The organism is Pseudomonas sp. Pf153, assembly GCF_001269775.1.
Taxonomy (GTDB): Bacteria; Pseudomonadota; Gammaproteobacteria; order Pseudomonadales; family Pseudomonadaceae; genus Aquipseudomonas; species Aquipseudomonas uvaldensis.
Genome location: NZ_LHVL01000012.1, coordinates 1 through 225666, shown reverse-complemented (window position 1 = coordinate 225666; position 225666 = coordinate 1). Strand labels below are relative to the sequence as shown.

Here is a 225666-nt window from a genome sequence, read left to right as displayed (position 1 = left end):
CCGACCCCAGGCCGCCGCCGATGGCAGCTTCCGTACGGCTGCCCTTGCGAGCCCCTACCGCACTGCCGGCGGCACCGCCGACACCGGCGCCGATCGCGGCGCCCGTACTGCCGCCCATCTGCTGGCCGACCACATTACCCAATACCCCGCCAAGGCCACCGCCGATCGCGGCGGTACCATCGCCAGCCGCCATCGCGCCTTGAGCAACCAGAAGCCCAAGCACCAGGGTGGACAAAGTCAAACGCATGATAAAAACCTCAAGAATGCCGCATCGGGAGAGATGGCCGATGCGCGCGGGCGCGAGTTTACGCCAAACGGCTCAGCCATGCCGGTTGGACAACGAACGCGAGGGTAGTTTTATGACAGACAAAAAAAAGCCCGCTGGGGAAACGGGCAGGTACTGCTTTCTAACGGATGAGCTCAGGCTACGTGTGCGCGTGTGAAAGAAACGTGAAAGAAACGTCGATAAAAAAAGATGAAGAATAGTTACCCGATGGTCGATGCTGCCAGCGCCCTAACCCTTGGAAAGCACTTGCAAAAAGCCCCGTCCGCTGACGGGGCTGCGACTGATCCTATTTCCTGGCCGGCACCCTGGGCAGGAATTTGGCTCTTTCCCCTCGTTGCACTTTCGGCACCTTGGTCCTGATGGATTTGATCGGCTCGTCGCCAAAGTCGGCCCGATAGGCCGACTGACCACACTGCAACCCTTCATTGATCGGATAAACAGCTCCAATATCCTCGCTGTACGGTGTTCCCATTGCCTTCCCCTTTACGTCGAGACCGAGACCGGCAACAACCGATTGCCTGAAAATATCGATCCTCAGGCTTTGAGACTAGCCGGTCATCAACAGACCGCCTGTCCTATCCGCGCTTGACCGACGAATGGAAGCCACTGTTTCAAAAGGGAAACACTCAATCTGTGCGCATTATCGTCCGGCTCAGCACCCGGGAAACCTGATCGGCCGAGTAGGGCTTGGACAAGAACTCGAAACCTTCATGGCCACTGTGTGCCAGTTCCTCGCTGTAGCCGGACGTCAACACCACTGGCAGGTCCTCGCGACGTCGACGCAGCTCCTTGGCCAGCGCGATACCGCTGATACCCGGCATGACGACATCGGAAAATACCGCATCGAAGGCCATGGCATCCGGGCCGACCAGATCCAGTGCCTCCTCGGCGTTGGTAGCCCAGGCGGTTTCGTAACCCAGGTCCTGCAGGATCTGGTTGGCAAACCGCCCCACTTCCACATTGTCTTCCACGATCAATACGCGCCGCCTGCCCTTGTCCAGAATCAGGCGGGTGGTTTCTTCCTCCACCGGTCGCTGCACCCTTTCGGCCTCGACTTCCGGAAGGTACAAGGTGAATACCGTGCCTTGGCCGACAACGGTCGAAACATCGACGTTGCCGCCGGATTGCTTGGCAAAGCCGAACACTTGGGACAGGCCCAACCCCGTGCCCTTACCCACTTCCTTGGTGGTGAAGAAGGGCTCGAAGATGTGCTCAAGGAATTCAGACGCAATACCCGTACCGGTGTCTGCCAGGGCCACGGCGACAAAAGCCTGCCCGGATCCTGCATGACCACGGATCGGCGGCATGCCTGCACCGCATTTGAGCCGAAGCCACAGCGTGCCCTGACCACTCATGGCATCGCGTGCGTTCAACGCCATGTTGATCAGGGCCGTTTCGAACTGGCTCAGGTCCGCCCGGATGTAACAGGGCCGGTCGCACAGCTCGACCTTGACCTGCATCCGTGCCCCCGTGATGGTTTCCAGCATGTCTCCCAGGCTCTGCACTTGCTTGCCCACATCGATCACTTGCGGTTTCAAGGGCTGACGCCGGGCGAACGCCAGCAGTTGGCTGGTCAATTTGGCAGCGCGCTCCACCGTATCGGAAACCGCGCTCATGTAGCGCTGGCGACGTTCATCGGACAGATTGGGCATGCGCAGGAAATCGACAGAAGAACGAATGATGGTCAGCAGGTTATTGAAGTCATGGGCCACACCGCCCGTGAGCTGGCCAATAGCTTCGAGCTTCTGCGACTGGCGAAGCGCGGCTTCGGTCTGCTTCAGCCGCGTGGTACGCTCCTCGACCCGTTCCTCCAGCGTCGCGTTCAGTTCGGCCAGGGCCGCCAGCCCCTTGCGCACGGCCGCGTCGGCACGGGCTCGCTCAATGTGGGCCCAGGATCGCTCGGTGACTTCCATCAGCAGCGCCAGATCGTTCGAAGACCAGACCCGGGGCGTTCTATCATGGATCGCCATTAAAGCGGTCAATCGCCCGTTCTTGATCAGCGGGACGCAAATGGTGGCGGCGATACCGATCGATTGGAACGCCGCCGCTTCGTTCGGCGCCAGTTCCGCCAGATTGTCGTTGATCACCAGCGGTTTGCCGGCCCGCAGGTTGGCGACCGCCAGCCGACCGAAATCGGCCAGTCGGTAATGCCCGACGATGCTGGGCGAGCCCGCCCGGGCCCAGTCGCCACGAATCGTGAAGGCATCCTCGTCTTCCTCCATGTCCGCATACGCGCAATTGGACAGATTCAAGTGCGCCGCCAGGATGCGCGTGGTCGTTGCCATGATGGCCTGCGGATCGGTGGCGTTGGCCACCGCACTGCCAATGGCATCGAGAACGGCCAGGCGTTGGGTCATGAATACGGTCGACGTGGTCTCGGTGACGGTGTCAAGCATGCCCACGACATTGCCGTACTGATCACGGATGGGGCTGTAGCAGAAAGTGAAATAGGCCTGCTCAGGGCCGCCGCCCCGCTCGACGACCAAGGGGAAATTCTCGATATAGGTCGCTTGCCCATCGAATGCACCCTGCACGATCGGACCGATCTCGCTCCATGCTTCCTGCCAGATCTCGTCGAACCGACGGCCCAGCGCATCGGGTTTGTTGCCGAGGATCGCCATGAAGGCATCGTTGTACAGGGTAATCAGATCCGGCCCCCATACGATGGCCTTGGGAAAATGGGAGGCAAGGCTCAGCGCCACGGTGGTCTTCAGCACATCCGGCCATTGCTCCAACGGCCCGATGGAAGTGCTGGCCCAATCATAGCGACGTACCTGTGCGGCCATTTCTCCATAGCTTTGCAGCCAGTCTGTCATTGCGTTCGATCCCTCTCAGCCGCCCAACATCATCGAAGCGAAGTGCTTGTGTCCTTAAGCCGGGGCTTATTATCCCGCGCCGCGAAGGAATGTGCGATTGGATTGTGGAATTCGTGAGGATGCAAATGGGGGCATAAGCCTGGGACCGGGCGATGAGGCTACGGTCATTTCCTACAAATCTTTGGGAATCGCCTTTCCGGTCTATCCCTGGAATCACGAAGCCCTGACTGAGTCAGGGCCTTTGATTCACAGCCAGCCAAAACCGTTCGCCTTCATCCCGGCCAACCCAAAGTAGCGGCTGACCTCGCCACCGCAGGCATACCAGAAGGCACCGACATACAGGCCAAGGCCAGTGGTGATGCCGATTTTCTCGACGACTTTTTCCAAAAAGTGCACGCGACTCGCGGTGGCCGGCACCAGCACGGGAGCGCGACCTTGAGAATCGCCCGCACGAAGTAATAGCGGGAATCCAGCAACGCCGAACGATGCCAATGAACCTGATTACCACCGAGAAATTTCCAGAACGAACAGCCCACCACTTCCCCAATTACGCAAGCGGATGTGGCTTCGGACAGTGACCTGAACGAATTGCTATCCTGTCCCGAACGATCGATGGATCTGCTCCGGAGGACAACGTGAAAAACCTAGACCGCGCAAAACAGCCGTCGATAGCGGTTTCAGATCATCAAGGAACATAAGATGCTCATTATCTTCAGCGGTCTTCCGGGTACTGGAAAAACGACTATCGCAAGTGACCTTGCCGCCACAGTTGGCGCTGTGTATCTGCGAATCGATACGATCGAGCAGGCCATCCGGAACGAGGGGGTACTGGCTCATGGAGTGGGACGCAGCGGTTATCGGGTCGCCAACGAGCTGGCTCGGGGTAATCTGCGCATCGGCAGCACGGTCATCGTCGATTGCGTAAATCCTGTAGCCGAAAGCCGCGAGGCGTGGAGCACAATCGCCAGACAGTCAGGTGTTGAGCTAGTGGATATCCAAGTGATCTGTTCGGATAAGCAGGAACACCAACGGCGGGTAGAAACCAGGCAGATCGATATTCCCGGGCTGACTCCGCCAAGCTGGCAGTCAGTCCAGAATCATGAATATGAAGCTTGGGATCACGCGCCGTTCAGCATAGACACAGCCCTGGTATCTTCAACGGAAGCAGTTGCCATGATCATGGGGCGTTTTTTTCGTGCCTACGCTCAATGATCCGTCTTGCCGTGGCTGACTTGATACATTCCTGACGCGGCCTTGCGCTCGAGCCAATCCTCCCGCTTCATTTCCCAGATTTCCTTGAGCATCGGCCCACAAACGAAATCCCCCTGCCCCGTCGCAATCAGGCGCATGCCTTCGCGCTCCGACACCCTGCGCGATGCCTGGTTGCCCACGGCCTTGGGTACCTGCATGACGGGGCGTCCCAGGGTTTCGAACCAATAGGCGTTGATGGCCTCGCAGGCTTCGCGCATGTAGCCGTTTCCCTGCCATTGAGGGGCGAGCCAGAAGCCTCGGTTGTTGCCGGGCTGGTCGTACAGGCTGATACTTCCCACGCTGTGCGCCGGTTCTTCGCACCTGCGAATCATCCAATGCCATTCACGGCCCGCTTCTATGGCGGGGAGCGCGTGGTCGCGGATGTAGGTCAGCGCGCCGTCGTCCGGATAGGGCCAAGGCACGCGGCTGTCGAGATAGCGCACCACGTCCCAGTGAGGAAATAACTGCTGGATAGCCGGTGCGTCGTTCAGCTGCAGGGGCGTGAGGATGAGGCGCCGAGTCTGGAGCACGGGGATGGTGTCCACGATAAAGTTCCTTTTTACTTCTCAGGCTTGGTAAACCCGTTCATCCATCGCTTCAGTGGTGACTGGCATGATATCCCACGTTTATTTAGGTATACGCGACTTCGATCGTGCCTTCGCCTTTTATTCAAAGATAATGGCTGACTTGGGCCTCACGTTGAAATTCTGCGAGGCGAGCAAGGCTTGGGCCGGTTGGGTCGCGCCAGCCTCTCCCCGCCCGATCTTCGTCATAGGCACGCCGTTTGACGGCAACGCCAGTGAGCCGGGCAACGGACAGATGGTAGCTCTACTCGCGCCCAACCGAGAGGCTGTCAGGAAAACCCACGCTACAGCGTTGGCTTCCGGGGCCACCTGTGAAGGCCCTCCAGGGTTAAGACCCCACTATCACCCCGATTATTACGGTGCCTACTTTCGAGACCTTGACGGCAACAAACTGTGCGTTTGCTGTCATGATCCTGAAGCAGCCTAGTGGCGCTCAATGGAATCGGGGCTCTCAGGGAAACGATATGAAAAAACAAGCCGCCTGTCTTGTGCCGTTCGCTTTGGCACTCTTGGTCCTGTGCGATCCCCTACAAGCAGCCACCTGGCAAATCTGCCGTCTGGAACTGCACATTACCGACGTACTTAAACGGCCTTTCCCACAACTACAAGCCAAGGTCCTGACGGCAAGTCCGAAGTCGACCACGGTGGAGTGCCCAAAGGAAGGGACGACACTCACGTTCACGCCGGAAACGGCCGACTACCAGGCCACGCTTCCCCGTCGGCAATGGCCCAGGAAGGGGCAGTCGGTGCGGGTCGACTACCGCTACCTGGACGGTATCTGCAAAGGCGATGGCAACAGTCATGCCTGTCGTATCGAGCACTACCCGTTCGGACGCTAGGTATACGAAACCTAAGCCCTCAACCCGTCACACACCCCTGGGGCACCTTCCCGGCAAAGCTGTCCACCAGACTGGCCACCACCATTTCTCCCATGCGCGTGCGGGTCTGCAACGTTGCGCTGGCGCGATGGGGTTGCAGGACGACATGTTCATTGCCAAACAACGCTTCGGGAACGTTCGGTTCGTCGACGAACACATCCAGCGCCGCGCCGGCGATGTCTCCGGCGTTCAGTGCTGCGACCAGATCGGTCTCGTTGACCAGCTTGCCCCGGGCCACGTTGATCAGATAGCCGCCCTTCCCCAGGGCTTGCAGCACTTGGGCGTCGATGATCGCTTCGGCCTTGTCGGCGGCAGCGGCGAGAATCAGTGCATCACTCTCGCTCGCCAGTTGCTTGAGATCGGCAACGAACCGGTGGCTCACGTCATTCATGGGTTGCAGGTCGGTATAGCTGATGGCGCATCCGAACGCGGCGGCGCGGATCGCCACTGCGCGACCGACGCGGCCCATGCCGACGATGCCGATGCGCATGCCCGACACCTGACGGGCCAATGGCAGCGGCGCCAACGGTGTCGGGCTTTGAGGCCATTGGCCGGAGCGTACGTAGCGATCACCGGTGCACAAGCCACGGCACACAGCGATCAATAATCCGATGGCCAGGTCGGCGACGTCCTCGGTCAATGCACCAATGGTGGCAGTGACACGAATGCCACGATCCCTGGCGTAGGCCAGGTCCACTGCGTCGGTGCCTACGCCGTTGACCGCGACCACCTCCAGTCCGGGCAGTTGTGCCATGAGCGCCTGGCTGATACCGGTGTGCCCGCCGGTGATCACACCGCGAATGTTGGCGCCATGTTCCTGCACATAGGCGGTTTTGTCAGCCTGTTCGAAATAACGCCGAATGGTAAACAGCTCGTTGAGCCGGGTATTGATTTCAGGGATCAGGATCGGGCTGAGCTGCAAGACTTCTGGCTTCATGGGGACCTCGCGTAGCGAATAAAAACGCCGGCTCAACCGCGGCCGGCAAAGGGCATGGCGGTGGCCATGACGGTCATGTTCAGAACGTTGGCCGACAGCGGCAGGCTGGCGATGTAGCGCACCGCGTCAGCCACATGACTGACGTCGAACATCGGTTCCACCGCGACGGTGCCGTTGGCCTGGCGCACGCCTTTGGTCATGCGCACCGACATCTCCGTCAGGGCGTTGCCGATGTCGATCTGGCTGCAGGCGATGTTGAATTCGCGGCCATCCAGGGCCAGTGATTTGGTCAGCCCCAGTACCGCGTGTTTGCTGGCGGTATAGGCACTGCTGAAGGGTCGTGGCGTATGAGCGGAAATCGAACCGTTGTTGATGATGCGTCCGCCTTGGGGTTGTTGCCGGCGCATCAGCCCGAACGCGCCACGGGCGCAGAGGAAAACCCCGTTGAGGTTGGTGTCGATCACGTTGCGCCATTGTTCGAAAGTCAACTCATCCAGAGGCACAGCCGGGGCGTTGATCCCGGCGTTATTGAACACAACGTCCAGACGTCCGTAGACCTCAGCGATGGTTGCAAACAGCGCATCGACACTGACCGGATCACGCACATCGGTGGGTACCGCCAACGCTTCACGACCCTCGGCGGCGGCCAGTTCGACCAACGCTTGCAAGGGTTCCGGGCGGCGTCCCGCCAACACCAGGGTGAATCCGTCCTGCATCAGCCCCAAGGCTACGGCGCGACCGATGCCGCTGCCGGCACCAGTCACCAGCGCTACTTTCAAGGTGTTGGACATGTGGTGCTTCCTTTCTCAAATCAGTAGGACGATTGCCAGGTTCACGGGCGCGGGCCGACGCGCATTTCCAGTTGACCGATGCCATCGATGCCAGCGGTGACGACATCTCCCGGCAGCAACAGATCGACGCCCGCCGGGCTGCCGGTCATGATCAGGTCACCGGCCCTGAGGGGCACCGATTGGGAAATGCGGCTGATGACTTCGCTGACCGACCAGATCTGGCTGTCGAGACTGTCGCGCTGGCGTTCCTCGCCGTTCACGCTCAACCACAATTCGCCTTGCGGATGCCCGGCTTGCGCCACCGGCACAATGGCGGTCATTGGCGCGGCGCCATCGAACACTTTGGCGCCCTCCCATGCCAGGCCGTTGCGCTTGGCCATGCGCTGGACATCACGTCGCGTCAGATCAAGGCCCACCGCGTAGCCCCACACATAGGCCAGGGCCTGGCTTTCAGGAATGTGAGCACCGCCCTCGCCGATGGCGACGACCAGCTCGATTTCGTGAACGAATTCCTCCGTCACGGACGGATAAGCCATCTCACCCACCGCCTCTATCACGCTGCTCGCCGGCTTCATGAAGAACACTGGCGGTTGTCGGGACTGGCCTTGAGTGTCTGGCCAAGGGTAATTGCGGCCGACGCAAAATACCCGGCCCACGGGAAACCGCTGGGGGCTGCCGGCTACCGGCAAGGTCACGGGCAGGTCGGGCGTAAAGACGTACTCGGGCATGTTCATTCTGATTAAAGTCCTGATGGAAGGATCAGCGTACGGCGGCTGTCTGTTGCGAAGTTGGACGAAAGCCGCCTCGTATTGGAGAAATCGGTTGTCTTGACTCAGCGAACCTTGAGTTCGATGCGATAGAGGCGACCGAGCAGCAATGAGTAAGACAAGGTGCCGATCAGCGCGACACCGCCGATGAACCAGAAGGCCAAGGCAAACGAGCCGGTCTTGTGGACGATCGCGCCGATCACGATGGGGGTGACAATGCCGCCGATATTGGCGGCCAGGCTGGTGATCCCGCCGGTCAACCCGATCAGTTCCTTGGGCGCCACTTCCGACACCGCCGCCCAGGAAGACGACGCAATACCCTGGGCGAAGAAGGCAATCGTCAGCACGGCGATGCAGATCGCGTTCGAATCGGTGAAGTTCACCAAGACGATGGACATGCCCAGCATAGAGCCCACCACCAGCGGCAGCTTGCGGGCGAAAGACAGCGAGTAGCCTCGACGGATCAGCAAATCGGAAACGATCCCCGCCAGCAGAATGCCCACCGTCGCGCCCACGAATGGCATCACCGCAAAGATTCCGGCCTTGATCGTCGTCAGTTGACGCTCTTCGATGAGGTACGTCGGGAACCAGGTGAGAAAGAAATACAGCGCCGAGGTGCTGGCGAATTTGCCGATGCAGATCGCCCAGACCTGCCGATAGCTGAACAGTTCGGCAATCTGTCGCCAGTTGAAGCGGGTGCGTTCCTGACTGCTCTTGACCAGTCCGCCCCCGGCCTCGATGTACTTCAGCTCTTCCTTGCTGACTTTCTTGCAGTTCATCGGGTCGCGATACAGGAACAGCCAGGCCACGCCAAAAACGATACCGAGGGCGCCCGTGCTGTAGAACACATGACGCCAGTCGAAAGTAGTCGCCAGCCAGAGCAACGCACCGGTAAACAGTGCGGTGCCCAAGTACTGGCCGCAGACGTAGATGCTACTGGCCATGCCCCGCTCCCGCGCCGGGAACCACACTGTGACCGCCCGACTGTTGGCCGGAAACGCCGGTGCCTCCATGGCGCCCACGGCCAGACGCAGGCCGAACAGTGAAGCGAATCCCGTGGCGAAGCCCTGGCACACGGTGACTGTCGACCAACTGATCAGCGACACCCCATAGGTAACCCGAGACCCGAAGCGGTCGGCGATGAATCCGGCGGGCACCAATGCAATGGCGTAGGTCCAGGCAAAAGCAGAAAAGATCAGGCCCATTTCAATCTTGTCCAGGCCCAGGTCCTTGGCCAGGAATGGCGCCGCAATCGAGATGTTCACCCGATCGATGTAGTTGATGATCGTCGCGATCAGCAGCAGCGACAGCATGAACCAGCGCCGACGGGACGGTAGCCTGATCGACGCCGCGGTATCTCGGGCGCGGGCCAGCGCTGGCGATGCGCCAGCGCGGGAAGTTTGTGAACTCGACATGGATAAGCCCTCGTTATTGTTAGAAAAATCGAGAGCCCGACAGTGGTCGTACAACCAAACAAAATCAACGAAGGTGTTAGATCATTTTTTACCTTTGCCACCGCGAGTGAAAAACCTGTCCAAAAAGCAAAAGCCAGTGAAAACTTTCAGGGAGGCGCCGAAAACCTACTAACCGATTGTTTTTAAAACAAAAATTATTTGAGAGTATTTTTTGAATTTTGGACAGCGCCTCTTTCCCTTGTTTGAAAATAAATTTCTCCCTTAGCCACGTCATCGTACGACTCCTTGAAAATCACATGACAGCCCCGTCACAATCAACGCCTCCCTCCGTACCAGTCGAGGTTCCCCAGGAGATGTCATCACCGAGCCAGGTCCCCACCTATTTCATGCAACAACGCAGCGAACTGACGGACTTCTACATCCGCGACAAAAAGGGCCGGCGAGCCGAAACCAGTCCCCATCGTCACGAATATTTCCAGATCCAGATCAACCTCGGCGGCGACACCGTGCAACATATCGGCAACGTCCAGCGCCCATTTCCCCGTAACACACTGGCTTTCATCCTGCCCCATCGCGTGCATGTGATTCCGCATCCGGCGGACAGCAGCTTCATCGTGATCAACTTTTCCCAGACCTTCCTGTTGCCGCATCTGCAATGCGACCCGATGGACCTGGAGGAAGTCTCGATTCTCCTGGCCCCCGAGTTATCGCCGTTCCGTTTCCAGGAGCACCTGGATTTCATTCTGGACCAGGAGGATTTCAGTAAGGTCTGCGGGTTGATCGAGCAAATGCGCGTGCTGGATGAAAACCGTCAATTCGGCACCCGGGAAATGCTCAAGGGTTTGCTGCTGCAACTGATCGGCAGCGTCTGTGCCTTGTATGCCGAGCCGCTCAAGCGATTGGCCGAAGAAAACGCCGCCGAAATCAGCCGGCGCGATGCGTTGGGCAGGATGTCCGAATACCTGCGCAAGAACATCGCCGACCCCGATCTCAACCTGATAAAGGTCGCCGCCGCGACTTACCTGTCGCCCACTTACCTGACCCATTGGTTGCGCAAGGAAATCGGCAAGACCTTCACCGAACTGGTGCTTGAGCGCAGGATGCATGCGGCGCGAAATTACTTGCTCAACGGCACCCGCCCGGTGGGCGAAGTGGCGAGGTTGTGCGGGTTCGCCGACGAAGCTTATTTTTCCAGGCGCTTTCGCCAGATACATGGCCTGCCGCCAGGGCAGTTCAGGCGCCAGCAGCTCAACCCGGACACACCGCAGTCGGCGTTGAATACCTGAGCGGCGCCGCACCTACGACGTTTCACACGTCGATTGCCCCTCGAAGGTAAAAAAAAACGGCTCGTTATCCAACGAGCCGTTTCATGTACTTCCCTGCAAATCAACGCAGGATCAACACCGCCGCTACAGCGATCACAACTACAACGCCAAACACCATGCGTGCGATCCAGGGTGCCGTGAGCCAGACTCCGGTAACCCCGGCAATCTGACCGACGTTTTTCTCCGTCAGCCGGAAACTTGGTTCCCGGAAAGGGTTGCCACAATGTGGGCAGGCGTAGGCCTTGTCAGAGATCCGGGAAGCGCATTCAGGGCAATCGATCAGACTCATTGTGCGTCCTCTGAGGAGTTGAATTTCTGGCCTTCGAAAGACCATGCCTGACAGCTTTCGTTCTGAATCGCCAACGCATTGAACACGAAACGCCTGGGTCGCCTGTCAGACAACGGGGATATGGGTATTGATACTGTCGAACTTCTTGTATTTCCAACTGAACCCGTCTCGTTGCACGGGTGCGAAACTCTTGAACCAATCCACCCAGTTACTGGCGGATGGCATCCACCAGCCCTTGACGGTATTTCCCCAGTGCGCAAGGCCGAGCTCGGAAATCAGGTAATGACTATGGCTGACACAGTTCTGATACTGAGTGTTCGCCAAAGGAAGGTTTGGCCAGAAAGCGTCGTAAGTGGTCTTGGTCTTTTTCAGCTTGGCTGCAAGGGCCCTGTACTTCTTCACGAACTGCTTGTTGACACCGATATAGTAAACGTAAGTCGTAGAGCTCCCCGTGGTACGGGCCCAGTCCATTTCCCCAAGACTCCCTGTATTGAACTCCCAGCCGTCCTCACTGATACCTGTCAGCGTGATGTTCTCGCCTACGATCAGGAAAGTCGTGGCATGCCCATCCTCGACAAGCTTTCCAAGGGTCTTCTTCCAGGCGCCCAGGCTGAAGGGGCTGAATCCTTTCCCTACACCGCTCCATGTAAGTATTGAATAACAAATGCCGAAAATGCCCGCCGCGCCGCTGATCTTTTCCAGACTGGCCACTAAATGAGTTCCTTTTCTTTTGGTCATTCCATGACTCCCCGGCTTACTTTTCGGTGCGACCGGTGGGATTTTGCTGGTCAAGGCAAGGCTAGGACATGATATGAGCCCATGCCAGCCTCCTCGCAGAGAAAGGCCGCTATCGGGTTGGCTTCACGCGAACCATGAGATCGTTCAGCACAAAAGTATCCAGAAACGCCTTCACGTCGATAACCTGCCCATCCTTGAACGTCATATGCCAAAGATAGGTGTTGTTATAGGGCTTGCGATCCAGTGCTGTCGCTTCCCCACGCCATAGCACCACCACGACATCGTCATCGGCCACGATACTTTCGACGGTTGGGTAAATGGGTGTCGCCAGCCGGGCGCTGATGGGACGTACGGCGCGCTCCATCAAATCGACCTTACTGCCATACACGGCGGAAACGGGGCTGGATCCGGCGACAGTCCACGTCGCATCAGGCGCCAGCAAATCGAAAACGGTGCCCCTGCCGTGCTGCCAATCCGCGAACGCCTGGCGCACCCGATGTGCATTGGCTTCCTGGCTGGCGGTTTGCGAAGCCAACGCCGCGCCCGTTGAAAGTACCAGGCACACCGCAAGCGCTTTAAGGCGCACCGCTGGACTCATCCAAATGAACATGATGTTTTCTCCCGGCGATTAAGCTGATAAGACTCTCTTCAGGAAAACCTTAACCCTATGTACCGGGATGCTTTTGCTCGATACTGCCGTGGGGTTGCACGATGCTGTTTGAGCGGTCACGTTCACTCAATGTCGAGACGAAATGTTCATGGAACGCCAGTGCAGCCAGGTTCTTGTCCTTGGCCTCCAGCATGATGTCGAAGCGGTCCAGAAATTTGAGGGCATAATCGTTCGTCCAACGATTCCACATCCGGGCGCTGTGACCATATAGATCACGCTTGGAAACCACCTTGAGCAACGCCTCCATTTCCAATTTGTGCTCGGCGTCAAAGCCCAGGTCCTGGAGGCGCTCCGGCGGCTGTGAGTAATGCATGGTGGGCCGCACACCGCGCCAACTATCGATAATGCGTTCGACCCGTTGCGCATCCGGGGCAATGTAGTCGTTTTCGTTGATCCAGCAGTGATGAATATCCAGGACAACCGGCGCCAGATCCGCCAGTTGCAGACAGTCATCCACCCCGTAAGTCTTCTCTTCGTTCTCGAAGGTGATGCAATTGCGCGCCACCTCCGATAACCGTGACCAGACAGAACGGACCCCTTCGCTACCCAGCCGACCGGCTATATGGACATTGCATTTGAAATCCTGGAAGCGACGGCCGTAGCCCATCATCCTGATCATGTCGGCGTGGTACTCGAATTCGGCGATGCTGTTCTCGACCACTGTCGGCTTGTCCGAACCCAACACGCAATACTGGCCGGGATGAAACGACAGGCGAACATCCGCGGCGCGTGCTGATAGACCAATCGCGGCGAAGCGTTCCTCCAGCAGGCTCTGGATCATGCGGTCCTGATAAAAACCGCGCACCTTTTCGTGGCTGTAGAAAGGCAACAGGTCGCTGCTCAATCGAAGCATGCGCAACGAGGGTGGCAGCTCGGCCACATAGGCAATCAAGCGCATCTGGGCTTCGAGGTTGTGGACCACGATGTCGACCAACCTGTCGCGGGCCACCTGCGGCGCGACCCCATCCATCCAACGCAGCGTGGTGGTGCGGGGGTTGAAGGGGCTTTCGATTGTCTTCAGTTCGCTCGCCGACAGGCCTTGCGCGGGATGTCGGTATTGGCAAGCGAAACCGATACGGGGATGAGGCATGGGACGTCCTGGCCATTGGGGATCCTGTTGGCGATAGACATCCCGATTGACCAGTCGTCCCTTTCGATTCGAAGGGTCCGTTCCGCGATCTATTGGGGGACGTGCTTGGACATGGCTGCCTTGAGCGCATCGGAAACCAGGCCGACCAGGATGGGCTTGGCGTTCGACTCCATATAGCGGCCGATCCCGGCCTGCCGCTCCCTGACCTGCGGCGCATATTTTGAAGCGCGACCTTCGGAGGCAAGCGATGACAGTTCTTCCCTGGAGAACGACCTCTCATAAGCTGCTGCAAGGCTTTCATCCCATTTGGGTTGATATTTCGGCAGCAACGCATTGATCTCGTCGGACACCGCGCTGTTTGCACTCGCATTCCCCAGCTTTTGAGCGATCATTGCGTAAGTGGTAGTGCTTTTCGCGGTCAGGAGCGCAAGGGAAGAGAGCTTCTTGCCCAGTCCGGTTTGAGCAACGAGGGCGCGGGCGTCATCCAGGGAGGAAGGCCCGGCGCAGGCGGGGTTCGAGAACGCAATGAGCGTACTCAGCGCGATTGCGCTGCACAAAATCCTTTTCATCTTTCATATCCAATTACGGGAAAGCAGTCGGGCTCTAGCTTAGTTTCATCCGGAGGGCGGTGCCAGAGGGGATTCAGCGCTGGAGTGAGCTGGCGACCAGGACCGAAGAACGCTCCGCTTGAACAGCTTGAATCCCACGCTGTTCCCATATCCACGTTTTTCACGACGCCAAAAACCACAAACCCCCGACTTTCTCCAGGAAAATCAGGGGTTTGTGCTTGCAGAATTTGGCGGTGAAGGAGAGATTCGAACTCTCGATACAGTTTCCTGTATACACACTTTCCAGGCGTGCTCCTTAAGCCACTCGGACACTTCACCGTGTCTCGGCAAACTGTTCAGTCTGTCGAGGCGCGCTAATGTAGTCGAAAGGCTTTCCGATGGCAAAGGTTTTTTTCAGAATTTTCATGCGGTTAAAGGGATCGGGGTTCCAAACAGGCTGGCGCATGGCAAACCGGACAATCTTCGGGTACGTCAGCGCACTGTTCTTTAACGGGGGGCGCGGCCGGGCGGGCGGTTCGGGGCGTTTGCGGTGCCGGAGGGCTGACCGGTGAGTCAGTCATAGCGCTTTACCGGACCTGCGACGGTGGGTAACGTCTGCGTCACTTCTCTTACAAGGAATAGCGCCATGAGCGATCTGATTGCCTACCACCTAGAGGATGGTATCGCGACCCTGACCTTGAACAACGGCAAGGTCAACGCCATTTCGCCGGATGTGATTACTGCGTTTAACGCTGCGCTGGACCAGGCTACGGCAGACCGTGCGGTGGTGATCATTACCGGGCAGCCAGGGATTCTATCCGGCGGTTACGATCTCAAAGTCATGACCGCCGGCCCCAAGGAAGCGGTGAGTCTGGTCACTGCCGGTTCGACCCTGGCCCGTCGCCTGTTGTCCCACCCCTTCCCCGTCGTTGTCGCCTGCCCGGGGCACGCGGTGGCCAAGGGTGCATTCCTGTTGCTCTCGGCGGATTACCGCATTGGTGTCGAGGGGCCGTTCACTATCGGCCTGAACGAGGTGCAGATCGGCATGACCATGCACCACGCCGGTATCGAACTGGCCCGTGATCGGTTACGTAAGTCGGCCTTCCATCGCTCGGTCATCAATGCCGAGATGTTCGATCCACAGAGCGCCGTGGATGCCGGCTTCCTCGACAAAGTGGTAGCGGCGCAAGAGCTGCAGGGTGCGGCCATGGAGGCGGCGCGTCAGTTGAAGAAGATCAACATGAGCGCCCACAAGAACACCAAGTTGAAAGTCCGCAAGGCGCTGCTGGAAACGCTGGACAGTGCCATTCTGCTGGATCAGGAGCACATGGGTTAACGCCCTGACTGCTCGAAAGAAAGCCCGACCCCAGCGTCGGGTTTTTTATTACATCTCGCGTTTAGAAATCTCTAGCCGCTCTAGCTCGCTTCTTACGCGTAAATTCCAGACATCTCGTTGAAGATCGCCCAATTCCAATGCCCGTAGCGAGAATTGCCGAAAACAGTGCACATTCGTACACTGCGCCACCTTTTGTCCCAGTGGGGCCTGTAGATGTTGTTCGTACTGCGCATGTTGTTGATGGGCCTGCACTTTATCCTGGCGGGTGTACTCGGTCTGGTCCTGGGGTTATGCCGCCCGTTCAATCCGGACAACAGCCGTTTATGCGCGAGGCTGTATGCCTGGCCCGCGATGCGGATTCTGGGCCTGCGGGTCAAGGCCGAGGTCGGAACGCTGGCCAATAAGCCTCCGAGTTGCGTGATCATCGCCAACCATCAGTCCAACTATGACCTGTTCGTGTTCGGCAATGTGGTGCCCCATCGTACGGTGTGTATCGGCAAGAAAAGCCTGAAATGGGTGCCGCTGTTCGGACAGTTGTTCTGGCTGGCGGGGAACGTGTTGATCGATCGTGGCAACGCGATCAAGGCACGTCGGTCGATGCTGACCACCACTCATACACTGCAGCACGAGGAAACGTCCATCTGGGTGTTCCCGGAAGGTACTCGCAATCTAGGTCACGAGTTGCTTGCGTTCAAGAAAGGCGCCTTTCAAATGGCGATCGCCGCCGGAGTGCCAATTGTCCCGGTGTGCGTCAGCAATTACGTCAACCACATGCGCCTCAATCGCTGGCGCAGTGGTGACATTCTCATACGCTCGCTGCCGGTCATTCCCACAGTTGGGCTTAGCATGGAGGACATGCCTCGGCTGATGGCCCAATGTCGCGAGCAAATGCATGAATGCATCGAGTCGATGGATCGACAGGTGCAGAACGCTTGAACCCGCATAACCCGCCCGTATGGCGGGTTTCTTTTTCCTGCGAACTCGATGGATTTTGCTGACTCTCAAGCATCAGGGCACGCTAAGCTGCACACTGCCTGACTGCCAATTCGAAGAAGAAGTGAACCGCCATTATGGGTAGAGTCGTTGCTGCTGCGGTATACAGCGCCGGAAAGAAAGTCACCAACATCACCCTCGACGAGGGCAGCGCCTGGGCTGCCAAACCCGGACATTTCGTGTGGATCGGCCTTGAAGAGCCCAATGCCGAAGAGCTGACCAACCTGCAGCGTCAATTCAACCTGCATGAACTCGCCATCGAAGACGCCATGGAGAAGCACAGCCGCCCGAAGCTGGAGACTTTCGGCGATGCGCTGTTCATCGTGACGTATTCGCCGATACGCAAGGACGGCAAGCTGCAGTTCATCGAGACCCATATCTTCGCCGGCAAGGGTTACATCATCACTGCCCGCAACGGCCATTCGGCTTCCTACGCCCACGTCCGACAGCGCTGTGAGGCACGCCCCCTTCTGCTGGAGCACGGGGAAGATTTCGTGCTCTATGCCATCCTCGATTTCGTGATCGAAAACTACCAGCCAGTGGGCGAAGCCATTCATGCCGAGATCGATGAGCTAGAGCAGTATGTGCTATGCAGCGCCTTGAACGAACGGGATATCCAGAAACTGCATAGCCTGCGCCGGGACGTGCTGCGCCTGCGTCGCTATGCGGCACCGATGGTGGAAATCAGCGAAGAACTGCAAAAGCTGAACTTCCCTTTCATCGACAAAAATATGCGCCCGTACTTCCGCGATGTGCAGATCCATGTCACGCGACAGATGGAAGACCTGACCACCTTGGCGGACATTGCCAGCCAGACCATCGAGGTCGGCGTGCTACTCGAGGCATCACGCCAGAGTGTGGTGCAGCGCAAGTTTGCGGCCTGGGCAGCCATCCTGGCGTTCCCGACGGCGGTGGCGGGGATCTACGGCATGAATTTCGAGGATATGCCGGAGTTGAGCTGGCATTACGGGTATTTCATGGTGCTGGGCGTGATTACGGTGGGATGCACCGCGTTGTGGGCCAGCTTCAAGCGGTCGGGGTGGTTGTAACGCAACGTCATACTGTGGGAGTTTTGTCGCCGCTATCGCGAGCAGGCTCGCTCCCACAGGGGGTTCGCTGCGTATGGGAGAGGGTACGCAGCGTTGGCAAACGGAGGGTCTGTCAGGCCTGCGGTTTGTGTGCCACAAAACGCATCATCCACTCCGCCACCGTCGTGCCGTGGTGTTCCTGTTCAAGGCTCGCAACGCCTTGACTGTAGACCTGCTCGCCCAGATGTTGCTGGCGGATATCCAGCAGCGCCCGGGAATAGTCGTGGATAAACTCGGGATGGCCCTGGAAGCACAGCACCTGATCGTCGATGTGATAGGCCGCGTACGGGCAGAAATCGCTGGAGGCGATGACCGTGGCGTTCTCGGGCAATTGGGTGACCTGGTCCTGATGGCTGATCAGCAAGGTCAGTTCTTCCATCACCGGGCTCATCCACGGCGCCTTGGCCGCCAATTTATAGCGATGGGTGCCCACGCCCCAGCCCTGGGTCGCACGTTCAGCCTTGCCGCCAAGCAGTAGCGCCAGTAATTGATGCCCGAAACAGACGCCCAGCAATTTGTCGCCACGCTTGTAGCGATCCAGCAGGAAGGTCTTGAGCGTCTGGATCCAGGGGTCGGTGCCAAAGGAGTCCGCCTTGCTGCCGGTCACCAGATAGGCGTCGAACTGCTCGTCGTCGCTGGGGTAATGGCCTTGCATCACGTTGTAGACGACGAATTGCGCCTCGATGGGCTGCTGCGAGAACAGGCGCTGGAACATCTGCCCGTAGCCCTGATATTGATCGGCCAATTCCGGACGCAGGATATCGGTCTCCAAGATGCAGATGCGTAGCGACATAAAAAATACCTGACACGGTGATGGGAATATTGCACACCCAGAGCCTGCCTCGAAACACTGCTCCAAGGCAAGCCCTTCCTCACCGTCAGAACAGCTCATGCCTCGCGGCTTTTTCCAACAGCAGGGCCGGCGGAGCGAAACGCTCGCCATATTGCTCGGACAGATACTGGGCGCGGGCAACGAAATCCTTCAGACCGTACTGGTTGATGAACTGCAACGCGCCGCCGGTCCAGGCCGCGAAGCCGATGCCGAAAACCGACCCGACGTTGGCGTCTGCGGTCGAAGCGAGCACACCCTCTTCCATACAGCGCACGGTTTCCAGGGCCTGGATAAACAGCAGACGGTCACGAATGTCCCGCTCGGAGATTTGCCTGCCAACGTTCTCGAAACGGGTCTTGAGGCCCGGCCACAAATGCTTCGGCCCATTGGCCGGATAGTCGTAGAAACCCGCGCCAGCGGCTTTACCAGGACGCTTGTATTCGTTGAGCAGCAGATCGATCACTGCGAATGCCGGGTGGTCGAGCGGTGCTTTTCCTTCCGCTCGCAGGTCCTGGAGGGTTTGGGCGCGGATATGACTCATCAAGCTGAGGGAAACTTCGTCAGAAACCGCCAGGGGGCCGACCGGCATGCCGGCCTTGCGCGCTTCGGTCTCGATCATGGGCGCGCTCACGCCCTCGCCGAGCATGGCGATACCTTCCTGGGTGAAGGTGCCGAATACCCTTGAGGTGAAGAAGCCGCGACTGTCATTGACCACAATCGGCGTCTTGTTGATTTGCAGGACGAAATCGAAACTGCGAGCCAGGGTTTCATCGCTGGTGCAGGTGCCCTTGATAATTTCCACCAGAGGCATTTTTTCCACGGGACTGAAAAAGTGCAGGCCGATGAACTTCGTCGGGTCCGGCACCGCCGTTGCCAGGCCGGTAATGGGCAATGTCGAAGTATTGGAGGCAATGACCGCCTCGCGCCCGACCACTGCCTGGGCGGCGGCCGAGACCCTGGCCTTCAGGCCGCGATCTTCGAACACCGCCTCGATGACCAGGTCGCAACCGGCGAGGTCGGCATCGCTGTCCGTGACATGGACGCGGGCCAGCGTAGCTTCGCACTGTTGCACGGTCATCTCATCGCGGGCGACTTTCCTGTCCAGCAGCGCGACCAAACGGGCCTTGCCCTTCTCCGCCGCACGAAGGTCGACGTCCTTGAGTACCACCTCGATTCCGCCCAGAGCGCAGACACAGGCGATGCCGGCGCCCATCATGCCGGCACCGAGCACACCGACCTTTTTTGTCAGATAGGGCGCGAAGCCCTGTGGGCGCGAACCTCCGGCCTTGATTTGGTTGAGCTGGAACCAGAACGTACCGATCAGGTTCTTCGCCACTTGGCCGGTGGTCAGCTCAGTGAAATAGCGGGTTTCAATCAACTGCGCCGCGTCGAAGTTGACCTGGGCACCTTCCACCGCGGCGCAAAGGATCCTCTCCGGCGCGGGCAGGCATCCCTGGGTTTTGCTGCGCAGGATCGATGGGGCAATCGCCAGCATCTGCGCAATGCCAGGATCGGATGGCGTCCCTCCCGGGATCTTGTATCCCTTCACATCCCAAGGCTGGACCGCGTTCGGGTTGGCAAGAATCCAGGCGCGCGCCTTGGACAGCAACTCGTCACGGTCGGCCGCCAGCTCATCGATCAAGCCTGCCCGCAACGCTTGTCGAGGGTGAACCTTTTTACCCTCGAGCAGGTATGGCAGGGCTTTCTCCAGGCCAAGCAGGCGAACCATCCGCACCACCCCGCCGCCGCCCGGCAGCAGGCCAAGGGTGACCTCCGGCAGCCCGATCTGCAGCGACGGGTCATCCAGCGCCACCCGGTGGTGGCAGGCCAGGCAAATCTCCCAGCCACCACCGAGGGCCGCACCGTTGATGGCGGCCACCACTGGCCTGCCCAACGTTTCCAGCGCACGCAATTGCGCCTTGAGGGCCAGGATCATGTCGTAGAACGCCTTGGCCTCGGCCCTCTGGACCTGGACCAGTTCGTTGAGGTCACCGCCTGCGAAGAAAGTCTTCTTGGCGGAAGTGATGACGACACCCGCTATCAAGTCTCTTTCAGCGTTCAAACGGGCTACGCAGGCCGCCATGGCTTCGCGATACACCGCATTCATGGTGTTGGCGCTCTGGTCCGGCATGTCCAGGGTCAGGACGACGATCCGGTCAGGGCCGGTTTCGTAGCGTATGGCATCGCTCATGAACAACATTCCTCGAAAAAAACATTCCTGAAGTCGGGCTCAGAAGCGCTCGATAACCGTGGCAATGCCCATGCCGCCACCCACACATAAGGTCGCCAGACCATAGCGCAGGCGCCGCGCCTCCAACTCATCGAGCAAGGTGCCGAGAATGGCGCACCCCGTCGCTCCCAAGGGATGCCCCATGGCGATGGAACCACCGTTGACGTTGACGATTGACGGATCGATGGCCATGTCCTTGATGAACTTGAGCACCACCGAGGCAAAAGCTTCGTTGACCTCGAAAAGATCGATGTCCTGGACCCGCAGCCCGGCCTTGGCCAAGGCCTTGCGGGTGGCGGGGGCCGGGCCGGTGAGCATGATGGTCGGGTCGGTACTGGTGACGGCCGTGGCGACGATCCGCGCACGGGGCTGCAGACCCAGGTCGCGTCCCTTGGCTTCAGAACCAATCAGCATCAGCGCCGCGCCATCGACGATTCCCGAACTGTTGCCCGGCGTGTGCACATGGTCGATCCGCTCGACATGGCTGTAGACCCTGAGCGCCGTAGCGTCGAAGCCCATCTGGCCCATGGTCTCGAAACTCGGCCTGAGCATGCCCAGCCCTTCGAGCGTAGAGTCGGCACGGATGAATTCATCATGGTCCAGCAATACGATGCCGTTCTGGTCCCGTACCGCCACCAGGGACCTGTCGAACGAACCGTCGGCCCTGGCCCGAGCAGCATTTTGTTGGGAGCGCAGAGCAAAAGCGTCGACGTCCTCGCGGCTGAAGCCTTCCAAGGTGGCGATCAAGTCCGCACCGATGCCTTGGGGGATGAAGTTCCCTTGCAGGTTGGCTTGTGGGTCCAGCGCCCAGGCGCCACCATCGCTGCCCATGGGCACTCGGGACATGGATTCGACGCCGCCGGCCACCACCAGGTCTTCGAAACCGGAACGCACCTTCATCGCCGCCAGGTTGACCGCTTCCAGACCCGAAGCGCAGAAGCGGTTGAGCTGCATACCCGCCACACTGATATCCCAGCCCGCCACCACGGCGGCGGTCTTGGCGATGTCGGCTCCCTGGTCGCCCACCGGCGTCACACACCCGAGCACGATGTCGTCCACCTGACCGCTGTCGAGCCCCATGCGCTGCTGCAGGGCGCCAAGCAGGCCACTTACCAAATTCACCGGTTTGACGCTGTATAAGGCTCCGTCGGCCTTGCCCTTGCCACGGGGCGTGCGCAACGCATCGAAGATCAAAGCCTGGGTCATGACATCCTCAACCACGGTTGTATGCGATGACCCAACCATAAGCCCAGCGGGGATGAATTCAATGACCCCAGCGCTCAACAGCGTTGACGAGCACGGTCAGACGAACGGTAGCGTGCTATCGGGTTAACCGTTTCAGGAGGCCAAGCTGTCTAGCAAAAGGTCCTTCATACAGATGGCAATAAGCCTCATACCGATTTGATAACTATACGTCAGGATCTGATACGAATTGGATCTAAGCCAAGTCAGCTGTGGCCCCTAATGTAATCCTTGTACAAGAGAGTCGTCGGGTTTTGCCGAGGCGCTTGTCAGACAGGAAGTGCAACGCCAGCCATATGGAGTGACGCAGGCTGGCTCAGGAAATAACAAAAAAGGCGGGTCAGCCATGTTCAAACATTCGAAAGTTCGTCAAGCCGGACTCATTCTCTTCGCCACAACGCTACTGTTGATTCTCCCGAACATCCCCAAGGTGATCGGCTGAATCCATACGCGAGTAGCTGCCTCGATACTGTGTTGCCTCGTTAAAAAAAGCGACGGGCTCGTTGTTAGGGCCACAGTGGCTGTGCCAACCTTTGCGCACCCACTCGACATGGAAGGCGATCCATTGAAGGCTCTTATCATGCTCGGGGCGTTGCTGCTCGGCACGCCCCTGTACGCCGCCCAGCTGACGCTGGAACTGGGCGCGAATACACGCACCTGGCAAACCGAAGAACTGCTCAAGCATCCGCAGGCCCAGACGGTCCGGATCACTGATGATGTTTCCTATAAGAAAGCGATGACCTATCGCGCCGTGCCCTTGACGGCGTTGTTGACCGAAGTGAAACCTGAGGACCATCTGCAAGCCGTGGCGTTGGACGGTTTCGCCGCTGAACTGCCCGCCGCGCCGTTGCTCAACAAGAGCGGCGCGAGAGCCTGGCTGGCGATCGAAGACCCGGCCAACCCCTGGCCTGCGCTGGGTGAGGGCAAGCACAGCGCCGGGCCTTTTTACCTGGTCTGGACAGATCCACAGGCAGGCCATATCAGCCCTGAGCAATGGCCCTACGCAGTGGCGAGCATCAAGCGCCTGTCAGCGGTGGCCGAACGCTTCCCTGCCCTGCTGCCGGCACCTGCGTTGGCCAAGGACGATCCCATCAACAAAGGCTTCGAACTGTTCCAGAAAAACTGCCTGGCATGCCATCGCCTCAATGGCGCGGGTGATGCACAGTTTGGCCCGGATCTGAATATCCCCTTCAACCCCACCGAATACTTTGCAGGGGATTTTCTCAAGCGTTATATCCGCGATCCACAAAGCTTACGTCGCTGGCCCCAGGGAAAAATGCCGGGGTTCTCGGCGAGCGTGCTGCCGGACTCGGAGCTGGATCTGCTGGTCGGGTATCTCAAGCACATGGCGGGACGCAAACAGCCTTCAGGCCAGTAGGCCCAGGTCAGGTTGACACGCCTCCAGGCCGGGCAGGTGCTGCGTTACTGTTGCTGCAAGGTGATCACCGTTGCCGGTGCCACTACCACCTTGGCGCGCATCTGCTCACACCCACCGCCACGACGCAGGCCGCGTATCGGGCAGGCATCCAGGTAATCCAGGCCGACGGCCAGCTTAAGGTGCCGCTCGGGGCGGGCCAGTTGATGGGTCACATCGAAACTGTACCAGGCGCCGTCGAGCCAGGCTTCTGCCCAGGCATGGCTGGTCAGGTGCTCGCTGCCTTCGCTGTAGACGTAGCCCGACACATAGCGCGCCGGTACGCCCAGGCTGCGGGCGCAGGCCAGGAACGCATGAGTGTGGTCCTGGCACACCCCGCTGCGGCTGGCGAATGCCTGGGCTGCGCTGGTCTCGATTTCGGCGGAGCCCGGCGCGTAGGCCATGTGCGCGTTCAGCCCGTGCATCAGATCGATCAACGCCGTACGGTCGCGTCGATGCCCGCATTGCCCGCGAGCGAAGGTGCTCAGGGCCTCGTCCGCTTCGGTCAGGCGGGTGAACCGCAGGAACGGCAGCGCCGACGGGGCCTCGTGCTCGGCCTCGCGCAACGGGTCGATATCGACTTGGCCACGGGCGCCGACAATGACCGTTTCGTGAGGCTCTTCCAGGGTGAGTACATGAAGAATGTTGCCGAAGGGGTCTACCTGGGCCCGTGCGGGTCGAGGCAAATCGAGCTGCCAGCTCAAGACCTGCTGGCGCTCGCTGTCGTGGGGCGTCAGGCGCAGGTATTGGATGCTTGCGCGAACCTGGTTTTCATAGTGATAGGCCGTTTCGTGGCTGATCGAAAGCCTCATATGACCTCCAAGTGAAAACGGCCAACCCAAAAGTCAGCCGTTGTCGGTTGCCAAGCGCGAGATGTCAGGCCTGCAAGCGCCGGATCTCCTGTTTGACGCCCCAACCTTCAATGACGCCTCCCAACGGCTCCACCACCGCTTCGAAGTCTTGCTCGAAGTCGCCAATGTCATCGTAAGTGGCGTACATTACCCGGCTTAATTCCAATGACCACGCACCGTCGTCCCGTGCACTGATCTGTGCATTCAATGACTCACCCCGAAAATGACCCGCCGCCCTGCGCGCCCGCTCCTCATCCGGGAAAATGGCGTAGAACTCGATGGGATGGAATTGTGAGAAATCGAACCCGCCTTCTTTCATGCGGCGCAATACGCGGGTGCTGATGTCTTCTTGATAGGCTGTGCTCATGAAACGTCCTCCTCAAATCGATGGATAGACTTTCCGTCTTCCCGCGCAGGCAACCCGTGGATTGCAAGCAATACGGCATCAACTGACCGTCGGGACACAAGCATGTAGCTGACAAGACCGGACCTTGGCGATCCTTTCGCTGATCTCAAGTGCAGAGTAGCCGCAAGTCATCGCCACTGCCAAGCGGGGCCAGGCCATGACTTCATGAAATCGGTTTAATGCGGATGATTTCGATGGCGTGTTGGGATTTGAGGTTCTTGACCGTCGGCTCCTCGGTGCGCCCTTCCAGATCATTGAGATCCAGCTTGGCGGACACCGGAAGCAGTCTTTCGCGAATCAAATGTGCCGCCTGCTCCATGGTGGGCTCCTGGTCATAGTCGAACTGCTCGGCGATGGCATCGCCGTGGTCATCAACGAAAGTGATTTCCCACTTTTGCATTGCTGTCTCCTCGATCAATTCATGGCCGGGCTTACCTCTATCTCGACATTGGCGGCGGAATAATCGTTCCGCTGAGTCACTGAACGGTACACATGAAAAGACCGCCTCACGGGCGGTCTTCTTCACCAAGCCATGCCGATTACTTTTCGGCGCGCTCTCTCAAGGCTTTCAAGGTGTTGAATGGCGCGTCCACCACGAATTTGTTGGCCAACCAGGACGGTACATCACCACCCGGCTCGGTGTGGACCTGATAGATCACCTCAACCTGATCGGGGCCCTTGGGCGTGAATTTCCAGAAGCCATCGACCCGGGTCACCCGTACAAAACCTTTTTTCTCAGGCAAATAAGTCGGTACGCCCTTGAGGTTCCGGGTCAGGCTGCCATCGGTGCCTTCAACGGTAGTGACCTCCAGCACAGAGTCCCGGGGTGTGACCGGCCACGGCGTGTTGAACTGGGTATAGGTCCAGCTCTTGTCACCTTCATGCTTGATCAGTTCCTGGGTGTTACATTCATGAATCCAGGCACAGGCACCCGGAACGTCTTCCTGAAGGGCGCGCAATTTGGCCAGGGAGGTTTTTATGACGGTCACGCCACGGTAAGCCTTGTATTTGGAACCGGCCACTTCACTGAGGGAAACCTTGATGCCGTCCTGCTCCTTGGCGACTTTCCAGTCTTCGGCCTGGGCGTTTGCCGTCGCCAACAGAACGACCAGACCACACGACACAGCCATACGATGCAGCGAACCCATAGTGTTTTCCTTATTGTTCAAGTCCGTTCGTTAAGTTTCTTCATCATGGCGGATCTTTCAGACCCATCCCCCGTTACGCTGCGGTGACCTGTTCCCACCACCCAAGGAGTCGGATGGCTTCTTCACGGCTGTTGCCGCAGACTTCGATATCGGCCGCAAATCCCGAACACACCGCCGGACGTTCCGGCTGCCCGAAGATCTGGCACAGGTTATCGACTGACAATTGCACGCAACGTTCGCCGGCAGGCTTGCCCTGGGGCATGCCGGGAATCGACGAGCTGATGGAAGGGGCAATGCAACAGGCGCCACAGCCTTCGCGGCATTTCATGACGTCAACATCCTCACGACAGGAAACGGATAAATAACGCAACACAGAGTAACGGCTAAAACGCTCGTTTTAAATTACCGCGGACGCGTTTTTTTGCTCGATGAGGATGACCGGACAGTCAGCGACAGCTCGCCGGAGGTCATTGTTTGAATTCGAAGTCCAACGCGGCCCCTTCGACCTCATTACGTTCCTGATTACGCAACGGCAGCTGCATTTCGTTACTGAGCAGGCGACCATTGAGCTGGAACGGACCGGGCTTCCCTTCGAACATCGACGGCAGCAAGGGCTCACGCTTGGGTAGAGGGACTTTTCCCGGCGGCTCGAGCTCCTCGACCATTTCATGAGGCAGGCTCAGGTCCAGCCTGGCCGGTGGCAAAGGCGTCTTGGCAACTTCCCGGGCCGACTTGGTCTTGGAAGCGATGGGGGGTCGTTTCTTCGTCGTAGACGCTGCTTTTTTGGCCGGAGCCTGTTTCACCGCCGCTGTTTTTTTCGACACCTTTTTCGTGTCGCTGGCGGTCGGTTTCTCCTGCGTCGAAGCAGCCAGGACGCCCTCGGCATGGAAGGCAGTCAACAGGCCGATCAAAATCCAGGCAGCAGGAGCAATGACTTTCATAAATACACTGGCAGTTATGACAGAGAACCACATGCTCGCCCGATATCAGGGCGCTGACAAGCACATCAACTCAATACGCTGATCTTTGAACGATTGCGTAAAGCCTAAAAGAAACCACCGGTCGTTTCCTGGCACAACTGCGTGGCGAGCAGCCCCAACGTCATCAAGGCCCGTTCCGCCTCGCGATTCCAGGGTATGCCACAGTTCAGGCGGATGCAGTGGTTGAACTGCTCGGTGTTACTGAAGATCAACCCCGGCGCAATGCTGATGCCTTGCTGCAGCGCCCGGACATGCAGTTCCTGGGTATTGACCCGCCCCGGCAGGCTGACCCACAGAATGAACCCTCCGGTGGGACGGCTCATCTGCGTGCCCTCGGGAAAATGTTGCTGCACAGCCAACTGGAAGGCACTGAGGTTCTTGCGGTATTCCTGGCGGATGTAGCGAAGGTGGCGGTCATAGCCGCCGTTTTCCAAATAAGCAGCAATCCCCATCTGCGTGACGCTGCAGGCCGAGTGAGTACTGAAGGTCTGGAGCCGCTGGATCTCCTGCTGGAACTTTCCGGCAATCATCCAACCGATGCGTACGCCCGGCGACAAGGTCTTGGAAAAACTCGAACAGTAGATGACCCGGTCCAGCCGGTCGTAAGCCTTGAGTGCCTTGGTACGCCCCTGCTCGAACATCAATTCGCCATAAATGTCGTCCTCGACGATCTGGATGTCGAAGTCCGACGCCAGGCGCAGCAGGTGTTTCTGCCGCTCTTCAGGCATGGTACCGCCAAGGGGGTTGCTCAAGCGGGTGGTCAGCACCAACGCCTTGATCGACCACTGGTTGGCCGCCAGTTGAAGGGCTTCCAGACTCATACCAGTCACCGGGTCGCTCGGAATCTCGATGACCTTGAGGCCCAGCAGATCCGCCAGTTGCAACAAGCCATAGTAGGTGGGTGACTCGGCGGCGATCAGATCCCCTGGCCGGGTCAGGACCCGCAGGGACATTTGCAGCGCATCGACACAGCCGTGGGTGATCACCACTTCAGAGGGGTCGACCACCACACCGGCATCGCGCATGCGGATTGCCACCTGACGACGCAACGGCTCGAAGCCCGGGCTGAACATGTAGCTGAACGCCCGAGGACTGTGAAAGCGCGTAACCTTGGCCAGCTGTTGATGCAGCGCCCGTACAGGCAAGTAATCGACGCTGGGTACCGCGGCCCCCAGTGGAAACACCCCTTCGCGCCGCGATTCGACCAGCACCTGCTGGATGATACTGCTGCGGGTCACCAGACCCGGACGCTCCACACGAGCGATGTCCGGGGTCGACGCCGTGAGCGCGGGCGTCTGGTGCACGTAATAGCCTGATTGTGGGCGCGCCCGGATCAATCCCTGGTCTTCAAGATTGGCATAAGCCTGTAGCACCGTCGCATGGCTGACGTTGAGCTGCGAACTCATCTTGCGCACCGAAGGCACGCGTTCACCGGGCTGGTAAACACCCCGGCGGATGTCTTCGGCCAGTTGCTGTGCAATACGTTGATAGAGCAAGAGATTGGTCATGGCGCAGCACTCGATTTCACGGGCATTTTATTCTTATGAGCAACGATACCGGAACAGTTTAGAAGTGTACTGGGACAGTTGCCAGATTACTCGACAGTACAGTGGAGTGACAGCCCCAACTGTTCTCATGATGCGATCCACAGGCTCAAAAAAACCCGGCGCCATTGCAGGGGCCGGGTTTTCCAGTGACGCAGCCCTCAGCGGGCAGCGCCGAGCTGGCCCTTTTCGTCGGAGAACACGATCTCTACGCGACGGTTTTGCGCCCGGCCACGCTCGGTGGCGTTGACGTCCACCGGGAACTGATCGCCGTAGCCTTCGACCTGGATGCGTTTCTCATCGATCCCCAGGTCCACCAGCACGTCCGCCACCGCCTGTGCGCGGTCACGGGACAACTTCAGATTCTCCTGCTTGCCGCCGGTGCTGTCGGTATAGCCTTCGATGCGCACCACGCGCTTGGGATTGAGCTGCAGGAACTGCACGATCTTGAGCACGAGCCGGTTGGCCGAACTCTTGAGTTCAGCTTCGCCAGTGTCGAACAGGACGTCACCGAGCGTCATCACCAGGCCGCGATCGGTCTGGGTCGTCGCCATTTCCTTGATCTGCTCTTCCAGCCATTTGCCTTGCTGCTGGACGCTGAGCAGCTTGGACTCGCGCAAGGCCAATTGCAGGCGCTGGCGCTCCAGCTCGAGTTTCGTCGCGCGTTCCTCGTTGAGCACCTGATTGCTGTGCTCCCGGGCGATTTCACTGTAGCGCTGGCTGAGGTAAGCGTAATGCAGCACATCTTCGCCAGTGCCCCAGTACGTGGACAGCCGGTCGGCACGGGCCAGCGATTCACCGGCACGTATCACGTCCTTGGGTGCGGCACGTAACACGTTAGAGTCTTCCTTGACCTTCTGGAAGTCGTCGCTGGCTTTTTCCAGCGCTGCCTCGCTGCGTTGCCCCGCACAACCATACAAACTGGCCAACCCCAGCAGGACCAGACCGCCAACGATACGGGAGTGCTTCATTGGGCATCCTCCCTCAGCTGTTTACGCAAGCGTGCGATGCGGGTTTCGAGCACGCTCACTTGCTCCTGGCTCTTGAGGGTCAGCACCTTCGCTTCAGCCAGGCGGGCATCCAGCTCGGCCTGCTCGGCACGCATGCGGGCCTTTTTGTACGACTCATCGGCCATGTTGCCCTTGGCCCTGGCGAACTTTTCTTCGGCCAGTTTCAGCTCGGGCACTTCGTCGGCGGTGGCTCCCACCGCCCGGGCTTGTTCCAGTGCCTGTTCGGTCAGGCGGATCTGTTCATTCGGCGCCGGATCGGCCGCGCAGCCCGCCAGAGCCAGAACGGCCAGGGCAGCGAAAAGAGGTCGAATAATCACAAATATTCCCTACTGTTTTGGGGCACTGACAGATGGCTGCGACTGCATGTTCCAACGCTCGAGATTGCGCTGCAACACAGCCTCAGTCAGGCCGGACGCGGCCAATTCTGTCATCTTTTGCGCCAGCTGTCCGCGTAACCATGGCTCATTGCAGGCGGAGTTATGGGAAACCGCGAGGAACAGACCCGGTTTGTCCACCGGTTGCGCTGTGGCCTGTAGATCATTCGCCATGCCCAGTGTCTGCGCCATCGCCAGGCCCGAATAGCGACCCGCCAGGACATATTCAACCTCTCCCAGCAGCAGTTTCTGAAAGGCCTGGGTTAAGTTGGCGGTACGGGTCAGGGACAATTGCTTCTCTGCAAAAGTGCTGAATCCCTGGGTCATCCGAGCTTTTTCCGACAACGCACCGGGATGCCCGTGAAGGTCCTCTGGGCGATTGACGACCAGTGTCGACCCCTTGCGGGTCCAGACCAAGTAGTCGTTTTCCAACAAGGGCGGATGGACGTAGTCCAGGGAATCAAGTCCGGTCGGGGTCAGCGGAGCATCGGTGAGCAGGTCCATGCGCCCGCTGCGCACCTCCTCCAGCGCCTGGGCACGCTTGCCCGCGTAGAGCAATTCGACCTTGATGCCCAACTCTCCTGCCACTTGTGTCAGCAGGTCGGCACCGGCGCCGATCAAGTGCTTGGGATCCTGGGGATCTTGCCAGAGGTAAGGCGGCGCATCCGGACTGCCGGTGGCGATCAGTCGCTCGCACTTGCCGGCGGCGACAGACACCGAGGGCAGGCATGCCAGTACCCATGACAACGACCAACTGGCCAAATGGCGAAGCTCCATGGCGATGCGCTCCCTTGAAAGCGGACAGTGCGAAAATAAAAAACCCGGCCAAAAGGCCGGGCTCTTTATAAGTGAAGATGCCGGATTAGACCAGCTTCTCCAACTCGGGAACAGCTTCGAACAGGTCCGCTACCAGGCCGTAGTCGGCCACCTGGAAAATCGGCGCCTCTTCATCCTTGTTGATCGCAACGATCACCTTGGAGTCCTTCATACCGGCCAAGTGCTGGATCGCGCCGGAGATACCAACGGCAATGTACAGCTGTGGCGCAACGATCTTGCCGGTCTGGCCGACCTGCATGTCGTTGGGTACGAAACCTGCGTCGACCGCCGCGCGGGAAGCGCCGACAGCAGCGCCCAGCTTGTCGGCCAGGGCGTACAGGTGTTTGAAGTTGTCACCGTTCTGCATGCCGCGGCCGCCGGAAACGACGATCTTGGCAGCGGTCAGTTCAGGACGGTCGGACTTGGCCAGTTCTTCGTTGACGAAACTGGAAATGCCCGCGTCGTGGGCAGCGCCTACGGCCTCAACGGCAGCCGAGCCACCTTCGGCGGCAACCGGGTCGAAACCGGTGGCACGCACGGTGATGACCTTGACCGAAGCGGTCGACTGCACGGTCGCGATGGCGTTACCGGCGTAGATCGGGCGCTTGAAGGTGTCGGCGCTTTCCACCGAGATGATCTCGGAGATCTGGTCGACGTCCAGCGCAGCGGCAACCCGTGGCAGGATGTTCTTGCCGTTGGACGTGGCGGCAGCCAGGATGTGGCTGTAGCCCTTGCCCAGCTCAGCGACCAGCGGCGCAACGTTTTCCGGCAACTGGTGCGCATAGGCGGCGTTGTCAGCGGACAGCACTTTAGCCACGCCAGCGATTTTCGCGGATGCTTCGGCAACGGCGCCAGCGCCCTGCCCGGCCACCAGCACGTGGATGTCGCCACCGATCTTGGCAGCGGCAGCAACGGTGTTCAGCGTGGCTGGAGCCAGCACTTTGTTATCGTGTTCGGCGATTACGAGGATAGTCATGATCAGATCACCTTCGCTTCGTTTTTCAGTTTCTCGACCAGTTCAGCCACCGACTTGACCTTGATACCCGCGCTGCGTGCAGCCGGCGCTTCGACTTTGACGGTCTTGTTGGTGGAAGCGGTGGAAACGCCCAAAGCGTCAGGCGTCAGCACTTCAAGCGGCTTCTTCTTGGCTTTCATGATGTTTGGCAGAGACGCATAGCGCGGCTCGTTCAAACGCAGGTCGGTGGTGACGATGGCCGGCAGCTTCAGGGAAACGGTCTGCGCACCGCCATCGATTTCACGGGTCACGGCAACGCTGTCGCCGGACACTTCGACTTTCGATGCGAAGGTACCCTGACCGTAGCCGCTCAATGCAGCGAGCATCTGGCCGGTCTGGTTGTTGTCGCTGTCGATGGCCTGCTTGCCGAGGATCACCAGCTGTGGCTGTTCCTTATCGATGACGGCCTTGAGCAGCTTGGCCACGGCCAGGGAAGTCAGGTCTTCGGCGGATTCGACGAGGATGGCGCGATCGGCACCCAGCGCCAGCGCGGTGCGCAGTTGCTCCTGGGCAGTGGTCGGACCGATGGAGACAACGACGATCTCAGTCGCCACGCCTTTTTCTTTCAGGCGTACGGCTTCTTCTACGGCGATTTCGCAGAAAGGGTTCATCGACATCTTGACGTTGGCGAGGTCGACGCCGGAGTTGTCCGCCTTGACGCGAACCTTGACGTTATAGTCGACCACTCGTTTGACAGCTACAAGAACCTTCATGGATTCCTCGTTACTCTCCGGTGAATAGAAAGTCGCCTAGGCGAACCTGGCGGTTGATGCTCATGGGCGCAAGGGCACCTCTAAAAACGCCGGCATGAACCACACATGACTTGCTCACGGGAGTGAAGACCGTTCGTCAGTGGTGACCGATGAGTCATTCATTATCGCGGCGTGTAAACTGCGCGTCCGAACCACGCGTTACGTCACTTTGTGCTGCCTTCGCCCTGTCTTTAGAGGTGCTCTTGAAACCAACAGTCAGCCTACGGCGAGCGCAAAACCGCCCGTATCTTGACCGGAACACCTATTCCGGTCAATACGGCAAAATAGCCAGTCATAAGCCGTACGTCAGTGATTTACCGGGCCTCCAGCGATTTCAAACAAACGTTTGTATTGGACCCTGAGAGTGGTGTAGATATAATGCGCCCCCAAGAGAGAATCGCGGGTCATCCATTGTCGCTTTCGTCGCTGCGGTGAAGGAAACAATGGATGCAACGCCAAACCTCCAATTAGAAAAAACCGCTGAGCCTTGAGTAGGAGATAGCCTGTGGAACGCGAATACATGGAATTCGACGTGGTCATCGTCGGTGCCGGCCCCGCTGGCCTGTCTGCCGCTTGCCGACTGAAACAGAAGGCCACCGAAGCCGGTAAGGAAATCAGCGTCTGCGTGGTGGAAAAAGGCTCCGAAGTCGGTGCGCACATCCTCTCCGGCGCCGTGTTCGAACCCCGCGCCCTGAACGAGCTGTTCCCGGACTGGAAAGAACTGGGTGCGCCACTGAACACGCCCGTCAAGCGCGATGACATTTATGTCCTGAGAAACGCCGACACCGCGAGCAAAATCCCTGACTTCTTCGTGCCCAAGACCATGCACAACGAAGGCAACTATATTATTTCCCTGGGCAACCTGTGCCGCTGGCTGGCCCAGCAGGCCGAGAACCTGGGCGTGGAAATCTACCCGGGCTTCGCCGCCCAGGAAGCGCTGTTCGACGAGAACGGCGTGGTCCGCGGGATCATCACCGGCGACCTGGGGGTCGACCGCGAAGGCCATCCGAAAGAAGGCCTGTACACCCCTGGCATGGAATTGCGCGCCAAGTACACGCTGTTCGCCGAAGGCTGCCGTGGCCACATCGGCAAGCAGTTGATCAAGCGTTTCAACCTGGACAGCGAGGCCGACGCCCAGCACTACGGCATCGGCCTGAAGGAAATCTGGGAAATCGACCCGGCCAAGCACCAACCCGGCCTGGTGGTCCACACCGCCGGCTGGCCGCTGGACATCATGGGCACCGAGAACACCGGCGGCTCCTTCCTCTATCACCTGGAAAACAACCAGGTGGTGGTCGGCCTGATCGTCGACCTGTCCTACAGCAACACCTTCCTGTCGCCGTTCGACGAGTTCCAGCGCCTCAAGCACCACCCGGTGCTCAAGCAGTACCTGGAAGGTGGCAAGCGCGTCAGCTACGGGGCCCGTGCCATCTGCAAGGGTGGCCTCAATTCGCTGCCGAAAATGGTGTTCAAGGGCGGCGCACTGATCGGCTGCGACCTCGGCACCCTGAACTTCGCCAAGATCAAGGGCAGCCACACCGCCATGAAGTCCGGCATGCTCGCCGCTGAGTCGGTGGCTGAAGCGCTGTTCGCCGAGAAAGATGGCACTGAAGAGCTGACTACTTACGTTGACGCGTTCAAGAAGAGTTGGCTGCACGAAGAGCTGTTCGCCAGCCGCAACTTCGGCGCCGCGATTCACAAGTACGGCGCCATCATCGGCGGCGGCTTCAACTGGCTCGACCAGAACATCTTCGGCGGCAAGCTGCCGTTCACCCTGCACGACAACAAGCCGGACTATGCCTGCCTCAAGCTGGCGGCCGATTGCAAAAAGATCGACTACCCGAAACCGGACGGCAAGCTCAGCTTCGACAAACTCAGCTCGGTGTTCATCTCCGGTACCAACCATGAAGAAGAACAGCCCTGCCACCTGAAGCTGACCGACCCGAGCATCCCGATCGGCAAGAACCTGCCGCTGTACGACGAACCGGCCCAGCGCTACTGCCCGGCCGGTGTCTACGAAGTGGTAACCCAGGAAGACGGCGAGAAGCGCTTCCAGATCAACGCCCAGAACTGCGTGCACTGCAAGACCTGCGACATCAAGGATCCGGCGCAGAACATTACCTGGGTGACGCCGGAAGGCGCCGGTGGGCCGACTTACCCGAACATGTAAGCCGATTCGCTGAACAACGAGGCTCCCGCAATGGGGGCCTTTTTGTTGCGTGCTATTTCAAGAAACACCGAGTCCGGAATGTGGGAGCGGGCTTGCTCGCGAAGGCGAGATGTCAGTAACAACACGGCTGACTGATAGGCCGCTTTCGCGAGCAAGCCCGCTCCCACAGGGATCTTCAGTGGATCAAGCCGCGCGCTCTTCCCCTGGGCTACGCTCGAAATAACGCTTGTACTCCCGACTGAACTGCGACGAGCTCTGATACCCCACCTGATGCGCCACCTGCGCCACGCCCAACCCTTCGACGAGCAACAACCGTTGCGCCTTCAGCAGACGCAAACGCTTGAGGTACTGCACCGGCGAGAGCAACGTGCTGCGCTTGAAATGCTCATGAAACGTCGACGCGCTCATGTTGGCGCAACTGGCCAATGTCTCGACGTTCAACGGCTCGGTGAAATGCGCATGCAGATGACTCAGGGCCGCGGCAATCCGGGCAAACTGCCCATGCTGTTCCACCAACGCCCGCAATACGTCAGCCTGGGGTCCGCGCAAGGCAACGAACAGCAGCTCCCGCAGCCGCGCCTGGCCCATGACCTGGCACTCCAACGGATCGTGCAAGCACTGCAACAGACGTTCGACACAGCCACGCATGGCGTCATCGAGCTCGGCGCTGGTCATGGACTCCGGCGTCTGGGCTGCCAGGCTTCGTCCCGGCGTCAACCCCATGGCCAGCACCAACTCACCCAACATCGCCCGATCGATCGCAACGGAAATCCCGAGCAGCGGAGCATCGGGCATGGCATAGGTTTCGCACTCGAACGGCACCGGCAACGCCTGGATCAGGTAATGCCCCGCGCCGTATTCCAGCGTGCGAGGCCCCAGGTACGCCAGTTTGCTGCCCTGGGCGATGATGACCAGGCTCGGTTCGTAAAGCTGCGGACCACGGGCAATATCCTGGCTACACCGCAGCACTTGCACGCCAGGCAATCGCGTAGGGATGAAACCGTCACGGTTGGCCAAGGGTTCGATCAGCGAAACCAGCGCCGCGTTGGCATCGAGATGGCGGGTCAACAACATGGGAAAGACTTCACGGAAAAAGGGATAGGAACATCATCGCAGGTCTGGCACTCCATAGGATCAATTCACGGCCAAGGCCGGAGGATTAGGCATGACACCCGTAGGAATCGCCATCGCCCCATGTCGTCACGGCTACCAGAATAGATCGCCTCATTGTTCACTGCTCAGCGAGGTTCATTATGTACACCGCCATCGGATACGCCGCCCAGTCGCCCACCGCCCCCCTCGCCCCCATGAAGTTCGAACGGCGCAGCCCGCAGGCCGACGACGTGGCAATCGACATTCTCTACTGTGGCGTCTGCCACTCCGATATCCACCAGGCCCGCAACGAATGGGGCATCGCTGTTTATCCGCTGATGCCCGGCCACGAAATCGTAGGCAAGGTTACCGCCGTCGGTGCGAATGTTACGCGTTATAAGGTTGGCGACCTGGTGGGCGTCGGCTGTATGGTCGACTCCTGCCGCCAATGCGATGCCTGTCGCGCCGACCTGGAACAATTCTGTTTAGAGGGCATGACCCAGACCTATGCCAGCCCGGATCGTGTCAGCGGCGGGCACACCATGGGCGGTTACTCCAACAGCATCGTGGTCAAGGAGCATTTTGTGCTGCGCATCCCGGCCGCGCTCGACCCGGCCAGCGCCGCTCCGATTCTCTGTGCCGGCATCACCACCTACTCGCCCCTCAAGCACTTTGGCGTAAAAGCCGGCGACAAGGTCGGCGTGTTGGGCATGGGCGGACTGGGCCACATGGGCATCAAGTTCGCCAAGGCCATGGGTGCGGAAGTGACGTTGTTCACCCGCTCGGCCAGCAAGGCCGAAGAAGCCCGTCGCCAGGGCGCCGACCATGTGATCGTGTCCACCGATGCCGAACAGATGGCCGCCGCGGCCGGTCGGTTCAACTACCTGCTGGACACCATTCCGGTGCAGCACGACCTCAACCCGTACCTGAGCACCCTGCGGTTCGACGGTGTGCACATCCTGGTAGGCCTGGTCGAGCCGATCGATCCGCCGGTCCATGCGGCCAATTTGATCATGGGCCGTCGGGTCCTGGCCGGATCGTTGATTGGCGGAATCGCCGAAACCCAGGAAGTGCTGGATTTCTGCGCCGAGCACAACATCAGCTGCGACATCGAGATGCTCGACATCCGTCAGATCAATGAAGCGTACAGCCGCATGATCGCCGGCGACGTCAAATACCGCTTCGTCATCGACATGGCGACCCTCAAGGCCTGAAGCCACACAGGCCACTAATCAGACCTTGGCGCCCAACTCCGCCGACAGCCGGGCCGTGACTCCTTTGACCAGGGGAATCAGCTCGGCCATTTTTTCCAGCGGCATGTAAGGCACGGTGCTGGCAATGCTGATACCCGCAACGATGCGCTTGCCCGCATCGCGGATCGGCGCCGCCACGCAGCGAATCGAGGGTTCGTTGTCTTCCAGGTCGAACGCGTAGCCTCCCGCCACATATTCTCGCATCCGCTGCTGGAACTGCTCCCAGGATTGCTCCTGATGCTGCGGCCAGAACTGATTTTTCCCTGCCGCTGGTTGGCTGATTTCAAACAACCTTTGCCACTGCTCCTCGGTGTCGTCCAACATCAGCGCCTTGCCGATCCCCGTGCGTGCCAACGGCATGCGATGACCTACGCGGGAACGCATCTCCGGACCGTAGCGGCCCGGATTCTTCAACAGGTACAAGACCTCGTCGCCCTCGCGAATCGCCAGATGCACCGTGTCGCCGGTCAGCGCCGACAGCTCATCCAGATACGGCCCCGCCAGGTTTACCAGCGGTAACTCTTCGCGCGCCTGGAAACCCAGCTCGATCAACTTGGGCCCCAGCAGGTAGCCCACTTGCGGCACCACGCGCAGGTAACGTTCGTCCACCAGGCAACTAGCCAGGCGATGTGTGGTGCTACGGGTGGTGCCGATCAGCCGGGCGATCTCCTTCAAGTCCCGCGCACCGCTGGCAACCGCCTGGACCACACCCAGGCCGCGCAGCAATGTCTGGGTGCCTGTAGGCGCTGCGTCCTTGGTGATTTTTGGATCGTCTTGCTGCATATCCGGCCTTCAACAGTGATCGGGGAACGGGCGGCATTATGGTCGCCCGCCCCGTCGGACTACAACTCGATGCGCTCGACCTTACCCACCAGCAGGATGTAAGACAGCGCACCTGCCAATGCCAGTACAGCGATATAGGTGATGGCCGGGGCAAACGAATCGCCGTTGGCCAGGAAACCAATCACAATCGGCGTGGCAATGGCGGCGAGATTACCGATGAAGTTGAACACCCCGCCCGTCAGTCCGAGCAGACGCGCCGGCGCCAAGGTGGACACCAGCGACCAGGTGATCGAAGCCAGCCCATTACCGAAGAACGCCAGCGCCAGGAAAGCGATCACCAGCGGCGTCGATTCGACAAAATTGGCACCGATGATCGACGTGGAGATCAGCAACCCGCCAATGATCGGCAGCTTGCGTGCAAAACCTACGCTGGTGCCACGACGGATCAGCCAGTCGGAAAAGAAACCGGAACACAGCACGCCGACGAACGCCGCGAGAAATGGCAACGACGCGAGCAGACCGGACTTGATGAAATCCATGCCGCGATATTTCACCAGGTAGGTCGGGAACCAGGTCAGGAAAAACCACAGCGTGGAGTTCAGGCAGAACTGGCCCAGGTAGATGCCCCACAATTTGCGCTGGGACAGGACGATGCCCAGGTCGCTCCAGCTGAATTTCGCCTTGGCCTTGGCCGTGTCGGCCTGGATATCCACCAACCCGCCACCTTCGCGGATCAGTTCGATTTCACCCGCGTTGGCCCCTTTGAAATCACGGGGTTCGCGGTACACGGCGTACCAGATCACCGCCCAGAGAATGCCCACCGCGCCGGTTGCCACGAACACCATGTGCCAGCCGAACGCGTGCTGCAGCCAGGCCAGCACAGGCGTCAGGAACGCCAGGCCGACAAACTGCCCGGAGGTGTAGAAGCCGATGGCCGTGGCCCGTTCGCGTTCAGGAAACCAAGTGGTGACCACACGGCTGTTGATCGGATAAGCCGGCGCTTCCAGCGCACCGACCGCCATGCGCAACACGAACAATGCGATGAAACTGGCGGCAAAACCCAGCATTACCGTCGCCACCGACCACAGCAACAGCGCGGCGCTGTAGAGAATGCGCGGCGGCACCCGGTCCACCAGCCAGCCCCCGGGGATCTGCATGGCGGCGTAGGTCCAGCCGAACGCCGAGAAGATCAGCCCGACATGAATCGGATCGATACCCAGGTCGCTGGTCAGCGCGGGGGCGGCGATGGACAGGTTGCTGCGGTCCAGGTAGTTGATCACGACGGTGATGAACAGCAGGACCATGATGAAAAAACGCTTGCGGCTGGGCGTCACCAACGACGCCTGCGCGCTCAAGGTGTGCGCTTGCATGTGAGGTGCCTCTTTTTATATTTGTCGAATGCGGCAAAAGTGGAGCGAGCCTCTGTGGGAGCAAGGCTTGCCCGCGATGAACGATGACGCGGTCCGTCTGGAAAACGCATCGCCTGCATCGCGGGCAAGCCTTGCTCCCACAGGATTCCATGGCTTGCACAGTGTGATCAGGCCTCAATCACCACTCCGCAAAACTGCCATCGGCATGCCGCCAGATCGGATTGCGCCAGCGGTGTCCGACGGCGGCACGCTCGATGACGTACTCCTCGTTGATCTCGATGCCCAGGCCCGGGCCATTAGGGATCTTCACGAAACCTTTTTCGTAATCGAACACCCGCGCATCCTTGACGTAATCCAGCAGGTCGTTGCTCTCGTTGTAGTGAATGCCCAGGCTCTGTTCCTGGATGAACGCGTTGTAGCAGGCCGCGTCCAGTTGCAGGCAAGCCGCCAGGGCGATGGGGCCCAGCGGGCAATGCAATGCCAGCGCCACGTCGTAGGCTTCGGCCATGTTGGCGATCTTGCGGGTTTCGGTGATGCCGCCGGCGTGGGATGCATCAGGCTGGATGATGTCCACGTAGCCTTCGCTGAGCACACGCTTGAAATCCCAACGGGAAAACAACCGCTCACCCAAGGCAATCGGCGTGCTGGTCAGCGGCGCCAGCTCCTTGAGGGCTTCATAGTTTTCGCTGAGCACCGGTTCTTCTATGAACATCAGCTTGTAGGGGTCGAGTTCCTTCATCAGCACCTTGGCCATGGGCTTGTGGACCCGACCGTGGAAGTCCACGCCGATGCCGACGTTCGGTCCCACCGCGTCGCGCACTGCCGCAACGTTGGCGAGGGCCAGGTCGACTTTTTCAAAGGTGTCGAGGAATTGCAGCTCTTCGGTGCCGTTCATCTTCACGGCGGTGAACCCGCGCCCTACCGCCTCTTTCGCGGCGCGGGCGGTGTCTGCCGGACGGTCGCCGCCGATCCAGGAATAGACACGGATCTTGTCCCGCACCTGGCCACCGAGCAAATCACTGACCGACACCCCCAGCGCCTTTCCCTTGATGTCCCACAACGCCTGGTCGATGCCGGCCAGGGCACTCATGTGCACCGCGCCGCCGCGGTAGAAGCCGCCGCGATACAGCACGGTCCAGATGTCCTCGATATTGCGTGGGTCTTTGCCAATCAGGTAGTCAGACAATTCTTCAACGGCAGCCGCCACCGTGTGGGCACGACCTTCGACCACGGGCTCGCCCCAACCGGTCACGCCTTCGTCGGTTTCGACCTTGAGGAAGCACCAGCGCGGCGGAACGATAAAGGTGGTCAGTTTGGTGATTTTCATCTTGTTGTCTCTCTTATTGGATGCAGCGCCGAGCGCCGGAAAAATCTTTAGTTCAGAGCCTTCCACGCGGCCACGTAAGCCTTGGCGCGTACCGCCACTTCATCGGCCGTCAGGCCCGGCTTGAACAACCCGGAACCGAGGCCAAAGCCCTTCACGCCCGCCTCGACGAACGCCGCCATGTTGTCCGGGGTAATCCCACCCACCGGCACCAGCACGGTCCCGGACGGCAATACCGCAAGCCAGGCCTTGACCACCGCCGGGCCCATCTGCTCGGCGGGAAACATCTTCAACACATGGGCGCCTTCGGCCAACGCGGCAAACGCCTCGGTCGGGGTGGCGACGCCCGGGGACAGGTACAACCCCGCTGCTTTGGCCGCGCGCAGTACTTTCGGATCGCTGTGGGGCATGACGATCACCTGACCGCCAGCGGCCTTGACCTGCTCCACCTGCTCCGGCGTCAGCACAGTGCCGGCACCGATCAGGCAATCGGCGGGCAAGGTACTGCGCAGGATGCGGATACTTTCGTACGGCTCGGGGGAATTGAGCGGCACTTCGATGACGCGAAATCCGGCGCTGTAAAGGACTTCGCCGACAGCGGCCGCCTCCTCGGGACGCAAACCGCGAAGAATCGCGATCAGCCCGTTTTGCGCCAGTGCTTGTGTGAGCATGTCAGACCTCCAGTCAAGTTCAGCGATCAAGTAGCCCGGCCGCCAGGGCCAGTTGCCACAAACCACGTTCGGTGGCCTGTTCGGCCAGGGTCACCCGGGCGAAACCGCAGGCGTCGAGGGCCCGCTGATAACGGGCACAGAGTTGAGAGTTGCCGATCAACACCACGGCGGGCAGATGAACGCTGTTGCGTCGTTGACGTTGCACCGCTGCCAGCGCCGTCAGCTCATGGCCGATCAACAGGCCGGAGAGATAGTCCGCTTGGGCGTTCGCGCCAAGTTCACCGGTGAGCCCCAGGCTGCGGGCGCTGAACACGGTGGACAACGGACCGGCCTGACCGTCGGGAGACAAGGCCACCCGCACACCGCGATCGAACGCCTGGCCGTCGAACGCCGCGCCACGCTGTTGAGTGCGTCCGAGAATGCTGTGGTCACTGAGAACGGCGAAGATTTCGCCGGTCATGAAGGTATCGAAATGCACGATGCAGCCGTCGACCACCTCCACCCATTTCGAATGACTGCCGGGCAGGCCGATCAGTACGGCTTCGTTCGGCAAACTGTGCAGCGCGCCAAGCACCTGGGTTTCTTCACCACGCATGACATTGGGCAACCGCGAACGCTGGATCACGCCGGGCACGATGTGCACATCGACACCGCGAAGGCTGCGAACGGTTTGCAGGGAATGTCCGAGGTTGGCGACGTTGGCAGGCGTGCCGCAGTAAGGCGCTTCGCGCCAACCCTGGGCGCTGCCGACCATGCCGCAGGCGATGACAGGCAGGTCCGGCTGTGCGTCCAGCCAGTCGCCACACGCCTCATCGAAGGCCAATTCAAATCCGTCTATGCAGACCTGCCCCGCCACGGTCCGCGGCCCCGAGGGCAACTGCATGATCCCCGACGACAGCGAACGCTGTTCGAGCACTTGGCCTCCGGCGGCGATTTTATAAGCCCGTAGTGAGGTGGTCCCCCAATCGAGCGCGATCAATTGCGCCTGCATCCGCTTCACCTGTTCTGTTTATTGGCAGTGAGTGGAACGGACTATAAACCTTGGTGCAGGAAAATCTCAATATATAAATATCATTCCCATATATTGGGAAAAATCCAGAATCAAATCCCATCGCCAACCTCCAGCGACCCTGTTAAGTTCCTGCCTGGATGTCTTCGCCACTCAGGGAGAAACGTTTATGGGCCAACTGCTGAAAATCCTCGGTCGCACTTCTTCGATCAACGTCAGAAAAGTGCTGTGGACCTGTCAGGAACTGGATATCCCCTACGAACGAGAAGATTGGGGCATTGGCTTCAATTCCACCCATGACCCGGCGTTCCTCGCTCTCAATCCCAACGCCCAGGTGCCGGTGATCATTGATGAAAACGGCGTGCTGTGGGAGTCGAACACCATCTGCCGCTATCTGGCAGGCAAACACGGACGCGGCGATCTGCTGCCCATCGAGCCCGCCGCCCGGGCACGCGTCGAGCAGTGGATGGATTGGCAAGCGACCGAACTCAACCGCTCATGGGGATACCCTTTTTACGCTCTGGCGCGCAAGGACCCGGATTGCCAGGACCCGCAGCGTATCGCCGCCGGCGTCAAGGATTGGAACGAAAAGATGGGTCTGCTTGAACAGCAACTCAGCCGGACCGGCGCCTACGTGGCCGGCGCAGGCTTCTCCCTGGCTGACGTGCTCATCGGCCTGTCCGTGCACCGCTGGCGCCAGACGCCGATGGAGCGGCCCGACTACCCGGCCGTGGCCGCCTATTGCAAACGGCTCGAACAACGACCGGGTTTTGCCGAATACGGCGGGGACGCTTATTCCTGAAGCTCTCAGTTGCCTTGGGCGAAATCCCGCAGCACCTTGCCATCCATCCGATAGCGCACCCACTCCTCCTGGGGCTGCGCGCCGAGGGACTTGTAGAACTCAATGGCCGGGGTGTTCCAGTCCAGCACGCTCCACTCGAAACGACCGCAATCGTTGTCGCAGGCGATCTTCGCCAAGTGCCGCAATAAAGTCTTGCCTGCCCCACCGCCCCGTTGTTCCGGCGTGATGTACAAGTCTTCAAGGTACAGGCAGTTGCTGCCCAGCCAAGTGGAATAGCTGAAGAAAAACACCGCGAAACCGATCGGCACGCCGTCACGCAGGCAAATCAGCCCATGGGCGGTCGCGCCCTCGCTGAACAGACTGCGCTCGATGTCCGCCACACTGGCGATGACTTCGTGACGGGCCTTCTCGTAGTCCGCCAGCTCGGTAATAAAGGCAAGGATTTGCGGCGCATCGCTGGGTTGCGCAGGACGGATCTCGATCGACATGAACGGGCCTTGTAGCCAATTGAAAGCGCCATACTAAGCCGCTATGCGACGCTCGTCACATGCCAATCCATGGGAATGACCGCAACAAGCTCATGTGCTGAAAGCGCCATTCGTCGATCCCGAGGCACCATCGTCATCCCTTCACGGCCCAAGATCAGGCAAGCATCTGAAAAATGGAGGCGACACCATGATCATTTCAAGGCTGACAGCGTTCACATTTGCCGCACTGCTCTCTTCGGTGGCCTTCGCGGCTTCCACCTCCGGTACCGGACCGACCGACCCGGTGCAGGCGCCCAATTCCCCCGCCACCCAGGGTATGCCCAAGCTGAACACGGACGGCACCGGTGGCACCCTGAACAACGGTCAGCCACCCGCCACCGGCACCGATCCCCGTGTGCAGGGTAACGATATGGGTCGCCAGGGCGGCATGAACACGCCGGACTCTACCGCGCCTGATAACGCCGAAACTGGCGTGGGTTCGAAGACCACCACGGGCGGGTCGGGCTCCGAGGGTGGCGCTGCCAGCCAGTAACCCAGGTCACATACTTGAGGAGGACCAGCCCATGCCTCGTGGAAGCAAAGACAAATACACCGCCGAGCAAAAGCGCAAGGCCGAGCACATCGAAGAGAGTTACGAGAAAAAAGGTGTGTCCGAGAACGAAGCCGAAGCGCGGGCCTGGGCGACCGTGAACAAACAGTCCGGCGGCGGCGAACGCTCCGGCGGTTCGGGGAAGAAAAAACCGGCCGCCGAGAAGAAAACCGATCGCAAGGAATCAGCCCGTCGCGCAGCCAAGACCCGCGAAGGTCATCCGCGTACCAGCAAGGCCTCCCACGAAGCCCAGACTGTGGATAACCTGATGAAGGAGGCGCGGGCGAAGAATATTCCCGGCCGGTCGAAAATGCGCAAGCAGGAACTGATCGAGGCCTTGCGCAAGGCCGCGTGATCGCTGGCGCCCTGGCGGCCTCCTTCGCGAGCAGGCTCGCTCCCACAGGGTCTTGTGCCAACAGCAAAACTGAGGTGCAGCACTGATCCACTGTGGGAGCGAGCCTGCTCGCGATGAGGCCCGCCCGATCGACGCAGGCTTCAGCGCTGCTTCATCCGGTCAATCACCACCGCCAGCAGCAGGATCGAGCCACGAATGACGTACTGGTAGAAGGTGTCGATGTTCTTCAGGTTCATCGCGTTCTCGATGATCGCCAGGATCAGCACTCCGGCAATGACATGGCGGATCATGCCGATACCACCGCTCAACGACACGCCGCCCAGCACGCAGGCCGAGATCACCGTCAGTTCGAAGCCCTGGCCGATCATCGGTTGGCCCGACGTCATGCGCGATGCCAGGATCACACCCGCCAGCGCACCGATCACGCCATGCACGGCAAAAATGATGATCTTGGTGCGATCGACGTTCACCCCCGCCAGCAGCGCCGCTTCCTGATTGCCCCCGATGGCCATGGTGTTGCGCCCGTAGGTGGTGTAGTTCAGCAGCCAGCCGAAGAACAGGAAGCAGACGATGGTGATCAGGATAGGCACCGGCACACCGAACAACTGGCCGTTGCCATAGACAAAGAACGACTCCTGGGAAATACCCACCGCCTTACCATTGGCGAAGATATAAGCCAGGCCCCTGACGATCTGCATGGTCGCCAGCGTCGTGATCAGCGCGTTGACCCGCAGCTTGGCAATGACGATGCCGTTGATCAGGCCGACGATCAGGCCCATCACCAGCGCTGCACTGATCCCCAGGAAGACGCTGTTGGTGTCACGCATCACCACCGCCGCGACCACGCCAGCGCAGGCAATCACCGAGCCGACCGAGAGGTCGAAGTGACCGGACGCCAGGCAATACAACATAGTGCAGGCCGCAATACCGGTGGTGGAGATCGCCAGCCCCAGGCCTCGCATGTTCAGCGGGGACAAGAAGTTATCGATCATCAGCGTGCAGAGCACGAAGACCCCGATGGCCGCCAGCAGCATGGCCCAGTCGTCCAGGAAACGCCGCATATCCAGGGGTTTGCGTGCCGTTGGCAGTGCATTGTTTTGAATGGTCATGATTACCTCTCAGTTCGCCGCGTCGGCAACGCGTTGGCGTGGCAGCGCCAGTTGCAGCAGATTGGATTCATTGGCCTGGTCACGCGGCAGTTCGCCACGCATGGCCCCTTCGCAGAGCACCAGGATTCGGTCGGAAATGCCCATCACTTCCATCAGGTCGCTGGACACCACGATCACGGCAATGCCCTCGGCCGCCAGGTTGTGGATGATCTGATAGATCTCGGCCTTGGCCCCGATGTCGATGCCACGGGTCGGCTCGTCCAGCAGCAGGACCTTCATCGGCATCGACAGCCAGCGACCGAGGATCGCTTTTTGCTGATTGCCGCCGGACAGGTACATGATTTTCTGCCCCGCCGTCGGGGTCTTTACCTTCAACGCCTTGATCTGTTTGTCGGCGTTGCCCCGTTCCCAATCGCCGCGCAACAGGCAACCAAAAGTGGAATGAGCGCTGCGGGCGCTGATGTTGATGTTCTCGCCGACGCTGGCCAGCGGCATGATGCCTTCCTTCTTGCGATCCTCCGGGCAGAGCAGCACGCCGGCGGCGATGGCATCCCGGGGCGAGCGCAGCTTCAGTTCCTCACCCTGCAGCAGCAATCGCCCATCGGTCTGACGCTCCAGGCCGCTGAGCAAGCGTAGCAGCTCGGTGCGCCCGGCCCCCACCAGCCCGAACAGTCCAAGGATCTCGCCTTTGTGCACCTGGAAACTGACCGGCTCGCGCAGCCCCGGACCGAGCAACCGATCGACCTGCAACGCGACCTCGCCGCGCTCGCGGGGACGGTAGTCATAGATGTCCTCGATATCGCGGCCGACCATGCATGTCACCAACTGGTCATGGGTCAGTTCGCCCATGTCTTCGAAGGTCCGCACGTAGCGGCCATCCTTGAACACCGTCACCGCGTCGCAGATGCGAAACACCTCTTCCATGCGGTGACTGACGTAAAGCACGACTTTGCCCTCGTCACGCAGGCGCGCGATGATCGCCATCAGGCGGTCGATTTCCCGTGCTGAAAGGCTGCTGGTGGGTTCGTCGAAAGCAATAACGTGGGCGCCCCGGGACAAGGCCTTGGCGATCTCTACCAACTGCCGCTGACCGAGGGACAGACGCCCGACTTTTTCCTGGGGGTCGATCTCATCGGCCAGGCCTTTGAGCAGCGCCAACGCCTGCTGGCGCAGCACGCCGCGATTGACCAGGCCGAAACGAGCCGGCAAATGCCCCAGGAACAGGTTTTCGGCGACGGTCATTTCCGGCACCAAGTGCAATTCCTGGTGGATCACCGCCACACCGCTGGCGATGCTGTCGGCAGTGCATTTGAAGACCATCGTCTGCTCGCCGATCTGCAACTCGCCGCTGCTCGGGATATAGGCACCGCCGAGAATCTTCAACAACGTGGACTTGCCCGCGCCGTTCTCACCCATCAAGGCATGAACCTGCCCCGGATGGGCGACGAAACTGATATTGGCCAGCGCCTGCACACCGGGAAAGGATTTGCCGATCCCGTTGAATCGCAAGCTGCCGCCTATGCTGTATTGCTGTGTCGCTGTCTGCGCTTGCATAACCACCTCGAACTCACAGAGATCAAGCGGCGCCGCCTGCGTGCCCCATCCTACAGACCGCAGAACAGGACACCGGCACCGCTTTTTTGAATCAACCGACCGTCAATTCCACAGGCCGATCTTTTCCAGCTCCTGCTTGAAGTTCTCCCGGGTGATCAGCGTCACCTCGTCCATGGCGGTGTACTTTGGCGGTTCCTTGCCGGTGGTGACCCACTCGAACATCATCTCGGCGGTCTTGTAGCCTTCGATGTGCGGACTAGGCAGCATCGAGCCGAAGAAGCCGCTCTCGGGTTTCTTCAACTCGCCGATGGCGTCGGTGCCGTTGATGCCGATGCCGATCACGTTGGCCGCCTTGAAGCCGGCGGCTTCGGTGGCACGCACGCCGCCCAGCACAGTGTTGTCGTTCATGCCGCCGATGATCAGGTTCTTCGCAGCGCTGGGCAGTTTCACCAATGCGGAGTTGGTGGAGTCCATGCTGCCCGGTACGTCGAGCGTCTTGAGTGCCGAGTAGAGGATGTGGTCCTCCGGCATGCCGGCTTTCTTGAGGGCGTCGACCGAACCGTCGGTGCGTTTCTTGCCGGTGTCCAGTTCGTTGAAGGTGTTGATCACCGCGTAGGTGTCTTTCCAGTCCCAACCGCGTTTCTTCGCCTCAGCGGCCATGGCGGCCCCTTGCTTCTGGCCCACTTCGAATGCGGCCATGCCCAGGTACGGCACATCCTCCATGAACTTGCCGCTGGCATCGACGAAGCGGTCGTCCACCGCGATGACTTTCAAATCATTGAGCTTGGCCTTGGCCATGATGGCCGGGCCCAGGGACACGTCCGGCGGGCAAATGACAAAACCCTTGGCGCCGTTGGCGGCAAGGCTGTCGATGGCCGAGAGAGTCTTCTCGCCGTCAGGCACGGCGATCTTGATGACCTTGAAGCCCTTGTCCTTGCCGGCTTTTTCAGCGAATGCCCATTCAGTCTGGAACCAGGGTTCCTCGGCCTGCTTGACCAGGAAACCGATTTTCACTTCCTCAGCCGCCAGCAGACTGCTACTGAGGCTGAACGCGGTAACCGCCAGGGCGGCGCGACACAGGGAACGAATCCCACGGCGATGATTCATAGCTGACTCCTTGTTTTTTTTATTGAAAGCCAAACGTCCGGTATCTACCCCACCATCGGTGGTACTGCGCAGGCCGGGCGGTCAAAGCGTGTTGCTACAGCATAGATCCAAATAGTCATATCGTATGATGATTGGATGACAGGCACGTTGATGCCTGAAACCCCGGACATTTCAGTCGTGATACATGACCGAACGTCCACCATCGAGGGTGATGCATGAAGCGTTGATGAATGGGGCTTCGTCGCTGGCCAGGAACACGGCCGTCATCGCTACCTCGATCGGCTGGCCGATGCGCCGTGGAGGGTGCAGGTTCATTGCTCGCTGGCGCTCGGCATGAGGGTCGGCGAAGCCGTTCCAGTAATCGATGTTCAGTTGGGTTTCGATATAGCCTGGCGCGATGGCATTCACACGCACGCCCTTGGGTGCGTATTCGATGCCCAGGGCACGAGTCAGCCCCAGCAAACCGTGCTTGGCCACCGGGTAAGGGAAGCAACCGGGAATGATGTGGGACGAATGGGTCGAAGCGATGTTGATGATGCTGCCGGCACCCTGCTCGATCATCTGTGGCAACACAGCTTTGCAGCCATACCAGGCCCCGTCCAGGTCGATGGCGAAGCAGCGTCGCCAATCATCTTCGGTCATTTGCAGCGGGTCACGGAATACATTGACCCCGGCGCAGTTCACCAGCACATCGATGCGGCCATGCAGCTCGACGGCACGACGGGCCATGGCGTGCAGATCCTGCTGGTTCGATACATCGGCTCTCAGTGCCTGCACGTCGGCGCCGCGCTCACGCCAATGCACGGCGACCTTCTCGACTTTTTCAGCCTGGATATCGCTGATCACCAGCCGAGCCTGCTGGGAAGCGAACGCGGCGACGATCGCCTCGCCAATGCCTTGGGCGGCGCCCGTCAGCAGCACGACCTTGTTTTTCAGTCGCTCGCCCTTCGGTGGCTCAGGCACCGGCGGCAAGGAGAGGGGTTCAGCCATGGAAACTTCACCTGCTTTGTTTTTTTTGTAAGTGCGTATCGCTGATGGGACCGACTATAAACCCGACCGCCAAACAATCTCAATATATATATTTACATCCCATATTCTGGGATTTAACCCGCAAACCGTGTACAAGCCACGCCAGGGATATCAACCCGCATGGACAGCACCGCACCGTCCAAAGGGTGTTCCAGCGGGCTTGCCGCGCTGGTGATGTACAACGTCTTGAGATCCTCGCCACCGAACACACAACTGGTGGGGCGACTGACTGGCAGTTCGATGACCCGGTCGACATGGCCATCCGGACTCAACCGCAGCAGGCAGCTGCCATCCCAGCGGGCGTTCCAGATATAGCCCCGGGCGTCCATTGCCGAACCATCCGGGCCGCCGCGCGAGTGAGGACCGAACCAGACCTCGGCTGGCGCCAGGTTGCCATCGGGATGAATGAAGTGCCGGTACAACGTGCCGTCGAGGCTTTCACCGAAATACACCGTGGTCCCGTCGGGAGACCATAACAGCGTGTTGGGGATGCCAAGTCCGCGCAGCAATGGCATGACCCGGCCATCGCCGCCCACGCGAAACAGGCCACCCGAGCGCCGCTCGATGGGCAGGTCTTCGCCGTTTTCGCCAATGTTGTTCTGCATGGTGCCGAGCCAGAGCCGACCCAACGCATCACAACGGGCTTCGTTGGCCCGATTGCCCGGCTGAGGGTCGGCCATGCACAGCAAAGTCAACCGGGGCTCCAGGCCCGGCGATTCCAGGTCCAACCGGTAGACACCACTGCTCAGCGTCACCAGGGCATCCCCGCTCTGCGTCGGGATGAACGCGGAGACGTGCTCGGGCATCTGCCAGATATCCACATTGGCGCCGATCAACCGCAGCGCCTGCTTGCCCGCGATGTCGACCCAATACAATGCCCGGGTCGCCTCGTCCCAGAACGGCCCCTCGCCCAGTTTCGCCCGGTGTTCCGTCACAGCCGTCCACATCATTGAATCCTCCTGTTTCCGGCTTGCCCGGCAGTGTCTGTACGACCGGCCATCAAGTCAGGGTAAAAGCGCTTGATGGCCAGGTCAGCGTTATCGATCAAGGTCATGCAGGCCCAGACACCCCGCGCAGCGTCACGGGCGGCGATGGCTTCGGCGATATCCTTGTGGATGGGTAAGGTCCGGCGCAGTTCATCCGGATCGGCCGCCGACACCTCGAACGACACCGCCAGCAACGCCCCCAAGGCCGGGACCATTTGTTCGATGAATTGATTGTGGCTGGCGGCTAGGATGCATTCGTGGAAATACTGGTCGGCGCGGTTGTAGTCGGCGTCGCTGTCCACGGCCCGCTCCAGCGCATGATAGGCCAGACGGATTGCCTCTATCTGCTGGGCGGTCGCCCGCTCGCAGGCCCAACGCACCGCCATGGGCTCGATGGTGCGACGCAGGTCGAGCAGGTCGTCGACAAAGTTTTCCGGCAGCCCGCTGCGCGATAGCCAACCGACGACCTGTGGATCGAACAGATTCCAGCGTCGCACCGGCAAGACCCGCGTACCGACTTTCGGCCCGACTTCCAGCATGCCCTTGGCCACCAGGGTCTTGATCGCCTCGCGGATGACCGTGCGACTGACCCCCAGTTGCTCCCCCAGGTCCGCCTCGACCTTGATGGTCTGCCCTGGCTTGACCTGGCCGGCGGCGATCCAGCCACCCAGCCAATCGACGGTCGATGCGTGAAAACTGCTGGACATGAAAACCCCGCGGCCACTCTTTATGGGTGGCTCACGCTAATCATCATATGATTGGGTGTCAATCCGAATTTACGCAAAATTGTAGGAGCGGGCTTGCTCGCGCAGACGGTGGGTCAGTCAAATCAACACTTGCTGATCCACCGCCTTCGCGAGCAAGCCCGCTCCCACAGGATTTACGGTTCCAGGCCGATCGGGAAGAACACTCCACCACTCCACACGCCCAACCACCTCTGCCCCTCGATCTCGCGGCTCACCGCCAGCTCCACCAACTGGTAGAACACATTGCGATGAATCAGTGCCTCGAGGTTGGCGCGCACATGTACATAGGGCGCGGGTTCCTGGGTCTGCGGATCGATCACCACTCGCATAGGATGCTCGGGACCGGCCTCGGTGGTTTCATCGACGTGGGTCGTGAAGCGCAATACCTGTCCCTCTCCCTCGCCTTCGACTTCGAGGGTCACGGCTACGAACGGCGCATCGTCGACCCGAATGCCGACTTTTTCCACAGGGGTAATCAGGAAGTAATCATCGCCATCGCGGCGGATGATGGTGGAGAACAGCTTGACCATCGGCTTGCGCCCGATAGGCGTGCCCAGGTAATACCAGGTGCCATCGCGGGCGATGCGCATGTCAATGTCGCCGCAGAAGTCGGGATTCCACAAGTGGACCGGCGGCAGGCCTTTGGTCTTGGGGATCTGCCCCAGCAGGTCATTGGCTTTTTGCGGTCCGCTCATGGTGATTCCTTATGTTTACTCGTTGCTCATCCCCAACAGGCTGCGAGCATATTCACGCAAGGGCGTGGCGATGAGGTCTTGTGGCTGTTTGTCATGCAGCGTCAGCAAACCGCCGCGACTCTTGATACGTGCAGTATCGATCAAATACTGGGTGCTGGTCTCGATCAACATGATCTGAATCACGCTGGTGTCGACCCCCAGACGATCTACCGCCTCTTCATCGAGCCATTCATCAGTATTGCCAATACGGTTGTCAGCCTTGGCGAATCGGGTGTACAGCAGGTAATGCGCACCGGCGGCACGAGCTTCGCCCATGGCCTGGTCAAGTCCTTCGGGCACCCGGGCACGACGAACCATGGGGAAGTATTCGATGAAACCATTGAAAGCTTCTTCGGCCACGACATTGGGACGTGGATAGGCACTGCCCGGCGGAGCGAAGGCGCCTTGGGCAATATAGATGAACGAATCGGGCTGGATACGCAGGTTATTCACACGACGGCTGTCGCTGTGATCCAGCAGACCGGCGTCGCTCATGTGATAACGCACGCCCTCCCCCATGTCGCTGACATTCATGCAGCCACCAAGCGCCATGACGGCCAGCAGCAAAACCAGGCTACGCATCCTACCCTCCAGAAACCGGTGTCGGAAAACCGGCGAATGGTCGTTGGATGCAGCTTTTGCGCCAGCTCGATAGATAAGGGGTTCGCCACAAGGCAAATCAGCCGCCTATGATCTTCATGATGGTGGCCCCACCGGAGAACGCCACTTCCTGCTTGTCTCCCAGAGCCTTGACGAGCAGCCGCTGGATGGCCGGCAATGCCTGATGGCGAGGCTTGTCCAGCAGATCGCCAATGTAGTGGCGATTGCTCGACGACAAGCAACCATGCAACCAGCCCGTAGACGACAACCGCAGCCGTGAGCAGGTGCGACAGAACGGAACGCTCTCGTTGGCAATCACTCCGAAATACCCCATTCCCGGTATTTCATAACGCACCGCCGTGGCATCCACCGGCGCGTTGGCTTGCAGATACTCGTACCGGTCGCCAATCAGGCTCAACAACTGTTGAAGACTGACGAACTGCTGCAAAAAACCATTGGAATCGCTGGCCAGATGGCCCATGCGCATCAACTCGATGAAGCGCAGCTCATAACCCCGTTCGAGGCAGTAATCGAGCAGCGGCATCACCTGGTCCTGGTTCTGCCCGCGCAGCGGCACCATATTCACCTTGATCTTCATCCCCGCCGCCCGAGCCTGTTGCATGCCGTCGAGCACCGTCGCGAGGTCACCGCCACGAGCGATACTGCGAAATGCCGCAGGGTCCAGGGTATCGAGGGAAACGTTGATGCGGCGGATACCGGCTTGCAGCAGCAGCGGCAGTTTTTTCGCCAACAATTGGCCGTTGGTGGTCAGGCTGATGTCCTCCAGACCCATCTGCCCCACTGCCGTCATGAAGTGCTCCAGCTTGGGACTGACCAGCGGCTCACCCCCGGTGATGCGTAGCCGCTCGATGCCGGCAGCTTCGATCAGATAAGCCACGCCACGAGCCATCGCTTCGGCCGACAGTTCATCCTGCGCAGCCACCAGCCGCTTACCGTCAGGTACGCAATAGGTACAGGCGTAGTTGCAGGCGGAAGTCAGGCTGACCCGCAAATTGCGAAAACGCCTGCCCTGACGATCAACGATCATGGATCACTCCGGCGGAAGAAGAGTCGGACGAGCCGAAACTTGACCTAGAATTCAAGTTTTAGCAAGTCCCATGCCTGAGTATATTACTGGGGCACTGCGCCATGTAAGCAGACATGGCGCTATCAGACAGGTGAATGTCAGTGGCTCGGGGCGTCGGTATCGCGCTTGCGCTTGTTGCCCATGCGTACGCCGATGTCCATGAGGAACTGGAAGAAGCCTTCCTGATCTTCCAGCACGTTGCTCCAGAATGGCGAGTGATACAGCGCCACCGCACCGTGCACCAACGCCCAGGCAGCGCAGTAGTGGAAATAAGGCGGCACATCTTCGAGCTTGCCTTCGCTGATCCGCCCCTTGATCAGCAAGGTCAGGCGATCGAAGTTCGAGGCGCGGATCTTGTGCAACTCCTCGACCATTTCCGGCACCTGGTTACCCTTGACGACCTTTTCTTCCAGGCGGTCAAACAAACGGTAGCGCTGCGGATCGCGCATGCGGAACTCGAAGTAGGCCCGGGACAGGGCTTCCTTGTCCTTGTCCACATCCGCCGAATGCAGCAGCTCGTTCAAATCGCGCTCATAGTCGAGCATCAGGCGCAGGTAGATCTCTGCCTTGGACTTGAAGTGTTTATAAATCGTGCCTTTGCCGATACCCACGGCATCCGCAATCATCTCGACGGTGACGCTGTCTTCACCCTGATCGAGGAACAACTTGAGCGCGGTGTCGAGAATTTCCTGCTCGCGGCGACGAAACTCACGGACCTTACGAGGTTCTTTGTGCATAAGAAAAAGGTCTGACAGGTCAAAATTCGAAGCCGGGTATTATGCCTAACTTACGTAAAAATGCACGGATCATCCGTTCCCGGCCACAGTTCTTCACAAAATCGTACGCATCTGTCTCCCCCGCGCCCTGCCCCACCGCGCCGCGCAGGCAAACATTGGCGACATGAGAACTTATCCGAAGCGAGCGTATTCCAAATTTGTTTAAAAACCACCTGGGCCAAACTGGACGCGTCCGCATACTGATCAATACTTGAACTGTCGGCGCGACATCTCCCCCAAGTGACGCGCCGATAAAGGTACCAAAGGACCGCGTGCCTTTGTTTTACTCCTAATGGTCTTAACCCGGATTCACCCCCCAGAACCCGGGTTTTTTTTGTTTGTCATTCAAGCCCGTACCGAACGGACATGAGCCAACGGGAACAGACGCTTGAAGTTTTCCGTCGTCTGCTCGGCGAACCGCCCGTAGGACTCACCGCGCAACATTGCCAGGAACTCCGCCACTTCCCGGACGTACTGCGGCAGGTTCGGTTTACCGCGATACGGGATCGGCGCCAGGTACGGAGAATCGGTTTCCACCAGCAGGCGGTCGGCCGGCACTTTGCTGGCCACATCGCGCAAGGCATCGGCGTTGCGGAACGTGACAATACCGGACAGGGAAATGTAATAACCCATGTCCAGCGCGGCTTTGGCCATTTCCCAATCTTCGGTGAAGCAGTGCAGCACGCCAGCCTGTGGAAGCGCGGCATCGCGTAACAAGTCCAGGGTGTCGGCCCGGGCGCCTCGGGTATGGATAATCACCGGTTTTCCGGTCTGGCGTGCAGCCTCCAGATGCAGCCGGAACGACGCTTGCTGGACCTCGGCGGCCTCCGGTTCGTAGTGATAGTCGAGGCCGGTTTCGCCAATGGCAACTACCCGTGGATGGTCGAGCTCCTGCAACAGCCAGTCCAGTGCCGGCGCGGCGTCGGGCTGGACATCCAGGGGGTGGACACCCACCGAACAATCGACATCCTCATAACGCTCGGCCAGGACCTTGACGTCAGCGGCATTGTCGGCACTGACACCTATACACAGAAAGTGTCCGACGCCGCGCTGACGAGCCGCGTCCAGCGCAGCATCGAGGGAGCCGGCGTGGGCGGTAAGGTCGAGGCGGTCAAGGTGGCAATGGGAATCTACAAGCATAAGGAGTCAGGCTACATCGTGTGGGTAGGACGGTCGGATTTCAGGGTTCCGGCCAGGTGGGTTTCGATTTGGTTGCGGGCAGCGTTGTCGCCCTCGTTGAACTGCACGCCAACGCCGGCGGCTCGATTGCCCTGGGCTCCCTTGGGCGTGAGCCAGATCACCTTGCCGGCGACCGGGATTTTCTCAGGCTCATCCATCAGGCTCAACAGCATGAACACCTCATCGCCCAGGCGATAATGCTTGTTGGTGGGAATGAACAGGCCGCCATTCTTGATAAAGGGCATGTAGGCGGCATACAGCACCGATTTGTCCTTGATGGCCAGGGACAGGATGCCGTTGCGTGGACCGGGACTGACAGGTTCGTTCATGCTGATCTCCGCTTCGATTGAGCTGAGTCTAGACTTTTCGTACAACGCCCAGGAGAACCTCACCGGTTTTCCTTCAGCCGAAGCCTGTCAGTTTCGATCCGGCAGACTCGCCCATTGCACCAACAGGGCTTCAAGCAGAAGCACTCGGTTGAGATTCGCCTTGCTCAGTACCTTCTGACGTTGGGCAAGTATCCAGTCCTGGATGTTCAAGATTTTGTCCCGGCTGCTCTTTTGCGCCAGGTACTGAATCACCTTGCGCATGTCCGCAAGCCCCAGGCCGGACTGATCGTCGGTGAGCTGGTAGCGCAGGATCAGGTTCGACCAATCGCAGAACCAATCGAACAGCAACAGTAGCGGGACGGCGTTCCAGCCCTCGGCCAGTTGCGTGGGGGATTGCTGGTGCTTGAGGAGCTTTTTCACCCCGTCCACCACCAGGGCCCGCTGCTCACGTATACCCTGGGCCTGAAGACTGACGGCGGCCAGGGGCGAACCGGCGGCCAGGGTCAGCAACTCGACCCGCTCATCCTCGGCGCTTTCAGGCAGGGCCTGGGCCAGCCATTGCATGCTCATCGCCTCGCTCGGCAACGGACAGGCCTGCTGCACGCAACGGCTCTTGATGGTCGGCAGCAAGCGACTCGGCTGGTGGCTGACCAGCAACAGCACGGTATCGCCCGACGGCTCTTCAAGGCTCTTGAGCAAAGCGTTGGCCGCATTGATGTTCATCGATTCGACCGGTTCGATCAGCACTACCTTGCGCCCGCCCAGTTGCGCGGTCTGGACCACGAAACTGACCAGATCGCGGACCTGGTCGACCTTGATCGCCTTGTCTGCCTCTTCTGGCTCCAGTACATAATTGTCGGGATGGCTACCAGCCTTGAGTAACAGGCAGGACTTGCACTCACCGCATGCCTCCGAGGCCACGGGGTGCTGGCACAACAGGCTGGCCATCAAACGTTCCGCCAGCGCCCGCTTGCCGATACCGGCCGGGCCATGCAGCAGGTAGGCATGGGCATGCTGGGCACGGCCGGCCAATTGCTGCCATAGCGCGTCCTGCCAGGGGTAGGCTTCAGCCACGGACACGCTCCAGCAGACCTGGCAACAGGTCATTCAGCGACTGCTGAACCCGGGCCAGCGGTTGCGCGGCATCGATCAACAGGTAACGCGATGGATCGGCCTTGGCGCGGCTCAGAAAGGCGTTGCGTACGGCATTGAAGAACGCCTCGCCTTCCAGTTCGAAGCGATCCAGCCGGCCGCGGGCACTGGCGCGGGCCAGGCCGATCTCCACCGGCAGATCGAACACTAGCGTCAGGTCCGGCCTCAGCTCGCGCTGGACAAAATTTTCCAGTGTCGCGATGCGCTCCAGGGACAATCCACGGCCGCCGCCCTGATAGGCATAGGTCGAATCGGTGAAGCGATCGCAGAGCACCACCGCACCGCGAGCCAGTGCCGGACGAATCACCTCGGACAGATGCTGCGCCCGGGCAGCGAACACCAGCAGCAGCTCGGTGTCCGGGTTCATGATTTCGTCCGCCGGGGTCAACAGCACCTCGCGAATCCGCTCCGCCAGCGGCGTACCACCGGGCTCGCGTGTCAAGACGACCTCGATGCCCGCCGCCTGCAGACGTTCGGCCAGGTATTCGCGGTTAGTGCTCTTGCCGGCGCCTTCCGGGCCTTCCAGCGTTATAAACAAGCCAGTCACGGGCAGTCCTTAATCAGAGTCATTGCGGGCTCGGTGGCTCGCTGGCATTCGGCTCGGGGGCCGGCTGCTGCGCAGGTACCTGGGGCACGGCTTCAGGCGCCGTGTCGGGCGATGCGGCGGGGACAGGTGCAGTCTCATCCAGCGTAGCTGGCGCCGGACTGGAGCGATAATCGGCGCGACGCTTGAGCTGATACTCACGCACCGCGTTGTTATGCGCCTCCAGAGTGTCGGAAAACACGTGGCTGCCATCGCCGCGGGCAACGAAGTAAAGACTGCTTCCCGGCGCCGGATTCAATGCGGCATGAATCGCTTCGCGCCCCACCATCGCAATCGGCGTCGGGGGCAAGCCAGGGACCATATAAGTGTTGTATGGGTTCTCTTCTTTCAAATGCGCACGGGTGAGCTTGCCGGTATAGCGTTCGCCCAGACCATAAATCACCGTAGGGTCGGTCTGCAGCAACATACCCATGCGCAGTCGGCGCACAAACACACCGGCAATCTGGCCTCGCTCCTGCGGCACGCCGGTTTCCTTTTCCACGAGCGATGCCATGATCAACGCCTGATAAGGCTGGGTGTAGGGCACATCGGCAGAGCGTTCGGCCCACTCCCTGGCCAGCACTTCTTCCAGCCGGCCATAGGCTTGATTCAGCAGGTCGGCGTCAGAAGTCCCGCGCACGAAACGATAGGTGTCAGGAAAAAAACGCCCTTCGGGAAACACACCGGAATGGCCAAGACGATCCATGACCTCGCTGTCGCTGAGGCCGGTCAGGGTCTGCTGGAGCTTTTCATCCTTGGCCAGCGCCGCACGAACCTGGCGGAAATTCCAGCCTTCCACCAGCGTCACGCTGTACTGCACCACTTCGCCACGCTTCCATACGGCGATCAGCCCGTCCATCGTCATGCCGGGGACCATCCGGTATTCGCCAGCATGCAAGGGCTGACCGGCGAGATTGAAGCGCCAATATACTCTGAGCCAGAACGCGTCCCTGATCAGACCTTCGGCCTCGAGGCGCTTGAGGGTGGCGGTCGGAGTGGTCCCGCTGGGAATATCCAGCAGCTCTTCCTGGGTAATGTTCAGCGGCTGCTGCAGCGCCGAATGAATCTTCCAGGCAGAGGCGCCCCACAACAGCCCTGCCAGAACCAGTCCGGTTTCCAGCAGCAGCAAGAATTTACGTCTCACGAATCAAACATCCAATAACGCGCGGGCAAGGGTCTGCAGTTTACGGGTGAGCGGCCCGGTCGACCAGCGCGCCGAACCGTATGCGCATACCGGCCACACGCCATAAACGCTGTTACAGACAAAAACCTCATCAGCCCGGTACAACTGCTCGAGATCAACATCGGTAATCTGCGTAGCGATGCCTTGGGATTGGGCCTGAAACAACAATTCAGCGCGCATTACCCCGGCCACGCCGCAGCGACTCAGGTCGGGCGTAATCAAGACGCCATTGCACACCAGAAACAGGTTGCTGAACACACCTTCGATCACGCGTCCGGAAGTATCCAGCATCAGCCCTTCGGCATGCTCCGGACCGCCCCATTCAGCGCGGGCCATCACCTGTTCGAGGCGGTTGAGGTGCTTGAGACCGGCAAGCAAAGGCTGCTCGGACAAGCGCGTGGCGCAAGGAAACAGGGAAACACCCTGCTCGGCATGCGCGCCGGGATAAGCGGCCGGGGGGCTGCCTTGCAGGATGCGCCGGGTCGGGGCCGAAGGGGTAGCGGCATAGCCACGCTGGCTATCGCCCCGGGTCACGATCAGCTTCATCACACCTTGCCCCAGCCGTTGCGCATAGGCCTGCAACTCGGCGCTCAATGCAGCCATGTCGACATCGAGCCCCAACCGCTGGCACCCCAGCCCCAGGCGTTGCAGGTGGCGCTCCAGCAGCACGGGTACGCCGGCGCGTACGGCGATGGTTTCAAACAACCCATCGCCATAAGCCAGGCCGCGATCCCTCAGCGACAAAACGTCGGCCGGCTGACCGTCGACCCAGCTATCCATCAACCTGCGAACCGGCGGAACACCAGCGAGCCGTTGGTCCCGCCAAAGCCAAAGGAGTTGGATATCACCACGTCGATGTCCATGCCACGGGCGGTATGCGGTACGAAGTCCAGGTCGCAGCCCTCGTCCGGCTCATCGAGGTTGATGGTCGGCGGCGCGACCTGGCTGTTGATCGCCAGTACGCTGAAGATCGCCTCCACCGCACCTGCAGCTCCCAACAGATGGCCGGTCATGGACTTCGTCGAGCTGACAGCCAGCTTGTAGGCATGCTCACCGAACACAGTCTTGATTGCCTGGGCTTCGGCCAGGTCGCCGGCCGGGGTCGAGGTCCCATGGGCATTGATGTACTGGACCTGATCGGCGTTGACCTTCGCGTCCCGCAGGGCATTGGCAATACAACGGGCAGCACCGGCGCCGTCGGCCGGAGGCGAGGTCATGTGGTAGGCATCGCCACTGGTACCGAAGCCGATAAGTTCGGCATAGATCGTGGCACCACGGGCCTTGGCATGCTCAAGCTCTTCGAGCACCAATGCACCGGAACCGTCGGAGAGCACGAAGCCATCACGGCCCTTGTCCCATGGACGGCTGGCGCGGGTCGGCTCGTCGTTGCGGGTCGACAGCGCACGGGACGCACCAAAGCCCCCCATGCCCAGGCCACACGCCGCCATCTCGGCACCGCCGGCGATCATCACGTCAGCTTCGTCGTACATGATGTTGCGGGCAGCCATGCCGATACAGTGAGTGCCCGTGGTACAGGCCGTGGCAATGGCGTAGTTGGGTCCTTGCACACCCAGATGGATGGACAGGAAACCGGAGATCATGTTGATAATCGAGCCTGGCACGAAGAACGGCGATATCCGCCGCGGACCCGAATCGTGCAATGTACGGCTGGTTTCTTCGATATTGGTCAAACCGCCAATACCTGAGCCCATGGCGACGCCAATACGCTCACGGTTGGCATCGGTGACCTCCAGGCCAGCGTTACGCACCGCCTGGAACCCGGCCGCCAGGCCGTATTGAATGAACAGGTCAAGCTTGCGGGCTTCCTTGACCGACAGGTATTCCTCGACATTGAAACCCTTTACCGAGCCGCCAAAACGGGTGGAATAGGCAGAAAGGTCGGTGTGTTCGATCAGACCAATGCCACTACGGCCAGCCAGAATGCCCTGCCAACTGCTCGGCACATCCGTGCCCAGTGGCGACAACATACCCATACCGGTGACTACGACGCGTCTACGCGACACAGCACTCTCCTTTTTCTAATGACGACTTTGCATCAGGCCTAAAGAAAAAACCGCACGCCGTAATGGCAGTGCGGTTTTTCCATGACAGCTAGCGACGACTAAAAACGATTACGCGTGGTGGGCAGTAACGTAGTCGATGGCAGCTTGTACAGTAGTGATCTTCTCAGCTTCTTCGTCAGGAATCTCGGTCTCGAATTCCTCTTCCAGAGCCATCACCAGCTCAACGGTGTCAAGGGAGTCGGCACCCAGGTCTTCAACGAAGGAAGCAGTGTTGATGACTTCTTCTTCCTTGACGCCCAGTTGCTCGGCAACGATTTTCTTGACGCGCTCTTCGATGGTGCTCATACCTTGTTTTCACTCCTAATGGACAAATTCAGGCAGCTGGCCGGAGGCTAAGTGTATAGAAAGACTTTTCGGTTTTTCAACCGAAAGCTTGCCCCTCGAACCCTGACGGCCCGCCGCCTATAAATAAGTTGCAGCTTTATAACGGATTTTAGACAGCTCGTATGACATTTTTTTGAAGCAATCCGTCACATTTAACTCATATACATCCCGCCGTTCACCGGGATTGTAGCCCCCGTGACGTATGCCGCAGCGTCGGATGCAAGAAAAGCCACCACGGATGCGATTTCTTCAGCCTGCCCCAGACGCCCCAGCGGAATTTGTGTCAACAAGGCTTCACGCTGCGCTTCCGGCAATTCGCGGGTCATGTCGGTATCGATGAAACCCGGGGCTACCGAGTTCACCGTAATCGACCGTGAGCCCACTTCGCGCGCCAGCGCACGGCTGAAACCTTCCAGACCGGCCTTAGCCGAAGCATAGTTTACTTGGCCTGCGTTGCCCATGGCACCCACAACCGAGCCGATGTTGATAATACGACCCCAACGGGCCTTGGTCATGCCGCGCAGAACGCCCTTGGACAGCCGGTACAGGCTGTTCAGGTTGGTATCGATCACGTCGAACCATTCGTCATCTTTCATGCGCATCATCAGATTATCACGGGTGATACCGGCGTTATTGACCAGGATCGCCGGGACACCGAACTGCTCCTGGATAGCTGCCAGCACCGCCGTAACGGACTCATCGCTGGTGACATTCAGCTCAAGACCAGTGCCTTGAATGTCGTTTTCCTTCAGGGTCGCGGCGATACGCTCGGCGCCCGAAGCGGAAGTCGCAGTACCAACGACGATGGCGCCTTGGCGACCCAGTTCCAGAGCAATGGCCTGGCCGATGCCACGACTTGCACCGGTCACCAGTGCAACTTTACCTTGCAGACTCATGCAAGTTTCTCCTGTTCAGGCCTGCGCTGCACGAGCGGCAGCGAAAGCGTCTGGGGTATTGAGGTTGGATGTCGATACGCCTTCGGCGCAGCGTTTGTTCAGACCGGCCAGCACCTTGCCCGGGCCGCACTCGACCAGCTCGGTCGCACCCTTGGCCGCCAGGGTCTGCACCGTTTCGACCCAGCGAACCGGCTTGTAGAGCTGCTCCAGCAAATCGCGCTTGAGGCTTTCGAGGTCCGGCGCCACATTGGCGCTGACGTTCTGTACCACGGGAATCTGCGGAACCTGCCAATCGATGGCGGCAATGGATTCGGCAAAGCGCTCGGCTGCAGGGCGCATCAGCTCACAGTGCGAGGGCACGCTGACCGGCAACGGCATGGCACGCTTGGCCCCAAGCGCCTTGCAGCCCTCGATGGCACGATCGACGGCCGCCTTGGCCCCGGCGATCACTACCTGGCCAGGCGAGTTGAAGTTCACCGCGCTGACCACATCGCCTTGCGCCGCTTCGGCACAGGCCGCCAGCACATCGGCGTCTTCCAGGCCGAGAATCGCAGCCATGCCGCCTTGTCCGGCCGGGACGGCTTCCTGCATCAATTGGCCACGACGCTCCACTAGCTTTACCGCGTCGCCGAGACTCAAGCTGCCGGCTGCCACGAGGGCGCTGTACTCACCCAGGCTATGGCCGGCAACGAACGCAGGGCGCGCACCGCCTTCAGCCAGCCACAGGCGCCAGAGCGCGATCGAGGCCGTCAGGATGGCCGGCTGGGTCTTGTCGGTTTGATTGAGTAGCTCTTCGGGCCCTTGCTGGGTCAGTGCCCACAAGTCATAGCCGAGTGCGTCGGACGCTTCTTTGAATGTTTCGAGGACCAGCGGATATTGCGCGCCCAGTTCGGCCAGCATGCCGAGGGACTGCGAGCCCTGTCCTGGAAAGACGAATGCGAGGGAAGCAGACATGAAAACAAAGCCCCTAATGATCTTGTCGTCAAAAATTGACGCCCCTGGGGGCGCTAGGAAACTGACAATTGGATGGTGGGTTGAACCGACCGGTCACATTTAAGCATTGTCGGACGAAAACGCCTAAGGTAACAAATCTTCGAGGCGACCATGAAGGCGCTCGGGCAGGTTTTCCTGTATTTCGATCACTGCACGGTTGATGGCACTTTGAAAACCCTGCACCCCGGCGGACCCGTGACTCTTGATCACGATGCCCTGCAATCCGAGGAAACTTGCACCGTTATGCCGCGCCGGCGCCAGATCAGCCTGCAGGCGTCGCATCAGGGGCAGCGCCAGGGCACCCACCAGCCGGGAGGCCAGGCTTTGCCGGAACAAGGTCTCGATGCGCTCACTGATCATGATCGCCAGCCCCTCGCTGGACTTGAGCAGGATATTGCCAACGAAGCCGTCGCACACGACCACGTCCGCCTCGCCCCGGTACAAGCCGTCGCCCTCCACAAAGCCGATGTAGTTGATCCCGCGCGCACCCTGCAACAGAGTGGCGGCCAACTTGACTTGCTGGTTGCCCTTGATGTCTTCGGTACCGATGTTCAACAGCGCTACGCGGGGGCGTACGATACCCAGCGTTTCAGCGGCCACCGAGCCCATTACCGCGAATTGAAGCAGATGCTCGGCACTGCAATCGACGTTGGCCCCCAAATCCAGCAACTGACAGAAACCGCGCCGGGTCGGTATTGCCGCAACCATTGCAGGCCTGTCGATCCCCGGAAGCGTCTTGAGCACGTAACGCGACAGCGCCATCAAGGCGCCTGTATTCCCGGCACTCACACAGGCCTGAACCTTGCCATCGCGCAGCAACTCCAGAGCCACTCGCATCGATGCATCGGGCTTGCCCCGCAGCACCTGGGCAGGTTTTTCGTCCATGGCAATGATTTCAGACGCAGGAGTAATCGTCAGGCGCGCACGATCCACAGCCGGCTGGCCGTTGAGCATTTCTTCCAGGAGGGAGGGTTGACCGACAAGGGTCAGGTGCAGCGAGGGCGTAGCATTCAGGCAAGCAAGACTGGCCTGAACAATGCTGCGGGGACCGAAGTCCCCGCCCATTGCGTCAATCGCGATGACTTGAGCGGACAAGGATTACTCGTCAGCGCCCTTGTCGATCACTTTGCGACCACGGTATACGCCTTCTGGCGATACGTGGTGACGCAGGTGAACTTCACCGGTGGTTTTTTCTACAGACAGAGTGCTAGCCTCGAGAGCGTCGTGCGAACGGCGCATGTCACGGGCAGAGCGGGATTTTTTGTTCTGCTGAACAGCCATAATTGATTAACTCCTAAACGTTTGGGTCACGCTTTAACTGCGCCAATACACTGAACGGGTTGGACCGCGTTACCTCGTCCTCGCTCGGCTCGGGCTCATCTGCTCCCGCCGGCTGCTGGCATTCTTCCGGATGATGAGCAGGCACAATGGGCAAGGCGAGCAAAAGCTCATCCTCGATCAGCGCCTGCAGATCCAAAGGATCTTCGCCCAGTTCCAGCACGTCATAGCCTTTCGGCAACGACTGGGTATTCGCACCCTCCTTCACCACGGCGTAACTGCACTCGCTGTGGATCGGCAGGGTGACCAGCTCAAGACAACGCTGGCAAACCATTTTGACTTCAGTGTCGATAAAACTGTGGATCACCACAGATTTACGTTCATCTCGTTCAAAAACGAATTTGGCCTGGACCGTTCCGATATCGTCGGAAAGCGGGTCGCAGAGTCTCTTCAAATCGGCCAGCGGCAGTTCACCTTGAAGGGTGGTGCCACGGTCAGCCAATTTGCGCGGGTCAACGTGAGGTGGAATCGGGTCATTCAACATAGGCGCAGCATTATAGGGATGCACCCGGCCATGTCAAAGGAAATTCAGCCCTGTCCGTCACCGGTGCGCCTCGCTAGAATTCGCCCCTGCCCTTTGGAGATGTCCATGCTGCCTTTATTACTTGCCTCCAGCTCGGCCTATCGCCGGGAATTGCTCGACCGCCTGGGACTACCATTCGTCTGCCGCTCGCCGGATATCGACGAAAGCCAGCACCCAGGCGAACCCGCCGTGGAACTGGTGAAACGCCTGGCCCGGGAGAAAGCCCAGGCACTGGCGGACAGCCATCCAGCCCACCTGATCATCGGATCGGACCAGGTCGCAATACTCGGCGAGCGCATACTGGGCAAGCCCCACACCTTCGAGAAAGCCCGCGAACAACTGCTGGCCGCCAGCGGCACCCAGGTTACATTCCTGACAGGCCTGGCACTGCTCAACAGCCAGACCGGAAATTGTCAGGTCGATTGCGTACCTTTTACCGTCAACATGCGCACACTGGACCCGGAACGCGTCGAACGCTATCTGCGAATCGAACAACCCTATGACTGCGCCGGGAGCTTCAAGGCCGAAGGCCTGGGGGTCAGCCTGTTCGAAAGCACTCATGGCCCGGACGCCACCAGCCTGATCGGCCTGCCGCTGATTCGTCTTGTGGACATGTTACTGGCCGAGGGCGTGCAGATCCCCTGAGCAGGGCGATTGAACACCCCCCTCCCGCAGTGGCTCCTCCCCAGGAGCCCCCCCCCAAAGGGCTCAGCGCAGCGCAGGCCCCTGGAAGCCCATCCACATTGCCAGATGCTCGGCGACGCTCGCGCCCAGCTTCTTCGAGAAGCGGTCGATCGGCGACTCTTCGATGGTGAAATCCACCAACTCCTTCTGGCCAATCACATCCCGCGCCACCGAACTGGCACTGCCCAACCCATCGATCAAACCCAACGACAGTGCCTGCTCTCCGGACCAGACCAGGCCGGAGAACAGCTCTGGATGCTCCTTATCCTTGAGTCGCTCACCCCGCCCTTTCTTGACACTGGCAATGAATTGTTTATGGGTGGTGTCCAGCACACCCTGCCAGAACGCAGTTTCCTCGGGCTTTTGCGGCTGGAATGGATCAAGGAACGATTTGTGCTCGCCGGCGGTGTACACCCTGCGCTCGATACCCAGCTTGTCCAGCGTCTCGACGAAACCATAACCGGCTGCGGTCACACCAATGGACCCCACCAGACTGGCCTTGTCGGCATAGATCTGGTCTGCCGCACTGGCAATGTAATAGGCACCAGAGGCACCAAGATCGGAAATTACCGCATAAACCTTTATTTCCGGGTGCGCCGCACGCAAACGGACGATCTCATCGTAGACATAGCCCGCCTGCACGGGGCTGCCGCCCGGACTGTTGATACGCAGCACCACACCCTTGACTTTCGAATCCTCGAACGCCGCCCGCAAGCTGCCGATGATGTTATCCGCACTGGCAGTCTCCTTGTCGGCAATCATGCCCTCGACATCGATCACCGCGGTATAGGCCGAACCGCCTCCCGGGCTCTTCTTCATCTCGATCGCCTGAATGAACAGCGACAACGCAACAAACAGGTAAATAAAAGTCAGGGATTTGAAGAAAATCCCCCAACGGCGAGCGCGGCGCTGCTCCTGCACCCCGGCCAGCAGGGTCTTCTCCAGCAGCTTCCAACTCTTGTCGTCACCGTTATCAGCGCTTGCCTTGGCCGGTGCCTTCCATTCATCGGTCATACATGCATCCCCAACAGACTTTAATCGGCACCCCGGCACAGCCAGGCGTGCAATTCAGGAAAATGATCGATCGACAGTTGCGGCTCGAACGCCCGTAGCGCCTCGATCGTCTGCGCGCCGTAGCTGACCGCCACCGACCCCATGCGGGCATTACGCGCCATCTGCAGATCGAACGACGAATCCCCCACCATCAGTGCCTGTTCCGGGCGCGCGTCGCAGTGGGCCAGGATCTGTTCGAGCATCAGCGGATGAGGTTTGCTGGCCGTTTCGTCGGCGGCGCGAGTGATATCGAAATAATCCTCCCAACCATGGGCCTTCAACACCCGATCCAAGCCACGACGAGCCTTCCCGGTGGCAACGGCCAGTTGATAGCCCTCCGCCCTCAACACCTGAAGCGTATCCACCACACCCTCGAACAACGGCGAAGGCTCAGCCTCCAGCGCGATGTAATGGTCGGCGTAATGCTGCCGGAAGAGCACCAACTCTTCGTCGCTGATCTCTGGATACAGACTGCGAATCGCTTCCGGCAAGCCGAGACCGATAATGCCCTTTACCGCATAGTCGTCACACCTGGCAAAGCCCGTACGATCGGATGCGGCATGCATCGACTCAACGATCCGACCGATGGAATTGGCCAGAGTGCCGTCCCAATCGAAAATCAGCAGCTTGTAGTCAGGGTGCACTCAACCGCTCCACGGTTCTGGCCCACATTTCATCCACTGGCGCCTGTAACTTCAACTCACCCCCATCGGGCAGCGGCACAGTGAGCATGTAAGCATGGAGGAAAAGACGCTTGCCGCCCAGATTACGGATTTCCCGGGTGAAATCGTCGTCCCCGTATTTGGGGTCACCGGCAATGCAATGCCCGGCGTGCAGTGTATGCACACGAATCTGGTGGGTACGACCGGTGATCGGCTTGGCCTCGATCATGGTGGCGAACTCGCCGAATCGACGCAGCACCTTGAATACGGTCAATGCATCCTTGCCCTCATCATTGACTTCGACCATGCGCTCGCCGGAACGCAGGTTGCTCTTGAGCAGTGGCGCACGCACCTGCTTGATGGACGTCGCCCAGTGACCACGGACCAGCGCCATGTAGCGCTTGTCGACACCATCGCCACGCAACTGCTCGTGCAGGTGGCGCAACATACTGCGCTTTTTGGCGATCATGAGCAGGCCCGAGGTATCGCGATCCAGACGATGGACCAATTCCAACTCCTTGGCATCGGGGCGCAACTGACGAAAGGCTTCGATCACGCCGAAATCCAGGCCGCTACCACCGTGAACCGCAATGCCCGCGGGCTTGTTGATCACGATCAGGGCTTTGTCTTCGTAGATGATCGCAGCCTCAAGGCGTTGCAACAGGCCTTGGGCAACCGGCACCGGCTCATCGCGCTCAGGCACGCGAACCGGCGGCACGCGCACGATATCACCGGCCTGGAGCTTGTATTCGGGCTTGATCCGGCCCTTGTTCACGCGCACCTCACCCTTGCGCAAAATGCGGTAGATCAAGGTCTTGGGCACGCCTTTGAGTCGGGCCAGGAGAAAATTATCGATTCGTTGGCCGGCATATTCCGGCGAGACCTCGAGCAGTTGAACGCCAGGGGTCGAAGGGGCAGTAGTCGTCATGGCGGCGATCATAACAATTTTTTATGGAATTGAAGCACTTAATCATTGCTGCTATAGTCGCGAACGCCGCCAAAAGTGGCTGGACAGCGGACCAGCGATCAAAAACCGGCCCTGACCAACGCAATTCACGAGGACGAGAGGCCGTCCTACGGGGCTTTTGCTACGTATCGGCAGAGTTTGCAGGTGTAACGAGCGCAGGTGACATGAGGCCTGAAATACGCCGCGAAGCAGAGTTTTGACTCGCCTTGCGTGCCACATTCACGGCCAGTTCACAAAGTGCAGTCAGTTGCGAACGACCCCGGGCGAAAGCTTCGGAAACAACGCCTAATTAGCCATGATGCGTGACCTCCCCTTCCGGAGCTCACGGTAAATGCCAACCCGCTGCGGATTCTGCGCGCGGCAGCACCCGAATTATCAGGGATACGTGTAGGGTGGAGATGTACAACCGTCGGACTGTGTAGCACTAGGCTTATATATAGACGCTTCATCTCGTCCACAGGCGCCGGTTGATTCCTCCTCCTGACTGAGTGCTTGAGTACCAGCAAGCAGGACGCGTCCGTCGCGACTCCGCCCTCATCGGGCCGGACTCGCTGGACACTGGAGTGGTCAGCCACTTCCATGACGCACCTGACACCGACCGTGAGAAGTCGTGTGTGCCGAACGCCGTTTCCGGCAGCCCGGAAACCGACGGTACTACATGAAAAGAATGCTGATTAACGCAACTCAACCCGAAGAGTTGCGTGTTGCACTGGTAGACGGCCAGCGCCTCTACGACCTGGATATCGAATCCGGTGCACGCGAGCAGAAGAAGGCCAACATCTATAAAGGCCGGATTACTCGCATCGAACCAAGCCTTGAGGCTGCCTTTGTCGATTTCGGCTCCGAGCGCCACGGCTTCCTGCCCCTCAAAGAAATCTCCCGCGAATACTTCAAGAAGGCCCCCGAAGGTCGCGTCAACATCAAGGACGTCCTGAGCGAAGGCCAGGAAGTCATCGTCCAGGTCGAAAAGGAAGAGCGTGGCAACAAGGGCGCCGCCCTGACCACCTTCATCAGCCTCGCCGGCCGTTACCTGGTCCTGATGCCCAACAACCCGCGTGCCGGTGGCATTTCCCGCCGCATCGAAGGCGAAGAGCGCAACGAACTGCGTGAAGCCCTCAATGGCCTGGTCGCCCCGGCCGACATGGGCCTGATCGTTCGCACCGCCGGCCTGGGCCGCAGCAGCGAAGAAATGCAGTGGGACCTCGACTACCTGCTGCAGCTGTGGACCGCCATCAAGGAAGCTTCGCTGGATCGCTCCGCGCCGTTCCTGATCTACCAGGAAAGCAACGTCATCATCCGCGCCATCCGCGACTACCTGCGCCAGGACATCGGCGAAGTGCTGATCGACAGCGTCGAAGCCCAGGACGAAGCCCTGACCTTCATTCGCCAGGTGATGCCGCAGTACGCCAGCAAGATCAAGCTCTACGAAGACAGCGTCCCGCTGTTCAACCGCTTCCAGATCGAAAGCCAGATCGAGACCGCGTTCCAGCGCGTCGTCGAACTGCCGTCCGGCGGCTCCATCGTCATCGATCCGACCGAAGCCCTGGTGTCCATCGACATCAACTCGGCCCGCGCCACCAAAGGCAGCGACATCGAAGAAACCGCCCTGCAGACCAACCTGGAAGCAGCCGAGGAAATCGCCCGTCAGTTGCGCCTGCGTGACATCGGCGGCCTGATCGTCATCGACTTCATCGACATGACCCCGGCCAAGAACCAGCGCGCCGTGGAAGAAAAGGTCCGTGAATGCCTGGAAGCCGACCGCGCCCGCGTGCAGGTTGGCCGCATCTCGCGTTTCGGCCTGCTGGAGATGTCCCGTCAGCGCCTGCGTCCTTCCCTGGGTGAAAGCAGCGGCATCGTCTGCCCACGCTGCAACGGCACCGGCATCATCCGTGACGTCGAGTCGCTGTCCCTGGCGATCCTGCGCCTGATCGAAGAAGAAGCCCTGAAAGACCGCACCGCCGAAGTCCGTGCCCAGGTGCCGATCCCGGTGGCCGCTTTCCTGCTCAACGAAAAACGCAACTCGATCACCAAGATCGAACTGCGCACCCGGGCCCGCATCGTCATTCTGCCGAACGATCATCTCGAGACGCCGCACTTCGAAGTCCAGCGCCTGCGCGACGACAGCCCGGAAGCCCACACCAACCAGTCCAGCTACGAGATCGCCGCTGCCGCCGCCGAAGTGGAAGACGTCCAGCCGGCCGCCGCCACCCGCACCCTGGTTCGCCAGGAAGCTGCCGTCAAGACCGCTCCGGCCCGTGCAAACGCTCCAGTACCGACCGAAGTCGCCGCACCGGCACCCGCACCGGTCGCTGCGCCTGAACCAAGCTTGTTCAAGGGGCTGGTGAAGTCCCTGGTCAGCCTGTTCGCCACCAAGGAAGAGCCGGCCGCGCCAGTCGCTGTCGCCAAACCTGCAACCGAACGCCCTGCCCGCAACGAAGAGCGTCGCAACGGTCGTCAACAGACCCGTAACCGCAACGGTCGTCGTGATGAGGAGCGCAAGCCTCGTGAAGAACGTGCCCCGCGTGAAGAGCGCGCACCACGTGAGCCACGTGAAGAACGCCAGCCACGCGAGCTTCGTGAAGAAGCACCTGCCGTAGCCCGCGAAGAACGCGCACCACGCCCACCGCGTGAGGAGCGTCAACCACGTGCTCCACGCGAGGATCGCAAGCCACGTGGCGAGCGCGAAGAGCGTGTTCGTGAACTGCGCGAGCCGCTGGATGCCGCCCCTGCCGCTGCCGCTGAAGAGCGTCCGGCTCGCCAGCCTCGCGAAGAACGCGCACCACGTCCTCCGCGTGAAGAGCGTCAGCCACGGGCCGAACAGGCCGCCGCTGCCAGCGAAGACGAAGTACTGAACACCGAGGAGCAGTTGCAGGAAGACGGTCACGACACCGCTGAAGGTGATCGTCCACGCCGCCGCTCCCGTGGCCAGCGTCGTCGCAGCAACCGTCGCGAGCGTCAACGCGATGCCAACGGTAACGTGATCGAAGGTTCGGAAGAGTCCGGCGTCACCGAGGCGCCAAGCGCTGCGGACCTGGCCGCCGGCCTGGCCGTCACTGCCGCGGTAGCCAGCAGCACCGTCAGTGCCCCGGCCGAAGCCCAGGCCAACGAACAGGCCGAACGCGCCACCGCCGCTGTGGAAAACGCGCCAGTGGAAACCCCAGTGGTCGAAGCCACCACGCCAGTCGAAGCCACCGCTTCGCCGGAAGTGGAAGTCGCACCGGTTCGTGAAGCCCAGCCTGAAGCCGAATCCGCCGCCGAACCGGCGCCGGTCGTCGAGCAACCTGTAGTTGCCGTTGAAGCTGAGCCTGTGGTCGAAACGCCGGCCGAGGAAAAAGCACCGGAGCCGGTACGCGAGGAGCAGACCGCGTTCAACTGGAATCCGGAGCCTGCTGCGCCGGCACCGGTTGTCGAACCAGAGCCGACGCCGGAGCCCGTGAAGGCGGTCGAGCCAGCGCCTGTTGTCGAAGCTCCAGCGGTAGCCGAGGTACAGACACCAGTCGCAGTACCTGCACCGGTCAGCGCCCTGACCCCGAACGGTCGTGCGCCGAACGATCCACGTGAAGTGCGTCGTCGCAAACGTGAAGCCGAACGTCTGCAGAAGGAAGCCGAACTGGCCGCCGCTGCTGCCGCCCAGGCACCGGTCGCCGAGCCTGCCCCGGTAGTTGAAGCCGCCGAGGCGCCTCCTGCCCCGGTCGCTGAAACCGCTGCCGAGCCTGCTCCGGCTGAATCGGCGCCTGCGCACGACGAGCCTCAGCATTCCGTGGAAGCTGAAGAAGTTGCACCGCGCCACACCCCGGCCCTGGAAAAAGAGCACGAGCCTAAACCTCACGCCTGATTCCATCGCCCGATAAAAAGCCCCGCCTGGTAACACCCGGCGGGGCTTTTTTATGTCAGTCGGACCGAGTCACCCTCATCGCGAGCAAGCCCGCTCCCACAGAGGACTCGTGTGTATTGCCAGTCCCATAGAGATTCGAGGCGCTTATCAGTTGAAGGTCAACGCTTCGGGTACGTCGACGTCCCAGGTTACACCTGGATCATCCACGCTCATCTCGACCACTTGCGCCCCGGCAAACAACGCCTTAGCGCCGCGATCTCCGGTCAGAGCCATCAACCCGGGACCAAAGGCACGGCCAAAACCCACGGGGTGTCCATACTCACCGGCGAGCATTGGTACACAAATACCCTCTTCACGAATCCCCAATGCCACCCGTTCTATGCTCGATGGCAGAATAAATGGCATATCGCCCAGCAGGATCAGCCAACCATCCTGATCCGGGCAAGCCTGGACCCCAGCCGCGATACTGTCTCCCAGACCCGGCGAGTCCAGCTCGACAATATCGCACCCATAAGCCTGGGCCATGCGAATGGCCTGGGGCCGCCCTTCACGGGTGACTAGCACGCGCTTTGCCAGTGAGGCAGGCACATTCACCAACACGTGCTCGATCACCGAGCGCACGGAGCCATCACGCCCCGCGCAATCGGCCAGCAATTTATCCTTGTCAGGACCTGCAACCTGCCGAAAACGGTTGCCCAATCCGGCCGCCACAATGATCACGCCAATGGAATCGGCCATGTACCCTCCTTGCAGCACATTACAACGGTTTTTTCTGCCGAAGCTCCACGCCGTTCTTGATGGCCACGATTTCGGCCAGCAGCGACAAGGCGATCTCCGCCGGGGTGTGGCTGCCGATGTGCAAGCCGATCGGACCATGCAACCGTTCGATGGCCTGTGCTGACAAGCCTAGCTGAGCCAGATTATCCCGGCGCTTCTGGCTGTTGACCCGCGAACCCAGGGCCCCGACATAGAACGCCTTCGAATCCAGGGCTGTCAGCAGCGCCATGTCGTCCAGGCGCGGATCATGGGTCAAGGCGACAATGGCCGTGCGTTCGTCGGTCTGGATACTCAACACCGCTTCGTCGGGCATCCCTGAGACGAAACGCCCGTGCTGCTCTTCCCAGCCATAGACAAACTCCTTGCGGGGATCACAGATCAGCACTTCGAAATCCAGCAACCGGGCCATTTCCGCCACGTAACGGGACAGTTGCCCGGCGCCGATCAGCAGCAGCCGCCAACGCGGGCCATAAATGGCCCGCAGCGTCTGGCCGTCAAACACCAATGCATCGCTTTTGCTGGCGGGGGCCAGGGTCACGCTGCCGGTGGCGACGTTCAATTCACGTGCGACAATCTCATGGGCTTCGCAACGCTCCAACAGCTCGGCGACCCATTGCGGATCGCCGACCCGCTCTTCGGTCAGGCGCAGGGTGCCGCCGCACGGCAGGCCAAAGCGCGCGGCCTCTTCGCGGGTGACACCGTAGGTGATGAGCTGTACCGGCGGGCCATCCGCCGGGATGCGGCCGTCGTGCAGCCGGGCGATCAAGTCGTCCTCGACACAACCGCCCGACACTGAGCCAATCACCACGCCATCCTCCCGCAGGGCCAGCATTGCTCCCGGCGGTCTCGGCGCGGTGCCCCAGGTCTGGACCACGGTAAACAGCACCACTCGCTGCCCGGCGCGGCGCCATTGGAGCACGCTGCGCAGGACGTTCAGGTCAACGCTGTCCATCAGGCCTTGGCCTGTTGCCAGCCTTGCAGCTGGTAACGTACAGGCAGGTTGCGGATGCGCTTGCCGGTCGCGGCAAATATCGCATTGCACAGGGCAGGCGCAATCGGTGGCACGCCCGGCTCACCGACACCGCCCAACGGCACGTCGCCTGGCGGCGTCACCAGATGCACGGTCACTTCCTTGGGCGCCAGGGACATGCGCGCCACTTCGTACATATGGAAGTTATCCTGCTGCACCTTGCCATCCTTGAAGCTGATCTCTCCCACCATCGCATTGCCCAGGCCCATGACGCAGGCCCCTTCGAACTGAGAACGGATGCGTTCGGGATTGATCTGCGGACCGCAGTCCACCGCGATGTTGGCCTTTTGCACGATCACCGTGCCGTCTTCCCTGACTTCCACTTCGATCGCCGCCGCTACGTAGGTGACGAAGCTGTAATGTACCGCCAGTCCAAGACCACGCCCCTTGGGCAGCTGCTGCCCCCAGCCAGCCGCCTCGGCGACGGTTTCCAGCACCGTGCGGATCCGTGCCGTATCGATGGGATAACGCTCGGGGGATTCACCGTAGTTCCATTCCTCGCTCAAGGTACGGGGATCGATCTTGCGATCCGGTCCCAGCAATTTGAGGTGATACTTCAACGGGTCTTCTCCAGCCTTGTGAGCCAGTTCATCGATGAAACTCTGGATTGCAAAGCCATGGGGAATGTTAGACACCGAGCGGTACCAGCCCACCCGGGTATGGGCAGTCGCTTCGGGGTTTTCCAGGCGCAGGTTGGGAATCGCATAAGCCATGTTGGTAACGCCCATGCCCAGTTCGAACGGCGCTTCGTGGGTCATGTCCGGTGCGAACAGCGCGGTGATGCTGGGGGCCACAGTGCGATGCAGCCAGCCGGACGGCATCCCGTCCCGGCTCAGGCCGGCCTTCAGGTATTCGACCGATACCGTATGGAAATAAGAGTGATGGATGTCATCCTCCCGAGTCCACTGCACCCGGATCGCCTGGCCGGGAAACTCCTTGGCCAGCACGGCCGCTTCGAGGACGAAGTCGGGCTTGGATTTGCGCCCGAAACCGCCGCCCAGCAGTGTGATGTTCACCGTGACTTTCTCGAAGGGGATCCCCAGACGCTCGGCAATGCGCTCACGAGTGACCTGAGGGGCCTGGCTCGGTGCCCAGGCTTCGCACTGGCCATCCTTGAATCGGGCGACGGCGACCATGGGCTCCATCGGCGATTGGGACAGATGCGGCAGATAATACGTCGCTTCCAGGGTCGAGTCGGCCTTCGTCAGCGCGTCGTCTATGTCACCGGTATTGCGTACGACCTTGCCGGGCTTGAGGGCCGCGGCTTCGAGTTCCTTGCGATAGGCACCGGACTCATAGCCGGCATTCGGGCCATCGTCCCATTCGATTTTCAGCGCCTCGCGCCCCTTGATCGCCGCCCAGGTATTCTTCGCCACCACCGCCACGCCACCCAGGGGCTGGAACTCCGAAGGCAACGGCCGGCCTTCGATCTGCACCACCTTGAGCACGCCCGGTACCTTCAGCGCCGCGCTGCTGTCGACGGTCTTGACCTTGCCACCATAGACCGGCGGGCGCGCCACGACGGCGTAGAGCATGCCGTCGAAATGCACGTCGGCGCCGAATACGGCACGACCGTTGACGATGTCCGCGCCGTCGATGGCCCGGCTCGCCTCCTTGCCAATGTAGCGAAACTCCGATGGCTGCTTGAGGCGCAAGCCATCGCGGGCCGGTACCGGCAAGGCACTGGCCGCGGCCGCCAGCTCACCGTAACCCAGTTGTCGACCGGAAGGCTGGTGAACCACATTGTGCAGCTGGGCGCGGCACTCGCCCACCGGAACCTTCCACTGCGCGGCGGCGGCCTGCTCCAGCATGGTCCTGGCGGCGGCCCCGCAGCGACGCATCGGCTCGTACCAATGGCGCATGCTTCGCGAGCCATCGGTGTCCTGGTTGCCGAAGCGCACCTCATCGGCCGGGGCCTGCTGCACCTTCACCCGAGCCCAATCAGCGTCCAGTTCATCGGCCACCACCATGGTCAGGCTGGTGCGCACACCCTGGCCCATTTCCGAGCGGTTGCAGATCACCGTCACAGTGCCATCGCCAGCAATGCTCACGTACACCTTGGGGTCATCGACTGCGCCATGCGGCATGCCCTCGGCGCCAAATTTCTTATCTTCGGCGAAGGCGTCCGGCAGCCCCCAGCTGGCGGCCAGTACCAGCACACCCGTGGCGCTGGCGCCTTTGAGAAAGCCTCGGCGGCTGAGGTTGCTCAGTACGAAATCATCGGGCAAACGGCTCATGCCTTGGCCTCCTTCAGATGCGTGGAAGCCTGCCGGATCGCGGTCTTGATCCGGTTGTAAGTGCCGCAGCGGCAGATATTTCCGACCATGGCTTCTTCGATCTGCTCATCGCTCGGGTTGGGATTACGTTTGAGCAAGGCCGTCGCGGACATGATCTGCCCGCCCTGGCAATAACCGCACTGGGCCACGGCGGTATCGAGCCAGGCCCTCTGGACGACTTGCCCGATCGGGTCGGCATGGAGCTCGTCGATGGTGCTGATGTTCTGCCCTTTCACCGAACCGATCGGCGTGATGCAGCTGCGCGCCGGGGCGCCGTCGATGTGGATGGTGCATGCACCACACAAGCCCATGCCGCAGCCGAATTTGGTGCCGTTATAACCGGCCACATCCCGGATCGCCCACAGCAGCGGCATGTCCTCGGTCACATCCAGTTGATGATCTTTTCCATTGAGTTTCAGGGTAATCATGGGCACGCCCGCATAGTTATCGAGTTATGGGGTCGAGCAATCTGCCGCTTGGGTAACGGTTCGGTTGTCGCAGACTGGCTCAGGCTGATCGGCTCTCTTATGCGGACACGCAGGTGTCTGCACCGGGCCTTCGGGATGCGATGGTCGCATCGTCAGCGAGCTAAATTAACCCAGGATCAAGCAAAACGCCCTGCACAATCCTGCACAAATGAGTGTGGCAGGGATTGTTCAGGGCGTTGTTCAGTTGATCGCGAGCAGACTTTGTTCCATAGGTCGCTCAGCACCCGTGGGCGCAGGCGACGGCAAGGGCAGCCAATCAGTATCGATTAGGCTCCATTTCCAGCTCGACCTGGAAACGTTTGGCAATATCTTTCTGAATGCGCAATGCCAGGTCCAGCAGTTGCGAACCGGTCGCCTCGCCGTAATTGACCAGCACCAATGCCTGCAACTTATGCACACCGGCATCGCCTTCGCGAAAGCCCTTCCAGCCAGCCCGCTCGATCAGCCAGCCGGCGGCCAGTTTCATCTGCCCCTCAGGCTGTGGATAAGCCACCAGGTCGGGATATTGGAGCTTGAGCTGCTCCACTTGCGCGGCCGGCACCAATGGATTCTTGAAGAAACTGCCGGCATTGCCCAGCACGGCAGGGTCCGGCAGTTTTTCGCTGCGAATGCTGCAAATGGCCCGGCCGACATCGGCAGGCGTCGGCTGATCGATGCCTTGCTCGGCCAACCGCTGGCGGACCGGACCGTACTCCAGGTGCAAGTGTGCGACGCGACTCAGGACAAAGCGCACCCTGAGGATCAACCAGCGACCCGCCTGTTGCTTGAACAGACTGTCACGGTAGGCAAAGCGGCACTCTTCAAGGGTGAATGCCCGCAGCTCGCCGGTCTGGCGATCCAGCGCAGTGAGACCGGCGAAGACATCCTTGATCTCGACGCCGTAGGCGCCGATGTTTTGCATCGGCGCAGCCCCCACGGTACCGGGGATCAGGCTGAGGTTTTCCAGCCCCGACCAACCTTGCGCCAGCGTGTGCTGGACAAACGGGTGCCACGGCTCCCCTGCCTCGGCCTCGACCACCACCCGCTCGCCGTCGTCGTCGAGCAGGCGAATCCCCCGGCTGGCCATGCGCAGCACCAGTGCGTCGATGTCGCCGGTCAACAGCAGGTTGCTGCCGCCGCCAATCACCAGCAGTGGAACATCGTGCCCGGCGGCATAGGCCAGCGCCTCGCGGACATCCTCATCGCCCAGGGCGTCGGCGAACAACCGAGCCTTGACGTCGACGCCGAAGCTGTTGAACGGCTTGAGGCTGACGTCACTGCGTATCTGCAAGCTCATAGCCGTCCCTTCAGTTCGATCACCAGACGATCCGTGGCGCGTTCGATCAGGTCGAGCACGTGTTCGAAACCCTGTTCGCCGTCGTAGTACGGGTCCGGCACGTCGTCGAGTTCAGCCTCGTAGCGACGCAGAAACAGGTCCAGTTCGGCCCTGGCATTGGCCGGTTGCAAGGTTTTGAGATGGCGTAGATTGTTGCCGTCCATCGCCAGGATCAGGTCGTAGGCGGCGAAGTCAGCCCGGCTGACCTGCCGCGCGCGTTGGGCCGACAAGTCGTAGCCGCGCCGTAGGGCTGCAGCCTGGCTGCGCTTGTCCGGGGCCTTGCCCACGTGCCAGTCACCGGTACCGGCGGAAGCGACTTCCACCTGCCCGGCCAGCCCGGCCTCGCGCAGTTTGTGCCGCAGGATGCCCTCGGCGGTGGGCGACCGGCAGATATTGCCGAGGCAGACGAACAGAACCCGCATCAGGCCTCCAGCAGGCGACGAACGCGCTCGAGGTCTTCAGGTGTGTCGACTCCGGTCGGCGGTGCGATCAAGGCATCGTCGACGTGGATCCGCACGCCATGCCAGAGCGCACGCAACTGTTCCAGGGATTCAGTGTTTTCCAGCCAGCACGGGCCCCAGTTCACGAAGTCCTGGAGGAAACCGGCGCGGTAGGCATAAATGCCGATGTGGCGGCGATACGGCACCCCATCGGGCATCACGTCGCGACTCTGCGCGAAGGCATCCCGGGCCCAGGGCAACGTCGCACGGCTGAAGGTCAACGCCAGGCCATTGAGGTCACTGACCACCTTGACCACGTTCGGGTTGAACAAGGTCTGGACGTCCTTGATCGGCTCGGCCAGGGTGGCCATGCGCGCTTCGGGGTGGGCCGCCAGGTTGGCCGCGACCTGGTCGATCACGCTGGGCGGGATCATTGGCTCGTCGCCTTGCACGTTGACGACGATGGCATCGGGCTCCAGGCCCAGCTTCGCCGCGACTTCCGCGAGTCGATCAGTACCGGAGTTGTGGTCTTCGCGGGTCAGCACCACTTCGGCGCCGAAGCCGTTGCAGGCCTCGACGATGCGCGCATCATCCGTGGCCACGACCACGCGCCCGGCGCTGCTCTTGCAGGCCTGCTCCCACACATGCTGGATCATCGGTTTGCCGGCAATCGGCAGCAACGGTTTGCCGGGCAGGCGCGTCGAGGCGAAGCGCGACGGAATGACAACAGTAAAAGCCGTGGTCATTTGTCCAGGCGCTCGTCGGTGGTCAGGGTACGGGCTTCGCTTTCCAGCATCACCGGGATGCCGTCGCGAATCGGATACGCAAGACCGGCGCCCTTGCTGATCAGCTCGGTCTTGTCGGCGCTGAGCTTGAGCGGGCCCTTGCAGACCGGGCAGGCCAGAATGTCGAGCAGTTTGGTGTCCATGAGATTCCCCTGGATAAACGTTTTAAGGCAAAAGACGATCCGGCAACAGGCGCATCAACTGCGTATCGAACCAAGCCGCGAAGGCCGGTGATGGCGCGGCATCCACCGCCAGGTACCACCAGTCAGGCGAGGCGAAGGCACGGCATTTGACCGCGTCCTTTTCCGTCATGACCACTGGCAACGAGGGTGTAAAGCTCAAGGCCTGGACGCTGTATTCGGCATGGTCGGCAAACCCGTGCGGTATAGGCCGCCAGTGTAGCGTTTCGAGGGTCTTGAAGAAACGCCGTGGATTGCCGATGCCGGCCACGGCGTGCAAGGCCTGGCCGGGTGGGAAATGATCCAGCGGCCGACGCTCGCCACTGGCCAGGTTCACCAGGGCGGTGGGCCGCAGCTCGAAACCGAAGCCGTCTTCGCGGTCGGCGTTGGCACCGTTGTACAGGACCGCATCGACCGATTGCAGGCGCTCGACCGGCTCGCGCAGTGGCCCGGCCGGCAGGCACCGCCGGTTGCCCAGGCCCCGGGCATCGTCGATCAGCACCAATTCCAGGTCCCTGGCCAGCCGGTAATGCTGCATGCCGTCATCGGACAGGATCAGATCCAGCGCTTCGCTTGCCAGCAGCGCCTGGACCGCGCGGCTGCGATCCGGGTCGATCATCAGCGGCACGCCAGTGCGCTGGACGATCAGCAGCGGCTCGTCACCCGCAATGTCGGCGCCCTGGTCGGCCTGGACCCGCCACGGCAGTTGCGGCGGCTTGGCTCCGTAGCCTCGGCTGACCACACCGACCCGCAGCCCACTGCGCTGGCAATGCTGGATCATCCACAGGATCATCGGCGTCTTGCCGGTGCCGCCCACGGTGATGTTGCCGACCACCACCAAGGGCACCGGCGGTTGGTAAATGGTGCCCTCACCCGCCAGGAAGCGCTCGCGCTTGCCGACCACCACCCGCCGGTACAACCACTCCAGCGGGCGCAACAGCTTCAGGGCCGGGTGACCTTCGTACCACGCGGCGAGCAATCGATCGGACATGGCCATCAGGGTGCCGGCGCCGCCTCGACGGTGGTCATCCGCAGGTGGCTGAAGCCGAGCTTGCCGGCCGCGTCCATGGCGGTGATGACCGATTGATGAGGGGTCTTGCCGTCGGCGCTGATGGACAACGGCAGGTTGGTGTCGCCGCCGGACTCCTTCTGCAGCGCCTCGATCAGGGTTGCCAGATCGCTCTTGGGCAGCAGTTGGTTATTCACCGAAATCGCCCCCTCTGCGCTGATGGTGATTTCCAGGTTTTTCACCTGCTGGTCCTCGGCCGGCGAGCCGCTGACGGCTTGTGGCAGCTCGACCTTGAGCTGGGTCTCCCGGGTAAAGGTGGTGGTGACGACGAAAAACAACAGCAGAATGAACACCACGTCGATCAGCGACGCGAGGTTGATCTCGATGTTTTCCCGTGGTTTGCGGCGGAACTTCACTTCTTGCTCCCGGCCAGGTCCACGTCACGATCGCCCTGTACCACCTCGACCAACTTGATGGCTTCCTGCTCCATGCCGACGACCAATTCATCGACGCGACGTTGCAGGAACCGATGGAAGAACACTGATGGAATGCCCACCATCAGGCCCGCTGCCGTGGTGATCAGAGCCTTGGAGATACCACCTGCCAGGACCGAGGCGTTGGTGCTCATGCCGGAACCGGTGAAGGCGCTGAAGATGTCGATCATGCCCAGTACCGTACCCAGCAACCCCAGCAGCGGAGCCATGGCGGCAATGGTACCCAGAGCATTGATGTAGCGTTCCAGTTCATGAATGACCCGGGCGGCGGCCTCTTCGATGCATTCCTTCATGATCTCGCGACCATGCTTGGAGTTCGCCAGGCCTGCCGCGAGGATTTCCCCCAGGGGCGAACTGGCGCGAAGCTCCTTGAGCTTGTCCTTGTTCAGTTGCTTATCCTTGATCCAGACCCAGACCTGCCCGAGCAGATGCTCCGGGGTCACGCGACTGGCCCGCAGGGTCCACAGGCGTTCGGCAACGATACCCAGTGCCGCGATGGAACTCAGAATGATCGGCAACATCATCCAGCCGCCGGATTTGACCAATTCCCACACAGTGACAGCCCCCTCGAAAAAGTGCGCCACTTTATCATACAGAACCGAGCATGCAGGCTCGGCCCGCCGATAACTGCGTCATGAAGCGACCTGGATCAACACTGGCGTCATGGCCGCGCAGACGGCGGGTCGCGCCAGTAGCGGCGCTGCCCGACCTGGGTAACCGGCGGTTCGAACGCGCCCAGTTGCAGACGAATGGCGCCCTGTTCCGCACTGTCGTAGATTGCCATGCCCAGCCGCTGATACCGGGCCATCACTCGGGGATGGGGATGGCCGAACGCGTTGCCCTGCCCTCTGGAAATCAAGACCGAGTGAGGACTGAGACGCGAGAGCAATGCCATCGACGACGAGCTGCGACTGCCGTGATGAGGTGCGGCCAACCACTGGATCGGGACTGCCAGAGGCCCTTCGAGCAGAGCGCGCTCGGCATGACTATCGATGTCACCGGTCAGCAGCAACCGCTCGCCACCGGCCTCGACCAGCAAGACGCACGACTTCTGATTGCTTTCCAGGGCAGACGACCAACGCCACAACCGGAACCTGACCCCGTCCCATTCCCATTGCTCGTCGTTCTCGCAAGGCTGGGCCTGTAGCGCGGCAGGCAACGCGACAGGGTCGCCGCTGATGACCCGGCTCGCGGGCAACCCATTGAGCACCGACAGGGCGCCGCCGGCATGATCGGCGTCGGCATGACTGATCAACATCAGGTCCAGCCCGCGCACACCCAACTTGCGCAGGGTTGGCAGCACGACACGCGCGCCTGCATCGGCATCGCCAAAGCGCGGCCCTGTGTCATACAGCAAGACATGGCGATGGGTGCGCACCAGCACCGCCAGCCCCTGGCCCACGTCCAACTGCCAGATTTCGGCGCGCCCTGCCGGCACTTCTTGCCGTGGTGCGAACACCATCAGCGACACCATCGGCCAACCCAGCAGGCGCAACGGCACGCCGGAGGGCAGCAACAACAGGAACGCGCCAAGCGCGGCGATACACCAGGCCCATAGAGGGACCGGAACAGGAATCCATGCCGGCATCCCCCCTGCTACCAGTGCCAACCCCTTGAACAACAGCTCAAGCAAACCACCGGCGAGCCACAACAACCCATCGCCGATGAACGGCACCGACAACGATGCCGTGCCAAGGAGCGCCAACGGCAATACCAACAGACTGATCCAGGGCACCGCGACGAGATTCACCAACGGCCCGCTCAGACTGACCGGCAAACCCAATGCCAGCAATAACGGGCACAACCCCACCGCAACCAGCCACTGGGCGCGGGTCCAGGTCTGCCACCACCGCCAAGGGCCGAGGCGCCCGCCGAAGGTAAACATCAGGATCGCGACCGCGGCGAAAGACAACCAGAACCCCGGTCGCAGGCTGGCCAGCGGATCGAACACCAGCACGCCATCGAAAGCCAGCAACCACGCCCACCACGGATCCGGGTGCCGCAAGCGCAGGCGCCACAGCAGCATCAGCCCGAGCATTGCGCAGGCCCGTCGCACCGGCACCTCGAAGCCCGCGAGCAAGCCGTAGCCCAACGCCGCACTGAACGCCAGGCCGCACCCCCAGGGCAACCACGGCAGACGCACCGGCCATACGCCATAACGTGCGGCGCCGGCCACCAGCACGTACACCAGGCCGGCGAGCAAGCCAATGTGTTGCCCGGAAATCACCAGCAAGTGGACGGTACCGGTGTCCTGCAGCACCTGCCAATCGTCACGACTCAAGCCCGCACCGTCGCCCAGGACCAATGCCATCAGCGCGCCGGTGCGTCCCTGGGCATTGACCTGCGCAAGCGCTTGGCGAACCCCGTCGCGCCACGACCCCCGGGCCGATTGCAGGCGATGGCCGTCCTTGATGACACCGGTGGCTCCGATCCCTCGGCTCAACAGCCATGCCTCATAATCGAAACCGTGCGGATTGCGCAGCCCGGCGGGCCGCTTTAGCTTCACCGCCAATCGCCATTGTTCGCCATTGCTGACAGGCGGCCCGCCAAACCAGGCCAGGCGCATCTTCGAGGGCAGCCGGGTGCGCCGTGAACGGATATCGGCCAGCTCGAAACGCACCACACCGTCGCCTTGTTGCGGCAAACCCACGACCCGTCCTTCGACCCACCGGGTTTCGCCATCGAGCGCCGTAGGCAAACGATCATCCAGTGCCCACTGTGCTACCAGGCAGGCCCAGGCCAACCCCAGCAGCCAGAAGCCCAGCGGATAGGTTCGAAACGGCAGAACCATCAACGCCAGAACCGGCATGGCGGCAATCACCCACAAGGGTGGCAATACTGGCAAAAAAAATGGGGCCAACAGCCCCAGTGCAAGCGCGACCATCCCCGTGCGCATAACCCCTTCCTTAAGAGCTTCCCACTCAAGGCATAGTCGGTCAGCGGCACCGTGGCCGTTATCAATTGTCACAAAGTCTGAATCTGCCGCTCTTAGAATCCGGACATACTTGCGGCTTTATTGCCTTGCATCGACCGAGAAGCCTTATGCCCCGGCGCTTATTCAAACGTTACATGCCAGACCCAGCGAGCATTCGGGAACACAAATCCTTACGCTTTCTCGGCACCCTGCTGCACGATCCCAACCTTTGGCACCTCAATCGCCACTCCGTGGCCCGGGCTATGGCCGTCGGTCTGTTCGCCGCGTTCCTGCCCATCCCTCTGCAAATGCTGCTGGCCGCCGCGCTGGCCGTCACGGTACGGGGCAATATTCCCATTGCGGTGAGCCTGGTCTGGCTGACCAATCCCATCACCATGCCGGCGGTGTTTTTCTGCACCTACCAGACCGGTGCCTGGCTGATGGACGTTCCTGCCCGGACCCTGCCCGATGAACTGACCTGGGCATGGATCACCGACCAGTTGTCCACTTTGTGGCGACCGTTCCTGCTGGGCTCGGTGGTGACCGGCCTGGTGCTCGGCGTCCTTGCGTATTTCGTGACCATGAGCTACTGGCGCTGGTGGGTGGCCCGGCAATGGAAAAAGCGCAAGAAAAGACGGCAGTGAAATACAAAAAGGCCTCCCTGATCGGAGGCCTTTTCAATGGGGCAAAGGTAAATGCGCAGCCCGTTATGTCCGCATCCCGCGTCCGCTCACCAGCAACCGGGCGCAACCGATATAGAGCACCACCGTCGCCACCAGCATAAAGGTGATCGCGATGCTGATCCTGATGTCCGAAACCCCGAGGATCCCGTAGCGGAAGGCGTTGACCATGTGCAGCACCGGGTTGGCCAGGGACACGGTCTGCCAGAACGGTGGCAGCAGCGAGATGGAGTAGAACACCCCGCCCAGGTAAGTCAGCGGCGTGAGCACGAACGTGGGAATGATGGAGATGTCATCGAAGTTGCGCGCGAACACGGCATTGATGAAGCCCAGCAGCGAAAAGATCGTCGCGGTGAGCACCACCACCAGTATCGTCACTCCCAAGTGGTGCACCTGCAGATCGGTAAAGAACAACGACAGCAGGGTCACGATCAAGCCCACCGCCAGGCCGCGCAAGACACCGCCCAGGGTAAAGCCGATCAGGATCGTGTGGGGCGAAACCGGTGAGACCATCAGCTCTTCGATGGAACGCTGGAATTTGCTGCCGAAGAAACTCGACACCACGTTGCCGTAGGAGTTGGTGATCACCGACATCATGATCAGACCCGGCACGATGTAATCCATGTACGTGAAGCCACCCATGTCGCCGATCTGCCGGCCGATCAGATTGCCGAAGATCACGAAGTACAAAACCATGGTGATGGCCGGCGGCAGCAACGTCTGCGGCCAGATCCGCATGAAACGCCGAACCTCACGGTAAACGATGGTATTGAGAGCGATGAGGTTGGGTCGGAATTCGGAACTCATACCGCCACCTTCGCCAGGTTTTTCTCCACCAGGGACACGAACAACTCCTCGAGGCGATTGGTCTTGTTGCGCAGGCTTTGCACTTCGATGTTCTGCAGCGCCAGTTGGGTGAACAGCCCGGTAATGCCAACGGTTTTATCCACCTGCACCTCCAGGGTGTGGTGGTCCACCAACCGGGTCGGGTAACCCACCAGCTGAGGAGCTGTCTTCAGATCTCCCTTGATGTCCAGCAGGAAGGTCTCCACATGCAATTGGCTGAGCAACTGGCGCATGCTGGTATTTTCGACGATGGTGCCGTGGTCGATGATGCCGATGTTGCGGCACAACTGTTCGGCCTCTTCCAGGTAATGGGTGGTGAGGATGATCGTGATGCCCTTCTGGTTCAGCTCGGTCAGGAAGGACCACATCGAACGGCGCAGCTCGATGTCCACGCCCGCCGTCGGTTCATCGAGGATCAGCAGACGCGGCTCATGCACCAGGGCCCGGGCGATCATCAAACGCCGCTTCATGCCACCGGACAACGAACGGGACGGCACGTCGCGCTTGTCCCACAGCCCTAACTGGGTCAGGTAGCGCTCGGCACGCTCGTTGGCGATCTTCGGTGGAATGCCGTAGTAACCCGCCTGGGTCACGACGATGTCGAAGGTCTTTTCGAACTGGTTGAAATTGAACTCCTGGGGCACCACGCCGATGGAGCGCTTGAGCGCGGCGGGCTCGCGGTCCAGGTCATGACCAAAGACATTCACCGTGCCGCTGGTTTTGTTCACCAGGGTGGACAGAATGCCGATGGTGGTGGATTTGCCGGCGCCGTTGGGGCCGAGCAAGGCGAAGAAATCACCTTCGGCGACATCCAGATCGATACCACTCAAGGCCTGGAAACCGTTGCCGTAGGTTTTGGTTAGCTGCCGGATGGACAGAGCGGAACTCATATCGGATTTACGCACCAAGAGGGAGGAAACAAATAGATAAGGGCGAGCGGCGAGCAATACAACCACTGGCATTAGGCTCTGTTTGAAAAGTCTTGAGACGAAGGTCAGGCAAGGTGAAAAACGGCGAGGAAGCGGAGTTTACTGGAGTAAATGAGCATTCCGAGCCGGTTTTCAGCGCAGCATGAACGAGTATCGAGGCTTTTCAGACAGAGCCTAGGGAGGCCATGGTGCTTGGCGTCGCCGCACAAGTACAGTCAAGCGTGTCGATAGTAAGTATTAAGTCAACGCAGTCATGACCGCCTTACGGTACGCGGGACGCTGTTGCAATCGCCCGTACCAGGCCTCCAGGTGAGGCAGCCGGGCACGCTCGATGGGCATCTCGAACCAGGCATAGATGAAACTGCCGAGGGGGATGTCACCCATGCCGATTTCATCACCCGAGAGATAGGGTTGCTCGCTCAGCGCCTGGTCCGCCACGGCCAGCACCCCTTCGCAAACCTGGATTGCCGATTTGATGGCGGCCCAGTCCTGCCGCTCGGCAGGCGTGCGCAGGACACCCCAGAACACGGTGCGAAACGGATCGGCAAAGGTGGAAGTGGTCCAGTCCATCCATTTTTCAGCCTGGGCCCTGGCCTGGACATCGGTCGGATACCAGGCCGAACCGGATGCGTGACGAGCCATCAGGTACCGCACGATGGTATTGGATTCCCAAAGCACGAAACCGTCGTCCTCGATCATCGGGACGCGACCATTGGGGTTCTTCGCACGGTACCCGGGCGTGTCCACCACACCGAACGCACCACCGGCGTCGATGGCCTCGAACACCAGTCCCAGTTCCTCGGCGCACCACAACGCCTTGCGCACATTCGATGAATTTTTCCGACCCCAGATCTTCAGCATCACGGCTTCCTCAATGGATAAGTGCCGCAGCAGCATACGCCGGATCAGCCACGACTCAAATCGCCCTGCATATTGCCCAGCAGGGGCGGCAGTCGATCCTGGAACAGGTGCGGATAGCATTTTTCCAGATGCTCGAAAAAGAAGGTTTCGGGCACGTCGGGGAAAGGACCATGGTCGGTGACATATTCCATCGACCGCGCTCCCTGGCGATTGAAAGGATGGAAGATGCTGTCATGACGACCATCGAATTCCAGGGGCGCGACGTCGAACAATTCACACAACCCCTGGTTGAAGGCCGGCGTAGCCTTGACCCAGCGGTCGCTCAGGTACAGCTCGGTATAACCGTGCATCGCGAACACATCGCTGCGCAGCAATTCCAGCAGGCGTGGCGTGGATAGATGATTACGGACGTCCGCCAGGCCAATCCGCGCCGGGATGCCACAGTGACGGGCGCAGGCGGCCAACAACGTCGCCTTGGGCACGCAATAGCTTTCACGACAGGCCAGTGCATGACTGCCACGCAGGGTCGCCGGGTCGCGGCTGAAGGTGTAGGGGTTGTAGCGCACCGCCTCGCGCACGGCGTAATACAGGCTGATCGCCTGCGCCGTCGGATCGCGGTCGGTGCCGCGGTGGGTTTCGGCGAACGCGATGACCGCAGGATGATCGCTGTCGATGAAGCGGCCGGGGTTCAGGTATTGCTGCATGGGAAACCTCTCGCACTGCAACGCCGCTGGCAGGGTCAGGACTTGCTCCTGCACCGGCGCAACGCTACGGCATCAGGGAAACGCTGAGTCTATCCACAGCCCTGATGCAGCGATAACGGCGTTTCGGCCAAACAATGGCGTTTTCTCTCCTTTTCGGCGAACGATTTCCCACGGCTGTTGCCAACCAGACTGGCGTAACGCATGCGAGATTTCCCACGAAACCCATCACATCGCACTGACCGCCGGATTGACCGATGCCGTCTAAGCTCTGGGGGTCGGTCTTGCCTTGGTTCACGGAGGATTAAATATGCTGTTGTTGTGGATACTGGTCCTGGTCGTCGGGATCGCCTGGCTGGCGCATCGGCGCATCGCCCCGCTACCCGTGCTGGGTGTCGTCGCGGTCTACCTGCTGGCCATGGGCATCTTCAGTCCTGCGCCCGGTTGGCTGATGCTGGTCCTGTGGGTGCTGCTCGGCGTCATTGCGGCCCCGCTGCTGCTGCCGGACCTGCGCCGCAGATATTTCAGCGCGCCGATGTTCGACTGGTTCCAGAAAACCCTGCCGCCGATGTCGGAAACCGAACGCGACGCCATCGATGCCGGCACGGTATGGTGGGACGGCGAGCTGTTCAGCGGCCGGCCCGACTGGGACACCTTGCTCGCTTACCCCAAGGTGCAATTGACCGAGGAGGAGCAGGCCTTCCTCGACGGCCCCACCGAAGAACTCTGCGCCATGGTCAGCGATTGGCAGATCGGCCAGGCCATGGACCTGCCGCCCGAAGCCTGGGCCCACATCAAGGAACACGGATTCTTTGCCCTGATCATTCCAAAGGCCTACGGTGGCAAGGGCTTCTCCGCCTATGCCCATTCCCAGGTGGCAATGAAACTGGCGACCCGCAGCGGTGACCTGGCGTCCACCGTCATGGTCCCCAACTCCCTTGGCCCGGCGGAACTGTTACTGCACTACGGCACCGACGAACAACGCGACCATTACCTGCCGCGCCTGGCCCGTGGCGAGGATATCCCGTGCTTTGCCTTGACCGGGCCGCTGGCCGGCTCCGACGCCGGGGCGATGCCCGATACCGGCATCGTCTGCAAGGGACAATGGCAAGGTCAGGAAACCCTCGGCCTGCGTCTGAACTGGGAGAAGCGGTACATCACCCTCGGACCGGTGGCGACTCTCCTCGGCCTCGCATTCAAGGCCTATGACCCCGACCACCTGCTGGGCGACGAAGAAGACCTGGGCATCAGCCTTGCCCTGATTCCCACCGACACTCCCGGCGTCCACATTGGTCGTCGCCACCTGCCCCTCGGCGCGGCATTCATGAACGGACCGAACTGGGGCAAGGATGTGTTCATCCCGCTGGATTTCCTCATCGGCGGCCAGCCCATGCTCGGCAAGGGCTGGATGATGTTGATGAACTGCCTGTCGGTGGGGCGCTCGATTTCCCTGCCGGCCGTGGGGACCGGGGCGGCGAAGTTCACCAGCCTGGTCACCGGCCAGTACACCCAGGTGCGGGAGCAGTTCAACGTACCGTTGTCGGCCTTCGAAGGTATCCAGGAAGCCATGGCGCGTATCGGCGGCAACGCCTGGCTGATGGATGCCGCGCGCATGCTGACCGCCAACGCGGTGGACCTGGGGGAGAAGCCCTCGGTACTCTCGGCCATCCTCAAGTACCACCTGACCGAGCGCGGCCGCGAATGCATCAGCCACGCCATGGATGTGCATGGCGGCAAGGGCATCATCATGGGCCCGAACAATTACCTGGGCCGCAGTTGGCAAGGCGCACCGATCTTCATCACCGTGGAAGGAGCGAACATCCTGTCGCGCAACCTGATGATCTTCGGACAGGGGGCGATCCGTTGCCACCCCTTCGTGCTCAAGGAAATGGCCCTGGCGACCCGCGAGGATAAAGACCAGGCGCTGATCGAGTTCGACCGGTTGCTGCTCAAGCACATCGGTTTCGCTATCAGCAACGCCGCCAGCACCCTGGTGCTGAATCTGGGGCTGGGGCATTTCGAGCGAGCGCCCGGCAACGACCTGAGCCAGGGTTATTTCCGCGCCCTTAATCGACAGTCTGCGGCATTCGCCCTGTTGGCGGACCTGAGCATGATGCTGCTGGGCGGCGAACTCAAACGACGCGAACGCCTGTCGGCGCGCCTGGGCGATGTCTTGAGCCACTTGTACCTGGCCAGTGCCGCGCTCAAGCGGTACCACGACCTCGACTCGCCAGACCACATGGCCCCGCTGTTCACCTGGGCCATGGAAGAAAGCCTGGGCCAGTCGGAGCGTGCGCTGGATGAATTGCTCGGCAACTTCCCTAACCGGGCGCTGGGCTGCCTGTTGCGCTGCGTGGTGTTCCCCTTCGGCCGCCGCCATAAAGGCCCGAGCGACCGATTGGATGCCGAAGTAGCGGCGGTCATCGGTCGACCCAAGGGCGATCCAACCCTGGAGGAGCTGCTGCAAGGTTGCTACCGCCCTCAATCCGCAGACGATCCGGTGGGCGCTCTGCAGCATGCCGTCGACCTGCTGTCGGCCGCCCGACCGACGCAGAAGAAAATCCACACGGCGCTCAAGCAGGACCAGCTCAACCCGGCCCCAGGCGAACCTCTTATCGAGGCGGCCCTCGAAGCCGGCGTGCTGCAGGCCGGCGAAGCCGAGGCCCTGAGAGCGGCCGAAGCGGCACGACGCAAGGTCATCGATGTGGATGATTTCGACAAGGAGGCGCTGACACTCGCCGAGGCCAGAGTCCGCTGATCACGCCGACCGGCACCACCATGTAAAAACGGGCGCAGTGGCTTTATACTCCTGCGCCCGTTTTGCTCTTGAGGACTTATCTCGTGTCCAATGTCGTTGCCGATCACCTTGTCTTGCTTGACCATTTGCGCAGCATCCTGGTCGCCGTGGGTGAGGCCGAACAGGTTCCCGAAGAAAGCCATGCCTTGTTCCTGGAGCGCTTCGATGAACTGCGGGCCCAATTGCCCGTCGATCCGATCGAAAGCCAATACCTCGGCCAGGACCTGCTGTGCCAGGTGATCGTTCGTTATCCACAGGTCGCTCACCTCGTGCCTCGCGACCTGCTGTGGTACTTCGGCGGTGATTGCCTGCACTACATGCCCGACGAAGAAATCAGCCTGTACCAGGCATTGGAAGAGCGCCGTTTCGAAGCCGAACAGAATGACGAACCGTTCGACTGGAACCAGGAAAAACAATTGCTTGCGCTGTCGGATCAGGACAGTAAGCACTGACCGAGAGCCGTTCTTGAAAAGGCCCGCACGGTAATCCGGCGGGCCTTTTCATTGAACGATCACCATCGATGTCCCGGTGTTTCATTTGCTGCTGGTGATCTCCCCTCCAGAATCCTGGTCAAAAAATTCCGGAATCGGATAGTTGAAGCTGTTGAGCCAGCGCCGCATGGCCAATTCACGCTCGGTGGCAGAGACGGTTTGAAGATTGGTAGAAGCCACTACCCCGCGAATCTGCAATTGCATCCAGCTTTCGGTGCCTTGTTGCGCGGCCGAAGAAGGCCCTGGCTCGATTGCCCAGGCGGAAGTGGACAAACATGCGATGCAGACGATCAAAAACTGTTTCGTATTCATCTCTCGAACTCCTCGTAACGCTCTACTTGATCGCGCCGGATGAGGCATCGACTACCTCGGTCAGATGGCCTGTCTGTGTCATTCCCACCTTATTGGCAGTCCCCCTGATCCGCTCCGCGCGGGCCTGGGCTTCTGCCACTTGCGCAGGGCTCAGCCTGGCCATGCTCGCGAGCTCGGCAGCTTGCTTCCAGTTATCCTGGTAGATCAGCAGCGTCACCATATTGAGGGCGGCCAGGGAGTCCGCTTGCCTGAGTTCCATGGCGGTCATGAACTGAAAACGCGCTTCGGGGATCTTGCGCTGATTGAGGTAGACGACGCCCAGGTCGTTGCGGATTTTGGCTTCGGTAGGGGCCATTTTCACCGCACGTTCGAGATGCTCGGTGGCGGCGGCGTTATCGTTCTTCGCGGCGGCCAACTGACCGAGGCCATGTTCGCCATCCGCTGCCAGACAAGTCCCCAGCAGACTTTTGTACAGCGGCTCAGCGTCGTTGCGCCCCATCAGCCGCAGCACACGCGCCTTGCGCAGGCGAACCTGGACCAGGTCTTCAGGCAGGCCTTCAAGGTTCGCCAGGCTGGCGTACAAACGACCGTCGTTGGCCATGTCATCCGCCAGGTTCAACGCCAGCTCCTGGTCGGAGCCGGGTTTGGCGCAACTGGCCGTGCGGGGTGCCACACCGTTACTGGCACAGCCGGCAAGGACCAGGGCCGCCGTTATCGCGATCACTGCTTTCATGACATGCCCTCCGACGACAGATTGACTTCCCGCCTCCCGGCCCATCGAACGCCGGCTCATTGGGAAAGCCCGCTACGGTTGTCGAACTCGCCATGTTCAAGGAAGTACATGCGATAGAAGTTCGGGTCATAGTTGCGCAGCTGTTCGCCCGGCAACGTCGGCAATTGCGCGTCGGCGGCCAGGGGCTGAACCAGGTGCGGCGTGACAATCATCAGCAGTTCCCGCTCTTCGCGATCGATGGCGTGATCGCGAAAGAACGCGCCGAGAACCGGAATATCACCCAGGCCTGGAAACTTGTTCACCTGGGAAGCATTTCGCGTACTGATCAGACCGCTGATGACGAAGCTTTCGCCGTCTGCCAGGGCGATACTGGTATCGGTGCGGCGCACCGTGAGCGCAGGAACCAGCGTACCGGCAATGTTCACGGCGTTGGTGAAATCCAACTCACTGACTTCGGGCGCGACCTTCAAAGCGATGCGGTTTTTGCCAATGACGGTCGGCGTCAGGGTCAGGCGGATACCGAACTCCTTGTACTCGATGGACACGTTATCACTGCCGGCGCTGGGTACCGGAATGGGCACTTCACCGCCCGCCAGGAAGCTTGCGCTCTGGCCACTCAAGGCCACCAGGCTCGGCCGCGCCAGGGTGTAGGCAAAGCCGCTGCCCTCCAGCGCATTGATCATCAACAGGGTCTGGCCGGTGGCGAAGGACAGGTTGAACATGTCGTTATTGACCGGCAACGCCGGCCGGACCACCCCCCCGATGGTGGGCAGGGTCCGCGGCGCACCGAACTGGAAGTTGCCGCGACTGCCGAAAATCGATGTCGAGGCTTCCTTGAGCTTGGTCCGGCTGACCTCGACGAACCGGATGTCGGTCTGTACCTGGGCGAGCAGCATCGGGTCTTCGGAAGGCAACATCGCGGCGCTGGTAAGCGCTTCGGTGGCACTGCCCTTGACGAAAATCATGCTCTGGCGAGGGGTCTTCGAACACGCCGTCCAGACCATCAGACTGGTGGCGCCCGGGGCGATGCCCGTGAGGATGAAGGCATCGCTGCCACTGGGCTGCACGTCGGCGATTTTTGGGTCACCCACGGCCAGCTTTGTCACGGGGGCCAGGATACGCAGCTCATTCTGGTGCCCCTGGCCGACCTCAAAGGTCGCCGGCAAGCTGTCCAGCTGCGAACAGTTACCTGCTGCGGCCTGCGCCGCATCCAGGCCGAGGCCCATCCAAAACAGGCCATGGACAAGGTGTTTCAACGCAGACGCGGTACGATAGCTCATAAAATGATCCTCGACAGACTGGCCGTCCCTAGGCTTGAAAAATGCCTCGGATCATTTTATGGAGCCCGGGCTGCTCCTCCCTTCTCACCTGCTGCTTCGGTACCTCGGCAACGGGCCTCATCGCAGGACGTAGCGACGATCGACCGTGCCGACTGAACGACAGGCGTCTTGCATGACGCGACTTTCATAACGCCTTCAAGCACCTGGAACCGCCCAGGTTCGAGCAGAAGACGGGTCTCGACAGCTCGCTTGAAAAGCGACTGACCTGTCACGTGCCCGCTTCTTTTTGACGGTAGTTCAAGCATGGCAAAGCGCCACAACCGAAACAAAAAAACGTCTGAAAAGTGGCGCGAGCAAGAATCTCGACGAAGAAGGCGTCAATAAACCGACTTACTCACACTTTTCAGCATCGTGAAACCCCGTCATTGGTCGCACGAGACGCCTGTTTCAAACGCACCACTCACTACAACGCTCACATATTCCCGAACGCCCTGAACACCCCGATCATCGCGGGCCCAATGGCAACCAGGAAAAAACTCGGCCACAGGCAGAAGATGAGCGGAAAAATCAGCTTGGTACCGATTTTTGCCCCCATTTCTTCGGCGGCCTGGGTACGCCGGTCGCGGAACTCATCGGCGTAGATGCGCAGGGTGTCAGCCACGCTGGTACCGAAGCGGATGCTCTGGGCCAACAGGCTGACCAGGCCCTGGATGTCCTCCAGGCCGGTGCGCAGCGCCAAGTATCGCAGTGCCTCGGTGCTTGTGATGCCAGCGCGGATCTGTGCATTGACGAGGGCCAGTTCCTCAGCCAGTTCGACCTGGCTCACCGCCATTTCCTCGGCGACCCTTTCGATGGTCGTGGGCAGGGCCAGGCCCGACTCGACACACACCACCATCAGGTCCAGGGCATCCGGAAACGCGGCCCGCAACCGACTTTGTCGCGCCTGCTTGCGCCTGCCGACGTAGAGCGCTGGCAGTAGCCATCCGATCCCTACCACCACGATCACGCCCAGCAAACCGACGATCACGGATGCCTTGACCAACGGCAGCAGCAACAGCGCCAGGCCGAGCAGTAACAGCGGCAGCATCAGACGCACGGCCCAATACATTTGCACCGCCGACGCGGAGCGATAACCGGCGTGCGTCAACAAGGTCTGGGTGGCGGATGTCTGGGCCGGGTCGGTCGAGGCAAAGCGCTGGCCGACCCGCTCCAACAGCAGTTGCAGGTTACCGGGCGACTCATGCCCGGCCGCGCCCCCCGAGTAACCGCGCTTGATCAGGGCCAGGCGCCGCTGGACCGGGTCCTGCAGCCCCAGCACCAGCAGCATCAATGCGACCACCGCCAGTACCGCACTGAAGCCGACCGCCGCGATAAACAACAGCCGCGCCGCCTCCTCGCTCCCGGTAAACCGACTGAACAACCCGAGCAGATAATCCATGACTGATACCCCATGGCAATACAGCGTTCAAACCTGGATCCGGATGATTTTTCGTATCCAGAAAATCCCGATCAACATGGCGCAGAAGGCCCCGATGATCAGCTTGTGACCAGTGGGATCGTTGATCAGCACGGGCATATAGCTGGGGCTTGTGAGCACGATGGCAATCGCCAGCACGAAAGGGATCGCCACCAGTACCCAAGCCGACATGCGCCCTTCGGCCGACAACGTCCTGATCTTGCGCTGAAAGCGGAAACGCCCACGGATCAACCGGCTCAGTCGTTCCAGCACCTCGGTCAGGTTACCGCCGGTTTCACGGTGGATCAGGATCGAGGTCACCAGCATCATCACCGTCATGCTTGGCATGCGTTCGAGCAGACCCAGCATGGCCCGGCGCACGTCGTTGCCATAGTTGATGTCGGCGAACGTCAGGCCGAACTCCTGGGCCACCGGCCCCTTGTGCTCATCGGCCACCAGACGCAGGGTCTCGTTGAATGGATGGCCGGCGCGCAAGGCCCGGCACATGGCGTCCAGCGCATCCGGCAACCCTTCTTCGAACGCGGCAAATCGCTTGCTGCGGTCGCGCATGATCTTCAATACCGGTAACCAGAACAGCGCGAAGGCCGCCAGCAAGGCCGTCCACCAGGGGGATGAAACCGTCCACACCAACCCGGCCGCCGCGGCGCCAAGGACCAGACCGAGCAGCATCACCCGATAAGCACGGTATTCATGACCGGCCTGCTCGATGATCTGGGTCAGGTTGGCCATGAACGGTAATTGCTCAAGGCGCGCTTCCAGAGGGGACAACCGCGTCAGGTACTTTTGCCGCAACACCGTCTGCATGTTGGGCAAATGGTTGGCTTTTTCCAGCACATGCAAGCGCCCGCGAATGCGCTTGCGCATCTTGCCGGCTTCGCCGAACACCGGTACCACCACGCCCTGCGACAGCAGGAAGACCGCGATGAACACCATACCCAGGAAAATCAGAATGAACTCGGAAGGAATGTCTTTCATGACGGCCGGGCCTCCATCCATTCAGGGCGGAACAGGGTCAGCGGCAACTCGATGCCGCGCTTGGCCAACACATCGCGGAACGCTGGAATCATGCCGCTGGGCCGGTACTCGCCGAGCACCTCGCCGTGCTCGCCGATACCCTGGCGAGCAAAGCAGAAGATTTCGGTCATGGTGATGACCTCCCCTTCCATGCCGTTGATCTCCTGAATACTCACCACGCGTCGCTTGCCATCTTCTTGACGCTCCAGCTGGATCACCACATCGATGGCCGAGGCAATTTGTTGACGCATGGCCTTGATCGGGAATGTCGCACCGGTCATCGAAACCATGTTCTCGATCCGGCCTAACGCATCCCGTGCGGTGTTGGCGTGGATCGTGGTCAGGGAACCGTCGTGACCGGTGTTCATGGCCGTGAGCATGTCCAGCGCTTCGGCACCGCGCACCTCGCCGATGACGATGCGATCAGGGCGCATCCGCAAGCTGTTGCGCACCAGCTCCCGCTGGCTGACCTCGCCGCGCCCTTCGATGTTCGAAGGCCGTGTTTCGAGGCGTACCACATGCGGTTGCTGCAGCTGCAATTCGGCGGAGTCTTCGATAGTGACGATGCGTTCGTTATGCGGAATGAAGCTGGACAACACGTTGAGCATGGTGGTCTTGCCGCTGCCGGTCCCGCCGGAAATCAGCACATTCAGGCGCCCGCGCACGATGGCCTTGAGCAACAGGGCAATGGCCGAGGTCATGGTGCCCACCTGGATCAGGCTGTCGGTGTTGAGCAGGTCCACGGCGAAGCGCCGGATCGACATGCTCGGACCGTCGATGGCCAGCGGCGGGATGATCGCATTGACCCGCGACCCGTCCTTGAGCCGGGCATCCACCAGTGGCGAGGACTCGTCAATACGCCGACCCAGGCTGGAAACGATGCGGTCAATGATATTCAGCAGATGCTGGTCGTCGCGGAAACGCACGTCGGTGCGTTGCAGTTTGCCGAAACGCTCGACGTACACCGAGGCAAACCCGTTGACCAGAATGTCGGACACACTGTGGTCGGCCAGCAACGGTTCCAGTGGCCCCAGGCCCAGCACCTCGTCGGTGATCTGCTTGATGATGAGTTGGCGACCGGCGGAACTCACCGGCGCCGAATGTTCATCGAGCAGTCGCTGACAGATCTCGCGAATCTGCCGCGTGGCCTCGGCCTGTTCGAGTGCATCGAGCAGGGACAAGTCCATGACCTTGAGCAATTGCTGGTAGATCTTTTCCCGCCACTCGGCTTCCACCGGGGTTACCTGGCTGCGGGTTTCGTAGAGCACATCCGGGACGGGCTGCTCCCAGGCCATCAGTTCATCGGTCGAGTCCGGCAGGCTATCGCCCAGCTGGGTCGAAGCTGCGGGCTTACCGGACTGTTTGCGCAAGCGGTTGCGGAAGTCGCTGATCATGGGTCATCCCCCGAAGAAACGGTTGAAGGCGCGTTTGAGCAGGCCTTTGTCCGAGGCCATCTGGTGACCGACCAGGTCTTCGGTCAGATCGCGCAGGGCAACGGTGATGGCCGCCCTCGGCGCGTGCAGCCCCAACGGCACGCCAGTGTTCTGACTCTGGCTGACCAGGTTGAAGTCATTGGGTAAGCGGGACAGGTTGGCACAGCGCAAGGCCTCGCCGATGTCCTTGAGACTGACCGTCGCGGCCTTGTCATAGCGATTGACCACGATCTGCAACTGGTCCCCGCGTACGCCCAAGTCTTCGCGCAGGATCCGCACCAGGGCGCAGGCGTCGCGCAGGTGGCTGACGCTCTGTTGCACCACCACGTAGACGCGGTCCACCTGTTCGAGCACGGAGCCGGTGAGGTGGTCGATCTGCCGCGGCAGGTCCACCACCACCCAGTCGTAGCTGGCGCGGGCCAGTTGCAACAGGCTGTCGAGCTGTTCAGGCTGGGCGTCCTGGGGCAGGCACAATTCGCCGGCCCGGCCACCCAGCACGTGCAGGGTCGGGCTGAAGTGGCTGCAGAAACCCCGGAGCGCGATGGTGTCCATGTCGTCGATCTGCTGCAGCACTTCCAGATGGCTGTGGGATTGCGCCACATCCAGGTAGTGGGTAACGCTGCCGAATTGCAGGTCCATGTCCAACAGCAAGGTATTGCCCGCCCGAGCGCTGAGCTGCTGGGCGAGGTTGCAGGCCACCAGGGTTCCGCCGGAGCCGCCCTTGGCACTGATCACGGCGACCAGCTTGCCCTCGGCACCATTGCCAAGGCGCACTTCGGCCACCAAGCGATTGAGGGCCGCCACCAATTCCGGCTCGGCGATAGGCTCGGGCAACACATCGCGAGCACCGGCCTGCATCGCCAGGCGCATGCCCTCCCGGTCGCCCATCAAGCCGCACACCAGCATCGGCGGACGCTCATGGGCCGGACGCTGGAGCAATGCCGCCAATTCTTCACGCCACAGGTGGCTGACCCGCAACAGCAACAAGTCGGGCATGCGTTCCAAGCCGTAAAGCGGATCGACATGGCCGTTGCTCACCAGGCGCGTACTCACCTCCAGGCACGGCATGCGCTGGCAGACGCATTGCAGATCGCGCAGGGACGCGGCATCACGGCTGCTGATCAGAAGCCGCAGCCCGGCTTTGCCGGTGGCGGTCGAGAGCGGATTTTCCCTGGTATTCAGCATGGTGTGATCTCCGCAGAATCGGAATGACGCCCGAGACTTTCGCGTGGCAAGGTCGCCCGGAACGCGGGCAAGGTAATGGGCACGCCCAGGCCGGGAATGAACAGGTTGAACACGTAGTTCTGCACGCTTAACCGGACGTAGCGGATCGCCCGGAAGCCGTTGGCGCCGGACGTATCGGCCGGGTTGGCGACCACGGCGCCATTGGCATCCAGGTAAGTCAGCGTCAGGTTCGAGGTGGCCAGGCTGCTGATGAGTTGGCTGTTCCCCGCATCGGTCGCCGCATTGAAGATGGCCCGGCGCAACACCACCGGATCGCTGATGTCGCACACTGCCGCCAATCGAGCGCCGCGCCGGGCGGCTTCGTCCAGGGCGTTGGCGGTGAAGTACAACCGGCCCATTTCCACCACGCCGAACAGCAGGACGAACACCAGCAGGCCTACGAAGGAGAACTCCACGATGTAAGTGCCGCCCATGTGCTTCATGTTTATCTGCCTGTTCATCACAGCACCCTCATGACCGTTGTCGCGACCAGCGGTATGCCCAATGACATGGCGCTGCCAAAGAAACCCGGAATCGATCCGGTACAGTTGCCTGCGCCGATCACTGGACAAAAGGAGTAGGTAATGGTGACGCGCACGTGATCGCTGCCCACGGCGGCGACTTCCACTTGGGCCGTCGTCAACCCAGACACCACGGGACTGCCGACTGCGCTGGGCACGCCGTACACCGCAACGTTTTTCGTCTGGGTCTGCAACGTACTGCTCAGGGCGATGCCACCCAGGGTAGAGTTCCAGGCCTGGGCGGCCACAAAGCGATCGGCGTCCCGGCTGGCCTGCAACAGCACGTTGTACTGGTAGAGCATGCGACCGAACTCACCAAAGGCCAGCAACAGCAACAGCATCAGCGGCAACACCAGGGTGAACTCCACCAGCGCCACGCCGCGCTGGGCCTGGGGCGGATTGAACTGGGCAAGTCTCATGACGCCTCCTACGAGTCGGTGCTCGGCGTGCCGCTGCCATTGAGGTAGGTTTTGTAGAGCTGGATGATCTGCGGCCCGACATCAGTGGACGGTGTTGGCCCCGGTACGCCATCTCCCTCGCACTCCTGCACGAACTGGCCGAAGACCAGGGAGTCCGAGCCTCCGCCGTCGACCGGCTGCACGACGAAGTAGCAACCGAACCCCAGCACCGGAATCGAGGTGGAACCCCCTTGCTTGCCGGTGCAGTTGCCGATCACGATCTTCAGCATCCGGCGCTCGAACACCCCGTTGCTTTCACAGCCGCTGCCGCTGCCGGCCACACAGGCGGCGACCTGGGCCCGCCAGTCGTTGTAGTCCTGTATCGCTTCACCACCCGCCGAGAGATCGCCGTTGCTCGCGGTAACGGGTTGGTTTTTGTATTTGGCCTGGGCGAGCGCATCGTCATAGGTCATCGCCGGATTGCTCGACGAGGTCACCAGGTCCGGTGGATAGTCGGAGGCGCTGACGGGGCCGTTGTAGATACCGAAGCGCGTGTTCAAGCCCTGGGATGTGGGGCCGGCCTTGTTGCCGGGAGCCGTCTGGACGTTGTCGCCCACACTGCGGCAGACCGAACCACCACCGGCCAGGTCTTCCCGGACCGTACTGCCGCCGGATCCGAAATCGAGCAACTGGAAGTTTCCCGGCCCGATGGGCGAGGTATTCCCTGCCGCCGTCTTCAGGACCTCCAGGTCACCAAAGTGATAGCCCCAGAAATTACCTGCGGCCGGGTCGTACTGGGCGGGGTCGCCACACACCATCAGCGGCGCCAGATCGCAGGGCGAGGTAGGACTGGGACCTGCGGTAGCGATGGCCGCCACCCTTTTATTGCCCAAGCCGGCGCTGCCCATCGTCTGGATGAAACTCCAGAAAAAGCCGTTCAGTTGATAACTCGACACCGACACCCGCACGTATTTGGCATCCGCGGGCCCGGGATAGGAGAAAGGGCCATAGACGCTGCTGGCCAGTTCCACCACGGCAAACGCACCCGGGTTGTCGGCCACCGCGGTCGATAGCTCGGCATTGCCCGAGGCGTTGGCGTTTTTCGTCAGCGTGTCGAGGGCCGCCGCTCGGGTCGAGCTGGCCATGTTGAGGCCGCCGGTGACCTGACTCAGGGTCTTGGCCCCGCTCAAAGCCGCGGCATCCACCGCGTTCTGCAAGCGGCTTTTGTTGAGCAGCATGTGGCCGCCATCCAGGGCCAATGCCGCTACCATGGAAATCGCCACCAGCGCGATCACCATCAAAACACTTACCGCCCCTCCCTGGCGTTGCCGAATATTGGGATTCATCGTCACGCCCTCGCTGACTGCCTTGAGGATCGTCATCGCCTGCAAGCCAGGCGATGTTTTGCACCGCTCAACGCAGGTTGATCACCTTGCTTTCAACCCCGCGAATCACCGTGACCGCCGCGCTGTCCGGCGCCTTGACGATGCGCTGCACCACGGGTTTGGGTGCCGGAGCGGCCGCTACCACGACCGGTGCGGGAGCCGGTGGCGCAACGGCCACGGCTTTTTTCTCCAGGTTCAAGGGGTTGCGCAGGGCCAGCTGGAGCTTGCCTTCGGTCTGGGCGGTAACCAGCGCTTCCGCTTCGACAGCCGTCATTTCCAGCGTCACGGCCCGCACCACCACCGGTTGGGTCTTGTCGGTCCCCGCCGTCTGGTCGACCGCCAGTACGCGAAGGTTTTCCAGGATGGTCCGCGACACCGCGTTGTTGCTGCCGGCGCTGGTGGTCTTGGTCGCCAGCACATCGACCCGGTTACCTGGCAACAGGAAGCCGCCGACGCCGACCACGTCATCCACCCGAACCGAGACGGCACGCTTGTCTGGCGCAATCAGCGAAGCCAGGGTGCTGCCTCCCAGATGCTCGCTCAGGCGCGCCCCCCGTAGAATGTCGCCGCGCAGGATGTCGAACGTGGCGATCTTGCCCACGGCCTTTTCGCTGGAATCCAGGGCATCGTCCGGGATTGTGTCCATGGGCATGCGCACGGTCGTGACCTGCTGGGCCTCGACCATCTGACCGAAGGGAATTTCCACCGTGGCGACCACCACGCTTCGAAGGTGATCATCGGGGGTCGCATTGAGTCGCGCGCTCAGCCAGGAGTCAGCCATCCATGCGGCACCGAGGCCCATTACCAGGGAAACGCCTATCAGTGGAAGCGTACGAGAGCTCATGTCGGTATCTCCGGATCAAAGAAAGTCGAGCTGAACGAAGTAGTTGTGCCAGGCCCATTCCAGCTCCTGGGGCGACAACGGCCCGGCACCGCCCAGGTAGCGCTGTCGATCGAGCGCCATGTTCAACAAGTCGCGAGGGTGGCACGGCACCAGCGGCATGCCTTCGCCGCCATAAAGGCGCTGCAGCACATAGCGCACCAGCAGCGGGTCGTAGGGAATGCCCAGGCGCTCGCATTCCTGGCGCCAGATGCGTTCGTATTCCTCAGGCTTGAGGTAACCGAACTGCACCTTGTAGCCGATGCGACGCAAGAAGGCTTCGTCGGCCAGCTCCAGGGGATTGAGGTTGGTGGAGAACACCAGGATCAGGTCGAACGGCAACTCGCAATGCCGGCCGCCCCCCAGGTTGATGAAATCGCGCTTCTCTTCCATGGGCACGATCCAGCGGTTGAGCAATTCGGCCGGGGCCATGCGCTGGCGCCCCAAGTCATCGATGATGAACAGGCCGTTGCTGGCTTTGAGCTGCAACGCGGCCTGGTATTGACGGGTAAACGGGTCGTAGCGCACGTCCAGTTGCTCCATGCTCAGCTCGCCGCCAGTGATCACAATGGGCCGCTTGCAGCACAGCAACCGGCGGTCGATGCCTTCGTTGAGCATCAGGTTGTTCGACGGGTTGTTATCGTCCAGGCGCTGGTGCACCTGCGGATCGTAGATTTCGATCACCGACTCGTTGATGACGATGGCATGGGGCACCCAGATCGCTTCGGCGAACAGGCGGATCAACCGGCTGCTGACGTAAGTCTTGCCGGTGCCCGCCGGCCCATAAATCATGATGGCCCGGCCGGAGTTCAACGCCACGCCCAACTGGTCGAGCATGCCTTGGGTCAGTACCAGGCCGGACAGGGCCTGTTGCATGTCGTTGGCAGTGATTCGACCATGGTGGATGGTCTGAATCTTGATCAGGGATCGATAAGTGCTCACCGGGAACGGTGCCGCACCGATGTAACCGCTACGGGCCAGGGCATCGCGGGCGGAACTGCGACCGCGCTCGGTCAGGCCATAACGCAGTGTCTGTACATTCGCCTGGCCGATCTGGCCGAGCACTTCGACACGACCGTCCTTGCGCAGGAACGCCAGGACCTCTTCCAGCACCGCACCGGTCAGGGCCAGGCGCTCCACCAGTCTTGACATGTCCAGCACGCCAGCATCATGCAGATGCTTGCACACCAGTTCACCCAGGAAGCTGTCGGTCAGACCGGTGTCGCGAATCGTGCACGGCTGAGGTGCCAGGCGTTGCACGGCCTCCCTTTCGCTGGGGTAGGCATCGCTATCGTTGATGACGTGCATGACTAGACTCCCCAGCCACCGGCAACCAGTTGCCAGTAGACGCTGTTCAAGGTGCCGATCAGGATCGCAATCGAATAGGGAAAGGGTTTGCCGGCCACTTCATCGGCCGTGGGCGCCAGATAAGACTGGGCGCGGACAATCAGCCAGTAACGCCCGAGGGTCTGAAGCAGTTGGCCGCGGGCCAGGACGATCAGGAAACCGCACACGCCGCCGGCGATCAGGCTGAACAAGGCCGCCCACAATGCGTAATGGAAGGGCAGGAAGCTGCCGACCATGGTCATCAGCTTGACGTCCCCGGCCGCCATACCGCCCACTGCGTACATGGGCAAAAACAAACCGAAGCAGATCAGCATGCCCAGCAGGCTGTCGCCCAGCCCGCCGATGCCGGCTGTATAGACCTGGCTGGTCAGTCCAAGGGCAAGCCCCAACAGGACAAGCATGTTGGGTATGCGGTGGCGAAGCAGATCGCTTGCCACCGCTACGCCCAAAAGTCCCAGCAGTAGTACCGTCGACACCAGCAATTCCATGGACATGGCGCGTCTCCCGGTTGCGGTTATCGTCAGCAGGCGACGTTGCCATTGACGGCCTGGCACAGCGCACGGATCTTGGTATCCACAGCGCCGCCCAACAGTACGAAGGCCGCGGCCACCGCCACGGTGATCAAACCACCCGCCACCGCATATTCAACGATGGTCAGGCCCTCTTCGTCCTTCAAGAACTTACGGATGGAAGTTCTGAGTGTGTGCAGAGTCATTTTATTTACCTCAACTTCATAAGTTGTATGGCGAATAACTGGTGGTCGGGGACAACGCGAAGTCCGTTTGAATAAGTGGGTTGTACTCACAGCAAAAGAGTCGCAAGCGCTATTCCATGACAGTTGCCGTGTCCCCCATTTCAAGTGTTGCGATCAGCAGGCAACGTTGCCGTTGACGGCCTGGCACAGAGCACGGATCTTCGTGTTCACGGCGCCGCCCAGAAGAACGAAGGCCGCGGCAACCAATACCGTGATCAACCCACCGGCCACTGCGTATTCCACAATGGTCAGTCCATCTTCATCTTTGGCGAACTTCATTACCGAAGCCTTGATAGTTTGAAGAGTCATTTCGCACACCTCATCGGGGTTGTTTAAAAGGCAGTACATTGCGAACTGCCTGATGCAACCCTAGTCAGGGGGGCGGTATAGCCGTTAGGAGGATTTTGCACATCGCTAGGATTTTTTTGCGCAAAGACTGCGGGGCAAAGCTCAATCAGGTATCGCGATGAGAAAGAGGTTTCTTATAGAAATTTATTCGGCGCGGTGATAGCACATTGGCAATACTTCCGGCTAAAGGACAGGAAGAACCACTGAGTACGCACATGACGTCGAATCTGACCGGTAAGCCAAGGTTATTGTGGTTCGATCTGACCCGCGATCGCTCCACACAGGAACTCATCACCCAGTTCGAGACCACGTGTATCTGCACGGTGGCAAAAAATGCCGCGCTGCCCACCGGGGAACAGGTCGACATGATCTGCATCCATTTTGACAGGCCAGACACGCCGGGCTTGAGGCGCCTGCTGGAGATCAAGCGCACCGTGCCTGCTATCCCGATCACCATGTTCACCGTACAGCACTCCGAAGAACTGGCGGTCTGGGCCATGCGTTCCAGCGTCTGGGAATACATGGTGCTTCCCCTGTCAGCCACAGAAAGAAAGCGCTACCTGGCCGCCGTGGTGCAGTTATGCGAGTTGCGGCGCAATAACGGCAGCCGTGGCAAGACTTCGCTGATTGACCACGCGCCCATCTTGCCGGACAGCATCCGCCTGACCTCAGGACACCAGAAACACCAGGCGCTCAGCCACATCATGCTGTACATCGACCAGCATTTTCGCGAAAGCATTGATCAACGGGACCTGGCCAAGCGTTGCGGCATGACCACATTTCGCTTCAGTCGACTGTTCAAGGAGGCCAACGGACTGGGCTTCACCGACTACGTGCTGAACAAACGCATGAGCTTTGCCAAGGATCTGCTGGATAACAGCGAGATGCCCATCACCAGCATCGGCTACGAGGCCGGTTTTAAGGATCCGTCCTACTTCGCCCGCGCTTTCAAGCAATTCGCCAACTGCACACCCAGCGAATACCGTTTGGCGCGTCATATGCGAACAGCGATCGCCATCCAGCCCTCGCCGGAAGAAACCAGCGTCGAGGCGCTTGAGAATCTGGTCCATAGCCTGGAGGACTGAACGCTTTTTCACAGGCATAAAAAAACGCCGCTCATTGAGCGGCGTTTTTTGAATTTGGAGCGGGAAACGAGACTCGAACTCGCGACCCCGACCTTGGCAAGGTCGTGCTCTACCAACTGAGCTATTCCCGCAAATGGCGTCCCCTAGGGGACTCGAACCCCTGTTACCGCCGTGAAAGGGCGGTGTCCTAGGCCACTAGACGAAGGGGACACGCTGCCCGGAACACATTGGTGTGTGTTCCAGTGCCCAGACCCGCATCCGAAGATATCGTTTCTGGTTTCACTCAACCCTGCCCTGAAGCAAGATTGTTTAAAATTGGAGCGGGAAACGAGACTCGAACTCGCGACCCCGACCTTGGCAAGGTCGTGCTCTACCAACTGAGCTATTCCCGCATTGGCGTCCCCTAGGGGACTCGAACCCCTGTTACCGCCGTGAAAGGGCGGTGTCCTAGGCCACTAGACGAAGGGGACACACGTACAACATTCACTGCTTATCGCGTTTGGCTGAGTGCTTTACGCTGTAAGTGGCGCGCATTCTATGGATGGTTGGGCAGGTCGTCAACCCCCAGATATAAATTTATTTAAATCAATGACTTCCCCCGGTTTGAAGGCCTATTCGGACATTTTGCCCGTCCAGTCTCTGACGCCTATATTCCGGCGCCCGCCAAGACGCTATAGTCGCGCCGGACAAATAGTGGCAATGTGCATCCAGTTCGCGGGCGCCCTGTAACGGCATGACGCCCGTCTAATGTCGTCTTGCGGGCCTATGCGCTTAAAAGCCAAGCCACTACACTGAAGTATGCGAACCCTATAAAAGAGGTCTTACCGGTGACACCACTCATGATCACCCTGCTCGTCGTAGCCGGGATCGCACTGTTGATCGCCATTGGTTACATGAACCACGTGGCAGAGAACAACAAGCTGGAAAAGGCCCGCACCAAGGTTGAACTCAACGACCGCCTGCGTCGTTGCGGCGAACTCACCGAAACCTTTCCTGGCCAATTGATGACGCCGGCCCTGAAGCTGTTGATCACCCGTCTGGAGATCAACGTTTGCCAGCGCTTGCTGAATATGGAGAAGAGCAATGCCGCGGTAAAGGCGCGCCTGGACGAACTCAACGCGCTGGCCGCCCAAGGCGAATCGATCCCGGTGAACAATCCACCGGCGCCCATCCTGACAGAAGCCAAGGCCAAGGACGTGCGTTTTTTGCTCGAAGCCCTGCATGGCCAGATTACCCGGGCCGCCCAGGACGGTTTCCTGCCCCCCAACGAAGCCAAGCGCTGGATTCGTGAAGTACGGCATATCCTGGTCCTGCTGCACATCGAATTCTTCAACAATCTCGGTCAACAGGCCCTGCAACAGGAACAACCCGGGCAGGCGCGCCTGGCGTTCGAGCGCGGCGTGCAGTACCTGCGCAAACAGCAGGAACCCCAGGTCTACGCCGAACAATTGGCCTATCTTGAAAAACTTCTGGAGCGCGCCAATGCCATGGTCCTGGCCAGCACCAAGGCAGCCGAAGACGAAGTCAACCAGTTGTCCGCCGGGCTCAAGGAAGTCGAAGAGGAATCGGAGTGGAAGAAGAAAAGGGTCTACGACTGAGTGACCCGGTACACCCGAAGGCCCTGAGGGAGCAAAGCTTGCTCGCGATAGGGGCGCCTCGAGTCCCGAGGGCCCCCACGCTCTTCATCGCGGAGCCTTCTTCCTACAGGCTTACAATTTGAAATGCCCTACCATCCCCTTCAACTCAACGCCTAACTGCGCCAGTTCAATGCTGGACGCGGCGTTGCCCTGCATCGCCAGGGACGACTGATCGGCGCTGGCGCGGATGCTGGTGACACTGCGATTGATCTCCTCGGCGACCGAACTCTGCTGCTCGGCTGCTGCCGCAATCTGCTGGTTCATCTGTTGGATCAACGACACCGCTGTCGCGATGCTGCCCAACGCGCTTTCGGTCTGTAGCGCATCGCTGACCGCCATCTTCACCAGCTCGCCACTGCTCTGAATCTGTTGTACGGACGTCTGGGCTGCCGCACGCAAGGCGCTGACCAGTCGTTCGATTTCCTCGGTGGACTGTTGCGTGCGCCGTGCCAGGGCGCGTACCTCATCGGCCACTACCGCGAATCCCCTCCCCTGTTCGCCAGCCCGTGCCGCCTCGATGGCCGCGTTGAGCGCCAGCAGGTTGGTTTGCTCGGCCACGCTCTTGATCACACTCAACACTGTGCCAATGTTCTGGATTTCAGCGCTGAGGCTTTCGATGCTGGAGCTGGCCGAAGTGGCCGAATCGGCCAATTGCTCAATGCGCACCATGCTCTGGCGTACCACCTGCTGGCCGCTTTCGACCTTGTCATCGGCGGTCTGGGCCGCCTGGGCCGCTTCTTCGGCATTGCGCGCCACATCGTGCACCGTGGCGGTCATCTGGTTCATGGCCGTGGCGACTTGCTCGGTTTCCTCTTTCTGGCTGCTGACTTCCAGGTTGGTCTGTTCGGTCACGGCCGAGAGGGACTGGGCGGAATTGGCCAATTGTTCGATCCCGGCCTGCAAGCCGCTGACAATGCTGCTCAGTCCGGCCCCCATCTGCTGCATCGCCAGCATTAACTGACCGATTTCATCCCGACGCGTCACCTCGATCGTTGCGCTCAAGTCGCCCGAGGCGATCTGCTGAGCCACGCGGATGACACTGCGCAGCGGTGCAACGATCAGACGAGTGATGACCCAGGCCGCGATCAACCCCACCAGCAAGGCCAGGGCCGACGAACCGACAATCAGCAAGGAGTTTTTCTTCAGTTCCGCCTGCATGGCACCGTCTTCGGCGTTGTAGGCCTGGTTGACCCGTTCCACGACTTGGTCGGCGCGTTCATGCAATTGCCGGTAGACAATCTTTTCCTTGGCCAACAGGCCGGTGTAGTCGGCAAGTTGCTGCTTGAATCCGGCAATATGCCCAGCCACTTCGTTGAGCACGGTCTGGTAACCCGCATCCTTGACGGCGGTCTTGAGCACTTCGGCCTGCTTCATGGCCTGCTCGGCCTGTTCGATGTCGCCTTGCCCTGCTTCTTCATTGCCTTTGCGGCTCTGGTCGAGGCGCACCCGCGCTTCGTTCATGGCCTGCAGCATCAACCGTGACACTTCGCTGACCTGGTTGGCCTGTTCGATGAACTCGGCCCCCTCCTTGCCTTCGGAATCTTTCAAGGTATAGGCGCCATCATCCGCCAGGCCTGCTTGCAGCACATCCAGGTTATTGGCGACGCTGGAAACCGACCAACTGGCCATTTCCAACGCCAGTTCCTTGCTCTGGTTCAATTCGACAAATTCATCGAACGCCTTGCGATAAGCCGCCAAGGCCTGTTCGACGTCATTCATCACCGGCACGTTGGCAGTCGATTTCGCCTCGAGTTCGTTGGCCAGGGCAAGCAGCCCGTCGACACCCTGGCGCAGGGCATCGACGGTCTTGGGGTCGGAGCGCAAGGCATATTCCTGCTCCAGCAACCGGACCTTGAGCAGTTCGCTGTTAAGGGCCGACATCTGTTTCAAACCACCGAAGCGCTGGCTGATGGTTTGCAGGGACCAGACACCGATGGCCGCCACCACAGCAGTGAGCAACAGAACCAGGACAAACCCGATCCCCAATTTCTTTGCCATACCCAGGTTGGCAAAACGTCCTTGCACGGCCGAAATCATTGCGCTCAGTCCTCTGCCAGTGTGTGTGATCGCAGATTCGCAATCAGACACCCTTCAACACAAGATGCCGGCGTCGGAATAATGGCAAAAAGCTACAGCCCCGTCGTTTTCAGAACACTGGAGGTCGATCCAAAGCCGTTGCCCGGAAGAACGCCAGTGCCCTGGGATCCCGGGCATAGGCCACATTGATCCGTAGCCAGTCGCTTTCGGCGCCTGAAGGGCTGAACGCCGTACGCGATGACAACAGTACGCCGAACCGCTTGGCCAGGCGCTGTAAGCCAGCGTAGTCGCACAAGGGCGGACGCGCCCAGATGAACAGTCCTCCCGCCGGCTTGCCGAAGACTGTCCAGTCGGCATCTTCCAGCACCTGCAGCACCGCCGCCATGTCGACATTCAGACGTTGCCGTTGACGCTGGGTCAGTTTGCGATAGGCACCATTGGCCAACAGGCTGGCCACAACCGATTCACAGAACCGCGAACCGCCCATGCTGGTGATCCCCTTGACCTCGCTCAGTCGCTCGATGACATCGGGCCCGGCCACCACAAAACCTACCCGCAACGAACTGCTCAGGGTTTTCGAAAAACTGCCAACGTAAAGAACATCCGCATCCAGCGCTGCCAGCCGAGTCCGCGCGGTGCCCTGGAAGTCAGCGTAGACATCGTCTTCGACTACCAGCATGGCGTGCTTCCTTGCCAGTTGAAGCAACCGCTGGGCCACAGCCGGCGCCAGGCTGCTTCCGGTCGGGTTATGGCAGGCACTGTTGACGAACAGGGCGCTGGGCCGGTGACTGGCCAACAGCGCTTGCAGCGCATCGACATCCGGGCCTCGCGGCGTCCTGGGTAACTCAATCATGTCGATGCGGTGAAGCCTGAGTAACTCGAACAGGCTCGAATAACCGGGACTTTCCACCACGACACAGCATCCCGGCCGAAGCAGAGTCCGCACGATCAGGTCCAGCCCATGGGTCGCCCCCGTCGTGGTCAGGATCCGGCTTACGTCGGCATCGATATTGAGCTGCCTCAAACGCCTGGACAGTTGCTCGCGCAATGCGGGCAGCCCCAACGGCGTGCTGTAGTTGAACAGCCCCGCCATGTCGGTGCGGGTCACCTGACGGATCGCATAACCCAGGTCATCGCTTTCGCGCCAGCGCTCGGGCAGCCCGCCCGCGCCCAGTTGCAGCTCCCACTGTGCGTCGTCTACGCGGCCGACCTGGATGAACGGCGCCTCGTCCGGCCAGTCGCCGGATGCGGACCCGGCCAGAGGTGGTGGAGCCACGAAAAAGCTTGAGCCATGACGGGACGCCAATATGCCCTGGGCAACCAGGCGCTCACAGGCTTCATTCACACTGGACTGGCTGAGCAGGTTATCCCGTGCCAGTTGCCGAATGGAGGGCAGGCGCGTCCCCGGTTGCACCGCATCCTGTCGAATCCAGCCGGTCAGTGCGTCGACAATTTGCTGCACGACAGGCACCAGGGCCTGTCGGTCGATTCTCAATTCCATGAGTAACCAAGCTCCTAAGCGTTTGTTTTATTTCTGGAAACAGTTTGCTTTTAGGGAAACAGTTAAGCACAGGGTGCTCGGAAAGGAGGTACGACAACGCCGCCAAAATCGCTGAATCTCATCCTTTGAAACACATTGGCGGGACATTGGAGAAGTTTTCCATCTTTCAAGAAAAAAGCCCGCAACCAGTGCGGGCTTCTTCCTACAAGCTTGCTTCAAAAAGCCGTAACGCCGCCGTCCACCGCCAACGAATGACCGGTGGTGAATGCCGCGCCGTCACTGCACAGATACAACACGGCGCAGGCGATTTCCTCGACCTTGCCGATACGTCCTACGGGATGCATGGCGTTGGCGAATTCGCCCTTTTTCGGGTCAGCTTCATAGGCACGACGGAACATGTCCGTGTCGATCACCGCCGGACAGACCGCATTCACGCGGACTCCCTTCTTGGCGTATTCGATGGCAGCGGATTTGGTCAGGCCGATCACAGCGTGCTTGGAAGCCGCATAAATGCTCATTTTCGGCGCCGCGCCCAGGCCGGCCACCGAGGCGGTATTGACGATGGCGCCACCGCCCTGGGCCAGCAGCAACGGCAATTGGTATTTCATGCACAACCAGACGCCTTTGACATTGACGCCCATGATCGCGTCGAACTCATCGAGCGTACCGTCGGCCAGCTTGCCCTTCTCGATTTCGATCCCGGCATTGTTGAAGGCGTAATCGAGGCGACCGTACGTATTGATCACTTCACTCATCAGGTTTTGCACTTCGCTTTCCTGGGTCACATCGCAGCGCACGAATACCGCCTCGCCGCCCGCGTCCAGAATCGACCGCACCGTGTCTTCGCCACCAGCCCTGTCCAGATCGGCCGCCACCACTTTCAACCCTTGCGCCGCGAACGCCTGGGCAGTGGCGCGGCCAATGCCTGCGGCGGCGCCCGTGACTACGACGACCTGTCCGGAAAACGTCATGCTCATTGTCTGTTCCTCGAAGGATGCGGGATCAGGCCAGTGTAGCCACAGCCTTGCGGCACACGGCAGCACTATCCAGGTGCCGGTTGGGTGTTCATGGGTAGCAGTGATAACAGGCCGGGCGGCGATATCACTGCGTTGGATCGGCGTGCATTCGCTGTGTCAGCAAACCTTGCGACAAATCCTTCAAGGGTCTATCAACAAGGCTTCATTCATCTTGAGTGCCAGCCATGACTGCCCAGAACAATCGACAGTTCCTGCTCGCCAAACGCCCGGTAGGCGCCGCGACCCGTGAGACGTTTACTTATCAGCAAGTGCCGGTCGGCGAACCGGGGCCCGGCCAGATTCTGGTCAAGAACGAATATCTGTCCCTGGACCCGGCCATGCGCGGCTGGATGAACGAGGGCAAGTCCTACATTGCTCCGGTCGGCATTGGTGAGGTGATGCGTGCCCTGGGCGTGGGCCAGGTGATTGCCTCGAACAACCCGGCATTTGCAGTCGGGGATTACGTCAACGGCGCCTTGGGCGTGCAGGACTATTTCCTGGGGGAGCCAAGAGGCTTCTACAAGGTCGATCCGAAACTGGCACCGCTGCCACGTTATCTGTCCGCACTGGGCATGACCGGCATGACCGCCTACTTTGCCTTGCTGGACGTCGGTGCCCCCAAGGCCGGCGAAACGGTGGTGCTGTCGGGTGCCGCCGGCGCCGTGGGCAGCGTCGCCGGGCAGATCGCCAAAATCAAAGGCTGCCGGGTGGTGGGCATCGCCGGTGGTGCCGACAAATGCAGATTCCTGATCGATGAGCTGGGGTTCGACGGTGCCATCGACTACAAGAGCGAAGATGTCCATGCCGGACTCAAGCGCGAATGCCCCAACGGCGTGGATGTGTATTTCGACAATGTCGGGGGCGATATTCTGGATGCGGTACTCAGCCGCCTGAACCTCAAGGCCCGCGTCGTTATCTGCGGCGCCATCAGCCAGTACAACAACAAGGAAGCCGTAAAAGGCCCGGCCAACTACTTGTCGCTGCTGGTGAACCGGGCGCGCATGGAAGGCTTCGTGGTCATGGACTACGCCGCGCGGTTCGCCGCTGCGGGACAGGAAATGGCCGACTGGATGGCCAAGGGGCAGCTCAAAAGCAAGGAAGACATCGTCGAGGGGCTGGAGACATTCCCCGAGACGCTGACCAAGTTGTTCAGCGGGGAAAACTTCGGAAAGCTCGTGCTCAAGGTCTGACGCAGAACACTTGTAGGAGCGGGCTTGCTCGCTCCTACAAGGGAACGTCAGTGTTCGATCAGGCCAGTTCGGCCACCACCGCCGCCAATGCCTTGGCGGGGTCGGCGGCCTGGCTGATGGGGCGGCCGATCACCAGGTAATCGGAGCCGGCGTCCAGGGCCTGGCGCGGGGTCAGGATGCGGCGCTGATCGTCCTGGGCGCTGCCTGCCGGACGGATTCCCGGGGTCACCAGTTGCAAGGACGGGTGCGCCGCCTTCAGGGCCTGGGCTTCCTGGGCCGAACAGACCAGGCCATCCAGCCCCGCCTTCTGCGCCAGCGCCGCCAGGCGCAGTACCTGCTCCTGGGGCTCGATGTCCAGGCCGATGCCCGCCAGGTCCTCGCGCTCCATGCTGGTCAAAACCGTCACACCGATCAACAGCGGTTTCGGACCGCTGCGCTGATCCAGTACGTCACGGCAGGCAGCCATCATGCGCAAGCCGCCGGAGCAGTGCACATTGACCATCCACACACCCATCTCCGCGGCAGCCTTGACGGCCATGGCGGTGGTATTGGGAATGTCGTGGAATTTCAGGTCCAGGAACACTTCGAACCCCTTGTCACGCAGGGTGCCGACAATCTCCGAAGCGCAGCTGGTGAACAGCTCCTTGCCAACCTTGACCCGGCAGAGGCTGGGGTCCAGCTGGTCGGCCAGCTTCAGGGCGGCGTCACGGGTAGGGAAATCCAGGGCGACGATGATGGGCGTCTGGCAGGCGGACATGAGCGGGCTCTCAGGCAAGTCGAAATCGGCGCGCATTGTAGCGGAACCAACGCCCCTGCGGGACCCGATGATCGGTAAATCTCATCGCGCCTGGCTCTTGCTCCAGTCCGTCAACAGGCTGTATGCCACGGCCAACAAGGTCGGGCCGATGAACAGTCCGATGAAGCCGAACGCGATCAACCCGCCGAACACCCCCAGCAACACGATGACCAACGGCAGGTTCCCGCCGCGGCTGATCAGGTAAGGCTTGAGCACGTTGTCCACGCCGCTGATGATGAACGTACCCCAGATGCCCAGGAATACCGCCATCCCGTATTCGCCCTTCCACACCAACCAGGCCGTGGCAGGAATCCAGACCAGCGGAGGCCCCATGGGGATCAGGCTGAGCAGGAAGGTGACGATCCCCAGCACCAGGGCACCCGGTACCCCGGCAATCAGGAAGCCGATCAGCGCCAGTACGGCCTGGGCCGCGGCGGTGCCGATCACACCGTTGACCACCCGCTGTACCGTACCGGCCACCAGCTCGATGTAGTAACCGGCACGGTCACCGATCAGGCGCTCCAGCAAACCGTGGACAAACGCCGCCAGTCGCGGGCCGTCACGGTAGAAAAAGAACACGAACACGATGCTCAGGGTCAGTTCGAGGATACCGCCGCCGATCTGCTTGCTGCGGGCCAGCAGCCAGTTGCCGACTTGTCCCAGGTACGGCTTGATGGACACCATCATTGCCGCGCCCTGCTGATCGATGCTGTTCCAGATCGCCGTCAGCCGCCCGCCCACCAGCGGCAAGCCGGCCAGCCATTGCGGCGCGTCCGGCAGCCCGTCGACCTGCACGTCCCGGATGAATGCCGTCGCGTCGCGCACATGGTCGGCCAGGTTGGAACCCAGCCATACCAGCGGGACTGCCACCAGCAACATCCAGCCAAGGGTGAGCAGTCCCGCCGCCAGGGATTCGCGTCCATTGAGCCAGCGGGTCAACAGGCGCATCAGCGGCCAACTGGCGAACGCCAGCACCGCGCCCCAGAACAGCGCCGACCAGAACGGCGCCATCACCCAGAGGCTTGCACCGAACAACACCAGGAGCAGGATCTGCACCAACAGCCGATCGTTATTGAGCATGTAGGGTCTCGGAAAAAGAACAGGGTCGAGGCAACGGCAAGCAGCCCGTTGCCCGAAACAGCTTATCGCAGCAGCTCAAGGTGCAGGCCCGCGGTATCGCCACCGGCGGCCTCCATCCGCGCCGCTCGCACCCCCTGGCTCGCCAGCGCCTCTCGCCAGGCCTCGGCCTTGGGTCCCGAGAGGCTGACCCGCAGGCCAGTGTCCAGGTTCAACGCCCGGGCCAGCAAGCGCAGCCAGGCTTCGTCCGGATCGCCAACCAGGCGCGGCAAGTCCAGCACACCGGTGTCCTTGAGCTGGCGCAACAACGTGGCAGACGTCGGTAGGAGGTCGCCCAGGGGAGCGCTCGCCTCGAACTGCTCGACGTGCAGATAAGCCTTGCGATTACCGCGGGTGATCCCGTACAGCGCGATCAGCGTGTTGTCCGTCGGCGGCGCAAGGCGCAGCAGCAGGTAAGCCTGACCGTTGTCGGCACCGTAGAGTTTGGCATTACCGAACACATCGTTGGCCCAAAGGCTGCTTTCGCCGCAATCGCGGGCCTGGCACCAGAACAGCAATTCGGCGCCCTGTTTCTGCAACGCTTCGCGAGCGGCGGTGAACCCTTGGGTGGCGGAATGTTCCGGCGGCAACTCGTAAGTGACCGACGTGGTGTTGCCACGGGCATCGACCTGACCGTCGAAACGTAACTGGCCACTGATCTTGCGGATCGCGCCCAGGGGGTAGATCCGCTCCTGATCCTGGCCTTGCCGGTAATCGACGATCTGCGCATCGGGCAGGCGCGGCACGCGCGCAAGATCCTGGCTACCGGGCACATCGGCGGCGAACGCGTTCTGGCCCAGCCAGGCCAGCGCCAGCAGTGCGAATGATGGGATGGATGATTTCATTGGATCGACTTGGCCCGGATTACTTGCACAAGACCGGCGTCGGCCGTGGGCCGCGAGGCGGGTAAACAGAGATCTGTCATGGTTGTCTCCCTTTCAACTCGCCCAGCCTCGACAGTTGCCCGTCGCAAGTCAAGAAACGGTGAAAAACCGATTGAAACAGTCTGCTACAAGCGCCGCACCGGATTCATCGTTCAAATGCAAATGATGGCCGCCAGGCAACTGCCCATGACTGAAGGGTAGACGTTCCAGCAACTCGGGATGGCGGACGAGCATGCCTTCCGCCGCCACGATCAGGTGGGCCGGGCAACCGACCCGCGTTACGAAGGTCATGGCCTGCTCGTTGGTCAGGCGCAGCGGCGACGGCAGCATCAGGCGATTGTCGGTGCGCCAGGTGTACCCGCCGGGCACCGGCATCAGACCGCGCTGGGCCAGCAGCTCGGCCGCCTCGCGGCTCACGGCTACCAGCCCTTTCATGCGGGCTTCGATGGCGCGGTCGAGGGTCTTGTAGACCGGTTTGGTTTTTTTCAGCAAATCCAACTGCGCCTGTAGCGCCATGCCCATGCGTTCGGCTGCGTTATCGCCCGGGGCGGTAGGGGGAATCACACCGTCGATCAGCCCAAGGTGCGTCACCCGCTCCGGCAATGACCCGGCCAGCACCAGCGACACGACGGCGCCCAGGGAATGCCCCAGCAGGGCGAAACGCTGCAAGCCCAGTTGTTCGGCGACCTGCAGCACATCATGGGCATAGTCCCACAAGGCGTAACCGGCACCGGGCGGGCGATGCCCCGAATGACCGTGGCCGGCCATGTCCAGGGCAATGATGCGCAAGCCTTCGAGCCGGGGAGCCAGGCGTGCGAAGCTGTTGGCATTGTCGAGCCAGCCGTGCAAGGCGATCACCGGCCGCCCGTCTTCCGGTCCGAACAGGTGGGCGGCCAGCTCGATGTGAGGCAGGCTCAGGCGCACTTCCTCGACTGTATTCATGCACTGCGCCCCTCCCAGCGCTGGAACAGATCTTTGAGCAGGTTCGCCGTGTCCAGGGGACGTTCCAGGGGAAACATATGCCCGCCGGGCATGCTCAGGGCCTCGCCACGGGGCATGCGCCCCACCGTGCGAGTGTGATGACGCATCACCACGCGACTCTGGCGACCGCGCACCACCGCCAACGGTACCTTGAGCTTGCGGGGCCGACCAGGGCTGGTGTGGGGCACGCCGCGATAAATGCTGATCTCCGTGGCCGGGTCGAAACGCAGTCGCAGCCGGTCGCCGACCGGTTGGAGACCATGTTGCAAGTAAGCGTCGAAACAATCCGGATCGAAGCCACGGAACAGTGTCTTGCCGGAAAAATACTGCCGGGCCGAATCCAGATCCGCGAATTCCTCGCGTCGCCCCAGGGTGCGGCCGGCCGGCGTCAGGCGGTCGATGAAGCCCAGGCGCTTGGCGGCCAGGATCACCCACTGATCGGCGCGGGTCAGCACCGGCGAATCGAGCATGACCACGCCGCGATACAACTGGGGACAACGCAACGCGGCATGCAGGTGCAGCACCCCACCGAGGGAATGACCGACACCCCACACCGGCTGCGGTTGCTGTTCCAAATGATGAATGAGCTCGTCCACCAGATTGTGCCAATTGTCGTCGACCGGAAAACGCGGGTCATGGCCATGGGTTTCCAGATACGTCACCTGGAACTGCGGCGCCAGCGCGGCAAACAGTTTGCCGTAGGTGGCCGAAGGGAAACCATTGGCGTGGGCGAAGAATATGTGTTGCGGCATGACGGCCAATCCATCGAGGAAACTGGAGCCGATTGTCCGCACAACCCTGCGGGGCGGCAATGACCGTAAATGACAGGAATGATGACAGTCGGGATTGAACGATGGGGCAGCCGGGTTTTCAAACTGAGCAAGGTCGATGTGGCGAGGGGATAAATCCCCTCGCCACAAGGTCCCGCATTCTACGATCCAGACCTCAACGCGCCGGCGGCTGCTCGCCCAGCGGCACCACGGCCATGGTCAACCGTGACACGCAGTTGACCTTGCCTTCATCGTTGGTCAGGCGGATATCCCAGACCTGGGTGGTGCGCCCCAGGTGGATCATCCGGGCCGTGGCCGTCACCCGGCCGCTGCGCACGCCACGCAAATGGTTGGCGTTGATCTCCAGGCCCACGCAATAGTATTTGCTGGTATCCACGCACAGATAGGCCGCCATGGATCCGACCGTTTCAGCAAGTACCACCGAAGCCCCGCCATGCAACAGGCCGAACGGCTGGTGGGTGCGGTGATCGACGACCATGCTGGCGGTCAGGGACTCGTCGTCGAACGATTCGAAACGAATGTCCAGCACCTCGCTGATGGTGTTCTTACCGGCGGCGTTCAGTTGCTCGATGTTGGGGGTGGTGCGCCACAGACTCATCGTTGCCTTTCCTTCATGTTGTTATTTGCGCAGGATTCAATATCTGTAGGAGCAAGGCTTGCCCGCGATGCTGGCGCCGCGGTGGATCAGGGCTGTGGGTGTCGATGCCATCGCGGGCAAGCCTTGCTCCCACAGGTGCGTTTTTTCAGTCAGGGGTGCTTGATGCCCTTGAGCGTCATCGCGCCGGCCAGCGGCAGGTCGCCTTCCAACTCCGCCAACCCAGCTGTGTGCACCTGCTCAGGTTGTTGCAGATGACCGTGCTGCGCCAGGTCAAGCAGGCTGCCCACCAGCGGGTTATGACTGACCAGCAGCACATTATCCCGGTCCCTGAGGTGTTCCAGGACGGTTTGCGGCGGGGTTTGCGGGGTGAGCCAGTCAACCGTGAGCAGTTCCGGTTCGAAACCCAGCACCTCTCGCACCAGTTGCGCGGTTTGCTGGGCACGCACGTAGGGGCTGGCATAAATCGCGGTCAACGGTCGCCCGATCAGCTCGGCGGCGCTGCGCAACACTTCTTCGCGACCGTGAGCGGTCAGCGCCCGCTCGGGATCGGGACGGGAGCCGTGAGGCTCGGCCTCACCATGGCGCAATACCCATACGTTCATAGCTTAGGCTCCTCGTCCCGGACCGGATGCGGAGCCGGCGCCACGGCATGCGGCGCTTCCCCTTCCGGCGCACGCGGGGTCGGCCAATCCGCAAACGGCCAGGGCTTCTGGTCACTGTGGAAGGTGCCGAATCGACCGATCTGAGCCAGGAACTGACTCAGGCTGTCGCCGAAGTTCATCAGGCCGGCGCTGGGTGCGCCGTAAATCAATCGATAAATCAATTGCACAAGTACCACGGCGCCGAGGATGAATTGCGCCACCTGCCAGACCAACAGGTAGATGATCATCCACAACACGCGTAACAGAATGGACTCGTATTGGGCTTCGCCCTTGGGATCGTTCATGGTTCGCTCCTGTCCTGTATCGCAGAGGCTCAGTTGAAGCCGCTGGTGGAAATGAAATCGACATCGGTCTTCGGTTCGCCGCGCATCAACAGTTCGATGACCTGCTCCAGCGTGCGCCCTTCGAACAGGATCGCATGCAACCCGGCGACCAGCGGCATGTAAACCCCCGTCTCCTGGGACTTGGCCTTGAGCACCTTGAGGGTATTGACCCCTTCGGCCACTTCTCCCAACCGGGAGACGGCCTCGTCCAGGCTCAGGCCCTGGCCAAGGGCGAAACCGACCTGGTAGTTACGACTCTTGGGCGACGAACAAGTCACGATCAGGTCGCCCACGCCGGCCAGCCCGAGGAAGGTCATCGGGTTGGCGCCCTGGCTGACGGCAAAACGGGTCATTTCCGCCAGCGCCCGGGTGATCAGCATGCTCTTGGTGTTTTCCCCCATCCCCAGCGCCACCGCCATGCCGGCGATGATGGCATAGACGTTCTTCAACGCCCCGCCCAGCTCCACACCGAAACGGTCGGCGCTGGCATAAACCCGGAAGGTGCGACCGTGAAGGGCTGCCTGGACCCGCTGGCACAGTTCTTCGTCTTCGCTGGCCACCACGGTGGCGGTCAAGGCGTGCTCGGCGATTTCCCGCGCCAGGTTCGGCCCGGAGATAACCCCGATCCGCGCCTTGGGCGCGATGTCTTCGAGGATCTCGCTCATCAGCTTGAACGTCTGGGCCTCGATACCCTTGGTCAAGCTGACCAGCAGTTTGCCGCTCAAGCGCTCGGCATGGGGCGCCAGCACCGAACGCAAGGCGCTGGATGGCAAGGCGACGAAAAACAGATCACTGCCGTCGAGTGTCGCCTGCAGGTCGGTCACGGGCTCCACTTCCGGGCGGATCTTGATGCCCTTGAGGTAACGCGGGTTCTCGCGATTGACCCGAATGGCCTCGGCCTGCTCGGGGTCTCGCATCCATTGGCGTACAGCGTGGCCGTTTTCGGCCAGCAGATTGGCCACGGCGGTACCGAAACTTCCGCCCCCCAGAACCGCAATCGGGCGCTGTTCAGTCATATGCAATCCGTTCATCCATACCAAGTGGCGATGCCGGGCATTATACGGAGCGGCCGAAAGCCGACCAGCCCTCTGTGATGACCCGCAGTTGTAGGAAGCTGACCACCAATTGCTAGGAAAATGCTATCAACTCAACTGGAAAAGTCGCTCAGCTCAGTTAACATGCCTGCCATCCGTCTGCTACCCAAAGGCTATGCCGTGTCCGTTGGCCCCTTTCGCCCAGGTTCGTCGCTGCTATTGGCGCTGCTCATCAGCCCGCCTGTATGGGCCGACGACTTGTTTGTCGACAGCCAGCCCCTGCCTCAAGTCTTGACCGCGACGCGACTCAAGCAATCGCCGGCAGCGGTGCCGGGCAGTATGACCGTGCTGGACAGCGAGTTGATCAAGGCCAGTGGCGCCCGGGACATCAGCGAACTGTTGCGCCTGGTGCCGGGCATGATGGTCGGCAACCTGAGCGGCAACCAGCCCACCGTGAACTACCACGGCACCAACGCCAGCGAAGCCCGTCGCATGCAGGTGTTGATCGATGGCCGCTCGGTGTACCGCGCCGGCCTGGCCACGGTGGACTGGAGCGACATTCCGGTGGCCATGGAAGACATCGAGCGGATCGAAGTCTTCCGCGGCCCCAACACCGTCAGCTACGGTGCCAACGCGCTGATGGCGGTGGTCAATATCATCACCCGCGCCCCGGCCGACAGCCACGGCACCCGGCTGAAAATGACCCGGGGCCAACGGGGTATCAGCGACTGGTACGCCAGCCAGGGCAGCGGCTGGGATGGCGGTGACATGCGGCTCTCGCTGTCCGGCCAGGAAGACGATGGCTTTGACAGCAACCGCAACGGCGCCGACTACCGCGACAGTCGACGCTTGAACCGCTTCAACCTGTCGGTCAGCCAGACCCTCGACGAGCAGCAGAGCATCGACTGGCAGTTGAACGCCAAGGACGGGACCAACCAGCGGCCCTACACCTACAAGCCAGTATTTGCCGGGATCACGGCCGCTGGGGATAACTCCGACGTCATTGCCAAGGATTATGCCGGTTCGCTGCGCTGGAACCTGGACCTGGACCCCGACCACAGCCTTTATGTACAAGGCTCGTTCCAGCATTGGGATCGCCAGCAAACCTGGCGTGCCTGTGATGCCGAGGTGTCCTTCAGTCCACAGTTGACCGATCTCTGGCAGCTCAACCCCAACTACGCCGAGAAACTGGCGCGCAACATGCCCACCTACACCAATACCGGTGCACCGCCCGGTACGGCGCAGGAACAGGCGCTGGCCAACCAGGTGCTCGATCAGTGGCGCAACGGTGCATCGCGGACGTTGTGCGGCGATATTGATCAGAGTGCCCGGGAATCGCGCTACGACCTGGAAATCCAGGACACGTTGAGCCTGTCCGACAGCCTGAGACTGGTCACCGGGGCGAATTATCGCTACGACCGGGCCGACTCCGAGACCTATTTCAACGGCACCCTGGACGACACCACCTGGCGGCTGTTCGGCCAGTTCGAGTGGCGAGCCACCGAGCACTGGCTGCTGCAGGGCGGCGCCATGTTCGAAGACACCCGCCTGACCGGCAGTTCGCTGACGCCGCGAGTGGCGGTCAACTACCTGATCACGCCACGCCATGGCCTGCGGGCGGTTTACTCCGAGGCGGTGCGCTCACCGGACATGTTTGAGAACAACGTCAACTGGAGTTACCAGGTCACCAACCTGCAGCCCGGCGCCTTCGGCCGCAACAGCGCCCGATACTTCGTCCAGACCCGTGGTCCGGGGAACCTCGACCAGGAGCACATGCGTTCCCGGGAACTGGGCTATAACGGTTACTTCATGGATTTGGGCCTGTCGGTCGACGTAAGGCTGTTCCACGACGAAATCACCGGCATGATCAGCGAACCGCTGCGCAACAACCAGTACATCGCCAGCAACTCCAATGAATCGCAATTTTCCGGGGCCGAAACCCAGCTCGATTGGCGCCTGACCAACGCCGACCGCCTGCGACTGACCTATGCCTATGTCGATGCGCAGGCCAGCAACCCCCTCGACGAACAACTGACCGCCCGCAACAGCGGATCTGCCGGCTGGCTGCGGGACTGGGGCCAGGGTTGGAACAGCTCGGTGTTCTATTACGCCGCCGATGCCCTCAACGGTTATCGCTTCGAACGGGTCGACACCCGCCTCGCCCGCCGCATCCCGTTGGGCAAGGCCAACCTGGAACTGGCGGGAGTCCTGCAAGAACGCCTGGACAATCAGCCCACCACTTTCGTCGATAACCGCTACGACTCCCGACACGTCCTTTATTTCAGCGCGGAGTTGTCCTTCTAGATGTTCCGGGGCCGATCTCCCTCCAGGCCATTTTCCGGCCGCCTGCCGCTGGCCCTGTGCCTGGTGCTCGCCGGCTGGTTGGCGGTGATCGAGGCCCGGGCCGCCGAGATCCTGCTCACGGGCGCCCAGGACAGCCCCGGAGTGCAATCCTTCACCCAGGCCTTGAAAGCCCTGCGTCCGGACGACACAGTGCGGTTCACTCCGCTGGCAAACCTGCCGGCGCCGGACAAGTTGCCCGCTGACACCCGATTGGTCCTGCTGGATTTACCCAGCCTCGATTGGCGCCTGCAAGCCCATCAAGGACCGGCCACGCTGGTGCTGCGGATCAGCCGCCTGCAAGCGCGGGATCGCCTGGGTGAAACGACGCCCTCTCAGCTGAGCCTGCTGTGGAGCGATCCTCCCGTGGGGCGACAATTGCGGCTGATTCGCTCGGTTCTCCCGCAGGTGCGCAGAGTCGGCGTGCTGTATGACGGCCACAGTGAGTTTCTGCTCAAGGAAATCCGCCAGGTCGCGGCACCGTTGGGCTTGGAGATCGTGACCGAACGCTGGAACGACACCAATGACAGCCGCCCCTTGCAGGACCTGCTGGGCCAGAGCGATGTGTTGCTGGGCCTCGATGATCCCGACCTATACAACCCCAAGACCGTGAAGAACCTGCTGCTCAGCAGCTATGCCAGGCAGCGCGCGTTGATCGGGCCAAGCGCGGCCTTCGTCAAGGCCGGTAGCCTGGTCAGTACCTACAGCGACCAGGAAGACTGGCTGGCGATTCTCGACGAGTTGCTTGACCGTCCCGCCTCCAGTTGGCCGCGCACCTTGTATCCGCCCCGCTTCAAAGTCTTGAGTAACCGCCAGGTTGCACGTTCCCTGGGGATCGAACCGATCGATACCGAATCCGTCGCTTCGCAGTTGGCCGAAGGAGAACAACGTCCATGACCTTGCGTCGCCGTTGGGATATCAATACCCGCACCCAGCTCATCTCCCTCGGCCCGGCATTGCTGCTGACCGTGTTGTTGATCAGTTTCTTTACCTTCGTGCGGATCCAGGACTTGCGCCAGGAACTCAATCACACCGGCCAACTGATCGCCAACCAACTGGCCCCGGCCACGGAATACGGCGTAATCTCCGGCAACAACGAGGTGCTGGAAAGTCTGCTCACCGCCACCCTGGCCACGCCCCACGTGCGCTTCCTGGAAGTTCAGGACGCCACGGACCGGGTGTTGGTGTATGTCGAACAGCCGGCGCAGAACCGCAGCCATTCCCAGCAAATCGAAGTCTTCCAGGCGCCGGTGCGCCTGCAACGCATCGCCCTGAACAATGATTTCCTGCAAGGCAACAATCCGACCGTCGAGACGTCCGGCGAAGATTACCTGGGCCGGGTGGTCGTCGGCATGTCCAGCGACGCCTTCAGCCAACGGCAACAGGAGATTCTGCTAAAGGCCGCGATCCTGGCGCTGTTTGCCTTGCTCTTCACTTTTCTGGTGGCGCGCCGCCTGGCTTCGAACCTGTCCCGGCCGATCCGCGACATCGGCGATGCGGTCAAGGCCATCCAGCAGGGCGACTACAGCAAGCCCCTGCCCATCGTCGACGACGCCGAACTCGGGGCCTTGTCGCGGCATATCAACAACCTGGCCGACGGGCTGGAGCAAGCCAGCCGGGAACAGCACCAGGCCATGGCACAGTTGATCAAGACCCGCGAAGAAGCGGAAAAGGCCAACAGCGCCAAGTCCGAATTCCTGGCGATGATGAGCCATGAACTGCGTACCCCCATGAACGGTGTGCTGGGCATGCTGCAACTGCTGGAAACCACCCGGATGACCGAGGAGCAGCACGAGTACACGGCGCTGGCTTCGGAATCCACCGAACACCTGTTGAAGGTGATCAACGACATCCTCGATTTCTCGCGCATCGAACGCTCGGCCCTGGAGCTGGAGCACATCCCGTTCAACCTGGCGGAACTGGTGAGCAGTTGTGCGCAGTCCTTCCAGCACAGCGCCGCACAACGCAAACTGGGCCTGGACCTGCTGATTCCCGACGACATGCATGCCCTGCGGGTACAAGGCGATCCGACGCGGATCAGGCAGATTCTGGTGAACCTGATCGGCAACGCGCTGAAGTTCACCGAGCAAGGTCGCGTTACCGTGCAATGCCAGTGGCAGGCCCTGGATCACGAACTGCTGTGGTTTACCTGCGCAGTACGCGACAGCGGCATTGGCATTCCGGCCGAAAGCCTGGAACGCATGTTCGACGCCTTCCAGCAGGCGGACAGCTCCATCTCCCGACGCTACGGCGGCACCGGCCTGGGCCTGCCCATTGCCAGGACTCTGGCCGAACGCATGGGCGGTACCCTGCGGGCGCAGAGCGAAGAAGGCCAGGGTTCGGTGTTTACCCTGGAGATTCCCCTGGCGTTGTCTACGCAGAGCCCACCGGTCCTGGCGCCTCGATTGCCTGGCGACAAGGGAGACGGCGAAGGCCGTCATGTGCTGCTGGTGGAGGACAATCCGGTCAACCAGACCGTGATCGAAGCCATGTTGCGCAGCCTGGGCTTCACCGTGAGCATCGCTTCCGACGGCGCCCAGGCCATACGCAGCGCCGAAAGCCTGATGTTCGACTTGATTCTCATGGACTGCAGGCTACCCCTGGTCGATGGCTACGAGGCCACGCGACAGATACGCCAGCTGCCGGGCTGCGGCACGGTGCCCATCGTCGCGTTGACGGCCAACGCGCTACAAGGCGACCGCGAAGCCTGTCTGACGGCAGGCATGAACGATTACCTTGCAAAACCCTTCAAAAGAACTGATCTGCAGCAAATTATGCAGCGTTGGGTGCATTAGTAACCCATGTGGCTGGCGTGGAAAGCGAAAGTGCGGCAGTCTTAGGCACCCGACGAGCCTCGACTGGGGGCTTGAATTAATATTTCAGTGCACAGGTGTTCATTCATTTGCCTCTGCGCTGTGACTTTCACTACAACGCAATAGTCTATGGGTAGGCTGCCGATTCGAGGCATGAACGCTTCGATCGGCCGGGAAGATTCGCCCCACCCTGCCGCATGGGATTATTGAGGAGCTCGCATGACCAAACAAAACGCCTTTACCCGGGAAGATCTGCTGCGCTGCAGTCGCGGTGAGCTGTTCGGCCCAGGTAACGCGCAACTGCCCGCCCCGAACATGCTGATGGTGGACCGTATCACCCATATCAGCGAAGAGGGCGGCAAGTACGGCAAAGGTGAATTGGTCGCCGAGCTGGATATCACTCCGGACCTGTGGTTCTTCGCCTGCCATTTCGAAGGCGATCCGGTGATGCCGGGCTGCCTGGGCCTGGATGCCATGTGGCAGCTGGTCGGTTTTTTCCTCGGCTGGCAGGGTCTGCCGGGCCGCGGTCGCGCCCTGGGTTCGGGCGAAGTGAAGTTCTTCGGTCAGGTCCTGCCGACCGCGAAGAAAATCACCTATAACATCCATATCAAACGCGTCCTCAAGGGCAAGCTGAACATGGCCATCGCCGATGGTTCGGTGGCTGTCGACGGTCGCGAGATCTACACCGCCGAAGGCCTTCGGGTTGGCGTTTTCACCTCCACTGACAACTTCTAAGGGTTATCCGCATGCGCCGCGTCGTTATCACTGGTCTGGGCATCGTTTCTTGCCTGGGCAATGACAAAGAGACCGTCTCCGCTAACCTGCGTGCAAGTCGCCCGGGCATCCGGTTCAACCCGGAATACGCCGAAATGGGTCTGCGTAGCCAGGTTTCCGGCTCCATTGACCTCAACCTCGAAGAGCTGATCGACCGCAAGATCTACCGTTTCGTCGGCCATGCAGCGGCTTACGCCTACCTGGCCATGAAGGATGCCATCGCTGACTCGGGCCTGACCGAAGAGCAGGTTTCCAACCCGCGCACCGGCCTGATTGCCGGTTCCGGCGGTGCTTCGACCCTGAACCAGATGGAAGCGCTGGACATCCTGCGGGAAAAAGGCGTCAAGCGCGTCGGCCCTTATCGCGTCACCCGGACCATGAGCAGCACCGTTTCCGCCTGCCTGGCCACGCCTTTCAAGATCAAGGGCCTGAACTACTCCATCGCTTCGGCCTGCGCCACCAGTGCACACTGCATCGGTACCGCCATGGAACAGATCCAGATGGGCAAGCAGGACATCGTCTTTGCCGGCGGCGGCGAAGAAGAACACTGGAGCCAGTCGTTCCTGTTCGATGCCATGGGCGCCCTGTCCAGCAAGCGCAACGACACTCCCGAGAAAGCCTCCCGTGCCTACGATGCCGACCGTGACGGTTTCGTCATCGCCGGTGGCGGTGGCATGGTGGTGGTCGAGGAATTGGAACACGCCTTGGCCCGCGGTGCGAAAATCTACGCCGAAATCGTTGGCTACGGCGCCACGTCCGACGGCTACGACATGGTGGCCCCGAGCGGCGAAGGTGCTATTCGTTGCATGCAGATGGCCATGTCCACCGTCGATACCCCAATCGACTACCTGAACACCCACGGCACCTCGACTCCGGTCGGTGACGTTGCGGAAATGAAAGGCGTGCGTGAAGTGTTCGGCGACAAGGCCCCGGCCATCAGCTCCACCAAGAGCCTGTCGGGTCACTCGCTGGGCGCCGCCGGCGTTCACGAAGCGATCTACTGCATGCTGATGATGGAAGGCAACTTCATCGCCGGCTCGGCCAACATCGACGAGCTGGATCCGGAAGTGGCCGACCTGCCGATCCTGACCAAGACCCGTGAAGACACCAAGATCGACACCGTGATGAGTAACAGCTTCGGCTTCGGTGGCACCAACGCCACCCTGGTACTCAAGCGCTGGCAGGGCAAGTAAGCCCCGCTGCTTCGTCATTAAAAACGCCCCGACTGGTTCGGGGCGTTTTTTTATGCCTGTTGAATGCACCGCCCCCCCTGTGGGAAGGGGTGTATTCACAGCATGGATGTTCACCACTGATTCCCTGTGGGAGCGGGCTTGCTCGCGAAAGCGGTGCATCCGCTACAAATATGCTGACTGACACTCCGTCTTCGCGGGCAAGCCCGCTCCCACGCTGTAATCGACGTTGGATGGGGAATCAGCGCACCACAAAGCGCTGCTGCGTCAGCAACCGATCCCCCTGGAACACCATGAATCGCCATTCGCCCGGCACCACTTCATGGCTCTCGGTGAATTCATAAGCCATCACATCCTGAGGCGCACCGGGCACCAGTTTCTGGGTGACTTCGAATTTGTCATGGAGCACCCCATCGGCGGTACGAATGCCCGGGGTGAAATACAGCAGAGTCAACGGCTGGTCATCGGCCACCTTGCCGACCAACTGATAGCGCATGCCGAACTTGGTGCCCAGCTTCGCCGGTACGCTTTCGGTCTGGCGAATGGGTTCGTTGCTGCGCCGCAACACCCGCTCTCCCGATTGCAGCTCGGCTTGCGTCCCTTCAAAAACGCCATATTCCACCGGGCCTTCGACACGGACTTCGGCCTGAGCCAGGCCACAGGTCAACAACAGCGCCAACAGTGCGCTTGAACGGCTGAATTGCATGGTGCGCTCCTTGATTGAGATGAGCGCGAGGGTATGACGCGGGCGTGACAGACTGATGACAAAGCGGCGTTTGCCTGCGGGAGCAAAGCTTGCTCGCGATGCAGGTTCAAGCCTGCTACCTGTTCATCGTGGGCAAGCCTTGCTCCCACACAACACCGCCAGGAAATTATCGCGCGCCACCTTCTTGGCCACCTCTTCCGGCAGGGCATCCAAAAACGGATCGAAGCCGTGCAGCTCGTGGCCAAGTTTCTTGAAGCGACCGACCACATCCGACCCCACCATGAAGCGCTCCGGGAAGCGCTCCACCAACTCGACCCACTCCTGCCGGGGCTTGCCCGCCTCATCCAGCAAATACGGCGTAAGCAGGCTCCAGGACAGGTCAATGTACAAGTTCGGGTAAGCCTCCAGCATCCGACTCAGTGTTGGCAACAGGAAATCCAGCCGGGTCTGGTGCCGATGGATCTCCATGCTGGTGCCGGCATGAGCCCAGATGAACCGCGTGTGGGGATGGTTACGCAACGGCTCTTCGACTTCCGGCAAATAAAGTGGATTTTTCTCTCGCTTGGAGGTGATGTTGGAATGCAACATCACCGGCAGGTCGTTCTCCGCCGCCAAGTGGTAGATACGGGTCATCGCCTCGTTGTTGGCCCTCGGGGTATCGCCCGACGTCAGCGCGGTCAGATCATCATGCCGAGTGAACACCTCTCCGATGCCCTGCCACAACCCGGGATACAGATCGAGCATGCGCTGAATGTGGGCGGCGGAGTTCTTGTCGTTGGGGTTGAAGCCCGACAGGAAAGGATGGAAGTGCTTGCGTTGTTCAGGCGTCAGCTTGTTCACCGCCGCCGCGACGATCACATCGGTGGCGCTGTACCAATAGGCATCCGCATCATCACCGGCGTAATACCGTGGCCGCTTGGGCTCGTCTTCATGCCATTTCTTGGCCACCGGAATGCCGGAAATCATGACGTGCTCGATGCGATTGTCAGCCATCGCCTTGAGCAGCTCAGGCATCCCGGCAGTTTCCTGGAAGAAATCGACATAGTGGAGGTGCGCATCGCTGTAGGCATATTCGCGGGCCATGGCAGCAACGCTGAAAACCACCAGCAGCCAGGCAATGATCAGACGGATCAACGGGTAATCTCCACAGGCCATGAGCAGCATAGACCCCACGCTTCCCGCCCGGGTTCAAGTCGCTTGTGCCATCACCGGCGGCACCGGGTTATGCTCACCGCCTCCGTTGCTCAATCTGGAAGACACCATGACCACGCCCCTGACCGTTCGCCCCCGTGCAGAAGATGTCGAAGGCCAGCCGATTCTCCGCCCTCTGCCGTCCGCCAAGTGCCGCAGCGTGGGACCTTTCGTGTTTTTCGACCACATGCTGCAAACCACCTACCCGGCCGGTAAAGGCATGAATATCCGCCAACACCCCCACATCGGGCTGTCCACCCTTACCTACCTGTTCGAAGGCACACTCCAGCACAAGGACAGCCTCGGTTCCGATCAGGTGGTACAGGCCGGAGACGTCAGTTGGATGACCGCAGGCAGCGCCATTGCCCATGTGGAACGCACACCCGAGGCACTGTTGAGCAGTGATTTCGTCATGCACGGCTTGCAAGTCTGGCTGGCCTCGCCCAAATCCCATGAAGAAGGACCGGGGCACTACAGCCATCATCCGGCCCGCACCTTGCCGGTCAGCGACACTTTGGGGATCCGTATCCGCATGATCGCCGGGTCAGGCTTCTGCCTGGAATCGCCGGTACCGGTGTTGTCTCCTACGCTGTATGCCGAATTGAACCTGCAGACCGCGACGACTCTGCTGATTCCCACCGAGCATGAAGAACGGGCACTGTATGTGTTGAGTGGTGAAGCGAAACTGGAGGGAGAGCCGGTGGAACCCCATTCGCTGTTGATACTGCCGGCCGGGAAGGAAATGACATTGTGTGCCGAGAGCGATTGCCATGCCGTGCTGTTCGGAGGCGCGCCGTTGGACGGGCCGCGGCGGATGAACTGGAATTTTGTCTCCAGCGACCCGGCCCGGATCGACGAAGCCCGTCGACGCTGGGCGGCCGGCGATTGGCCGACCGTGCCGGGGGAAAGCGAGCGGATCGAGTTGCCCTGATTCTACAAATCCTGTGGGAGCAAAGCCTGTGGGAGCAAAGCTTGCTCGCGATAGCGCCCGACCGGTCAGCATATCGTTGACTGCCCTGCCCTCATCGCGAGCAAGCTTTGCTCCCACAGATGTATGCCTTGGCTACTCCTCCACAGGTGTATGCCTTGGCTAATCTGGCATCCCCCGGACGACTCAGTCCTTGAACACCTCATCCAGCAAGTTATGCATTGACCTGAACGCCCTGTTGGCGACCTTGGCGTTGTACATCATCTTGCCCGGCACATTGGCTTGTGGATCGGTGAACGAATGCACCGCCCCGCCGTAGCTGAGCAATTGCCAATCCACCCCGGCGGCATTCATTTCGTCTTCGAACGCCGGCAGTTGTTCCTTGGGCACCAAAGGATCGGACGCACCATGCATCACCAGCACCGAGCCCTGGATGTTGCGCGCATCCGCAGGATCCGGCGTATCCAGGGTGCCATGAAACGAAATGGCAGCCTTTAGCGGCGCGCCTGTACGGGCCAGCTCCAGAGCACAGCAACCGCCGAAGCAGAAGCCGAACGTGGCGAGCTTCGACGCATCGACCGGCGCCTCGTCCTGGCTTTGCAATTGTTCGAGCGCGGCCTGCATGCGCTTGCGCAGCATGGCCCGATCATTCTTGAGCGGCATCATTGCCGCCCCCGCTTCATCGGCGTTGGTCGGCCGTACCGTCTGCCCATACAGATCGGCAATCAATACCACGTACCCGTTGGCGGCCACCGACTTGGCGATCTCCTCGGCCCCCGCCCCTACACCCATCCAGTTCGGTGCCATCAACAGGCCCGGACGCGGCCCCTGCTGGTTGATGTCGAAGGCCAGACGGCTTTCATAACGTTGACCTTCGATCTGATAGACCAGTGAGCGAACCGTGATCTGACTCATGACAGACTCCCTTTCAATCGAACACCTGAAATGAAAAAACCCGCCGAAGCGGGTTTTTCCTGCACTTGATTAAGCTGACAGTTCCACCAACAGCTTGTTCAGACGGCGAACATAAGCCGCCGGATCCTTCAAGCTGTCGCCAGCAGCCAGGGCCGCCTGGTCGAACAGGATGTGCGACAGATCGCCAAAACGCTCTTCGCTCTGTTCGTTGTCCAGCTTCTCCAGCAGCGGGTGAGCCGGGTTGAATTCGAAGATCGGCTTGGAGTCCGGGACTTTCTGGCCGCTGGCTTCGAGAATCTGACGCATCTGCAGGCCGAGGTCCTGTTCACCGATAGCCAGGATCGCCGGAGAGTCGGTCAGGCGGTGGGATACGCGCACTTCGCTGACTGCATCGCCCAAGGCCGTCTTGATCCGCTCGACCAGGCCTTCCTTGCTCTTGGCGATCTCTTCGGCGGCTTTCTTGTCTTCTTCCGAATCCAGGTTGCCAAGGTCCAGGTCGCCACGGGCCACGTCGACGAAGCTCTTGCCATCGAACTCGTTGAGGTAGCTCATCAGCCACTCGTCGATGCGGTCGGTCAGCAGCAACACTTCGATGCCTTTCTTGCGGAAGACCTCCAGGTGCGGGCTGTTCTTGACCTGGGCATAGGTCTCGCCGGTGAGGTAGTAAATCTTGTCCTGGCCTTCCTTGGCGCGGGCCAGGTAATCGGCCAGGCCGACGATCTGTTCGCCATCGTCGCCCTGGGTCGAGGCAAAACGCAGCAGGCCGGCAATTTTTTCCTTGTTGGCGAAGTCCTCGGCCGGACCTTCCTTCATTACCTGACCGAAGTTCTTCCAGAAGCTCTTGTACTGTTCGGGCTCGTTCTTCGCCAGTTTCTCCAGCATATCCAGCACACGCTTGGTCAGCGCCGACTTCATGGAGTCGATGATCGGGTCTTTCTGCAGGATTTCCCGCGAGACGTTCAGGGACAGGTCGTTGGAGTCCACCACGCCCTTGATGAAGCGCAGATAGAGCGGCAGGAACGATTCTGCCTGGTCCATCACGAATACACGTTGCACGTACAGCTTCAGGCCGCGAGGTGCTTCGCGCTGGTACAAATCGAACGGTGCGCGGGCCGGTACGTACAGCAACGAGTTGTATTCCAGCTTGCCTTCGACCTTGTTGTGGCTCCAGCTCAGCGGGTTCTCGTAATCGTGGGCGATGTGTTTGTAGAACTCCTGGTATTCCTCATCCTTCACCTCGGTGCGTGGGCGAGTCCACAGGGCACTGGCGCGGTTGACGGTTTCCCATTCCACTTCAGGCTTTTCTTCGCCCTCGGCAGCGGTGACCTGCTTCGGCAACTCGATTGGCAGCGCGATGTGGTCGGAGTATTTCTTGATGATGTTGCGCAAGCGCCAGCCATCGGCGAATTCGTCTTCGCCGGACTTGAGGTGCAGCACGATGCGGGTACCACGATCGGCCTTGTCGAGGGTGGCAACCTCGAACTCGCCTTCGCCCTTGGACGACCAGTGCACGCCTTCGCTCGCGGCGAGACCGGCGCGGCGGCTGAAGACTTCGACATGATCGGCCACGATGAACGCGGAATAGAAGCCGACGCCGAATTGACCGATCAGGTGGGAGTCTTTTTTCTGGTCACCCGTCAGGTTCTTCATGAAGTCGGCAGTGCCGGATTTGGCGATCGTGCCCAGGTGAGTGATCACCTCTTCGCGGCTCATGCCGATGCCGTTGTCTTCCAGGGTGATGGTTTTCGCGTCCTTGTCGAAGCTCACGCGGATTTTCAGCTCAGCGCCGCCTTCCAGCAATTCTGGCTTGGACAGGGCTTCGAAACGTAATTTGTCGACAGCGTCGGAGGCGTTCGAGATCAGCTCGCGAAGGAAAATTTCCTTGTTCGAATACAGCGAGTGAATCATCAGGTGCAGCAGTTGCTTTACCTCGGTCTGGAAGCCCAGGGTTTCCTTTTGAGTTTCCACGCTCATTGTCATCAAACTCCAAGTGGATGGTGGTGTCCGCCTCGCTGAGTCGGCGGCGGGATGACCTCAAGGTGGGGGCGCCCCCGATAATTTCAAGGGCGGGTCGGCTTTGCGGGCTCCTGGATCTTGAAATGCGCCCGCGCGGTCGCGATGGGCTCAGCCGCGTCGTCCTGCCAGGCCGTGATAGCCACGTTGGCCACCCGTCGTCCCTGGCGCCAGACCTGGCACTTGGCATAGGTGTCGCGAAACTGCCCGGCGCGCAGGTAATCCAGGGAAAAATCGATGATTTTCGGCACACCCGGCGTGCGGGTGACGATCAGCAGATGAATGGCCGCCGACAGCTCCATGAAACCGGCAATGACACCGCCATGGATCGCAGGCAATAAAGGGTTACCAATGTTTTCCGGGCTGGCCGGCAGGCGAAACAGCAGCTCATCGCCCTGTCGGGTGCATTCGGCGCCGATCAACTGTGCATAAGGGATCGAGGCCATCAATAGCCCATAGTCGCCTTGCTCGCAGGCTTGGCGCAATTGTTCGCGAATAAGATCAGTCATGACTTGCCCGCCCCGGCCCTGCCGAGCCCCCTGGCATGCTGGCCCAAGCGCATGAATGTACCCACCACATGGGCGATGGGCTGTTCGGGGTCGTCTTGATAGGCAAAACCCCGCGTGAAAATCACGTCCGGCGTGACCCGATAACACTGGGCGAAGCCGTAGACGTCCTTGTCTGGCGCGGCGGCATGCATGTAATCGATACGCAGGTCGAGGGTCGGACAGACCTCGAACTCAGGCAGCACGCACAGGGTCGACATGCCGCACGCGGTATCCATCAAGGACGTCAATGCTCCACCATGGATGATGCCCGTGAGGGGGTTGCCGACAATTCGGGGGCTGAAAGGCAGCACCAGCGTCAGCCCTTCATTGCTGGCGCTGTGCAACTTCAGGCCCAGCGCCTGACAATGCCGAAGCGCGGATAAAAAACGGGTCGCACGCTCAAAAATGGGGTTTTCAGCCATTCGATAAAAACGCCTGTAAGGGACCAAAGCCGCTAACGAGGTAGATCCGATAAAGTTCCATGCCAGAACAAAGTTATATATCTGTAGCAAATGAGGAACTTAACCCAAGGGGTATGGCTCAAAAGGCCAGTAGTTATTTCCATAAGGAGAAACACCCCATGCGTAAGACTTTAGCTGTTGCCTTGATGTTGGCCGCCTCCCTCGGTCTCGCTGCCTGCGATAAAAAATCCGAAGACAAAGCTCAAGATGCCGCACAACATTCTGAGCAAGCTCAGGAAAAAATGAACGAAGCACAGGGTAAAGTAAACGACGCGGCGAAAGAAAACGCCGAAGCTGCCAAAGATCAGGCGGAAGCGAACAAAGCCGCCACGCAGGAACAAGCCCCTGCCACCCCGCCGGCTACCGCACCTAAAACCAACTGATCCGGTTTTAGCGGCGAAAGAAAACCCGCCTGGTGCGGGTTTTCTTTTGCCTGCGATTCGGCATAGGCCAATCGCTCAGGCCACGTCCTTGGCAACTTCGGCGGGTGGCGCTTCAGTCGGGGTGTAGACCATCACCTCCAACACATCGGAATGAAATTCCCGACGGTAAAGCACGAATACCACACCTGCACTCATCAACATGAATAACCAGGGGCTGACGAACCACACCAACATGGACATGCCGAAATAATAAGAACGCAGGCCAAAGTTGAACTGGTTGGCCGCCATCGAGATAACCCGCGCCGCTCGCAACGCAAAGGCCTTGCGCTCCTGCTCCGACACATGTCGCTCACCAATCATCGGCGCCGATCCCACCAGGACCGCCGCGAAGTTGTATTGACGCATGCACCAACTGAAGGTGAAGAACGCATAGACAAACACCAGGGCCAGACACAACAACTTGACTTCCGCCAACCCTTGGGAAGCCTGCTGCACCAGCGGCAGGTCCGCCAGCAACGACACCGCCCGATCCGACGCCCCCAGAACCGTCAGAATACCGGCCAGGATGATCAGCGTGCTGGATGCGAAGAACGAGGCATTGCGCTCCAGGTTGCCAATCACGCTGGCATCGGCGATACGGTTCTCGCGCAGCAGCATCCGGCGCATCCAGTCTTCCCGATACAGATGCATCACACTGGCCAGGCAAGCCGTGTCACGGGCCTTCCACGTGGCATAACGGGTATAACCGCCCCAGCAGACGATGAACCAGACGGCGGCGAGAAGATGAGTCAGATTGGCTTGGATGAATGACATTCGATACCTTGTATGACGTGAACATAGAGCAGCTTGCGGTGAACCCTTGTGGGAGCGGACTTGCTCGCGAATGCGTTGTGTCAGGCACATATTTGTCGCTGACACTCCGTATTCGCGAGCAAGCCCGCTCTCACAGGTTCTGCGTAAACCTTTCAGAACACTGCTTCGACGTTAACTCACAAAAAAAGACACCGCATCCAAAAAAAATGCCCCGTATCGATTGATACGAGGCATTTCAGTGTTACCGATAAAGCTTAAGCCAACGCTTCGCTGCGCTTGCCCAACAGGCGATCACACAGCACGGCGACTGCCAGGGTCATCACCGACGGCACCAGCCACGCCAGGCCTTGCTCGCTCAATGGCAAGTGAGCCAATTGCGTCGGCATCCAATCCGCCAGCCCGGCTCCCTTGAGGGCGTCGACCAGGCCGAACAGCAGCGACACCAGCATTACCGGGCCAACGATGCGACCCTGCTCGTGCCAGAAGTCCTTGCAGAAACTCAGGGCCACCAGAGCGATGCAGGGTGGGTAGATTGCGGTCAGGACCGGGATCGAGAACGCGATCAGTTTGGTCAGGCCCAGGTTGGACACCAGCAGCGAAAACGCTGCCAGGATCACGACCAGGGTCTTGTAGGACAGGGGCAGGACGCGGCTGAAATATTCCGCGCAGGCGCAGGTCAGGCCGACAGCGGTCACCAGGCAAGCCAGGGAGATCAGCACGGCCAGGAAACCGCTGCCCAGGCCACCAAACGTATGTTGTACATAGGCATGCAGAACCGCGGCGCCATTCGTCGCGCCCATGGCCACTTCGTGGCTGCCCGAGCCCAGGCGGAACAGGCTGACGTAGACCAATGCCAGGCCCACTCCGGCGATCAGCCCGGCAATGATGGCGTAGCGGGTGATCAGGGTCGGCGACTCGACGCCCCGGGAACGGATCGCGTTCACAATGACGATACCGAATACCAGCGCCCCCAGGGTGTCCATGGTCAGGTAACCATTGATGAACCCTTGGGAGAACGGCGCCGCCACGTACTCCGGCGTTGCCACGCCGATATCGCCGGCGGGCAAGGCAAACGCGGCGATACCCAGCACGGCCAGGGCGATGATTTTCAGCGGCGCGAGGAAGCGTCCGACCGTGTCGAGCAGCCGGCCCGGATAAAGCGAGATGAAAAATACCACCAGGAAATACACGGCGCTGTAGAGAAACAGCGCCAGCGGGCTTTCACCGGTCAGCGGCGCCAGGCCGACTTCGAACGAGACGGTGGCGGTACGTGGCGTGGCGAACAGCGGGCCGACAGCGAGGTAGCAGACCGCCGCCAGCAGGCCACCGGCGATCTTGCCGATGGGGCTGCTCAAGGCATCCATCGCCCCACCGACCTTGGCCAGCGCAACGACGGTAATGACCGGCAATCCGACGGCGGTGATCAGGAAGCCCAACGCCGCCATCCAGACATGAGGCCCGGACTGCAAACCGACGATAGGCGGGAAGATGATGTTACCGGCCCCGACGAACAGGGCAAAGGTCATGAAACCAAGCGCCAGGATGTCCTGGCCTTTCAACACTTTCATTAAGGAAACCACACTACTGAATCGGAATTTAGAGAGGGATTTCCCTTATGGGTGAGGGAAATGCTGTCGGTCCGTATAAGACCGACCCGTTTAGCGCGCCGCTTCCTTGTGAGCTGCGAGCGCAAAAATGGACGCTAGCCTAACGAATTTGAGCGACAAACGCACTGTTAAGGGGCGAAGTATCCGATACACGACATTTCCGTGTCGCGTTTTTGCATGTAAAGGACGACTCCTATGACAGCGTCAATACTTGTGGGAGCGGGCTTGCTCGCGAATGCGGAATGTCAGCGACAAATATGTGCCTGACACGCCCCATTCGCGAGCAAGCCCGCTCCCACATTGGATCTGTACTTCCCATGATTCGAAAACGACAAAGGCCACCCGAAGGTGGCCTTTGTTGCTGGAACGAAAAGGTCAGCCGAAGCTTACTTCTTCATTTCCCAGCCAGTCAGCTCGGCCAGGGCCTTGCCGATGTCTGCCAGCGAACGCACGGTTTTCACGCCTGCGTCTTGCAGTGCGGCGAATTTCTCGTCTGCAGTGCCTTTGCCGCCAGAGATGATTGCGCCAGCATGGCCCATGCGCTTGCCCGGAGGAGCAGTCACACCTGCGATGTAGGAAACAACCGGCTTGGTCACGTTGGCCTTGATGAAGGCTGCGGCTTCTTCTTCAGCGGAACCGCCGATCTCACCGATCATCACGATCGCTTCGGTCTTCGGGTCTTCCTGGAACAGCTTCAGGATGTCGATGAAGTTGGAGCCCGGGATCGGGTCACCACCGATGCCGACGCAGGTGGACTGACCGAAACCGGCGTCAGTGGTCTGCTTCACGGCTTCGTAAGTCAGGGTGCCGGAACGGGAAACGATACCGACTTTGCCTGGCAAGTGAATGTGACCTGGCATGATGCCGATCTTGCACTCGCCTGGGGTGATCACGCCTGGGCAGTTAGGGCCGATCAGGGTGATACCCAGCTCGTCGCACTTGACCTTGGCTTCCAGCATGTCGATGGTCGGGATGCCTTCGGTGATGCACACGATCAGCTTGATGCCGCCGAACGCCGCTTCCAGGATGGAGTCCTTGCAGAAAGGAGCCGGAACGTAGATTACGCTGGCGGTAGCGCCAGTGGCAGCAACAGCGTCCTTGACGGTGTTGAAGACAGGTAGGCCCAGGTGCTCGGTGCCGCCTTTGCCCGGAGTTACGCCGCCAACCATCTGGGTGCCGTACTCGATGGCTTGCTGGGTGTGGAAACTACCTTGCGAACCGGTAATACCCTGGCAGATAACCTTGGTGTCTTTATTGATCAGGACGCTCATTATTTGCCCTCCGCAGCTTTGACGACTTGTTGAGCAGCGTCGGTCAGGCTGGTAGCAGCGATGATGTTCAAACCGCTTTCTGCCAGTACTTTAGCGCCCAGCTCAGCGTTGTTGCCTTCGAGGCGAACAACAACCGGGATTTTCACGCCGACTTCTTTCACGGCGCCGATGATGCCTTCGGCAATCATGTCGCAACGAACGATGCCGCCGAAGATGTTGACCAGCACTGCAGCGACATTGGTGTCGGACAGGATGATCTTGAACGCTTCGGTTACGCGTTCCTTGGTAGCACCGCCGCCCACGTCGAGGAAGTTGGCTGGCTTGCCGCCGTGCAGGTTGACGATGTCCATGGTACCCATGGCCAGGCCGGCACCGTTGACCATGCAGCCGATGTTACCTTCCAGGGCCACGTAGTTCAGTTCGAACTTGGCAGCGTGCGCTTCGCGCGGATCGTCCTGGGACGGATCGTGGAAAGTCTTCAGCTTAGGCTGACGGTACATGGCGTTGGCGTCGATGTTGATCTTGGCATCGAGGCAGTGCAGGTCGCCGTCGGCCTTGATCACCAGCGGGTTCACTTCCAGCAGCGCCAGGTCATGGTCCTGGAACAGCTTGGCCAGACCTACGAAGATCTTGGCGAACTGAGTGACCTGCTTGCCTTCCAGGCCCAGCTGGAATGCCAGCTCGCGACCCTGGAATGGCTGAGCGCCAACCAGTGGATCGATAGTGGCTTTCAGAATTTTTTCTGGAGTGTCGTGAGCGATTTTCTCGATGTCCACGCCACCTTCGGTGGAAGCCATGAACACGATGCGGCGGCTCGAACGGTCGACGACAGCGCCCAGGTACAGCTCTTTAGCGATATCAGTGCACGATTCAACCAGGATTTTGGTGACCGGCTGACCGTTGGCGTCAGTCTGGTAGGTCACCAGACGCTTGCCCAGCCACTGCTGTGCGAAGGCTTTGGCGTCTTCTTTGCTGCGAACCAGCTTTACGCCGCCCGCTTTACCGCGACCACCGGCGTGAACCTGGGCTTTGACAACCCACTCGCTGCCGCCGATTTTGTCGCAAGCTTCTGCTGCCGCTTCCGGGGTGTCTACCGCGTAGCCTGTGGATACTGGCAGGCCGTACTCAGCGAACAGCTGCTTACCCTGATACTCGTGAAGATTCATGCTTATTACCGTCTTCGTTAGGTACTGCGCATTCGGTGCTGCACCAGTTTAGTGCCGCACCACCTGTGACTGCTGCTTGCGTAGCCTTCCGGTGAACCGGCAGAGCTACGCAAGACTGCGTCCAGCGGACATTCCGCGGTGAGTCTTGCTCGCAAGGCTCACGACGGGCCGAACCGCCGTGGTTTCTTATTATCGGTTAACGCTTCTTGCGGTTGGCCACGTGGATGGCGCCGCCATTTACGGCCAGGGCCGCTTCGTGCAAGGCTTCGGACAGGGTCGGATGGGAGAAGACCATCATGCCCAGGTCTTCAGCGCTGGTGCCGAATTCCATAGCGATCGCGCCTTGCTGTACCAGCTCGGCAGCGCTCGGGCCGATGACGTGAACGCCCAACACGCGATCCGTCTTGGCATCGGCGATGACTTTCACGAAACCGCCGGTATCGTTGGCTGCCATGGCACGGCCACTGGCGGCGAACGGGAAGGTGCCGACGTTAACCTCGACGCCCTCGCCTTTCAAGGTCTGCTCGGTTTTACCGACCCATGCGATTTCCGGGTGGGTGTAGATAACCGATGGGATCAGGTCGTAGTTCATCTGGGCCTTGTGGCCCTTGATACGCTCGACGACCATGATGCCTTCTTCGGAGGCCTTGTGGGCCAGCATCATGCCGCGAACCACGTCACCGATGGCGTAGACGCCCGGTACGTCGGTGGCGCAATGATCGTCGACCGCGATGAAACCACGCTCATCGATCACTACGCCGCAATCGGAAGCCAGCAGGTCGGTGGTCACCGGACGACGGCCGACCGCGACGATCAGCTTGTCGAACGTGATAGTCTGTTCGCCATTGGCGTCGGTGTAGTTGACCACGACTTCTTCGCCGTTGACCTTGGAACCGGTCACGCGAGCGCCCAGCTTGATGTCCAGGCCTTGCTTGGTCAGGGTCTTCAGCGCTTCCTTGGAAACCGCGGTGTCGGCGGCCATCAGGAAGGTGTCGAGGGCTTCGAGCACGGTCACTTGCGCACCCAGGCGCGACCATACCGAACCCAGCTCGAGGCCGATCACACCGGCGCCGATCACGCCCAGGCGTTTCGGCACGGACTGGAATTCCAGGGCGCCGGTGGAGTCGACGATCACTTTCTGATCGACTGGCGCCGGTGGGATGTCGATCGGACGCGAACCCGGGGCCAGGATGACGTTCTCGGCTTCGATCACTTCAACCGAGCCGTCGGGCTTGGTCACTTCGACTTTCTTGCCCAGCAGCAGCTTGCCGTGGCCCTGGATCGAGGTCACGCCGTTGGCCTTGAACAGGGTAGCAACGCCGCCAGTCAGGTTCTTGACGATGCCAGCCTTGCGGCCAACCATCGCGGCGACGTCCATCTTGACTTCGCCGGTGGAAATGCCATGGACGTTGAAGCTTTCTTTCGCTTCCTTGTATTTCCAGGAGCTGTCCAGCAGCGCCTTGGAAGGAATGCAACCGACGTTCAGGCAAGTACCGCCCAGGGCTTGCTTGCCCTCGCTGTCGGTGTATTTCTCGATGCAGGCAGTGGTCAGGCCAAGTTGCGCAGCCTTGATGGCCGCTACATAGCCACCAGGGCCCGCACCAATCACTACCACGTCGAATTTCTGAGTCATGAGTCATTCCTTTTCGAATCAAACCGAACGGCCACTTGTGGTGACCGTCGTGGGACGAAACCGGTTGTTTCAGCAAGGGGCCGGTCAACCGACCGGCCCTCGCAGTGAAATCAGATATCCAGCAGCAGGCGAGCCGGATCTTCAAGCAGGTTCTTGATGGTCACCAGGAACGTCACGGCTTCTTTACCGTCGATCAGACGGTGATCGTAGGACAGTGCCAGGTACATCATCGGACGAATCACGACTTGACCGTTGATTGCCATCGGACGCTGGATGATGTTGTGCATCCCCAGGATCGCCGCTTGTGGCGGGTTGACGATCGGGGTCGACATCATCGAACCGAATGTACCACCGTTGGTGATGGTGAACGTACCGCCGGTCATCTCTTCGATGGACAGTTTACCGTCACGGGCTTTCTTGCCGAAGGTGGCGATGCCGCCTTCGATTTCGGCCAGGCTCATCAGCTCGGCGTTGCGCAGTACCGGAACCACCAGGCCACGGTCGCTGGAAACAGCCACACCGATGTCGGCATAACCGTGGTAGACGATGTCGGAACCATCGATCGACGCGTTGACCGCCGGGAAGCGTTTCAGCGCTTCGGTGGCAGCCTTGACGAAGAACGACATGAAGCCCAGGCGTACGCCGTTGTGGCTCTTCTCGAACAGGTCCTTGTACTTCGAACGCAGTGCCATGACTTCAGTCATGTCGACTTCGTTGAAGGTGGTCAGCATCGCCATGTTCGACTGGGCTTCGACCAGACGCTCGGCAACCTTGGCACGCAGGCGGGTCATCGGAACGCGTTTTTCAACGCGATCACCGGCAGCGAACACCGGAGCGGCGGCCGCTGGCGCGGCAGGCTTGGACGGCGCGGCGGCTGGAGCGGCTTTCTTGGCGGCCACAGCGGCAACCACGTCTTCCTTGGTCACACGACCACCCTTGCCGGTGCCGGCAACGGAAGCGATGTTGATGCCATTCTCTTCAGCGATCTTGCGGGCAGCAGGCGCAGCAACCGGATCGTCTTCGCCATCGGCAGCTGGAGCAGCAGCCTGGGCAGCAGCAGGAGCAGCAGCGGCGGCGGCCGGAGCAGCGGCAGCAGCACCGCCTTCAACGAGGATACCCAGCAATTCGTCCGACAGGACGGTGTCGCCTTCGCCCTTTTTGATTTCGCTCAAAACACCGTCAGCGGTCGCCAGCACTTCCAATACAACCTTGTCGGTCTCGATGTCGACGATCAGTTCGTCACGCTTGACGGCGTCACCCGGTTGCTTGTGCCAGGTGGCAACGGTGCCATCGGCAACCGATTCCGGGAAAGTGGGGGCTTTGATCTCGATAGCCATTATCTTGGGTTCCTTAAATTCGGTTTCAGGTGCGCGAAGGCGTTAAACGGTAAACGCGTCTTGCAGCAGTTGTTCCTGCTGCTCGGCGTGCATCGATGCGTAACCACATGCAGGTGCAGCAGAAGCCTCACGGCCCGCGTATTCGAGTACGAGCGACTTGTTGAGGTAGCTGATGCTGCGACGCAGGTGATGTTGGCTGCAGTACCACGCGCCCTGGTTCATCGGCTCTTCCTGACACCAGACAGCCGCTTTGGCATTGGTGTAAGGCGCCAGGACTTCCTTCAGGTCGTCCTCAGGGAATGGGTACAACTGCTCGATACGCACGATGGCGATATCTTCACGGCCTTCTGCACGGCGTTTTTCAAGCAGGTCGTAGTAGACCTTGCCGCTGCACAGAACAATGCGCTCGACCTTTTTCGGGTCCAGGGCATCGATTTCCGGGATAACGGTCTGGAACGAACCGTCGGCCAGGTCTTCGAGCGTCGAAACGGCCAGCTTGTGGCGCAGCAGCGACTTCGGCGTCAGGACGACCAGAGGCTTGCGCAGCGGACGAATCACCTGGCGGCGCAGCAAGTGGTAGATCTGTGCCGGCGTGGTTGGCATGCACACCTGGATGTTGTGCTCGGCGCACAATTGCAGGTAACGCTCCAGACGCGCCGAGGAGTGCTCGGGACCCTGACCTTCATAGCCGTGCGGCAGCAGCATGGTCAGGCCGCAGAGACGACCCCACTTGTGCTCGCCACTGGTAATGAACTGGTCGATCACGACCTGTGCACCGTTGGCGAAGTCACCGAACTGGGCTTCCCAGATCACCAGCGCGTTCGGCGTGGTGGTCGAGTAACCGTATTCGAATGCCAGTACGGCCTCTTCCGACAGGAAGGAGTCGTACAGGTCGAACAACGGCTGGCCCTTGTACAGGTTCTTCAGCGGAATGTAGGTGCTGGCATCTTTCTGGTTGTGCAGGACGGCGTGACGGTGCGAGAACGTACCGCGGCCGATGTCCTGGCCAGTCATGCGGATCGGGTGACCTTCGAACGCCAGGGTCGCGTACGCCATGGTTTCGGCATAGCCCCAGTTGATCGGCAGGCCACCGGCTTGCATCTTCTGACGGTCTTCGTAGATCTTCGCGACCTGGCGCTGGACCACGAAACCTTCCGGAATTTCCAGCAGCTTGGCGGACAATTCCTGCAAGGTCTTGAGGTCGAAACGCGTGTCGTGACGTGCCGTCCAGGCGTGACCCAGGTATGGGCGCCAGTCCACGAACAGCTCTTTGTTCGGCTCCTTGACCAGGCTTTTCACAACGTGCAGGCCGTTGTCCAGCGCGTTGCGGTATTCGTCGACCTTGGCCTGGACGCGCTCGGCATCCATTACACCGTCCTGGATCAGGCGATCGGCATACAACTCGCGGGTGGTGCGCTGCTTGGTGATCTGCTGGTACATCAGCGGCTGGGTGCCGCTTGGCTCGTCCGCTTCGTTGTGGCCGCGACGACGGTAGCAGACCAGGTCGATCACCACGTCACGCTTGAACTGCATGCGGTAGTCGATGGCCAGCTGGGTCACGAACAGCACGGCTTCCGGATCATCACCATTCACATGGAGGATCGGCGCCTGGATCATTTTTGCGACGTCGGTGGCGTACTCGGTGGAACGCGAGTCCAGCGGGTTGCTGATGGTGAAACCGACCTGGTTGTTGATCACGATGTGCACGGTGCCGCCGGTCTTGAAACCGCGGGTCTGCGACATCTGGAAGGTTTCCATGACCACGCCCTGGCCGGCAAACGCCGCATCACCGTGGATGGAGATCGGCAGGACCTTCTCACCGGTCGGGTCGTTGCGACGATCCTGGCGGGCGCGAACCGAACCCTCGACCACCGGGGAAACGATTTCCAGGTGGGACGGGTTGAACGCCATGGCCAGGTGGACTTCACCGCCGGTGGTCATCACGTTGGACGAGAAGCCCTGGTGATATTTCACGTCACCGGAGCCCAGCTCGACCTTCTTCTTGCCTTCGAACTCGTCGAACAGCTCACGCGGGTTCTTGCCGAAGGTGTTGACCAGCACGTTCAGACGACCACGGTGGGCCATGCCGATGACGACTTCCTTGGTGCCATAGGAACCGGAACGCTGGATCAGCTCGTCGAGCATCGGAATCAGGCTTTCGCCGCCTTCCAGGCCGAAACGCTTGGTGCCCGGGTATTTGGTGCCCAGGTATTTCTCCAGGCCTTCACCGGCCGTCACGCGCTCCAGCACATGGGTCTTGATGTCGGCGGAGTACGTCGGACGACCGCGCACGCTTTCCAGACGCTGCTGGAACCACTGGCGCTGCTCGGAATCGGTGATGTGCGTGAACTCAGCGCCGATGGTGCGGCAATATGTCTGCTGCAACGCTTCGTGAATTTCGCGTAGGCTCGCTTCCTCTTTGCCGATGAACAGGTCGCCGGCACGGAAGGTCGTATCAAGATCGGCATTGGTCAAGCCGTAATGAGTGATCGACAGGTCTGCAGGTGCAGGACGCTGCCACAGCCCCAGCGGGTCCAGCTGGGCTGCCTGGTGGCCTCGCATCCTGTAGGCCTGGATCAATCGCAGCACTTCGACTTGCTTTTTCTCGTGCTCACTGCTCACGCTGCCGGCAGATACCGGTTGGGCGCGGCGCTGGTTCTTCGCCAGCAGCACGAAATGATCGCGAATCGTCGAGTGCGAAACATCAGTGGCAGAGCTACCGTCGGCGGGCAGCTTCTGAAAGTAGGTGCGCCATTCTTCTGGCACAGCGTTAGGGTCGTGCAGGTAGAGCTCGTAGAGCTCTTCCACATAGGCAGCGTTACCACCGGAGAGGTGGGCACTGTTCCACATGCGCTGCATCACGCTTTCTTGCATGCTTGGTCACCCTCGATTAGGGGAACACCACCGGCGAAAACACCGAGCAAACTTGCAGAAGTCCGAGTGCAGCGACTAAAACAAGCCACTTAGGATCACGCTGATAGTCCGGGTACCAGCCCGGATGCCCCTGCTTGTCTCATTTCTTCAAAAATAAGAACCGCCGCTTTGTGAGCGGCTGTTCTGGTTATGCTACGACGCGGGTTGAAGCCCGCGCCCTAGCCTCTACGGGTACAGCGGTTCTACGGGTACAGCAGCTGAATCACACGCCGTTTTGCAGCAGCATGTTACGTACGTGACCGATGGCCTTGGTCGGGTTCAGGCCTTTCGGACAGACGTTGACGCAGTTCATGATCCCGCGGCAGCGGAATACGCTGAACGGGTCATCCAATGCCGCCAAACGCTCGGACGTCTTGGTGTCACGGCTGTCTGCCAGGAAGCGGTACGCTTGCAGCAGGGCAGCCGGGCCCAGGAACTTGTCCGGGTTCCACCAGAAGGATGGGCACGAGGTCGAGCAGCAGGCGCACAGGATGCACTCGTACAGACCGTCGAGCTTCTCACGCTCTTCCGGGGACTGCAGACGCTCGATGGCCGGAGCCGGCGTGTCGTTCTGCAGGAATGGCTTCACCTTCTCGTATTGCTTGTAGAAGATGCTCATATCGACGACCAGGTCACGGATTACCGGCAAACCTGGCAGCGGACGAACGATCAGCTTGTTGCCTTTTACCACGGCAGACAACGGCGTGATGCAGGCCAGGCCGTTCTTGCCGTTGATGTTCATGCCGTCGGAGCCGCAAACACCCTCGCGGCAGGAACGACGATAGGAGAAACCTTCGTCCTGCTCCTTGATCAGGGCCAGCACGTCCAGCACCATCAGGTCCTTACCACCGGTATCGACCTGGAAATCCTGCATGAACGGCGCGGCGTCCTGATCAGGGTTGTAGCGATAAACACTGACTTGCAACATAGCGGTCACCCTTAATAAGTCCGGACTTTAGGTTCGAAAGTCGGAACAGTCTTCGGCGAGAAATTCACGGCACGCTTGGCGACACGTTTCTCACCCGGGAAGTACAAGGTGTGGCACAGCCAGTTTTCGTCGTCACGGTCTTCATAGTCTTCGCGGGCATGGGCGCCACGGGACTCTTTACGGGTTTCTGCCGCGATGGCGGTGGCTTCGGCCACTTCCAGCAGGTTCTGCAGCTCCAGCGCTTCGATACGTGCAGTGTTGAACGCCTGTGACTTATCGTTGATCTTCACATTGGCGATTCGTTCACGCAGTTGCGCCAGCTGGGCGATACCCTTCTGCATGTACTCGCCGGTACGGAACACACCGAAGTAGTTCTGCATGCAGCTTTGCAGCTCGCGACGCAGGGTGGCGACGTCTTCGCCTTCGGTACGCTCGTTGAGACCGGCCAGACGCTTGAGAGCCACGTCGATGTCGGTGTCGCTGGCGTCGCGGTATTCGATACCGTCGGTCAGCGCTTTCTCCAGATGCAGGCCGGCAGCGCGACCGAAAACCACCAGGTCGAGCAACGAGTTGCCGCCCAGGCGGTTGGCACCGTGAACCGATACGCACGCCACTTCACCCACTGCGAACAGACCAGGGATGATCTGGTCCACGCCTTCGGCGTCCTGGGTGATCGCCTGTCCATGAATGTTGGTGGCAACGCCGCCCATCATATAGTGGCAGGTTGGAACGACCGGAACTGGCGCGACGACCGGGTCGACGTGAGCGAAGGTCTTCGACAGTTCGCAGATACCTGGCAGGCGGCTGTGCAGCACTTCCTCGCCCAGGTGGTCCAGCTTGAGCATCACGTGGTCGCCATTCGGACCGCAACCGTTGCCGGCGATGATCTCTTTAACCATCGAACGGGCCACGACGTCACGACCGGCAAGGTCCTTGGCGTTCGGAGCATAACGCTCCATGAAACGCTCGCCGTGCTTGTTGATCAGGTAACCGCCTTCACCACGGCAGCCTTCGGTGACCAGTACACCGGCGCCGGCGATGCCGGTCGGGTGGAACTGCCACATCTCGATGTCCTGCACCGGCACGCCGGCACGCAGGGCCATGCCAACGCCGTCGCCGGTGTTGATCAGGGCGTTGGTGGTGGATGCGTAGATACGGCCTGCACCGCCGGTGGCCAGCACGGTGGCCTTGGAGCGGATGTAGGTGGTTTCGCCGGTTTCGATGCAGATGGCGATCACACCGACGAACGCGCCGTCCTGGTTCTTCACCAGGTCAACGGCGTAGTACTCGTTCAGGAACGTGGTACCGGCTTTCAGGTTGCCCTGATAAAGGGTATGCAGCAGGGCGTGACCGGTACGGTCGGACGCCGCGCAAGTACGCGCAGCCTGACCGCCCTTGCCGTAATCCTTGGACTGACCACCGAACGGACGCTGGTAGATACGGCCGGTTTCGGTACGCGAGAACGGCAGGCCCATGTGGTCCAGCTCGAACACGGCGGCCGGGCCTTCCTGACACATGTACTCGATAGCGTCCTGGTCACCGATGTAGTCGGAACCCTTGACGGTATCGTACATATGCCAGCGCCAGTCATCGTTCGGGTCGGCCGAAGCGATGGCGCAGGTGATGCCGCCCTGGGCGGACACGGTGTGCGAACGGGTCGGGAACACCTTGGTGATCACGGCAGTCTTGTGACCGCCCTGTGCCAGTTGCAGCGCTGCGCGCATACCGGCACCGCCGCCACCAATGATGATGGCGTCGAAGGAAATAGTTGGAATGTTAGCCATGGATCAGATACCCCAGAGAATCTGTACGCCCCAGACGAAGTAAGCGAACATCGCAACGCCGCATACCGCCTGGAAGAGGAAACGTACGGCAGTCGCCGACTTGCCGAACGCCATCTGCGTCAGGTAGTCGGTGGCGATGGTCCACATGCCGACCCAGGCGTGAGCGCCCAGTGCGACGAGGGCCAGCAGACTGAAAATACGCATCCAGTTGCTTGCGAACAGTTCATGCCATTGGGCGTAGCCCAGGCCAGGGTTTGCTACGACATATCCGATCAGGAAAATGAAGTAAGCCGCGAGAACGACCGCAGACACACGCTGCGCCATCCAGTCATAGAGGCCCGAACGCGAAAGGTTCGTGACGTTGGTTACCATATCCAGACTCCTGCCAGAACAATTACCACCACGGAAACGGCGATAACGATTTTCGAGCCCAGCTTGCCGCCTTCCAGCGTCTCACCGATGCCCATGTCCATGATCAAGTGGCGCACACCGGCGACCAAGTGATACAGCAAGGCGGACAGGATGCCCCAAATCACTAGCTTGGCTAGCGGACTGGTCAGACACGCTTTCACCTGACCGAAGCCTTCTTCCGAGTCGAGCGACTTGTCCAATGCATAAAGCATGATGGCCAGGCTGACGAAGAGGATGACACCGGAGATACGGTGAAGAATGGACGTGTAAGCAGTGACTGGGAGTTTGATGGTCCTTAGGTCTAGGTTTACAGGTCGTTGGCTTTTCACGGCTTTTTTCACACTGAAGAGCCCCTAAGAATCAGGGCAAAGTTGTTGCGGCGCGCACTGGTCAGGTACTCACCACCCAGGGAGTGACGACCCCCAGCAAAGCTGGCCCAAAAGCCCCTGGCGGTCGGCTGCCGAGTATAGACAGTTAGGTTACTAATGACAACGCGTTCACCTTCCACTGATGGCGCATTGCACAAGGGCGGCAAAAGGCGTAAACGGCAGGCAATTTCGAGGAAAAAGTCTACTTAAAGCCTTCTGGAGCAAGACTTTAGGCAAATTGACATTCGGATTTATCTCACTATAGTGGTGCGGGCCCTGCGTGGGGGGTCTGTCTGATGATTCCAAGCATTAATAGGAGGCCACATGGCTGACAAAAAAGCGCAGTTGATCATCGAGGGCGCAGCCCCCGTCGAGCTGCCCATTTTAACCGGCACCGTTGGTCCCGATGTAATCGACGTCCGCGGCCTGACGGCCACGGGCCGTTTCACCTTCGACCCGGGTTTCATGTCGACCGCCTCGTGCGAATCGAAGATCACCTACATCGATGGCGATAACGGCATCCTGCTGCACCGCGGCTACCCGATCGAGCAACTGGCTGAAAAATCGGACTACCTGGAAACCTGCTACCTGCTGCTCAACGGCGAACTGCCGACCGCAGAGCAAAAGGCCCAGTTCGTCAGCACCGTGAAGAACCACACCATGGTTCACGAGCAGTTGAAGTCCTTCTTCAACGGTTTCCGTCGCGATGCCCACCCGATGGCCGTCATGTGCGGCGTTGTCGGCGCCCTCTCGGCCTTCTACCACGACTCCCTGGACATCAATAACCCCCAGCATCGCGAGATCTCCGCGATCCGCCTGGTGGCGAAGATGCCGACCCTGGCAGCCATGGTCTACAAGTACTCCATGGGCCAACCCATGATGTACCCGCGCAACGACCTCAATTATGCAGAGAACTTCCTGCATATGATGTTCAACACCCCGTGCGAGATCAAACCGATCAGCCCGGTGCTCGCCAAGGCCATGGACCGGATCTTCATCCTCCATGCCGACCACGAGCAGAACGCTTCCACGTCCACCGTACGCCTGGCCGGCTCCTCGGGTGCCAACCCGTTCGCCTGTATCGCCGCCGGTATCGCTGCACTCTGGGGCCCGGCCCACGGCGGTGCCAACGAAGCGGTGCTGACCATGCTCGATGAAATCGGCGATGTCTCGAACATCGACAAGTTCATCGCCAAGGCCAAGGACAAGAACGATCCGTTCAAGCTGATGGGCTTCGGTCACCGGGTCTACAAGAACCGCGACCCACGCGCCACCGTGATGAAGCAGACCTGCGACGAAGTCTTGAAAGAACTGGGCATCAAGAACGATCCGCAACTCGAACTGGCCATGCGCCTGGAAGAGATCGCCCTGACCGACCCGTACTTCATCGAGCGCTCGCTGTACCCGAACGTCGACTTCTACTCGGGGATCATCCTCAAGGCGATCGGCATTCCAACCAGCATGTTCACCGTGATCTTCGCCTTGGCGCGCACCGTGGGCTGGATCTCCCACTGGAAGGAAATGCTCTCCAGCCCGTACAAGATCGGCCGTCCACGCCAGCTGTACACCGGCTACGAGTCGCGTGACATCACCAAGCTGGAAGATCGTAAGTAACACCCAGGTCTTGCACTAAGTCTCAAGCTGCATCGAAACAGCCCCTGCTTCTTTATATAAGAGCGGGGGCTGTTTTGTTTCTGGCTTCTTTCATCCGTTGACAGGGCCGACGCCTTCGCGGGTAAACCCGCTCCCACATGGGAATGCGTCCCCCTGTGGGAGCGGGTTTACCCGCGAAGGCGATTGATCTGACACCCTCCGAAACCCGCGCAAAAAAAAATACCCCAGCCTCTCGGCCGGGGTATTTCCTTTGAAGCGTGAAGCTTGTCGCTTAGATCTTAATGGTTAACCGCCCCGCTCGCCCCCAGGCCAGTCTGCGAACGCACGAACTGCGGGAAGAACAGCGCCCGCTCGTTGTCGGCAGCCGTCGACTTGTCGGTGATGGAGAAGAACCAGATACCCACGAACGCGATGATCATCGAGAACAGCGCCGGGTATTCATACGGATAGATCGGCTTCTCGTTGCCCATGATCTGTACCCAGATGGTTGGGCCAAGAATCATCAGGCCCACTGCACTGACCAGCCCCATCCAACCGCCAATCATGGCGCCACGGGTGGTCAGCTTCTTCCAGTACATCGAAAGCAACAGCACCGGGAAGTTGCAGCTCGCCGCGATGGAGAACGCCAGGCCCACCATGAACGCAATGTTCTGCTTCTCGAACAGGATACCCAAGGCAATCGCCAGCACCGCCAGGGCGATGGTGGTGATCTTCGAGACGCGGATTTCGTCCTTCTCGTTGGCCTTGCCTTTCTTGATCACGCTGGCATACAGGTCGTGGGACACCGCCGAGGCGCCGGCCAGGGTCAAGCCTGCAACGACCGCCAGGATGGTGGCGAAGGCAACGGCGGAGATGAAGCCCAGGAAGACGCTGCCGCCCACGGCGTTGGCCAGGTGCACCGCCGCCATGTTGTTACCGCCGAGCAAGGCACCTGCCGCGTCCTTGAAGGCCGGGTTGGTGCTGACCAGCAAGATCGCGCCGAAGCCGATGATGAAAGTCAGGATGTAGAAGTAACCGATAAAGCCCGTGGCATACAGCACGCTCTTACGCGCTTCCTTGGCGTCGCTCACAGTGAAGAAGCGCATCAGGATATGTGGCAGGCCAGCGGTACCGAACATCAGAGCCAGGCCGAGGGAGAAGGCCGAGACCGGATCCTTCACCAGACCGCCAGGGCTCATGATCGCCTCGCCTTTAGGGTGAACCTTGACCGCTTCGGCGAAGAGCATGTTGAAGTCGAAGTTGACGTGCTTCATGACCATCAGCGCCATGAACGAAGCACCCGACAGCAACATCACCGCCTTGATGATCTGTACCCAGGTGGTCGCCAGCATGCCGCCGAACAACACATAGAGGCACATCAGGATACCCACCAGGACGACCGCAACGTGGTAATCGAGGCCGAACAGCAGCTGGATCAGCTTGCCGGCACCGACCATTTGCGCGATCAGGTAAAACGCCACTACCACCAGCGAACCGCTGGCAGACAGAGTGCGGATCTGCTTCTGGCCCAGGCGATAGGAAGCCACGTCGGCAAAGGTGTATTTACCCAGGTTACGCAGCCGCTCGGCGATCAGGAACAGAATGATCGGCCAGCCCACCAGGAAACCGATGGAGTAGATCAGACCGTCATAGCCCGAAGCGAACACCAGCGCGGAAATCCCCAGGAAGGACGCCGCCGACATGTAGTCACCGGCGATTGCCAGGCCGTTCTGGAAACCGGTGATCCGGCCGCCTGCCGCATAGTAGTCACTGGCCGACTTGCTGCGCTTGGACGCCCAGTAGGTGATACCCAGGGTCAAGCCGACAAACGCCACGAACATGACGATGGCGGAAACGTTGAGAGGTTGCTTCTGCACGGCCCCGGTCAGGGCTTCAGCCGCCCAGGCACCCGGAGCGAACGCTGCGATGCTCAAAAGAGCCATTAGACGCCGGATCATTGTTGAGCCTCCTTGAGAATCGCATTGTTCAGCTCATCGAACTCACCGTTGGCGCGTCGTACGTAAATACCGGTCAGGATGAAGGCCGAGACGATCAGGCCGATCCCGATGGGAATACCCCAGGTGATCGTCAACTCGGGCGACATCTTGGCCCCGAGTATGTGTGGCCCGTAGGCAATCAGGAGAATGAAGCCGGAATACAGCCCCAGCATGATCGCCGAAAGAATCCAGGCGAACCTTTCCCTTTTTCTCACCAGCTCCTTGAAGCGCGGGCTGTTTTGAATCGATAGGTAAATGCTGTCGTTCATTGTTTTTATCCTCGCAGCACGACTTTAGTTGGAACGACTCTACTCTATGCGGCTCAAGGCCAGGTTCCAGACGACCTTAGTATTAGAACGACATGACGGTTTTGCCAAAACCCCCGAAATCGCCATAAATCTTTCTGTGGGAGCGAGCCTGCTCGCGATTACCACGGCATATTCAATATAGATGCAAGCAGACATACCGCTATCGCGAGCAGGCTCGCTCCCACAGGAGAGCAGCACATGCCTGGAAAATACAGACACAAAAAAACCGCATGACGCGCAGTCATGCGGTTTTTCGATACAGCCAGACCAGACGGATTACTTGCCAGTCCACTCCTTGACACGGTCAGGGTGCTTGGCAACCCAGTCCTTGGCGGCAGCGTCCGGCTTGGCACCTTCCTGGATTGCCAGCATGACCTCGCCGATTTCATCTTTCGACGACCACTGGAACTTCTTCAGGAATTCGGCCACTTCCGGCGCCTTGGTCGCCAATTCCTTGCTGCCGATGCTGTTCACGGTTTCAGCCGCACCATAGACACCTTTCGAGTCTTCCAGGAAGCGCAGTTTCCATTTGGCGAACATCCAGTGCGGTACCCAGCCGGTGACGGCGATGGATTCGTTTTTCTTCTCGGCCCGGGTCAGTTCGGCAATCATGCCGGCGCCGGAACTGGCCTTGAGTTGATAACCGGTCAGGTCGTAGTCCTTGATGGCCTGTTCGGTCTTGAGCATCACGCCTGAACCGGCGTCGATGCCGACGATGCGCTTCTTGAAGCTTTCATCGGTCTTGAGATCGGCTACAGATTGCGCCTTCACGTACTCCGGTACGATCAGGCCGATTTTGGCGTCCTTGAAGTTGGGGCCGTAGTCGACCACTTGATCCTTGTTCTTCGTCCAGTAATCACCATGCGTAACAGGCAACCAGGCCGAGAGCATGGCATCGAGCTTGCCGGTGGCCACGCCCTGCCACATGATCCCGGTCGCGACGGCCTGCAGCTTCACGTCATAACCAAGCTTCTGCTGAATGACCTCTGCCGCTACGTGAGTCGTCGCAACGCTGTCGGACCAGCCGTCAACGTAACCGATGCTCAGGGTTTTGGTTTCGGCACTGGCCAGGGTGGAGCTGATCGCCAGTACCAGTGCGGCACCTGCGCCCAAGAGTCGTCGCATCTTCATCGTTTACTTCCCCGAAAGTGCTGCGCCCGACGGATGCCGAGCGACATCAACGTGTTGTTATGGTGCTCAGCGCCCCCATCACGCTCGCCTGCCAAACCGGATCGAACATCAGTGGAGTACTGACCCGTCGATCATCGGCCTGCGCCGATCCGGGACCTGCTCTGCCAGCGACATCGAAACAACGGGAAACGACATGGGGGATGCCGTTTGCGACAACACGAAGGCAACTAGCCACCAACCGGCCGCAACGTGTATCGTCCCGTTGCTATTGCACCCCGCTCACGCCTGTTTATGCCCGTCGTGGCACTTGGCTTCACTTCGGTGGTCATAGCCTGCGAACTCCATTCGGCACCTTCCTCTAAGGGATCCAGTCATGCTCCGTTCCTTGCGCTTCGCCGCCCTCATCGGCGGCCTTCTCTTGAGTGCGTCCGCGCTGGCGGCGGATATCGACGCCGCCAGCTATGGCTACCCCTTGACCAACCCGTTCGAGGCGACTATCGCCACCACGCCGCCCGACCTGCGCCCTGATCTGCCGCTGATCGAAGACATCAACCAGGCGGACCACAGCGTCACCCTGCGTCCGGAACGCGAGTTCATTCTGCCGGACAATTTCTGGCCGGTAAAAAGCCTCACCTACCGCATGGCCACCCAGGACAAGCCGGCACCGCTGATTTTCCTGATTGCCGGCACCGGTGCCCGTTACGACAGCACCCTCAACGAATACCTCAAGCGGCTCTATTACAAGGCCGGCTACCACGTGGTGCAGCTGTCGTCGCCCACCAGCTTCGACTTCATGAGTTCCGCCTCGCGCTTCGCCACCCCCGGCATCACCAAGGAAGACGCCGAAGACATGTATCGGGTGATGCAGGCCGTGCGCGCACAGCACCCCAACGTACCGGTGACCGAGTACTACCTCACCGGCTATAGCCTCGGCGCCCTGGACGCGGCCTTTGTCGCCCACCTGGATGAAACCCGGCGCAGCTTCAATTTCAAGAAAGTGCTGCTGCTCAATCCTCCGGTGAACCTCTACACCTCGATCACCAACCTGGACAAACTGGTCCAGACCGAGGTGAAAGGGATCAACAGCACCACCACCTTCTATGAACTGGTGCTGAACAAGCTGACCCGCTACTTCCAGCAAAAAGGCTACATCGACCTCAACGACGCCTTGCTGTATGACTTCCAGCAATCCAAGCAACACCTGAGCAACGAGCAGATGGCGATGCTGATCGGCACATCGTTCCGCTTTTCGGCGGCCGATATCGCGTTCACTTCGGACCTGATCAACCGCCGCGGCCTTATCACCCCACCCAAATACCCGATCTCAGAAAGCACCAGCCTGTCGCCGTTCCTCAAGCGTGCACTGCAATGCGATTTCGACTGCTACCTCACCGAACAGGTGATTCCAATGTGGCGTGCGCGTACCGACGGCGGCAGCCTGCTGCAACTGGTCGATCAGGTCAGCCTTTACGCACTGAAGGATTACTTGCACGAGAGTTCGAAGATCGCCGTCATGCACAACGCCGACGACGTCATCCTCGGCCCCGGCGACCTGGGCTTCCTGCGCAAGACCTTTGGCGACCGCCTGACGGTTTATCCACTGGGCGGCCATTGCGGCAACCTTAACTACCGCGTCAACAGCGACGCCATGCTGGAGTTCTTCCGTGGCTAAATATCTCCTGCTTATCGCCGCCCTGATGAGTGCAGGCGTCGTCCACGCCGACAACAGCAAGGCCCACGATCCCGTGGTGGTGGATACCGACGGTTTCAAGGAACCGCTGACCAAGCTCAAGTTCAACCCCGGACTGGACCAGCGCGAATTCGAGCGCTCCACGCTCAGCGCCCTGAATGTCTATGACCCGCTGGAATCCTGGAACCGCCGCGTTTACCACTTCAACTATCGCTTCGACCAATGGGTGTTCCTGCCGGTGGTTGACGGCTATCGCTACGTCACCCCGAGTTTCGTGCGCACCGGGGTCAGCAACTTCTTCAATAACCTGGGGGATGTGCCGAACCTGATGAACAGCCTGCTGCAGTTCAAGGGCAAGCGTTCGATGGAAACCACGGCGCGCCTGCTGCTCAACACCACCATCGGCATCGCCGGCCTGTGGGATCCGGCCACGGCCATGGGCCTGCCGCGCCAGAGCGAAGACTTCGGCCAGACCCTGGGCTTCTATGGCGTGCCTGCCGGAGCGTACTTCGTACTGCCGATCTTCGGCCCGTCCAACCTGCGGGATACGTCGGGTCTGCTGGTGGACTATACGGCCGAATCGGCGATCAACTTCCTCAACGTCTCGGAGGTCAGTTCGAACCACCCGGAACTGCTTTTGCTGCGCGGCGTGGACAAGCGCTACCAGACCAGCTTCCGCTACGGCCAGCTGAACTCGCCGTTCGAGTATGAGAAGGTGCGCTACGTGTACACCGAGTCGCGAAAGTTGCAGATAGCCGAGTAATTTGGGCGTCCCCCAAAAACAGTGTGTGGGAGCGGGCTTGCTCGCGAAAGCGGCGCGTCAGACAACCTATGTGTTAACTGACACACTGCCTTCGCGAGCAAGCCCGCTCCCACACTGCTTTGGGTGCGCTGTTAGTTCTTCAGCGCCTTCCAAATCTTGCCCACCGCCATCACCCCGGCCAACACCACCGCCCCCGCCACAATTCCCGCCACGGCATTAAGCAACATCGGCACGATAAACCCTGCACCGCCAACGCTGGCCGCCACGCCTTCGATCCAATGATGGACCACCGGCACACCATGGGTGAGGATGCCACCTCCCACCAGGAACATCGCCGCCGTGCCGATGACCGACAGGCTTTTCATCATGTACGGGGCGGCGCGCAGGATAGCGCCGCCGATGCTTTTGGCGGCCTGGCCCGGTTTCCGGGTCAGCCACAGTCCCAGGTCATCGAGCTTGACGATCCCGGCCACCAGGCCATAAACGCCGACTGTCATGACAATGGCGATACCCGACAACACAATCACCTGCTGAGTCAGCGGTGCATCGGCGATTGTGCCCAGGGTAATCGCGATGATTTCCGCCGACAGGATGAAGTCGGTGCGAACCGCGCCCTTGATCTTGTCTTTCTCGAAGGCCACCAGATCGACCGCCGGGTCGGCCACCGCCTCGACCAGTTGCGCATGCTCGGCCTGGTCTTCGGCGCGGCTGTGAAGGAATTTATGGGCGAGTTTTTCGAACCCTTCGAAGCACAGGTAAGCGCCTCCCACCATCAGCAGTGGCGTCACCAGCCAAGGCACGAAAGCGCTGATGGCCAGGGCCGACGGCACCAGGATCAATTTATTGATGAACGAGCCTTTCGCCACCGCCCAGACCACGGGCAATTCCCGCTCGGCCCGCACGCCGGACACCTGCTGGGCATTGAGGGCCAGGTCATCGCCCAGCACACCCGCGGTTTTCTTGGCGGCCATTTTGGTCATCAGTGCAACATCGTCGAGTACGGTGGCGATGTCGTCGATCAGCACCAGCAAACTGCTTCCAGCCATGGAAAGCTCCTTGTTCGTAAATGCTGCGCAGCATAGCGCAAGCGCCACCCGGGGGCATTGTTGAGCCGCTCACAAGGCCGGTGCTACCATGCGCCACCGCCAGAACAGGCAAGGAACCCCTGGGTTTATGAGCACTATCCGCGAGCGCAACAAAGAACTGATCCTGCGTGCCGCCAGCGAAGAATTTGCCGACAAGGGCTTCGCCGCGACCAAGACCAGCGACATCGCGGCCAAGGCCGGCCTGCCCAAACCCAACGTCTACTACTACTTCAAATCCAAGGAAAACCTCTACCGAGAGGTCCTGGCCAGCATCATCGAGCCGATCCTCCAGGCCTCGACCCCCTTCAACGCCGACGGCGTACCGAGCGAAGTGCTGAGCCACTACATCCGCTCCAAGATCCGTATCTCCCGCGACCTGCCCTTCGCCTCGAAAGTCTTCGCCAGCGAAATCATGCACGGCGCCCCACACCTGAGCCCCGACCTGGTGGAACAACTCAACGCCCAGGCCCGGCACAACATCGACTGCATCCAGACCTGGATCGACCGCGGCCAGATCGCCCCCATCGACCCTCACCACCTGATGTTCAGCATCTGGGCCGCCACCCAGACCTATGCCGATTTCGACTGGCAGATCAGCGCCGTGACCGGCAAGGCGAAGCTGGACGAAGCCGATTATGAAGCGGCGGCGCAGACGATTATTCGGTTGGTTTTGAAGGGGTGTGAGCCAGACTGATGGAGTTCTGGGCTCTCTTCGCGAGCAAACCCGATCCACAGGGGATCGATGGCGCTCAGACATTTTGTGTCCACCACCAAAACCTGTGGGAGCGGGCTTGCTCGCGAACGGCAGCAACTCAATTTCATGTCATACCCAAATGGCATCCCACAACGGGTAGTCACCAAGCCGCTCCACCAGACCTGCTCGCAGCGGATTAGCCACAACATAACGGGCTAGCTTTATCAGATCGTCCTCCCGCCGCAACGCCCGGTCATGGTATCCCTGCTGCCAGAGGTCCCCGGTTCTTCCTCCCGCCTCGTTTACGTCCCTGGCACTTAAGGATTTCATCCGACACATCAACGGCCCCAACGACCCGCGGCGCAACTGAATCAGCCAGTGAAAATGGTCAGGCATGACGACGAATGCCAGGGAGTCTACGAAGCCCTATCGTTGTACCTCCTTGAAATGATGAATAACGATTCTGCCTAGGCCATAGTCTTGAAAGACAGGTTCACGCATACGCGTATTGTCCGTCAGTAGATAAATGCGATTCTGCTCTACATATCGACCGATACGCAGGCGATGTGAAGCTGAGCGTCCAGGCATTGCATTGCCTTCCTTTCAATGAAGTTTTGAAAGGCTAGTGCTGTGAATACAGCATCGTTTCCAGACTCTTTGACTGGATGTGTCTGGTCGGTTGCTTTCGCGAGCAAGCCCGCTCCCACAGAGGGTCTGCGGCGTTCAGACATTTTGTGTCAGGTATCTGAACATGTGGGAACAGGCTTGCTCGCGAAGAGGCCAGTCGCTCACCACAAAATCAAACAACTACCCCGCATCCGCCACCAACCCAACCCCCTCCACCGCCCGAATCGCCACCTGTTCATCAATATCCGAGGTATCGCCACTGATACCCACGGCGCCCAGCACCGTCCCGTCCTGATCCCTGATCAACACCCCACCCGGCGCCGGCACGACACTGCCCTGCCCCAGGCTGTTCAAGGCAGCGATGAAGGCCGGGCGTTGCTGGGCGTCGAGGGCGAGCAGGCGGGAGCCTTTGCCCAGGGCGATGGCGCCCCAGGCCTTGCCGATGGCGATCTGTGGGCGCAGCAGGCTGGCTCCGTCCTCGCGTTGCAGGGCAATCAGGTGACCGCCCCTGTCGAGAACCGCGACGGTCAACGGTGCACAGTGGGTTTCACGGCCTGCGGCAAGGGCTTGGCCGGTCAGGTCGACCGCGACTTTCAAGGTTAGAGCGCTCATGGGTGCTGTCCTTCTTTTGTTATGGGAGAGCCTTTCTGTTTCAATCCAAGGGGAACCGTACACACAAAATAGAGCACAATAAAATAAATTTTTGTATACATTGATACCATCCAAACGCCAAAATCGACGAAAAGACGCACGCTATCGGCCTGCGGACCGAATGAAACAGGTGCTTGAGGAAATGAATTGACCTGTACTGGTTACCGTGAATAAACTCCAGCACAAAGCAACTTGTATACAATTACAACACGCAAGAGGCACAAACAAATGAGCAAAATGAGAGCAATCGAAGCCGCCGTCCTGGTGATGCGCCGTGAAGGCGTGGACACTGCCTTCGGTATTCCGGGTGCCGCAATCAACCCGCTGTACTCGGCCCTGCAAAAGGTAGGCGGCATCGATCACGTCCTCGCTCGCCACGTTGAAGGTGCCTCGCACATGGCCGAGGGCTACACTCGCACCAAGGCCGGCAACATCGGCGTCTGCATCGGCACTTCGGGCCCTGCCGGCACCGATATGGTCACCGGGCTCTACAGCGCATCCGCCGACTCGATCCCGATCCTGTGCATCACCGGGCAAGCCCCTCGCGCTCGTCTGCACAAGGAAGATTTCCAGGCAGTGGATATCACCAGCATCGTCAAACCGGTCACCAAGTGGGCAACCACCGTCCTGGAGCCCGGCCAGGTGCCCTATGCGTTCCAAAAGGCTTTCTACGAGATGCGCTCCGGCCGCCCAGGCCCAGTGCTGATCGACTTGCCGTTCGATGTGCAGATGGCCGAGATCGAGTTCGATATCGATGCATACCAACCGTTGCCTCTGGCTAAACCTGCAGCGAACCGTGTGCAGATCGAAAAAGCCCTGGCGATGCTCAATCAGGCCGAGCGTCCGCTGCTGGTGGCTGGCGGCGGCATCATCAATGCTGATGCGAGTGAACTACTGGTGGAGTTCGCTGAGCTGACCGGAATCCCGGTCATCCCGACGCTGATGGGTTGGGGCACGATTCCGGACGACCACCCGTTGATGGTCGGCATGGTCGGTCTGCAAACCTCCCATCGCTATGGCAATGCCACGCTGCTCAAGTCGGATCTGGTGCTGGGCGTCGGCAATCGCTGGGCCAACCGCCACACCGGCTCGGTGGATGTCTACACCGAGGGACGCACATTCATCCATGTGGATATCGAACCCACCCAGATCGGTCGCGTCTTCACGCCTGACCTGGGCATCGTTTCCGACGCGGCTTCGGCATTGACGGTGTTCCTCGAAGTCGCTCGCGAATGGCAAGCCGCCGGCAAATTAAAGGATCGCAGCGCCTGGTTGCGCGACTGCCAACAGCGCAAGGCCAGCCTGCAACGCAAGACGCATTTCGACAACGTACCGGTCAAGCCACAGCGTGTGTACGAAGAGATGAACCAGGTGTTCGGCAAGGACACCTGTTACGTCAGCACCATCGGTTTGTCGCAGATCGCCGGGGCGCAATTCCTGCACGTCTACAAGCCGCGCCACTGGATCAACTGCGGCCAGGCCGGCCCCCTGGGCTGGACCATTCCGGCCGCGCTGGGGGTGGTCAAGGCCGATCCGAATCGCAAGGTCGTGGCGCTGTCGGGTGACTATGACTTCCAGTTCATGATCGAAGAGCTGGCGGTGGGCGCACAGTTCAAGCTTCCCTATATCCATGTCGTAGTGAACAACTCCTACCTCGGGCTGATCCGCCAGGCCCAGCGCGGGTTCGACATGGACTACTGCGTGCAGCTGTCCTTCGACAACCTCAACGCCCCGGAACTCAACGGCTACGGTGTGGACCACATCGCCGTCGCCGAGGGCCTGGGCTGCAAGGCGCTGCGGGTGTTCGAACCGTCCGGTATCCAACCGGCGTTGCGCAAGGCCCAGGAAATGATCGAGGAGTTCAGGGTGCCGGTCATTGTCGAGATCATTCTGGAGCGGGTGACTAACATTTCCATGGGCACCGAAATCAACGCCGTCAACGAATTCGAAGACTTGGCGTTGGTGGGCAACGACGCGCCGACGGCTATTTCGTTGCTTGACTGACTGCTGACATCTCCCATAGGGGACTTGCCAATTATCCACAGGAGACCACCATGCCCCGTTTCGCAGCCAACCTGTCCATGCTCTTCACCGAACAGGATTTCCTCGCCCGTTTCGAAGCGGCCGCCAAGGCCGGTTTCACGGGTGTGGAATACCTGTTCCCCTACGACTACAGCTCCGCCGAACTCAAGGCCCTGCTCGATGCCAATGGCCTGACCCAGGTGCTGTTCAACCTGCCCGCCGGCGATTGGGCCAAGGGCGAGCGCGGTATCGCCTGCCTGCCGGACCGGGTCGAGGAGTTTCGCGCCGGCGTCGACCTGGCGATCGCCTATGCCAAGGTACTGGGCAATACTCAGGTCAACTGCCTGTCCGGGATTCGCCCGCAGAACTGTAACGAAGCCCTGGTGGAGAAAACCTTCGTCGCCAACCTCAAGTACGCGGCCGAAAAGCTGCAAGCGGCGGACATCAAGTTGGTGATGGAAGCCATCAACACCCGCGACATCCCCGGCTTCTACCTGAACAACACAGCCCAGGCCCTGTCGATCCGCGAGCAGGTCGGCAACACCAATCTGTTCCTGCAATACGACATCTACCACATGCAAATCATGGAAGGCGACCTGGCCCGCACGCTGCAATCTCACCTGGCCGAGATCAACCATGTGCAACTGGCGGACAACCCGGGCCGCCACGAGCCGGGCACGGGCGAGATCAACTATCGCTTTCTGTTCGAACACCTGGACCGCATCGGCTACCAGGGCTGGGTCGGCTGCGAATACAAGCCATTGACCACGACCGAAGCGGGATTGGACTGGCTGAAAACCCATAACGCGATCTGACATAGAACGCTTGTGAGAGCGGGCTTGCTCGCGAAAGCAATCTGCCTGTCGCTGAAGTATTGACTGACGCACCGCTTTCGCGAGCAAGCCCGCTCCCACAGAAAAGCAGTTATCCATTTGCCTGAAGCAATGACAAATACAAGAGGATTTTCCAATGGCTAAAATCGGATTCATCGGCACCGGCATCATGGGTCACCCCATGGCACTGAACCTGCAAAAGGCCGGGCACAGCCTGTTCCTGTCCCAGCACCACGACCAGGCTCCGGATGATCTGCTGGCCGGCGGCGCGGTGGCCCTGGCCAACCCGAAAGAAGTTGCCCAGGAAGCCGAGTTCATCATCGTCATGGTTCCGGACACCCCCCAGGTCGACGACGTGTTGTTTCGTGCCGATGGCGTGGCGGCCGGTGTCGGCGCGGGCAAGGTGGTGATCGACATGAGTTCGATCTCCCCCACCGCCACCAAGGCGTTCGCGGCGAAGATCAACGAAAAAGGCGCGCAATACCTCGACGCCCCGGTGTCCGGCGGTGAAGTCGGCGCCAAGGCCGCGACCCTGAGCATCATGGTCGGCGGCGACAGCACTGCATTCGAACGCGCCCTGCCGCTGTTCCAGGCCATGGGCAAGAACATCACCCTGGTGGGCGGCAACGGCGATGGCCAGACCGCCAAGGTCGCCAACCAGATCATCGTAGCGCTGAACATCCAGGCCGTGGCCGAAGCCCTGCTCTTCGCCTCGAAAAACGGCGCCGACCCGGCCAAGGTCCGCGAAGCGCTGATGGGTGGTTTCGCCTCGTCGAAGATCCTCGAAGTGCACGGCGAACGCATGATCAAGGGCACCTTCGACCCGGGCTTCCGCATCAGCCTGCACCAGAAGGACCTGAACCTGGCCCTGCAAGGCGCCAGGGAACTGAACATCAACCTGCCCAACACCGCCGGTGCCCAGCAGGTATTCAGCACCTGCGCAGCGATGGGTGGCAGCAACTGGGATCACTCGGCGTTGATCAAGGGGTTGGAGCATATGGCCAACTTCTCGATCCGGGATAACTGAACCACCATAAAACCCTGTGGGAGCGGGCTTGCTCGCGAAGGCGTTGTATCAGACGGCATATGTGTGACTGACACACCGCTTTCGCGAGCAAGCCCGCTCCCACATGGGTTCTGCGTTGAATTCAAATAATAAGAACGGGAGCCCGCCATGTCGGTCGATCCGCAACAACTGCTCCGCGAGCTGTTTGCCACAGCCATCGACGCGGCGCATCCGCAGCACGTCCTCGAACAGTACCTGCCCGCCGACCGCAGCGGCCGGGTCATCGTCATCGGTGCCGGCAAGGCCGCCGCCGCGATGGCGCAGGTGGTCGAGCGTTGCTGGCAGGGTGAAGTCACCGGCCTGGTGGTAACCCGCTACGGCCATGGCGCGCCCTGCCAGAAAATCGAGGTGGTGGAAGCCGCCCACCCGGTGCCCGACGCCGCAGGGCTGGCGGTGGCTGGGCGGGTGCTGGAATTGGTCAGCAATCTGAATGAAGACGACCGGGTGATCTTCCTGCTGTCCGGAGGCGGCTCGGCTTTGCTGGCGCTGCCGGCCGCCGGCATCACGCTGGCCGACAAACAGTCGATCAACAAAGCCCTGCTCAAGTCCGGCGCCACCATTGGTGAGATGAATTGCGTGCGCAAGCATCTATCGGCCATCAAGGGCGGCCGCCTGGCCAAGGCCTGCTGGCCGGCGACAGTCTACACCTACGCGATTTCCGACGTACCGGGCGACCTCGCCACGGTTATCGCCTCCGGTCCTACCGTGGCGGACCCCAGCACATCGGCCGAAGCACTGGCGATCCTCAAGCGCTACGACATCGAAGTCCCGGCCTCGGTGCGCCACTGGCTGCTGCGTCCTGAATCGGAAACCGTCAAGCCCGGCGACCCGAGCCTGGCCCGCAGCCACTTCCAACTGATCGCCCGACCCCAGCAATCGCTGGAGGCCGCCGCGGTGAGGGCTCGCCAGGCCGGTTTCAGCCCGTTGATCCTCGGCGACCTGGAAGGTGAATCGCGGGAAGTGGCGAAAGTCCACGCCGGCATCGCCCGGCAAATCGTCCAGCATGGCCAGCCCCTGGCAGCGCCGTGCGTGATCCTCTCCGGTGGAGAAACCACGGTCACTGTGCGCGGTAACGGTCGCGGTGGCCGCAATGCCGAGTTCCTGCTGAGCCTGACCGACAACCTCAAGGGCCACCCCGGCATCTACGCGCTGGCCGGAGACACGGACGGCATCGACGGCTCCGAAGATAACGCCGGGGCCATCATGACCCCGGACAGCTACCAGCGCGCCGCCGAGCTGGGCCTGAACGCCAGCGACGAGCTGGATAACAACAATGGCTATGGCTACTTCGCCGCACTGGACGCGCTGATCGTCACCGAGCCGACCCGCACCAACGTCAACGACTTGCGCGCCATTCTGATTCTCGAGAACCCCACCCATGACGCCTGACAAAAAGGTCAAGATCCTCGCCACCCTCGGCCCCGCGACCCGTGGCAAGGACGACATCCGCGAACTGGTGGAGGCCGGCGTTAACATCTTCCGCCTGAACTTCAGTCACGGCGAGCATGCCGACCACGCCAGGCGTTACCGCTGGATTCGTGAGGTCGAACAGCAGCTCAACTATCCGCTGGGCATCCTCATGGACCTGCAAGGCCCGAAACTGCGAGTCGGTCGCTTCGTCCAGGGCAAGGTGCAACTGCATCGCGGCCAAGCGTTCCGCCTGGACCTGGATACCACGCCCGGCGATCAACGCCGCGCTAACCTGCCCCATCCGGAGATCATCGCGGCCCTGGAGCCGGGCATGGACTTGCTGCTGGATGACGGCAAGCTGCGTCTGCGCGTCATCGCCCGGCATGCGGATGCCATCGACACCGAGGTGCTCAACGCAGGCGAGCTGTCAGACCGCAAAGGCGTGAACGTGCCCCAGGCCGTACTCGACCTGAGCCCGCTGACGGCCAAGGACCGCTGTGACCTGAGCTTCGGCCTGGAATTGGGCGTGGACTGGGTGGCCCTGTCGTTCGTGCAGCGCCCCGAGGACATCCGCGAAGCCCGCGCCTTGATCGGCGACAAGGCGTTCCTGATGGCGAAGATCGAGAAACCTTCAGCGGTCACCCAATTACGGGAAATCGCCGAGTTGAGCGACGCGATCATGGTTGCCCGCGGCGACCTGGGCGTCGAAGTCCCGGCCGAAAGCGTGCCGCAGATCCAGCAGCGCATCATCGGCACCTGCCGCGCCCTCGGCAAACCGGTGGTGGTGGCCACGCAAATGCTGGAGTCGATGCGCTTCTCCCCGGCGCCCACCCGGGCCGAGGTCACCGACGTTGCCAACGCCGTGGCCGAAGGCGCGGATGCGGTGATGCTGTCGGCGGAAACGGCTTCGGGTGAGTATCCGCTGGAAGCCGTGCAGATGATGAGCAAGATCATCCGCCAAGTGGAAAACGGCCCGGACTACCAGGCACAACTGGATGTCAGCCGACCGAAAGCCGAGGCCACGGTGTCGGACGCCATCAGTTGCGCGATCCGCCGTATCAGCAACGTCCTGCCGGTGGCAGTGCTGGTGAACTACAGCGAGTCGGGCAGTTCCAGCCTGCGGGCGGCGAGGGAGCGGCCCACCGTGCCGATTCTCAATCTCACGCCGAACATTCAAGCAGCGCGGCGCTTGACGGTGGCCTGGGGCGTGCACTCGGTGGTCAATGATCGACTGCGGCAGGTGGACGAAGTCTGTTCCACCGCGCTGGAAATCGCCCAAGCGCAAGGCATGGCCCAGCGCGGCGACACCCTGCTGATCACGGCGGGCGTGCCGTTTGGCAAACCGGGGTCGACCAACTCGTTGCGTATCGAGACGTTGATTTAGCGCCTGTTCCGGCCTCTTCGCGAGCAAGCCCGCTCCCACATTGGACTTGCGGCGTCACAAAGCCCCTGTGGGAGCGGGCTTGCTCGCGAAAGGGTCAACCCGGTTCACCAGACACACAAAACATGCAAAACACCCCCTGCCCCGACTGGGCCACCGCCCTGCTCAACGGCTTCAGCCAGATCTTTCTCCAGCGCCATCCGTTGTGCGGCCTGCTGTGCCTGTTGGCGATCCTGCTCACGGCGCCGTCCCTGTTCGGCGGCGCATTGCTGGGCGGTGTGGCCGGGTTGCTCACCGCTCAACGGCGCGGCTACGCCAAGGCCGATCGACAGGCCGGCCTGTTCAGCTACAACGGCGTCCTGCTGGGCCTACTGCTGAGCCTTGCGTTGCCCTGGTCGGTCCTGTTACCGCCCTTGATCATTGCCGGCGGCGGGCTCAGCGCGATGCTGACCCAACAGTGGCTACATCACACTCGGGCTCCGCACTGCCTGCCCCCCTACACCGCGCCCTTCGTAGGGCTCGGTTGGTGCCTGCTGAGTCTCGCCCCAACGCTTCCGCTGTCCGTGCCGGTTGATGTGACGCTGCTCAATCTGCTGACCGCCCCGTTGAAAGGACTGGGCCAAGTGATGTTTCTCGACCACCCGCTGGCGGGCGCGCTGATTGCGGCTGGCCTGCTGGTTGCGGACCGTCGCGCCGCCGGCTGGGCACTGTTCGGATCTGCGGCCGGTTTTGTATTTGTCTGGCTGCACCACGACAGCGAGCAAGCCTTGCTGGGACTCGGCGGATACAACTGCGCGCTGGTGGCGTTGGCCTTCAGCCAACAGCGAGAGCAGCCCTGGTTGCCGCTGGCGGGAATCGTTCTGGCACTACTGCTTGCGCCGGGCTTTGCCGCCCTCGGCCTGGCGCCGCTGACCGCCCCGTTTATCCTCGCCTGCTGGCTGGTTCGCGCCACGGTTCGGACCTGGCGCCAGATCCGTCTCGACGCCACACCTTGCACTCTGCGAGACAATCGACCTAGGCTTCGCTGATTCTGACTCGAGCGAAGGTTATGGACAGCAGCAACAATTGGCGTGAACGCCTCTACATTATAATTTTCCAGACCGACACCGTGGCCGGCCGGCGCTTCGACAGCGCATTGCTATTGATCATCCTCGCCAGCCTCGTGACGGTGATGCTCGACAGCATCGACACCGTGCACAAGAACTACGCGGCGCTGCTGGCCTATATCGAATGGGGCTTCACCCTCATTTTTCTCGTTGAATATGGCTTGCGCCTGTACTGCTCTCCCCAGCCCCTGCGCTATGCGTTCAGTTTCTACGGTCTGGTAGACCTGTTGGCGATCGTGCCCGGAATCCTGGCTTTGTATTACAGCGATGCCCAGTACCTGCTGATCATCCGGATCATCCGCATGCTGCGGATTTTCCGGGTGCTCAAGCTCAGCCCCTACCTCAAGCAGGCCAACTACCTGATGTCGGCGCTGCGCGGCAGCAAGCAGAAGATCATCGTATTCCTGGTCAGCGTCTCGACGCTGGTGACCGTGTTCGGCACGCTGATGTATGTGATCGAAGGGCCCGAGCATGGTTTCACCAGCATTCCCAAGGGTATCTACTGGGCCATCGTGACCTTGACCACGGTAGGCTTCGGCGACATTGTGCCCAAGACCCCGTTGGGCCAGGTGATCTCCTCACTGGTGATGATCACCGGTTACTCGATCATCGCCGTGCCGACCGGTATCTTTACAGCCGAATTGGCCACGGCCATGCGCGGTGACCAGCTCAAGCATGATTGCCCGGTGTGCAGCAAAAACAATCACGAGCACGGTGCGGCATTCTGCTCCCGCTGCGGCAATGCGTTGTTCAAGAAACTGGAATAAGCAAAGCACTTTTTGATGCTTGAAGGTCTATCGGCTAGTCGCTAGTGTCAGCCGGTTGCCCGGACCCCCTTTCGATAAAAAGGAATTCGCAGTGAAGAATCTCTTTGGCGCCACCCTTCTCGCCGCCGGCCTGACTTTCGGCAGCTTGGCCCACGCCGCCCCGACCTTGCTGAACGTTTCTTACGACGTGATGCGCGATTTCTACAAGGATTACAACGCAGCCTTCCAGAAGCACTGGCAGGCCGAGCACAACGAAAACATCACTGTGCAGATGTCCTTCGGCGGCTCCAGCAAGCAGGCACGCTCAGTGATCGACGGCCTGCCGGCGGATGTCATCACCATGAACATGGCCACCGACATCAATGCCCTGGCGGACAACGGCAAACTGGTGCCGGACAACTGGGTCACCCGCCTGCCGAATAACAGCGCCCCGTTCACCTCGGCCACGGTGTTCATCGTGCGCAAAGGTAACCCCAAGGCCCTGAAAGACTGGCCCGACCTGCTCAAGGATGGCGTCCAGGTGATCGTGCCGAACCCGAAAACGTCCGGCAACGGTCGCTACACTTATCTGTCGGCCTGGGGTTATGTGCTCAAGAACGGCGGCGATGAAACCAAGGCCAAGGACTTCGTCGGCAAGCTGTTCAAGCAGGCCCCGGTCCTGGACACCGGCGGTCGCGCAGCGACCACGACCTTCATGACCAACCAGATCGGCGATGTGCTGGTGACCTTTGAAAACGAAGCCGAGATGATTGCTCGGGAGTTCGGCCGCGATCAGTTCGAAGTGGTCTACCCAAGCGTGTCCGCCGAAGCCGAACCGCCGGTGAGCGTGGTGGACAAGGTCGTCGAGAAAAAAGGCTCCCGCGAGGCTGCCGAGGCGTATCTCAAGTACCTGTGGTCGCCCGAGGGCCAGGAAATCGCGGCTGCCAACTATCTGCGTCCACGGGATCCGGCCGTCCTGGCCAAATACACCGACCGATTCCCGAAAGTGGATTTCCTGTCGGTGGAAAAAACTTTCGGAGACTGGCGCACGGTGCAGAAGACTCACTTCAATGACGGTGGGGTTTTCGACCAGATCTACAGCGGGCAGTAACAAAACGGTGGGAGCAAACCTGTGGGAGCAAGGCTTGCAAACTCTCTGTGGGAGCACAGCTTGCTGGCGATGCGGACGACGCGGTTTATGCGTTATCGTTCATCGCGGGCAAGCCTTGCTCCCACAGGTTTGCTCCGCTCCCACAGGCTCATGCCCTGACTCATTGGGAGCCATGCTCTGCCTCGAAGATCAATCGCAAGCATGACTAATATCAGCCACAAAGCCTGTTCCAGAGCCGCACAACTCTTTAGCCTCACGACCATCCTTTCCCTGCTGTCGAGATTGCCATGAGTGCTCATCCACCCGCCCTCACCCGAGGCATGGTTCTGCTGTTTGCCTTCTGCTGCGGTGCCATCGTTGCCAACATCTACTACGCCCAGCCCATCATCGAACTGATCGCCCCCGATGTCGGCCTGACCAGCACCATGGCCAGCCTGATCGTTTCGCTGACCCAGATCGGTTATGCCTTGGGCCTGTTTTTTCTGGTTCCGCTGGGGGACTTGCTGGAAAACCGTCGGCTGATGATTCTCACGACGGTGGTGGCAATTGCCAGCCTGCTGGGGGCCGCCTTCACCGAGCAGCCGAACGTGTTCCTGCTGGTGTCGCTGCTGGTGGGATTCAGTTCGGTTTCCGTGCAAGTCCTCATTCCCTTGGCCGCGCATCTCGCGCCGGAAGCATCCCGGGGCCGGGTGGTCGGTGGAATCATGGGGGGATTGCTGCTGGGAATTCTGCTGGCGCGGCCGGTGTCCAGCGTCGTCGCCGATCATTTCGGCTGGAGGGCTATGTTCATGAGCGCGGCGGCCCTGATGGCGGCCATCAGCATCATCCTGGCGTTCACCGTGCCCAAGCGGCAGCCTGATCACAGCGCCAGCTATGGACAATTGCTGGGTTCCCTCGGCACCCTTCTGCGCCAGCAACCTCTGCTGCGCCAGCGGGCCTTTTACCAGGCCTGCATGTTCGCCACCTTCAGCCTGTTCTGGACGGCCGTGCCCCTGGAGCTGGCGCGCAACCATGGCCTGAGCCAGACCGAGATCGCGTTGTTTGCCCTGGTTGGCGCCATCGGGGCCATTGCCGCGCCCATTGCCGGTCGGTTGGCGGATGCCGGACACACCCGTATCGCTTCACTGCTGGCGATGCTCTTTGCCAGCCTGAGTTTTCTGCCCGCGTTCATCCATCCGCTCTACAGCGTCATTGGCCTGGCGGTCACGGGCGTGGTATTGGATTTCTGCGTACAGATGAACATGGTCCTGGGCCAGCGCACCATCTATGCCCTCGATGCCAAAAGCCGCAGCCGCCTCAACGCGCTGTACATGACCAGCATCTTCGTCGGCGGCGCCTTCGGTTCATCGATTGCCAGTGCCGTCTATGAGCACGGTGGCTGGCTGTGGGTGGTGATCGTCGGCAGTGCCTTCCCGCTGCTGGCCTTGCTGCGCTTTTTGGGCACTTCGCGCCAACACTCTCTGGCGACAGCCTGAAAATATGGAGCCCGGCGGCGCGCAAGCCGCCGGGCCGTTTCAGGAAGTGGTCAGACCCGTACGTTGCCTCGCGGCCCGGCGATTGCCCAGATGATCAGTCCCAGCACCGGCAACAGCAGGATCAACAGCACCCACAGCACTTTCGCCCCGGTTCCGGCGCCGCTCTTGAGCACATTGATAATCGCCCAGATATCGAGCGCCAGGATGATCAGGCCTATCAGGCCGTTGAAGGTAGAACCCATGGTGTCGCTCCCGAATGGTGGCATGCACTCTTAGGATAGCGGCGCCCCAACGAGGGTTCCGTTTTCTTGCTCAAACGTGAACCGCGACCTTCAGCGCTTCCAGGGCCGGCGCGGCAGCAATGCCGACCTCGGCACAGAGTTCCAGGACACGCGGCACATCGTTGCCGTACACCAACACCATCTGCAATTCATCGTCGAGCAACTGGCTGAAGTTCATCAGCACGTAGCCGCCGTTTTCCTTGTTCAGGCTGCTCATCTGGATCTGGATGCGATTGAGCGCGGTGAGTGGCTCAGTCTTTGCCAGTTGCTTGGGCTTGAGGTTGAACGCCACGCCGGGGCCGAACGAAGCGAGGATTTGTTCGAACAATTGCACATAGGTGTCGGCCTGGAACAGCACAGTGTCCGGCAGGCTGCCCACCACGACCCACTCGCCCAATGGAATCGGAAAGGTGTCGTCATAATTGATATCCGGATTGGCTGCCAGAAATGCGACCGGATCGGCATAAGCCTGGGCCGCTTCGTCCGCAATCCTCTCGATGTCGGCATCGCCCAGGCAACCGGAGCTGATTTTGCTGATGAGTTCGACGAGTGCGGCTTTCATGGTGAATCCTGTGGCGATGAGAGTTAAGCCGCGCAGGATACCCCATTCGCGAGGGGATCAGGTTGTGGGGGCGAAGCTGGCTCCCACAACCGATGCCAAACGAACGATGGCGGTTCAGCCGATCAGCTTTTCCAACTGCGCCGTGGTATCCACCGCACCCATGGTCCGGGCCGCATCGAGGGCCGAGGCACCATTGGCGTCCTTGGCTTTCGGGTCCGCCCCTTTGCTGATCAAGTAATCGACGATCTGCACCCGGTTGAACATCGCCGCCATCATCAACGCCGTTCGACCATCGAAGGAAGCGCCTTCCACCTGGGCGCCGCCCTCCACCAATGCCGTGACAACAGCCAGATCGCCCTTGAAGGCCGCGCCGGCAATCGGGCTCTGGCCATTGTCGTTGCGTATTTCCGGATCGGCCTTGTGCTCCAGCAACACTTTCACCGTATCCACGTGCCCGTGATAAGCGGCCAGCATCAACAAGGTATCGCCCTTGTGGTTGCGCAGGTTGGGCGGCAGGCCTTTGCTCAACAACGCGGCCATCATGGCGGCGTCGCCCTGGCGTGCCACGTTGAATACCTGCTCGGCAAATTCCGCAGCCTCTTCCGGGGTCATCTGGCGGCTTGTATCGGGCATGAGAACACTCCATTCAGGTCTTTGCAAAGCCGCTAGTTTCCGGGGGGACTCATGCCCTGTCATCCTCTTTTTCCTTGTACTGGCCATAGCCAGAATCAATAGCGGTATTGCCCACCCTGGATCTGCGTCGCCAACTGCCGGTCGACACGCACGTAGGTTCCGGTGCCGGGCAACCAGGCATAGACCGGCTCCTCGCCCGTGACGCAAGGGTCGAACGCTTCGCTGCGCAGGCGAGTCTTCTGATACTTGAAGGTGCCAGTGGTGTCCATCTTCACTTTGATGCGCAGGAACAGCGGTACCGCATAGGGTGGCAATCGACCTTGCAGGAACTGGAGCAACTCGCTGAAATCCAGGGTCGCCAGGGATTCGGCCGGGGTGATCGCGGCCATGCCGGCGCGCCCGTTGGTACCGGCGATTTCCACACCATAGGCCACAGCCTCGGCTACCTGCGGATGCTGCAGCAGGACATTCTCGACTTCCGTGGTGGAGACGTTTTCACCTTTCCAACGGAACGTGTCGCCCAGGCGGTCGACGAACTGTCCATGCCCAAATCCGATATTGCGCAGCAGGTCACCGGTGTTGAAATAACGGTCGCCGGGCACGAAGACGTCCCGGTAGACGGTTTTCTCGGTCTTGGCCGGATCGGTATAGCCGTCCAGGGGCGCCTTGTCGTCGATCCTCGCCAGCAAAAGGCCCGGTTGCCCCTTGGGCACCTTTTGCATGCGCCCTTGCAGGTTGCGCAACGGCGTCCCGCTGTCGTGATCGTAACGCACCAGTTCCCAGCCCATCAGGGAAAAACCGACGGTATTGTCGAAATTCAGTACGTTGGTAAAACCGATGTTGCCATCGCTGGCGGCATACAACTCGCAGATATGCTCAATGCCGAAACGCGTCTTGAAGGCCGACCAGGCGCCTGGACGCAGGCCGTTGCCAATCATCTTGCTGACTTCATGCCGACGGTCTTCGACACTGGCGGGCTGATCCACCAGATAGCGACACAACTCACCGACATACCCCAGGGTGGTCGCCCGATAATGGCGTACATCGCTCCAGAACTGACTGGCGCTGAACTTGCGCCGGATGGCGAACCCCGAGGCACCGCAAATCGCCGCTCCCCAACAGACACACAGGCCTGTGGCGTGGTACAGCGGCAAGGTGCAATAGAGAATGTCGTGCGGCTGCATGTCCAGGGCGATCAAGCCAAAACTGGTGGAGGTTCGCATCCAGCGACCATGGCGGAACACGCCGGCCTTGGGCAACCCGGTGGTGCCCGAGGTGTAGAGGTAAAAACAGGGATCGTTGAAAAACACTTGGCGGCTGCTGGACGGGTTGTCGCCCGGATAGCCCTGGCTGTTGCCCATCAGGTCGACGAATCCCTCGGGAATTCCTGTGTTTTGTTCATCCGCGACCCACCAGGTGCGAGCGCTCGACAGTGCGGTTCGGCTTCGCACGTCGTTGTAGGCCGGGACGCGCTCATCCCCCACCACCACCGCGACTGGCGCGACCAGCGCCAGGCTGTGCACCAATGCATCCCCCGTCTGCGAGGTATTGACCATGGCACTGACGGCGCCGACCTTCGCCACGGCCAGCACCGTCACCAGCAGTTGCGGACGGTTTTCCAGGAAAACAGCAACGCAATCACCCTTGCCGATCCCCTGCGCCAAGAAGTAGTGGGCCATGCGATTGGCCTGCTCGTTGACCTGCGTATAGCTCAGGGACAGGTCACCCCACAACAATGCCGGCCCCCGGGGATTGCGTTGCGCGGCTTGTTCGAAACACCACCCCAGGCCACACGGCTGGGCCGGATCCCGCACGTTGGCAAGCTTCAGGCCCTTGACGATCCGGGGAATGGCCCTGGCAAGGGTGGGCAGCTTGCGCAGCATCATGCCCCAGGTAATGGCGTCGCTGGGTGTACGACTCATGAAACTCCCCGTTCGACCTCGCGGGCCTCGGTTCTTGGCATCGGATTGAAGTGATTTGCGCTCGAAAGTACGCCAGGGATTCCGGCGCTGTACATGCGGTTTTTGCAATGTTTTGTATCCATTGCTCGGCGCAGGCGAAGCGTGAGCGCCGGAGGCTCATTTGGTTCCAAAAATAATTGCGAGACCACGCAAAATGCAGGATGCACGATGGCCATTCATGCAAGATGCACGAAAGCGAAAAATGGGAAGTTTTATAACCTATTGTTTTTAAAGAGTTTTAAAGCCAGCCACAGGATGGCACAGACGCTGCAACAGCTTCTCCACGGTTTGCCACACCATGGAGCAGTCACATGAATATGATTCAAGAAAAATTTGCATCCCTGTTTTCCAACTATGAAGTCACCACACAGGCACGCCCGGATGGCGGCATTCTGCTGACCCTGCGCAACAGCGAAGGCAAACTGTTCAAACGCACGATTTCCTACGCTCAGTTGCACGCCGGGGACCAGTTGTCCTGGGCCATCAGCGCAATCCGTCGTGACCTGGCCGAACAGGCCAGCGAGCTGCCACAGATCACCCTGTTGCAGAGTCAGCATCGCTTCGCGTTGCCGACCTACCACAGCGCGTGAACAGATCGGAAACAGTGACCGGTGGGAGCGAGCCTGCTCGCTCTCACAGGTTTTAGTCTTCTAAATTCGGGAACTGGCTGGCGATTTCATCGCCGGTGAACGTCTCTTCCCACCCCCTGGAATCGCCGCGCAAGCGAATCGCCACGAAGTGCGGGTGTTCGCCCGCGTCGAACCAGTGTGGTGTACCGGCCGGCAGGGTGATCAGGTCGTTCTTTTCACACAGGACCGCATACACGTAGTCCCCCAGGTGCAGGCTGAACAAGCCACGCCCCGAGACGAAGAACCGCGTCTCTTCCCCGGCATAGCGATGCTCCTTCAGACATCTGGCGCGCAGTTCGGCTTTTTGCGGATAGTCACTGTCGAGGCTGATCAGATCCACCGAGACATCGCCGCGCTCGGCCTTGAATGCGTCGATCTGGACCTGGTAGCCCGCGATGACCTCAGTCTGGCTGGCACCGACCTCGAGTTTCGTCGTGGGTTGCCAGCGATCGAAGCGAATGCCTTTTTCAGCCAGGGTCGCGACGATGTCCTCGAAATGCGTCAACACCTTGTTCGGGATCTCAGGACTTGAGACGTGATAAACGGACAGGCTGCTCATGACAATGGCTCCAGCAAATTAACGGTTCGAAGGCTCATGGCCTGTCTTCTTGCATGCGTACGGCAATGAGAACGGCTGCCGCAAAGGCCGCGAGGCTGGCGATGTTGAATGTCCAACCGGCACCCAGGGCAGTCCAGCTGTAGCCGGAATACAACGCGCCCAACGCCCCGCCCGTTCCGGCCAGCGCCGCGTACAACGCCTGGCCCTGACCTTGCTGGCGTGGGCCGAAACTACGTTGCACGAAATGAATGGCGGCGGCGTGGAAGCTGCCGAAGGTGGCGGCGTGCAGAACCTGGGCAAACAGCAGCACCCAGAGGAATTCGGCCAAAGACCCCAGCAGCAACCAGCGCAATGCCGCCAGCAGGAAGCTCGCCAACAGCACCCGGCGCACGGAAAATCGCGCCAGGATCCGGCTCATCAACAGGAATATCAGGACTTCAGCAACCACGCCAACGGCCCAGAGCACACCGATCAAGCCCCGGCTGTAGCCCAAGTGTTCCAAGTGCAAGGTCAGGAAGGTGTAGTACGGTCCATGGCTCACCTGCATCAGGCCGACACAGACATAAAACGCGAGCACGCCCGGGTTGCACAGCTGGCGCAAAAAGCCATCTCCTGCCACGCGCGGCCCTTGCATCGGCTGGGCGTTGGGCACCCAGAAACTGGCGAGCACAATACCGCTCATGATCAGCACCAGCGCCACCGGGTAGATGTCCAGGCTCAGCCATTCGAACAACCGCCCAAGCGCGACCACTGTGATGATGAAGCCGATGGAGCCCCACAGGCGAATCTGGCTGTAGCGCGACGCTTGCCCACTCAAATGAGCCAGGGTGATGACTTCGAACTGCGGTAGCACGGCATGCCAGAAGAAAGCATGCAATGCCATGACCATGGCCAGCCAGGCGTAGCTCTTGTCGATGAAAATCAGCGAAAAAGTCAGCAGCGTACAGATCGCACCAAAACGCACGATCGCCAGGCGCTGGCCGGTGTAATCCCCCAGCCAACCCCAGATGTTCGGCGCCACGCAACGCATCAGCATGGGGATCGCCACCAGCTCGCCGATGCGCGCCGCATTGAACCCCAGGTGATCGAAATACAGCGCCAGGAACGGCGCCGTCGATCCGAGCAACGCGAAATAGAACAGGTAGAAACTGGAGAGCCGCCAGTACGGCAGTGCCGCCATGCCCGTCAGGCCACGGCGCTCGGCCAGTCAGCCATCAAAGCTGACCCAGCGCCGGGGTGGTGACCCGCACATCGGCGTTCTGGCCACGGTGGCGCAACAGGTGATCCATCAGCACGATCGCCATCATCGCCTCGGCAATCGGCGTGGCGCGGATGCCGACGCACGGGTCGTGGCGGCCTTTGGTGATGACTTCCACCGGGTTGCCGTGGATGTCGATGGAACGACCCGGCGTGGTGATGCTGGACGTGGGCTTGAGGGCCAGGTGCGCCACGATCGGCTGACCCGAGGAAATTCCGCCGAGAATGCCACCGGCGTTGTTGCTCAGGAAACCTTCGGGGGTCAGTTCGTCACGGTGCTCGGTCCCGCGCTGGGAAACACAGGCGAAACCGGCGCCGATTTCCACGCCTTTCACCGCGTTGATGCTCATCAGCGCGTGGGCCAGTTCGGCGTCGAGGCGGTCGAAGATCGGCTCGCCGAGCCCCGGCATCACACCCTCGGCCACGACGGTAATCTTCGCGCCGACCGAATCCTGGTCACGGCGCAACTGGTCCATGTAGGCCTCGAGCTCCGGCACCTTGTCCGGATCGGGACAGAAAAAGGCGTTCTGCTCTACCGAATCCCAAGTCTTGAACGGAATTTCGATGGGGCCAAGCTGGCTCATGTAGCCGCGAATCACGATGCCCTGGCTGGCCAGGTACTTCTTGGCAATCGCTCCGGCCGCCACACGCATGGCGGTTTCCCGGGCCGAACTGCGGCCACCGCCACGGTAGTCGCGCTCACCGTACTTGTGGTGATAGGTGTAGTCGGCGTGGGCCGGCCGGAACAGGTCCTTGATGGCCGAGTAGTCCTTGGACTTCTGGTCGGTGTTGCGGATCAGCAGGCCGATGGCACAGCCAGTGGTACGGCCTTGGAACACACCGGACAGGATTTCGACTTCGTCGGCTTCCTGGCGCTGGGTGGTGTGGCGGCTGGTGCCGGGCTTGCGGCGGTCCAGGTCACGCTGCAGGTCCTCCAGGGAAATCTCCAGGCCCGGCGGGCAGCCGTCGACAATGGCGACCAACGCCGGGCCATGGCTTTCGCCCGCGGTGGTGACAGTGAACAGCTTGCCGTAGGTATTGCCGGACATGCAGGGAGCTCCGAAAAATCGCCGATTCGTAATGGCCGCCAGTATACGCAGGCTCCCGGCTTAGTTCATCCTCGAACCTTATCGGTGGCCGCCAGTCCAAACGGCACCTTCGCAACTGATGGCTTGATGATGTTAAAGCTGCTTGTCGTGTGCCTTACCCTCTTTTCCGGCCTGGCCCAGGCCGTGGTATTACAACGTCCCATCAGCCTCGACACGGGCAACGGTGAGCTGTTCGGCTCGTTGTTGTTGCCCAAGTCCGACACGCCGGTGCCGGTTGTCCTGATCATTTCCGGGTCGGGTCCTACGGATCGTGACGGAAACAACCCCGAGGGCGGTCGCAACGACAGTCTCAAGCGCCTGGCCTGGGTACTGGCCAGGCACAACATCGCCAGCGTGCGTTACGACAAACGCGGCGTGGCCGCCAGCCTTGCCGCAACGCCGGACGAACGCAACTTGAGCGTCGAAGCCTACGTGGCCGATGCCGTGGCCTGGAGCCGCAAACTCGCCGCCGACCCGCGGATGGGCCCGTTGATTCTGCTGGGCCACAGCGAAGGCGCGCTGATTGCCAGCCTCGCCGCGCCCCAGGCCCATGCGGCGGCGGTGATTTCGCTGTCCGGCAGCGCTCGGCCGATCGATCAGGTGCTGCGCCAACAACTGAGCCAGCGCCTGCCGCCACCCTTGATGCTGCGCAGTAACGAACTGCTCGACAGCCTCAAGGCGGGCCGTCCGGACGGGAACGTGCCGGCGCAGTTGCAATTCATTTTTCGCCCCAGCGTCCAGCCCTACCTGATCTCGCTGTTTCGCCAGGACCCCGCCGGAGCTTTCGCCGCGCTTAAAGTACCGGCGCTGATCATCCAGGGCAGCCATGACATCCAGGTCGGCGTCGAAGACGCCAGGCAATTGAAGGCCGCCAGGCCCGACGCCGAACTGGCGCTGATCGAAGGCATGAACCACGTGATGCGCATCGTGCCCAACGACGTGAAACGGCAACTGGACTCCTACAAAGACCCCAACCTGCCCCTCGCGGCCGAGCTGGGCACCCGGATCGTGGGTTTTATCGACTCAATCGCGCCCCGTTGAGCGGTGGGCACTGAAGTCCTGCCAAGAGCGGCCGATAAACCGGTGTCGGACAGCGCATTGACTGTCGACAAGCCGGCCTGGACAGGATTTCGCCGTTATGACTGACACTGAAGCTACACCCGACACCACCGCCGAGACGCCCGCCCCAGCAGCGGCGGAGTTGCCTTGGGCGGACGTGCAGGCCGAGCACCATAAGATGCTCCGGCTGGCCCCGCTCAAGACCGACCGTGCCACGGGTGCGCGGCCGCTGCGGTTCGTCGAATTCAACTATGCCGAGCGCCACAGCAAGGAGCGCAGTTTGCTGCGCATGAGCGTTCAGTTGCCAGGCCAGCGGGTGCGCAAGGAACAGAATCATCTGGACGTCTGGGCCGACCATGTCGAGAAACGCCTGCATTTTTCTCCGGACAGCCTGCAAGTCGAGCCGTTGAATCGCGGCCTTGGCCGCTTCCTCGCCGCCCAGGCCATCACCTGGGCCAAGAAACGCTGGTCGGGCTATCGGGTGGAAGGCACCGACCTGAATAACAAGGACGCCCTGAACGAAGACACCCGCCTGCGCCGCGATCACTTCCTGAAGGCCCATGGCTTCGCGGTGGTCTACGCCGACGCCCAGCATCTCAAGGGCAGCGTCAAGCAAGTCCAGGTCGGTGACCTGGTGGGGGACTGGAACACCGAGAAGGTTCAGTTCGTGGAGATTCTCGAAGCCGCGCAGATGCTGCAACAAGCCGAGCAGAACCTTGCGGAACAGGAAGTCAAACTGCAGAAGCAGGAAGAACGGGTTTCCAAGTTCAAGCGCGAAGACGCCGGCCTGCGTTTCACCATTACCTGTCTGGTGGCTTTTGCCATGTTCCAGGCGGGGCTGTTGATCTGGATTGCGACGCGGCACTAAGGGCCCGCAGCGAGATAACCTTGTGGGAGCGAGCCTGGTGGGAGCAAAGCTTGCTCGCGATACGAGCGACTCGGTTTCAAGAAAACCACGTTGTCTTCATCGCGGGCAAGCCTTGCTCCCACAGGTATTGTGTTCCGCCAGTACGCTTCGGGATAAATCCCCCAGCGAAAAAACTGTGGATCAAACCCGCGAAGCAAACAACGCCTGATGCTGGCGGCATTGCTCGGCGCTGAGCATGAACACGCCATGGCCGCCGCGCTCGAACTCCAGCCAGGCGAAATCGACTTCCGGATACAGCGCTTCGACGTGAACCTGGCTGTTGCCCACTTCGACGATCAACAACCCCTTCTCGGTCAAATGATCGGCCGCCTCGGCCAGCATCCGGCGGACCAGGTTCAAACCGTCGTCACCACAGGCCAGCCCCAGCGCCGGTTCGTGCTGGTATTCCTGGGGCATGTCGGCGAAATCTTCCGCATCGACGTAGGGCGGATTCGACACGATGAGGTCGAAACGCTGCCCCGGCAGGCCGTCGAAACCATCGCCCTGCACGGTAAACACACGCTCGTCGACGCCGTGACGCTCGATGTTCTGGTTGGCGACTTCCAGCGCTTCGAACGACAAGTCGGCCAGCACCACCTCGGCCTCCGGGAACTCATAGGCACAGGCGATGCCGATGCAGCCCGATCCGGTGCAAAGGTCGAGAATTCTCGCAGGCTCCCGGGCCAACCAGGGTTCGAAGCGTTTCTCGATCAGCTCACCGATGGGCGAGCGCGGAATGAGCACGCGCTCGTCGACAATGAAAGACATCCCGCAGAACCAAGCCTCCCCCAGCAGATAAGCCGTCGGGATGCGGTCGGCGATACGTCGATGCAACAGACGCTGTACATGGACCAGCTCATCGTCTTCGAGCCGGCAGTCCAGGTAGCTGTCAGAGATTTCCCAAGGCAGATGCAGCGCGCCCAACACCAGTTGCCGGGCTTCATCCCAAGCGTTGTCGGTGCCATGGCCGAAAAACAGATCCTCCCCATGAAAACGGCTGACGGCCCAACGGATATGGTCGCGCAGGGTGCGAAGGCGGGAAGTGATCACGGCGGCAAACTCCAGAAAAAACGACTGGCGAGTCTAACAGCCAAACACGCCGTCACCCAAACCGGCCTCAAGGACGACCGAAAAACGCCAGGGCGACCGTAGGATCTTTCCATTTTTTGAGCTGCCTATTGAACAACACAGGCATCTTGACAAGGCTGTAGGCCAGCAACGGCGGCCCTTGCGATGGAAGCGATTCACAGAACCGCTCAGCCAGAGGACAATGTCGCAAAAGCCCCACCCGAAGGAGCCCCAGAATGTCCGTTCCAAAAACGATGTTTCAACTCAGTGGCCGTGGTTACGCGGCGGCCAACCTGAGTCAAGCGACCCTGATCATCATCGATGCCCAGAAGGAATACCTCGCCGGCCCCCTGGCCCTGAGCGGCATGGATGCAGCGGTTGCGAACATCAAGCAATTGCTCGGCGCGGCCCGTGCCGCCGGCCGCCCGATCGTGCATGTGCGTCACCTGGGCACCCATGGCGGGCTCTTCGACCCTCAGGGCGAACGCGGCGAGTTCATTCCAGGGCTCGAACCCCAGGGCGACGAAACCGTGATCGGCAAGTTACTACCAAGCGCCTTCCACGGCACCGAACTGAAAAAACGCCTGGAAGAGTTCGGCCCACTGGACCTGATCGTCTGCGGGTTCATGAGCCATTCCAGCGTCAGCACCACCGTGCGCGCTGCCAAGAACCTCGGTTTTCGCTGCACACTGGTGGAAGACGCCTGCGCCACCCGCGACCTGCCGCACAAGGGCGGCGTGCTCAGTGCCGAACATGTGCACCAGACCGAAATGGCGATCATGGCGGACAACTTCGCCACGCTGGCCCTGACCCACGACCTCATCTGAATGTCCTTCGATGAGCGGCCCGTTCCGCCGCTCATCCGCAAAAGCCTCTCATTCGCCTGGCCCCCGGAACAACCCGAGCATCTTCCGGTCGAAGGGCCGATACCCACTGAGGAAGGTCGGAATGAAGATATCCGATGGTTTTGACGCACGTCGCTTGCGGCCCAAAGGCCCGAGCAACTGGCGGTTTCGTGTCGGTGCGGCGATCGCCGCGCTCCTGGCAACACTGGGTGTCCTGCTGGCCATGGCCGGTGCCGCCAGCCTGCTGGGTCGCCCGCCCGCGCTGGGCGAGTTGAACGCTACCCCTGTCGGTTCATCGATCATCCTGGCGATCGGTCTGCTGGTATTGTGGCTGGGCATCTGGCTCTGGCGCCGCTGCCGCCGTCGCGCTCGCCAATCCCTGGAGCTGGCCATGGCTCCCCACCTCATGAAAAAGCACGACTGATCCGCCATTCGACGTTTTGTCGCGCCCGATCCCGCTGGACTTGGGTAAACTGGCCGGCCTTCGCGGAGGCTGACATGCAAGACGACGACTTTTCCCTGTTCAAAAGTGCGATCCAGGGCGTAAAACCGATCAAACACGATCGTGCCGAAACCGGCAAACCCAAGGCAGATCGCGCTCAAATCGCCAAGCTGCGCCAGGCCGCCACCGTGCGCGCCGATGCCACCACCGTGGACGGTTTGTCCGATCAATTCGTGATCGACGTGGGCCCCGAAGATGAGTTGATGTGGGCCCGCGACGGCGTCCAGGAAAGCCAGATGCGTAAACTCAAGGTCGGGCAGATCCCGTTCGAAGGCAGCCTGGACCTGCACGGCATGACCGTGGAAAAAGCCCGGGAAACCCTCTGGGCCTTCCTGGCCGAAGCGACGAAATTCGAAATCCGCTGCGTGCGCGTCACCCATGGCAAGGCCGTACGGCTGGACGGCAAGCGACCGATGATCAAAAGCCATGTCAACACCTGGCTGCGCCAGCACCCGCAAGTGCTGGGCTTCACCTCCTGCCAGGCGAAACACGGCGGCGCCGGGGCGGTGTATGTGATGCTCAAGCGCACCATGATGGAAGGTCGCGACGAGTAACCCGCGATTACTGAGCTTGCAGCGCCGTGTCCGCCACCGTACCCTTGCCCTTTGCGTAAAATCCCACAGGTAGTTTCATGTCTCTGGAACAGAATTACACCGCGATTCTCGGCCAACTGGGCGAGGACGTCTCCCGCGAGGGCCTGCTCGACACGCCCAAGCGTGCTGCCAAGGCCATGCAGTACCTCTGCCGTGGTTATCAACAGACCCTCGAAGAGGTCACCAACGGCGCCTTGTTCAGCTCCGACAACAGCGAAATGGTGCTGGTCAAGGACATCGAGCTGTACTCGCTGTGCGAGCATCACCTGCTGCCTTTCATCGGCAAGGCTCACGTCGCCTACATTCCGAGCGGCAAGGTGCTGGGCCTGTCGAAGGTGGCGCGGATCGTCGACATGTACGCCCGTCGCTTGCAGATCCAGGAGAACCTCAGCCGCCAGATCGCCGACGCGGTCCAGCAGGTGACCGGCGCCCTGGGTGTGGCGGTGGTGATCGAAGCCAAGCACATGTGCATGATGATGCGCGGTGTGGAGAAGCAGAACTCCTCGATGATCACTTCGGTGATGCTGGGAGAGTTCCGGGAAAACGCCGCGACCCGCAGCGAATTCCTCAGCCTCATCAAGTAACCCGTCTTACGAAGAAAAACCGGCATCGATCGCCGGTTTTTTTTCGCCTGTGAAAATCAGGTAAGCTGCGCGCCCTCTTCTTCCGTGCTGCGAGGCTTGTACCGTGATCGTCAAAGCGCTTCGAGTTGGCCTGGGCCAGCTGATTATCTTTCTGGATTTCATCACCCGCCCGAGCAAAAAGCAGCGTCCGGCCGATGCCCAGGCACAGGTCGACCAGGCCGCACGTGGCCTGACGCTGTATCAGTTCCATGCCTGTCCGTTCTGTGTGAAGACCCGCCGCACCCTGCGCCGCCTCAACGTGCCGGTGACCCTGCGCGATGCGAAAAACAATGAGCAGGACCGCCAGACGCTGCTGGAGCAAGGTGGCCGGATCAAGGTGCCGTGCCTGCGCATCGAAGAGGATGGCAAGACCACCTGGATGTATGAGTCCAAGGTGATCATTGATTATCTGGATAAGCGGTTTTCGGCGGTCTGATCGTTTTTTGTCGACTGGGCTGGCCTGCTCGCGATGAGGCCAGCCCAGTCACTACAAATATTCAGGCAGCTTGCGCAGCCATAGCCTCCCGCACCACCCCCGCCAGCCGCTGGAGCCCTTCATCCAGCCGCGCCGGGTCGATATGACTGAAATTCAACCGCAGATGCCCGGGGTGCTTGTCCGGCTCGGGGAAGAACGGTTCGCCCGGCATGAACGCCACGTCGGCGGCCAGCGCGGCACCGAGCACGGTGCGGGTGTCCAGGGGGCGTTTGAGGGTCAGCCAGAAAAACAGCCCGCCCTGGGGCACGTTCCAATCCGCGATGTCGGCAAAATGGGTCAGCAGTCCCGCCTGGAACCGGTCGCGACGATCCCGGTAGAAGTCCCTCAACTCACTGAGATGGCTGCGATACCGCTCGGTGCCGATCCATTGCAGTGCCTGCCATTGACCGATTCGGTTGGTGTGCAGGTCCGCCGATTGCTTGAGCCGCAGCAAATGCGGGAACAGGTCCGGGCTGGCGATCAGATAGCCCACCCGCAGTCCAGGCAACAGGGTTTTCGACACGGTGCCCGTGTAAATCCAACTGGCCTTTTTCAAGCGACTGACAATCGGCGTGGCGCTACCGCCATCGAACGTCAGCTCGCGGTAGGGTTCGTCCTCGATCAAGGTCACGCCGAACTCATCGAGTAGCGCCGCCACCGCATCGCGCTTGGCTTCGCTGTAGCGCACCGCCGAAGGATTCTGGAAGGTAGGAATCAGATAGATGAAGGCCGGCCGGTGCTGCTCCAACCGGGCTCGCAGTTGCTGCAGGTCCGGGCCATCGGCCTCCAGCGGCACCGTGATGCAAGCAGCCCCGAACAGCTGGAAAATCTGCAGCGCCGCCAGGTAAGTCGGCGCTTCCAGCATGATCTCGGTGCCGACATCGATATGCAGTTTCGCCGCCAGGTCGAGGGTCTGCTGGGAGCCGCTGACCACCAGGACCTGACTCGCCTCACAAGCCACGCCCAACGCTCGCGCCTGCGCAGCCAGGGCTTCGCGCAAGACCGGCTCGCCTTCGCTCATGCCGTATTGGCCCATGGACAACGGCATGGCTTCCCACTCCACTTTCGGGAGCATGGCTTCTGCCGGCAGGCCTCCGGCAAACGACATCACTTGCGGCCGCTGCGCCGCTGCCAGGATTTCTCGAATCAAAGAGCTTTTGAGGCGCGAGACACGTTCGGAAAAAGCCATGGAACCACCTGTAGCGAGGCATTGGAAAAATGAGTCAAACTTATTGACCGAAATTACTCCGACCTCTCTGGATACGTCAATATGCTTGACCTTAAAAACCCATCCTCTCAACAAATGGCTATGGAAGCGTTCTTCTTCGGCTACCAGGCGTTCACCGCCAAAGCCGACGAAATGCTCGAGCGTCGCGGGTTGAGTCGAGTGCATCAGCGGATCGTGTTCTTCATCGCCCGTTACCCGTCGCTCAGTGTGAAAGAACTGCTGGTGCTGCTCGGCGTGAGCAAACAGGCGCTGAACATGCCGCTGCGGCAGTTGATTGAGATGCACTTGGTGAACAGCGTCGCGTCCGAAACCGATAAGCGTAAGCGGCTGCTGGCACTGACCGCCGAGGGCGAGCGGTTCGAACAGGCGTTGCGTCGGGAGCAGGTGAAATTGCTGGAGCGTGTATTTGCCGAGGCTGGGGAAGAGGCGGTGAATGGGTGGCTGGCGGTGAACCTTGGGCTAGGGAAGGCTTAGTTCAGAGGTTGCCAGGGCTCGCGATATACCCCTATCGCCATACATTTCGTCTACAAAACCAAAAACATTATTTGCTTTATTTGTATACAAAAGCATAATTCGCCTCGTGCGAGTTTCTGACCTCGAGGTCAACACTTCGCCAGCCTTACCTGCCTCAAAGCGCTGCAGCCACCCTCAGGGGGCTGGGTGCTGGAAATAACAATAAAACTCTTGAGGAGTATTCGCTGTGGAAAGCCGCAAACCCGAAGCCCGAACGCTGGATCTCTCGCCGCCATCAAGCGGTGGCTGGCTGGAACGCCTCTTCAAACTCAGCTTGCATGGCACCACGGTGAAGACCGAGCTGATTGCCGGCCTGACAACCTTCATCACCATGGCCTACATCATTTTCGTCAACCCCAACATCATGGCCGACGCCGGCATCGATCATGGCGCCGCGTTCGTCGCCACTTGCATCGCCGCCGCCCTGGGTTGCCTGTTGATGGGCCTGTACGCCAACTGGCCGGTGGGCCTGGCGCCGGGCATGGGTCTGAACGCGTTTTTCACCTACACCGTAGTCGGCACCATGGGCTACAACTGGGAAACCGCCCTGGGCGCGGTGTTCGTTTCCGGTGTGCTGTTCATGATCCTGACGTTGTCACGGATCCGGGAATGGCTGCTCAACAGTATTCCGGTCAGCCTGCGGTTCGCCATGGGCGCCGGGGTCGGGTTGTTCCTCGGCCTGATCGGTCTGAAGACCGCCGGAATCATCGTCGACAGTCCCGCCACGTTGATCAGACTCGGCTCGCTGCGTGAACCCGGCCCGCTGCTGGCCGCCGTGTGTTTCCTGATGATCGCCGTGCTCAGCTACCACCGCGTGTTCGGTGCGATCCTGATCAGCATCATCGCCGTGACCCTGGCCGGCTGGGGCCTGGGGCTGGTGCAGTACAACGGCGTCATGTCGACACCGCCGAGCCTGGCGCCGACCTGGATGGCGATGGACGTGGCCGGCGTGTTCAACGTCAGTATGATCAGCGTGGTGCTGGCCTTCCTGTTCGTGCACATGTTCGACACTGCCGGTACCTTGATGGGCGTCGCCCAACGCGCCGGCCTGGTGCAGGCCGATGGCCGGATCGAGAACCTGTCCCGCGCCCTGAAGGCCGATAGCGCTTCCAGTGTATTTGGCGCCATGGTCGGCGTGCCGCCGGTGACCAGCTACGTGGAAAGCGCCGCCGGCGTGGCGGCCGGTGGCCGGACGGGGCTTACCGCGGTGACCGTCGGCGTGCTATTTATTGCCGCGATGTTCTTCGCGCCGCTGGCCGGGATGATTCCTGCCTACGCCACCGCCGGAGCGTTGATCTATGTCGCCATGCTGATGATGGGCGGTATGGCCCATATCGAATGGGACGAACCGACCGACAGCATCCCGGCCATCGTGACCGCCATCATGATGCCCCTGACCTTTTCGGTCGCCGACGGCATCGCGTTGGGTTTCATCACCTATGTGGTGCTCAAGGCCTGCACCGGTAAACACAAGGACATTTCAGTCAGCCTGTGGGCGCTCTGCGCGATTTTCATCGCCAAGTTCATTTTCCTGTAGGCGATACATCGATCCACCCGCCTCACCCCTTCGGGTGGGGCTTTTGTATATCAGGAGCAAAGCAATGAATCTGGAAACCTGGCTGTTGTTCAGCGGTGCCGCCCTGGTGGTGATCCTCATTCCGGGCCCGCTGTCGTTGTTGATGATCGGCAACAGCCTGAACTATGGCCTGCGTCGCTCGTACCCGGCGTTCCTGGGCGGTGTGTTCGCCTCGATCTGCCTGTTGAGCGCCTCGGCGCTGGGGCTCGGTGCGCTGCTGCTGGCCTCGGAAAAGTTGTTCAGTGCCTTGAAGATCGTCGGCGCGCTGTACCTGTTTTACCTGGCCTGGCAGAGCTGGCAGCAATCGCGCCAACCCTCCCAAGGCGCCGAAGTGCCCCAGGCTGCTACCGTCCCACGATTTCGCGCATTGTTCGGTCGGGCGTTCGTGCTCGGCGCCAGCAACCCCAAGGACATCCTCTTCTTCGCCGCGTTCCTGCCGCAGTTCCTGAGCGCCGAACAGCCGTTCCTGCCGCAATTGCTGGTGATGATCGTCACCTGGACCGTCCTCGACCTGCTCTGCAAGCTGGCCTACGGCCTTGGCGCCCACGGTGCCGCGCGGTACTTGCGAACGGGCAAAGGCCAGAGTTGGTTCAATCGGATCAGCGCAGGATTATTCGGAGGTGCGGGGGCGCTGTCCTTGATGTCCACTCACTGAACGCAAAATGCGGCAACAACCCATTCCTATACTCTCCTCAGGAAAATCCCTTACATAGAGCCCTCAATCATCGTTGAACAAGGACGTTCACCATGGCCAAGGCTCTCCAGCCCAGCTCCTCTCCCGACAAGCCTACCGTCGTCATTTCGGACCTGGGCTTTCACGCAAACGAACACACCGTCGAGACACTCCACTTCAACGCTGTGGATAACGTAGCGCTCCTGTCGGACCGCCTGCACAGGCGGGCTCAACTTGAAGTCGTCGATAGGCTTTATGGTCCGCTGCACATCGGTTCCGTAACGGTGACCCGCTCAGCCCTCGATGCTCTGGGAGCAACGACTGATGGGCAGCCTCTGGACGGGGACAATACGTTTTTCCGCATTGCCAATCGGTTCTTCGTGGACTCCTTGCAATTCACCGCGCCTGATATCGAAACCCGTCTGAAACTGACCACCGATACTGACGACTATCGGCTGCCGACGTTGCTGTTCGAAATAGCGAGTCAGCGCTCGCACACCGCGCTGCCGTTGCTAAGGGAAAGTTCCGAAACGCTGGCCGAGCCCGCCCGCCACCGAAGCGCACTGGAAAAGCTCTTGAAAGCCGCCCAGAAGCTGGATCTCCAGGCATTTGCACAGCAGCCACTGCATTGGGTGAACAAAACCAGAAGCAATGCCCTCATTCCCACGGGCCTGGGGCTCCAGGCCTTCGGTATCTACAGCGGCCTGCGGGGCTTGCAAGATGCCATTCGCAACAAGGATGCCTACCAGACCGTTTTCAATGGCAGCAGCGTGGCCGCCGAAGTGGCGTCGATCGGTGTCGAAGCCGCCGTGACCCGGCAAGCCACCCAGATGATCACGGCCGGTCAGCATTCCCTTGGCGATTTCACTAAAACGACCTTCGCCACGAAACTGGCCCGTGGAAGCGGCTTGATTGCCAGCGTTCTGACACTGCCTTTCGACATCGTCGCCGCTGTCGACGCCTTCAAGGCGGCCGCCAACGCTACCGGGAAAGAGGCGACCGATCATTATGTCAGCGCCGCGTTGAGCGTCACCAGCGCCGCCATGACCGTCACCATCGGCCTGGCGGCACTGGCGGGGTTCAGCTCAGCCGGCCCCATGGGTCTTGCCGCGGGGCTCATCCTGGTGGTTGGGTCGCAAGTCTGGGGGGCGATTCGTCAAGTCGATGAAATCGACGACTATATAGACCTCACCGTACAGGAGCGCCTGCGCACGGGCTGGTTTGCCTTCTGGACGATCAGTCCTGATCAGGATATCCAGGATCGCTATACCATCGCCAAGACCACCGCCGGACATTCGAAGCTGCTCCAGGCCAGTGCCCTGAACTTGCTCAAGGGCCCGTTGAAAGACAGCACGGGGGCTATCGTAAACGGCAAATTCACCGTGGAACTCGAACCGGTGACCTACAACACCTGGAATTGGTGGACGGGAGAGAGATACCAGGCGACGACGGTACGTCCCAGGATCAAGGACAACGACGACCGGATCGATGCACGCAGCGGTGTGACGGCCGAGACGCCGGGTGCGGTGGTTGTATCGTCAGCCGAACACAAGGGTATCCACTGGTACATCGGCGGTGGCGACGACACGGTGCTCGGTACCGAAAACAAACCCAATGTCTTCCACTATGGCGCAGGTGTTAAAAAACTATCCGGCGGCATCAAGGATGACGTCTTCATCTTCGAGGGCAGCACCGAAACCCTCAGTGGTACTCCCAGTCGCCTCGTGGGCGGCCTGGGTAATGACACGCTCATTTTATCGGGTCGTGCCAGCGGTAATGAGCAGCCGCGACGGGGTTACGACGTCGACCTGGACACCGGGCAAGTGTCTTTCATCACTCATGTCAGTAGCACCGAAAGCGGGCTCTATCGCCACGCTGATCTGGAAAGTATCGAAAACGTAGAGATTCCCGAAGGCGGCGCGAATGTCATCAGGGGTACCGCTGGCGCAAACATCATCAAATCCCGCGGCAATGATTCCATCGAGGCCGGTGCGGGCGATGACCGGATATTCATTCTCGGTGGAAATAACCGTGATGCAGACGGCGGTCCTGGTGACGATGCCTATGCCATCGCTCATAAGCCGGGCTGTGTCTTCATCACCGAAGACGGCGCGGGCCACAGCACCATTGCGCTGGACTGGAGGGCGGACCTGATTGAAAGCTGGAAAATCGAATCAGGCAACCTGGTGATCCGTTCATGCTTCGACGCCAATGATTGGCAATTTCGCCACGTCATCATCAGGAACGTCTATGAAGACACTGATTATCCAAAGGGCCTGCAAAACGATCGCCTGATGTTCATGACCAAGGATGGCTACCATCTGGTCCCGGATTTGCCCGAGGTGATCGAGCATGTTGGCCCGCTCGACATTGAAACCGTCATGGTGCAGCCAGGCACACCCAGAAACCCGGCCATTTTGAATGCTGATGGAGAGCAACAGATCGCCCACGACAAGGATTCGAGTTTTTTCGTTTCACGTTACATTGAGCTCACGACGCTCAAGGTCAAACAAAAAAGCCGGTTTTCCACAACGCTCCATCTGGACTATATGCACGCGGAGCTGACACGCGTCGAAGCCCACTACAGCGTTCATGTCACACAGAACGATGAAGGGGACATCGTCAGATATGGCGAATGTGGCCTGACGCTTCACTTTGGCGACAGGCAGGTCGTCCTGAAGAACCTGGCGAGCTCCGATGAGCGTTACAGCGCACAGAAAGTTGAGGTGAACCGACGGGCGTTTTCCGCCTTGAGTTCACATCACACGTTTATTCTTGTCATGAAAGATGGCTCGTCCTATCGCCTGGTCCAACCCTCACCCGACTATAGCCTGCTGCTGGATAGGCCCTTCACGGATAAAGCGCCGATGGCGTGGAAAACAGAAGCGTCACTGTCAACCCTCGCCCCAACCAAAAAGCAATACGCCTGGCTGCCGCCCTTGGACAAACAGCCCTATCACCTGCGCAATCGGGCAACCTGTGCCATGCTCACCACCCCCGCGCTACAGACGGGAATCGAAGTCCTGATTGGCGAAGGCTCCACGTACCTCGTCCACCTGAGCCCGAACATGACGCTACGCCTGTCCACGCCAGGTGCGCTGGCCGGCGCAAAACCACGGTTGGCCCAGGCCTCCACCTGGGAGCTCGACGCCACTGGCCTCGGTCAAGTGGAGATAAAACTGTCCGCCAACCTGCTGCGGATTGGCACAACTGTCATTCATCTTGCCATTCCTGAAGAGCATGACCTTGTCGACCAGATACGTGTCATCACCGCGCAAGGCGTCGTTCATGCCGTAGACAGCCTGTTCGGCCGGGTTTATGTGGAAGCGCTCGATGGTCGGTATTTGTCCCCTCTTAGCGATCCCGGCGCAGCGTTGACCGATGAACTGTCGAGCCTGACATCCAGACGACTCAAGGTCTATCACATGGCCGTCAAGGATGGGTCTGCCGGCACGTTGAGCTATGACCTTGAAACCCGCAAATGGATATTCGATACCGGTGAGCCCCGCGTCATTGAAGTGGCGAATTTGAGGAAGACAAACCTGTGCGACCACCATCTCAAGATCTATCGGGACCTGGCCCGGGAAGGCCTCGATCGGACGCCTCCCATGGGTGATGACGCTCTTCGTTCATTACGGGCCAAATGCGTGGAAGTGATGGAAAGCTTCACGCTGGGGCATTCGGCGATGTTCGCCCGCACACTGGTGCTGAGCGCGCTTTTTGGCATCAGACTCTCCCGATTGAGTTGGCCCCTCTCACTGGGTGGCGCCTCGCGCCAACATACCTAGGCGTCACGCTCCCGAAGCTTCTTTCAGGCGCCCTATACATATGTAGTGCACCTGCCTGCTCATTTTCCCCGACCATCTTCAAGCCCTTGGCCTGTCAGCCGGCAGGCCTCATGGCTACGTGGACCAATCACCTTTCCAAAATATTCAAGAGCAGACATTTTCAATGAGTCCAAGACGAAATACCCGTCCCAACGTCCCGACCTCGTCCCCTGAAAGCCCCCACCCCAGCCGCGATACAACCCAGGAAACCATGGTCAGGATTCCCGTGAGGGGAGAAGGAATAGAGCCGCCCCCCCTCTCCCCGACCGGGCGACCGCCGGAGTCCCCCGAATTGCCGCCCCCAACCATTCACATAGCCGAAATGGCATCAGCCCTCGGCGATACCACGCTCTCGATGCCGCTGGACCGCTATTACCTCTCATCCGAACTGGTCCCCATGTTATCGGAGCCAGACCCAACCTCCGGCATCCGGACATTCAGAACCCGTACTTATGTCGAGCTTGCAGAGGGCGGAACGGTGCTGCTGGGACGCGACGCCGAACAGAACTTCAGAGCCCGATTAAGCACCGAACTCGTCGCCTCCGGACCGCGCCTGGCGCAAGTGGAAGGCAGCCTTCTATGGCACCTGATTCCGCAACGCGACGTGACGCACGGCAGTGATCTCAACCCCGTCACGCTCCACAGGCTGTCGGATGATGAGTCTCCGGAAGCTGTCGCGCCCAAGCGTGCACGTGCGACAACCTCACAAAGCGAAGCAGCGACACAAAGTACCTCGGCGTTCACGAAGAATTGGGGAATCGACCCACGGTTCACGGTGTGGGAGTACATCACCCTAGGCAATGTCCACTACAAAGTGCTGACCCGCGTCGACGCACGCCAGTACCCTGGCGCCTACATTCAGTCGCCCATGCATCCCGCCTATGATTTTGACTTGCTGGAAGCCATCCTCAGGCATACGCCCGACGAGCAACCCAGAAGCGTGACCCGCGTTCCGCCGGACAATCACTGGGAAATCGACACCAGGTTACCTTTCGACAAGCCGCTGACAACTTACGTCAGGGAGGATTTTCCAGAGGTCACTACAGTCACCTTGGAAAATATTGCAAGAAGGCAATTCGAACTCGCCAATGACTCGCATTATGCCGACGCGGCAGGTTTGAACGCGCTCCGACAGATGATCGACAGTCGGAACAACGCGACACCGTCACCGCATCCGCAATGGACCGATCCGTTACTGATGCTTCCGATTCTTCCCACCTCTCCGTCGTCCAGAGGTACCGCCCGTGCGATAGCCCTGCCCGCGCCTTCCGCCACCGGAACGCTGGATCGGTTGGACTTCGATCCCCTGCGGTTCAAGCGACACTGGCTCTATTTTCTCACGACCTATTCGCCGGTGGACTTCAAGCGCTTTATGGCCGGACTCCTGGCCCGCAATGGTTATACGGTCATGGACCCCAGTTCTTTCAGTAGCTTTCCGGCGTTGGTATTCCAACGAACGGGGCATGACTATGTATTTTTCATGAGCTTGCACCGCACCAGAATCCCGAAGATCTCCCTGCCTTCCTATACGGACCCCAATATGGCCGGCGTCCTCTTGGAAAACCAGTTGGGTGAAGCCGCTGCGAAAGTCGTCAGGGACGCCCACGCCGCCAACAAGATCGTCTGGCTCAAGGGTGGGTCGGAAATGCATCCAGGCATTGCGGAAACGGTGTTCATCATCCGGGATGACAACGCCAGGCTGTAGATACACCGCTCAAAAAAAAGCCCGCAGTGTGAGCGGGCAAAAAACCAAAGAAGCTCTATGCGCAGTCGCTTCCAGGGCAAGGCAGCTGCTTGGGGGATCAGCTGCCTCGATAGGTTGAATAGGCGTAGGGTGAAATCAGCAAGGGTACGTGGTAATGGTCCTGCTCGGCCGAGATGCCGAAGCGCAGCACCACCACATCCAGGAACGCCGGCTCGGACAGCTGGACGCCACGGGCGCGGTAGTAATCCCCAGCATGAAACTGGATCTGATAGACACCGGATCGGTAATCATCGCCTTGCAACAGCGGCGCATCGCAACGGCCATCATCATTGGTCAGCGCGCTGGCGACCCGTTGCAATTGCGAACCTTCCACGCGATATAGCTCGACCTTGATCGAACTGCCCGGGCAACCGTGTGCGGCATCCAAAACGTGAGTGGTCAAACGTCCCATTGATTGCGCGCGCCTCCTGATCGATTAAAAAGACAAGCCGCACCGTTTCGGAGCAAGAGACAGGACGGCGATGGTTGAATTAAGACACTTAAAGAGAAAATTGTACACAATAAAATACCGATATTTGCGTTGCTTCGCTTTCCTCCGCCCTCTCGTCCCAATTCGCGGTCAAACCAATGGATACAATGACTTTCCTCCGGCTAACTGACCAAACGGGCAGATTTCTTGCAGTGCAGATGGACCCGGAGCCTGAGTGAAAAAGGCAAAAAATCAGGCTTACAAAGCGCGCATAAAGTTGTATACAATCATCCCATCGTCGTGACGCCAGCCCAAGTCTCATCATCAGGCGTCACCTACATGGTTCGAACAAGAAGGAAGACTGCAGTGAGCGCTGACTACCCACGCGACCTGATCGGTTACGGCAAAAACCCTCCCCATCCCCACTGGCCGGGCAACGCCCGAATTGCCCTCTCCTTCGTGCTCAACTACGAGGAAGGTGGCGAGCGCAATCTCCTGCACGGTGACAAGGAGTCCGAAGCCTTTCTCTCGGAGATGGTCGCGGCGCAACCGCTGCAGGGCGAACGCAACATGAGCATGGAATCGCTGTATGAGTATGGCAGCCGTGCCGGGGTCTGGCGGATCCTCAAGCTGTTCAAGGAATTCGATATCCCGTTGACTATCTTCGCCGTGGCCATGGCCGCCCAGCGCCATCCGGACGTGATCCGCGCCATGGTCGCCGCCGGTCATGAAATCTGCAGCCATGGTTACCGCTGGATCGATTATCAGTACATGGATGAGGCTCAGGAACGCGAGCACATGCTCGAAGCGATCCGCATCCTCACCGAAATCACCGGCGAACGCCCGCTGGGCTGGTACACCGGTCGCACCGGCCCCAACACCCGCCGGCTGGTCATGGAGGAAGGCGGTTTTCTCTACGACAGCGACACCTACGACGACGACCTGCCCTACTGGGAACCCAACACACCCACCGGCAAGCCGCACCTGGTGATCCCCTATACGCTGGACACCAACGACATGCGCTTCACCCAGGTGCAGGGCTTCAACAAAGGGGACGACTTCTTTCAATACCTCAAGGACGCCTTCGACGTCCTGTATGCCGAAGGCGCCGAAGCACCGAAGATGCTTTCCATCGGACTGCATTGCCGCCTGATTGGCCGCCCGGCCCGCCTCGCCTCCCTCAAGCGTTTCCTTGAGTATGTAAAGGGTCATGAGCAGGTGTGGTTTACCCGTCGCGTGGACATTGCCCGCCACTGGCAGCAGGTCCATCCGCACCCTGGCGCTTCTGAGACGGAGGGGACGAAATGACCGCGTTCCAGACCCTCAAGCCGTCCACCTTGAGCCGTGAAGCCTTCATCCTGGCCTTCGCCGACATCTACGAGCACTCGCCATGGGTGGCCGAAAAAGCCTTCGACCTGGGTCAGGACCCATCGATCGACGAGATCGAAACCCTGCACCAGCGCATGAGCGATATCCTGCTGAGCGCCGATCATGCCAGCCAACTGGCCCTGATCAACGCTCACCCGGACCTGGCCGGCAAAGCCGCTGTCCAGGGCCAACTGACCGAAGCCAGCACGAACGAACAGGCCGGCGCCGGTATACACCAGTGCACGACCGAAGAGTTCCAGCGCTTCACCGAGCTGAACGAGGCCTACAAAGCCAAGTTCAGGTTTCCCTTCATCATGGCGGTAAAAGGCAGCAACCGGCATCAGATCCTCGCGGCGTTCGAAACGCGCATCCACAACCCGGTGGACACCGAGTTCCAATGCGCGCTGGCGGAGATCAACAAGATCGCGTTGTTCCGATTACTGACCCTTTAGCGAGCCGCCCTGGTGACCCAGGGTCGAGCAAGCATCCCCAGCCAACTTATCAAAAGGCAGACAAGAAGAATGAAAGCTTACGCCGTACCTTTCGAGAAATTCGTCAACCTGGCCGACGCGCGCCTGGGCACCCGGATCATTTCGGTCACCGATGACTGGTTCGCCGACGCCAACCGCCTGTTCCAGCCGACCCCGGCCGTGTGGAAAGAGGGCGTGTTCGACGACAACGGCAAGTGGATGGATGGCTGGGAGTCGCGCCGCAAGCGCTTCGAAGGCTACGACAGCGCTGTGATCCGCCTGGGCGTGCCGGGCTCGATCAAGGGTGTGGACATCGACACCTCGTTCTTCACCGGCAACTACCCACCGTCTGCCTCCCTGGAAGCCTGCTTCCTGGCGGAAGGCGAGCCGGACGAAAACACCCAGTGGACCGAAGTTCTGGCGGCCGTGGAATTGAAGGGCGACAGCCATCACTACCATGAGATCGCCAACGACCAGGCCTTCAGCCACCTGCGATTCAACATCTACCCCGATGGTGGCGTGGCCCGCCTGCGTGTGTATGGCATTCCCTACCGCGACTGGTCGGCCGTGGGCGATAACGAGCAGGTCGACCTGGCTGCCGCTCTCAATGGCGGGCGTGCCCTGGCGTGCTCCGACGAGCATTTCGGCCGCATGAGCAACATCCTCAACCCGGGCCGTGGCGTGAACATGGGCGACGGCTGGGAAACCGCCCGCCGCCGCACCCCCGGCAACGACTGGGTCATCGTCGCCCTGGGCCATGCCGGCGTCGTTGAAAAAGTCATCGTCGACACCCTGCACTTCAAGGGTAACTATCCGGACAGCTGCTCGATCCAGGGCGCGTTCGTGAAAGGTGGTACCGACAGCCAGATCGAAACCCAATCGCTGTTCTGGCGTGAGCTGCTGCCCAGCCAGAAGCTGGAAATGCACGCCGAACACACCTTCGCCGAGCAGATCAAGGCCCTGGGCCCGATCACCCACATCCGTTTGAATGTGTTCCCGGATGGTGGTGTGAGTCGCCTGCGGGTTTTGGGCAAGGTCGCGAAGTAGGCAGTGAAGCCATTCGCGAGCAAGCCCGCTCCCACAGGAGTACACATTCCAAATGTGGGAGCGGGCTTGCTCGCGAAGGCGTCAGAACCAACAACACAGAATTTGGATTAAGAAGACCAGCATGCGCACACTCAAGATCGAACCCTTGACCAAAGAAGCCTTCGCCCCGTTCGGTGACGTGATCGAAACCGACGGCAGCGATCACTTCATGATCAACAACGGTTCGACCATGCGCTTCCATCGTCTGGCGACGGTTGAAACCGCCACGCCGGACGACACGGCGATCATCAGCATCTTCCGCGCCGATGCGCTGGAAATGCCGCTGACCGTACGCATGCTGGAGCGCCATCCGCTGGGCAGCCAGGCTTTCATTCCGCTGCTCGGCAACCCCTTTCTGATCGTGGTCGCGCCACTTGGCGATGCACCTGTATCAGGCTTGGTCCGCGCCTTCGTCACCAACGGCAGGCAGGGCATCAATTACCATCGCGGCGTCTGGCACCACCCGGTGCTGACGATCGAAAAGCGGGATGACTTCCTGGTGGTTGATCGCAGTGGCACAGGCAATAACTGCGATGAGCATTTCTTCATAGAGGATGAGTGTTTGATCCTCGACCCCCACCAATAAGAGAAGGTCCGATCACGCGAGAACAAGCGTGACGGGCGAGAGGTAACGACTGTGGAAGCACATTTGCTGGAATGGCTGAACCTGAGCGTGCGCTGGGTTCACATGATCACTGGCGTGGCCTGGATCGGCGCGTCGTTCTACTTCGTCTGGCTGGAAAACAACCTCAATCGCGTCAACCCCAGGAGCGGCCTGGCCGGCGACTTGTGGGCTATCCACGGTGGCGGTATCTACCACCTGGAAAAATACAAACTTGCTCCGCCGTCCATGCCGGAGAACCTGCACTGGTTCAAATGGGAAGCCTACTTCACGTGGATGTCGGGCATCGTGCTGCTGTGCCTGGTGTTCTATTGGAACCCGACCGTCTACCTGCTGGCCCCCGGCAGCGGCCTGAGCGGCGCCGAGGGTGTCGCCCTGGGACTCGGTTCGTTGCTTGTCGGCTGGTTCGTCTATTCCTTCCTCTGCGACTCGGTGCTGGGCAAATACCCTGCCCTGCTCGGCCTGATCCTGTTCGTGCTGCTGATCGCGGCGGCCTACGGCTTCAGCAAGGTGTTCAGTGGACGCGGCGCCTACCTGCATGTCGGGGCGGTCATCGGGACGATCATGGTCGGCAACGTGTTTCGCATCATCATGCCGGCGCAGCGCGCCCTGGTGGCCGCCATCGCCGAGAACCGCACCCCCGACCCGGCATTGCCGGCCAAAGGTCTGCTGCGCTCGCGCCACAACAACTACTTCACCCTGCCCGTGCTGTTCATCATGATCAGCAACCACTTCCCGAGCACCTACGGCAGTCAATACAACTGGTTGATCCTGGCCGGGATTGCGGTGGCGGCGGTGCTGGTGCGTCACTACTTCAATACGCGTCACGACAGCAACCGGTTTGCCTGGACGTTGCCGGTTGGCGCTCTGGCGATGATATGCCTGGCTTATGTCACGGGCCCCAAGGCACCGCCCACTGCACCGGAGGTGGCCAAGGCCCCGGGCGTCATCGAGTACCAACCGTTGCCGGAAACCGCCGTGGGTGGAGGTGCCAAGCCTGAACCCGCACCGGCCGCACCTGCCGCTGCCCCAACCCAGGCCACCAACACCCAGGGCCCGTCGTTCGACAAAGTCCATACCGTGATCCAGGAACGTTGCTCGGTCTGTCACTCGGCCAAGCCCACCAGCCCGTTGTTCAGCACAGCGCCCGGCGGGGTGATGTTCGATACGCCGCAGCAGATCCAGCAACAGGCCGCACGCATCCAGGCCCAGGCCGTGACCACCCAGATCATGCCCCTGGGCAATATCACCCAGATGACCCAACAGGAACGCGACCTGATCGGTGCCTGGATCAGCCAGGGCGCACGGACCAACTAAGCACTGACAATCACCCGTTATACCGCTGACAGGCCACCGGCACACCGCCGGTCGCCCGTCAGCGACTGCCTGCGCCTCGACAATAACAACAAGAGGAATGCACCGATGACCCAGCCCCGCCCTCACGCTTCAGATTCGCCGCAGACATGCCACGCGGAGGCACTTGAGCCCTTCCGTGCAAGCCCGTATCCTGCGCGGCCGCTCGACTCCGGCCAATTCCAATAACGTCCAACGCCTGATCTTGCCGACAGCCATGACTGACTTCGGCTCAATCCTGCCAGCCGCTGCCACGAGCAGAAAGCTGACCGAACGGATGTTTTATCCGTGGCAAAAAGGCGCCACACCAGAGCGCTGAATTAAAAAAACCACCGACCTTGGGAGCAAACCGAATGAAACGTACGTGCACCAGCCTGATACTTGCAGGTTCCTTGCTGGCCGGCGGCCAGGCCATGGCCGACGATCTGTTGCAGTGGCAGAACAACAGCCTGACCTACCTGTACGGCAAGGATTTCCAGATCAACCCACGCATCCAGCAGACCGTGACCTTCGAACACGCCGACGCCTGGAAGTACGGCGACAACTTCTTCTTCCTCGACCGGATCTTTTACAACGGCAAAAAGGACAGCAACTCCGGGCCGAACACCTATTACGGCGAATTCAGCCCGCGCCTGTCGTTCGGCAAGATCTTCGATCAAAAGCTGGAGGTGGGTCCGATCAAGGATGTGCTGCTGGCCATGACCTATGAGTTTGGCGAAGGCGACAACGAGTCTTACCTGATCGGCCCCGGCTTCGACCTGTCGATCCCCGGCTTCGACTACTTCCAGTTGAACTTCTACAACCGCCAGACCGAAGGCTCCCGCCCCGGCGACGACGTCTGGCAGATCACACCCGTCTGGGCCTATACCCTGCCGGTGGGTTCCTCCGACATCCTGATCGATGGTTTCATCGACTGGGTCGTCGACAACGACACCAATGCCAGAGGTACCTACCACGCCAACCTGCACATCGTTCCGCAGATCAAATATGACCTGGGCAAGGCGCTGAAACTGGGGGCCAAGCAACTCTATGTGGGCGTTGAATACGACTACTGGAAAAACAAATACGCGATTGAAGACAGCGACGGCTTCAAGACCAATCAGAGCACTACCAGCTTTTTGCTGAAGTACCATTTCTGATCCCTACCCAGTCCGGTAAATCCCTTTGTGGATTTATGTTGGCTTGCGTTGCTGCATCACGCCTGAGCCAACCCCAAAAATCGAGCCAGTTCCTCCCGCTGGGCCAGCGCATCCTGCCGGCCCAACTCGATCAACTCGCTGCAATACCCCGCCTCGAACAACAGATAACTCAGCACCCCCGCGCCGCTGGTCTTGGTCGCGCCCGGCCCCCGCAGGAAGACCCGCAATGCGCGGGGCAGCTCCTGGCGATGGCGGGCGGCGATTTCGTCGATCGGCTGGCTGGGCGAGATCACCAGCACGTCTACCGGTGCGGCACCCAGAGCATGGGGCGACACGTTATCAGGCAGCAGATGACTGAACCCGTTCAGACGCTGGAGCAACTCGATATCGCTTTCCAGACTATCAATGAACGTACTGTTGAGCATATGCCCGCCGATCTGCGCCAGCGTCGGTTGCTGGCCGGTGTAGCTGCGCTCCGCCGGCGCTTGCGCGCCTGGACCACGAGGATTGCCGCTGACACCGATGACCAGCACCCGATTCGCCCCCAGATGCAACGCCGGACTGATGGGCGCCGATTGGCGTACCGCGCCGTCGCCGAAATACTCCTGGTCAATCTTGACCGGCGCAAACAGCAAGGGGATCGCCGAACTGGCCAGCAGGTGCTCGACCGACAACAAGGCCGGTACGCCCACCCGTCGGTGTCGCAGCCAGGCCTCGATGGTGCCACGCCCCTGATAGAAGGTCATGGCATGACCGGACTCGTAACCGAACGCCGTCACCGCCACGGCGCGCAATTGCTGCTCGGCGATGGCTTGCTCGATACCCGACGCGTGGAATTGGGCCTGGAGCAATTCACGCAGCGGTGAGCTGTCGATCAGCGCCACCGGCAGCTTGGCGCCCAGGCCCAGCAAGCTGTGGGTGATGAAGCGCGTTGCCTGGACGAGCACGCCACGCCAGTCACTGCGCATAACCTGATGGCTGCGCACCGCCTGCCAGAACGCAGTCAGGCGTTCGATCGCCATCTTGAAATCCATCGCCCCGCTCGCCAGGCTGACGGCGTTGATCGCCCCGGCCGAGGTGCCGACAATCACCGGGAACGGATTTTGCGCGCCGTCCGGCAACAATTCGGCAATCGCCGCCAAGACACCTACCTGATACGCCGCCCGAGCCCCGCCGCCGGAAAGAATCAATCCTGTCACCGGTTCAGCTGGGGTCATCGCAACGCTCCGTGCTCATGGATATGGACTACAGTTCAACCGCGCTTGTCGTACAGCTTTGGTTCACCCGGCGGACGACTCTTGAAACGCCGGTGGGCCCAGAGGTATTGCGCGGGACAGCCACGCACCGACTGCTCCACCCATTGGTTGATGCGGATGCAATCGACTTCCTCGGTCTCCCCGGGAAAATCATCCAACGGTGCCTGGATCACCAGACGATAGCCGCTGCCATCGGCCAGGCGCTCCTGGATGAACGGCACCACTTGCGCCTTGCCCAGCCGGGCGAATTTGCTGGTAGCCGTGACCGTCGCCGCCTGGATGCCGAACAGCGGGACGAAGACGCTCTGCTTGGCGCCGTAATCCTGGTCAGGCGCGTACCAGATCGCCCGACCGGCGCGCAGCAACTTGAGCATGCCGCGGACATCGTCACGCTCGACTGCCAGCGAGTCGAGGTTGTGTCGCTCACGGCCCCGTCGCTGAATGTAATCGAACAATGGGTTCTTGTGCTCGCGGTACATGCCGTCGATGGTGTGCTGCTGGCCAAGCAATGCGGCGCCGATTTCCAGTGTTGTGAAGTGCAAGGCCATCAGGATCACGCCCTGACCGTCGCGCTGGGCCTGCTTGAGATACTCCAGGCCTTCGATGTGAGCCAGCTTCGCCAGACGCGAACGCGACCACCACCAGCTCATGGCCATCTCGAAAAAAGCGATACCGGTAGAGGCAAAGTTCTCCTGGAGCAGACGCTTGCGTTCAGCCTCGGACTTCTCCGGGAAGCACAACTCCAGGTTGCGCCGGGCAATGCGCCGCCGGTCGCCTGCCACCCGGTACATCAATCCACCCAGTAGCCGACCGACCCGCAGCAGCCACGGATAAGGCAACTGCACGATCAGCCACAACAGCCCCAGACCGCACCAGAGCAGCCAGAAACGCGGATGAAAAAAAGCGGTTTGAAAACGCGGGCGATCCATTACAGCTTCCATAAAGACATGGGCCGCGCATTCTACATCGTTCGACCCGGCTTGCGGCTGGCGGACGATCTCGTTATAAGTCTCGGCACTTTTAGTGACAAGCCGTTGTACGCCGACCATGAGCCAAACCGAACCGCTAGACCAAGATCCCGTGTTCCAGCTGAAGGGCAGCATGCTCGCCATTACGGTGCTGGAGCTGGCCCGCAACGACCTGGAGGGCCTCGACCGACAGCTCACGGCAAAAGTCGCGCAAGCCCCGAACTTTTTCAGCAATGCCCCCCTGGTACTGGCCCTGGACAAGCTGCCGCCCAACGAAGGCGCGGTGGACCTGCCCGGTCTGATGCGCGTCTGCCGCCAGCATGGCCTGCGCACCCTGGCGATTCGTGCCAGTCGCATCGAGGACATCGCCGCCGCCATCGCCATCGACATCCCCGTACTGCCGCCGTCGGGCGCCCGGGAGCGGCTGTTGGAACCGGCGCCTGCCGAAGCGGTGAAAAAACCGGAGAAACCGCCGGAGCCTACCGTCAAGCCGACCCGCGTCATCACCTCGCCGGTGCGCGGCGGACAGCAGATCTATGCCCAGGGTGGCGATCTGGTCGTGGTGTCCTCGGTGAGCCCGGGGGCGGAACTTCTGGCCGATGGCAACATCCATGTATACGGCCCGATGCGCGGTCGAGCGCTGGCCGGCGTCAAGGGCGACACGAAAGCCAGGATTTTCTGCCAGCAGTTGAGCGCTGAACTGCTCTCCATCGCCGGGCAGTACAAGGTTTCCGAAGATTTACGCCGCGACCCACTGTGGGGGGCCGGTGTCCAGGTCAGCCTGTCGGGCGACGTGTTGAACATCATTCGGCTTTAACGGATACTGCCGCATTTTCCAAGCATCTCTAAAACGTAGCGAAAACGGCTGAAACGACGTAGGAAACAGGACCAGGCAGTGTTTACCGGAGGTAAACCCCGCTCAGCGCCCTGTTCCAGCCAAGCCTGTCCAATTGCCGCCGTTCTCTAGAGATGTTTTTCAGGGACCGACAACGTCCTTTTTCCTTAGGGGTGAAACACCTTGGCCAAGATTCTCGTGGTTACATCCGGCAAGGGTGGTGTGGGTAAGACCACCACCAGCGCCGCTATCGGTACCGGCCTCGCTCTGCGCGGCCACAAAACTGTCATCGTCGACTTCGACGTCGGCCTGCGTAACCTGGACCTGATCATGGGTTGCGAGCGCCGCGTGGTCTATGACTTCGTCAACGTGGTCAACGGTGAAGCGAACCTGCAACAGGCCCTGATCAAGGACAAGCGCCTTGAAAACCTCTACGTGCTGGCCGCCAGCCAGACCCGTGACAAGGACGCGCTGACCCAGGAAGGCGTGGAAAAAGTCCTGATGGAGCTCAAGGAGCAGTTCGAGTTCGTGGTCTGCGACTCCCCGGCCGGTATCGAGAAAGGTGCCCACCTGGCCATGTACTTCGCTGACGAAGCGATCGTCGTGACCAACCCGGAAGTGTCCTCGGTACGTGACTCCGACCGCATGCTGGGCCTGCTGGCGAGCAAATCCCGCCGCGCCGAGAAAGGCGAAGAGCCGATCAAGGAACACCTGCTGATCACCCGCTACCACCCGGAGCGTGTCGAGAAGGGCGAAATGCTCGGCGTCGAAGACGTCAAGGAAATCCTCGCCGTCCGGCTGCTGGGCGTGATCCCGGAATCCCAGGCGGTGCTCAAGGCCTCCAACCAGGGCGTCCCGGTGATTCTCGACGACCAGAGCGACGCCGGCCAAGCCTACAGCGATACCGTGGATCGTCTGCTGGGCAAAGACCTGGAACACCGGTTCCTCAACGTCGAGAAGAAGGGATTCTTCGAGCGCCTGTTTGGAGGTAGGTAATGAACCTTTTTGACTTCTTTCGTGCCAACAAAAAGCCCAGTACCGCCTCGGTCGCGAAAGAGCGTCTACAGATCATCGTGGCGCACGAACGCGGCCAACGCAGCACCCCGGACTACCTGCCTTCCTTGCAGAAGGAACTGGTCGAAGTGATCCGCAAGTACGTCAACATCGGCAACGATGACGTGCATGTCGCGCTGGAAAGCCAGGGCAGCTGCTCGATTCTGGAACTCAACATCACCCTGCCGGATCGCTGATCGATCCTGCGGGAGCCACGGCGGCTCGGGTCCTGCCCTCCATCCCTGTACAAGGTAGAGAGCAGAATCCGAGCCGCCGTTGGCGTTTGTACCGAGACTGTTTTTAATGCCCCTGTCCAACATCCGCATCATTCATCAGGACGCCGCCGTCCTGGTGGTCGACAAGCCGACCCTGTTGCTGTCCGTACCCGGTCGGGCCGATGACAACAAGGACTGCCTGATTACCCGCTTGCAGGAAAACGGCTACCCGGAGGCGCGAATCGTCCATCGCCTGGACTGGGAAACGTCCGGCATCATTCTGCTGGCCCGCGACCCGGACACCCATCGCGAACTGTCCCGGCAATTTCATGACCGCGAAACCGAAAAAGCCTACACCGCGTTGTGCTGGGGCCAGCCGGCACTGGACAGCGGCAGCATTGACCTGCCCTTGCGCTACGACCCACCGACCAAACCCCGCCACGTGGTGGACCATGAGCACGGCAAGCATGCCCTGACGTTCTGGCGGGTGCTGGAGCGTTGCGGCGACTGGTGCCGGGTCGAACTGACCCCGATCACCGGCCGCTCCCACCAGTTGCGTGTGCATATGTTGTCCATCGGCCATCCGCTGCTGGGTGACGGACTGTACGCCCACCCGCAAGCCCTGGCCGCCTGGCCCCGCCTGTGCCTGCATGCCAGCATGCTCAGCTTCACCCACCCGCAAAGTGGCGAGCGCCTGCGCTTCGAGTGCCCGGCGCCCTTCTAAGTATCCAACGCGCCAGCCAAAACGTCTTTACCCGAGAAAAGTTCTGCATGCAGGTCATTGATTTCCAAGGAACACCGGTAGAAAAAGTCCCTCACCAATTGCTGTACCTGGTCTACGGCGACAAACAGGCGTACCGGCACGAAGCCAAGTTCAGCATCCTGACAGCCCTGAAACACGCCCGACCCTCGACGTTGCCGACCATCAGAATTCTGACGGATCGGCCCGAGGACTATCTCGGGTGGCCAGTCGAAACCATTGCGCTAAGCCCTCAATTGCTGCAGCAATGGCAAGGCGATCATGGTTACGTGCATCGACGCAAGGCCTGCGCCATTGCGGCAGGGCTGACACTCGCCGAAAAAACCTTGTTCGTCGACACCGATACGTTATTCCTCGACGATCCCGACCTTCTGTTCAAGCAAATCCAGCCAGGGCACTACCTGATGGACAGCTTCGAGTATGACTGGGACTACGTTTGCGAACGCAAGGACTACCTCAAGCTCGGCAAGTGCCTGCAGGCCCACGGCGTGAGCCGGGACAACGGCTTCAAGCTCTACAACAGCGGACTGTGCGGCGTGACCGATAGCGACGCTTCGTTGCTTGCCGAGGCCGTCGAACGGATCGATGAGTGGACCGCAGATGGCTTCGATATCCATACCATCGAACAGATCGCGATTTCTTTCACATTACGAGACAAGCCCATTGGCGAAACCAACAGCCAAGTGCTGCATTACTTCGCCGAAAAACGCTTCTTCCATGCCATGCAAGCGCATTTCTTCGCACAGTATGGGGAAGCTTTCAGTTCTCGCCTGGTAGAACGTTGTGCTGAAGTACCCCGCAGCAAACCGTTCCCGTCTGCCTGGCGGCGCCTGAAGATCAAATGGAAACTGCGCAAACAACGCGCAAGCCTGCGCCGGATAGGCCGAGATCTGTTGTATGGCAGCGCGGCGCCTGAAAACCCCTACTATGACGTTTGCAGGCACCATTGGTGGGACTCGGCCTCACGGGAGATCCTGCGCCTGGACCCCAAGCATCAGGAACAGCTGTTCGGTCAGTTCGAACACTGGCCCAAGCATCTGCCCAAGCCGTCGAAGCCCCAAGACAAGCCCCTGATTCTGGCTTACCTGCGCGAGCAAGTTGCCACGTCGCGCTGATCCATATCCGCCCCCCGGGCTTGAACTGCACCGGGGAATGGGTCTGCAACGCAGGCGGACGATGGGGTAAACTCCCGACCATTGCTGTCTGGAGCTATTTATGCGCGCAGAGTTGAACCAGGGCCTGATCGACTTTCTCAAGGCCTCCCCTACCCCGTTCCATGCCACCGCCAGCCTCGCCAAGCGCCTTGAAGCGGCGGGTTATCAACGTCTCGATGAACGCGAAACCTGGGCCACCGAGGCCAACGGTCGCTATTACGTCACGCGCAACGACTCCTCGATCATCGCCTTCAAACTGGGGCGCAATGCGCCTTTGCACGACGGCATCCGCCTGGTGGGCGCCCACACTGACAGCCCGTGCCTGCGGGTCAAGCCGCAGCCTGAGTTGCAACGCCACGGGTTTTGGCAGTTGGGTGTGGAAGTCTACGGGGGCGCGTTGCTGGCGCCGTGGTTCGACCGTGACCTTTCCCTGGCCGGACGCGTGACCTTCCGCCGTGATGGCAAGGTCGAAAGCCAACTGATCGATTTCAAGGCGCCGATCGCCACGATTCCAAACCTGGCCATCCACCTCAATCGCGAGGCCAACCAGGGCTGGGCCATCAACCCACAGAACGAGTTACCGCCGATCCTCGCCCAGTTCGCCGGCGATGAGCGCGTCGACTTCCGTGCCGTGCTCACCGACCAACTGGCTCGCGAACATGGCCTGAATGCCGATGTGGTGCTCGATTACGAGCTGAGCTTCTACGACACCCAAAGCGCTGCCATCGTTGGCCTGCATGGCGATTTCATTGCCGGTGCGCGCCTGGACAACCTGCTGTCGTGCTATGCCGGCCTGCAAGCCTTGCTGAAAGCTGATACCGAAGAAACCTGCGTATTAGTGTGCAACGATCACGAAGAAGTCGGCTCCTGTTCGGCCTGTGGTGCCGATGGTCCGATGTTGGAACAGACGTTGCGCCGCCTGCTCCCCGACGGTGAGGAATTTGTACGGGCCATCCAGAAATCACTGCTGGTTTCTGCCGATAATGCCCACGGCGTCCACCCCAACTACGCCGACAAACACGACGCCAACCACGGGCCCAAGCTCAACGCCGGCCCGGTGATCAAGGTCAACTCCAACCAACGCTATGCCACTAACAGCGAAACCGCCGGGTTCTTCCGCCATCTGTGCATGGCCGAAGAGGTGCCGGTGCAAAGCTTCGTGGTGCGCAGCGACATGGGCTGCGGTTCGACCATCGGACCAATCACCGCCAGCCAACTGGGCGTGCGTACCGTGGACATCGGCCTGCCAACCTTCGCCATGCACTCGATCCGTGAACTGTGCGGCAGCCACGACCTTGCCCATCTGGTGAAGGTGTTGAGTGCGTTCTACGCGAGTCGCGAGTTGCCGTAGAAACAACTGCTTGCCTGCACGATCAGGGTGGGTTGATGTACATCACCCCACCCTGAGCAAACCCCAACTAAACTGACCTTATTCCTCCCTGGATAAGGCTGTCGCCATGATTTCCATGTCTTCGCTCAATGCCATGCTGGTGCCCATCCTCGCCGGCATGATCCTGTTGGGCATAGGCTTCAACTTCCGAGACAAGAACGTCGGGGTCTTTGCCATGTGGATCGGCATGCTGCTGATCCTCGCCACGGTGTTGTTCCGGATTCTCTCCAAACTCAACGAGTCGCTGTAACGCTCGTCAGGCCATGAGTGGCTGCTCCGGCACATCGACCCCGACATGGATCGCATCGTGTCGCCAGAACTCCAGGTCGCAGTCGATCAGTCGTTGGTGCTGATCGTAGTTGACCCGTGCGATTCGCAAGCCGGGGCTACCGACCGACACTTTCAGCGCCGCCGCTGCTTCCGGCTGCAAGGATGTGGGGACGATTTCAAATTTCACCCGGCCGTAATGCAGGTCGTAATGACGGGCGTACAACTCCGTCATGGACTGGTTAAGGTCGAACTCCAGGATGTCGGGAAAGTACTGCGGGTTCAGATAATGCTCGACATAGAGCACCAGGCGCTCATCGATACGCCGCACGCGGCAGATCTGGATCACGCTCGACAACGCCGGCAACTGCAACCAGGCACACACCGCCGCCGACGCCGGTTGCAGGCGCGCCGAAATTACCTGGGTTGAAGGCACTCGCCCCTGGGCGGCCACCATGGCGTGGAAATGGCTGCGCTGCATCAGGTTATAGGCCAGGCGAGGCGGCGAGACGAACCAGCCACGACGTTCCTCGCGGTAGATCTGCCCTTGGGCTTCGAGCTGCAACAAAGCCTCACGCACGGTGATGCGCGTTGTCCCGAACAACTCACTGAGCTTGCGCTCGGCCGGTAATTTGCTGCCGGGGGCCAGCAATCCGTGCTCAAGCTGCTCTTGCAGGACCTGCCCGATGGTTGTCACCGCCTTGGTTGCATCGATGCGCATCAAACGTTACCTATCTGGACTAGACCAGCACTGTTTTCGGGCAGGATCGTGACCCCAGCGCCCCCTCTTTTCATCTTTGCAAGCCTAGGCATTGCACATGACCGGCAGATGACAGACTTGCCGGGCGGTCATTCGACACTTCCTGCAAAATCATAGCCAAGCCCTTTCAGATCAGCCGTTTAACCATGGTCTACGCTTAACTCGCAGTCATCCTGCACGAGCCTGGCAGAAGTGCTCCCCTCCCGCATCGACATCAAATTGTCACAGGGGCCGCTTAAATTGGCTCAGGTATTGCTGACCTAGACCAACACAACCGCAATCGCAGCGTTGAAAACGCCCATAGGAGCTACGGATGAAACAGCTTTTCCTGGCATCACTGTTAGGCTCGACCATCGCCATGTGCACCACCGCCATGGCCGCTGAGACCAATCTGAAGGATCTGGAAGCCGCTGCGAAAGCGGAAGGCGCCGTGAACAGCGTCGGCATGCCCGACGACTGGGCGAACTGGAAAGGCACCTGGGATGACCTGGCCAAGCTCTACGGCCTGAAGCATATCGACACCGACATGAGCTCGGCCCAGGAAATCGCCAAGTTTGCCGCCGAGAAAGACAACGCCAGCGCCGATATCGGTGACGTGGGCGCGGCCTTCGGCCCGATTGCGGTCAAGCAGGGCGTGGTCCAGCCTTACAAGCCAAGCACCTGGGAACAGGTTCCGGACTGGGCCAAGGACAAGGACGGTAACTGGGCCCTGGCCTACACCGGCACCATTGCCTTCATCGTCAACAAGAAGCTGTTGCACGGTTCCGAAGTGCCTACCAAATGGGCTGACCTGAAAGGCGGCAAATACAAGGTTTCCATCGGTGACGTGAGCACTGCGGCCCAGGCCGCCAACGGCGTGCTGGCAGCCGCCCTGGCGAACGGCGGCGACGAAAAGAACCTGCAGCCGGCCTTGCTGATGTTCGCCGAACTCGCCAAGCAGGGCCGCCTGTCCATGGCCAACCCGACCATCGCCACCATGGAAAAGGGTGAAGTCGAAGTGGGCGTGGTCTGGGATTTCAACGGCCTGAGCTACAAGGCCAAGATGGCCGACCCGGATGACTACGTCGTGCTGATTCCGTCCGATGGCTCGGTCATTTCCGGCTACACCACCATCATCAACAAATACGCCAAGCACCCGAACGCCGCCAAGCTGACCCGTGAGTACATCTTCAGCGACGCCGGCCAGATCAACCTGGCCAAGGGCAACGCACGTCCGATCCGTGCCGAACACTTGAAGCTGCCTGAAGAGGTGAAGGCCAAGCTGCTGCCCAACGAGCAGTACAAGGGCGTGACGCCGATCAAGGACGCCGATGCGTGGGAGAAGACGTCCAAGAAGCTGCCGCAGGATTGGCAGGAAACCGTGATCATCGAGATGAAGTGAGGCGGTAGCTCCCGCTCGGACGTGCACAGCAGATCTTTGTGGGAGCGGGCCCTGTGGGAGCCGAGCTTGCTCGCGATGAACGATGACACGGTCTTGCTATTGAACCGCGTCGCCTTCATCGCGAGCAAGCTCGGCTCCCACAAAAGCCCGCTCCCACACTGGAGCGGTGTCGATCCGGGTTTACTGGTATCTGTCCGGAGTCCCGGTCCCCATGAAGCACAATGTCATCCTGGTAGTGCTCGACGGCCTCAATTACGAAGTCGCACGGCATGCCATGGGGCATCTGCAGGCATATGTCGGCGCAGGACGCGCGGCGCTCTACAAACTGGAATGTGAACTGCCCGCCCTGTCCCGCCCTCTCTACGAATGCATCCTTACCGGCGTCGGGCCCATCGACAGCGGGATCGTGCACAACAACGTCTCGCGCCTGTCGAACCAGCGCAGCATTTTCCACTACGCCACCGACGCCGGGTTGAGCACGGCAGCGGCGGCCTACCACTGGATCAGCGAACTGTATAACGCCTCGCCGTTCATATCGGCTCGCGACCGGCATACCGAAAATCCCGACCTGCCGATCCAGTACGGGCATTTCTACTGGAACGACCATTATCCCGATTCCCACCTGTTCGCCGATGCCGAACATCTGCGCCAGCGCTACACGCCCAACTTCCTGCTGGTGCATCCGATGAACATCGACGACGCCGGCCACCAACACGGCCTCGACACCCCGCAATACCGCAACAGCGCCCGCTCGGCCGACATCAACCTGGCGGTCTATCTGCAAGCCTGGCTCAATGCCGGTTACCAGGTGCTGGTGACCGCCGATCACGGCATGAACAACGACCGCTCCCACAACGGCCTGCTGGCCGAGGAACGCGAGGTGCCGCTGTTTGTCCTGGGCGACGGCTTCAGCCTCGACCCCGACGCAACGCCTCGCCAAATCGACTTGTGCGGCACCGTCTGCCAATTGCTAGGTGTCGACCACGACAAGCCCTATTGCCAGGAGTTGCTCAAGTGAATGCCATGACCCGCGGCAAATGGCTGGCAGTGCTATGCCTGGTGCCCTTCGCGATTTTCTTTATCGTGTTCCAGATCGCACCGCTGCTCTGGGTGTTGATCAACAGCCTGGAGTCGGAAGAATTCGGTTGGGGCCTGGCCAATTTCAGCAAGATCATCAATTCGAAGTTCTACCGCCAGGCGATCCAGCACAGCCTGGAGATCAGCTTCTGGTCCAGCGTATTCGGCATCGTCATCGCCGTGCTGGGCAGCTACTCATTGCGTCGGGTCGATTCGCGGCTGCGCAACTTCGTCAATGCCTTCGCCAACATGACCAGCAATTTCGCCGGCGTGCCCCTGGCCTTCGCCTTCATCATTCTGCTGGGGTTCAACGGCAGCATCACCCTCATGCTCAAACAGGCCGGGATCATCGAGGACTTCAACCTGTATTCGAAAACCGGTTTGATCATTCTCTACACCTACTTCCAGATTCCCCTGGGCGTGCTGCTGCTCTATCCGGCCTTCGATGCGCTGCGTGAAGACTGGCGCGAATCGGCTGCACTGCTGGGGGCCAGCGGCTGGCAGTTCTGGCGACACATCGGCCTGCCGGTGCTGACCCCGGCGCTGTTAGGCACCTTCGTAATCCTGCTGGCCAACGCCCTCGGCGCCTACGCCACGGTCTATGCGCTGACCACCGGTAATTTCAACGTCCTGCCGATTCGCATCGCCGCCATGGTTTCCGGGGACATTTCCCTGGACCCGAACATGGCCAGCGCCCTGGCCGTGGTGCTGGTGGCGCTGATGACCCTGGTGACCGTCATCCATCAGTTGCTGCTCAAGAGGAGCTATCATGTCGCGCGCTGAATCGGGGCCCGTCGGGCTCTATCATCGGATGGTGGTGTACCTGCTGTTTGCCGTCCTGCTGCTGCCCTTGGCCGGTACCCTGATCTACTCCATCGCCAGCAGTTGGTCGGCCACCGTGCTGCCTGGCGGCTTTACCTTCAAATGGTATGTGCAGCTGTGGAGCGATCCGCGTTTCCTGGCGGCCTTCGGCCAATCACTGGTGGTGTGCGTCGGGGCGCTGGTGCTCTCGGTGGTGCTGATCCTGCCGCTGCTGTTCGTGGTGCACTACCACTTCCCGAAACTCGACGCGCTGATGAACATCCTGATCCTGCTGCCCTTCGCCGTGCCACCGGTAGTGTCATCGGTGGGATTGCTGCAACTCTACGGCTCCGGACCGCTGGCGATGGTGGGTACGCCGTGGATTCTGATCGGCTGTTATTTCACCGTCGCCCTGCCGTTCATGTATCGGGCGATCACCAACAACCTGCAAGCCATCAACCTGCGTGACCTGATGGACGCCGCCCAACTGCTCGGCGCCAGTACGTTCCAGGCAGCCTTGCTGGTGGTGCTGCCAAACCTGCGCAAGGGCCTGATGGTGGCGCTGCTGCTGTCGTTCTCGTTCCTGTTCGGCGAGTTCGTGTTCGCCAACATTCTGGTGGGCACCCGCTATGAAACCCTGCAGGTGTACCTGAACAACATGCGCAACAGCAGTGGCCATTTCACCAGCGCACTGGTGATTTCCTATTTCTTCTTCGTACTGGTCCTGACCTGGGCGGCCAACATCTTGAACAAGGACAAAAGCCAATGAGCTATGTCAGCGTCCAACACCTGCAAAAGACCTATGCCGGCACGCCGGTGTTCAGCGATATCAACTGCGAGATCGGCAAGGGCGAGTTCGTCACCCTCCTCGGCCCCTCCGGCTGCGGCAAATCCACGCTGCTGCGCTGCATCGCCGGCCTGACGGCGGTGGATGCCGGCCAGATCCTGCTGGACGGCCAGGACATCGTCCCGCTAAGCCCGCAGAAACGTGGCATCGGCATGGTGTTCCAGAGCTACGCCCTGTTCCCCAACATGACCGTCGAACAGAACGTTGCCTTCGGCCTGCGCATGCAGAAGATCCAGGCCGAGGACAGCCGCCAGCGCGTCTCCGAGATCCTGCGGCTGGTGGAGCTACACGATTTTGCTGCCCGCTATCCTCATCAACTCTCCGGCGGGCAATGCCAGCGCGTCGCTCTTGCCCGCTCCCTGGTGACCCGGCCGCGCCTGTTACTGCTGGACGAACCGTTGTCGGCCCTGGATGCGCGAATTCGTAAACACCTGCGCGAACAGATCCGTCAGATCCAGCGCGAACTGGGCCTGACCACGATTTTCGTCACACATGATCAGGAAGAAGCCCTGACCATGTCTGACCGGATTTTCCTGATGAACCAAGGAAAGATCGTACAGAGCGGCGATGCCGAAACCCTTTACACTGCGCCCGTCGATGTATTTGCCGCCGGATTCATCGGCAACTACAACCTGCTGGACGCCGAGAGCGCCACACGGCTGCTGCAACGTCCGGTAAACAGCCGCATCGCGATTCGCCCCGAAGCCATCGAGCTGAACCGCGGCGGTGAGGCCGATGCGCTGATCCGCAGCCACAGCCTGTTGGGCAATGTCATCCGCTACCGGGTCGAGGCCCGTGGCGTAGAACTGGTGGTGGATGTGCTCAACCGCTCCGCCGCCGACCTGCACCCTGATGGCGCTCGATTGGCACTTTCCATCGATCCGTCGGCGCTGTGTGAGGTAGCCTGATGGCTTTGTCGATTCTGAAGCTGATACTGAAAAGGGAAACGCGCTGATGGCCCTGGCAATTTTTGATCTGGACGAAACCCTGATCCACGGCGATTGCGCCACCCTCTGGAGCGAGCAGATGGGTCGCCTGGGATGGGTTGATCCCGAGTCGTTCATGCGCCGCAACAACGAGCTGATGGACGCCTACAGCCACGGCAAGCTGCGCATGGAAGAGTACATGGATTTCAGCCTGGAGCCGATGATCGGTCGCACGCCGGAAGAAATCGAACACCTGGTGACGCCCTGGGTAGAGGATTTCATCGAACCGATCATTTTCAGCGACGCCACCAAGGCCATCGCCGAACACCGCAAGGCCGGCGACCGGATTCTGGTGATCTCCGCCTCGGGCACGCACCTGGTCAAACCGATTGCCGAACGCCTGGGCATCGATGAGATCCTGGCCATCGACCTCGAAGTGGTCCACGGCGTGTACAGCGGTAAGACCGTAGGCACCCTGACTTACCGTGAAGGCAAGATTACGCGCCTGCTGGATTGGCTGGATGCCGAGGAAGAAAACCTGGAAGGCGCGAGCTTCTACTCGGACTCCCGCAATGATTTGCCGCTGTTGCTGCGGGTGGATCATCCGCATGTGGTGAACCCGGACCCCATGTTGCTTGAACACGCAGAGAAAGCCGGATGGCCGATTCACCAGTGGAAATAGCTGGAGATTCAAACATTACCGCAGCTCAATGAGGTATTACATACAGCGCGCCGGTTACGCTTGGCTCTCCAGGCAGGGCGCAAGCGAGCCCATTGGTCTGTTCCGCATGGTAGTAGGTGTAATAACCCGCCGGGCAAACACCACCGTGCTCACCCAGCCAATATCTGCCACGGGGAAGGGGAAAAGGCTGTGCATACAGGTGTTCGAGATTCTGAAACTGCCCGCTGCTATTGATGATGAATCCTCCCGATGCGCTCAGCCACCGATGAAAGTCCGCGACGCCACTGAAAGTGCCTGGCTGCACGACGCCCAACAGCCAGGTATTGCTCACCTGCACGGGGTAGGTTAATGACTGTGCCGGCGTGCTCGAGTCAGATACGGTAACGACCGTGTTGCCTCGCCTTATGCCTGTCACCTTGCCGCCGGGAGTGACCGATGCTACCTGGGGGTTGCTGGACACATACCGGTACGGCGGTGTTCCTCCCACACCCCTGCGAGTCAGCGCGTTGTCCTTGGCATCGCCCCCCGCCTGCGGCCACGATGCGAAAATCCTGAAACCGTTCAACGCCATCGGCGCTTGACCCACTGAAAGCGGTCCCCCCGGGAAAAAAGCCTGATCGGTGCTGCGATAGGCAAACGTCGCGTTCCCCGTCGGTGCCGCTGGCAGCGTCAAAGCGATAATCGGAACCCACTTGTGGGTTTCAAGGTAAAAATTTCGCTGGTCAGTTTGTGCGCCGGTCAGCCCGCCGGACGTGTAAAAAAAGGCTTCGACAGGTAGGTCACCACCAATATTCTGGGCCCAAGTAGCTAAGCGCAGTTCATTCTGGACAGGCGCAATACTCGTATCGTCATAACCCAGCGCCCGTGCTTCGAGGCTGGCGTGGAACGCACTTGCCGCAGCACCACCAAGCACCTCGCGAACATTGAAGCCGCATTGATGCGGTGGGCGTTGTTGCGACGGCACAGATTGATAGTGCGCCAGCCATTGCGCAGCCGTGGTAATCCCCTGGGATTGGCATTCCCGACTACTGCCAGGGAATGCCTGATACTGTCCGCAACCTTTCTCGTCTCTGTCCAGCGTCCAGCTATCCACAGGAAAGGAACACAATACGTCTGGCTGGACGGCTGCCCGTACGGAATCAAGATAAGGCCGGAACATAAAGCCATTGGCATAGCCATAGCTCAGGCGGATGTATTTCGCATCCTCTCGAAGAAACGAGAATGACACGCCGCCACTGTTGACCGACAGCGGACTTGGGTTCCAAGGGAAGAATGATTCCGATGCAACCGTTCCCCTGAGCATGATGCCCGAGCACAAATAAGCTGGCCGAGCGGAGTCGCAAGCGATCACTTTTGTACGATAACGAGTGGTCAGATCGATCGCTGTTTGCGCTCCCAGTGCATCGGCATCGTTCGTATGCAACTGCCTTGAAGGCGTACTGCATCCCAGCAGCAACGCGATGCCCACGGCACTCAGTGACGGTTTTCTCATTGCCATCGCTCTGGAAGGAGGCGTGTTCTGCGAGAGCCAGGTTTGCTCAAGGTAGAAATGCCTCGCTAACCGGCCAGATCATGGAGGCCGCATCGCGGGCAAGCCTTGCTTCCACAGGTCCGTGCAAACGGCGGCGTCGTCATTTGAATCTGGAAAAGGCAGTGGCAAGCTCTAGCAGAATCGTTTCGTCCTGCATGTCAAAGTCATCATCGTCATCAACGTCAGTTTTGACGTTAACCGTATCGTAGGCGCCATCTTTTACCGACGAAGAAACAAAGGTGGCGAACTGAAATGCAGTACCCAAGTAGAACTCGATGACAACTTCGGGCGACTTATTGCTGGTATCGACTTCTGCCATGAACAGGCGGAGCTCTCTGGTAGCCATCACAACACCTCTGCTATTGGTGGAAAATTAATCAGAGTGACATCCAGCCACCCCCCCAATTAAGGGAAGTTCAAATCCTGGCGTCTACTGTCAGACCTGACAGGTCAAATACCTGTCCGACGGATGGTACCTGTTATTTCTGACAGTAGACGTCAGGTCGTGATTCGTTGGTAATAACGCTTCGTTCACTCTGAGCCTCCTCTTTACGGCAGAAGCGCAACATGAACAAGCACATCCAACGAAAAGTTATCTTTATCTCGGGCAATAAAATTTTGCTCGCAGCGCTTACACTCTTTTTATTTTTTGGCTGCGCACAACTTCCCCCCCATCAATCAAACACCCTGGACAGCCCAACTTATCCAAGTAGCGGCGAAGAAACAGCCAGAAACCTGACGGCAGCTTATCAAAATACTGCCGCCGACTGCGGAGCGCCAACTACACCGGCCTTTCTCTGTTCAGGGGTGATACTACGAATTACAAAAACCAGCGACAATTATGACCCTTGGGACCACAGCGACTTTTCCAAAAAGACCGATGCAGTTTCTTTTTCCTACCTGAGAGCGGATGCAAAATTCGTTCGTGTACCTTGGTATGGCGGCAACGGCCTTATCTTCTATCCTTACCTGAATGCGCCTCCCGACAAAAGCAGGCCGGAAATCATCTGTTATTTCCCACTCGACGGCGCTACTTTCTATCGGGATGCGGCAGGGCAATATGGTTGCAGGGACAGTATTGTTCCGCCTAGAGTATTTCCTGACAGCATACCTTGTCGTGAACAGAGCATCGTCACAGCCGAGCAATGGGTGGCTCATTATCAAACAGCCACTCCATATAAAACTGCCCACTCCTGCGCCTTTATAGTAACGAACAGCCTGGATGCTGAGGCAGTCCAAGCCTTCAATCAGGCCATTCGGGTTCGTTCGCTAATCCCCACTGAGGCTTTAGCCGATCATAACGAATTACGAATCAAAGCCTGGCCTGAAAATCAGCCAGGGACATTACCGATTCAAGCCTTCTTTTATATCGGTCCAGGTCTGGAGAACGCACAAATCGACCAACGGAAATACTATGAACGAACCGGCGGAATTGTCGTGCCCATCATTAGTCTTACCTTGCCGACCACCGCCTCGGAGGACGCCACGTTCGTTTATAACGCCGCTGACCAGGCCGTTCTGCCCGAACTACCTGGAAAAATCAAACCCAAGGTACCCAAAACCTATAACGCCGCAGGCGATCACCTGAAAATGAGCGACATCTACACTGACGCTCATGTGGATGTCGAAGTACCTCACTACACCGGTATGCATGCCACCGATACCATCAGAGTACGCTGGCAGGGTCGGGTCAACTACAACAGCCCAATTATCGAAGTGGGCGATCCCCCCGGAAAAAGGTTGATTCCAGTTCCTCGACTGGAGGTCGTTGACAATATCGGTCGATCCGTTGAGGTCGGCTATTCGGTCAAAGAGAAAGGTGTCGGGGAAACGATAGAGTCGTCGCGATTGACGCTGCATATCGACCCGCAAACGGTTCATCCGTTACCGCCTCCAAGGTATTCAGCATCCCAGGTGACCGTGGACAATGACAGCCTGACCGGCTACTCCATCAGGGCGCGTTGGACCGGTGTCACGACGCACGACACCGAATCACAGAGCATGACGCCTGGCCAGGCCAACGTATTCAATATCCCTGGCACATGGATCACCGAAAACAGCGGAAAAACGGTGTTGGTCAATTATTCGATTGTCCGTGACAACAGCAGCGAGCAACGTATGTTTTCGCAGGTCCTAAGGGTCAGTATTACCTCGCCCAGTCAATAATGGGCTGCGGCAGAGGGACCCGAAGAGACGTGGTCGGGGGTTGATCCTCATGGTCGCCGGGACGGCCTTGAGGATCAGATACCGCGTTAAATCAGCTCAAGCTTTCATCGATCAATAGCACCAACTTACCCGAGACCTGGTTGCTGGCCAGCCTGTCAAATGCCGCACCGGCATCTTTTACCGAAAAGGTTTCGGCCAACTGCGGGTTCAGGCGTTTATCAGCAAACAATGGCCAGACATGCTCGCCCAACTCTCGCAGCAGATCGGCTTTGAACTGCTCATCGCGGCTGCGCAAGGTCGAGCCCACCAACTGGATCCGCTTGGCGAGGATCTTCGCCAGATCCAGCTGGGTTTCCCGCCCTCCCATCAAACCGATCAGAACCCACCGCCCGTCAACTGACAAAAGTTTCACGTTGAGCCGGGCGTAGCTGGCGCCCACTGGGTCGAGGATCACATCGAAGGGACCGAAGGCCTCCAATTGCTCGATGTCTTCGGTGCGCACCACGCCACCCTGGGCCCCCAAAGCTTGGCAATAAGCCAGCCGATCAGCCGAACCGACACTGACCCAGCACGGATTGCCGAACGCCTTGCACAGCTGGATGGCGGCCGAGCCGACGCCACTGGCGCCGGCGTGCAGCAGCACTTTCTCGCCCGGCTTGAGCGCTGCCAACTGAAACAGATTCAGCCACGCCGTGCTGTAGACCTCAGGCAATGCGGCGGCTTCAGCTAATGACAACCCTTCTGGCACCGGCAGCACATGTCGGCCGTCGACCACCACTTCCTCGGCCATCCCACCGCCGGCGAGCAAGGCGCAAACGCGGTCGCCTACCTGCCAGGACGAGCCCGGCCCGACCTCGCTGATCACCCCGGAGCATTCCAATCCGAGCACTTGACTGGCACCGGGCGGCGGTGGGTAAAGCCCCGCTTTTTGCAACAAATCGGCCCGATTAAGGCCTGCCGCCGCCACACGGATGCGAACTTGCCCTGCATCACACGCAGGACTTGGTTCATCAGCCCATACCACTTGGCCTTCAACGCCTTGCAATGCTTTCACGGTGCCTCCATAGTGAGTCTCGACTGGGCCCGCTGCTGTTACACCGGGCTTTCTTGCATTATGCGCCCGGGCCACATGGAACCGGCGACTTCAAAGACGGCCTAATATGCGTTATCAATTGTCCTTGCGTCGAATCAGTATGAAGCACCTGTTCCCCAGTACCGCCCTCGCGCTTGTCATTGGCCTTGGCCTGTTGCCACTGTCGAGCGATACGTTCGCAGCCAACAGCTGGGACAAGCTTCAACCCGATCGCGACGAGGTCATCGCCAGCCTTAACGTCGTTGAGTTGCTCAAGCGCCATCATTACAGCAAGCCGCCGCTCGATGATGCACGCTCCGTCATCATCTACGACAGCTACTTGAAGCTCCTCGATCCCTCGCGCAGTTATTTCCTGGCGAGCGACATCGCTGAATTCGACAAGTGGAAGACCCAGTTCGACGATTTCCTCAAGAGTGGCGACCTGAACGCCGGGTTCATCATCTACAAGCGCTACCTGGATCGCGTGAAGGCGCGTCTGGACTACGCCCTTGCCGAACTGAACAGAGGCGTCGATAAGATCGACTTCAATACCAAGGAAACCCTGCTGGTCGACCGCAAGGATGCCCCTTGGCTCAAAAGCACTGCCGAACTCGACGACCTGTGGCGCAAACGCGTCAAGGACGAAGTGCTTCGCATGAAGATCGCCGGCAAGGATCCCAAGCAGATCCAGGAAACCCTGATCAAGCGCTACAAGAACCAGTTGGCCCGCCTGGACCAGACCCGCGCCGAAGACATCTTCCAGGCGTACATCAACACCTTCGCCATGTCCTACGACCCGCACACCAATTATCTGTCGCCGGATAACGCGGAAAACTTCGACATCAACATGAGCCTGTCCCTGGAAGGCATAGGCGCGGTGCTGCAGAGCGACAACGATCAGGTCAAGATCGTGCGCCTGGTCCCGGCTGGCCCTGCCGACAAAACCAAACAGGTCGGCCCGGCGGACAAGATCATCGGCGTCGCTCAAGGCAACAAGGAAATGGTCGACGTGGTCGGCTGGCGCCTGGACGAAGTGGTCAAGCTGATCCGTGGTCCGAAAGGCTCGGTGGTGCGTCTGGAAGTCATTCCAGCCAGCAATGCGCCGAACGACCAGACCAGCAAGATCGTGTCCATCACCCGTGAAGCGGTGAAGCTGGAAGAACAGGCGGCGAAGAAATCGGTACTGAACCTGAAGCAGGATGGCCGGGACTACAAGCTCGGCATCATCGAGATCCCGGCCTTCTACCTGGACTTCAAGGCATTCCGCGCCGGTGATCCGGACTACAAGAGCACCACTCGCGACGTCAAGAAACTGCTGACCGAACTGCAGAAGGAAAAGGTCGACGGCGTGGTCATCGACCTGCGTAACAACGGCGGTGGTTCCCTGCAGGAAGCCACCGAGCTGACCAGCCTGTTCATCGACAAGGGCCCGACGGTGCTCGTGCGTAATGCCGACGGCCGGGTGGACGTGCTGGAAGACGAAAATCCGGGCGCGTTCTACAAAGGCCCGATGGCGTTGTTGGTCAACCGCCTGTCCGCCTCGGCTTCGGAAATTTTCGCCGGCGCCATGCAGGACTACCACCGTGCGCTGATCATTGGCGGCCAGACCTTCGGTAAAGGCACGGTGCAGACCATCCAGCCGCTCAACCACGGCGAACTGAAGCTGACCCTGGCCAAGTTCTACCGGGTATCCGGCCAGAGCACCCAGCACCAGGGCGTGCTGCCTGACATCGATTACCCGTCGATCATCGACACCAAGGAAATCGGTGAAAGCGCCCTGCCCGAAGCCATGCCATGGGACACCATCCGCCCTGCGATCAAACCGGCCGTGGATCCTTTCAAACCGTTCCTGGCCCAACTCAAGTCCGAGCATGACGCCCGTACGGCCCAGGACGCAGAGTTCGTGTTCATCCGCGACAAGCTGGCCCTGGCGCAGAAGCTGATGACCGAGAAGACCGTCACCCTCAACGAAGCCGACCGTCGCGCGCAGCATGCCGACATCGAGGCCAAGCAACTGGCGATGGAAAACCTGCGACGCAAGGCCAAGGGTGAAGAACCGCTCAAGGAGCTGAAAAAAGAGGACGAAGACCTCATCACCGAGCCGGAAAAAACCAAACCGGAAGACGATGCCTACTTGAGCGAAACCGGTCGGATCCTGTTGGATTACCTGAAACTCAATACGGCGGTTGCCAAGCACTGAGGGTGATAGCCATTTAATGCCACCGCTCCTCGGAGCGTCATCAAACTGACATCATTCTGTCGTGAAATACAGGACGCGGCGCCCCTCTGAGGGGTGCCCCGTCCTTTTTTTATCGCCAGAGATTGCCATGACCACGACCGAACAGCTGAGTGCCTTGAGTTCAATTCTGGCTCAAAGCGGTTTGCACAGCCTGTTCCAACCAATCGTCTGCCTTTCCGAACGGCGTATCCTGGGTTACGAAGCGCTGACCCGAGGACCGTCCAACAGCCCTTTGCACTCCCCCATTGCTCTGCTTTCCGTGGCCCGCCAGGCCGGACGCCTCAGTGAATTGGAACTGGCCTGCCGGCGCAGCGCCTGCCAGCGTTTCAACGAGCAGAACCTGCCGGGCAAGTTGTTCCTCAACGTCTCGCCCGAATCCTTGCTGGAGTCGGCGCACCAGACTGGTCGTACGCTGCAACTGTTGCAGGATTTCGGCATACCGCCCAGCCAGGTGGTGATCGAGCTGACCGAACAGACCCCGATCGATGACTTCCAACTGCTGCAAAACGCCCTGCATCATTATCGCGCCATGGGCTTCTCCATTGCCCTGGATGACCTTGGTGCCGGGTATTCCAGCCTGCGGCTGTGGTCAGAACTGCGTCCCGACTACGTGAAAATCGACCGGCATTTCATCGATGGCATTCACCAGGACGCTCTCAAGCGCGAGTTCGTCGGCTCGATTTTGAAAATCGCCCGTACCTCACGGTCCCAGGTGATCGCCGAAGGCATCGAGCTGCCGGAGGAACTGGCGGTGTTGATGGAGATGGGGGTCGATCTGGTCCAGGGATACTTGCTGGCCCGCCCCCAGGAACAACCGTCCCGAGACGCCAGGGCGCTGATGCCCAGGCAGGACAGCGGCGTGGTGTCATTGAACGACGAGGTCAACGACCTCGGCGCCCTGCTCAACGAACAACCGGCCGTGGCCCATGACACCCCCACGGCCACCGTGCTCGACGCTTTCCGGCGCCAGGCCAACCTCAACTCTCTGGCCGTGCTGGACAACCAGGACCGCCCCTGCGGTATCGTCCACCGCCACTCGCTCTCCGATGCGCTGCTCAAGCCCTTCGCCACCGACCTGTTCGCCCGCAAACCCATCAGCCGCCTGATGAGCGATGACTTCCTGGCGGTGGAACTCAATCAATCGTTGCAACAGGTCAGCCGCCTCATCACCAGCCGCGCCCGGCAACGCATCGAAGAAGACTTCATCATCACCCTCAACGGGGGGTACCTGGGGCTGGGTCGCGTGATCGACGTGCTCAAGCTCATCACCGAGCTGAAGATCCAACAAGCCCGCTACGCCAACCCGCTGACCCTGCTGCCGGGTAACGTCCCGATCCAACAATGCCTGACGCGCCTGCTGCAACAACGGCAGGAAGCGGTAATCTGCTACGTCGACATCGACAGCTTCAAACCCTTCAATGACATCTATGGCTACGGCCGGGGCGACGAAGTCCTGCTCTGCCTGGCCCAGTGCCTGAACGAACGCATCGACCCCAGCCGCGACTTCGTCGGTCACATCGGCGGCGACGACTTCCTGCTGGTCCTCGGCCCCGAAGACTGGCGCAAGCGCCTGAATCAGCTATTGAGCGACTTCCAGACCTACTGCCGCCGGTTCTATCGGCCTGAGCACCTCGAGGCCGGCTGCTTTACCGCATTGAATCGACAGGGAGTTCGTCAGGAATTCGGATTGCTGTCGTTGTCGATCGGGGTGGTGCATTTGCGACCGGACGCTTGTGAGGAACTGGATGCGAGCCAGTTGGCGGAACTGGCTTCGCAGGCTAAGCATCATGCGAAGGAGATTTTGGGGGGGAGTTTGTATGTGGTGGAGGCGGTGGGAGTCGGGTCTATTGGGGCGATGGTATAAAGTAGGCCATCCCAGATCGTCCCTACCAAGTGGATGAATCTTCTAGTGCGGCTTTGTTGATATCTTGCTTCCACTCTTCGCTTGCTAATTTATATATATCCTCGAAGAAGCTACGCGGTGTCTGGATATCAGATACCAACCAAGGCGAAGCTGAAGGCTCATTAGTATCATAGTCATACTCAAACATAGCATCAAAATCATAAAGCTTATCCGCCAACGCCTCTTCCAACTTTCTCAAAAGTAGAAATTTATGTCTATACGACAAATACTCCTGCTCTTTAATTATGTAGTCTTTAATTATAATCCGCCGATCCGCCGCACTATTCGGATCAAGCTTTAGCAACTCTTCCCTAAAAGAATTATCTTTATATTCCGTATCTATGCCAGCCAAGAGCGAGTCGACAGTCGGCTGATATGGCAAATCAGTAAAGGGGGCGAGCAACATAATTAACTCCGTTTTTCCGAACAAGCTTAATCAATAGGAAAAGCCGTAAACGGCTTGTCCGTTTCAATTCTGTCAAACTTTACTTCAGCACCGTCCATATGCTCATTCAAGATAGGATTGTCTCTATCTCTTCTGTTGGGTTTGTACCCCCGACCGGCGCCAGGCATTTCCATCCTAACAATAGGGTTTTGTCTTCTGTCGAATCCCGTATGCGCGGGTAATCCCCGAGCTTTTCTTGTAAGTGCTTCATTTAGTGCGTGCATCTGCATCCTCCAACTCCTAAATTGGGAGCTGGAACTCACGGAACCTATTCGTCCATTTATCGTTGGATGACTCCCGTCAATTGGCCGCCGCCTTATGGCTCTATCCGGTATCTCGGGACTATGTTTGGCGATAGTATGCATGTCATATTTCCTCTCATACTCCTCTACACGTCGCTTAGCATTGGCTTCCGCTAACTCATCAATCCGAGCCCGCCGCTGCTCCGCCGTCATCGGCAGCCGCGGTTCCCCCTCATCCACCTGAGCCTTCGCCGCCGGATCCTGCTCTCCAACCGCCGGCCTACACCCACCCTTCCCCGGACAATCCACCAACCCCAACGGATCCACCCACCCCGTCGGGTTCAGGGTGTACCGGTACCCATTGAGCCCACCCGCCAGTTTGCTCGGATCAGGCGTCAGGTAGCGGCCCGTTTCCGGATTGTAGTAGCGGTGGCGGTTGTAGTGCAGGCCGCTTTCCAGGTCATGGTATTGGCCCTGGAAGCGCAGCGGTTGTTCCAAGCGTTCGCCGCCGCCGTGTTGGATCTCGCGGACTTTGCCGTAGCCGTGGTAGCGCGCCGACCAGACGATCTGGCCGCCGTAGTTGGTCAGTTCCTGGGGCGTGCCCAGGTGGTCGAGGTGGTAGTAGAACGGGCAGGTGTTCAGGCCTTTGCCGTCGAGCATCACCAAGGGGCGGAAGGTGCCCGGTTCGTAGAGGTAGCTGCGGTGGTGGCGTTTGCTGCTTTCGGCGACGAGTTGGTCGCCCTGCCAGAAAAATTCCGTGCTCAAGCCATCCACGGTCTTGCTGATGCGTCGGCCGAAGGCATCGTAGCGGTAGGACGTTTCGCGACCGTCCGCTGAGGTGACGCCGATCAGGCGGTGTTGGCTGTCGTAGCGGTATTCGGTGATCAGGGCCTGGACCGTGCCCCGGCGTTCGCGGATCAGGTTGCCGAAGGCGTCGTAGTCGTAATGGCGGTCGCCCTCCATCAGCAGACGATTGCCCTTGAGGGTGGTCGGGCCGGGGCGGTCCTGCATCAGCAGGTTGCCGGCCGGGTCGTGGGCGAAGTGTTCCGGGGGTTCGGTGTGGGAAGGGTCGATGCGGATCAGGCGATCCAGTTCGTCGTACTGGTAACCGCGTCGCCCCCGCTGGCTGTCGGTAATCGCTTCGAGATTGCCCTTGGCGCTGTAGGCATAATCGCGCCAGAACTGTGACTGCTGGTTTTGCAGCACGGTGTGGGCCTTGAGGCGGCCCTGTTCATCGTGGTCGTACTGGCTGAGCAGCAGGCCTTGCTGGCGTTGCCGCTCGCGACCGGCCTGGTAGCGGTGCTCGGTGAGACGTGCGCCGTTCAGGTCGATGGCGGTGAGCGCGCCACCCTCGGCGTGGTGGTAGTCGAGCTGACTGTTGTCCGGCAGGCGCAGGTGGTTGAGGCGTCCGCAGGCGTCGTAGCCATAGCGCAAGGTGCCCCAGCCCTGGTGTTCGGTGATGAGCCGGTCCTGGGCGTCGTATTCGAAGGCCAGGGGATGGTCGGTGCCGTCGTTGACGTCCACCAACCGCCCCAATCCGTCGTAGCGGTACGTGATCGTCTGGCCGTCAGGCAGGGTCTTGAGCTGCAGCCGCCCGGTCGCGTCGCGCTGGTAACGCGTGAGCCTTTGACTGCCGTCATCGCCGAACTCGGTTTTCTCCAGCAGGTGCCCGTTGAGGTCGTAGGCATAGGCCGTGCGTTGGCCGTCGAAGCCGATTTGCTGTCGGATCAGGCCGTTGGGCGTGTAGTCCAGCCGATATTTTTCGCCGGATTCGTTCTCGATTTCCGTCAGCAGCAGCCGCGCCGAGTCGTAGCGGTACTTCAGCTCGCTGCCATCGGGATTGAGACGACGGCTGATCAGGTGCAGGTCGTCGGCGTACTCGTAGCGGGTGACGCGGCCCTGTTCGTCGCGTGCTTCGGTGACCTTGCCGTAGGCGTTGTAGCGCCAGGCGCGGGTGGCGCCGTTGGGTAAGGTGGTCTGGAGCAAGCGACCGACGGCATCCCATTGGTAATGGATCACCCCGCCGTGCTCGTCCTGGCGAGTCAGCAACCGCCCGAGGGCGTCGTAGGCAAACAGCCGTTGGCTGCCGTCCGGCAGGGTTTCTTCCGTCAGCTGGCCCAGGCGACTGCGGGTGAAGCGGTGTTCGCTGTGGTCCGGGTAGCGGATCAAGCGCAGTTGGCCGTGGTCGTCGTAGGCGTACGCAGTGCTTTGCTGATCCGGGTCGATGACTTCGATCACGTCGCCGCGGTCGTTGCGCCGGTAGGTCCAGACGGCGTTGCCACGCGAACGCGCGTGCAGGAAACCGTTGCGGTATTCGTAGGACGTCGGCGTGTCTTCAGGTGGAATCAGCGCCACCAGCCGCCCGGCTTCGTCGTAGCGGTATTCGGTAACGGCCCCCAGCGGGTCCTGTTCGGCGACCAACCGGCCCTGTTCGTCGTAGGCCTTGAGGTGTTCGCCACCGTCGGGCTCGACCTTGCGCACCAGCCGCGCCCGGTCGTCGTGCACGTAGACCTCTTCGCTGCCGTCGAGGTGCCGCACCGTGACGCTGCCGTCCTCCCCCCAGCTGTAACGGCTGTCCATCTGCGCGAACGAGGCCCAGTGGCGGATGCAGCGGGCCGCCCTGCCGGTCCCTTGCCACTCCCAGAAAAAACTCGCGCCGCCGGCCAGTTGCCGCTGGAGGATGACGTGGGCGTCGTCGTAGTCGTAGCGCTCGCTTTCGCCGGCAGCATTGGTCGCTTCGATCAGCCGCCAACGGGCGTCGTAGCGGTAGGACACCAATGTCTGTTCGGTGCGCCAGGCCTCGTCCAGGGTCAGGGCCGGGCGGAAACTCTGATAATCG

The 225666-nt window shown here is 60.3% G+C and carries 220 protein-coding genes, 5 tRNA genes and 3 pseudogenes (1 of these 228 only partly in view); 77 read left to right on the top strand and 151 right to left on the bottom strand.

Translation table 11 applies throughout. From position 1 onward, the window contains the following. From AD666_RS08845 to AD666_RS25930, 3 genes and pseudogenes are all read right to left on the bottom strand, one after another. A protein-coding gene (locus tag AD666_RS08845) for a glycine zipper domain-containing protein (protein ID WP_053150353.1) crosses the window boundary here: on the bottom strand, positions 1-247 show its 5' portion. It extends 161 nt beyond the left edge of the window; only the first 247 of its 408 coding nucleotides appear in the window; the start codon lies at positions 245-247; the stop codon falls past the left edge of the window. A 665-nt stretch (positions 248-912) separates the two neighbouring features. Further along, positions 913-3102: a response regulator gene (locus tag AD666_RS08835; protein WP_053150345.1), complete on the bottom strand. Its 2190-nt coding sequence runs from the start codon at positions 3100-3102 to the stop codon at positions 913-915. Between the two features lie 291 nt (positions 3103-3393). Beyond that, positions 3394-3629: pseudogene (locus AD666_RS25930) on the bottom strand (sterol desaturase); the annotation flags it as partial. Positions 3630-3801: 172 nt separating this feature from the next. Between AD666_RS25930 and AD666_RS08830 the strand changes: the two are divergent. After that, positions 3802-4314, top strand: a complete 513-nt coding sequence (locus AD666_RS08830) for an AAA family ATPase (protein WP_053150343.1) — start codon at positions 3802-3804, stop codon at positions 4312-4314. Here the strand turns inward: AD666_RS08830 and AD666_RS08825 are convergent. Beyond that, on the bottom strand, positions 4308-4898 hold the full coding sequence (locus AD666_RS08825) for a GNAT family N-acetyltransferase (RefSeq protein WP_053150339.1): 591 nt from the start codon (positions 4896-4898) through the stop codon (positions 4308-4310). The genes AD666_RS08830 and AD666_RS08825 overlap by 7 nt on opposite strands. 67 nt (positions 4899-4965) lie before the next feature. Between AD666_RS08825 and AD666_RS25925 the strand changes: the two genes are divergently transcribed. Together AD666_RS25925 and AD666_RS08820 are read left to right on the top strand one after the other, a co-directional pair. Then, positions 4966-5364, top strand: coding sequence for a VOC family protein (locus AD666_RS25925; protein WP_082339709.1), 399 nt, complete (start codon positions 4966-4968; stop codon positions 5362-5364). A 37-nt stretch (positions 5365-5401) separates the two neighbouring features. Beyond that, positions 5402-5776: a hypothetical protein gene (locus tag AD666_RS08820; RefSeq protein WP_053150336.1), complete on the top strand. Its 375-nt coding sequence runs from the start codon at positions 5402-5404 to the stop codon at positions 5774-5776. Between the two features lie 19 nt (positions 5777-5795). Here AD666_RS08820 and AD666_RS08815 read toward each other — a convergent pair whose 3' ends face one another. The 4 genes from AD666_RS08815 to AD666_RS08800 form a co-directional block, all read right to left on the bottom strand. Beyond that, a complete protein-coding gene (locus tag AD666_RS08815; RefSeq protein WP_053150332.1) occupies positions 5796-6752 on the bottom strand; it encodes a 2-hydroxyacid dehydrogenase in 957 nt (318 codons plus the stop codon). A 32-nt stretch (positions 6753-6784) separates the two neighbouring features. Then, entirely contained in the window at positions 6785-7543 is a 759-nt protein-coding gene (locus AD666_RS08810; RefSeq protein ID WP_053150329.1) for an SDR family oxidoreductase, read from the bottom strand. A 41-nt stretch (positions 7544-7584) separates the two neighbouring features. Continuing rightward, complete coding sequence (locus AD666_RS08805) at positions 7585-8277, bottom strand: fumarylacetoacetate hydrolase family protein (protein ID WP_053150326.1); 693 nt, start codon at positions 8275-8277, stop codon at positions 7585-7587. A 98-nt stretch (positions 8278-8375) separates the two neighbouring features. Continuing rightward, positions 8376-9725: an MFS transporter gene (locus tag AD666_RS08800; RefSeq protein ID WP_053150323.1), complete on the bottom strand. Its 1350-nt coding sequence runs from the start codon at positions 9723-9725 to the stop codon at positions 8376-8378. Between the two features lie 353 nt (positions 9726-10078). On the opposite strand from AD666_RS08800, the gene AD666_RS08795 reads away from it, so the two are divergent. Further along, the gene (locus AD666_RS08795; protein ID WP_053150320.1) at positions 10079-11011 is read left to right on the top strand and encodes an AraC family transcriptional regulator; all 933 of its coding nucleotides are present in this window, start codon (positions 10079-10081) and stop codon (positions 11009-11011) included. A gap of 100 nt (positions 11012-11111) precedes the next feature. Here AD666_RS08795 and AD666_RS25920 read toward each other — a convergent pair whose 3' ends face one another. The 6 genes from AD666_RS25920 to AD666_RS08770 form a co-directional block, all read right to left on the bottom strand. Next, positions 11112-11339, bottom strand: coding sequence for an integrase (locus AD666_RS25920; RefSeq protein WP_082339707.1), 228 nt, complete (start codon positions 11337-11339; stop codon positions 11112-11114). A gap of 105 nt (positions 11340-11444) precedes the next feature. Continuing rightward, a complete protein-coding gene (locus tag AD666_RS08790; protein ID WP_156315926.1) occupies positions 11445-12077 on the bottom strand; it encodes a hypothetical protein in 633 nt (210 codons plus the stop codon). A 109-nt stretch (positions 12078-12186) separates the two neighbouring features. Then, the gene (locus tag AD666_RS08785) at positions 12187-12687 is read right to left on the bottom strand and encodes a nuclear transport factor 2 family protein (protein WP_232777505.1); all 501 of its coding nucleotides are present in this window, start codon (positions 12685-12687) and stop codon (positions 12187-12189) included. 55 nt (positions 12688-12742) lie between these two features. Further along, positions 12743-13837, bottom strand: a complete 1095-nt coding sequence (locus AD666_RS08780) for a UV damage endonuclease UvsE (RefSeq protein WP_082339706.1) — start codon at positions 13835-13837, stop codon at positions 12743-12745. A gap of 89 nt (positions 13838-13926) precedes the next feature. Continuing rightward, entirely contained in the window at positions 13927-14406 is a 480-nt protein-coding gene (locus AD666_RS08775; RefSeq protein ID WP_053150314.1) for a hypothetical protein, read from the bottom strand. A gap of 228 nt (positions 14407-14634) precedes the next feature. Next, positions 14635-14724 (bottom strand) — tRNA-Ser (locus AD666_RS08770). A 307-nt stretch (positions 14725-15031) separates the two neighbouring features. On the opposite strand from AD666_RS08770, the gene AD666_RS08765 reads away from it, so the two are divergent. From AD666_RS08765 to AD666_RS08755, 3 genes are all read left to right on the top strand, one after another. Next, positions 15032-15721: a crotonase/enoyl-CoA hydratase family protein gene (locus AD666_RS08765; RefSeq protein ID WP_053150310.1), complete on the top strand. Its 690-nt coding sequence runs from the start codon at positions 15032-15034 to the stop codon at positions 15719-15721. Positions 15722-15934: 213 nt separating this feature from the next. Next, positions 15935-16657 carry a 1-acylglycerol-3-phosphate O-acyltransferase gene (locus AD666_RS08760; protein ID WP_053150307.1) on the top strand — a complete coding sequence of 241 codons (723 nt, stop codon included), beginning with the start codon at positions 15935-15937 and terminating at the stop codon, positions 16655-16657. Positions 16658-16791: 134 nt separating this feature from the next. Beyond that, positions 16792-17763 carry a magnesium and cobalt transport protein CorA gene (locus AD666_RS08755; RefSeq protein WP_053150304.1) on the top strand — a complete coding sequence of 324 codons (972 nt, stop codon included), beginning with the start codon at positions 16792-16794 and terminating at the stop codon, positions 17761-17763. A 112-nt stretch (positions 17764-17875) separates the two neighbouring features. Here the strand turns inward: AD666_RS08755 and AD666_RS08750 are convergent, their stop codons facing one another. The 3 genes from AD666_RS08750 to AD666_RS08740 form a co-directional block, all read right to left on the bottom strand. Continuing rightward, a complete protein-coding gene (locus AD666_RS08750; protein WP_053150301.1) occupies positions 17876-18595 on the bottom strand; it encodes an amidotransferase in 720 nt (239 codons plus the stop codon). Positions 18596-18680: 85 nt separating this feature from the next. After that, on the bottom strand, positions 18681-20825 hold the full coding sequence (locus tag AD666_RS08745; protein WP_053150495.1) for a 3-hydroxyacyl-CoA dehydrogenase NAD-binding domain-containing protein: 2145 nt from the start codon (positions 20823-20825) through the stop codon (positions 18681-18683). A gap of 39 nt (positions 20826-20864) precedes the next feature. Beyond that, positions 20865-22070 (bottom strand): acetyl-CoA C-acetyltransferase, encoded by a 1206-nt coding sequence (locus AD666_RS08740; RefSeq protein WP_053150298.1) that lies wholly within the window; start codon positions 22068-22070, stop codon positions 20865-20867. 586 nt (positions 22071-22656) lie between these two features. On the opposite strand from AD666_RS08740, the gene AD666_RS08735 reads away from it, so the two are divergent. Next, positions 22657-23484, top strand: a complete 828-nt coding sequence (locus tag AD666_RS08735) for a cytochrome c (protein ID WP_053150295.1) — start codon at positions 22657-22659, stop codon at positions 23482-23484. Positions 23485-23528: 44 nt separating this feature from the next. On the opposite strand, the gene AD666_RS08730 is transcribed toward AD666_RS08735, so the two are convergent. From AD666_RS08730 to AD666_RS08675, 12 genes are all read right to left on the bottom strand, one after another. Continuing rightward, complete coding sequence (locus AD666_RS08730) at positions 23529-24332, bottom strand: transglutaminase family protein (protein WP_053150292.1); 804 nt, start codon at positions 24330-24332, stop codon at positions 23529-23531. A gap of 64 nt (positions 24333-24396) precedes the next feature. Further along, on the bottom strand, positions 24397-24738 hold the full coding sequence (locus AD666_RS08725) for a ribonuclease E inhibitor RraB (protein WP_053150289.1): 342 nt from the start codon (positions 24736-24738) through the stop codon (positions 24397-24399). Between the two features lie 202 nt (positions 24739-24940). Beyond that, complete coding sequence (locus AD666_RS08720; protein WP_053150286.1) at positions 24941-25177, bottom strand: hypothetical protein; 237 nt, start codon at positions 25175-25177, stop codon at positions 24941-24943. Positions 25178-25316: 139 nt separating this feature from the next. Then, positions 25317-25925, bottom strand: a complete 609-nt coding sequence (locus AD666_RS08715; protein WP_053150282.1) for an START domain-containing protein — start codon at positions 25923-25925, stop codon at positions 25317-25319. Between the two features lie 73 nt (positions 25926-25998). Then, positions 25999-26253 (bottom strand): YkgJ family cysteine cluster protein, encoded by a 255-nt coding sequence (locus AD666_RS08710; RefSeq protein ID WP_053150279.1) that lies wholly within the window; start codon positions 26251-26253, stop codon positions 25999-26001. A gap of 139 nt (positions 26254-26392) precedes the next feature. Next, positions 26393-26866: a hypothetical protein gene (locus AD666_RS08705; protein ID WP_053150276.1), complete on the bottom strand. Its 474-nt coding sequence runs from the start codon at positions 26864-26866 to the stop codon at positions 26393-26395. A 104-nt stretch (positions 26867-26970) separates the two neighbouring features. Then, a complete protein-coding gene (locus AD666_RS08700) occupies positions 26971-28413 on the bottom strand; it encodes a PLP-dependent aminotransferase family protein (RefSeq protein ID WP_053150272.1) in 1443 nt (480 codons plus the stop codon). 197 nt (positions 28414-28610) lie between these two features. Then, the gene (locus tag AD666_RS08695; protein ID WP_053150268.1) at positions 28611-29420 is read right to left on the bottom strand and encodes an OmpA family protein; all 810 of its coding nucleotides are present in this window, start codon (positions 29418-29420) and stop codon (positions 28611-28613) included. Further along, positions 29417-29776, bottom strand: a complete 360-nt coding sequence (locus AD666_RS08690) for a DUF4398 domain-containing protein (RefSeq protein ID WP_053150265.1) — start codon at positions 29774-29776, stop codon at positions 29417-29419. The genes AD666_RS08695 and AD666_RS08690 overlap by 4 nt, the downstream gene beginning before the upstream one ends. A 9-nt stretch (positions 29777-29785) precedes the next feature. Beyond that, on the bottom strand, positions 29786-30610 hold the full coding sequence (locus AD666_RS08685) for an ABC transporter substrate-binding protein (protein ID WP_053150263.1): 825 nt from the start codon (positions 30608-30610) through the stop codon (positions 29786-29788). An 85-nt stretch (positions 30611-30695) separates the two neighbouring features. Next, on the bottom strand, positions 30696-31625 hold the full coding sequence (locus tag AD666_RS08680; RefSeq protein WP_053150260.1) for an electron transfer flavoprotein subunit alpha/FixB family protein: 930 nt from the start codon (positions 31623-31625) through the stop codon (positions 30696-30698). Positions 31626-31627: 2 nt separating this feature from the next. After that, positions 31628-32377, bottom strand: a complete 750-nt coding sequence (locus AD666_RS08675; protein ID WP_053150257.1) for an electron transfer flavoprotein subunit beta/FixA family protein — start codon at positions 32375-32377, stop codon at positions 31628-31630. Positions 32378-32921: 544 nt separating this feature from the next. Between AD666_RS08675 and AD666_RS08670 the strand changes: the two genes are divergently transcribed. Beyond that, positions 32922-34586, top strand: a complete 1665-nt coding sequence (locus tag AD666_RS08670; RefSeq protein WP_053150254.1) for an electron transfer flavoprotein-ubiquinone oxidoreductase — start codon at positions 32922-32924, stop codon at positions 34584-34586. A 183-nt stretch (positions 34587-34769) separates the two neighbouring features. On the opposite strand, the gene AD666_RS08665 is transcribed toward AD666_RS08670, so the two are convergent. Further along, a complete protein-coding gene (locus AD666_RS08665; protein ID WP_053150252.1) occupies positions 34770-35660 on the bottom strand; it encodes an AraC family transcriptional regulator in 891 nt (296 codons plus the stop codon). A gap of 179 nt (positions 35661-35839) precedes the next feature. Here AD666_RS08665 and AD666_RS08660 point away from each other — a divergent pair, with 179 nt between their 5' ends. Further along, a complete protein-coding gene (locus tag AD666_RS08660; protein ID WP_053150249.1) occupies positions 35840-36892 on the top strand; it encodes an NAD(P)-dependent alcohol dehydrogenase in 1053 nt (350 codons plus the stop codon). Between the two features lie 18 nt (positions 36893-36910). On the opposite strand, the gene AD666_RS08655 is transcribed toward AD666_RS08660, so the two are convergent. The 5 genes from AD666_RS08655 to AD666_RS08635 form a co-directional block, all read right to left on the bottom strand. Continuing rightward, entirely contained in the window at positions 36911-37714 is an 804-nt protein-coding gene (locus tag AD666_RS08655) for an IclR family transcriptional regulator (RefSeq protein WP_053150246.1), read from the bottom strand. 59 nt (positions 37715-37773) lie between these two features. Continuing rightward, the gene (locus tag AD666_RS08650) at positions 37774-39084 is read right to left on the bottom strand and encodes an MFS transporter (RefSeq protein WP_053150243.1); all 1311 of its coding nucleotides are present in this window, start codon (positions 39082-39084) and stop codon (positions 37774-37776) included. A 178-nt stretch (positions 39085-39262) separates the two neighbouring features. Continuing rightward, on the bottom strand, positions 39263-40411 hold the full coding sequence (dgoD, locus tag AD666_RS08645; protein WP_053150238.1) for a galactonate dehydratase: 1149 nt from the start codon (positions 40409-40411) through the stop codon (positions 39263-39265). Positions 40412-40458: 47 nt separating this feature from the next. Beyond that, entirely contained in the window at positions 40459-41079 is a 621-nt protein-coding gene (locus AD666_RS08640; RefSeq protein WP_053150235.1) for a 2-dehydro-3-deoxy-6-phosphogalactonate aldolase, read from the bottom strand. A 19-nt stretch (positions 41080-41098) separates the two neighbouring features. Next, positions 41099-42070, bottom strand: coding sequence for a 2-dehydro-3-deoxygalactonokinase (locus AD666_RS08635; protein WP_053150230.1), 972 nt, complete (start codon positions 42068-42070; stop codon positions 41099-41101). A gap of 187 nt (positions 42071-42257) precedes the next feature. Here AD666_RS08635 and AD666_RS08630 point away from each other — a divergent pair, with 187 nt between their 5' ends. Continuing rightward, positions 42258-42890, top strand: coding sequence for a glutathione S-transferase family protein (locus tag AD666_RS08630; RefSeq protein WP_053150227.1), 633 nt, complete (start codon positions 42258-42260; stop codon positions 42888-42890). Positions 42891-42895: 5 nt separating this feature from the next. On the opposite strand, the gene AD666_RS08625 is transcribed toward AD666_RS08630, so the two are convergent. Next, positions 42896-43378: a GNAT family N-acetyltransferase gene (locus AD666_RS08625; protein ID WP_053150223.1), complete on the bottom strand. Its 483-nt coding sequence runs from the start codon at positions 43376-43378 to the stop codon at positions 42896-42898. 187 nt (positions 43379-43565) lie between these two features. On the opposite strand from AD666_RS08625, the gene AD666_RS08620 reads away from it, so the two are divergent. Both AD666_RS08620 and AD666_RS08615 read left to right on the top strand, forming a co-directional pair. Continuing rightward, a complete protein-coding gene (locus AD666_RS08620; protein ID WP_053150220.1) occupies positions 43566-43910 on the top strand; it encodes a hypothetical protein in 345 nt (114 codons plus the stop codon). Positions 43911-43941: 31 nt separating this feature from the next. After that, entirely contained in the window at positions 43942-44322 is a 381-nt protein-coding gene (locus AD666_RS08615) for a Rho termination factor N-terminal domain-containing protein (RefSeq protein ID WP_053150217.1), read from the top strand. A gap of 140 nt (positions 44323-44462) precedes the next feature. Here the strand turns inward: AD666_RS08615 and araH are convergent, their stop codons facing one another. From araH to AD666_RS08505, 23 genes are all read right to left on the bottom strand, one after another. Next, positions 44463-45431: an L-arabinose ABC transporter permease AraH gene (gene araH / locus AD666_RS08610; RefSeq protein ID WP_053150214.1), complete on the bottom strand. Its 969-nt coding sequence runs from the start codon at positions 45429-45431 to the stop codon at positions 44463-44465. 9 nt (positions 45432-45440) lie between these two features. Then, entirely contained in the window at positions 45441-46985 is a 1545-nt protein-coding gene (gene araG / locus AD666_RS08605) for an L-arabinose ABC transporter ATP-binding protein AraG (RefSeq protein ID WP_053150212.1), read from the bottom strand. Between the two features lie 102 nt (positions 46986-47087). After that, entirely contained in the window at positions 47088-48092 is a 1005-nt protein-coding gene (locus AD666_RS08600) for a substrate-binding domain-containing protein (protein WP_053150209.1), read from the bottom strand. Between the two features lie 171 nt (positions 48093-48263). Then, complete coding sequence (locus AD666_RS08595; protein ID WP_053150207.1) at positions 48264-49082, bottom strand: SDR family oxidoreductase; 819 nt, start codon at positions 49080-49082, stop codon at positions 48264-48266. Between the two features lie 113 nt (positions 49083-49195). Further along, positions 49196-50071: an SMP-30/gluconolactonase/LRE family protein gene (locus AD666_RS08590; protein ID WP_053150204.1), complete on the bottom strand. Its 876-nt coding sequence runs from the start codon at positions 50069-50071 to the stop codon at positions 49196-49198. Then, the gene (locus AD666_RS08585; protein WP_053150200.1) at positions 50068-50814 is read right to left on the bottom strand and encodes a FadR/GntR family transcriptional regulator; all 747 of its coding nucleotides are present in this window, start codon (positions 50812-50814) and stop codon (positions 50068-50070) included. The genes AD666_RS08590 and AD666_RS08585 overlap by 4 nt, the downstream gene beginning before the upstream one ends. A gap of 173 nt (positions 50815-50987) precedes the next feature. Beyond that, the gene (locus AD666_RS08580) at positions 50988-51548 is read right to left on the bottom strand and encodes a DUF1285 domain-containing protein (protein WP_053150195.1); all 561 of its coding nucleotides are present in this window, start codon (positions 51546-51548) and stop codon (positions 50988-50990) included. Positions 51549-51563: 15 nt separating this feature from the next. Beyond that, positions 51564-52169, bottom strand: coding sequence for a DUF4823 domain-containing protein (locus AD666_RS08575; RefSeq protein WP_053150192.1), 606 nt, complete (start codon positions 52167-52169; stop codon positions 51564-51566). Between the two features lie 97 nt (positions 52170-52266). After that, positions 52267-53235, bottom strand: a complete 969-nt coding sequence (locus AD666_RS08570) for a GTP 3',8-cyclase MoaA (protein ID WP_053150187.1) — start codon at positions 53233-53235, stop codon at positions 52267-52269. A gap of 137 nt (positions 53236-53372) precedes the next feature. After that, positions 53373-54011: a TetR/AcrR family transcriptional regulator gene (locus AD666_RS08565; RefSeq protein ID WP_053150184.1), complete on the bottom strand. Its 639-nt coding sequence runs from the start codon at positions 54009-54011 to the stop codon at positions 53373-53375. Between the two features lie 384 nt (positions 54012-54395). Further along, positions 54396-55190 carry a TatD family hydrolase gene (locus tag AD666_RS08560; protein ID WP_053150182.1) on the bottom strand — a complete coding sequence of 265 codons (795 nt, stop codon included), beginning with the start codon at positions 55188-55190 and terminating at the stop codon, positions 54396-54398. Positions 55191-55201: 11 nt separating this feature from the next. Beyond that, positions 55202-55558: a PilZ domain-containing protein gene (locus tag AD666_RS08555; RefSeq protein ID WP_053150179.1), complete on the bottom strand. Its 357-nt coding sequence runs from the start codon at positions 55556-55558 to the stop codon at positions 55202-55204. 87 nt (positions 55559-55645) lie between these two features. Beyond that, complete coding sequence (locus AD666_RS08550; protein ID WP_053150176.1) at positions 55646-56632, bottom strand: DNA polymerase III subunit delta'; 987 nt, start codon at positions 56630-56632, stop codon at positions 55646-55648. After that, positions 56625-57257, bottom strand: a complete 633-nt coding sequence (gene tmk, locus AD666_RS08545; RefSeq protein WP_053150172.1) for a dTMP kinase — start codon at positions 57255-57257, stop codon at positions 56625-56627. The genes AD666_RS08550 and tmk overlap by 8 nt, the downstream gene beginning before the upstream one ends. 19 nt (positions 57258-57276) lie before the next feature. Further along, positions 57277-58437, bottom strand: coding sequence for an endolytic transglycosylase MltG (mltG, locus tag AD666_RS08540; protein WP_053150168.1), 1161 nt, complete (start codon positions 58435-58437; stop codon positions 57277-57279). Positions 58438-58440: 3 nt separating this feature from the next. Continuing rightward, the gene (pabC, locus tag AD666_RS08535; protein WP_053150166.1) at positions 58441-59256 is read right to left on the bottom strand and encodes an aminodeoxychorismate lyase; all 816 of its coding nucleotides are present in this window, start codon (positions 59254-59256) and stop codon (positions 58441-58443) included. Continuing rightward, positions 59256-60500, bottom strand: coding sequence for a beta-ketoacyl-ACP synthase II (gene fabF, locus AD666_RS08530; protein ID WP_053150163.1), 1245 nt, complete (start codon positions 60498-60500; stop codon positions 59256-59258). Before fabF ends, pabC begins: the two co-directional genes overlap by 1 nt. Positions 60501-60608: 108 nt before the next feature. After that, positions 60609-60845: an acyl carrier protein gene (acpP, locus tag AD666_RS08525; RefSeq protein ID WP_053150160.1), complete on the bottom strand. Its 237-nt coding sequence runs from the start codon at positions 60843-60845 to the stop codon at positions 60609-60611. Between the two features lie 191 nt (positions 60846-61036). Continuing rightward, positions 61037-61780, bottom strand: coding sequence for a 3-oxoacyl-ACP reductase FabG (gene fabG, locus AD666_RS08520; RefSeq protein ID WP_053150156.1), 744 nt, complete (start codon positions 61778-61780; stop codon positions 61037-61039). Between the two features lie 15 nt (positions 61781-61795). Next, entirely contained in the window at positions 61796-62734 is a 939-nt protein-coding gene (gene fabD / locus AD666_RS08515; RefSeq protein ID WP_053150153.1) for an ACP S-malonyltransferase, read from the bottom strand. A 123-nt stretch (positions 62735-62857) separates the two neighbouring features. Then, positions 62858-63868 (bottom strand): phosphate acyltransferase PlsX, encoded by a 1011-nt coding sequence (plsX, locus tag AD666_RS08510; protein WP_082339704.1) that lies wholly within the window; start codon positions 63866-63868, stop codon positions 62858-62860. A 3-nt stretch (positions 63869-63871) separates the two neighbouring features. Beyond that, a complete protein-coding gene (gene rpmF / locus AD666_RS25915) occupies positions 63872-64054 on the bottom strand; it encodes a 50S ribosomal protein L32 (protein ID WP_003179396.1) in 183 nt (60 codons plus the stop codon). A 13-nt stretch (positions 64055-64067) separates the two neighbouring features. Then, positions 64068-64595 (bottom strand): YceD family protein, encoded by a 528-nt coding sequence (locus tag AD666_RS08505; RefSeq protein WP_053150148.1) that lies wholly within the window; start codon positions 64593-64595, stop codon positions 64068-64070. A 105-nt stretch (positions 64596-64700) separates the two neighbouring features. Between AD666_RS08505 and AD666_RS08500 the strand changes: the two genes are divergently transcribed. Next, entirely contained in the window at positions 64701-65279 is a 579-nt protein-coding gene (locus tag AD666_RS08500; RefSeq protein ID WP_053150145.1) for a nucleoside triphosphate pyrophosphatase, read from the top strand. Positions 65280-65342: 63 nt separating this feature from the next. Here AD666_RS08500 and sppA read toward each other — a convergent pair whose 3' ends face one another. The 3 genes from sppA to rluC are packed head-to-tail and all read right to left on the bottom strand — an operon-like array spanning position 65343 to position 67961. Then, positions 65343-66332 (bottom strand): signal peptide peptidase SppA, encoded by a 990-nt coding sequence (gene sppA / locus AD666_RS08495; RefSeq protein WP_053150142.1) that lies wholly within the window; start codon positions 66330-66332, stop codon positions 65343-65345. Between the two features lie 20 nt (positions 66333-66352). Continuing rightward, the gene (locus tag AD666_RS08490) at positions 66353-67015 is read right to left on the bottom strand and encodes an HAD-IA family hydrolase (protein ID WP_053150138.1); all 663 of its coding nucleotides are present in this window, start codon (positions 67013-67015) and stop codon (positions 66353-66355) included. Continuing rightward, on the bottom strand, positions 67005-67961 hold the full coding sequence (gene rluC / locus AD666_RS08485; protein ID WP_053150491.1) for a 23S rRNA pseudouridine(955/2504/2580) synthase RluC: 957 nt from the start codon (positions 67959-67961) through the stop codon (positions 67005-67007). Before rluC ends, AD666_RS08490 begins: the two co-directional genes overlap by 11 nt. Positions 67962-68658: 697 nt before the next feature. Here rluC and rne point away from each other — a divergent pair. Next, positions 68659-71835, top strand: a complete 3177-nt coding sequence (gene rne, locus AD666_RS08480) for a ribonuclease E (protein WP_082339702.1) — start codon at positions 68659-68661, stop codon at positions 71833-71835. A 147-nt stretch (positions 71836-71982) separates the two neighbouring features. On the opposite strand, the gene AD666_RS08475 is transcribed toward rne, so the two are convergent. The 12 genes from AD666_RS08475 to AD666_RS08420 all read right to left on the bottom strand — a co-directional run bounded on the left by AD666_RS08475 (position 71983) and on the right by AD666_RS08420 (position 83524). Continuing rightward, positions 71983-72573: an NTP transferase domain-containing protein gene (locus AD666_RS08475; protein ID WP_053150134.1), complete on the bottom strand. Its 591-nt coding sequence runs from the start codon at positions 72571-72573 to the stop codon at positions 71983-71985. Positions 72574-72592: 19 nt separating this feature from the next. Next, a complete protein-coding gene (locus AD666_RS08470) occupies positions 72593-73564 on the bottom strand; it encodes an XdhC family protein (protein WP_053150132.1) in 972 nt (323 codons plus the stop codon). Beyond that, the gene (locus AD666_RS08465; protein ID WP_053150129.1) at positions 73564-75879 is read right to left on the bottom strand and encodes a xanthine dehydrogenase family protein molybdopterin-binding subunit; all 2316 of its coding nucleotides are present in this window, start codon (positions 75877-75879) and stop codon (positions 73564-73566) included. Before AD666_RS08465 ends, AD666_RS08470 begins: the two co-directional genes overlap by 1 nt. Continuing rightward, positions 75876-76346, bottom strand: a complete 471-nt coding sequence (locus AD666_RS08460; RefSeq protein ID WP_053150127.1) for a (2Fe-2S)-binding protein — start codon at positions 76344-76346, stop codon at positions 75876-75878. Before AD666_RS08460 ends, AD666_RS08465 begins: the two co-directional genes overlap by 4 nt. Before the next feature lie 316 nt (positions 76347-76662). Beyond that, positions 76663-77682, bottom strand: coding sequence for a UDP-N-acetylmuramate dehydrogenase (gene murB, locus AD666_RS08455; protein WP_053150124.1), 1020 nt, complete (start codon positions 77680-77682; stop codon positions 76663-76665). Beyond that, positions 77679-78143 carry a low molecular weight protein-tyrosine-phosphatase gene (locus AD666_RS08450; RefSeq protein WP_053150121.1) on the bottom strand — a complete coding sequence of 155 codons (465 nt, stop codon included), beginning with the start codon at positions 78141-78143 and terminating at the stop codon, positions 77679-77681. The genes murB and AD666_RS08450 overlap by 4 nt, the downstream gene beginning before the upstream one ends. Beyond that, positions 78143-78907, bottom strand: coding sequence for a 3-deoxy-manno-octulosonate cytidylyltransferase (gene kdsB, locus AD666_RS08445; protein WP_053150117.1), 765 nt, complete (start codon positions 78905-78907; stop codon positions 78143-78145). Before kdsB ends, AD666_RS08450 begins: the two co-directional genes overlap by 1 nt. Then, positions 78904-79089 (bottom strand): Trm112 family protein, encoded by a 186-nt coding sequence (locus AD666_RS08440; RefSeq protein WP_003179363.1) that lies wholly within the window; start codon positions 79087-79089, stop codon positions 78904-78906. The genes kdsB and AD666_RS08440 overlap by 4 nt, the downstream gene beginning before the upstream one ends. Positions 79090-79111: 22 nt before the next feature. Further along, on the bottom strand, positions 79112-80122 hold the full coding sequence (gene lpxK / locus AD666_RS08435) for a tetraacyldisaccharide 4'-kinase (RefSeq protein WP_053150114.1): 1011 nt from the start codon (positions 80120-80122) through the stop codon (positions 79112-79114). After that, positions 80122-80550 carry a biopolymer transporter ExbD gene (locus tag AD666_RS08430; RefSeq protein ID WP_053150112.1) on the bottom strand — a complete coding sequence of 143 codons (429 nt, stop codon included), beginning with the start codon at positions 80548-80550 and terminating at the stop codon, positions 80122-80124. Before AD666_RS08430 ends, lpxK begins: the two co-directional genes overlap by 1 nt. Next, on the bottom strand, positions 80547-81182 hold the full coding sequence (locus AD666_RS08425; protein WP_053150108.1) for a MotA/TolQ/ExbB proton channel family protein: 636 nt from the start codon (positions 81180-81182) through the stop codon (positions 80547-80549). The genes AD666_RS08430 and AD666_RS08425 overlap by 4 nt, the downstream gene beginning before the upstream one ends. Positions 81183-81289: 107 nt before the next feature. Continuing rightward, complete coding sequence (locus AD666_RS08420; protein WP_053150105.1) at positions 81290-83524, bottom strand: DNA internalization-related competence protein ComEC/Rec2; 2235 nt, start codon at positions 83522-83524, stop codon at positions 81290-81292. 146 nt (positions 83525-83670) lie between these two features. Here AD666_RS08420 and AD666_RS08415 point away from each other — a divergent pair, with 146 nt between their 5' ends. Then, positions 83671-84186: a DUF2062 domain-containing protein gene (locus AD666_RS08415; RefSeq protein ID WP_053150101.1), complete on the top strand. Its 516-nt coding sequence runs from the start codon at positions 83671-83673 to the stop codon at positions 84184-84186. Positions 84187-84249: 63 nt separating this feature from the next. Here the strand turns inward: AD666_RS08415 and AD666_RS08410 are convergent, their stop codons facing one another. From AD666_RS08410 to AD666_RS08395, 4 genes are all read right to left on the bottom strand, one after another. After that, positions 84250-85029, bottom strand: coding sequence for an ABC transporter permease (locus tag AD666_RS08410; protein WP_053150099.1), 780 nt, complete (start codon positions 85027-85029; stop codon positions 84250-84252). Then, the gene (locus AD666_RS08405; RefSeq protein ID WP_053150096.1) at positions 85026-85958 is read right to left on the bottom strand and encodes an ABC transporter ATP-binding protein; all 933 of its coding nucleotides are present in this window, start codon (positions 85956-85958) and stop codon (positions 85026-85028) included. Before AD666_RS08405 ends, AD666_RS08410 begins: the two co-directional genes overlap by 4 nt. 276 nt (positions 85959-86234) lie before the next feature. Further along, on the bottom strand, positions 86235-86858 hold the full coding sequence (locus AD666_RS08400) for a glutathione S-transferase (RefSeq protein ID WP_053150489.1): 624 nt from the start codon (positions 86856-86858) through the stop codon (positions 86235-86237). A gap of 44 nt (positions 86859-86902) precedes the next feature. Beyond that, positions 86903-87562, bottom strand: coding sequence for a transglutaminase family protein (locus tag AD666_RS08395; RefSeq protein ID WP_053150093.1), 660 nt, complete (start codon positions 87560-87562; stop codon positions 86903-86905). A gap of 307 nt (positions 87563-87869) precedes the next feature. Here AD666_RS08395 and AD666_RS08390 point away from each other — a divergent pair, with 307 nt between their 5' ends. Together AD666_RS08390 and AD666_RS08385 are read left to right on the top strand one after the other, a co-directional pair. Then, a complete protein-coding gene (locus tag AD666_RS08390; protein WP_053150091.1) occupies positions 87870-90317 on the top strand; it encodes an acyl-CoA dehydrogenase in 2448 nt (815 codons plus the stop codon). An 83-nt stretch (positions 90318-90400) separates the two neighbouring features. Continuing rightward, positions 90401-90808: a PA2817 family protein gene (locus AD666_RS08385; RefSeq protein WP_053150088.1), complete on the top strand. Its 408-nt coding sequence runs from the start codon at positions 90401-90403 to the stop codon at positions 90806-90808. Positions 90809-90889: 81 nt separating this feature from the next. Here AD666_RS08385 and AD666_RS08380 read toward each other — a convergent pair whose 3' ends face one another. The 15 genes from AD666_RS08380 to AD666_RS08310 all read right to left on the bottom strand — a co-directional run bounded on the left by AD666_RS08380 (position 90890) and on the right by AD666_RS08310 (position 103914). Further along, positions 90890-91159, bottom strand: a complete 270-nt coding sequence (locus AD666_RS08380) for a DUF3613 domain-containing protein (protein WP_053150085.1) — start codon at positions 91157-91159, stop codon at positions 90890-90892. 22 nt (positions 91160-91181) lie between these two features. Next, on the bottom strand, positions 91182-91892 hold the full coding sequence (locus tag AD666_RS08375; protein WP_053150083.1) for a hypothetical protein: 711 nt from the start codon (positions 91890-91892) through the stop codon (positions 91182-91184). Between the two features lie 56 nt (positions 91893-91948). Then, entirely contained in the window at positions 91949-93172 is a 1224-nt protein-coding gene (locus AD666_RS08370) for a type II and III secretion system protein family protein (protein WP_053150081.1), read from the bottom strand. A 472-nt stretch (positions 93173-93644) separates the two neighbouring features. Continuing rightward, entirely contained in the window at positions 93645-94610 is a 966-nt protein-coding gene (locus tag AD666_RS08365) for a type II secretion system F family protein (protein WP_053150079.1), read from the bottom strand. Between the two features lie 27 nt (positions 94611-94637). After that, entirely contained in the window at positions 94638-95624 is a 987-nt protein-coding gene (locus AD666_RS08360) for a type II secretion system F family protein (protein ID WP_053150076.1), read from the bottom strand. Further along, the gene (locus AD666_RS08355; RefSeq protein WP_053150073.1) at positions 95621-97057 is read right to left on the bottom strand and encodes a CpaF family protein; all 1437 of its coding nucleotides are present in this window, start codon (positions 97055-97057) and stop codon (positions 95621-95623) included. The genes AD666_RS08360 and AD666_RS08355 overlap by 4 nt, the downstream gene beginning before the upstream one ends. Before the next feature lie 3 nt (positions 97058-97060). Further along, complete coding sequence (locus AD666_RS08350; protein ID WP_053150070.1) at positions 97061-98281, bottom strand: AAA family ATPase; 1221 nt, start codon at positions 98279-98281, stop codon at positions 97061-97063. Next, entirely contained in the window at positions 98275-98769 is a 495-nt protein-coding gene (locus AD666_RS08345) for a TadE family protein (RefSeq protein WP_053150486.1), read from the bottom strand. The genes AD666_RS08350 and AD666_RS08345 overlap by 7 nt, the downstream gene beginning before the upstream one ends. Before the next feature lie 11 nt (positions 98770-98780). Beyond that, positions 98781-99260, bottom strand: a complete 480-nt coding sequence (locus AD666_RS08340; RefSeq protein ID WP_053150067.1) for a TadE/TadG family type IV pilus assembly protein — start codon at positions 99258-99260, stop codon at positions 98781-98783. An 8-nt stretch (positions 99261-99268) separates the two neighbouring features. Next, positions 99269-100585 carry a TadE/TadG family type IV pilus assembly protein gene (locus AD666_RS08335; protein ID WP_053150483.1) on the bottom strand — a complete coding sequence of 439 codons (1317 nt, stop codon included), beginning with the start codon at positions 100583-100585 and terminating at the stop codon, positions 99269-99271. Positions 100586-100652: 67 nt separating this feature from the next. Continuing rightward, complete coding sequence (gene cpaB / locus AD666_RS08330; RefSeq protein WP_053150064.1) at positions 100653-101468, bottom strand: Flp pilus assembly protein CpaB; 816 nt, start codon at positions 101466-101468, stop codon at positions 100653-100655. Positions 101469-101483: 15 nt separating this feature from the next. After that, on the bottom strand, positions 101484-102812 hold the full coding sequence (locus tag AD666_RS08325) for an AAA family ATPase (protein ID WP_053150061.1): 1329 nt from the start codon (positions 102810-102812) through the stop codon (positions 101484-101486). Positions 102813-102814: 2 nt separating this feature from the next. Next, positions 102815-103345 (bottom strand): prepilin peptidase, encoded by a 531-nt coding sequence (locus AD666_RS08320; RefSeq protein WP_053150058.1) that lies wholly within the window; start codon positions 103343-103345, stop codon positions 102815-102817. 26 nt (positions 103346-103371) lie between these two features. Beyond that, positions 103372-103566 carry a Flp family type IVb pilin gene (locus AD666_RS08315; RefSeq protein WP_053150055.1) on the bottom strand — a complete coding sequence of 65 codons (195 nt, stop codon included), beginning with the start codon at positions 103564-103566 and terminating at the stop codon, positions 103372-103374. A gap of 153 nt (positions 103567-103719) precedes the next feature. After that, a complete protein-coding gene (locus tag AD666_RS08310; protein ID WP_053150053.1) occupies positions 103720-103914 on the bottom strand; it encodes a Flp family type IVb pilin in 195 nt (64 codons plus the stop codon). A gap of 254 nt (positions 103915-104168) precedes the next feature. Between AD666_RS08310 and AD666_RS08305 the strand changes: the two genes are divergently transcribed. Then, entirely contained in the window at positions 104169-105038 is an 870-nt protein-coding gene (locus AD666_RS08305; RefSeq protein ID WP_053150049.1) for a DNA-binding response regulator, read from the top strand. Positions 105039-105093: 55 nt separating this feature from the next. Here the strand turns inward: AD666_RS08305 and AD666_RS08300 are convergent. The 4 genes from AD666_RS08300 to AD666_RS08285 form a co-directional block, all read right to left on the bottom strand. Further along, positions 105094-105169 (bottom strand) — tRNA-Gly (locus AD666_RS08300). A gap of 3 nt (positions 105170-105172) precedes the next feature. After that, positions 105173-105248 (bottom strand) — tRNA-Glu (locus AD666_RS08295). 106 nt (positions 105249-105354) lie between these two features. Then, positions 105355-105430 (bottom strand) — tRNA-Gly (locus AD666_RS08290). Positions 105431-105432: 2 nt separating this feature from the next. Beyond that, positions 105433-105508 (bottom strand) — tRNA-Glu (locus AD666_RS08285). 369 nt (positions 105509-105877) lie between these two features. Between AD666_RS08285 and AD666_RS08280 the strand changes: the two genes are divergently transcribed. After that, on the top strand, positions 105878-106636 hold the full coding sequence (locus AD666_RS08280) for a hypothetical protein (RefSeq protein ID WP_053150046.1): 759 nt from the start codon (positions 105878-105880) through the stop codon (positions 106634-106636). A gap of 111 nt (positions 106637-106747) precedes the next feature. Here the strand turns inward: AD666_RS08280 and AD666_RS27010 are convergent, their stop codons facing one another. The 4 genes and pseudogenes from AD666_RS27010 to AD666_RS08265 all read right to left on the bottom strand — a co-directional run bounded on the left by AD666_RS27010 (position 106748) and on the right by AD666_RS08265 (position 111190). Then, positions 106748-107611 carry a methyl-accepting chemotaxis protein gene (locus AD666_RS27010; protein ID WP_371259570.1) on the bottom strand — a complete coding sequence of 288 codons (864 nt, stop codon included), beginning with the start codon at positions 107609-107611 and terminating at the stop codon, positions 106748-106750. Continuing rightward, positions 107609-108673: pseudogene (locus AD666_RS27005) on the bottom strand (HAMP domain-containing protein); the annotation flags it as partial. The gene AD666_RS27010 and the pseudogene AD666_RS27005, both read right to left, overlap by 3 nt. Before the next feature lie 148 nt (positions 108674-108821). Beyond that, positions 108822-110213, bottom strand: a complete 1392-nt coding sequence (locus AD666_RS08270; RefSeq protein WP_053150039.1) for a PLP-dependent aminotransferase family protein — start codon at positions 110211-110213, stop codon at positions 108822-108824. A 215-nt stretch (positions 110214-110428) separates the two neighbouring features. After that, positions 110429-111190, bottom strand: a complete 762-nt coding sequence (locus AD666_RS08265) for an SDR family oxidoreductase (RefSeq protein WP_053150036.1) — start codon at positions 111188-111190, stop codon at positions 110429-110431. A gap of 224 nt (positions 111191-111414) precedes the next feature. Here AD666_RS08265 and AD666_RS08260 point away from each other — a divergent pair, with 224 nt between their 5' ends. Next, positions 111415-112419 (top strand): NADP-dependent oxidoreductase, encoded by a 1005-nt coding sequence (locus tag AD666_RS08260; RefSeq protein WP_053150033.1) that lies wholly within the window; start codon positions 111415-111417, stop codon positions 112417-112419. 58 nt (positions 112420-112477) lie between these two features. Here AD666_RS08260 and pyrF read toward each other — a convergent pair whose 3' ends face one another. From pyrF to AD666_RS08215, 9 genes are all read right to left on the bottom strand, one after another. Continuing rightward, complete coding sequence (gene pyrF, locus AD666_RS08255) at positions 112478-113176, bottom strand: orotidine-5'-phosphate decarboxylase (protein ID WP_172679608.1); 699 nt, start codon at positions 113174-113176, stop codon at positions 112478-112480. Positions 113177-113257: 81 nt separating this feature from the next. Further along, positions 113258-114295: an AI-2E family transporter gene (locus AD666_RS08250; RefSeq protein ID WP_053150027.1), complete on the bottom strand. Its 1038-nt coding sequence runs from the start codon at positions 114293-114295 to the stop codon at positions 113258-113260. A gap of 62 nt (positions 114296-114357) precedes the next feature. Further along, positions 114358-115164: a DUF4892 domain-containing protein gene (locus AD666_RS08245; RefSeq protein WP_053150480.1), complete on the bottom strand. Its 807-nt coding sequence runs from the start codon at positions 115162-115164 to the stop codon at positions 114358-114360. A gap of 141 nt (positions 115165-115305) precedes the next feature. After that, entirely contained in the window at positions 115306-116157 is an 852-nt protein-coding gene (locus tag AD666_RS08240; RefSeq protein WP_053150026.1) for an alpha/beta fold hydrolase, read from the bottom strand. Next, positions 116154-116948: an alpha/beta fold hydrolase gene (locus AD666_RS08235; protein ID WP_053150024.1), complete on the bottom strand. Its 795-nt coding sequence runs from the start codon at positions 116946-116948 to the stop codon at positions 116154-116156. The genes AD666_RS08240 and AD666_RS08235 overlap by 4 nt, the downstream gene beginning before the upstream one ends. Before the next feature lie 193 nt (positions 116949-117141). Continuing rightward, positions 117142-117585 carry a hotdog fold thioesterase gene (locus AD666_RS08230; RefSeq protein ID WP_053150021.1) on the bottom strand — a complete coding sequence of 148 codons (444 nt, stop codon included), beginning with the start codon at positions 117583-117585 and terminating at the stop codon, positions 117142-117144. Positions 117586-117734: 149 nt separating this feature from the next. Further along, complete coding sequence (gene sixA, locus AD666_RS08225; RefSeq protein WP_053150015.1) at positions 117735-118187, bottom strand: phosphohistidine phosphatase SixA; 453 nt, start codon at positions 118185-118187, stop codon at positions 117735-117737. After that, positions 118184-118531: a DUF4389 domain-containing protein gene (locus tag AD666_RS08220; protein WP_053150013.1), complete on the bottom strand. Its 348-nt coding sequence runs from the start codon at positions 118529-118531 to the stop codon at positions 118184-118186. Before AD666_RS08220 ends, sixA begins: the two co-directional genes overlap by 4 nt. A gap of 29 nt (positions 118532-118560) precedes the next feature. Continuing rightward, complete coding sequence (locus tag AD666_RS08215) at positions 118561-119586, bottom strand: NAD(P)H-dependent glycerol-3-phosphate dehydrogenase (protein ID WP_053150010.1); 1026 nt, start codon at positions 119584-119586, stop codon at positions 118561-118563. Between the two features lie 198 nt (positions 119587-119784). Between AD666_RS08215 and AD666_RS08210 the strand changes: the two genes are divergently transcribed. The 5 genes from AD666_RS08210 (at position 119785) to fabB (ending at position 126724) form a co-directional block, all read left to right on the top strand. Beyond that, positions 119785-121908, top strand: a complete 2124-nt coding sequence (locus AD666_RS08210) for a TonB-dependent siderophore receptor (RefSeq protein WP_053150477.1) — start codon at positions 119785-119787, stop codon at positions 121906-121908. Continuing rightward, complete coding sequence (locus AD666_RS08205; protein WP_053150006.1) at positions 121909-122841, top strand: ABC transporter substrate-binding protein; 933 nt, start codon at positions 121909-121911, stop codon at positions 122839-122841. It begins immediately after the preceding gene. After that, positions 122838-124739, top strand: coding sequence for an ATP-binding protein (locus AD666_RS08200; protein ID WP_053150003.1), 1902 nt, complete (start codon positions 122838-122840; stop codon positions 124737-124739). Before AD666_RS08205 ends, AD666_RS08200 begins: the two co-directional genes overlap by 4 nt. A gap of 237 nt (positions 124740-124976) precedes the next feature. Next, positions 124977-125492 (top strand): 3-hydroxyacyl-[acyl-carrier-protein] dehydratase FabA, encoded by a 516-nt coding sequence (gene fabA, locus AD666_RS08195; RefSeq protein ID WP_003204400.1) that lies wholly within the window; start codon positions 124977-124979, stop codon positions 125490-125492. A gap of 11 nt (positions 125493-125503) precedes the next feature. Then, complete coding sequence (fabB, locus tag AD666_RS08190; protein WP_053150001.1) at positions 125504-126724, top strand: beta-ketoacyl-ACP synthase I; 1221 nt, start codon at positions 125504-125506, stop codon at positions 126722-126724. A gap of 238 nt (positions 126725-126962) precedes the next feature. On the opposite strand, the gene AD666_RS08185 is transcribed toward fabB, so the two are convergent. Together AD666_RS08185 and AD666_RS08180 are read right to left on the bottom strand one after the other, a co-directional pair. Then, positions 126963-127427, bottom strand: a complete 465-nt coding sequence (locus AD666_RS08185; protein WP_053149998.1) for a DUF3859 domain-containing protein — start codon at positions 127425-127427, stop codon at positions 126963-126965. Positions 127428-127550: 123 nt separating this feature from the next. Further along, positions 127551-128510 carry an amidohydrolase family protein gene (locus AD666_RS08180; RefSeq protein WP_156315927.1) on the bottom strand — a complete coding sequence of 320 codons (960 nt, stop codon included), beginning with the start codon at positions 128508-128510 and terminating at the stop codon, positions 127551-127553. Between the two features lie 178 nt (positions 128511-128688). Between AD666_RS08180 and AD666_RS08175 the strand changes: the two genes are divergently transcribed. Further along, a complete protein-coding gene (locus AD666_RS08175; RefSeq protein WP_053149995.1) occupies positions 128689-129549 on the top strand; it encodes a pirin family protein in 861 nt (286 codons plus the stop codon). A gap of 183 nt (positions 129550-129732) precedes the next feature. On the opposite strand, the gene AD666_RS08170 is transcribed toward AD666_RS08175, so the two are convergent. From AD666_RS08170 to AD666_RS08155, 4 genes are all read right to left on the bottom strand, one after another. Further along, on the bottom strand, positions 129733-130461 hold the full coding sequence (locus AD666_RS08170) for a dienelactone hydrolase family protein (protein WP_053149992.1): 729 nt from the start codon (positions 130459-130461) through the stop codon (positions 129733-129735). Positions 130462-130530: 69 nt separating this feature from the next. Then, positions 130531-132435: a molecular chaperone HtpG gene (gene htpG, locus AD666_RS08165; RefSeq protein ID WP_053149989.1), complete on the bottom strand. Its 1905-nt coding sequence runs from the start codon at positions 132433-132435 to the stop codon at positions 130531-130533. Positions 132436-132521: 86 nt separating this feature from the next. After that, positions 132522-132983, bottom strand: a complete 462-nt coding sequence (locus AD666_RS08160) for a PaaI family thioesterase (protein ID WP_053149985.1) — start codon at positions 132981-132983, stop codon at positions 132522-132524. Beyond that, entirely contained in the window at positions 132980-133444 is a 465-nt protein-coding gene (locus AD666_RS08155) for a PaaI family thioesterase (RefSeq protein ID WP_053149982.1), read from the bottom strand. The genes AD666_RS08160 and AD666_RS08155 overlap by 4 nt, the downstream gene beginning before the upstream one ends. A 158-nt stretch (positions 133445-133602) precedes the next feature. Here AD666_RS08155 and AD666_RS08150 point away from each other — a divergent pair, with 158 nt between their 5' ends. Then, entirely contained in the window at positions 133603-133866 is a 264-nt protein-coding gene (locus tag AD666_RS08150; protein ID WP_053149980.1) for a hypothetical protein, read from the top strand. 75 nt (positions 133867-133941) lie between these two features. On the opposite strand, the gene AD666_RS08145 is transcribed toward AD666_RS08150, so the two are convergent. The 11 genes from AD666_RS08145 to sdhC all read right to left on the bottom strand — a co-directional run bounded on the left by AD666_RS08145 (position 133942) and on the right by sdhC (position 148070). Next, positions 133942-134679 (bottom strand): DUF599 domain-containing protein, encoded by a 738-nt coding sequence (locus AD666_RS08145; protein ID WP_053149977.1) that lies wholly within the window; start codon positions 134677-134679, stop codon positions 133942-133944. A gap of 254 nt (positions 134680-134933) precedes the next feature. Beyond that, the gene (gene brnQ / locus AD666_RS08140) at positions 134934-136247 is read right to left on the bottom strand and encodes a branched-chain amino acid transport system II carrier protein (RefSeq protein ID WP_053149975.1); all 1314 of its coding nucleotides are present in this window, start codon (positions 136245-136247) and stop codon (positions 134934-134936) included. 425 nt (positions 136248-136672) lie between these two features. Next, positions 136673-137557: a succinate--CoA ligase subunit alpha gene (gene sucD, locus AD666_RS08135; protein ID WP_053149972.1), complete on the bottom strand. Its 885-nt coding sequence runs from the start codon at positions 137555-137557 to the stop codon at positions 136673-136675. Further along, positions 137557-138723, bottom strand: coding sequence for an ADP-forming succinate--CoA ligase subunit beta (gene sucC / locus AD666_RS08130; protein WP_003179235.1), 1167 nt, complete (start codon positions 138721-138723; stop codon positions 137557-137559). Before sucC ends, sucD begins: the two co-directional genes overlap by 1 nt. A 196-nt stretch (positions 138724-138919) precedes the next feature. Next, complete coding sequence (gene lpdA / locus AD666_RS08125) at positions 138920-140356, bottom strand: dihydrolipoyl dehydrogenase (RefSeq protein ID WP_053149969.1); 1437 nt, start codon at positions 140354-140356, stop codon at positions 138920-138922. A 110-nt stretch (positions 140357-140466) separates the two neighbouring features. Next, positions 140467-141693, bottom strand: a complete 1227-nt coding sequence (gene odhB / locus AD666_RS08120) for a 2-oxoglutarate dehydrogenase complex dihydrolipoyllysine-residue succinyltransferase (RefSeq protein ID WP_053149966.1) — start codon at positions 141691-141693, stop codon at positions 140467-140469. A 42-nt stretch (positions 141694-141735) separates the two neighbouring features. Next, on the bottom strand, positions 141736-144567 hold the full coding sequence (locus tag AD666_RS08115) for a 2-oxoglutarate dehydrogenase E1 component (RefSeq protein ID WP_053149963.1): 2832 nt from the start codon (positions 144565-144567) through the stop codon (positions 141736-141738). A gap of 262 nt (positions 144568-144829) precedes the next feature. Continuing rightward, positions 144830-145534 (bottom strand): succinate dehydrogenase iron-sulfur subunit, encoded by a 705-nt coding sequence (locus tag AD666_RS08110; protein WP_039594133.1) that lies wholly within the window; start codon positions 145532-145534, stop codon positions 144830-144832. Between the two features lie 11 nt (positions 145535-145545). Then, positions 145546-147318: a succinate dehydrogenase flavoprotein subunit gene (gene sdhA, locus AD666_RS08105; protein ID WP_053149959.1), complete on the bottom strand. Its 1773-nt coding sequence runs from the start codon at positions 147316-147318 to the stop codon at positions 145546-145548. A gap of 3 nt (positions 147319-147321) precedes the next feature. After that, positions 147322-147690, bottom strand: a complete 369-nt coding sequence (sdhD, locus tag AD666_RS08100; RefSeq protein WP_047698960.1) for a succinate dehydrogenase, hydrophobic membrane anchor protein — start codon at positions 147688-147690, stop codon at positions 147322-147324. Then, entirely contained in the window at positions 147684-148070 is a 387-nt protein-coding gene (gene sdhC / locus AD666_RS08095; RefSeq protein ID WP_172679607.1) for a succinate dehydrogenase, cytochrome b556 subunit, read from the bottom strand. Before sdhC ends, sdhD begins: the two co-directional genes overlap by 7 nt. A gap of 351 nt (positions 148071-148421) precedes the next feature. Between sdhC and gltA the strand changes: the two genes are divergently transcribed. Next, the gene (gene gltA, locus AD666_RS08090; RefSeq protein WP_053149956.1) at positions 148422-149711 is read left to right on the top strand and encodes a citrate synthase; all 1290 of its coding nucleotides are present in this window, start codon (positions 148422-148424) and stop codon (positions 149709-149711) included. A 278-nt stretch (positions 149712-149989) separates the two neighbouring features. Here the strand turns inward: gltA and AD666_RS08085 are convergent, their stop codons facing one another. The 3 genes from AD666_RS08085 to AD666_RS08075 form a co-directional block, all read right to left on the bottom strand. Further along, on the bottom strand, positions 149990-151648 hold the full coding sequence (locus AD666_RS08085; protein ID WP_053149954.1) for a cation acetate symporter: 1659 nt from the start codon (positions 151646-151648) through the stop codon (positions 149990-149992). Continuing rightward, positions 151645-151956: a DUF485 domain-containing protein gene (locus tag AD666_RS08080; protein ID WP_053149951.1), complete on the bottom strand. Its 312-nt coding sequence runs from the start codon at positions 151954-151956 to the stop codon at positions 151645-151647. The genes AD666_RS08085 and AD666_RS08080 overlap by 4 nt, the downstream gene beginning before the upstream one ends. A gap of 315 nt (positions 151957-152271) precedes the next feature. Next, positions 152272-153126 carry a glycine betaine ABC transporter substrate-binding protein gene (locus tag AD666_RS08075; RefSeq protein ID WP_053149946.1) on the bottom strand — a complete coding sequence of 285 codons (855 nt, stop codon included), beginning with the start codon at positions 153124-153126 and terminating at the stop codon, positions 152272-152274. A gap of 373 nt (positions 153127-153499) precedes the next feature. On the opposite strand from AD666_RS08075, the gene AD666_RS08070 reads away from it, so the two are divergent. Both AD666_RS08070 and AD666_RS08065 read left to right on the top strand, forming a co-directional pair. Further along, a complete protein-coding gene (locus AD666_RS08070) occupies positions 153500-154798 on the top strand; it encodes a serine/threonine protein kinase (protein ID WP_053149943.1) in 1299 nt (432 codons plus the stop codon). Then, on the top strand, positions 154791-155579 hold the full coding sequence (locus tag AD666_RS08065) for a VacJ family lipoprotein (protein ID WP_053149940.1): 789 nt from the start codon (positions 154791-154793) through the stop codon (positions 155577-155579). The genes AD666_RS08070 and AD666_RS08065 overlap by 8 nt, the downstream gene beginning before the upstream one ends. A 131-nt stretch (positions 155580-155710) precedes the next feature. Here the strand turns inward: AD666_RS08065 and AD666_RS08060 are convergent, their stop codons facing one another. Beyond that, positions 155711-156625 carry a DUF808 domain-containing protein gene (locus AD666_RS08060; protein ID WP_053149937.1) on the bottom strand — a complete coding sequence of 305 codons (915 nt, stop codon included), beginning with the start codon at positions 156623-156625 and terminating at the stop codon, positions 155711-155713. A 127-nt stretch (positions 156626-156752) separates the two neighbouring features. Between AD666_RS08060 and AD666_RS08055 the strand changes: the two genes are divergently transcribed. Further along, positions 156753-157358, top strand: a complete 606-nt coding sequence (locus AD666_RS08055) for a TetR/AcrR family transcriptional regulator (protein WP_053149934.1) — start codon at positions 156753-156755, stop codon at positions 157356-157358. 129 nt (positions 157359-157487) lie between these two features. Here the strand turns inward: AD666_RS08055 and AD666_RS08050 are convergent. Together AD666_RS08050 and AD666_RS08045 are read right to left on the bottom strand one after the other, a co-directional pair. Continuing rightward, positions 157488-157946: pseudogene (locus AD666_RS08050) on the bottom strand (transposase). Positions 157947-158165: 219 nt separating this feature from the next. After that, complete coding sequence (locus tag AD666_RS08045) at positions 158166-158597, bottom strand: heme-binding protein (protein ID WP_053149931.1); 432 nt, start codon at positions 158595-158597, stop codon at positions 158166-158168. 267 nt (positions 158598-158864) lie between these two features. Here AD666_RS08045 and gcl point away from each other — a divergent pair, with 267 nt between their 5' ends. From gcl to AD666_RS08000, 9 genes are all read left to right on the top strand, one after another. Next, on the top strand, positions 158865-160640 hold the full coding sequence (gcl, locus tag AD666_RS08040) for a glyoxylate carboligase (RefSeq protein ID WP_053149928.1): 1776 nt from the start codon (positions 158865-158867) through the stop codon (positions 160638-160640). 50 nt (positions 160641-160690) lie between these two features. Further along, positions 160691-161473: a hydroxypyruvate isomerase gene (gene hyi, locus AD666_RS08035; RefSeq protein ID WP_053149925.1), complete on the top strand. Its 783-nt coding sequence runs from the start codon at positions 160691-160693 to the stop codon at positions 161471-161473. Between the two features lie 154 nt (positions 161474-161627). Beyond that, a complete protein-coding gene (locus tag AD666_RS08030; RefSeq protein ID WP_053149923.1) occupies positions 161628-162518 on the top strand; it encodes a 2-hydroxy-3-oxopropionate reductase in 891 nt (296 codons plus the stop codon). A 147-nt stretch (positions 162519-162665) separates the two neighbouring features. Then, positions 162666-163946 (top strand): glycerate kinase, encoded by a 1281-nt coding sequence (locus AD666_RS08025; RefSeq protein ID WP_053149920.1) that lies wholly within the window; start codon positions 162666-162668, stop codon positions 163944-163946. Next, on the top strand, positions 163936-165351 hold the full coding sequence (gene pyk, locus AD666_RS08020) for a pyruvate kinase (protein WP_053149917.1): 1416 nt from the start codon (positions 163936-163938) through the stop codon (positions 165349-165351). The genes AD666_RS08025 and pyk overlap by 11 nt, the downstream gene beginning before the upstream one ends. Before the next feature lie 122 nt (positions 165352-165473). After that, positions 165474-166376 carry an urea transporter gene (locus AD666_RS08015; RefSeq protein ID WP_053149914.1) on the top strand — a complete coding sequence of 301 codons (903 nt, stop codon included), beginning with the start codon at positions 165474-165476 and terminating at the stop codon, positions 166374-166376. Between the two features lie 20 nt (positions 166377-166396). Then, on the top strand, positions 166397-167221 hold the full coding sequence (locus AD666_RS08010) for an ion transporter (RefSeq protein WP_053149911.1): 825 nt from the start codon (positions 166397-166399) through the stop codon (positions 167219-167221). 91 nt (positions 167222-167312) lie between these two features. After that, on the top strand, positions 167313-168311 hold the full coding sequence (locus AD666_RS08005; RefSeq protein ID WP_053149907.1) for a sulfate ABC transporter substrate-binding protein: 999 nt from the start codon (positions 167313-167315) through the stop codon (positions 168309-168311). Between the two features lie 287 nt (positions 168312-168598). Beyond that, on the top strand, positions 168599-169786 hold the full coding sequence (locus AD666_RS08000) for an MFS transporter (protein ID WP_053149904.1): 1188 nt from the start codon (positions 168599-168601) through the stop codon (positions 169784-169786). 50 nt (positions 169787-169836) lie between these two features. On the opposite strand, the gene AD666_RS07995 is transcribed toward AD666_RS08000, so the two are convergent. The 4 genes from AD666_RS07995 to AD666_RS07980 all read right to left on the bottom strand — a co-directional run bounded on the left by AD666_RS07995 (position 169837) and on the right by AD666_RS07980 (position 173184). Continuing rightward, entirely contained in the window at positions 169837-170028 is a 192-nt protein-coding gene (locus AD666_RS07995; protein ID WP_053149901.1) for a PLDc N-terminal domain-containing protein, read from the bottom strand. A 70-nt stretch (positions 170029-170098) separates the two neighbouring features. Next, positions 170099-170629 carry a hypothetical protein gene (locus AD666_RS07990; protein WP_053149898.1) on the bottom strand — a complete coding sequence of 177 codons (531 nt, stop codon included), beginning with the start codon at positions 170627-170629 and terminating at the stop codon, positions 170099-170101. A 114-nt stretch (positions 170630-170743) separates the two neighbouring features. After that, positions 170744-171262: an ankyrin repeat domain-containing protein gene (locus AD666_RS07985; RefSeq protein WP_053149895.1), complete on the bottom strand. Its 519-nt coding sequence runs from the start codon at positions 171260-171262 to the stop codon at positions 170744-170746. Between the two features lie 95 nt (positions 171263-171357). Further along, positions 171358-173184, bottom strand: a complete 1827-nt coding sequence (locus tag AD666_RS07980; RefSeq protein WP_053149892.1) for a long-chain-acyl-CoA synthetase — start codon at positions 173182-173184, stop codon at positions 171358-171360. Positions 173185-173534: 350 nt separating this feature from the next. On the opposite strand from AD666_RS07980, the gene AD666_RS07975 reads away from it, so the two are divergent. Further along, complete coding sequence (locus AD666_RS07975) at positions 173535-173813, top strand: DUF3509 domain-containing protein (RefSeq protein ID WP_053149889.1); 279 nt, start codon at positions 173535-173537, stop codon at positions 173811-173813. Positions 173814-173865: 52 nt separating this feature from the next. Here the strand turns inward: AD666_RS07975 and AD666_RS07970 are convergent, their stop codons facing one another. Genes AD666_RS07970 through aroC form a run of 3 tightly spaced genes read right to left on the bottom strand, consistent with a single transcriptional unit; the run spans position 173866 to position 176717 of the window. Then, positions 173866-174411: an acireductone dioxygenase gene (locus AD666_RS07970; protein ID WP_053149886.1), complete on the bottom strand. Its 546-nt coding sequence runs from the start codon at positions 174409-174411 to the stop codon at positions 173866-173868. Between the two features lie 34 nt (positions 174412-174445). Continuing rightward, positions 174446-175591: an MFS transporter gene (locus AD666_RS07965; RefSeq protein ID WP_053149883.1), complete on the bottom strand. Its 1146-nt coding sequence runs from the start codon at positions 175589-175591 to the stop codon at positions 174446-174448. A gap of 34 nt (positions 175592-175625) precedes the next feature. Further along, positions 175626-176717, bottom strand: a complete 1092-nt coding sequence (aroC, locus tag AD666_RS07960; RefSeq protein WP_053149880.1) for a chorismate synthase — start codon at positions 176715-176717, stop codon at positions 175626-175628. A gap of 126 nt (positions 176718-176843) precedes the next feature. On the opposite strand from aroC, the gene AD666_RS07955 reads away from it, so the two are divergent. Continuing rightward, positions 176844-177797, top strand: a complete 954-nt coding sequence (locus tag AD666_RS07955) for an alpha/beta hydrolase (protein WP_053149877.1) — start codon at positions 176844-176846, stop codon at positions 177795-177797. Positions 177798-177894: 97 nt separating this feature from the next. Beyond that, a complete protein-coding gene (locus AD666_RS07950; protein WP_053149875.1) occupies positions 177895-178683 on the top strand; it encodes a hypothetical protein in 789 nt (262 codons plus the stop codon). Between the two features lie 180 nt (positions 178684-178863). Here AD666_RS07950 and prmB read toward each other — a convergent pair whose 3' ends face one another. Continuing rightward, positions 178864-179772 carry a 50S ribosomal protein L3 N(5)-glutamine methyltransferase gene (prmB, locus tag AD666_RS07945; protein WP_053149872.1) on the bottom strand — a complete coding sequence of 303 codons (909 nt, stop codon included), beginning with the start codon at positions 179770-179772 and terminating at the stop codon, positions 178864-178866. A gap of 254 nt (positions 179773-180026) precedes the next feature. Here prmB and AD666_RS07940 point away from each other — a divergent pair, with 254 nt between their 5' ends. From AD666_RS07940 to AD666_RS07920, 5 genes are all read left to right on the top strand, one after another. After that, complete coding sequence (locus AD666_RS07940; protein ID WP_053149869.1) at positions 180027-180617, top strand: cysteine hydrolase family protein; 591 nt, start codon at positions 180027-180029, stop codon at positions 180615-180617. A gap of 121 nt (positions 180618-180738) precedes the next feature. After that, positions 180739-181059: a hypothetical protein gene (locus tag AD666_RS07935; RefSeq protein ID WP_053149866.1), complete on the top strand. Its 321-nt coding sequence runs from the start codon at positions 180739-180741 to the stop codon at positions 181057-181059. Positions 181060-181133: 74 nt separating this feature from the next. Continuing rightward, entirely contained in the window at positions 181134-181691 is a 558-nt protein-coding gene (locus AD666_RS07930; RefSeq protein WP_053149863.1) for a Smr/MutS family protein, read from the top strand. 77 nt (positions 181692-181768) lie between these two features. Next, on the top strand, positions 181769-182314 hold the full coding sequence (gene folE / locus AD666_RS07925; RefSeq protein ID WP_011333202.1) for a GTP cyclohydrolase I FolE: 546 nt from the start codon (positions 181769-181771) through the stop codon (positions 182312-182314). A 103-nt stretch (positions 182315-182417) separates the two neighbouring features. Continuing rightward, the gene (locus tag AD666_RS07920) at positions 182418-182789 is read left to right on the top strand and encodes a glutathione S-transferase N-terminal domain-containing protein (protein ID WP_053149860.1); all 372 of its coding nucleotides are present in this window, start codon (positions 182418-182420) and stop codon (positions 182787-182789) included. A 61-nt stretch (positions 182790-182850) separates the two neighbouring features. On the opposite strand, the gene AD666_RS07915 is transcribed toward AD666_RS07920, so the two are convergent. Continuing rightward, the gene (locus AD666_RS07915; RefSeq protein WP_053149857.1) at positions 182851-184017 is read right to left on the bottom strand and encodes a PLP-dependent aminotransferase family protein; all 1167 of its coding nucleotides are present in this window, start codon (positions 184015-184017) and stop codon (positions 182851-182853) included. 81 nt (positions 184018-184098) lie between these two features. Here AD666_RS07915 and AD666_RS07910 point away from each other — a divergent pair, with 81 nt between their 5' ends. From AD666_RS07910 to AD666_RS07890, 5 genes are all read left to right on the top strand, one after another. After that, positions 184099-184530: a MarR family winged helix-turn-helix transcriptional regulator gene (locus tag AD666_RS07910; RefSeq protein ID WP_053149855.1), complete on the top strand. Its 432-nt coding sequence runs from the start codon at positions 184099-184101 to the stop codon at positions 184528-184530. Positions 184531-184756: 226 nt separating this feature from the next. Further along, positions 184757-186106: an NCS2 family permease gene (locus tag AD666_RS07905; protein ID WP_053149851.1), complete on the top strand. Its 1350-nt coding sequence runs from the start codon at positions 184757-184759 to the stop codon at positions 186104-186106. Between the two features lie 64 nt (positions 186107-186170). Further along, positions 186171-186800 carry a LysE family translocator gene (locus AD666_RS07900; protein ID WP_053149848.1) on the top strand — a complete coding sequence of 210 codons (630 nt, stop codon included), beginning with the start codon at positions 186171-186173 and terminating at the stop codon, positions 186798-186800. 92 nt (positions 186801-186892) lie between these two features. Continuing rightward, a complete protein-coding gene (locus AD666_RS07895; protein ID WP_177330468.1) occupies positions 186893-190606 on the top strand; it encodes a calcium-binding protein in 3714 nt (1237 codons plus the stop codon). Between the two features lie 331 nt (positions 190607-190937). Next, positions 190938-192350, top strand: a complete 1413-nt coding sequence (locus tag AD666_RS07890) for a hypothetical protein (RefSeq protein WP_156315924.1) — start codon at positions 190938-190940, stop codon at positions 192348-192350. A gap of 97 nt (positions 192351-192447) precedes the next feature. Here the strand turns inward: AD666_RS07890 and uraH are convergent, their stop codons facing one another. After that, positions 192448-192801 (bottom strand): hydroxyisourate hydrolase, encoded by a 354-nt coding sequence (gene uraH, locus AD666_RS07885; protein WP_053149842.1) that lies wholly within the window; start codon positions 192799-192801, stop codon positions 192448-192450. Positions 192802-193185: 384 nt separating this feature from the next. Here uraH and puuE point away from each other — a divergent pair, with 384 nt between their 5' ends. From puuE to AD666_RS07850, 7 genes are all read left to right on the top strand, one after another. Beyond that, positions 193186-194127 (top strand): allantoinase PuuE, encoded by a 942-nt coding sequence (puuE, locus tag AD666_RS07880; protein WP_053149839.1) that lies wholly within the window; start codon positions 193186-193188, stop codon positions 194125-194127. After that, positions 194124-194639, top strand: coding sequence for a 2-oxo-4-hydroxy-4-carboxy-5-ureidoimidazoline decarboxylase (uraD, locus tag AD666_RS07875; protein WP_053149836.1), 516 nt, complete (start codon positions 194124-194126; stop codon positions 194637-194639). Before puuE ends, uraD begins: the two co-directional genes overlap by 4 nt. Before the next feature lie 69 nt (positions 194640-194708). Continuing rightward, entirely contained in the window at positions 194709-195704 is a 996-nt protein-coding gene (gene alc, locus AD666_RS07870; protein WP_053149833.1) for an allantoicase, read from the top strand. Between the two features lie 121 nt (positions 195705-195825). Then, on the top strand, positions 195826-196329 hold the full coding sequence (locus AD666_RS07865; RefSeq protein WP_053149832.1) for an ureidoglycolate lyase: 504 nt from the start codon (positions 195826-195828) through the stop codon (positions 196327-196329). Positions 196330-196380: 51 nt separating this feature from the next. Continuing rightward, positions 196381-197682, top strand: a complete 1302-nt coding sequence (locus AD666_RS07860) for a urate hydroxylase PuuD (protein ID WP_053149829.1) — start codon at positions 196381-196383, stop codon at positions 197680-197682. Positions 197683-197857: 175 nt separating this feature from the next. Next, a complete protein-coding gene (locus AD666_RS07855) occupies positions 197858-198037 on the top strand; it encodes a hypothetical protein (RefSeq protein WP_053149825.1) in 180 nt (59 codons plus the stop codon). A 34-nt stretch (positions 198038-198071) separates the two neighbouring features. Beyond that, the gene (locus AD666_RS07850) at positions 198072-198857 is read left to right on the top strand and encodes an outer membrane protein OmpK (protein ID WP_053149823.1); all 786 of its coding nucleotides are present in this window, start codon (positions 198072-198074) and stop codon (positions 198855-198857) included. Positions 198858-198913: 56 nt separating this feature from the next. Here the strand turns inward: AD666_RS07850 and AD666_RS07845 are convergent, their stop codons facing one another. Together AD666_RS07845 and AD666_RS07840 are read right to left on the bottom strand one after the other, a co-directional pair. Next, positions 198914-200074 carry a patatin-like phospholipase family protein gene (locus tag AD666_RS07845; RefSeq protein ID WP_053149820.1) on the bottom strand — a complete coding sequence of 387 codons (1161 nt, stop codon included), beginning with the start codon at positions 200072-200074 and terminating at the stop codon, positions 198914-198916. A gap of 35 nt (positions 200075-200109) precedes the next feature. Next, on the bottom strand, positions 200110-201042 hold the full coding sequence (locus tag AD666_RS07840) for a lipid A biosynthesis lauroyl acyltransferase (protein WP_053149818.1): 933 nt from the start codon (positions 201040-201042) through the stop codon (positions 200110-200112). A gap of 118 nt (positions 201043-201160) precedes the next feature. Between AD666_RS07840 and minC the strand changes: the two genes are divergently transcribed. The 7 genes from minC (at position 201161) to AD666_RS07805 (ending at position 206738) form a co-directional block, all read left to right on the top strand. Further along, entirely contained in the window at positions 201161-201898 is a 738-nt protein-coding gene (minC, locus tag AD666_RS07835) for a septum site-determining protein MinC (protein WP_053149815.1), read from the top strand. Positions 201899-202099: 201 nt separating this feature from the next. Beyond that, positions 202100-202912 (top strand): septum site-determining protein MinD, encoded by an 813-nt coding sequence (gene minD / locus AD666_RS07830; RefSeq protein ID WP_024779631.1) that lies wholly within the window; start codon positions 202100-202102, stop codon positions 202910-202912. After that, positions 202912-203166 carry a cell division topological specificity factor MinE gene (gene minE, locus AD666_RS07825; RefSeq protein ID WP_007960071.1) on the top strand — a complete coding sequence of 85 codons (255 nt, stop codon included), beginning with the start codon at positions 202912-202914 and terminating at the stop codon, positions 203164-203166. The genes minD and minE overlap by 1 nt, the downstream gene beginning before the upstream one ends. A gap of 106 nt (positions 203167-203272) precedes the next feature. Next, the gene (locus tag AD666_RS07820; RefSeq protein ID WP_025214990.1) at positions 203273-203908 is read left to right on the top strand and encodes an RluA family pseudouridine synthase; all 636 of its coding nucleotides are present in this window, start codon (positions 203273-203275) and stop codon (positions 203906-203908) included. A 47-nt stretch (positions 203909-203955) separates the two neighbouring features. Continuing rightward, positions 203956-205059 (top strand): hypothetical protein, encoded by a 1104-nt coding sequence (locus tag AD666_RS07815; protein ID WP_053149812.1) that lies wholly within the window; start codon positions 203956-203958, stop codon positions 205057-205059. Between the two features lie 100 nt (positions 205060-205159). After that, the gene (locus AD666_RS07810; RefSeq protein WP_053149809.1) at positions 205160-206449 is read left to right on the top strand and encodes a M18 family aminopeptidase; all 1290 of its coding nucleotides are present in this window, start codon (positions 205160-205162) and stop codon (positions 206447-206449) included. 106 nt (positions 206450-206555) lie between these two features. Further along, positions 206556-206738, top strand: coding sequence for a hypothetical protein (locus AD666_RS07805; RefSeq protein ID WP_053149806.1), 183 nt, complete (start codon positions 206556-206558; stop codon positions 206736-206738). Between the two features lie 6 nt (positions 206739-206744). Here AD666_RS07805 and AD666_RS07800 read toward each other — a convergent pair whose 3' ends face one another. Next, the gene (locus AD666_RS07800) at positions 206745-207476 is read right to left on the bottom strand and encodes a UTRA domain-containing protein (protein WP_053149801.1); all 732 of its coding nucleotides are present in this window, start codon (positions 207474-207476) and stop codon (positions 206745-206747) included. A gap of 352 nt (positions 207477-207828) precedes the next feature. Here AD666_RS07800 and AD666_RS07795 point away from each other — a divergent pair, with 352 nt between their 5' ends. From AD666_RS07795 to AD666_RS07770, 6 genes are all read left to right on the top strand, one after another. After that, positions 207829-208896 carry an ABC transporter substrate-binding protein gene (locus tag AD666_RS07795; RefSeq protein ID WP_053149799.1) on the top strand — a complete coding sequence of 356 codons (1068 nt, stop codon included), beginning with the start codon at positions 207829-207831 and terminating at the stop codon, positions 208894-208896. 211 nt (positions 208897-209107) lie between these two features. Then, a complete protein-coding gene (locus AD666_RS07790) occupies positions 209108-209914 on the top strand; it encodes an alkaline phosphatase family protein (protein WP_053149798.1) in 807 nt (268 codons plus the stop codon). 5 nt (positions 209915-209919) lie between these two features. Next, positions 209920-210756 (top strand): ABC transporter permease subunit, encoded by an 837-nt coding sequence (locus tag AD666_RS07785; protein ID WP_172679610.1) that lies wholly within the window; start codon positions 209920-209922, stop codon positions 210754-210756. Then, positions 210743-211543, top strand: coding sequence for an ABC transporter permease (locus AD666_RS07780; RefSeq protein ID WP_053149792.1), 801 nt, complete (start codon positions 210743-210745; stop codon positions 211541-211543). The genes AD666_RS07785 and AD666_RS07780 overlap by 14 nt, the downstream gene beginning before the upstream one ends. Beyond that, entirely contained in the window at positions 211540-212529 is a 990-nt protein-coding gene (locus tag AD666_RS07775; RefSeq protein ID WP_053149789.1) for an ABC transporter ATP-binding protein, read from the top strand. Before AD666_RS07780 ends, AD666_RS07775 begins: the two co-directional genes overlap by 4 nt. A gap of 46 nt (positions 212530-212575) precedes the next feature. Further along, positions 212576-213229: an HAD family phosphatase gene (locus AD666_RS07770; protein WP_053149779.1), complete on the top strand. Its 654-nt coding sequence runs from the start codon at positions 212576-212578 to the stop codon at positions 213227-213229. 25 nt (positions 213230-213254) lie between these two features. Here AD666_RS07770 and AD666_RS26420 read toward each other — a convergent pair whose 3' ends face one another. Next, complete coding sequence (locus tag AD666_RS26420; protein ID WP_156315923.1) at positions 213255-214721, bottom strand: hypothetical protein; 1467 nt, start codon at positions 214719-214721, stop codon at positions 213255-213257. Positions 214722-214860: 139 nt separating this feature from the next. Further along, positions 214861-215106, bottom strand: a complete 246-nt coding sequence (locus tag AD666_RS07760) for a hypothetical protein (RefSeq protein WP_053149769.1) — start codon at positions 215104-215106, stop codon at positions 214861-214863. Positions 215107-215327: 221 nt separating this feature from the next. Between AD666_RS07760 and AD666_RS26415 the strand changes: the two genes are divergently transcribed. Beyond that, the gene (locus AD666_RS26415; protein ID WP_156315922.1) at positions 215328-216926 is read left to right on the top strand and encodes a hypothetical protein; all 1599 of its coding nucleotides are present in this window, start codon (positions 215328-215330) and stop codon (positions 216924-216926) included. 91 nt (positions 216927-217017) lie between these two features. Here the strand turns inward: AD666_RS26415 and AD666_RS07745 are convergent, their stop codons facing one another. Next, on the bottom strand, positions 217018-217980 hold the full coding sequence (locus AD666_RS07745; protein ID WP_053149760.1) for an NAD(P)H-quinone oxidoreductase: 963 nt from the start codon (positions 217978-217980) through the stop codon (positions 217018-217020). 139 nt (positions 217981-218119) lie between these two features. Between AD666_RS07745 and AD666_RS07740 the strand changes: the two genes are divergently transcribed. Both AD666_RS07740 and AD666_RS07735 read left to right on the top strand, forming a co-directional pair. Further along, complete coding sequence (locus AD666_RS07740; protein ID WP_172679606.1) at positions 218120-220198, top strand: carboxy terminal-processing peptidase; 2079 nt, start codon at positions 218120-218122, stop codon at positions 220196-220198. 127 nt (positions 220199-220325) lie between these two features. Then, entirely contained in the window at positions 220326-222101 is a 1776-nt protein-coding gene (locus AD666_RS07735) for a bifunctional diguanylate cyclase/phosphodiesterase (protein ID WP_053149754.1), read from the top strand. Between the two features lie 22 nt (positions 222102-222123). Here AD666_RS07735 and AD666_RS07730 read toward each other — a convergent pair whose 3' ends face one another. After that, entirely contained in the window at positions 222124-222546 is a 423-nt protein-coding gene (locus AD666_RS07730) for a hypothetical protein (protein WP_053149751.1), read from the bottom strand. A gap of 26 nt (positions 222547-222572) precedes the next feature. Continuing rightward, positions 222573-225666 (bottom strand): RHS repeat-associated core domain-containing protein (locus AD666_RS07725; RefSeq protein ID WP_172679605.1); only part of this gene is annotated, 3094 nt, incomplete at its 5' end.

Excerpts from the sequence above, each read along its gene's own strand:
- AD666_RS08835 (WP_053150345.1), bottom strand. The coding sequence starts at position 3,102 with ATGACAGACTGGCTGCAAAGCTATGGAGAAATGGCCGCACAGGTACGT.
- AD666_RS08830 (WP_053150343.1), top strand. The coding sequence starts at position 3,802 with ATGCTCATTATCTTCAGCGGTCTTCCGGGTACTGGAAAAACGACTATC.
- AD666_RS25925 (WP_082339709.1), top strand. The coding sequence starts at position 4,966 with ATGATATCCCACGTTTATTTAGGTATACGCGACTTCGATCGTGCCTTC.
- AD666_RS08820 (WP_053150336.1), top strand. The coding sequence starts at position 5,402 with ATGAAAAAACAAGCCGCCTGTCTTGTGCCGTTCGCTTTGGCACTCTTG.
- AD666_RS08815 (WP_053150332.1), bottom strand. The coding sequence starts at position 6,752 with ATGAAGCCAGAAGTCTTGCAGCTCAGCCCGATCCTGATCCCTGAAATC.
- AD666_RS08810 (WP_053150329.1), bottom strand. The coding sequence starts at position 7,543 with ATGTCCAACACCTTGAAAGTAGCGCTGGTGACTGGTGCCGGCAGCGGC.
- AD666_RS08805 (WP_053150326.1), bottom strand. The coding sequence starts at position 8,277 with ATGAACATGCCCGAGTACGTCTTTACGCCCGACCTGCCCGTGACCTTG.
- AD666_RS08800 (WP_053150323.1), bottom strand. The coding sequence starts at position 9,725 with ATGTCGAGTTCACAAACTTCCCGCGCTGGCGCATCGCCAGCGCTGGCC.
- AD666_RS08795 (WP_053150320.1), top strand. The coding sequence starts at position 10,079 with ATGTCATCACCGAGCCAGGTCCCCACCTATTTCATGCAACAACGCAGC.
- AD666_RS25920 (WP_082339707.1), bottom strand. The coding sequence starts at position 11,339 with ATGAGTCTGATCGATTGCCCTGAATGCGCTTCCCGGATCTCTGACAAG.
- AD666_RS08790 (WP_156315926.1), bottom strand. The coding sequence starts at position 12,077 with ATGACCAAAAGAAAAGGAACTCATTTAGTGGCCAGTCTGGAAAAGATC.
- AD666_RS08785 (WP_232777505.1), bottom strand. The coding sequence starts at position 12,687 with ATGTTCATTTGGATGAGTCCAGCGGTGCGCCTTAAAGCGCTTGCGGTG.
- AD666_RS08780 (WP_082339706.1), bottom strand. The coding sequence starts at position 13,837 with ATGCCTCATCCCCGTATCGGTTTCGCTTGCCAATACCGACATCCCGCG.
- AD666_RS08775 (WP_053150314.1), bottom strand. The coding sequence starts at position 14,406 with ATGAAAAGGATTTTGTGCAGCGCAATCGCGCTGAGTACGCTCATTGCG.
- AD666_RS08765 (WP_053150310.1), top strand. The coding sequence starts at position 15,032 with ATGAGCGATCTGATTGCCTACCACCTAGAGGATGGTATCGCGACCCTG.
- AD666_RS08760 (WP_053150307.1), top strand. The coding sequence starts at position 15,935 with ATGTTGTTCGTACTGCGCATGTTGTTGATGGGCCTGCACTTTATCCTG.
- AD666_RS08755 (WP_053150304.1), top strand. The coding sequence starts at position 16,792 with ATGGGTAGAGTCGTTGCTGCTGCGGTATACAGCGCCGGAAAGAAAGTC.
- AD666_RS08750 (WP_053150301.1), bottom strand. The coding sequence starts at position 18,595 with ATGTCGCTACGCATCTGCATCTTGGAGACCGATATCCTGCGTCCGGAA.
- AD666_RS08745 (WP_053150495.1), bottom strand. The coding sequence starts at position 20,825 with ATGAGCGATGCCATACGCTACGAAACCGGCCCTGACCGGATCGTCGTC.
- AD666_RS08740 (WP_053150298.1), bottom strand. The coding sequence starts at position 22,070 with ATGACCCAGGCTTTGATCTTCGATGCGTTGCGCACGCCCCGTGGCAAG.
- AD666_RS08735 (WP_053150295.1), top strand. The coding sequence starts at position 22,657 with ATGGAAGGCGATCCATTGAAGGCTCTTATCATGCTCGGGGCGTTGCTG.
- AD666_RS08730 (WP_053150292.1), bottom strand. The coding sequence starts at position 24,332 with ATGAGGCTTTCGATCAGCCACGAAACGGCCTATCACTATGAAAACCAG.
- AD666_RS08725 (WP_053150289.1), bottom strand. The coding sequence starts at position 24,738 with ATGAGCACAGCCTATCAAGAAGACATCAGCACCCGCGTATTGCGCCGC.
- AD666_RS08720 (WP_053150286.1), bottom strand. The coding sequence starts at position 25,177 with ATGCAAAAGTGGGAAATCACTTTCGTTGATGACCACGGCGATGCCATC.
- AD666_RS08715 (WP_053150282.1), bottom strand. The coding sequence starts at position 25,925 with ATGGGTTCGCTGCATCGTATGGCTGTGTCGTGTGGTCTGGTCGTTCTG.
- AD666_RS08710 (WP_053150279.1), bottom strand. The coding sequence starts at position 26,253 with ATGAAATGCCGCGAAGGCTGTGGCGCCTGTTGCATTGCCCCTTCCATC.
- AD666_RS08705 (WP_053150276.1), bottom strand. The coding sequence starts at position 26,866 with ATGAAAGTCATTGCTCCTGCTGCCTGGATTTTGATCGGCCTGTTGACT.
- AD666_RS08700 (WP_053150272.1), bottom strand. The coding sequence starts at position 28,413 with ATGACCAATCTCTTGCTCTATCAACGTATTGCACAGCAACTGGCCGAA.
- AD666_RS08695 (WP_053150268.1), bottom strand. The coding sequence starts at position 29,420 with ATGAAGCACTCCCGTATCGTTGGCGGTCTGGTCCTGCTGGGGTTGGCC.
- AD666_RS08685 (WP_053150263.1), bottom strand. The coding sequence starts at position 30,610 with ATGGAGCTTCGCCATTTGGCCAGTTGGTCGTTGTCATGGGTACTGGCA.
- AD666_RS08680 (WP_053150260.1), bottom strand. The coding sequence starts at position 31,625 with ATGACTATCCTCGTAATCGCCGAACACGATAACAAAGTGCTGGCTCCA.
- AD666_RS08675 (WP_053150257.1), bottom strand. The coding sequence starts at position 32,377 with ATGAAGGTTCTTGTAGCTGTCAAACGAGTGGTCGACTATAACGTCAAG.
- AD666_RS08665 (WP_053150252.1), bottom strand. The coding sequence starts at position 35,660 with ATGTTGTTGACCCGCCATCTCGATGCCAACGCGGCGCTGGTTTCGCTG.
- AD666_RS08660 (WP_053150249.1), top strand. The coding sequence starts at position 35,840 with ATGTACACCGCCATCGGATACGCCGCCCAGTCGCCCACCGCCCCCCTC.
- AD666_RS08655 (WP_053150246.1), bottom strand. The coding sequence starts at position 37,714 with ATGCAGCAAGACGATCCAAAAATCACCAAGGACGCAGCGCCTACAGGC.
- AD666_RS08650 (WP_053150243.1), bottom strand. The coding sequence starts at position 39,084 with ATGCAAGCGCACACCTTGAGCGCGCAGGCGTCGTTGGTGACGCCCAGC.
- dgoD (WP_053150238.1), bottom strand. The coding sequence starts at position 40,411 with ATGAAAATCACCAAACTGACCACCTTTATCGTTCCGCCGCGCTGGTGC.
- AD666_RS08640 (WP_053150235.1), bottom strand. The coding sequence starts at position 41,079 with ATGCTCACACAAGCACTGGCGCAAAACGGGCTGATCGCGATTCTTCGC.
- AD666_RS08635 (WP_053150230.1), bottom strand. The coding sequence starts at position 42,070 with ATGCAGGCGCAATTGATCGCGCTCGATTGGGGGACCACCTCACTACGG.
- AD666_RS08630 (WP_053150227.1), top strand. The coding sequence starts at position 42,258 with ATGGGCCAACTGCTGAAAATCCTCGGTCGCACTTCTTCGATCAACGTC.
- AD666_RS08625 (WP_053150223.1), bottom strand. The coding sequence starts at position 43,378 with ATGTCGATCGAGATCCGTCCTGCGCAACCCAGCGATGCGCCGCAAATC.
- AD666_RS08620 (WP_053150220.1), top strand. The coding sequence starts at position 43,566 with ATGATCATTTCAAGGCTGACAGCGTTCACATTTGCCGCACTGCTCTCT.
- AD666_RS08615 (WP_053150217.1), top strand. The coding sequence starts at position 43,942 with ATGCCTCGTGGAAGCAAAGACAAATACACCGCCGAGCAAAAGCGCAAG.
- araH (WP_053150214.1), bottom strand. The coding sequence starts at position 45,431 with ATGACCATTCAAAACAATGCACTGCCAACGGCACGCAAACCCCTGGAT.
- araG (WP_053150212.1), bottom strand. The coding sequence starts at position 46,985 with ATGCAAGCGCAGACAGCGACACAGCAATACAGCATAGGCGGCAGCTTG.
- AD666_RS08600 (WP_053150209.1), bottom strand. The coding sequence starts at position 48,092 with ATGAATCATCGCCGTGGGATTCGTTCCCTGTGTCGCGCCGCCCTGGCG.
- AD666_RS08595 (WP_053150207.1), bottom strand. The coding sequence starts at position 49,082 with ATGGCTGAACCCCTCTCCTTGCCGCCGGTGCCTGAGCCACCGAAGGGC.
- AD666_RS08590 (WP_053150204.1), bottom strand. The coding sequence starts at position 50,071 with ATGATGTGGACGGCTGTGACGGAACACCGGGCGAAACTGGGCGAGGGG.
- AD666_RS08585 (WP_053150200.1), bottom strand. The coding sequence starts at position 50,814 with ATGTCCAGCAGTTTTCACGCATCGACCGTCGATTGGCTGGGTGGCTGG.
- AD666_RS08580 (WP_053150195.1), bottom strand. The coding sequence starts at position 51,548 with ATGAGCGGACCGCAAAAAGCCAATGACCTGCTGGGGCAGATCCCCAAG.
- AD666_RS08575 (WP_053150192.1), bottom strand. The coding sequence starts at position 52,169 with ATGCGTAGCCTGGTTTTGCTGCTGGCCGTCATGGCGCTTGGTGGCTGC.
- AD666_RS08570 (WP_053150187.1), bottom strand. The coding sequence starts at position 53,235 with ATGATCGTTGATCGTCAGGGCAGGCGTTTTCGCAATTTGCGGGTCAGC.
- AD666_RS08565 (WP_053150184.1), bottom strand. The coding sequence starts at position 54,011 with ATGCACAAAGAACCTCGTAAGGTCCGTGAGTTTCGTCGCCGCGAGCAG.
- AD666_RS08560 (WP_053150182.1), bottom strand. The coding sequence starts at position 55,190 with ATGCTTGTAGATTCCCATTGCCACCTTGACCGCCTCGACCTTACCGCC.
- AD666_RS08555 (WP_053150179.1), bottom strand. The coding sequence starts at position 55,558 with ATGAACGAACCTGTCAGTCCCGGTCCACGCAACGGCATCCTGTCCCTG.
- pabC (WP_053150166.1), bottom strand. The coding sequence starts at position 59,256 with ATGGATAGCTGGGTCGACGGTCAGCCGGCCGACGTTTTGTCGCTGAGG.
- acpP (WP_053150160.1), bottom strand. The coding sequence starts at position 60,845 with ATGAGCACCATCGAAGAGCGCGTCAAGAAAATCGTTGCCGAGCAACTG.
- fabG (WP_053150156.1), bottom strand. The coding sequence starts at position 61,780 with ATGAGTCTGCAAGGTAAAGTTGCACTGGTGACCGGTGCAAGTCGTGGC.
- fabD (WP_053150153.1), bottom strand. The coding sequence starts at position 62,734 with ATGTCTGCTTCCCTCGCATTCGTCTTTCCAGGACAGGGCTCGCAGTCC.
- rpmF (WP_003179396.1), bottom strand. The coding sequence starts at position 64,054 with ATGGCTGTTCAGCAGAACAAAAAATCCCGCTCTGCCCGTGACATGCGC.
- AD666_RS08505 (WP_053150148.1), bottom strand. The coding sequence starts at position 64,595 with ATGTTGAATGACCCGATTCCACCTCACGTTGACCCGCGCAAATTGGCT.
- AD666_RS08500 (WP_053150145.1), top strand. The coding sequence starts at position 64,701 with ATGCTGCCTTTATTACTTGCCTCCAGCTCGGCCTATCGCCGGGAATTG.
- sppA (WP_053150142.1), bottom strand. The coding sequence starts at position 66,332 with ATGACCGATGAATGGAAGGCACCGGCCAAGGCAAGCGCTGATAACGGT.
- rluC (WP_053150491.1), bottom strand. The coding sequence starts at position 67,961 with ATGACGACTACTGCCCCTTCGACCCCTGGCGTTCAACTGCTCGAGGTC.
- rne (WP_082339702.1), top strand. The coding sequence starts at position 68,659 with ATGAAAAGAATGCTGATTAACGCAACTCAACCCGAAGAGTTGCGTGTT.
- AD666_RS08475 (WP_053150134.1), bottom strand. The coding sequence starts at position 72,573 with ATGGCCGATTCCATTGGCGTGATCATTGTGGCGGCCGGATTGGGCAAC.
- AD666_RS08470 (WP_053150132.1), bottom strand. The coding sequence starts at position 73,564 with ATGGACAGCGTTGACCTGAACGTCCTGCGCAGCGTGCTCCAATGGCGC.
- AD666_RS08465 (WP_053150129.1), bottom strand. The coding sequence starts at position 75,879 with ATGAGCCGTTTGCCCGATGATTTCGTACTGAGCAACCTCAGCCGCCGA.
- AD666_RS08460 (WP_053150127.1), bottom strand. The coding sequence starts at position 76,346 with ATGATTACCCTGAAACTCAATGGAAAAGATCATCAACTGGATGTGACC.
- murB (WP_053150124.1), bottom strand. The coding sequence starts at position 77,682 with ATGAGCTTGCAGATACGCAGTGACGTCAGCCTCAAGCCGTTCAACAGC.
- AD666_RS08450 (WP_053150121.1), bottom strand. The coding sequence starts at position 78,143 with ATGCGGGTTCTGTTCGTCTGCCTCGGCAATATCTGCCGGTCGCCCACC.
- kdsB (WP_053150117.1), bottom strand. The coding sequence starts at position 78,907 with ATGACCACGGCTTTTACTGTTGTCATTCCGTCGCGCTTCGCCTCGACG.
- AD666_RS08440 (WP_003179363.1), bottom strand. The coding sequence starts at position 79,089 with ATGGACACCAAACTGCTCGACATTCTGGCCTGCCCGGTCTGCAAGGGC.
- lpxK (WP_053150114.1), bottom strand. The coding sequence starts at position 80,122 with ATGGCCATGTCCGATCGATTGCTCGCCGCGTGGTACGAAGGTCACCCG.
- AD666_RS08420 (WP_053150105.1), bottom strand. The coding sequence starts at position 83,524 with ATGCGCACGGGGATGGTCGCGCTTGCACTGGGGCTGTTGGCCCCATTT.
- AD666_RS08415 (WP_053150101.1), top strand. The coding sequence starts at position 83,671 with ATGCCCCGGCGCTTATTCAAACGTTACATGCCAGACCCAGCGAGCATT.
- AD666_RS08410 (WP_053150099.1), bottom strand. The coding sequence starts at position 85,029 with ATGAGTTCCGAATTCCGACCCAACCTCATCGCTCTCAATACCATCGTT.
- AD666_RS08405 (WP_053150096.1), bottom strand. The coding sequence starts at position 85,958 with ATGAGTTCCGCTCTGTCCATCCGGCAGCTAACCAAAACCTACGGCAAC.
- AD666_RS08400 (WP_053150489.1), bottom strand. The coding sequence starts at position 86,858 with ATGCTGAAGATCTGGGGTCGGAAAAATTCATCGAATGTGCGCAAGGCG.
- AD666_RS08395 (WP_053150093.1), bottom strand. The coding sequence starts at position 87,562 with ATGCAGCAATACCTGAACCCCGGCCGCTTCATCGACAGCGATCATCCT.
- AD666_RS08390 (WP_053150091.1), top strand. The coding sequence starts at position 87,870 with ATGCTGTTGTTGTGGATACTGGTCCTGGTCGTCGGGATCGCCTGGCTG.
- AD666_RS08380 (WP_053150085.1), bottom strand. The coding sequence starts at position 91,159 with ATGAATACGAAACAGTTTTTGATCGTCTGCATCGCATGTTTGTCCACT.
- AD666_RS08375 (WP_053150083.1), bottom strand. The coding sequence starts at position 91,892 with ATGAAAGCAGTGATCGCGATAACGGCGGCCCTGGTCCTTGCCGGCTGT.
- AD666_RS08370 (WP_053150081.1), bottom strand. The coding sequence starts at position 93,172 with ATGAGCTATCGTACCGCGTCTGCGTTGAAACACCTTGTCCATGGCCTG.
- AD666_RS08365 (WP_053150079.1), bottom strand. The coding sequence starts at position 94,610 with ATGGATTATCTGCTCGGGTTGTTCAGTCGGTTTACCGGGAGCGAGGAG.
- AD666_RS08360 (WP_053150076.1), bottom strand. The coding sequence starts at position 95,624 with ATGAAAGACATTCCTTCCGAGTTCATTCTGATTTTCCTGGGTATGGTG.
- AD666_RS08355 (WP_053150073.1), bottom strand. The coding sequence starts at position 97,057 with ATGATCAGCGACTTCCGCAACCGCTTGCGCAAACAGTCCGGTAAGCCC.
- AD666_RS08350 (WP_053150070.1), bottom strand. The coding sequence starts at position 98,281 with ATGCTGAATACCAGGGAAAATCCGCTCTCGACCGCCACCGGCAAAGCC.
- AD666_RS08340 (WP_053150067.1), bottom strand. The coding sequence starts at position 99,260 with ATGAGACTTGCCCAGTTCAATCCGCCCCAGGCCCAGCGCGGCGTGGCG.
- AD666_RS08335 (WP_053150483.1), bottom strand. The coding sequence starts at position 100,585 with ATGAATCCCAATATTCGGCAACGCCAGGGAGGGGCGGTAAGTGTTTTG.
- cpaB (WP_053150064.1), bottom strand. The coding sequence starts at position 101,468 with ATGAGCTCTCGTACGCTTCCACTGATAGGCGTTTCCCTGGTAATGGGC.
- AD666_RS08325 (WP_053150061.1), bottom strand. The coding sequence starts at position 102,812 with ATGCACGTCATCAACGATAGCGATGCCTACCCCAGCGAAAGGGAGGCC.
- AD666_RS08320 (WP_053150058.1), bottom strand. The coding sequence starts at position 103,345 with ATGTCCATGGAATTGCTGGTGTCGACGGTACTACTGCTGGGACTTTTG.
- AD666_RS08315 (WP_053150055.1), bottom strand. The coding sequence starts at position 103,566 with ATGACTCTGCACACACTCAGAACTTCCATCCGTAAGTTCTTGAAGGAC.
- AD666_RS08310 (WP_053150053.1), bottom strand. The coding sequence starts at position 103,914 with ATGACTCTTCAAACTATCAAGGCTTCGGTAATGAAGTTCGCCAAAGAT.
- AD666_RS08305 (WP_053150049.1), top strand. The coding sequence starts at position 104,169 with ATGACGTCGAATCTGACCGGTAAGCCAAGGTTATTGTGGTTCGATCTG.
- AD666_RS08280 (WP_053150046.1), top strand. The coding sequence starts at position 105,878 with ATGATCACCCTGCTCGTCGTAGCCGGGATCGCACTGTTGATCGCCATT.
- AD666_RS27010 (WP_371259570.1), bottom strand. The coding sequence starts at position 107,611 with ATGGGGGCCGGACTGAGCAGCATTGTCAGCGGCTTGCAGGCCGGGATC.
- AD666_RS08270 (WP_053150039.1), bottom strand. The coding sequence starts at position 110,213 with ATGGAATTGAGAATCGACCGACAGGCCCTGGTGCCTGTCGTGCAGCAA.
- AD666_RS08265 (WP_053150036.1), bottom strand. The coding sequence starts at position 111,190 with ATGAGCATGACGTTTTCCGGACAGGTCGTCGTAGTCACGGGCGCCGCC.
- AD666_RS08260 (WP_053150033.1), top strand. The coding sequence starts at position 111,415 with ATGACTGCCCAGAACAATCGACAGTTCCTGCTCGCCAAACGCCCGGTA.
- pyrF (WP_172679608.1), bottom strand. The coding sequence starts at position 113,176 with ATGTCCGCCTGCCAGACGCCCATCATCGTCGCCCTGGATTTCCCTACC.
- AD666_RS08250 (WP_053150027.1), bottom strand. The coding sequence starts at position 114,295 with ATGCTCAATAACGATCGGCTGTTGGTGCAGATCCTGCTCCTGGTGTTG.
- AD666_RS08240 (WP_053150026.1), bottom strand. The coding sequence starts at position 116,157 with ATGAATACAGTCGAGGAAGTGCGCCTGAGCCTGCCTCACATCGAGCTG.
- AD666_RS08235 (WP_053150024.1), bottom strand. The coding sequence starts at position 116,948 with ATGCCGCAACACATATTCTTCGCCCACGCCAATGGTTTCCCTTCGGCC.
- AD666_RS08230 (WP_053150021.1), bottom strand. The coding sequence starts at position 117,585 with ATGAGTCTGTGGCGCACCACCCCCAACATCGAGCAACTGAACGCCGCC.
- sixA (WP_053150015.1), bottom strand. The coding sequence starts at position 118,187 with ATGAACGTATGGGTATTGCGCCATGGTGAGGCCGAGCCTCACGGCTCC.
- AD666_RS08220 (WP_053150013.1), bottom strand. The coding sequence starts at position 118,531 with ATGAACGATCCCAAGGGCGAAGCCCAATACGAGTCCATTCTGTTACGC.
- AD666_RS08215 (WP_053150010.1), bottom strand. The coding sequence starts at position 119,586 with ATGACTGAACAGCGCCCGATTGCGGTTCTGGGGGGCGGAAGTTTCGGT.
- AD666_RS08205 (WP_053150006.1), top strand. The coding sequence starts at position 121,909 with ATGTTCCGGGGCCGATCTCCCTCCAGGCCATTTTCCGGCCGCCTGCCG.
- AD666_RS08200 (WP_053150003.1), top strand. The coding sequence starts at position 122,838 with ATGACCTTGCGTCGCCGTTGGGATATCAATACCCGCACCCAGCTCATC.
- fabA (WP_003204400.1), top strand. The coding sequence starts at position 124,977 with ATGACCAAACAAAACGCCTTTACCCGGGAAGATCTGCTGCGCTGCAGT.
- fabB (WP_053150001.1), top strand. The coding sequence starts at position 125,504 with ATGCGCCGCGTCGTTATCACTGGTCTGGGCATCGTTTCTTGCCTGGGC.
- AD666_RS08185 (WP_053149998.1), bottom strand. The coding sequence starts at position 127,427 with ATGCAATTCAGCCGTTCAAGCGCACTGTTGGCGCTGTTGTTGACCTGT.
- AD666_RS08180 (WP_156315927.1), bottom strand. The coding sequence starts at position 128,510 with ATGGCCCGCGAATATGCCTACAGCGATGCGCACCTCCACTATGTCGAT.
- AD666_RS08175 (WP_053149995.1), top strand. The coding sequence starts at position 128,689 with ATGACCACGCCCCTGACCGTTCGCCCCCGTGCAGAAGATGTCGAAGGC.
- AD666_RS08170 (WP_053149992.1), bottom strand. The coding sequence starts at position 130,461 with ATGAGTCAGATCACGGTTCGCTCACTGGTCTATCAGATCGAAGGTCAA.
- htpG (WP_053149989.1), bottom strand. The coding sequence starts at position 132,435 with ATGAGCGTGGAAACTCAAAAGGAAACCCTGGGCTTCCAGACCGAGGTA.
- AD666_RS08160 (WP_053149985.1), bottom strand. The coding sequence starts at position 132,983 with ATGACTGATCTTATTCGCGAACAATTGCGCCAAGCCTGCGAGCAAGGC.
- AD666_RS08155 (WP_053149982.1), bottom strand. The coding sequence starts at position 133,444 with ATGGCTGAAAACCCCATTTTTGAGCGTGCGACCCGTTTTTTATCCGCG.
- AD666_RS08150 (WP_053149980.1), top strand. The coding sequence starts at position 133,603 with ATGCGTAAGACTTTAGCTGTTGCCTTGATGTTGGCCGCCTCCCTCGGT.
- AD666_RS08145 (WP_053149977.1), bottom strand. The coding sequence starts at position 134,679 with ATGTCATTCATCCAAGCCAATCTGACTCATCTTCTCGCCGCCGTCTGG.
- brnQ (WP_053149975.1), bottom strand. The coding sequence starts at position 136,247 with ATGAAAGTGTTGAAAGGCCAGGACATCCTGGCGCTTGGTTTCATGACC.
- sucD (WP_053149972.1), bottom strand. The coding sequence starts at position 137,557 with ATGAGCGTCCTGATCAATAAAGACACCAAGGTTATCTGCCAGGGTATT.
- sucC (WP_003179235.1), bottom strand. The coding sequence starts at position 138,723 with ATGAATCTTCACGAGTATCAGGGTAAGCAGCTGTTCGCTGAGTACGGC.
- lpdA (WP_053149969.1), bottom strand. The coding sequence starts at position 140,356 with ATGACTCAGAAATTCGACGTGGTAGTGATTGGTGCGGGCCCTGGTGGC.
- odhB (WP_053149966.1), bottom strand. The coding sequence starts at position 141,693 with ATGGCTATCGAGATCAAAGCCCCCACTTTCCCGGAATCGGTTGCCGAT.
- AD666_RS08115 (WP_053149963.1), bottom strand. The coding sequence starts at position 144,567 with ATGCAAGAAAGCGTGATGCAGCGCATGTGGAACAGTGCCCACCTCTCC.
- AD666_RS08110 (WP_039594133.1), bottom strand. The coding sequence starts at position 145,534 with ATGTTGCAAGTCAGTGTTTATCGCTACAACCCTGATCAGGACGCCGCG.
- sdhA (WP_053149959.1), bottom strand. The coding sequence starts at position 147,318 with ATGGCTAACATTCCAACTATTTCCTTCGACGCCATCATCATTGGTGGC.
- sdhD (WP_047698960.1), bottom strand. The coding sequence starts at position 147,690 with ATGGTAACCAACGTCACGAACCTTTCGCGTTCGGGCCTCTATGACTGG.
- gltA (WP_053149956.1), top strand. The coding sequence starts at position 148,422 with ATGGCTGACAAAAAAGCGCAGTTGATCATCGAGGGCGCAGCCCCCGTC.
- AD666_RS08085 (WP_053149954.1), bottom strand. The coding sequence starts at position 151,648 with ATGATCCGGCGTCTAATGGCTCTTTTGAGCATCGCAGCGTTCGCTCCG.
- AD666_RS08080 (WP_053149951.1), bottom strand. The coding sequence starts at position 151,956 with ATGAACGACAGCATTTACCTATCGATTCAAAACAGCCCGCGCTTCAAG.
- AD666_RS08075 (WP_053149946.1), bottom strand. The coding sequence starts at position 153,126 with ATGAAGATGCGACGACTCTTGGGCGCAGGTGCCGCACTGGTACTGGCG.
- AD666_RS08070 (WP_053149943.1), top strand. The coding sequence starts at position 153,500 with ATGCTCCGTTCCTTGCGCTTCGCCGCCCTCATCGGCGGCCTTCTCTTG.
- AD666_RS08060 (WP_053149937.1), bottom strand. The coding sequence starts at position 156,625 with ATGGCTGGAAGCAGTTTGCTGGTGCTGATCGACGACATCGCCACCGTA.
- AD666_RS08055 (WP_053149934.1), top strand. The coding sequence starts at position 156,753 with ATGAGCACTATCCGCGAGCGCAACAAAGAACTGATCCTGCGTGCCGCC.
- AD666_RS08045 (WP_053149931.1), bottom strand. The coding sequence starts at position 158,597 with ATGAGCGCTCTAACCTTGAAAGTCGCGGTCGACCTGACCGGCCAAGCC.
- gcl (WP_053149928.1), top strand. The coding sequence starts at position 158,865 with ATGAGCAAAATGAGAGCAATCGAAGCCGCCGTCCTGGTGATGCGCCGT.
- hyi (WP_053149925.1), top strand. The coding sequence starts at position 160,691 with ATGCCCCGTTTCGCAGCCAACCTGTCCATGCTCTTCACCGAACAGGAT.
- AD666_RS08030 (WP_053149923.1), top strand. The coding sequence starts at position 161,628 with ATGGCTAAAATCGGATTCATCGGCACCGGCATCATGGGTCACCCCATG.
- AD666_RS08025 (WP_053149920.1), top strand. The coding sequence starts at position 162,666 with ATGTCGGTCGATCCGCAACAACTGCTCCGCGAGCTGTTTGCCACAGCC.
- pyk (WP_053149917.1), top strand. The coding sequence starts at position 163,936 with ATGACGCCTGACAAAAAGGTCAAGATCCTCGCCACCCTCGGCCCCGCG.
- AD666_RS08015 (WP_053149914.1), top strand. The coding sequence starts at position 165,474 with ATGCAAAACACCCCCTGCCCCGACTGGGCCACCGCCCTGCTCAACGGC.
- AD666_RS08010 (WP_053149911.1), top strand. The coding sequence starts at position 166,397 with ATGGACAGCAGCAACAATTGGCGTGAACGCCTCTACATTATAATTTTC.
- AD666_RS08000 (WP_053149904.1), top strand. The coding sequence starts at position 168,599 with ATGAGTGCTCATCCACCCGCCCTCACCCGAGGCATGGTTCTGCTGTTT.
- AD666_RS07995 (WP_053149901.1), bottom strand. The coding sequence starts at position 170,028 with ATGGGTTCTACCTTCAACGGCCTGATAGGCCTGATCATCCTGGCGCTC.
- AD666_RS07990 (WP_053149898.1), bottom strand. The coding sequence starts at position 170,629 with ATGAAAGCCGCACTCGTCGAACTCATCAGCAAAATCAGCTCCGGTTGC.
- AD666_RS07985 (WP_053149895.1), bottom strand. The coding sequence starts at position 171,262 with ATGCCCGATACAAGCCGCCAGATGACCCCGGAAGAGGCTGCGGAATTT.
- AD666_RS07980 (WP_053149892.1), bottom strand. The coding sequence starts at position 173,184 with ATGAGTCGTACACCCAGCGACGCCATTACCTGGGGCATGATGCTGCGC.
- AD666_RS07975 (WP_053149889.1), top strand. The coding sequence starts at position 173,535 with ATGAATATGATTCAAGAAAAATTTGCATCCCTGTTTTCCAACTATGAA.
- AD666_RS07970 (WP_053149886.1), bottom strand. The coding sequence starts at position 174,411 with ATGAGCAGCCTGTCCGTTTATCACGTCTCAAGTCCTGAGATCCCGAAC.
- AD666_RS07965 (WP_053149883.1), bottom strand. The coding sequence starts at position 175,591 with ATGGCGGCACTGCCGTACTGGCGGCTCTCCAGTTTCTACCTGTTCTAT.
- aroC (WP_053149880.1), bottom strand. The coding sequence starts at position 176,717 with ATGTCCGGCAATACCTACGGCAAGCTGTTCACTGTCACCACCGCGGGC.
- AD666_RS07955 (WP_053149877.1), top strand. The coding sequence starts at position 176,844 with ATGATGTTAAAGCTGCTTGTCGTGTGCCTTACCCTCTTTTCCGGCCTG.
- AD666_RS07950 (WP_053149875.1), top strand. The coding sequence starts at position 177,895 with ATGACTGACACTGAAGCTACACCCGACACCACCGCCGAGACGCCCGCC.
- AD666_RS07940 (WP_053149869.1), top strand. The coding sequence starts at position 180,027 with ATGTCCGTTCCAAAAACGATGTTTCAACTCAGTGGCCGTGGTTACGCG.
- AD666_RS07935 (WP_053149866.1), top strand. The coding sequence starts at position 180,739 with ATGAAGATATCCGATGGTTTTGACGCACGTCGCTTGCGGCCCAAAGGC.
- AD666_RS07930 (WP_053149863.1), top strand. The coding sequence starts at position 181,134 with ATGCAAGACGACGACTTTTCCCTGTTCAAAAGTGCGATCCAGGGCGTA.
- folE (WP_011333202.1), top strand. The coding sequence starts at position 181,769 with ATGTCTCTGGAACAGAATTACACCGCGATTCTCGGCCAACTGGGCGAG.
- AD666_RS07915 (WP_053149857.1), bottom strand. The coding sequence starts at position 184,017 with ATGGCTTTTTCCGAACGTGTCTCGCGCCTCAAAAGCTCTTTGATTCGA.
- AD666_RS07910 (WP_053149855.1), top strand. The coding sequence starts at position 184,099 with ATGCTTGACCTTAAAAACCCATCCTCTCAACAAATGGCTATGGAAGCG.
- AD666_RS07900 (WP_053149848.1), top strand. The coding sequence starts at position 186,171 with ATGAATCTGGAAACCTGGCTGTTGTTCAGCGGTGCCGCCCTGGTGGTG.
- AD666_RS07895 (WP_177330468.1), top strand. The coding sequence starts at position 186,893 with ATGGCCAAGGCTCTCCAGCCCAGCTCCTCTCCCGACAAGCCTACCGTC.
- uraH (WP_053149842.1), bottom strand. The coding sequence starts at position 192,801 with ATGGGACGTTTGACCACTCACGTTTTGGATGCCGCACACGGTTGCCCG.
- uraD (WP_053149836.1), top strand. The coding sequence starts at position 194,124 with ATGACCGCGTTCCAGACCCTCAAGCCGTCCACCTTGAGCCGTGAAGCC.
- alc (WP_053149833.1), top strand. The coding sequence starts at position 194,709 with ATGAAAGCTTACGCCGTACCTTTCGAGAAATTCGTCAACCTGGCCGAC.
- AD666_RS07865 (WP_053149832.1), top strand. The coding sequence starts at position 195,826 with ATGCGCACACTCAAGATCGAACCCTTGACCAAAGAAGCCTTCGCCCCG.
- AD666_RS07850 (WP_053149823.1), top strand. The coding sequence starts at position 198,072 with ATGAAACGTACGTGCACCAGCCTGATACTTGCAGGTTCCTTGCTGGCC.
- AD666_RS07845 (WP_053149820.1), bottom strand. The coding sequence starts at position 200,074 with ATGACCCCAGCTGAACCGGTGACAGGATTGATTCTTTCCGGCGGCGGG.
- AD666_RS07840 (WP_053149818.1), bottom strand. The coding sequence starts at position 201,042 with ATGGATCGCCCGCGTTTTCAAACCGCTTTTTTTCATCCGCGTTTCTGG.
- minC (WP_053149815.1), top strand. The coding sequence starts at position 201,161 with ATGAGCCAAACCGAACCGCTAGACCAAGATCCCGTGTTCCAGCTGAAG.
- minE (WP_007960071.1), top strand. The coding sequence starts at position 202,912 with ATGAACCTTTTTGACTTCTTTCGTGCCAACAAAAAGCCCAGTACCGCC.
- AD666_RS07820 (WP_025214990.1), top strand. The coding sequence starts at position 203,273 with ATGCCCCTGTCCAACATCCGCATCATTCATCAGGACGCCGCCGTCCTG.
- AD666_RS07815 (WP_053149812.1), top strand. The coding sequence starts at position 203,956 with ATGCAGGTCATTGATTTCCAAGGAACACCGGTAGAAAAAGTCCCTCAC.
- AD666_RS07810 (WP_053149809.1), top strand. The coding sequence starts at position 205,160 with ATGCGCGCAGAGTTGAACCAGGGCCTGATCGACTTTCTCAAGGCCTCC.
- AD666_RS07805 (WP_053149806.1), top strand. The coding sequence starts at position 206,556 with ATGATTTCCATGTCTTCGCTCAATGCCATGCTGGTGCCCATCCTCGCC.
- AD666_RS07800 (WP_053149801.1), bottom strand. The coding sequence starts at position 207,476 with ATGCGCATCGATGCAACCAAGGCGGTGACAACCATCGGGCAGGTCCTG.
- AD666_RS07795 (WP_053149799.1), top strand. The coding sequence starts at position 207,829 with ATGAAACAGCTTTTCCTGGCATCACTGTTAGGCTCGACCATCGCCATG.
- AD666_RS07790 (WP_053149798.1), top strand. The coding sequence starts at position 209,108 with ATGAAGCACAATGTCATCCTGGTAGTGCTCGACGGCCTCAATTACGAA.
- AD666_RS07785 (WP_172679610.1), top strand. The coding sequence starts at position 209,920 with ATGACCCGCGGCAAATGGCTGGCAGTGCTATGCCTGGTGCCCTTCGCG.
- AD666_RS07780 (WP_053149792.1), top strand. The coding sequence starts at position 210,743 with ATGTCGCGCGCTGAATCGGGGCCCGTCGGGCTCTATCATCGGATGGTG.
- AD666_RS07775 (WP_053149789.1), top strand. The coding sequence starts at position 211,540 with ATGAGCTATGTCAGCGTCCAACACCTGCAAAAGACCTATGCCGGCACG.
- AD666_RS07770 (WP_053149779.1), top strand. The coding sequence starts at position 212,576 with ATGGCCCTGGCAATTTTTGATCTGGACGAAACCCTGATCCACGGCGAT.
- AD666_RS26420 (WP_156315923.1), bottom strand. The coding sequence starts at position 214,721 with ATGAGAAAACCGTCACTGAGTGCCGTGGGCATCGCGTTGCTGCTGGGA.
- AD666_RS07760 (WP_053149769.1), bottom strand. The coding sequence starts at position 215,106 with ATGGCTACCAGAGAGCTCCGCCTGTTCATGGCAGAAGTCGATACCAGC.
- AD666_RS26415 (WP_156315922.1), top strand. The coding sequence starts at position 215,328 with ATGAACAAGCACATCCAACGAAAAGTTATCTTTATCTCGGGCAATAAA.
- AD666_RS07740 (WP_172679606.1), top strand. The coding sequence starts at position 218,120 with ATGAAGCACCTGTTCCCCAGTACCGCCCTCGCGCTTGTCATTGGCCTT.
- AD666_RS07735 (WP_053149754.1), top strand. The coding sequence starts at position 220,326 with ATGACCACGACCGAACAGCTGAGTGCCTTGAGTTCAATTCTGGCTCAA.
- AD666_RS07730 (WP_053149751.1), bottom strand. The coding sequence starts at position 222,546 with ATGTTGCTCGCCCCCTTTACTGATTTGCCATATCAGCCGACTGTCGAC.